Annotated in this window: 190 protein-coding genes and 1 tRNA gene (1 of these 191 running past the window's edge); 92 read left to right on the forward strand and 99 right to left on the reverse strand. The window is 66.6% G+C overall.

From position 1 onward, the window contains the following. Positions 1 to 89: 89 nt before the first annotated feature. The 7 genes from ACZ5BH_RS06215 to ACZ5BH_RS06245 all read right to left on the reverse strand — a co-directional run bounded on the left by ACZ5BH_RS06215 (position 90) and on the right by ACZ5BH_RS06245 (position 6,770). Positions 90 to 953, reverse strand: a complete 864-nt coding sequence (locus ACZ5BH_RS06215; RefSeq protein WP_464891048.1) for a CZB domain-containing protein — start codon at positions 951 to 953, stop codon at positions 90 to 92. A 207-nt stretch (positions 954 to 1,160) separates the two neighbouring features. Further along, a complete protein-coding gene (gene lexA / locus ACZ5BH_RS06220) occupies positions 1,161 to 1,760 on the reverse strand; it encodes a transcriptional repressor LexA (RefSeq protein ID WP_464891049.1) in 600 nt (199 codons plus the stop codon). Positions 1,761 to 2,048: 288 nt separating this feature from the next. Beyond that, the gene (gene ubiB, locus ACZ5BH_RS06225; RefSeq protein ID WP_464891050.1) at positions 2,049 to 3,671 is read right to left on the reverse strand and encodes a ubiquinone biosynthesis regulatory protein kinase UbiB; all 1,623 of its coding nucleotides are present in this window, start codon (positions 3,669 to 3,671) and stop codon (positions 2,049 to 2,051) included. 71 nt (positions 3,672 to 3,742) lie between these two features. Beyond that, a complete protein-coding gene (locus ACZ5BH_RS06230; RefSeq protein WP_464891051.1) occupies positions 3,743 to 4,732 on the reverse strand; it encodes an Acg family FMN-binding oxidoreductase in 990 nt (329 codons plus the stop codon). Between the two features lie 22 nt (positions 4,733 to 4,754). Beyond that, positions 4,755 to 5,054 carry a hypothetical protein gene (locus tag ACZ5BH_RS06235; protein WP_464891052.1) on the reverse strand — a complete coding sequence of 100 codons (300 nt, stop codon included), beginning with the start codon at positions 5,052 to 5,054 and terminating at the stop codon, positions 4,755 to 4,757. 139 nt (positions 5,055 to 5,193) lie between these two features. Continuing rightward, complete coding sequence (locus ACZ5BH_RS06240; protein WP_464891053.1) at positions 5,194 to 5,412, reverse strand: YgaP family membrane protein; 219 nt, start codon at positions 5,410 to 5,412, stop codon at positions 5,194 to 5,196. Positions 5,413 to 5,591: 179 nt separating this feature from the next. Then, positions 5,592 to 6,770: a class II fructose-bisphosphate aldolase gene (locus ACZ5BH_RS06245; RefSeq protein ID WP_464891054.1), complete on the reverse strand. Its 1,179-nt coding sequence runs from the start codon at positions 6,768 to 6,770 to the stop codon at positions 5,592 to 5,594. Between the two features lie 201 nt (positions 6,771 to 6,971). Here ACZ5BH_RS06245 and ACZ5BH_RS06250 point away from each other — a divergent pair, with 201 nt between their 5' ends. From ACZ5BH_RS06250 to ACZ5BH_RS06260, 3 genes are all read left to right on the forward strand, one after another. Beyond that, positions 6,972 to 7,610, forward strand: a complete 639-nt coding sequence (locus ACZ5BH_RS06250; protein ID WP_464891055.1) for a hypothetical protein — start codon at positions 6,972 to 6,974, stop codon at positions 7,608 to 7,610. Next, positions 7,607 to 8,335: an oxygen-binding di-iron domain-containing protein gene (locus ACZ5BH_RS06255; protein ID WP_464891056.1), complete on the forward strand. Its 729-nt coding sequence runs from the start codon at positions 7,607 to 7,609 to the stop codon at positions 8,333 to 8,335. Before ACZ5BH_RS06250 ends, ACZ5BH_RS06255 begins: the two co-directional genes overlap by 4 nt. A gap of 230 nt (positions 8,336 to 8,565) precedes the next feature. Further along, positions 8,566 to 10,341, forward strand: a complete 1,776-nt coding sequence (locus ACZ5BH_RS06260) for a hypothetical protein (RefSeq protein ID WP_464891057.1) — start codon at positions 8,566 to 8,568, stop codon at positions 10,339 to 10,341. Between the two features lie 94 nt (positions 10,342 to 10,435). On the opposite strand, the gene ACZ5BH_RS06265 is transcribed toward ACZ5BH_RS06260, so the two are convergent. The 5 genes from ACZ5BH_RS06265 to ubiE all read right to left on the reverse strand — a co-directional run bounded on the left by ACZ5BH_RS06265 (position 10,436) and on the right by ubiE (position 15,747). Next, the gene (locus ACZ5BH_RS06265) at positions 10,436 to 11,782 is read right to left on the reverse strand and encodes a hypothetical protein (protein WP_464891058.1); all 1,347 of its coding nucleotides are present in this window, start codon (positions 11,780 to 11,782) and stop codon (positions 10,436 to 10,438) included. 481 nt (positions 11,783 to 12,263) lie between these two features. Further along, positions 12,264 to 13,556: a 6-phosphofructokinase gene (locus tag ACZ5BH_RS06270; RefSeq protein ID WP_464891059.1), complete on the reverse strand. Its 1,293-nt coding sequence runs from the start codon at positions 13,554 to 13,556 to the stop codon at positions 12,264 to 12,266. Between the two features lie 324 nt (positions 13,557 to 13,880). Continuing rightward, positions 13,881 to 14,522 carry a ubiquinone biosynthesis accessory factor UbiJ gene (locus ACZ5BH_RS06275; RefSeq protein WP_464891060.1) on the reverse strand — a complete coding sequence of 214 codons (642 nt, stop codon included), beginning with the start codon at positions 14,520 to 14,522 and terminating at the stop codon, positions 13,881 to 13,883. Next, the gene (locus ACZ5BH_RS06280) at positions 14,519 to 15,004 is read right to left on the reverse strand and encodes an RDD family protein (RefSeq protein ID WP_464891061.1); all 486 of its coding nucleotides are present in this window, start codon (positions 15,002 to 15,004) and stop codon (positions 14,519 to 14,521) included. Before ACZ5BH_RS06280 ends, ACZ5BH_RS06275 begins: the two co-directional genes overlap by 4 nt. Beyond that, entirely contained in the window at positions 15,001 to 15,747 is a 747-nt protein-coding gene (gene ubiE / locus ACZ5BH_RS06285; protein ID WP_464891062.1) for a bifunctional demethylmenaquinone methyltransferase/2-methoxy-6-polyprenyl-1,4-benzoquinol methylase UbiE, read from the reverse strand. The genes ACZ5BH_RS06280 and ubiE overlap by 4 nt, the downstream gene beginning before the upstream one ends. Positions 15,748 to 15,877: 130 nt before the next feature. On the opposite strand from ubiE, the gene ACZ5BH_RS06290 reads away from it, so the two are divergent. Both ACZ5BH_RS06290 and ACZ5BH_RS06295 read left to right on the forward strand, forming a co-directional pair. Further along, positions 15,878 to 16,384, forward strand: coding sequence for a nucleotidyl transferase AbiEii/AbiGii toxin family protein (locus tag ACZ5BH_RS06290; protein ID WP_464891063.1), 507 nt, complete (start codon positions 15,878 to 15,880; stop codon positions 16,382 to 16,384). Next, positions 16,377 to 16,559 carry a hypothetical protein gene (locus ACZ5BH_RS06295; protein ID WP_464891064.1) on the forward strand — a complete coding sequence of 61 codons (183 nt, stop codon included), beginning with the start codon at positions 16,377 to 16,379 and terminating at the stop codon, positions 16,557 to 16,559. The genes ACZ5BH_RS06290 and ACZ5BH_RS06295 overlap by 8 nt, the downstream gene beginning before the upstream one ends. A gap of 135 nt (positions 16,560 to 16,694) precedes the next feature. Here the strand turns inward: ACZ5BH_RS06295 and ACZ5BH_RS06300 are convergent, their stop codons facing one another. The 6 genes from ACZ5BH_RS06300 to ACZ5BH_RS06325 form a co-directional block, all read right to left on the reverse strand. Then, complete coding sequence (locus ACZ5BH_RS06300) at positions 16,695 to 17,081, reverse strand: gamma-butyrobetaine hydroxylase family protein (protein WP_464891065.1); 387 nt, start codon at positions 17,079 to 17,081, stop codon at positions 16,695 to 16,697. A gap of 98 nt (positions 17,082 to 17,179) precedes the next feature. After that, positions 17,180 to 18,526, reverse strand: a complete 1,347-nt coding sequence (gene hslU, locus ACZ5BH_RS06305) for an ATP-dependent protease ATPase subunit HslU (protein WP_464891066.1) — start codon at positions 18,524 to 18,526, stop codon at positions 17,180 to 17,182. An 11-nt stretch (positions 18,527 to 18,537) separates the two neighbouring features. Beyond that, positions 18,538 to 19,077, reverse strand: a complete 540-nt coding sequence (gene hslV / locus ACZ5BH_RS06310) for an ATP-dependent protease subunit HslV (protein WP_464891067.1) — start codon at positions 19,075 to 19,077, stop codon at positions 18,538 to 18,540. Positions 19,078 to 19,194: 117 nt separating this feature from the next. Next, positions 19,195 to 21,702 (reverse strand): putative bifunctional diguanylate cyclase/phosphodiesterase, encoded by a 2,508-nt coding sequence (locus ACZ5BH_RS06315; protein WP_464891068.1) that lies wholly within the window; start codon positions 21,700 to 21,702, stop codon positions 19,195 to 19,197. Between the two features lie 232 nt (positions 21,703 to 21,934). After that, positions 21,935 to 24,523: a putative bifunctional diguanylate cyclase/phosphodiesterase gene (locus ACZ5BH_RS06320; protein WP_464891069.1), complete on the reverse strand. Its 2,589-nt coding sequence runs from the start codon at positions 24,521 to 24,523 to the stop codon at positions 21,935 to 21,937. A gap of 189 nt (positions 24,524 to 24,712) precedes the next feature. Next, the gene (locus ACZ5BH_RS06325) at positions 24,713 to 27,271 is read right to left on the reverse strand and encodes a two-component system response regulator (RefSeq protein WP_464891070.1); all 2,559 of its coding nucleotides are present in this window, start codon (positions 27,269 to 27,271) and stop codon (positions 24,713 to 24,715) included. Positions 27,272 to 27,448: 177 nt separating this feature from the next. Here ACZ5BH_RS06325 and ACZ5BH_RS06330 point away from each other — a divergent pair, with 177 nt between their 5' ends. Continuing rightward, entirely contained in the window at positions 27,449 to 29,785 is a 2,337-nt protein-coding gene (locus ACZ5BH_RS06330) for a putative bifunctional diguanylate cyclase/phosphodiesterase (protein ID WP_464891071.1), read from the forward strand. 225 nt (positions 29,786 to 30,010) lie between these two features. On the opposite strand, the gene ACZ5BH_RS06335 is transcribed toward ACZ5BH_RS06330, so the two are convergent. The 6 genes from ACZ5BH_RS06335 to ACZ5BH_RS06360 form a co-directional block, all read right to left on the reverse strand. Beyond that, positions 30,011 to 30,955: a bile acid:sodium symporter family protein gene (locus tag ACZ5BH_RS06335; protein WP_464891072.1), complete on the reverse strand. Its 945-nt coding sequence runs from the start codon at positions 30,953 to 30,955 to the stop codon at positions 30,011 to 30,013. Then, positions 30,952 to 32,142, reverse strand: coding sequence for a sensor histidine kinase (locus ACZ5BH_RS06340; RefSeq protein ID WP_464891073.1), 1,191 nt, complete (start codon positions 32,140 to 32,142; stop codon positions 30,952 to 30,954). The genes ACZ5BH_RS06335 and ACZ5BH_RS06340 overlap by 4 nt, the downstream gene beginning before the upstream one ends. Continuing rightward, a complete protein-coding gene (locus tag ACZ5BH_RS06345) occupies positions 32,139 to 32,675 on the reverse strand; it encodes a methanogen output domain 1-containing protein (protein ID WP_464891074.1) in 537 nt (178 codons plus the stop codon). The genes ACZ5BH_RS06340 and ACZ5BH_RS06345 overlap by 4 nt, the downstream gene beginning before the upstream one ends. A 246-nt stretch (positions 32,676 to 32,921) precedes the next feature. Beyond that, a complete protein-coding gene (locus ACZ5BH_RS06350) occupies positions 32,922 to 34,799 on the reverse strand; it encodes a sensor histidine kinase (RefSeq protein WP_464891075.1) in 1,878 nt (625 codons plus the stop codon). Between the two features lie 33 nt (positions 34,800 to 34,832). After that, positions 34,833 to 36,857, reverse strand: a complete 2,025-nt coding sequence (locus ACZ5BH_RS06355) for a sensor histidine kinase (RefSeq protein ID WP_464891076.1) — start codon at positions 36,855 to 36,857, stop codon at positions 34,833 to 34,835. A 44-nt stretch (positions 36,858 to 36,901) separates the two neighbouring features. Continuing rightward, positions 36,902 to 37,591 (reverse strand): MlaC/ttg2D family ABC transporter substrate-binding protein, encoded by a 690-nt coding sequence (locus ACZ5BH_RS06360; RefSeq protein WP_464891077.1) that lies wholly within the window; start codon positions 37,589 to 37,591, stop codon positions 36,902 to 36,904. Positions 37,592 to 37,825: 234 nt separating this feature from the next. Between ACZ5BH_RS06360 and hemB the strand changes: the two genes are divergently transcribed. Continuing rightward, positions 37,826 to 38,788, forward strand: a complete 963-nt coding sequence (gene hemB, locus ACZ5BH_RS06365) for a porphobilinogen synthase (RefSeq protein WP_464891202.1) — start codon at positions 37,826 to 37,828, stop codon at positions 38,786 to 38,788. Between the two features lie 90 nt (positions 38,789 to 38,878). Further along, the gene (gene aroE, locus ACZ5BH_RS06370) at positions 38,879 to 39,736 is read left to right on the forward strand and encodes a shikimate dehydrogenase (RefSeq protein WP_464891078.1); all 858 of its coding nucleotides are present in this window, start codon (positions 38,879 to 38,881) and stop codon (positions 39,734 to 39,736) included. A 40-nt stretch (positions 39,737 to 39,776) separates the two neighbouring features. Here aroE and ACZ5BH_RS06375 read toward each other — a convergent pair whose 3' ends face one another. The 3 genes from ACZ5BH_RS06375 to ACZ5BH_RS06385 all read right to left on the reverse strand — a co-directional run bounded on the left by ACZ5BH_RS06375 (position 39,777) and on the right by ACZ5BH_RS06385 (position 41,454). Continuing rightward, positions 39,777 to 40,172, reverse strand: coding sequence for a DUF2784 domain-containing protein (locus tag ACZ5BH_RS06375; protein ID WP_464891079.1), 396 nt, complete (start codon positions 40,170 to 40,172; stop codon positions 39,777 to 39,779). Between the two features lies 1 nt (position 40,173). Beyond that, a complete protein-coding gene (locus ACZ5BH_RS06380) occupies positions 40,174 to 40,851 on the reverse strand; it encodes a DNA-3-methyladenine glycosylase (protein WP_464891080.1) in 678 nt (225 codons plus the stop codon). Between the two features lie 63 nt (positions 40,852 to 40,914). Then, complete coding sequence (locus tag ACZ5BH_RS06385; protein WP_464891081.1) at positions 40,915 to 41,454, reverse strand: gamma carbonic anhydrase family protein; 540 nt, start codon at positions 41,452 to 41,454, stop codon at positions 40,915 to 40,917. Positions 41,455 to 41,643: 189 nt separating this feature from the next. Between ACZ5BH_RS06385 and ACZ5BH_RS06390 the strand changes: the two genes are divergently transcribed. Beyond that, positions 41,644 to 41,997 (forward strand): TusE/DsrC/DsvC family sulfur relay protein, encoded by a 354-nt coding sequence (locus ACZ5BH_RS06390; RefSeq protein ID WP_464891082.1) that lies wholly within the window; start codon positions 41,644 to 41,646, stop codon positions 41,995 to 41,997. A gap of 65 nt (positions 41,998 to 42,062) precedes the next feature. Here ACZ5BH_RS06390 and gorA read toward each other — a convergent pair whose 3' ends face one another. The 7 genes from gorA to ACZ5BH_RS06425 all read right to left on the reverse strand — a co-directional run bounded on the left by gorA (position 42,063) and on the right by ACZ5BH_RS06425 (position 49,496). Continuing rightward, positions 42,063 to 43,412 carry a glutathione-disulfide reductase gene (gorA, locus tag ACZ5BH_RS06395; RefSeq protein WP_464891083.1) on the reverse strand — a complete coding sequence of 450 codons (1,350 nt, stop codon included), beginning with the start codon at positions 43,410 to 43,412 and terminating at the stop codon, positions 42,063 to 42,065. A 215-nt stretch (positions 43,413 to 43,627) separates the two neighbouring features. After that, on the reverse strand, positions 43,628 to 44,635 hold the full coding sequence (locus tag ACZ5BH_RS06400; protein WP_464891084.1) for a multicopper oxidase domain-containing protein: 1,008 nt from the start codon (positions 44,633 to 44,635) through the stop codon (positions 43,628 to 43,630). A gap of 21 nt (positions 44,636 to 44,656) precedes the next feature. Next, positions 44,657 to 45,658: a multicopper oxidase domain-containing protein gene (locus ACZ5BH_RS06405; RefSeq protein ID WP_464891085.1), complete on the reverse strand. Its 1,002-nt coding sequence runs from the start codon at positions 45,656 to 45,658 to the stop codon at positions 44,657 to 44,659. Between the two features lie 270 nt (positions 45,659 to 45,928). Next, on the reverse strand, positions 45,929 to 46,618 hold the full coding sequence (locus tag ACZ5BH_RS06410; RefSeq protein WP_464891086.1) for a Crp/Fnr family transcriptional regulator: 690 nt from the start codon (positions 46,616 to 46,618) through the stop codon (positions 45,929 to 45,931). A 73-nt stretch (positions 46,619 to 46,691) separates the two neighbouring features. Then, positions 46,692 to 47,117, reverse strand: a complete 426-nt coding sequence (locus ACZ5BH_RS06415) for a bacteriohemerythrin (protein ID WP_464891087.1) — start codon at positions 47,115 to 47,117, stop codon at positions 46,692 to 46,694. A gap of 9 nt (positions 47,118 to 47,126) precedes the next feature. Then, positions 47,127 to 48,422: a MipA/OmpV family protein gene (locus tag ACZ5BH_RS06420; protein ID WP_464891088.1), complete on the reverse strand. Its 1,296-nt coding sequence runs from the start codon at positions 48,420 to 48,422 to the stop codon at positions 47,127 to 47,129. Positions 48,423 to 48,455: 33 nt separating this feature from the next. Further along, positions 48,456 to 49,496, reverse strand: a complete 1,041-nt coding sequence (locus tag ACZ5BH_RS06425) for a serine/threonine protein kinase (RefSeq protein WP_464891089.1) — start codon at positions 49,494 to 49,496, stop codon at positions 48,456 to 48,458. Positions 49,497 to 49,548: 52 nt separating this feature from the next. On the opposite strand from ACZ5BH_RS06425, the gene prlC reads away from it, so the two are divergent. The 4 genes from prlC (at position 49,549) to ACZ5BH_RS06445 (ending at position 54,124) form a co-directional block, all read left to right on the forward strand. Then, complete coding sequence (gene prlC / locus ACZ5BH_RS06430) at positions 49,549 to 51,591, forward strand: oligopeptidase A (RefSeq protein ID WP_464891090.1); 2,043 nt, start codon at positions 49,549 to 49,551, stop codon at positions 51,589 to 51,591. A 31-nt stretch (positions 51,592 to 51,622) separates the two neighbouring features. Beyond that, positions 51,623 to 52,444, forward strand: a complete 822-nt coding sequence (locus ACZ5BH_RS06435) for a TIGR04211 family SH3 domain-containing protein (protein ID WP_464891091.1) — start codon at positions 51,623 to 51,625, stop codon at positions 52,442 to 52,444. An 84-nt stretch (positions 52,445 to 52,528) separates the two neighbouring features. Further along, entirely contained in the window at positions 52,529 to 53,527 is a 999-nt protein-coding gene (locus tag ACZ5BH_RS06440; protein WP_464891092.1) for a zinc-dependent alcohol dehydrogenase family protein, read from the forward strand. Positions 53,528 to 53,638: 111 nt separating this feature from the next. Further along, a complete protein-coding gene (locus tag ACZ5BH_RS06445) occupies positions 53,639 to 54,124 on the forward strand; it encodes a DUF6231 family protein (protein ID WP_464891093.1) in 486 nt (161 codons plus the stop codon). Here ACZ5BH_RS06445 and nhaA read toward each other — a convergent pair. After that, positions 54,072 to 55,289, reverse strand: coding sequence for a Na+/H+ antiporter NhaA (gene nhaA, locus ACZ5BH_RS06450; protein ID WP_464891094.1), 1,218 nt, complete (start codon positions 55,287 to 55,289; stop codon positions 54,072 to 54,074). The genes ACZ5BH_RS06445 and nhaA overlap by 53 nt on opposite strands. A gap of 75 nt (positions 55,290 to 55,364) precedes the next feature. Here nhaA and ubiD point away from each other — a divergent pair, with 75 nt between their 5' ends. The 4 genes from ubiD to ACZ5BH_RS06470 all read left to right on the forward strand — a co-directional run bounded on the left by ubiD (position 55,365) and on the right by ACZ5BH_RS06470 (position 58,913). After that, entirely contained in the window at positions 55,365 to 56,849 is a 1,485-nt protein-coding gene (gene ubiD / locus ACZ5BH_RS06455) for a 4-hydroxy-3-polyprenylbenzoate decarboxylase (RefSeq protein ID WP_464891095.1), read from the forward strand. 159 nt (positions 56,850 to 57,008) lie between these two features. Beyond that, on the forward strand, positions 57,009 to 57,653 hold the full coding sequence (locus ACZ5BH_RS06460; protein WP_464891096.1) for a nucleotide-binding protein: 645 nt from the start codon (positions 57,009 to 57,011) through the stop codon (positions 57,651 to 57,653). Between the two features lie 14 nt (positions 57,654 to 57,667). Continuing rightward, entirely contained in the window at positions 57,668 to 58,225 is a 558-nt protein-coding gene (locus ACZ5BH_RS06465; RefSeq protein WP_464891097.1) for a DUF4136 domain-containing protein, read from the forward strand. A gap of 172 nt (positions 58,226 to 58,397) precedes the next feature. After that, on the forward strand, positions 58,398 to 58,913 hold the full coding sequence (locus ACZ5BH_RS06470) for a CZB domain-containing protein (RefSeq protein ID WP_464891098.1): 516 nt from the start codon (positions 58,398 to 58,400) through the stop codon (positions 58,911 to 58,913). Position 58,914: 1 nt separating this feature from the next. Here ACZ5BH_RS06470 and ACZ5BH_RS06475 read toward each other — a convergent pair whose 3' ends face one another. Beyond that, positions 58,915 to 59,808, reverse strand: a complete 894-nt coding sequence (locus ACZ5BH_RS06475; RefSeq protein WP_464891099.1) for an SDR family oxidoreductase — start codon at positions 59,806 to 59,808, stop codon at positions 58,915 to 58,917. Positions 59,809 to 59,852: 44 nt separating this feature from the next. Here ACZ5BH_RS06475 and ACZ5BH_RS06480 point away from each other — a divergent pair, with 44 nt between their 5' ends. Continuing rightward, positions 59,853 to 60,869 carry a CDP-6-deoxy-delta-3,4-glucoseen reductase gene (locus ACZ5BH_RS06480; RefSeq protein ID WP_464891100.1) on the forward strand — a complete coding sequence of 339 codons (1,017 nt, stop codon included), beginning with the start codon at positions 59,853 to 59,855 and terminating at the stop codon, positions 60,867 to 60,869. Positions 60,870 to 60,985: 116 nt separating this feature from the next. Next, complete coding sequence (locus tag ACZ5BH_RS06485) at positions 60,986 to 61,720, forward strand: BON domain-containing protein (protein WP_464891101.1); 735 nt, start codon at positions 60,986 to 60,988, stop codon at positions 61,718 to 61,720. A gap of 31 nt (positions 61,721 to 61,751) precedes the next feature. On the opposite strand, the gene fmt is transcribed toward ACZ5BH_RS06485, so the two are convergent. Beyond that, positions 61,752 to 62,711, reverse strand: a complete 960-nt coding sequence (gene fmt, locus ACZ5BH_RS06490; RefSeq protein WP_464891102.1) for a methionyl-tRNA formyltransferase — start codon at positions 62,709 to 62,711, stop codon at positions 61,752 to 61,754. Between the two features lie 7 nt (positions 62,712 to 62,718). Then, on the reverse strand, positions 62,719 to 63,225 hold the full coding sequence (gene def / locus ACZ5BH_RS06495; RefSeq protein ID WP_464891103.1) for a peptide deformylase: 507 nt from the start codon (positions 63,223 to 63,225) through the stop codon (positions 62,719 to 62,721). A gap of 175 nt (positions 63,226 to 63,400) precedes the next feature. Between def and ACZ5BH_RS06500 the strand changes: the two genes are divergently transcribed. From ACZ5BH_RS06500 to hemF, 7 genes are all read left to right on the forward strand, one after another. Then, complete coding sequence (locus ACZ5BH_RS06500) at positions 63,401 to 64,543, forward strand: LysM peptidoglycan-binding domain-containing protein (protein WP_464891104.1); 1,143 nt, start codon at positions 63,401 to 63,403, stop codon at positions 64,541 to 64,543. 335 nt (positions 64,544 to 64,878) lie between these two features. Continuing rightward, positions 64,879 to 66,003 carry a DNA-processing protein DprA gene (dprA, locus tag ACZ5BH_RS06505; protein WP_464891105.1) on the forward strand — a complete coding sequence of 375 codons (1,125 nt, stop codon included), beginning with the start codon at positions 64,879 to 64,881 and terminating at the stop codon, positions 66,001 to 66,003. After that, positions 66,003 to 66,482, forward strand: a complete 480-nt coding sequence (locus tag ACZ5BH_RS06510; protein WP_464891106.1) for a DUF494 family protein — start codon at positions 66,003 to 66,005, stop codon at positions 66,480 to 66,482. The genes dprA and ACZ5BH_RS06510 overlap by 1 nt, the downstream gene beginning before the upstream one ends. Positions 66,483 to 66,570: 88 nt before the next feature. Further along, positions 66,571 to 68,868 (forward strand): type I DNA topoisomerase, encoded by a 2,298-nt coding sequence (gene topA / locus ACZ5BH_RS06515; RefSeq protein ID WP_464891107.1) that lies wholly within the window; start codon positions 66,571 to 66,573, stop codon positions 68,866 to 68,868. A gap of 58 nt (positions 68,869 to 68,926) precedes the next feature. Next, positions 68,927 to 69,433, forward strand: a complete 507-nt coding sequence (purE, locus tag ACZ5BH_RS06520) for a 5-(carboxyamino)imidazole ribonucleotide mutase (RefSeq protein WP_464891108.1) — start codon at positions 68,927 to 68,929, stop codon at positions 69,431 to 69,433. A 172-nt stretch (positions 69,434 to 69,605) separates the two neighbouring features. Further along, entirely contained in the window at positions 69,606 to 70,163 is a 558-nt protein-coding gene (tsaC, locus tag ACZ5BH_RS06525) for an L-threonylcarbamoyladenylate synthase type 1 TsaC (RefSeq protein WP_464891109.1), read from the forward strand. A gap of 109 nt (positions 70,164 to 70,272) precedes the next feature. Continuing rightward, complete coding sequence (gene hemF, locus ACZ5BH_RS06530; RefSeq protein ID WP_464891110.1) at positions 70,273 to 71,199, forward strand: oxygen-dependent coproporphyrinogen oxidase; 927 nt, start codon at positions 70,273 to 70,275, stop codon at positions 71,197 to 71,199. 80 nt (positions 71,200 to 71,279) lie between these two features. On the opposite strand, the gene ACZ5BH_RS06535 is transcribed toward hemF, so the two are convergent. Next, positions 71,280 to 72,533: a peroxiredoxin family protein gene (locus ACZ5BH_RS06535; protein WP_464891111.1), complete on the reverse strand. Its 1,254-nt coding sequence runs from the start codon at positions 72,531 to 72,533 to the stop codon at positions 71,280 to 71,282. 59 nt (positions 72,534 to 72,592) lie between these two features. Here ACZ5BH_RS06535 and ACZ5BH_RS06540 point away from each other — a divergent pair, with 59 nt between their 5' ends. Next, the gene (locus tag ACZ5BH_RS06540) at positions 72,593 to 73,516 is read left to right on the forward strand and encodes a LysR substrate-binding domain-containing protein (RefSeq protein WP_464891112.1); all 924 of its coding nucleotides are present in this window, start codon (positions 72,593 to 72,595) and stop codon (positions 73,514 to 73,516) included. Here ACZ5BH_RS06540 and ACZ5BH_RS06545 read toward each other — a convergent pair. After that, complete coding sequence (locus tag ACZ5BH_RS06545) at positions 73,506 to 75,116, reverse strand: diguanylate cyclase (RefSeq protein ID WP_464891113.1); 1,611 nt, start codon at positions 75,114 to 75,116, stop codon at positions 73,506 to 73,508. The two genes, ACZ5BH_RS06540 and ACZ5BH_RS06545, sit on opposite strands and share 11 nt — an antisense overlap. A gap of 60 nt (positions 75,117 to 75,176) precedes the next feature. On the opposite strand from ACZ5BH_RS06545, the gene uvrD reads away from it, so the two are divergent. After that, complete coding sequence (gene uvrD / locus ACZ5BH_RS06550; RefSeq protein WP_464891114.1) at positions 75,177 to 77,342, forward strand: DNA helicase II; 2,166 nt, start codon at positions 75,177 to 75,179, stop codon at positions 77,340 to 77,342. A 141-nt stretch (positions 77,343 to 77,483) separates the two neighbouring features. Here the strand turns inward: uvrD and ACZ5BH_RS06555 are convergent, their stop codons facing one another. Both ACZ5BH_RS06555 and ACZ5BH_RS06560 read right to left on the reverse strand, forming a co-directional pair. Beyond that, positions 77,484 to 78,020 (reverse strand): hypothetical protein, encoded by a 537-nt coding sequence (locus ACZ5BH_RS06555; RefSeq protein WP_464891115.1) that lies wholly within the window; start codon positions 78,018 to 78,020, stop codon positions 77,484 to 77,486. Between the two features lie 209 nt (positions 78,021 to 78,229). After that, on the reverse strand, positions 78,230 to 81,076 hold the full coding sequence (locus ACZ5BH_RS06560; protein WP_464891116.1) for a putative bifunctional diguanylate cyclase/phosphodiesterase: 2,847 nt from the start codon (positions 81,074 to 81,076) through the stop codon (positions 78,230 to 78,232). Positions 81,077 to 81,269: 193 nt separating this feature from the next. On the opposite strand from ACZ5BH_RS06560, the gene ACZ5BH_RS06565 reads away from it, so the two are divergent. Further along, positions 81,270 to 82,346, forward strand: a complete 1,077-nt coding sequence (locus ACZ5BH_RS06565) for a TRAP transporter substrate-binding protein (protein ID WP_464891117.1) — start codon at positions 81,270 to 81,272, stop codon at positions 82,344 to 82,346. 194 nt (positions 82,347 to 82,540) lie between these two features. Here ACZ5BH_RS06565 and msrB read toward each other — a convergent pair whose 3' ends face one another. From msrB to ACZ5BH_RS06595, 6 genes are all read right to left on the reverse strand, one after another. Next, positions 82,541 to 82,933 carry a peptide-methionine (R)-S-oxide reductase MsrB gene (msrB, locus tag ACZ5BH_RS06570; RefSeq protein ID WP_464891118.1) on the reverse strand — a complete coding sequence of 131 codons (393 nt, stop codon included), beginning with the start codon at positions 82,931 to 82,933 and terminating at the stop codon, positions 82,541 to 82,543. Between the two features lie 83 nt (positions 82,934 to 83,016). After that, the gene (locus ACZ5BH_RS06575; RefSeq protein WP_464891119.1) at positions 83,017 to 84,402 is read right to left on the reverse strand and encodes a TRAP transporter large permease; all 1,386 of its coding nucleotides are present in this window, start codon (positions 84,400 to 84,402) and stop codon (positions 83,017 to 83,019) included. Continuing rightward, positions 84,402 to 84,917 carry a TRAP transporter small permease subunit gene (locus ACZ5BH_RS06580; RefSeq protein ID WP_464891120.1) on the reverse strand — a complete coding sequence of 172 codons (516 nt, stop codon included), beginning with the start codon at positions 84,915 to 84,917 and terminating at the stop codon, positions 84,402 to 84,404. The genes ACZ5BH_RS06575 and ACZ5BH_RS06580 overlap by 1 nt, the downstream gene beginning before the upstream one ends. A gap of 259 nt (positions 84,918 to 85,176) precedes the next feature. Next, on the reverse strand, positions 85,177 to 86,145 hold the full coding sequence (locus tag ACZ5BH_RS06585) for a homoserine kinase (RefSeq protein WP_464891121.1): 969 nt from the start codon (positions 86,143 to 86,145) through the stop codon (positions 85,177 to 85,179). Positions 86,146 to 86,193: 48 nt separating this feature from the next. Next, positions 86,194 to 86,508, reverse strand: coding sequence for a DUF2782 domain-containing protein (locus tag ACZ5BH_RS06590; RefSeq protein WP_464891122.1), 315 nt, complete (start codon positions 86,506 to 86,508; stop codon positions 86,194 to 86,196). Positions 86,509 to 86,522: 14 nt separating this feature from the next. Continuing rightward, positions 86,523 to 87,239: an LOG family protein gene (locus tag ACZ5BH_RS06595; RefSeq protein ID WP_464891123.1), complete on the reverse strand. Its 717-nt coding sequence runs from the start codon at positions 87,237 to 87,239 to the stop codon at positions 86,523 to 86,525. 114 nt (positions 87,240 to 87,353) lie between these two features. On the opposite strand from ACZ5BH_RS06595, the gene polA reads away from it, so the two are divergent. Then, entirely contained in the window at positions 87,354 to 90,071 is a 2,718-nt protein-coding gene (polA, locus tag ACZ5BH_RS06600) for a DNA polymerase I (RefSeq protein ID WP_464891124.1), read from the forward strand. A 416-nt stretch (positions 90,072 to 90,487) separates the two neighbouring features. Here polA and ACZ5BH_RS06605 read toward each other — a convergent pair whose 3' ends face one another. Continuing rightward, on the reverse strand, positions 90,488 to 91,783 hold the full coding sequence (locus tag ACZ5BH_RS06605; protein ID WP_464891125.1) for a hypothetical protein: 1,296 nt from the start codon (positions 91,781 to 91,783) through the stop codon (positions 90,488 to 90,490). A 507-nt stretch (positions 91,784 to 92,290) separates the two neighbouring features. Then, the gene (gene yihA, locus ACZ5BH_RS06610; protein WP_464891126.1) at positions 92,291 to 92,923 is read right to left on the reverse strand and encodes a ribosome biogenesis GTP-binding protein YihA/YsxC; all 633 of its coding nucleotides are present in this window, start codon (positions 92,921 to 92,923) and stop codon (positions 92,291 to 92,293) included. Between the two features lie 404 nt (positions 92,924 to 93,327). Here yihA and ACZ5BH_RS06615 point away from each other — a divergent pair, with 404 nt between their 5' ends. The 8 genes from ACZ5BH_RS06615 to ppk1 all read left to right on the forward strand — a co-directional run bounded on the left by ACZ5BH_RS06615 (position 93,328) and on the right by ppk1 (position 103,616). Beyond that, positions 93,328 to 93,648 (forward strand): c-type cytochrome, encoded by a 321-nt coding sequence (locus tag ACZ5BH_RS06615; protein ID WP_464891127.1) that lies wholly within the window; start codon positions 93,328 to 93,330, stop codon positions 93,646 to 93,648. Positions 93,649 to 93,694: 46 nt separating this feature from the next. Further along, on the forward strand, positions 93,695 to 94,300 hold the full coding sequence (locus tag ACZ5BH_RS06620) for a c-type cytochrome (RefSeq protein ID WP_464891128.1): 606 nt from the start codon (positions 93,695 to 93,697) through the stop codon (positions 94,298 to 94,300). 219 nt (positions 94,301 to 94,519) lie between these two features. Next, on the forward strand, positions 94,520 to 95,155 hold the full coding sequence (locus tag ACZ5BH_RS06625; RefSeq protein WP_464891129.1) for a thiol:disulfide interchange protein DsbA/DsbL: 636 nt from the start codon (positions 94,520 to 94,522) through the stop codon (positions 95,153 to 95,155). Between the two features lie 214 nt (positions 95,156 to 95,369). Next, complete coding sequence (locus tag ACZ5BH_RS06630) at positions 95,370 to 97,001, forward strand: acetolactate synthase large subunit (protein WP_464891130.1); 1,632 nt, start codon at positions 95,370 to 95,372, stop codon at positions 96,999 to 97,001. Positions 97,002 to 97,021: 20 nt separating this feature from the next. Then, on the forward strand, positions 97,022 to 97,855 hold the full coding sequence (locus tag ACZ5BH_RS06635) for an endonuclease/exonuclease/phosphatase family protein (protein WP_464891131.1): 834 nt from the start codon (positions 97,022 to 97,024) through the stop codon (positions 97,853 to 97,855). Between the two features lie 3 nt (positions 97,856 to 97,858). Then, entirely contained in the window at positions 97,859 to 99,547 is a 1,689-nt protein-coding gene (locus ACZ5BH_RS06640) for a GGDEF domain-containing protein (RefSeq protein WP_464891132.1), read from the forward strand. 133 nt (positions 99,548 to 99,680) lie between these two features. Next, a complete protein-coding gene (locus tag ACZ5BH_RS06645) occupies positions 99,681 to 101,486 on the forward strand; it encodes a lysophospholipid acyltransferase family protein (RefSeq protein ID WP_464891133.1) in 1,806 nt (601 codons plus the stop codon). 57 nt (positions 101,487 to 101,543) lie between these two features. Then, positions 101,544 to 103,616 (forward strand): polyphosphate kinase 1, encoded by a 2,073-nt coding sequence (gene ppk1 / locus ACZ5BH_RS06650; protein WP_464891134.1) that lies wholly within the window; start codon positions 101,544 to 101,546, stop codon positions 103,614 to 103,616. Positions 103,617 to 104,120: 504 nt separating this feature from the next. Here ppk1 and ACZ5BH_RS06655 read toward each other — a convergent pair. Further along, entirely contained in the window at positions 104,121 to 105,149 is a 1,029-nt protein-coding gene (locus tag ACZ5BH_RS06655) for an IS110 family RNA-guided transposase (RefSeq protein ID WP_464891200.1), read from the reverse strand. A 315-nt stretch (positions 105,150 to 105,464) separates the two neighbouring features. Further along, a complete protein-coding gene (gene ppx, locus ACZ5BH_RS06660) occupies positions 105,465 to 106,928 on the reverse strand; it encodes an exopolyphosphatase (RefSeq protein ID WP_464891135.1) in 1,464 nt (487 codons plus the stop codon). Positions 106,929 to 107,452: 524 nt separating this feature from the next. Here ppx and ACZ5BH_RS06665 point away from each other — a divergent pair. Beyond that, complete coding sequence (locus ACZ5BH_RS06665) at positions 107,453 to 108,715, forward strand: DEAD/DEAH box helicase (protein WP_464891136.1); 1,263 nt, start codon at positions 107,453 to 107,455, stop codon at positions 108,713 to 108,715. Between the two features lie 55 nt (positions 108,716 to 108,770). Here ACZ5BH_RS06665 and ACZ5BH_RS06670 read toward each other — a convergent pair whose 3' ends face one another. After that, the gene (locus tag ACZ5BH_RS06670; protein WP_464891137.1) at positions 108,771 to 109,307 is read right to left on the reverse strand and encodes a glycine zipper 2TM domain-containing protein; all 537 of its coding nucleotides are present in this window, start codon (positions 109,305 to 109,307) and stop codon (positions 108,771 to 108,773) included. A gap of 251 nt (positions 109,308 to 109,558) precedes the next feature. Between ACZ5BH_RS06670 and ACZ5BH_RS06675 the strand changes: the two genes are divergently transcribed. Together ACZ5BH_RS06675 and ACZ5BH_RS06680 are read left to right on the forward strand one after the other, a co-directional pair. Beyond that, positions 109,559 to 109,891 carry an STAS domain-containing protein gene (locus ACZ5BH_RS06675; RefSeq protein ID WP_464891138.1) on the forward strand — a complete coding sequence of 111 codons (333 nt, stop codon included), beginning with the start codon at positions 109,559 to 109,561 and terminating at the stop codon, positions 109,889 to 109,891. 34 nt (positions 109,892 to 109,925) lie between these two features. Beyond that, the gene (locus ACZ5BH_RS06680) at positions 109,926 to 110,204 is read left to right on the forward strand and encodes a DUF3135 domain-containing protein (RefSeq protein ID WP_464891139.1); all 279 of its coding nucleotides are present in this window, start codon (positions 109,926 to 109,928) and stop codon (positions 110,202 to 110,204) included. A gap of 410 nt (positions 110,205 to 110,614) precedes the next feature. Here ACZ5BH_RS06680 and ACZ5BH_RS06685 read toward each other — a convergent pair whose 3' ends face one another. Then, a complete protein-coding gene (locus ACZ5BH_RS06685; protein WP_464891200.1) occupies positions 110,615 to 111,643 on the reverse strand; it encodes an IS110 family RNA-guided transposase in 1,029 nt (342 codons plus the stop codon). Positions 111,644 to 111,800: 157 nt separating this feature from the next. Continuing rightward, complete coding sequence (locus ACZ5BH_RS06690; protein WP_464891140.1) at positions 111,801 to 112,136, reverse strand: TusE/DsrC/DsvC family sulfur relay protein; 336 nt, start codon at positions 112,134 to 112,136, stop codon at positions 111,801 to 111,803. A gap of 239 nt (positions 112,137 to 112,375) precedes the next feature. Between ACZ5BH_RS06690 and ACZ5BH_RS06695 the strand changes: the two genes are divergently transcribed. Both ACZ5BH_RS06695 and cspE read left to right on the forward strand, forming a co-directional pair. Next, positions 112,376 to 113,668, forward strand: a complete 1,293-nt coding sequence (locus ACZ5BH_RS06695; protein ID WP_464891141.1) for a substrate-binding domain-containing protein — start codon at positions 112,376 to 112,378, stop codon at positions 113,666 to 113,668. 235 nt (positions 113,669 to 113,903) lie between these two features. Then, entirely contained in the window at positions 113,904 to 114,107 is a 204-nt protein-coding gene (gene cspE / locus ACZ5BH_RS06700; RefSeq protein ID WP_464891142.1) for a transcription antiterminator/RNA stability regulator CspE, read from the forward strand. A 36-nt stretch (positions 114,108 to 114,143) separates the two neighbouring features. Here cspE and ACZ5BH_RS06705 read toward each other — a convergent pair whose 3' ends face one another. The 4 genes from ACZ5BH_RS06705 to ACZ5BH_RS06720 all read right to left on the reverse strand — a co-directional run bounded on the left by ACZ5BH_RS06705 (position 114,144) and on the right by ACZ5BH_RS06720 (position 119,677). Next, on the reverse strand, positions 114,144 to 115,889 hold the full coding sequence (locus ACZ5BH_RS06705; RefSeq protein ID WP_464891143.1) for a putative bifunctional diguanylate cyclase/phosphodiesterase: 1,746 nt from the start codon (positions 115,887 to 115,889) through the stop codon (positions 114,144 to 114,146). Positions 115,890 to 116,076: 187 nt separating this feature from the next. Next, positions 116,077 to 116,679 carry an ANTAR domain-containing response regulator gene (locus tag ACZ5BH_RS06710; RefSeq protein WP_464891144.1) on the reverse strand — a complete coding sequence of 201 codons (603 nt, stop codon included), beginning with the start codon at positions 116,677 to 116,679 and terminating at the stop codon, positions 116,077 to 116,079. Beyond that, positions 116,676 to 118,913, reverse strand: coding sequence for a PAS domain-containing sensor histidine kinase (locus ACZ5BH_RS06715; RefSeq protein WP_464891145.1), 2,238 nt, complete (start codon positions 118,911 to 118,913; stop codon positions 116,676 to 116,678). The genes ACZ5BH_RS06710 and ACZ5BH_RS06715 overlap by 4 nt, the downstream gene beginning before the upstream one ends. A gap of 212 nt (positions 118,914 to 119,125) precedes the next feature. Then, on the reverse strand, positions 119,126 to 119,677 hold the full coding sequence (locus tag ACZ5BH_RS06720) for a hypothetical protein (RefSeq protein WP_464891146.1): 552 nt from the start codon (positions 119,675 to 119,677) through the stop codon (positions 119,126 to 119,128). 98 nt (positions 119,678 to 119,775) lie between these two features. On the opposite strand from ACZ5BH_RS06720, the gene ACZ5BH_RS06725 reads away from it, so the two are divergent. The 3 genes from ACZ5BH_RS06725 to ACZ5BH_RS06735 all read left to right on the forward strand — a co-directional run bounded on the left by ACZ5BH_RS06725 (position 119,776) and on the right by ACZ5BH_RS06735 (position 122,872). Beyond that, entirely contained in the window at positions 119,776 to 120,744 is a 969-nt protein-coding gene (locus tag ACZ5BH_RS06725) for a PDC sensor domain-containing protein (RefSeq protein WP_464891147.1), read from the forward strand. A 203-nt stretch (positions 120,745 to 120,947) separates the two neighbouring features. Beyond that, complete coding sequence (locus tag ACZ5BH_RS06730) at positions 120,948 to 121,679, forward strand: spermidine synthase (RefSeq protein ID WP_464891148.1); 732 nt, start codon at positions 120,948 to 120,950, stop codon at positions 121,677 to 121,679. Positions 121,680 to 121,843: 164 nt separating this feature from the next. After that, on the forward strand, positions 121,844 to 122,872 hold the full coding sequence (locus tag ACZ5BH_RS06735) for an IS110 family RNA-guided transposase (RefSeq protein WP_464891200.1): 1,029 nt from the start codon (positions 121,844 to 121,846) through the stop codon (positions 122,870 to 122,872). A gap of 386 nt (positions 122,873 to 123,258) precedes the next feature. On the opposite strand, the gene ACZ5BH_RS06740 is transcribed toward ACZ5BH_RS06735, so the two are convergent. Together ACZ5BH_RS06740 and nei are read right to left on the reverse strand one after the other, a co-directional pair. Then, positions 123,259 to 125,151, reverse strand: a complete 1,893-nt coding sequence (locus ACZ5BH_RS06740) for an ATP-binding cassette domain-containing protein (RefSeq protein ID WP_464891149.1) — start codon at positions 125,149 to 125,151, stop codon at positions 123,259 to 123,261. A 4-nt stretch (positions 125,152 to 125,155) separates the two neighbouring features. Then, positions 125,156 to 125,983 carry an endonuclease VIII gene (nei, locus tag ACZ5BH_RS06745; RefSeq protein WP_464891150.1) on the reverse strand — a complete coding sequence of 276 codons (828 nt, stop codon included), beginning with the start codon at positions 125,981 to 125,983 and terminating at the stop codon, positions 125,156 to 125,158. Positions 125,984 to 126,128: 145 nt separating this feature from the next. On the opposite strand from nei, the gene ACZ5BH_RS06750 reads away from it, so the two are divergent. Together ACZ5BH_RS06750 and ACZ5BH_RS06755 are read left to right on the forward strand one after the other, a co-directional pair. Then, positions 126,129 to 126,932, forward strand: a complete 804-nt coding sequence (locus tag ACZ5BH_RS06750) for a BPSS1780 family membrane protein (RefSeq protein ID WP_464891151.1) — start codon at positions 126,129 to 126,131, stop codon at positions 126,930 to 126,932. A 135-nt stretch (positions 126,933 to 127,067) separates the two neighbouring features. Continuing rightward, the gene (locus ACZ5BH_RS06755) at positions 127,068 to 127,427 is read left to right on the forward strand and encodes a hypothetical protein (protein ID WP_464891152.1); all 360 of its coding nucleotides are present in this window, start codon (positions 127,068 to 127,070) and stop codon (positions 127,425 to 127,427) included. A gap of 162 nt (positions 127,428 to 127,589) precedes the next feature. On the opposite strand, the gene ACZ5BH_RS06760 is transcribed toward ACZ5BH_RS06755, so the two are convergent. Both ACZ5BH_RS06760 and ACZ5BH_RS06765 read right to left on the reverse strand, forming a co-directional pair. Continuing rightward, entirely contained in the window at positions 127,590 to 129,215 is a 1,626-nt protein-coding gene (locus tag ACZ5BH_RS06760) for a DUF2235 domain-containing protein (protein ID WP_464891153.1), read from the reverse strand. A 63-nt stretch (positions 129,216 to 129,278) separates the two neighbouring features. Next, the gene (locus ACZ5BH_RS06765; RefSeq protein ID WP_464891154.1) at positions 129,279 to 130,067 is read right to left on the reverse strand and encodes a TIGR01458 family HAD-type hydrolase; all 789 of its coding nucleotides are present in this window, start codon (positions 130,065 to 130,067) and stop codon (positions 129,279 to 129,281) included. Between the two features lie 62 nt (positions 130,068 to 130,129). Here ACZ5BH_RS06765 and ACZ5BH_RS06770 point away from each other — a divergent pair, with 62 nt between their 5' ends. Then, complete coding sequence (locus ACZ5BH_RS06770; RefSeq protein ID WP_464891155.1) at positions 130,130 to 130,438, forward strand: hypothetical protein; 309 nt, start codon at positions 130,130 to 130,132, stop codon at positions 130,436 to 130,438. A 141-nt stretch (positions 130,439 to 130,579) separates the two neighbouring features. On the opposite strand, the gene ACZ5BH_RS06775 is transcribed toward ACZ5BH_RS06770, so the two are convergent. Continuing rightward, complete coding sequence (locus tag ACZ5BH_RS06775) at positions 130,580 to 131,740, reverse strand: glycerol-3-phosphate dehydrogenase/oxidase (protein WP_464891156.1); 1,161 nt, start codon at positions 131,738 to 131,740, stop codon at positions 130,580 to 130,582. Between the two features lie 99 nt (positions 131,741 to 131,839). On the opposite strand from ACZ5BH_RS06775, the gene ACZ5BH_RS06780 reads away from it, so the two are divergent. Further along, positions 131,840 to 134,134, forward strand: a complete 2,295-nt coding sequence (locus ACZ5BH_RS06780) for a Tex family protein (protein ID WP_464891157.1) — start codon at positions 131,840 to 131,842, stop codon at positions 134,132 to 134,134. 90 nt (positions 134,135 to 134,224) lie between these two features. Here the strand turns inward: ACZ5BH_RS06780 and ACZ5BH_RS06785 are convergent, their stop codons facing one another. Together ACZ5BH_RS06785 and ACZ5BH_RS06790 are read right to left on the reverse strand one after the other, a co-directional pair. Beyond that, entirely contained in the window at positions 134,225 to 135,016 is a 792-nt protein-coding gene (locus tag ACZ5BH_RS06785) for a hypothetical protein (protein ID WP_464891158.1), read from the reverse strand. A 60-nt stretch (positions 135,017 to 135,076) separates the two neighbouring features. Further along, entirely contained in the window at positions 135,077 to 135,610 is a 534-nt protein-coding gene (locus tag ACZ5BH_RS06790; RefSeq protein ID WP_464891159.1) for a hypothetical protein, read from the reverse strand. A 155-nt stretch (positions 135,611 to 135,765) separates the two neighbouring features. On the opposite strand from ACZ5BH_RS06790, the gene ACZ5BH_RS06795 reads away from it, so the two are divergent. From ACZ5BH_RS06795 to ACZ5BH_RS06820, 6 genes are all read left to right on the forward strand, one after another. After that, a complete protein-coding gene (locus ACZ5BH_RS06795; RefSeq protein WP_464891160.1) occupies positions 135,766 to 135,978 on the forward strand; it encodes a hypothetical protein in 213 nt (70 codons plus the stop codon). A gap of 17 nt (positions 135,979 to 135,995) precedes the next feature. Then, entirely contained in the window at positions 135,996 to 136,097 is a 102-nt protein-coding gene (locus ACZ5BH_RS06800) for a 30S ribosomal protein THX (RefSeq protein WP_464891161.1), read from the forward strand. A gap of 34 nt (positions 136,098 to 136,131) precedes the next feature. Further along, on the forward strand, positions 136,132 to 136,899 hold the full coding sequence (locus ACZ5BH_RS06805) for a TatD family hydrolase (protein WP_464891162.1): 768 nt from the start codon (positions 136,132 to 136,134) through the stop codon (positions 136,897 to 136,899). A gap of 139 nt (positions 136,900 to 137,038) precedes the next feature. Continuing rightward, on the forward strand, positions 137,039 to 137,833 hold the full coding sequence (gene tcdA / locus ACZ5BH_RS06810; protein ID WP_464891163.1) for a tRNA cyclic N6-threonylcarbamoyladenosine(37) synthase TcdA: 795 nt from the start codon (positions 137,039 to 137,041) through the stop codon (positions 137,831 to 137,833). 60 nt (positions 137,834 to 137,893) lie between these two features. Continuing rightward, complete coding sequence (locus ACZ5BH_RS06815; protein ID WP_464891164.1) at positions 137,894 to 138,553, forward strand: esterase/lipase family protein; 660 nt, start codon at positions 137,894 to 137,896, stop codon at positions 138,551 to 138,553. A 137-nt stretch (positions 138,554 to 138,690) separates the two neighbouring features. Next, entirely contained in the window at positions 138,691 to 139,548 is an 858-nt protein-coding gene (locus ACZ5BH_RS06820; protein ID WP_464891165.1) for a phosphate/phosphite/phosphonate ABC transporter substrate-binding protein, read from the forward strand. A gap of 56 nt (positions 139,549 to 139,604) precedes the next feature. Here ACZ5BH_RS06820 and ACZ5BH_RS06825 read toward each other — a convergent pair whose 3' ends face one another. Continuing rightward, positions 139,605 to 140,054, reverse strand: a complete 450-nt coding sequence (locus tag ACZ5BH_RS06825) for a c-type cytochrome (RefSeq protein ID WP_464891166.1) — start codon at positions 140,052 to 140,054, stop codon at positions 139,605 to 139,607. A gap of 166 nt (positions 140,055 to 140,220) precedes the next feature. On the opposite strand from ACZ5BH_RS06825, the gene ACZ5BH_RS06830 reads away from it, so the two are divergent. Continuing rightward, positions 140,221 to 140,297, forward strand: a tRNA-Arg gene (locus tag ACZ5BH_RS06830). A gap of 126 nt (positions 140,298 to 140,423) precedes the next feature. Here the strand turns inward: ACZ5BH_RS06830 and ACZ5BH_RS06835 are convergent. The 11 genes from ACZ5BH_RS06835 to ACZ5BH_RS06885 form a co-directional block, all read right to left on the reverse strand. Further along, positions 140,424 to 142,370: a Clp1/GlmU family protein gene (locus tag ACZ5BH_RS06835; RefSeq protein WP_464891167.1), complete on the reverse strand. Its 1,947-nt coding sequence runs from the start codon at positions 142,368 to 142,370 to the stop codon at positions 140,424 to 140,426. Positions 142,371 to 142,558: 188 nt separating this feature from the next. Continuing rightward, on the reverse strand, positions 142,559 to 143,428 hold the full coding sequence (locus ACZ5BH_RS06840) for a hypothetical protein (RefSeq protein ID WP_464891168.1): 870 nt from the start codon (positions 143,426 to 143,428) through the stop codon (positions 142,559 to 142,561). 127 nt (positions 143,429 to 143,555) lie between these two features. Then, positions 143,556 to 144,029 (reverse strand): YbhB/YbcL family Raf kinase inhibitor-like protein, encoded by a 474-nt coding sequence (locus ACZ5BH_RS06845; protein WP_464891203.1) that lies wholly within the window; start codon positions 144,027 to 144,029, stop codon positions 143,556 to 143,558. A gap of 79 nt (positions 144,030 to 144,108) precedes the next feature. Then, positions 144,109 to 145,122: a dihydroorotate dehydrogenase-like protein gene (locus tag ACZ5BH_RS06850; protein ID WP_464891169.1), complete on the reverse strand. Its 1,014-nt coding sequence runs from the start codon at positions 145,120 to 145,122 to the stop codon at positions 144,109 to 144,111. 1 nt (position 145,123) lies between these two features. Beyond that, positions 145,124 to 148,744: a pyruvate:ferredoxin (flavodoxin) oxidoreductase gene (gene nifJ / locus ACZ5BH_RS06855; protein WP_464891170.1), complete on the reverse strand. Its 3,621-nt coding sequence runs from the start codon at positions 148,742 to 148,744 to the stop codon at positions 145,124 to 145,126. A gap of 182 nt (positions 148,745 to 148,926) precedes the next feature. Continuing rightward, entirely contained in the window at positions 148,927 to 150,126 is a 1,200-nt protein-coding gene (locus ACZ5BH_RS06860) for a DUF3570 domain-containing protein (RefSeq protein ID WP_464891171.1), read from the reverse strand. Continuing rightward, on the reverse strand, positions 150,113 to 150,331 hold the full coding sequence (locus ACZ5BH_RS06865) for a DUF4266 domain-containing protein (protein ID WP_464891172.1): 219 nt from the start codon (positions 150,329 to 150,331) through the stop codon (positions 150,113 to 150,115). Before ACZ5BH_RS06865 ends, ACZ5BH_RS06860 begins: the two co-directional genes overlap by 14 nt. A gap of 5 nt (positions 150,332 to 150,336) precedes the next feature. Continuing rightward, positions 150,337 to 150,846: a TlpA family protein disulfide reductase gene (locus ACZ5BH_RS06870; RefSeq protein ID WP_464891173.1), complete on the reverse strand. Its 510-nt coding sequence runs from the start codon at positions 150,844 to 150,846 to the stop codon at positions 150,337 to 150,339. A 17-nt stretch (positions 150,847 to 150,863) separates the two neighbouring features. Continuing rightward, a complete protein-coding gene (locus ACZ5BH_RS06875) occupies positions 150,864 to 151,517 on the reverse strand; it encodes an outer membrane beta-barrel domain-containing protein (protein ID WP_464891174.1) in 654 nt (217 codons plus the stop codon). Next, entirely contained in the window at positions 151,487 to 152,239 is a 753-nt protein-coding gene (locus ACZ5BH_RS06880; protein WP_464891175.1) for an SH3 domain-containing protein, read from the reverse strand. Before ACZ5BH_RS06880 ends, ACZ5BH_RS06875 begins: the two co-directional genes overlap by 31 nt. Before the next feature lie 167 nt (positions 152,240 to 152,406). Beyond that, positions 152,407 to 155,151, reverse strand: coding sequence for an HzsA-related protein (locus ACZ5BH_RS06885; RefSeq protein WP_464891176.1), 2,745 nt, complete (start codon positions 155,149 to 155,151; stop codon positions 152,407 to 152,409). A 501-nt stretch (positions 155,152 to 155,652) separates the two neighbouring features. On the opposite strand from ACZ5BH_RS06885, the gene ACZ5BH_RS06890 reads away from it, so the two are divergent. From ACZ5BH_RS06890 to ACZ5BH_RS06950, 13 genes are all read left to right on the forward strand, one after another. Continuing rightward, positions 155,653 to 156,903 (forward strand): hypothetical protein, encoded by a 1,251-nt coding sequence (locus tag ACZ5BH_RS06890; RefSeq protein WP_464891177.1) that lies wholly within the window; start codon positions 155,653 to 155,655, stop codon positions 156,901 to 156,903. Between the two features lie 55 nt (positions 156,904 to 156,958). After that, positions 156,959 to 159,541 (forward strand): LamG domain-containing protein, encoded by a 2,583-nt coding sequence (locus tag ACZ5BH_RS06895; protein WP_464891178.1) that lies wholly within the window; start codon positions 156,959 to 156,961, stop codon positions 159,539 to 159,541. A 39-nt stretch (positions 159,542 to 159,580) separates the two neighbouring features. Further along, entirely contained in the window at positions 159,581 to 161,164 is a 1,584-nt protein-coding gene (locus tag ACZ5BH_RS06900) for a hypothetical protein (RefSeq protein WP_464891179.1), read from the forward strand. A 100-nt stretch (positions 161,165 to 161,264) separates the two neighbouring features. Beyond that, entirely contained in the window at positions 161,265 to 162,263 is a 999-nt protein-coding gene (locus tag ACZ5BH_RS06905; RefSeq protein WP_464891180.1) for an FAD:protein FMN transferase, read from the forward strand. A 137-nt stretch (positions 162,264 to 162,400) separates the two neighbouring features. Further along, a complete protein-coding gene (locus ACZ5BH_RS06910) occupies positions 162,401 to 162,934 on the forward strand; it encodes an AraC family transcriptional regulator (RefSeq protein ID WP_464888524.1) in 534 nt (177 codons plus the stop codon). Positions 162,935 to 162,965: 31 nt separating this feature from the next. Further along, positions 162,966 to 164,927: a tetratricopeptide repeat protein gene (locus ACZ5BH_RS06915; RefSeq protein ID WP_464888525.1), complete on the forward strand. Its 1,962-nt coding sequence runs from the start codon at positions 162,966 to 162,968 to the stop codon at positions 164,925 to 164,927. Beyond that, a complete protein-coding gene (locus tag ACZ5BH_RS06920; RefSeq protein ID WP_464888526.1) occupies positions 164,924 to 167,755 on the forward strand; it encodes a tetratricopeptide repeat protein in 2,832 nt (943 codons plus the stop codon). Before ACZ5BH_RS06915 ends, ACZ5BH_RS06920 begins: the two co-directional genes overlap by 4 nt. Then, positions 167,742 to 168,362 carry a tetratricopeptide repeat protein gene (locus tag ACZ5BH_RS06925; protein WP_464888527.1) on the forward strand — a complete coding sequence of 207 codons (621 nt, stop codon included), beginning with the start codon at positions 167,742 to 167,744 and terminating at the stop codon, positions 168,360 to 168,362. Before ACZ5BH_RS06920 ends, ACZ5BH_RS06925 begins: the two co-directional genes overlap by 14 nt. After that, positions 168,359 to 168,634 (forward strand): hypothetical protein, encoded by a 276-nt coding sequence (locus ACZ5BH_RS06930; RefSeq protein ID WP_464888528.1) that lies wholly within the window; start codon positions 168,359 to 168,361, stop codon positions 168,632 to 168,634. Before ACZ5BH_RS06925 ends, ACZ5BH_RS06930 begins: the two co-directional genes overlap by 4 nt. Before the next feature lie 225 nt (positions 168,635 to 168,859). Then, a complete protein-coding gene (locus ACZ5BH_RS06935) occupies positions 168,860 to 169,501 on the forward strand; it encodes a MotA/TolQ/ExbB proton channel family protein (protein ID WP_464888529.1) in 642 nt (213 codons plus the stop codon). Between the two features lies 1 nt (position 169,502). Further along, complete coding sequence (locus ACZ5BH_RS06940; RefSeq protein ID WP_464888530.1) at positions 169,503 to 170,006, forward strand: ExbD/TolR family protein; 504 nt, start codon at positions 169,503 to 169,505, stop codon at positions 170,004 to 170,006. 231 nt (positions 170,007 to 170,237) lie between these two features. Further along, positions 170,238 to 170,756, forward strand: coding sequence for an ExbD/TolR family protein (locus ACZ5BH_RS06945; protein ID WP_464888531.1), 519 nt, complete (start codon positions 170,238 to 170,240; stop codon positions 170,754 to 170,756). Beyond that, the gene (locus tag ACZ5BH_RS06950; protein ID WP_464888532.1) at positions 170,753 to 171,682 is read left to right on the forward strand and encodes a TonB family protein; all 930 of its coding nucleotides are present in this window, start codon (positions 170,753 to 170,755) and stop codon (positions 171,680 to 171,682) included. Before ACZ5BH_RS06945 ends, ACZ5BH_RS06950 begins: the two co-directional genes overlap by 4 nt. A 97-nt stretch (positions 171,683 to 171,779) precedes the next feature. Here the strand turns inward: ACZ5BH_RS06950 and ACZ5BH_RS06955 are convergent, their stop codons facing one another. Continuing rightward, positions 171,780 to 172,535 carry a phosphoribosyltransferase gene (locus tag ACZ5BH_RS06955; RefSeq protein ID WP_464888533.1) on the reverse strand — a complete coding sequence of 252 codons (756 nt, stop codon included), beginning with the start codon at positions 172,533 to 172,535 and terminating at the stop codon, positions 171,780 to 171,782. A gap of 98 nt (positions 172,536 to 172,633) precedes the next feature. Beyond that, positions 172,634 to 174,649, reverse strand: a complete 2,016-nt coding sequence (rep, locus tag ACZ5BH_RS06960; protein WP_464888534.1) for a DNA helicase Rep — start codon at positions 174,647 to 174,649, stop codon at positions 172,634 to 172,636. Between the two features lie 373 nt (positions 174,650 to 175,022). Between rep and ACZ5BH_RS06965 the strand changes: the two genes are divergently transcribed. Beyond that, positions 175,023 to 176,396 (forward strand): KamA family radical SAM protein, encoded by a 1,374-nt coding sequence (locus ACZ5BH_RS06965; RefSeq protein WP_464891204.1) that lies wholly within the window; start codon positions 175,023 to 175,025, stop codon positions 176,394 to 176,396. Between the two features lie 166 nt (positions 176,397 to 176,562). On the opposite strand, the gene ACZ5BH_RS06970 is transcribed toward ACZ5BH_RS06965, so the two are convergent. Then, complete coding sequence (locus ACZ5BH_RS06970; RefSeq protein ID WP_464888535.1) at positions 176,563 to 177,033, reverse strand: aminoacyl-tRNA deacylase; 471 nt, start codon at positions 177,031 to 177,033, stop codon at positions 176,563 to 176,565. 128 nt (positions 177,034 to 177,161) lie between these two features. Between ACZ5BH_RS06970 and ACZ5BH_RS06975 the strand changes: the two genes are divergently transcribed. The 3 genes from ACZ5BH_RS06975 to ACZ5BH_RS06985 are packed head-to-tail and all read left to right on the forward strand — an operon-like array spanning position 177,162 to position 179,718. Next, positions 177,162 to 178,040: an alpha/beta fold hydrolase gene (locus ACZ5BH_RS06975; RefSeq protein ID WP_464888536.1), complete on the forward strand. Its 879-nt coding sequence runs from the start codon at positions 177,162 to 177,164 to the stop codon at positions 178,038 to 178,040. Continuing rightward, on the forward strand, positions 178,037 to 178,531 hold the full coding sequence (locus ACZ5BH_RS06980; RefSeq protein ID WP_464888537.1) for a thioredoxin family protein: 495 nt from the start codon (positions 178,037 to 178,039) through the stop codon (positions 178,529 to 178,531). Before ACZ5BH_RS06975 ends, ACZ5BH_RS06980 begins: the two co-directional genes overlap by 4 nt. Continuing rightward, positions 178,528 to 179,718: a hypothetical protein gene (locus ACZ5BH_RS06985; protein WP_464888538.1), complete on the forward strand. Its 1,191-nt coding sequence runs from the start codon at positions 178,528 to 178,530 to the stop codon at positions 179,716 to 179,718. Before ACZ5BH_RS06980 ends, ACZ5BH_RS06985 begins: the two co-directional genes overlap by 4 nt. Before the next feature lie 143 nt (positions 179,719 to 179,861). Here ACZ5BH_RS06985 and ACZ5BH_RS06990 read toward each other — a convergent pair whose 3' ends face one another. Then, entirely contained in the window at positions 179,862 to 180,575 is a 714-nt protein-coding gene (locus tag ACZ5BH_RS06990; protein ID WP_464888539.1) for an NUDIX hydrolase, read from the reverse strand. A 134-nt stretch (positions 180,576 to 180,709) separates the two neighbouring features. Between ACZ5BH_RS06990 and ACZ5BH_RS06995 the strand changes: the two genes are divergently transcribed. The 3 genes from ACZ5BH_RS06995 (at position 180,710) to ACZ5BH_RS07005 (ending at position 184,069) form a co-directional block, all read left to right on the forward strand. Beyond that, positions 180,710 to 181,747 carry a bifunctional nicotinamide-nucleotide adenylyltransferase/Nudix hydroxylase gene (locus ACZ5BH_RS06995; RefSeq protein ID WP_464888540.1) on the forward strand — a complete coding sequence of 346 codons (1,038 nt, stop codon included), beginning with the start codon at positions 180,710 to 180,712 and terminating at the stop codon, positions 181,745 to 181,747. 67 nt (positions 181,748 to 181,814) lie between these two features. Further along, positions 181,815 to 183,188, forward strand: a complete 1,374-nt coding sequence (locus ACZ5BH_RS07000; RefSeq protein ID WP_464888541.1) for a nicotinate phosphoribosyltransferase — start codon at positions 181,815 to 181,817, stop codon at positions 183,186 to 183,188. Between the two features lie 104 nt (positions 183,189 to 183,292). Beyond that, positions 183,293 to 184,069, forward strand: coding sequence for a hypothetical protein (locus ACZ5BH_RS07005; protein ID WP_464888542.1), 777 nt, complete (start codon positions 183,293 to 183,295; stop codon positions 184,067 to 184,069). Between the two features lie 39 nt (positions 184,070 to 184,108). Here ACZ5BH_RS07005 and ACZ5BH_RS07010 read toward each other — a convergent pair whose 3' ends face one another. The 5 genes from ACZ5BH_RS07010 to ACZ5BH_RS07030 form a co-directional block, all read right to left on the reverse strand. Continuing rightward, positions 184,109 to 185,536, reverse strand: coding sequence for a Glu/Leu/Phe/Val family dehydrogenase (locus ACZ5BH_RS07010; protein WP_464888543.1), 1,428 nt, complete (start codon positions 185,534 to 185,536; stop codon positions 184,109 to 184,111). A gap of 56 nt (positions 185,537 to 185,592) precedes the next feature. Next, positions 185,593 to 186,522, reverse strand: a complete 930-nt coding sequence (locus ACZ5BH_RS07015; RefSeq protein WP_464888544.1) for a thiamine pyrophosphate-dependent enzyme — start codon at positions 186,520 to 186,522, stop codon at positions 185,593 to 185,595. A 3-nt stretch (positions 186,523 to 186,525) separates the two neighbouring features. After that, complete coding sequence (locus ACZ5BH_RS07020; protein ID WP_464888545.1) at positions 186,526 to 188,364, reverse strand: 2-oxoacid:acceptor oxidoreductase subunit alpha; 1,839 nt, start codon at positions 188,362 to 188,364, stop codon at positions 186,526 to 186,528. Between the two features lie 139 nt (positions 188,365 to 188,503). Beyond that, positions 188,504 to 190,027 carry a YifB family Mg chelatase-like AAA ATPase gene (locus ACZ5BH_RS07025; protein ID WP_464888546.1) on the reverse strand — a complete coding sequence of 508 codons (1,524 nt, stop codon included), beginning with the start codon at positions 190,025 to 190,027 and terminating at the stop codon, positions 188,504 to 188,506. A 132-nt stretch (positions 190,028 to 190,159) separates the two neighbouring features. Continuing rightward, positions 190,160 to 190,432, reverse strand: coding sequence for an accessory factor UbiK family protein (locus ACZ5BH_RS07030; protein ID WP_464888547.1), 273 nt, complete (start codon positions 190,430 to 190,432; stop codon positions 190,160 to 190,162). Positions 190,433 to 190,619: 187 nt separating this feature from the next. Between ACZ5BH_RS07030 and ACZ5BH_RS07035 the strand changes: the two genes are divergently transcribed. The 7 genes from ACZ5BH_RS07035 (at position 190,620) to ACZ5BH_RS07065 (ending at position 196,668) form a co-directional block, all read left to right on the forward strand. Beyond that, positions 190,620 to 191,291: a TorF family putative porin gene (locus ACZ5BH_RS07035; protein WP_464888548.1), complete on the forward strand. Its 672-nt coding sequence runs from the start codon at positions 190,620 to 190,622 to the stop codon at positions 191,289 to 191,291. A gap of 233 nt (positions 191,292 to 191,524) precedes the next feature. Beyond that, entirely contained in the window at positions 191,525 to 192,205 is a 681-nt protein-coding gene (locus ACZ5BH_RS07040; protein WP_464888549.1) for a TorF family putative porin, read from the forward strand. Positions 192,206 to 192,277: 72 nt separating this feature from the next. After that, a complete protein-coding gene (glnK, locus tag ACZ5BH_RS07045) occupies positions 192,278 to 192,616 on the forward strand; it encodes a P-II family nitrogen regulator (protein ID WP_464888550.1) in 339 nt (112 codons plus the stop codon). Positions 192,617 to 192,654: 38 nt separating this feature from the next. Then, on the forward strand, positions 192,655 to 193,932 hold the full coding sequence (locus tag ACZ5BH_RS07050) for an ammonium transporter (RefSeq protein ID WP_464891205.1): 1,278 nt from the start codon (positions 192,655 to 192,657) through the stop codon (positions 193,930 to 193,932). A 96-nt stretch (positions 193,933 to 194,028) separates the two neighbouring features. After that, a complete protein-coding gene (locus ACZ5BH_RS07055) occupies positions 194,029 to 194,628 on the forward strand; it encodes an ABC transporter ATP-binding protein (RefSeq protein WP_464888551.1) in 600 nt (199 codons plus the stop codon). Between the two features lie 35 nt (positions 194,629 to 194,663). Beyond that, the gene (locus ACZ5BH_RS07060) at positions 194,664 to 195,458 is read left to right on the forward strand and encodes an ABC transporter permease (RefSeq protein WP_464888552.1); all 795 of its coding nucleotides are present in this window, start codon (positions 194,664 to 194,666) and stop codon (positions 195,456 to 195,458) included. 181 nt (positions 195,459 to 195,639) lie between these two features. Continuing rightward, a complete protein-coding gene (locus ACZ5BH_RS07065; RefSeq protein ID WP_464891200.1) occupies positions 195,640 to 196,668 on the forward strand; it encodes an IS110 family RNA-guided transposase in 1,029 nt (342 codons plus the stop codon). Positions 196,669 to 197,081: 413 nt separating this feature from the next. On the opposite strand, the gene speE is transcribed toward ACZ5BH_RS07065, so the two are convergent. After that, complete coding sequence (speE, locus tag ACZ5BH_RS07070; protein ID WP_464888553.1) at positions 197,082 to 197,945, reverse strand: polyamine aminopropyltransferase; 864 nt, start codon at positions 197,943 to 197,945, stop codon at positions 197,082 to 197,084. Between the two features lie 121 nt (positions 197,946 to 198,066). Here speE and speA point away from each other — a divergent pair, with 121 nt between their 5' ends. After that, positions 198,067 to 199,977: a biosynthetic arginine decarboxylase gene (gene speA / locus ACZ5BH_RS07075; RefSeq protein ID WP_464888554.1), complete on the forward strand. Its 1,911-nt coding sequence runs from the start codon at positions 198,067 to 198,069 to the stop codon at positions 199,975 to 199,977. Between the two features lie 4 nt (positions 199,978 to 199,981). Further along, a complete protein-coding gene (locus ACZ5BH_RS07080; protein WP_464888555.1) occupies positions 199,982 to 200,257 on the forward strand; it encodes a cupin domain-containing protein in 276 nt (91 codons plus the stop codon). Positions 200,258 to 200,522: 265 nt separating this feature from the next. Here the strand turns inward: ACZ5BH_RS07080 and ACZ5BH_RS07085 are convergent, their stop codons facing one another. Beyond that, positions 200,523 to 202,109 (reverse strand): alkaline phosphatase, encoded by a 1,587-nt coding sequence (locus tag ACZ5BH_RS07085; RefSeq protein ID WP_464888556.1) that lies wholly within the window; start codon positions 202,107 to 202,109, stop codon positions 200,523 to 200,525. A gap of 248 nt (positions 202,110 to 202,357) precedes the next feature. On the opposite strand from ACZ5BH_RS07085, the gene ACZ5BH_RS07090 reads away from it, so the two are divergent. Continuing rightward, positions 202,358 to 204,406, forward strand: a complete 2,049-nt coding sequence (locus ACZ5BH_RS07090; protein WP_464888557.1) for an EAL domain-containing protein — start codon at positions 202,358 to 202,360, stop codon at positions 204,404 to 204,406. A 153-nt stretch (positions 204,407 to 204,559) separates the two neighbouring features. Further along, on the forward strand, positions 204,560 to 205,717 hold the full coding sequence (locus ACZ5BH_RS07095) for an OprO/OprP family phosphate-selective porin (RefSeq protein ID WP_464888558.1): 1,158 nt from the start codon (positions 204,560 to 204,562) through the stop codon (positions 205,715 to 205,717). Between the two features lie 428 nt (positions 205,718 to 206,145). Here ACZ5BH_RS07095 and ACZ5BH_RS07100 read toward each other — a convergent pair whose 3' ends face one another. The 7 genes from ACZ5BH_RS07100 to ACZ5BH_RS07130 all read right to left on the reverse strand — a co-directional run bounded on the left by ACZ5BH_RS07100 (position 206,146) and on the right by ACZ5BH_RS07130 (position 217,255). Then, positions 206,146 to 206,832, reverse strand: a complete 687-nt coding sequence (locus tag ACZ5BH_RS07100; RefSeq protein ID WP_464888559.1) for a zinc metallopeptidase — start codon at positions 206,830 to 206,832, stop codon at positions 206,146 to 206,148. Positions 206,833 to 207,072: 240 nt separating this feature from the next. Next, on the reverse strand, positions 207,073 to 207,663 hold the full coding sequence (locus tag ACZ5BH_RS07105; RefSeq protein ID WP_464888560.1) for an SPOR domain-containing protein: 591 nt from the start codon (positions 207,661 to 207,663) through the stop codon (positions 207,073 to 207,075). 146 nt (positions 207,664 to 207,809) lie between these two features. Next, positions 207,810 to 209,567 (reverse strand): arginine--tRNA ligase, encoded by a 1,758-nt coding sequence (gene argS, locus ACZ5BH_RS07110; RefSeq protein WP_464888561.1) that lies wholly within the window; start codon positions 209,565 to 209,567, stop codon positions 207,810 to 207,812. Positions 209,568 to 209,641: 74 nt separating this feature from the next. Next, complete coding sequence (locus ACZ5BH_RS07115) at positions 209,642 to 210,988, reverse strand: hypothetical protein (protein WP_464888562.1); 1,347 nt, start codon at positions 210,986 to 210,988, stop codon at positions 209,642 to 209,644. Positions 210,989 to 211,283: 295 nt separating this feature from the next. Further along, entirely contained in the window at positions 211,284 to 212,225 is a 942-nt protein-coding gene (locus ACZ5BH_RS07120) for a formylglycine-generating enzyme family protein (RefSeq protein ID WP_464888563.1), read from the reverse strand. Next, positions 212,225 to 214,897 (reverse strand): hypothetical protein, encoded by a 2,673-nt coding sequence (locus tag ACZ5BH_RS07125; RefSeq protein WP_464888564.1) that lies wholly within the window; start codon positions 214,895 to 214,897, stop codon positions 212,225 to 212,227. Before ACZ5BH_RS07125 ends, ACZ5BH_RS07120 begins: the two co-directional genes overlap by 1 nt. Before the next feature lie 150 nt (positions 214,898 to 215,047). After that, positions 215,048 to 217,255: a primosomal protein N' gene (locus tag ACZ5BH_RS07130; RefSeq protein ID WP_464888565.1), complete on the reverse strand. Its 2,208-nt coding sequence runs from the start codon at positions 217,253 to 217,255 to the stop codon at positions 215,048 to 215,050. Between the two features lie 487 nt (positions 217,256 to 217,742). Here ACZ5BH_RS07130 and ACZ5BH_RS07135 point away from each other — a divergent pair, with 487 nt between their 5' ends. From ACZ5BH_RS07135 to ACZ5BH_RS07145, 3 genes are all read left to right on the forward strand, one after another. Then, positions 217,743 to 218,621 (forward strand): fructosamine kinase family protein, encoded by an 879-nt coding sequence (locus tag ACZ5BH_RS07135; protein WP_464888566.1) that lies wholly within the window; start codon positions 217,743 to 217,745, stop codon positions 218,619 to 218,621. Between the two features lie 121 nt (positions 218,622 to 218,742). Continuing rightward, positions 218,743 to 221,514 carry a DUF2339 domain-containing protein gene (locus tag ACZ5BH_RS07140; protein ID WP_464888567.1) on the forward strand — a complete coding sequence of 924 codons (2,772 nt, stop codon included), beginning with the start codon at positions 218,743 to 218,745 and terminating at the stop codon, positions 221,512 to 221,514. Beyond that, positions 221,511 to 222,863, forward strand: a complete 1,353-nt coding sequence (locus tag ACZ5BH_RS07145; RefSeq protein ID WP_464888568.1) for a DUF3999 domain-containing protein — start codon at positions 221,511 to 221,513, stop codon at positions 222,861 to 222,863. Before ACZ5BH_RS07140 ends, ACZ5BH_RS07145 begins: the two co-directional genes overlap by 4 nt. A gap of 36 nt (positions 222,864 to 222,899) precedes the next feature. On the opposite strand, the gene phnD is transcribed toward ACZ5BH_RS07145, so the two are convergent. The 3 genes from phnD to ACZ5BH_RS07160 form a co-directional block, all read right to left on the reverse strand. Next, on the reverse strand, positions 222,900 to 223,751 hold the full coding sequence (phnD, locus tag ACZ5BH_RS07150) for a phosphate/phosphite/phosphonate ABC transporter substrate-binding protein (RefSeq protein WP_464888569.1): 852 nt from the start codon (positions 223,749 to 223,751) through the stop codon (positions 222,900 to 222,902). Then, entirely contained in the window at positions 223,748 to 225,034 is a 1,287-nt protein-coding gene (locus tag ACZ5BH_RS07155) for a GGDEF domain-containing protein (RefSeq protein ID WP_464888570.1), read from the reverse strand. Before ACZ5BH_RS07155 ends, phnD begins: the two co-directional genes overlap by 4 nt. A gap of 164 nt (positions 225,035 to 225,198) precedes the next feature. Further along, the gene (locus ACZ5BH_RS07160) at positions 225,199 to 225,942 is read right to left on the reverse strand and encodes a PP-loop family protein (protein ID WP_464888571.1); all 744 of its coding nucleotides are present in this window, start codon (positions 225,940 to 225,942) and stop codon (positions 225,199 to 225,201) included. A gap of 210 nt (positions 225,943 to 226,152) precedes the next feature. Between ACZ5BH_RS07160 and metH the strand changes: the two genes are divergently transcribed. Then, a protein-coding gene (metH, locus tag ACZ5BH_RS07165) for a methionine synthase (RefSeq protein WP_464888572.1) crosses the window boundary here: on the forward strand, positions 226,153 to 227,496 show its 5' portion. The gene runs 2,370 nt beyond the window's last position; only the first 1,344 of its 3,714 coding nucleotides appear in the window; its start codon is at positions 226,153 to 226,155; the stop codon falls past the right edge of the window.

Below are 227,496 nucleotides of genomic sequence, written 5' to 3' on the forward strand. Positions count from 1 at the left end.
CGACAAAGGCCCACCCTAAAATCCTTTGCACCCTCTGCGTCTTTGCGCCTTTGCGTTGAAATTTCCTTGCGCCTTCACGTTGAATCCCCCTACCCCGACGCCACCGGAATGATCTGCTCGGGATCGATCAGCAGGCAGTCCTGGCCCTTGTCGTTGCTGAGATAGCCGCTGAACAGACGTTGGGCATGCGGGTTGACGGGCAGGCCGACCTCGGCCAGTTCGAGCAGGTTGGCGCGGGGGTAGCTGATCACGTCGTTGATCTCGTCGATCTTGAGGCCCACCAGCGGCGTTTCGCCATCGACCGTGAGGTTGAGCACCACGTCGCGGATCGATTCCTTGAGCTGGACGCGGGCATGGTGGAAGGTCTTGCGCAGGCGGCGCAGGACGGTGTTGCGGGCGATGTCGAGGCGGTAGAGGGCCTCTTCCACCTCGCCGCGGGCCTTGTATTCCAGCAGTTCGTCGGCCAGGGCGTGGATCTGGCGGTGGGGTTCGTCGAAGCGGTCGAGGATTTCCCGGAAGGCTTCGTCCCGGGTGTTGAAGGCGTCATACCATTTGCCGAAGGCGCACTGGTGGGGGTCGCGGGCCTTGGTGAAGGGGACATCGGTGCGGATCGATTCCTCCAGGGCGTCGAGCCAGTCGAGGTGATCCTGTTCGCGGGCCTGTAGCAGATCCAGCAGTTCGGTCTTGTATTGCTGGCCGGAGACGATGTCCAGCATCGCGGCCAGATCGTAGATGGCCACCGGCTTGCCGCGGTACTGGGTGGCGCCGAGCAGGCCACGGCCCTTGAGGGGGGTGGGTTTCAGCTCGGCCAGGTTCTGGGTCACCGACAGCACGCTGTGCACGGGCACGGCCAGCATCTGCTCGCCCACCCAGAAGGTGAAGGTGTCGAGGTTCGGGTTGTCCGCCTCGGCCGGCTGTCCGCCGGTTGCGAGGGAGGGGGTCGCCATCTGCATGTCCGTGCTCCTGTGGGCGGTTCGGGCCGGGGCCGGCCCCTGGTTATGGCCATATCGGCGCCGGAGGGGGGAACTTGAGGGGGTTGGCTTCGTAGGCTGGCTCAAGCGCAGTGGAGCTGGCAAAAAACATGATGTCTCGAATTCGCCGGCTCCGCCGCGCTTGAGCCGGCCTACGGCTATGGCTACGGTATCAGGCGCCCGCGCGAGTCAGGGATAGCGGCGCAGCTGGCCGACCAGGCGGCCCTGGATGCGGATGCGTTGAGGGGCGTATTGCATGGGCGCCATTTCGCTGTTTTCGGGGATCAGCAGGATGTCGCCGTCGGGCAGGCGCTTGAAGCGCTTGAGAGTGGCTTCGCTGTCGTCGATCAGGGCCACGACCACGTCACCGTCCTCGGCGGTGTCGGTGCGCTGGATGATGACCCAGTCGCCGTCGAGGATGCCCATGTCGATCATGGAATCGCCCTTCACCTGCAGGGCGTAGCGGTCCTCGGCCACGAACAGGGCGGCCAGATCGAGCTGGTCCTGATCGGGGATGGCCTCGATGGGATGGCCGGCGGCGATCCGGCCCGCCAGCGGGAGGGTCGTGGAGTGGAGTGAGGATTCACTGGCGAGCCGGATACCGCGCCAACCGCGTTCGACATGCTCCAGGACGCCCTTGTTCTTGAGCGACTGCACGTACCTGTGCACCGTGCCCTTCGACTTCACCCCCACGGCGGCGCCGATTTCCGTCAGCGTCGGCCCGCAGCCATGGCGGGCGATGTGGCCACGAATGAAGCGAAGGATGCGTTCTTCCAGTTGGGTGAGCATGCTTGTTCTCCGAACGTTCTCAATAGTAGAGAACATTTCGAGAACTGTCAAGGTGGTGTGGAAGGAACACGGAGGGCACGGAGGCACGGAGATCACGGAGAAAGGTTAGCAGTTTTCCGGTCCCTCCTATTTTCAATGCCTCGTGGTCATCGAAAACGGAGATGTATCCATGCATCGCACACTGGCTGCTGAAACAATTTCTGGATTCTGTTTTGGCTTGATTCGGACTCTCTGTGATCTCCGTGCCTCCGTGACCTCCGTGTTCTTAGCAGACAGGTGAGTTTATGCCTACCGCCGCGTCCAGCCCCAGAGCAGGGTGGCGAGGCCGGTGGCGGCGGTGGCGGCGGGGTAGAGGATGGGCAGTTGGCCGAGCAGGAGGGCGGCGGTGATCAGCAGGCCGCTGCCGGTGACGGCGGCGAGGGTGCGACGGTTGGCGGTGCGGATCTCCCGTTGCAGGCGGGTGAACTGGGCGTCGGGCAGGCGGGTTTCGAGACGGCCTTCGGCGGCCTTCTCGATCACGTCGTAGAGCTTGTTGGGCAGGGCGGGCAGGCGCTCGGACCACAACGGGGCGTTCTCGCGGATGTGGCGCCAGAAGGCGCCCGGGCCGAGTTGCTGGCGCATCCAGCGCTCGAGGAAGGGCTTGGCGGTGGTCCACAGGTCGAGCTGGGGATAGAGCTGGCGGCCGAGGCCCTCGATGTTGAGCAGGGTCTTCTGCAGCAGCACCAGCTGGGGCTGGACTTCCATGTTGAAGCGCCGCGCGGTCTGGAACAGGCGCAGGAGTACCTGGCCGAAGGAGATCTCGGCCAGCGGCCGGTCGAAGATGGGTTCGCAGACGGTGCGGATGGCGGCCTCGAATTCGTCCACCCGGGTGTCCCTGGCCACCCAGCCCGAGTCGATGTGGAGCTGGGCCACCCGGCGGTAGTCGCGGTTGAAGAAGGCCAGGAAGTTCTCGGCCAGATAGCGCTGATCGGTGGCCGAGAGCACGCCCATGATGCCGAAGTCCACGGCGATGTACTGGCCTTCGGGCGAGACGAAGATGTTGCCCGGGTGCATGTCGGCGTGGAAGAAGCTGTCGCGGAATACCTGGGTGAAGAAGATCTCCACGCCCTGCTCGGCCAGGGTTCTGAGATCGATGCCGGCGGCGCGCAGGGCGTCGATCTGGCTGATCGGGATGCCGTGGATGCGCTCCATCACCAGCACGTCGCGCCGGCACCAGTCCCAGTACACCTCGGGCACGTACAGCAGGGGGGAGTCGAGGAAGTTGCGCCGCAGTTGCGAGGCGTTGGCGGCCTCGCGCATCAGATCCAGCTCGTCGAGAATGGTCTTCTCGAACTCCCGCACCACCTCCACCGGACGCAGTTGCCTGCCGGCGGACCAGTAACGCTCCACGCGGCGGGCCACGGTGTACATGAGGCCGATGTCGCGGCGGATCACCGGCAGGATGCCGGGCCGCAGCACCTTGACCACCACTTCCCGGCCGTCCTTGAGTCGTGCGCCGTGCACCTGGGCGATGGAGGCCGAGGCGAAGGGCGTGGACTCGAAGGCGTCGAAGACCGCCTCGATGGGCTGGCCGAGGCTCCTTTCGATGAGGCGGCGCGCCACCTCGTCCGGGAAGGGCGGCACCCGGTCCTGCAGCCTGGCCAGCTCGTCGGCGATGTCGTCGGGCAGCAGATCCCGGCGGGTGGAGAGGATCTGACCGAACTTGATGAAGATGGGCCCCAGATCCTCCAGCGCCATGCGGATCCGCGCGCCGCGGGGCAGGCTGCGCGGCACCCAGGTCCAGGGCATGAGGTATTTGAGAAAGCGCACCGGGCGGAACAGGTGGCTGGCGAGCAGGAGTTCGTCGAGCCCGTGACGCACCAGGATCCAGCTGATGTAGGCGAGGCGGAAGAACTGGTGGATGCGCGGCATGATCCCGGTGTTGCTTGTTGCGGAACCGGGATTGTACGGGGAAACGGCGGGGATTTCCCCTCTCCCGGCGGTTACACCCGATGCCGGGAGAGCGGATCGCGGGGCGTGGGCCCACCCCTGCCATCGGCATAGCCGAGGCGCAGGAACAGGTGCGGGCGCATTCGGGAGTCGGGCAGCATGCTGGCCAGTTCGTGGCGGTGGCTGCGTACCTGCAGGAGGCGGTTCATGGGCTGGATGGCCAGGCCGAGCTTGGTGGCGGTCAGGGCCAGGCGTTCGAAGAGCTGGCCGGTGCGGATCCAGTCCACGGGCGTGTCGTTGCGACTGGCGAGCACGGCCAGCACCGGAGCGCTCGTGAGCAGTTGCCGTTCCTGGCGGGCGAGGCGCGGGCCCGGGTCGAGGTGACGGAGGGCGAAGGCGGCAAGCGGCGCCAGCGGGGCGGGCAGCGGCCACATGCCGCGGCGGATGCCGCCGGCCAGCTCGCGGCGGTAGTCGGGATTGGCGAGCAGGCGCCGGTCGGCGGCGGCCACCAGTTCGGCGAGGCGGCGTTTCTGCTCCAGGTTGGCGAGAAAGCGCAGGACCAGATCCGACTCCAGGCGGGCGTTGCGCAGTTGCAGGAGTTCCTCGTGAGGCACGAGCCGGGGCAGGAAGGGGCGCCGGCAGGTGCGGCGGCGCACGATGGCGTGGAACAGGGCCGGATCCCGCACCTGGTTGATGCTGGCCCCTTCCACGAACTGCACCCGGGCGAAGGTTTCGTCGCCGCCTTCGCTGTCACCGAAGGCCACGTGGAAGCCGAGGCGGAAGTATTCGGCGGCGGTGAGCAGGTTTTCCAGGGCGCAGCCGAGGCTCAGGTAGAGTTCGCGGCGCTCGGGATCGGTGACCGGCTGCCAGCGCTCGAGATCCGGCAGGATGCCGATGGTGTGTTCCCGCAGCGAGAACTGCCACGGCTGGCTGTTGAGCAGCGAGGGGGCGAGCCGGGCGTATTCCAGCAGGAAGGCCAGCTTGTCCGCATAGGCGCCGGTTTCCGGAAAGGCCTCCGGATCGGGAATGTTGGCGGCAGGCATGCGGGGTGGGGGCGGACGGCGTTCAGAGGCAGGCGGAGGAGTCGGTGCTGCTCAGCAGATCCAGCTCCATGGAGGAGAGATCCATGTCCAGGGTGAGATCGAGAAACTCCTCCCCCAGGGCCTGGCGCAACCGTTCGACGGTCTTGCGCAGGGTGCGCAATTCGCGGGTCAGCGCGTAGGCGGTGGGAAACTCCTCGGCGGGAATGTCGCGCTTGAGGCGCAGGGCCGCATGATACGACTGGCGCAGCAGGTCGCGCAGGTCGTTGATGGCGTCGAGGTGGCTGTCGATGGCGGGGGTGGGGCGATCGGCGTCGGATTTCATGCGCTGGCCTTGGGTTTTCCGTTGGGGGCGTCGGTCCCTGTCGTCAACCAAGTGTAGGCCAAAGCGGGGAAAATCGGAAATATTTATTAGGGCGTAAAATGGCGCCGGACCGGCGAGCGCCGGTCCGGCCGTAGCGGGGTCAGTTCTGGTTGGCGGTGGCCAGTTCGGCCGAGGTCTTCATGCCCAGTTTCTTCATCAGGATGGAGGGCGGGCAGAAGCCGGTGAAGCTGCTCTGGATCATGTTGGCGCCGATGAACAGCGAGAACCAGTGCCAGTTGGGGCTGTGGAACATGGCCAGCAGGGTCGAGATGATGATCATGCTGCCGGCGAAGATGAACATGGCTTTGTCGATGGTCATTTCAGGGTTTCCTCCCGTGTTTGATGGATTTCCCGGCTTCTCCCGCCGGTGAGCAGAGTGTCGCTCCGGCGCCGGGGGAAGTCGGTAACCTCGGTCACACAAATATTAGATTTCTCTAATATACGCGCTTGCGGGAGAATTTCAATACCCCAGCGAAATGCTGGGGCTTGTGGGGTGGCTCAGCCCTCGATCATCCGGTAGTCGATGCTGATCCGTCCGCCGGCGTGGGGGCGGAAGCGCTCGTCGGCGAAGCGCCGGTGTTCCGGGTGGTCGCGGTAACTGTCGATGACCGCCGGGTGGCAGAAGGTCACCAGCCAGGAGAAGCGGTAGGCGGCGTCGTACTTCACGGCGCGGCCGGTGCCGACCCGCAGCACGCCGGGAATGGCGGAGAGCACGCGCCGGCCTTCGGCCATCATGTCCCTGACCTCGCGCTCGTTCAGCCCTTCGACGTTGTAGAGGATCACGTGTTCCACCGGCGTCCAGGGCTCGGCCTCGGCCAGCACGGCGTCGGCCTGGCCGGCGCCGCCCCACAGCTCGATGCGGGCCACCACTTCGTCGCGAATGGCCTCGCGTACGCCGCGGGTATGGTCGGTATAGCTGCGGGCGCCGTTTGCGGCGTTCTCGGCCATGCGCCGGCCGGCGGCGTCGGCCAGCGCGGTGTAGTAGTTGATCTTGGTGACCCCGCGCTCGATGAGGCCCCGGAACTGGTCGTCGGAGAGGCCGGTGCCGCCATGGATCACCAGGGGGATCCCCAGCGCGGCGTTGATTTGCGCCAGGCGGTCCAGGTCCAGCCGCGGTTCGCCCTGCATCCGCCCGTGCACGGTGCCGATGGAGACGGCCAGGAAGTCCACCCCTGTCTCCGCCACGTAGCGGCGGGCGTCGTCCACCGTGGTGTAGATCACCTCGCCCGGATGGCGCTCGGCATCCTCGCCCTCCACCCCCGGCACATAGCCCAGCTCGCCTTCCACCGGCACGCCGCAGGCGTGGGCCGTCTCGGCCACCTGGCGGGTGCGGGCGATGTTCTCCTCGAGCGGATGGTGGGAGGCGTCGATCATCACCCCGTTGCAGCCGAGGTTGATGCCGCGCACCGCCGAGGCATGGTCCTCGCCGTGATCCAGGTGGATGGCCACGGGCACGCTGGCGCGTTGTGCGGCGCGGACGGTGGCGGCCATGGCCAGTTCGAAGTCGAAATAGTCGAAGTGGGATTCGGCCAGGGAGAGGATCACCGGCGCGCGGGTCCATTCGGCGCCGGTGAGGATGGCTTCGAGAAAGTCGAGGCTGACCAGATCGAAGGCACCCACGGCATAGCGGTGGCGGTAGGCGTGCTCGAGCATGTCGCGCATGTGGACCAGGGGCATGGCGTTCTCCTCGGGACGGGTGGCGCAAGGCGCGTTATACGAAAACGGGGTTCAGGGCACAAGCGGCGGCCGCTGGAACAAAGACCAGTGGGCAAGGGGGAAGTTCCGGCCTCAAGGGTTCGGAATGTGGCCGGTACGGCCGACTAAAGTTCTGTACCGGGATGACGCTATAACTCGAGGAAAGGCAGAGGAACCCCGCCCGTGAAGCGCAAACCCAGAGCCGAGGAAGTGATCCTCGTGTCGGCCGCCACCATCACCTCGGAGTTGTCCGAGGTCAACCGCATTGCCCGCGAGATGTCGCTGGGGGTGATGAATGCCAAGGCCATTTCCCACCGGGCCGGCGACGCGGCGCGCGGGTTTCAGCCGATCACCGATTTCATCGACGAGATGGCCCGCGAGGTGACCCAGCTGGTGAAACGGATCGGCGCCGAGGCCCTGACCCTGTCGCGGCTGGCGGTGGCCCGCAGCCACGTGGAGGACACCCGCAATCGCTACCGGCAGGTGCGCGAGGCCACGGCGCATCTGGCCAACGCCGCGTCGCTGGGGCCGGTGGCCGAGCGCCTGCAGTCGGAGAGCGAGGCCTACCGCAAGCGGTTCCAGCAGAGCCTGCGCACCCTGGGCAGCCTGCTCGACGACATCCGCCGCAGCACCCGGGGCGCGCAGGTGATCTCCTCGACATCGCGGGTCGAGGCCTCCCGCGCCACCGGGTTCACCGACACCCTGGAGGTGGTGGCCGACAACCTGGAGAAGGCCACCGACAAGATCCGCTCCCGGGTCAACGACTGCCAGAACCGGCTCAACGACATCCGCTATGTGCTGGCCAGCGAGGAAGGCGCATGAAGACCGAAATCCTGCACGACGAAGGCTACCGCTGGGTGATGTTCGGGCGCGATCCCGACAAGCCCGACTCCATCATCGACACCAACCAGTACATGGTCAGCGGCAGCAGCCGCACCGTGCTGCTGGATCCGGGCGGCATCGAGGTCTTCGCCGCCATGCTCACCTCGGTGCTGCAGTTCGTGCGGGTGGATCAGATCACCGATCTGTTCGCCTCCCACCAGGATCCCGACATCATCTCCTCGCTGGGCCTGTGGGAGCAGGCCCTGCCCCACGCCCGCCTGCACACGCCCTGGCTGTGGGAAGGCTTCCTGCGCCACTTCGGTTCGCGCAACATCGAGTTCTGCGCCATTGCGGACGAGGGCGGCGAGCTGGATCTGGGCGAGGTGACCCTGCAGTTCATTCCCGCCCACTACCTGCACGCCTCGGGCAATTTCCACGTCTACGATCCGCAGGCGAAGATCCTCATGAGCGGCGACGTGGGCGCGGCCCTGGAGGCGCCGGGCGCGCCGCTGTTCGTGGACGACTTCGATGCCCACACCGAGAAGATGAAACTCTTCCACCAGCGCTGGATGCCCTCCAATGCCGCCAAGCAGAGCTGGATCGACCGCGTGCGCAAGCTGGACATCGAGATCATGGCCCCCCAGCACGGCCGCCTTTTCAGGGGTAACGACGTGCAGCGCTTCCTCGACTGGTTCGAGAAACTGCCGGTGGGTATCGCCGCCTGATGCTGAGGATCGATGTAAGACTGTGATTGCTTTGTCGGATTTGAATAATGGAGAAATATTGATTATTTTGTGTGTGGTTTCTTCGGGATCACAATTGTCACGCAGACACCCCCACTGCGTTTCTTTTGTTCTCGGTTAAACCGGCTGTTAGCTGGTTACGGCTGGTTTGCCAGAGGTTCCCGAGGCAGCCGATTTGTTTGTTGAACATGTCTGCAAATGCAAGGAGTATGATGATGGATTGGAAGCAGTTGTTTTCGCTTTGTTCGGTTGGCGTTTTGGCGGGTACGCTCGGTGCGTGCGGTGGGGGTTCGGGTTCGGATCCGGCACCGGATTCAACGATATTGAGGGGGGTTGCCGCTGCCGGGGCACCCATTTACGGAAAGGTTTACGCATATAAACCTTCTACCGGGGAAAGCAAAGGGCCGGTAAATATCGATGGTTCTGGAAACTATTCCCTGAATGTGAGTGGTCTTGATGCGCCGTTCGTGGTTATCGCAGAGGGGAATGTGGGAGATCGGGCCTATCGTCTTGCCAGTGTTGTCATGCCGGGTGAGGAAGATGGTCGAATCAATATCACGCCGTTTAGCGACATGGTCACAGGGATGGCGACAGGCACATATGGTGAGTACGCCGAGAATGCCGATCTGCAGGTACTCACGCAGGCGGACATCGATACGATTGAAAGCGATATCAAGACGAATTTTTCTGGTGTGCTGACAGATCTGGGTGTTGATCCGGCCACGGTGAATTCGCCGCGCAAGGATGCCTTTACGGCGAATGGGACGGGCATGGACAAGGTGCTTGATGCGCTGGATTACGTTGCCACCGCAAACGATGCCAGCGTGGATGTGGACCGCGACGGAGCGGCGGATTTCACGGCATCCTCTCCAGCAGCCGTAACGGTTTCCACTACGACCCTGACCGAGACCATGGCCTTGTTCGAAGCCTGCAAAAGCAGCCTTGATGGGATGTTGTCGGACTTGCAGAGCGGTGTTGCGGCGAGCACGATTATCAGTAATCGGTTTGATGTCAATTTCCTGGATGATGGTGAGAACGCGTCAGGATTTCTTAACGGTCTTGGGGACGGTCAAGGAGTATCCATCAGCCAGGCCGCCATCATAAGCGTCGATCTTGGCGCCGTGCCCAAGAGCATAACGATTCGCGTTACTTTCAATTACAATGGAAAGCCCTTTAGTCGGGGCGTCATGATCTGTAACGACGATGGCGCGGGTGGTGCCTTGCTGGCCGGAAACCAGCGCTGGGGGTCGCTTGACATCAGTTCGTATGTTGCTGAAATCGAAACTTTCGACCGCACGGCTCAGGCCGCCATCACAACGTTCGAAGGTGGCATCAATGTCATTCTGGATTTCGGGAATGTTCCATATGTATCAGATCCGAGCAGAGACATTGCGTATGCAACCGTCGAAGGTCCTGGGCTGCCTGCAACAGGCGTGGTGTTGAAGCCGTACATCACGGCTTCCGCCGCGACAGATGTCTGGCCATTTACCGTGATGAATGGAACGACCAATACCCTTTCCAGCCGAATTCCGTTACAGGCGAGCGATCTTGTTGGTGCAAGTTATCCCTTCGTCTATACGGTCAAGTTGTATGATAGTACTGATACGGTGAAGCAGACATATCAGGAAACATTGTATGATTTCGTAGAGCTCGATACGCAAGTCATCGCCACGGACTACAAAATGCCGGAGATCACGAATCCCCGTACGGCGGGCTTGCTGAATGGTCAAACCTACACTTCATCGAATCCGTTGAATCTGGCCTATTCAATGCCGGATCGCCAAATGTTGCCGCACTATGCCATCTCCATGTTCGATTGTGGGTCAAGCGGCGGGATCAAGTCACAGGTGAAGAATTTGATCGGGGATTCAACATATAAAAAACAACTGACCAATCTCGATGCGAGCAGCGGATGTACCGGTTATGTCGCTGTTCAGGCGAAGGATCATCTGGGCCATGATCGGTTCATGATATACCGTATCAAGTAACGGGGTTGCAAGTGCAACAAAAAAAGGCCGGCATATTGCCGGCCTTTTTTCAGGAGCATGTGAACAGGTGATGCTTGTGCACCCCCCATTCGGCTCAGTTTATGGTGGTGTACCAGTCTGCCATTTCCAGTTTTATCCCTGGAATCGAATCGATTTCCTGATTGTTACTGCCCTGCTGGAATGCCATGTTTGACATAATGGCGGTTATATATCCATACGTTGTGTTATTTTGCACCAAAGCATGAGTTGAAGGAAGGCCTGCTGCGATCAAGTCAGGGATATTGTACGACGTGTCTGTATTGAGCCATCCTTTGCTCATGGTAATGTCCCATAATATCCGGTCGCCATTTGCAAGGGTTTGATCCAACATGATGTCATACACCACCAAATTCGGGCTGGTGTTGGAAGGAGAATAATTCAGGTTGCTGGCCTGCGAAAGGGTCAAGGCTGGGGCAAAGTTTGTGTTCTTGTCTGACAAGGCCACGGAAACATTATTGTTTGCAGGGTTGAAGTTTGTGGCATCGAAGGTCTGAATCCAGGTATAGCCCTGGCTGGTTTGGCTATCAAAATAATTGGCATAAAAGGTCATAGTGTCGCCTTGGCGGTACAGATTGTTCTGATCAATCCAGTACCAATTCGTTTGGCCAGTGGTTGTCGCCGGCGTATAGTAGGCAAGATCCACGCGTGTTTTGTTGCTTGTCATGAGCTGGACAAAGCCACTATCAAATCCGGTATGGCTGAATGTTTGCGCCGTGATACTGGCGGCCGGGATGTTTGCTGTTGAGAAGTCAACATCAATGGATGTATTACTGGTTATGGTGATATCACGAGTGAATAAGCTGTCGTAAAAAGTCAGCGACCCATTTTGTGTATCTTCATAGACGTCAAAAGCGACGAGATCGTGTGTGCCATTTTGGATGCCGAGCGAACAGGTTGTCGGAAAACTCGATAAGTTATAGCACGAGTCATTACCCATAAACAGAATCTGGGAATTGCTCTGTGAGTTCGTATTAATGAAATTGAAGTTTACGGTGCTGTATGCTGATGCGCTGCTGGACTCGTCAAGATAAAGCTTGTTGGTTTCGTTCAGGGTGAAATGAGTAATTTCTACGCGGTATTCCTGGAAGTTAGTATAGGTTCTGGCAATGGCAACACCATACAATCCGTTCGCGTCGGTAACGGAACAGTCAACTCCTCGGTTGCCTTGGCCATCAATATCGTTTTTGATATTTGCTGTCACGTCACTCCAGGCGCCGGTCTTGCCATCCTGGCAGGCAACCCAGGCTGCATCAGTAATGATGCGTACAGTGTTGGCTGTCGGATTGGTCGGATTGGTCGGATTGGTCGGATTGGTCGGATCGGTGGTGCCTCCACCACCACACGCGACAAGGGATGCAATGCCTACGGCGAAGGAGGCGATCTTCCAGACAGAGTTTTGCATTTTGAATCCTCTAAATCTTTTATCAGGATTGAATGTATCGACTTCAGAAAAGTCGTTGGGGTTTCAATGGGGGGCTGAAGATTTATAGCAATGTGTTTGTGGGATTTCAATACACATACGGAGAGTCGTTGCTTGCCTGTAAATGAATGCCAGGATTTGAGCCGACCCAAGCGAAATCCCCTTTTCCGGGAATCGTCTTTTGGAAGGGCAATCCCCAAAAGTATCCTTTGAAGATCGCTGGACAGATGAATTCCAGAAAATCCATTGTTGATTCGGTGTTGAGCCCGCCTGCCGATGGGGATGTGACGTAACAATTGGGCAAACGTAACAAGTGAGTACTTGCTATCGGATTTGGTGGTGGCAATCAAGCCTCTTGATTATATGGTTTTTCTGTGTGCCGCATGAATGGTGAACGAGCGGCTGCCCTTGGTTCCCGGGCGGTTTTCTGCTTCGCCCGGGAACCGACCTCTCAGCGCGCAGTTCAGGCCAGCTCGAACTTGGGCAGTTTCTTCGGCACCGGGAGGTTCTTCAGGCGCACGTATTTGGGCAGGCCGTTCTTGTAGGGCGGGTAGTCTTCGCCCTTGATCAGGGGTTCGAGGTATTCGCGGCACTTGTTGGTGATGCCGTAGCCGTCGCGGGTGATGAAGCTCTTGGGCATCATCTTCTCCACGTTGGCCACCTTCGACAGGGGTGCCATGCCCACCTTCCACTTGAAGGGCTTGCTGGAGAGGCGCTCCACGGTGGGCATGACGGCGTTGTGGCCCTTGAGGGCGAACTGCACGGCCGCCTTGCCCATGGCGTAGGCCATGTCCACGTCGGTCTTGGAGGCGATGTGGCGGGCGGCGCGCTGCAGGTAGTCGGCCACGGCCCAGTGGTTCTTCAGGCCCAGTTCCCGCTGCACCATGCCGGCGATCACGGTGGCGGCGCCGCCGAGCTGGGCATGGCCGAAGGCGTCCTTGAGGCCGGTATCGGCCAGGAAGCGGCCGTCGGGCCAGCGCACGCCCTCGGAGACTACCACGGTGCAGTAGCCGTGCTTGTTGACCATGTCCTCGACCCGCGCCAGGAACTTCTTCTCGTCGAACTCCACTTCCGGGAACAGGATCACGATGGGGATGGGGGTGTCCTCGGTGGAGGCCAGGCCGCCGGCGGCGGCGATCCAGCCGGCATGCCGGCCCATGACCTCGACGATGAAGACCTTGGTGGAGGTCTTGGCCATGGAGGCGACGTCGAAGCTGGCCTCGCGGGTGGAGACGGCGATGTACTTGGCCACCGAGCCGAAGCCGGGGCAGTTGTCGGTGATGGGCAGGTCGTTGTCCACGGTCTTGGGCACGTGGATGGCCTGGATGGGATAGCCCATCTTCTTGGACAGTTGCGAGACCTTGTAACAGGTGTCGGCGGAGTCGCCGCCGCCGTTGTAGAAGAAGTAGCCGATGTTGTGGGCCTCGAAGACCTCGATCAGGCGCTCGTACTCGCGCAGGTTCTCCTCCAGGCTCTTGAGCTTGTAGCGGCAGGAGCCGAAGGCGCCGGCCGGGGTGTGGCGCAGGGCCTTGATGGCGGCGGCCGATTCCTTGCTGGTGTCGATCAGATCCTCGGTCAGGGCGCCGATGATGCCGTTGCGGCCGGCGTAGACCTTGCCGATCTTGTCCTTGTGCTGGCGGGCGGTCTCGATCACGCCGCAGGCGCTGGCGTTGATCACGGCGGTCACGCCGCCGGACTGGGCGTAGAACGCGTTCTTGGGTTTGGCTTTTCTGGCGGTTTTTTTCTTCGCGGCCATGGGTGGGTTCCCCTTCTTTGTCTTCAATGGTTGGTCAAAACGAACGTGCCTGCACGAGGCAGGCACGGTGGAAAGTCATGTTCGGGCGTTCTCCGGCAGGCGGCACACGCACGCGGGAAGGCGAGTGAAGCGACGCCCGGCAGGGGCCGGGGGTGCGGCATGCGGCGACGGGGCGTGCAGACGGACAACGGACATGGGGCTTCCTGTCGGAGACTTGCAAGGGTGCAAGGATACACCAGGAACAGGTCAGGGACGAGGGGGCGGGAATATGGGGTCGGTCGGTTTGCCGGCTTCGCTGCGCTTGAGCCGGCCTGCGGGAGGGGGCTAGACGGATTCCCCGGCTTGGCTCTCGATCCTTTTCTCCAGGCGCGCCATCCGGGCCTCGAGGCGGGCCAGGTCGTCGCGCAGGGTGTCCACGGCGGTGACGAATTCGGCCACGTCGTCGCGGGTGGCCAGCACGCGGGCTTCCTGCTGGAGGTATTCGGCGCCGTTGCGGGCCAGGGTGTCGAGGGCCTGGCGGGCCCAGTCGCCGGCTGCGTGCAGCAGGCGATTGAGCCGGTGGGCGGGGATGTCGCCGATCAGGCGGGCCAGGGGTTCGAGCCAGTCGGGATCCAGATCGTCGAGGATGGCCTTGAAGCGCTGGCCGGCCTCCACGTCGCCGCGGAGGGTCACCTGGCCGGCGAACAGGGTGCCGGTCGCATCGCCCAGCCCCATGCGGGTCAGGGCCAGCGGGGTGCCGGAGAGCACGGTGTCGGGCTCGCCGGCGTAGGCGCCCAGCATGCTCACGCCGTCGGGGCCGGGGATGATGTACAGCGTCAGGCCGGTGCCGCGCAGCTCGATGGCGATCACCTTGCCGTGCAGCGCCGCGAGGCGGCGCCGGGATTCGGGATCCAGGCGCAGGGCCTGGTTGAAGGCGGTCTCCGCCGCGGCCAGGGCGGCCACGGTCAGCTCGCCGGCGAGACTCATCGCCAGCCCTCCATCAGCCGGGCCAGCGGTTCGTCGGCCAGATCGGGGCGGCGCCGCATCACCACGGTGCCGGCCAGCTTGTCGTGCAGGCCCTGCTTGCGCCGGTCGAAGGCGATCCAGAGAAAGCCCAGGTAGAACAGGGCGGCGGAGACCAGGTAGCCGAGCAGGCGCAGGGCGCCCTGGCGCCAAGTCGGCGGCTGCAGGGTGCGGGCGTCGAGCACCTGGATCTCCATCAGCCACTTGCCCGGCGTGGCACCCCAGCGCTGCCAGCACCAGAGGATGGCCAGCAGGGGCAGGAGCCAGCCGAGGAGCAGATCCATGGCGAGGAAGCCGGGCGTGGCCTCGGCCGGGCCGGTGAAGGCCTCGCGGCCGAACAGGGCCACCCGCAGCGGCGCGGTGAGGGCCAGGTACAGCAGGGCGTCGAGCCCGAAGGCGCCCAGGCGGCGCCAGAATCCGGCGTAGTGCTGGGCGGGGGTGGTCACAGCTTGTAGCCGCGGTGCAGGGCGGTGATGCCGCCGGTGAGGTTGAAGTATTCCACCCGGTCGAAGCCGGCTTCGATCATCATGTGCTTGAGGGTTTCCTGATCCGGGTGCTTGCGGATCGACTCGGCCAGGTACTGGTAGCTTTCGGCATCGTTGGCGATGAGCTTGCCGAGCAGGGGCAGCACCTTGAAGGAGTAGAGGTCGTAGAGCGGATTCAGGGGTTTGACGACCGGCCTGCTGAATTCCAGCACCAGCAGCGGGGCGCCGGGCTTGAGCACGCGGTACATGGAGCGCAGGGCCGCGCCCTTGTCGGTGACGTTGCGCAGGCCGAAGGCGATGGTCACCGCATCGAAGTGGTTGTCGGGGAAGGGCAGGCATTCGGCGTTGGCCTGCACGTAGCGGATGTTGCCCACCAGCCCCTCGTCGGTCAGCCGTTCGCGTCCCACCCGCAGCATGGAGGCGTTGATGTCGGCCAGGGTTACCGCGCCCTCGGGCCCGACGATGCGCGCGAAGCGGGCCGCCAGATCGCCGGTGCCGCCGGCCAGATCCAGCACGTGGTCGCCCGCCTTCACCCCGCTCATCTCCACCGTGTAGCGCTTCCACAGGCGGTGGATGCCCATCGACATGAGATCGTTCATCACGTCGTACTTGTCGGCCACCGAGTGGAACACGCCCGCCACCTTGCGGACCTTCTCCTCGTAGGGCACTTCCTGGAAACCGAAATGGGTGGTCTTGCGGGTCATGGGCGGATCCTGCGAGAAAGGGTGAGTTCCCTATTGTAGGCCCGCCCGGGTCGGGCGGGAAGGGGCGGATTGTGCGTGCGGGAGAGGCGGTCTATCATCCGGGTATCGCCATGTCTGGCAGGAGGCGACCGTGCGGCTCGACAGCGTGAGAGAAGTCCTGCGCGCCCTGCGCGATGCCGAGGTACGCTACCTGGTTGCCGGTGATCTCGCCGTGAATGCCCACGGTTATCTGCGTTTCACCAAGGACGTGGATTTCGTGCTCCATCCGGATCCGGACAATATCAAGAGGACGTTTTCGGCGCTGGCAGAACTGGGCTACCGCCCTGGCGTGCCCGTTACGGCCGAGCAGTTTGCCGATCCGCGGCAGCGACAACGGTGGATCCGGGAGAAGGGCATGGAGGTGTTGCAGCTCTGGTCGGACGCTCACCCGGAGACGCCTGTGGATCTGTTCGTAACCGAACCCTTCGATTTCGAGGCGGAATATCGTCGCAGCTTGTTGAAGCCGCTGGATCCGGATCTGCCCGTACGGTTCGTTTCCCTCGAAACCCTGATTCACATGAAAGAGGCGGCCGGCCGGGAACAGGATCGCACCGATATCCAGCAACTTCGCCGTCTGCTCGGAGAGAACGATGCCTGAACGCGATACGCCGGAAATTGACTGGAGCCTGACCACCTGGGAGGGTGCCAGCCGCGAGAAGCGGCGCCGCTGGCGCGAGCTGACGCTGGAGCAGATCCTGCGGGCGCAGGAGGAGATGTGGGATCTGGCAGTGGCGCTGGGGCACGCGCCGCAGGTCAGGATCAGGCAGCGGTGACCTTTCTTCGGCGTTTTCCGTTCCCGGACATGATCGGGCTTGTCGGGCGCTCTGGCGGCCGTGTTCAGGTCATCGCGGCTTGCGCCGCTCCTGCCCTGCTGACGGGGTTCCCGGCGACCCGCCACCTGCTGCCTGCTATTGCTCCTGCTGGAGGTGTTTCGGTTCGGGGCGTTCGTGGCCGGCGGCCTTGAGGCGGTCGAGGTAGTCCTGCCAGTATTGTTCCTGGTGCTTGCCCAGGTCGTAGAGCGTCTGCCAGGAATAGATCCCGGTGTCGTGGTTGTCGTCGAAGAAGAGCTGGATGGCGTAGTTGCCGACCTGTTCGATTCTGTCGATGTTCACGTCCTGCTTGCCGATCTGCAGCACTTCCTGGCCGGGGCCGTGACCCTGGACCTCGGCGGAAGGCGAGTAGACGCGCAGGTATTCGGTGGGCAGCATGAAGGTCTCGCCGGTGTCGAAGGAAATCTCGAGCACGTGGGAGGCCTTGTGGAGCTTGATTTCGGTGGGCTTGGGGTTGTTGGTCATGTTGGTGTCTCCGTTGTTCCGGGCTGGCTGTAGGAGCGGCGCGAGCCGCGACACTCGGCTCAACCATCGCGGCTTGCGCCGCTCCTACGCGGGGGGTTCTACAGGATATAACGACTGAGGTCCTCGTCCTGGGCTAGGCCGGCGAGGTGTTCGTCGACGTAGTCGCGGTCGATGGTGAGGGTCTGGCCGGCCTGGTCGGCGGCGCTGAAGGAGATCTCTTCCAGCAGCCGTTCCAGGATGGTGTGCAGGCGGCGGGCGCCGATGTTCTCGGTGCGTTCGTTCACCTGCCAGGCGATTTCGGCGAGGCGGCGGATGCCGTCGTCGGTGAATTCGAGCGTGACGTCCTCGGTTTCGAGCAGGGCGGTGTACTGCTTGATCAGCGAGGCGTCGGGTTCGGTGAGGATGCGCACGAAGTCCTCGGTGCCGAGGGCGTCGAGTTCCACGCGGATCGGGAAGCGGCCCTGCAGCTCGGGAATGAGATCCGAGGGCTTGGCCAGGTGGAAGGCGCCGGAGGCGATGAACAGGATGTGATCGGTCTTGATCATGCCGTACTTGGTGGTGACGGTGGAGCCTTCCACCAGGGGCAGCAGATCCCGCTGCACGCCCTCGCGGGAGACGTCGGCGCCGGCGGTTTCGCCGCGCTTGACGATCTTGTCCATCTCGTCGAGGAACACGATGCCGTTCTGCTCCACGGCCTTGCGGGCCTGTTCCTTGATGTCTTCGTCGTTGATCAGGCGCGCGGCCTCCTCGTCCACCAGCAGCTTGCGGGCCTGGTGGATGGGCAGCCTGCGGCTGCGGGTGCGCCCGCCGCCGAGGTTCTGGAACAGGCTCTGGAGCTGGGAGGTCATGTCTTCCATGCCGGGCGGGGCCATGATCTCCACGCCCATGGCCGGGGTGCTGACCTCGATTTCGATTTCCCTGTCGTCCAGCTTGCCCTCGCGCAGCATCTTGCGAAACTTCTGTCGGGTGGCCGATTCCTTTTCCTCGTCGCGGGGTTCGTCCTCGGCGCCGAAGCCGAAGCCGCTGCGCGGTGGCGGCAGCAGGGCGTCGAGGATCCTCTCCTCGGCGGCGTCCTCGGCGCGGTGGCGGACCTTGGCCATGGCCTGCTCGCGGGTCTGCTTGATGGCGATCTCCATGAGATCGCGGATGATGGATTCCACGTCGCGCCCCACGTAACCCACTTCGGTGAACTTGGTGGCCTCCACCTTGATGAAGGGGGCGTTGGCCAGGCGCGCCAGGCGCCGGGCGATCTCGGTCTTGCCGACCCCGGTGGGGCCGATCATGAGGATGTTCTTGGGCGTGATCTCGGTGCGCAGGGGTTCGGCCACGCAACTGCGGCGCCAGCGGTTGCGCAGGGCGATGGCCACGGCTCGCTTGGCGGCGCTCTGGCCGACGATGTGCTTGTCCAGTTCCTGGACGATTTCGCGCGGGGTCATCTGGGACATGGGGTTTCCTGTCAGGCTTGCAGTGTTTCGATCACGAGCTGGTGATTGGTGTAGATGCAGACGTCGGCGGCGATGTTCAGGGCCTTTTCGACAATCGCCCGGGCGTCGAGTTCGGTGTTGTCGAGCAGGGCGCGGGCGGCGGCGCCGGCATAGGGGCCGCCCGAGCCGATGGCGATGAAGCCGTGTTCCGGTTCGATCACGTCGCCGTTGCCGGAGATGATCAGCGAGGCCTCGTGGTCGGCCACCGCGAGCAGGGCCTCGAGGCGGCGCAGGGTGCGATCGGTGCGCCAGTCCTTGGCCAGCTCCACGGCGGCGCGCACCAGGTGGCCGGAGTGCTTCTCCAGCTTGCCCTCGAAGTATTCGAACAGGGTGAAGGCATCGGCGGTGCCGCCGGCGAAGCCGGCCAGCACCTTGCCGTGGTGCAGGCGGCGGACCTTGCGCGCGTTGCCCTTCATGATGGTGTCGCCGAGGGTGACCTGGCCGTCGGCGCCGATGACCACCTGGTCGCCGCGGCGCACGCACAGGACGGTGGTGCCGTCGAATTGCTTCACGAGGATTCTCCTGTTGCCGGGAGCGCGATTGTAGCAGACGGGGGCCGGGGGACGCTGGTGGATGACCTTGGGGATCGTGCTGGTTTTGGGAATCGCGGCGCCTTCGCCGCGATGGGTTCAATGGGGCAAGGGCGTCTCGGGTGAGACCGGGGGCCGGACGCGCGGCGGGGAGAGGAAGAAGCCCTGGGCGTAGTCCACGCCGCAGGCCTGGAGCAGGCGGAGCACGGCGCGGGATTCGACGAACTCGGCCACGGTGCGCTTGCCCGAGGCGTGGGCGATCTGCACGATGGAGCGGACGATGGCGATGTCGGTGGGATCGGTTTCGATGTCGCGCACGAACTGGCCGTCGATCTTGATCACGTCCACCGGCAGGTGCTTGAGCTGGGAGAGGGTGGAGTAGCCGGTGCCGAAGTCGTCGATGGCGAAGTTCACGCCCAGCTCGTCGCGCAGGTTGGCCACACAGGCGCGGGCGGCGTCGAGGTGGCGGATCACGCAACTTTCGGTGATCTCCAGCCACAGGTTGTCGGCCGGGGCCTGTAGCCGGCGCAGGCGCTGTTCGAGGTATTCGAGGCTCTGCGGCCGGCTCATCCACTGGCCGGAGAGGTTGACCGAAAGCTGCAGGGGATGGCCGTTGGCCCAGGCCTCGTCGAGGCGGTCGATGGCGGTGTCGAGCACCCAGCGGTCGATCTCGGGCAGCATGTTGAAGCGTTCGGCGCTGGGCATGAAGGAGCCCGGCGAGATCACCCGGCCGCCGCGGTCGCGCAGGCGCAGCAGGCATTCGTAGAGATGGCCCCGTTCGGCGCCCTGGCGGCTCAGCCAGGCCTGGAACTCGGCGGTGTCTTCGGGCGCCTCGTCCAGGGCCAGGGTCTGCAGGGCGATCATGGGCTGGTAGACCAGTTCGAAGGCGTCGTGGCGCAGGGCCTGGTGCAGGCGCCGCGACCAGCCCAGATCCCGGTTCATGCTGTGCTTGCTGTCTTCGTTGTCGAAGACGTGGGTCATGTTGCGGCCGCGGCTCTTGGCGATGTGACAGGCCAGATCGGCGGCCGAGAGCACGTCGCCGGCGGCGCGGCTGCGGCGGTCGATGAGGGCCACGCCGATGCTGGCCTGGATGGGGTAGCGGCGCTCGCCGTGCTCGAAGGTGAAGGCCTCGAGCACCTTGCGGTAGGCGTCGGCGGCGGCGAAGGCCCGCTCCGGGTCGATGTCGTTCAGCAGCAGGGCGAACTCGTCGCCGCCGATCCGGGCCAGCACGTCGCTCTGGCGCGCCTGCTGGCGCAGGTGATCGGCCAGTTGCACCAGCAGGGCGTCGCCGGCGCCGTGGCCGATGGTGTCGTTGATGTACTTGAAGCGATCCAGGTCCAGGTAGAGCAGGGCCGAGGCGCCGCCGTGCCGGCGGTGGTGGGCGATGCGCGCGTCCAGGGCCGTTTCCAGGTGGTGGCGGTTGAACAGCTTGGTGAGGCTGTCGTGGGTGGCCTGCCACTTGAGTTCGTTCTCCAGCAGCTTGCGCTCGGAGATGTCGCGGAAGGCGATCACCGCGCCTTCGTGGCGGCCGTCGATCTGCAGGGGCTGGACGGTCAGCTCCACCTCGATGGTGTTGCCGTCGGCGCGCAGGAAGGTGGTCTCGAAGGTGTCGCCCCAGGCCGGCACCGGCTCGCCGAGGCTGTGGGGATCGGTGACATGGAACAGATCGGCGGGGGTGATGCCGCCGAGCAACTGGGCCTCGGTGTAGCCGAGGATGCGGCTGACCGCCGGGTTGACGTAGGTGATGATGCCGTGCCGGTCGATGCCGTAGACCCCGTCGCCCACCGAGGAGAGGATGCCGTGGAGTTGCTGCTGCTTGCGCTGCATGTCGCGGTGCATGTGGATGTCGCGGGCCATGGAGGCGACCCGCGCCAGGAACAGCTGGTCGGCTTCGTTCTTGAACAGGCAGTCGACGGCGCCGGCGTCGAGGCTTTCCTGGATGATCCGGTCCTGGTAGGCGGCGGTGAGGATGGCGCACAGGGGTCGGTGATCGGCCGGCAGCTTGAGCAGGGCGGCGGTGAGGCCGGCGCCGGTCATCTGCGGCATGTCGTAGTCGAGGATGGCCATGTCGAAGGGCTCGCGGCGGGCCAGGTGCAGGGCCGCTTCGGGGCTGGCGGCCACCTGCACCCGGTAGCCGGCCTGCTCCAGCAGGCGCTGGAAGCGCACCCGCGCCGAGGCCGAGTCATCCACCAGGAGGATGGTGGGGCGGTAGGGGGGCATGGGGGTGCGGGCGGGGCGCGGCGGCGGGCTGAGCAGGCGGGTCAGGGCCTGGGGCAACTGGTGGCGATCGTCCCAGTTGATGCACAGGGTGTGCAGCCGGTGACGGGGCCAGGCGGCCGCGGTGAAGGGGGCGTCGTCGACCAGGATCACCACCGGCAGATCGCGCCACTCGGGCTGGTCCAGGCGCATCAGCAGCCGGCGGGCGCCGGCATCGGCCTGCCAGGTGATGACGGCCGCGGCGCAGCGGGCGCGGTTCGCCGGCCGCAGCCATTTCTCGGCGGCGTCGTGATTGTCCACGGCGAGGGGTTCCTGCTCGCCGTCGCGCAGCAGGTGAAGCAGCTCACGCCGCCGATCGTTGTCGGGATCGATGATCAGTAGCTGTTGCATGCAATGGGGGCGCTTCCATGCAACGCACCTCGATATAAAGACGGATTTGCAGTCCGGGCAAGTGTAGCCTCATCGCCGGGCAAAGTCATGCGCTCGGGCTTGTTTTTGAAACGCTCCAAAATGAATTTCAGTCATGCCATTGTAGGTCGGCCTTCAGGCCGACATGTCGGGCTGAAGCCCGACCTACCACGCGGATCTATTGAAACGGTCGGGTTTATACAGGCCTGCGGATTCAGGCCTTCAGGCGCGGATCGGTTTTCGGCAGGGCGATCTCCACCACCTGCTGGTGATCGGGTTCCGGGATTTCCGGCAGGTGGATGCGGGGGGGCGAGAGGAAGAAGCCCTGGGCGTAGTCCACGCCGCATTCCTGCAGCCGCTTGAGCACGTCCAGCGATTCGACGAACTCGGCCACGGTGCGCTTGCCGGTGGTATGGGCGATCTGCACGATGGAGTGGACGATGGCCAGATCGGTGGGATCGGTTTCGATGTCGCGGATGAACTGGCCGTCGATCTTGATGAAGTCCACCGGCAGGTGCTTGAGCTGGGAGAGGGTGCTGTAGCCGGTGCCGAAGTCGTCGATGGCGAAGCGCACGCCGAGGTGCTCGCGCAGGGACTCGATGCAGTCGTGGGCGGCCTGCAGGTGGCGGATGGCGCAGCTTTCGGTGATCTCCAGCAGCAGGTTGGCGGGCGGGGCCTGCAGGGCTTCGAGGCGGCCGCGAATGTGCGCGATCATGTCGGGACGGCTCATGCACTGGCCCGAGAGATTGACCGACAGTTGCAGGTCCTGCCCGGCCCGATGTGCTTCCTCGAGTCGCGCCAGGGCCGCCTCGATCACCCAGCGATCGATGTCGGCCATCATGTTGAAGCGCTCGGCGGTGGGCAGGAAGGCGTTGGGCGAGATCAGCCGCCCCTGGGTGTCGCGCAGGCGCAGCAGGCATTCGTGGAGCACGTCGTGTTCGCCGAGCTGTTCCAGCAGCCAGATCTGGAAGGCGGCAGCGTCGTTCGGCGCTTCGTCCAGGCGCAGCGACTGGAGGCTGACGATGGGCTGGTAGACCAGCTCGAAGGCGTTGCGGTCGAGGGCCCGGCGCAGGCGGCGGGTCCAGCCCAGGTCCAGATCCATGGTCTGCTTGCGGTCGGCGTTGTCGTACACGTGGGTCATGTTGCGGCCCTTGCCCTTGGCGATGTGGCAGGCCAGATCGGCGGCCGAGAGCAGGGCGTCGGGCGATTCGGCCTGGCGATCGATCAGGGCCACGCCGATGCTGCCGTGGATGTTGTAGTGCCGGCCTTCGTACTGGAAGGTGAAGGATTCGAGCAGCTTGCGGTATTCGTCGGCCGCCGCGTAGATCTGCTCGGCATCGATGTTGTGCAGCAGCAGGGCGAATTCGTCGCCGCCGATGCGGGCCAGCAGATCCGCCTTGCGCACCCGCTGATGCAGGGCGTCGGCCAGTTCCACCAGGAGCTGATCGCCGGCGGTGTGGCCGATGGTGTCGTTGATGTACTTGAAGCGATCCAGATCCAGGTACAGCAGGGCGCTGGTCTCGTCGCTGCGCTGCAGGCGCTGGATCTCCCGTTCCAGGGCGTCGTGCAGGTACTTGCGGTTGAACAGGCGGGTGAGGGGATCGTGATTGGCCTGCCACTTCAGCTCGTTCTCCAGCAGCTTTCGCTCGGAGATGTCGCGGAAGGCCACCACCGCCCCTTCGCGGCGCCCGCCGATCGTCAGGGGCCGGACGGTCAGCTCCACCTCGATGGTGTGGCCATCGGCGTGCAGGAAGCGGGTTTCGAAGGTGGTGGCGCCGCTGCTCGTCTCGACCGCCCGGCGCAGGCGGCAGGTATCGGGGCCACCGCAGTCGGGGCCGCCGCATTCGGCGTGGAACAGCCGCTGGGGGGTGACGCCGGCCAGCAGTTCGGCCTCGCTGTAGCCGAGCAGGGCGCTGACCGCGGGATTGACGTAGGTGATGACCCCCTCGCGGTTGACGCCATACACGCCGTCGCCCACCGAGGCGAGGATCCCCTGGAGCTGTTCCTGCTTTGCCTGCATCTCGCGGTGCAGGGCCACGTCGCGCACCAGGGCGGCGATGCGGGTGAGGAACAGCTCCTCGGCCTCGTTCTTGAACAGGCAGTCCATGGCGCCGGCGCGCAGGCTGGCACGGATCACCTTGTCGGTGTAGCCGGAGGTGAGGATCGCGCACAGGGGACGCTGCCCGGCGGGCAGGCGCGACAGGCGGCTGCACAGGGCGTCGCCGTTCATCTCGGGCATGAAGTAGTCGAGGATGGCCACGTCGTAGCGCTGATCCGTGGCCCGTTGCAGGGCCTCGTCGGGGGTGCCCACCGCCTCCACCGTGTAGCCGGCCTCCTGCAGCAGCCGGCGGTAACGTACCCGGGCGGTGGGCGAGTCGTCCACCAGCAGGATGTGGGCCGAAGGCGTTTCGGTTTCCGTGACGCTGTCGGCCTCGGGGGCCGGGGTTTCGAGCAGGGTCAGGGTGTCGAGTAGCCGTTCCCGTTCACCCCAGAGCAGGAAGGCGCCGTTGGGGCGGCTGCTGGCCCAGTCGAGGGCGGCCGGCGAGCGGGACTGGCCGAGCAGCAGCACGGGCAGTTCCCGCAGGGCGGGGCGCGCCAGGTGGCTGAGCAGCTCGTCGGCGTGGGGATCGGTGTGTTCGGGCCAGCCGAGTACCACGGCGGCGAAGCGGGATTCGTGGCTGCGCAGCCACTTGGCGGCGCTGTGGTAGTCGTCGACGGCCAGCAGTTCGTCGCGGGGTAGCGCGAGCCGTTCGAGGAGTTCCCGGCGGCGTCGGTTGTCGGGTTCGATGATCAGATAGCGCATAGGATGGGGGGCGGCATCCTTGCAGACAACGTTTTCTGGGTCGTTTGTGAAAAATGTTGAGCCAGAGTCTAGTCGGCGATGGCGGATATGTCACCCATTTTTTCATACTTTGGAATGAATTTGTTTAGTGTGGTTATTACCTTGGTTATAAGGTTGTAGGGCAGCGCGAGCGGAGCCGGCCTGCCGCCCTCAGCCCACCAGGGAGGAGTTGCAGATGTCCAGCGAGGGCAGGCGGTCGAGGGCGGGGGTGAGGTAGTAGCCCTGCACGTAGTCCACGCCGCAGGCGGCCAGGTGGCGCAGGCTCTCGGCGTCTTCCACGAATTCGGCGACGATCTTCTTGCCCAGGGAGTGGGCGATGTTGACCATCGATTCGACGATGGCCCGGTCCATGGGATCGTGGCCGATGTGGCGGATGAACTGGCCGTCGATCTTGATGATGTCCACCGGCAGGTGCTTGAGCTGGCCGAAGGAGCTGTAGCCGGAGCCGAAGTCGTCGAGGGCGAAGAAGCAGCCCAGCTCCTTCATGGCGCGGATGAACTGCTGGGCTGCCTCCACCTTGTGGATGGCGCAGCTCTCGGTGATCTCGAGCAGGATGTCCGCGGGGGTGAGGCCGTGGAGATCGATGCCGGCCTTGAGGGTGTGCAGCACCTCGTCGTTGTCGATGCTCTGTCCCGAGAGGTTGAGGGACAGCTTGACCATGTTGCCCGAGCGGTGGTTGCTGGCCAGGGTCTCCAGCGCCGCGTTGATCACCCAGGCGTCGATCCGCTGCATGAGGTTGAAGCGCTCGGCGGTGGGCATGAAGGCCCCGGGCGGAATCAGCTTGCCGTCCTGGCCGCGCAGGCGCACCAGCGCTTCGTAGAACACGTCCTGCACGCCGGTGGTGAGCAGATCGTTCCACAGCTCGCCGGCTTGGTCCGGCAGGTGATCCAGATCGATTTCGTGCATGGCCACGATGGGCTGGTAGGCGAGCACGAATTCGTTCTTCTCCAGGGCGGTGTTGAGGCGGATGGACCAGCCCAGGTCCAGATCCATGGCCAGCTTGTCCTCGGTGTGCTGGTCGTAGAGGTGGGTCTGGTTGCGGCCCTTGCCCTTGGCCATGTGGCAGGCCAGATCGGCGTTGGCCAGCACGTGGCCGGCGGAGCGGGTGTGGCGATCGAGCAGGGCCACGCCGATGCTGCCGTTGACGGCGTACTGGCGGCCTTCGTGGATGAAGGTGTAGTTCTCCAGCACGTGGCGGAAGGCCTCGGCCAGCGCGACGGCCTTGCCGGGATCGATGTCGTGCAACAGCACCGCGAATTCGTCGCCGCCGATCCGCGCCAGCAGGTCCGAGCGGCGCAGGCGCTGCTTGAGCTGTTCGCTGATTTCGATCAGCAGGCGGTCGCCGGCGGTGTGGCCGATGGTGTCGTTGATGTACTTGAAGCGGTCGAGATCGATGTACAGCAGGGCGCTGGTCTCGTCGCTGCGGCGCAGGCGGCGCACTTCCCTGTCCAGGGCGTCCTCGAAGAACTTGCGGTTGAGCAGCCGGGTGAGCTGATCGTGGCTGGCCTGCCACTTGAGCTCCTCTTCCAGCAGCTTGCGGTCGGAGATGTCGCGGAAGGCCACCACCGCGCCTTCGCGCAGGCCGTCGATCTCCAGCGGCAGGATGGTCAGCTCCACCGCCAGGCGGGTGTCGTCGCTTCGCACGTAGCGGGCCTCCACGTGCTCGGCCGCCTCGCCCGCCTCCACCGCCCGCCGCAGAAGCTGCATGACCTTGCCGGTGTCGGCATCGAAGGCCAGGCCGCGGTGAAAGACCTCCACGGGGCAGCGGCCCGTGAGATCCTCGAGCCGTTCGTGGCCGAGGATCCGCAGGGTGGCGGGGTTGGCGAAGGTGATGTGCAGATCCCGGTCCACGCCGTACACGCCGTCGCCCACCGAGGCGAGGATGCCGGCCAGGCGCTGGCGTTCCTGGCGCTGCCGGCGGTCGCTGCGCACCAGGCGGCTGATCACGCCCAGGCGGGCCAGGATCAGGGCATCCGATTCGTTCTTGAGCAGGCATTCCACGGCGCCGGCTTCCAGGGCGCCGGTGATCACCGTATCCAGGTAGGCGGCCGTGAGGATCACGCAGTGCAGGTGGGCCGTCTCCGGTCGGCTGCGGGTCTGCTGCAGCAGCTCGTCGCCGTTCATGTCCGGCATGAAATAGTCGATGAGCACGATGTCGAAGTCGCCGTCTTCGAGGGCGGCCAGGGCTGCCGGTCCGTCAGCCGCGGTCTCCACCGCGAAACCGGCGCCAGTGAGCAGCTTGCGGAACTTGGCCCGGGAGGTGGGCGAGTCGTCCACCAGCAGCACCCGCACCGGATCGTCGGCGAGCTGTTCGGCCAGGACCGGCGGCGGCGCCGGCGTGGCCAGCAGGCGGCGCAGGGTCTCGCCCGTCTCGCGCCAGTCCTTCCACAGCAGGAAGGCGGTGCGGCTGCGGCCGGTGACCCAGGCCAGCTTGTCGGCATCGGCCTCGCGGGCCATGACCAGCACCGGCAGGCCGGCCAGATCCGGCGACTTGAGCAGATCCAGCAGTCCCCGCGGCGCCGAGCCCAGATCCGCCGGCCAGCTCAGGATCACGGCGTCGTACTGCAGATCGTCGGCCACCGACTGCAGCAGCCGCCGGCCGTCCTCCAGCTTCTCGATGGCCAGGACCACGAAATCGTCGTTGGAGAGCATCCGGGTGAGGGCGTTGCGGTGCCGGGGGGAGCTTTCGATGTAGAGGATCTTGTGCATGAAGGCGGATCGCGCGAACCGGCGGGGCGCAATGGCCGCCCCGCCGGTGCGGGCCTGTGTGTTTGTCGGGGACGTTCCCGAAATATCGGCAGGCCGGCCGGGGACTTTAGCCAGGGTTGCTTGTATTCGCTTCAGGGGTTGCTAGGCTTGAATGGTCATGACCTTTGCGCCAGCCTGATGCCGCGTTCCCGCCGAGACCCCGCCGGGCGTCTTTCCCCGCGCCGCCTGTGGCGCATCTACCGCTATACGGTGCTGGCCTCCCTGCTGCTGGGCGCGGCCGTGCTGTATCTGCAGTGGCGGCTGGTCAGCGAGGCGGCGCGTACCGAACTGGGCTATGCCAACGATCTGGTGGCCAGTTCCCAGCAGGGCGTGATGCGCAAGTACGAGGCCCTGCTGGCCCTGCTCGGCGAGCGCCTGCTGGAGCTGGGCGGCCTCGAGGGTGCGCCGCAGGCCCGGGCGCGGGTGGATCGGCTGCTGCGTCACAATCCCGAGCTGGCGGGGTTCGGCCTGGCCGATCCGGCCGGCAACCTGGTGCTGACTTCCTTCAACATCGACCGCCACAGCCTGCCCAATCTGCTCCGGGATCCCCACACGGCCGACTCCTTCCGCCGCACGCTCGGGGCGCAGCGCATGGTCATCGGCCGCACCTATTACATGCCGGGCCTGCGCCAGTGGGTGATTCCCCTGCGCTATCCGCTGCGCGACGCCGCTGGGCGCCTGCAGGCCGTGATGACCACGGGCATCAAGCTGGATTCGTCCTACAGCATCTGGTCCCAGACCCTGCTGCCGCCGCACGTGCGTTTCGTGGTGGTGCGCGAGGATCTCTATCGGCAGTACGGGTCGTACATTGCCCCGGAGGATCGGGCGCGTTACTACGGCCGGCCGGTGGCCGAGAAACTGGTGCGCCATTACCGGGAGGCGGCGCGCCGGCAGGGCGTTTCCGGGGATCCGCTCCGGCCGGTGCGGCATGTTGCCCTCTATGCGCCGGATTTCCATGGCCAGTGGACCCTGGCCATGCTGAGCTACGAGCCGACCTACCGCAACTACATCGTCACCGGGCTGCCCCTGGCCGTGCTCGTCGGGCGCTATGCCCGCTCGGCCGCCTGGACCGGGTTCCTGATCCTGCTGCTTGACGGGATCCTGTTCCTGATGGTGCGCTACCAGGCCCGCCAGGAGGCGCGCGCCGAGCAGCAACTGGCGCACCTGGCCTGTCACGATCAGCTCACCGGCCTGCCCAACCGGCGCTATCTCACGGAAGGTTTCCATGCCTGGCGGCGGGACGGCCGGGAACGGTTCTGCCTGCTCTATGTGGATCTCGACAACTTCAAGGCCATCAACGACCTGCACGGCCACTCGGTGGGCGATGCCATCCTGCGGGTGGTGGCGCGGCGGCTGCGCGCGGTGTTCGCCGCGGAGCGGCTGATCCGCCATGGCGGCGACGAATTCATCGTGCTGTGCCGGGGGCGTTTCGACGAGGAGATGCGCCACCACTGCCAGCGCTTTCTGGCCGAGCTGAAGCAGCCCATCCACGAGGCCGGGCTGCAGTTCAGCATCCGCGCCAGCATCGGCGTGGCCCAGTCGCCGAAGGATGGCCGCGACTTCGAGGAGCTGCTGCGCAAGGCCGACATGGCCATGTACGAGGCCAAGCGGCTGCGCGACGGCATCCATGTCTACACCGAGCAGCTCGAGCAGCGGCGGAAACGGGCGGGACGCATCGAGCGGGCCCTGGCCCATGCCCTGGAAAACGGCGAATTCCGGCTGGTCTACCAGCCGCAGATCGACAGCGTCTCGGGCCAGGTGATCGGTGCCGAGGCCCTGCTGCGCTGGCACAGCGCCGCGCTGGGCGCGATTGCGCCCGACGAATTCCTGCCGGTGGCCGAGAGCATGGGCATGATGCCCGATCTGGGGAGGCATGTGCTGGATCGGGCGCTGGCCGAAAGCGAAGCCTTCCTGGCGGAGCGCCCGCCCGCGCCGGTCTTCCGCCTGGCCATCAATGCCTCGGTGAGCCAGCTCTTCGATCCGGGTTTCGTGATGCACCTGATGGCCCGGCATGCCGATTGCCGACTGGCGGGGCGGGAGCTGGTGCTGGAGATCACCGAGAGCCTGTTCATCGAGGACGTGGAACATGCCCGCATCCTGCTGGAGGGCCTGCGCCACGAGGGGCTGGGCATCTCCCTGGACGATTTCGGCACCGGCTATTCCTCCCTGAGCCTGTTGAGCAAGCTGCCCATCAGCGAGCTGAAGATCGACAAGGGTTTCGTCAAGGACATTCTCTCCGACGCGCGGGACCGGCAGCTGATCCGCAGCATCATCAGCCTGGGGGTCAGTCTCGGCATCCCGGTGCTGGCCGAGGGCGTGGAGAGCGCCGAGCAGGCGCGGCTGCTGGCCGCGGACGGTTGTGCCCGCTTCCAGGGCTATCACTTCGCCCGGCCCATGCCGGCGCAGGAGATGCCGGCGTTCATGCGCCGCTGGCAGGCGCGCCGGCCGACGGTGCTGCCGGGCGGGCTGGGCTGAACAGGGACGCCGCTCAGGCCAACAGCGGCAGGGTGACGGCCAGCAGGATCACGGCCAGAACCACGTGCCAGAGCGACAGACGGGCGTGATAACTGTGCTTCAGCATCGGGAAAAACCTCGTAATCCGTGGGGGAAGTCGAATATAGCCGATTTATGCCGAAAGGTTTAGTCCCCCCGGCCGCCTTTTTGCCGGATCTGGAACGGGTGTCCCGTTTTTTGCCACTCTCAGATGGCCGCGACCCGTTCCCGCCGGCGCAGCACCGCGCTGGCGCCGGCGGCGGTGACGATGCACCAGACGGCGAACAGGGCGCCGGGCAGGGCGGTCTCGGGGGTGTCGCGGAAGTGTTCCAGGGCCAGCACCACGCCGAGGCCGGCGTTCTGCATGCCGATCTCGATGGCCAGTGCCAGGCGGTGGCGGAAGTCGAAGCGGTAGAGCCGGGCCAGGAACCAGCCGGCGGCGTAGCCCAGGGCATTGAGCAGCACCACCAGGGCGAAGACGTCGAGGCCCACGGTACGGATGCGGGCGTGGTTGGCGGCCACCGCGTAGCTGCAGATGATGATGATGGCCAGGGCCGCCAGGGCCGGGGCGATCTCGCCGGCCAGCGCCCGCAGCCGGCCGAGACGGCGATGCAGGAGCATGCCGGCGCCCAGCGGCAGGACCACGATGAACAGGATGGTCTTGAGCATGCCCCAGAAGGGGATGGGCAACAGCCGTCCGCCCAGCCATTCCACCAGGGCCGGGGTCAGCAGGGGCGAGAGGAAGGTGGCCACGGTGGTCATGGCGATGGAGAAGGCCACCGCGCCGCCGGCCAGGTAGACGATCACGTTGCTGGCCATGGCGCCCGGGGCGGCGCCGACGATGATGAAGCCCAGGGCCACGGCGGGCGGCAGGCCGGCAGCCGTGGCCACCGCGAAGGCCAGCGCCGGCATCACCGTGTACTGGGTGAGCACGCCCAGGCCGATGCGCCCGGGATGGCGCAGGGTCTCGCCCAGCTCGGCCGGCTCGAGCACCACCCCCAGGGCGAACATGGTGATGGCGAACAGCCCCTTGAACACCTGGCCGAAGGGCAGGAACAGCTCCGGCAGCCAGAAGGCCGCCACCGCGCCGGCCAGGGTCAGCGGGGCCAGGCCGGCGGCCAGGAAACGCAGGCCGCGGATCAGGAGCTTCATTCGGCGCGTCCCGCAGGCGGGGCGGCTGCCGGTTCGCCCGCCGGCAGGCGGAAGAAGAAGGCGGCGCCTTCGTCTTCCCGGGCCTCGGCCCACACCTCGCCGCCGTGGCGGGCGACGATCCGTTGCACCGTGGCCAGCCCCACGCCGGTGCCCTCGAACTCGGGACCGTGCAGGCGCTGGAAGGGCTTGAACAGCTTGTCGGCATAGGCCATGTCGAAGCCCACGCCGTTGTCGCGCACCACGAAGGTCGGATCCGGGGCGGGAACGGCGGCCAGCTCGATGCGCGCCCGCTGCCGGGGCGCGGTGTACTTCCAGGCGTTGCGCAGGAGGTTGTCGAGCAGCTGTTCGAGCAGGCGCGGATCGCCCCGGGCGCGCAGCCCGTCGGCCACCCGCGCGTCCACCGTCCTGTCCGGTTCGGCTTCGGCCAGGCGCGCGAGGATGCGCCGGGCCAGGGCGCTCAGATCGCAGTCGGCGGGTTCCAGATCCAGGCGGCTGATGCGCGACAGCTCGAGGATGTCGTTGATGAGGTCGGTCATGTGCATGCCGGCGCGGATCACCCGCTCCAGATGGCCCCGGTGTTCCGCCTCGAGCTGTCCGGCCTCGGCCTGCACGATCTGGCTGAAACTGATGATCGCGCGCAGGGGGGTGCGCAGATCGTGGGCGATGGAATAGCTGTAGCTTTCCAGTTCCTCGTAGGCGCGGGTCAGTTCCGCGGTGCGTTCGGCGATGCGCGCCTCGAGCTGGGCGTTGACCTCGCGGATCCGCTGCTCGGCCCGGCGGTGTTCGCGGATCTCGCGGTTGAGGGCGGCCAGTTGCTGGTTGAGCAGCACGAACTGGTTGGAGCGCAGTTGCTGGGGCTGGCAGAGCAGCAGCAGGCGGGCGGGGCGGTCGGGGCGATCCGCCAGGCGGGCGCCGTTGCAGCGCACTTCCGGCGCCGAGGCGTGCGGGCCGCGCAGGCGCAGGCGGCCCGGCACCGGCTGGCCGTTGCTGGCCCAGCTGCGCAGCAGGTCGCGGAACCGTTCCCGGGGCATGTCGAGAAAGGCGTGCAGGGGCTGGCCGGTCAGCGCCGGCTGGCCGAGCAGCCGGGCGGCCCGGCCGTTGGCGGCCAGGATCCGGCCGTCGAGCGCCAGCAGGAAGGCCGGATCGGGCAGGCGCTCGAGCAGGTCGCGGGTTTCGGCCTCGATCATGGGTTGCCGGGCGCCTGGTAGTATTCGCGGCCCTCCGGCGTCTCCTCCGCGTCCGGCTGCAGATGCACGATCACCCGGCAGCCGGGGTCGCCGCGGGCGATGGTCTCTTCCAGCACCACGCGGGCATAGCCCAGGTTGCTGGCGGCGATGCTGCCGAAGACGTTGGAGGTCATCATGCACATGGAGGGGCGGCCCCTGACCTTCTCGGCAAAGGGGCAGGCGGTGTTGGCGAAGACGATCTTCGTCTCGTCGGCCTCGACCACCCGGAACGCGCCCTGGATGCGCGCTTTCAGATCCACCAGGACCTGCGCCACCTGGTCGCGATCCAGCTGCCTGCAGCCGAGCGCCGCCTTGTAGTCGGCCTCGATTTCCCGGGCCAGGTGCTGGGCCACCAGGCTGATGAAGCCCGAGGCTTCCTCCAGGCCCACCACGTCTTCCAGGGTGCCGGCCAGTTCGCGGATCACCCCGCGCATGAAGCGATCCCGATCCAGGGGGATGTCCAGCCTGGCGAGGGTTTTTTCGTCGTCGTTCATCGCGCTCTCCCGGTTTTGCATGACGGTGCCGGCGGGGCCGGGACCGGGTGTGGCAGCCGGGCCGTTGCCGGGTTTCTCGTAGAGTCTAGCAGGCTGTTGGAAAAGCCCATGTCGGGTGGCTGTTTCGAATGCCCGAACAACAGCTCGTTACAAGTACAGAGCCCTTGAGGCCGGGCCCGATGCAGGCGCAATCGTCGAAAATGGTTGGGCATTCGGAACAGCCATATCTCGTCTCCTGTCCTTGCCTCATTCCAGATGCAGGGTGAACCAGAGGGTGGTGCCGCCTTCGGGCTCGGCGTCGGCGCGGATCCGGCCCTTGTGCAGTTCCACGATGCGCTGGGCCCGGGCCAGGCCCATGCCGGTGCCCGCGAATTCGTGGCCGTGCAGGCGTTCGAAGGTGCGGAACAGCTTGTCGGCGTAGCGGCGCTCGAAGCCGATGCCGTTGTCGCGCACGAAGTAGGCGATTCCGTCGGCCTCCTGGCGGGCGCCGAATTCGATCACGCCCTCGTCCCGGGGTTTGGTGAACTTGAAGGCGTTGTCGAGCAGTTCGTAGAGCAGCTCGTGCAGCATGCGGCGGTCGCCGAACACGAACAGGGCCGGCTGCACGTGGCAGGTGATCCGCCGTTCCGGAAACTGATCGCGCAGGGACTGGAGGATGTGCGTGGCGATTTCGCTCAGGTTGACCTGGGTGGGATCCATGTCGTGCTGGCGGTAGTAATAGAGGCGCCGGGCGTCGTCGAGCATCTCGCCCATGCGCTGGGAGGCGGCGCGGATCCGGCGCAGGTAGTCGTGGCCGGTGGCGTCGAGCCGTTCGCCGTAGTCTTCGGCGAGCAGGGCGCTGAAGCCGTCGATGGCGCGCAGGGGGGTGCGGATGTCGTGGGAGAGAGAATAGGTCAGTTCCTGGAAGTCGCGGGTGGTGAATTCGAGCTGGCTGGCGGTGGCGTCCCGCTCCTCCCGGGCCTGGTGCCACTCGCGCAGATCCTGCAGGAAGCCGATGAACTTGCGCCGGCCCTCGATGCGGGTCTCGCTCAGGTGCAGGCGCACCGGCACCAGCCCGCCGTCCTTGCGCACGCCCCACAGATCCCGCGGCTGGCCCATCATCCCGGCGCCGCGTCCGGCCCGGTAGTTGCGCAGGTAGTCGTCGTGCCGGCTGTGGTGGGGTTCGGGCATCAGGATCCGCACGTTGCGGCCGATGGCCTCGTCGGCCGACCAGCCGAACAGGCTTTCGGCGGCGGGATTGAAGCGCTCGATGCGGCCGTACTCGTCGATCACGATGATCGCTTCCTGGGCCGATTCCACCACGGCCCGGTAGGCCCGTTCCACGGCCTGGCGCGCGAGGAACAGATCGCGCAGATGGCTGGCCAGCAGGAACAGGGCCGCGCCGTAGGCCACCAGGCGCAGCAGGTGCCACCACCACCAGGGGGCGTCCCACAGGCGGGACAGGTCGAAGGCCAGGCCGGCCACGCCGAACAGGATGCCGATGATGGCGAACACCAGGTTGTGGCGCTGGCCGCCGCGCAGGTAGGCGAGCAGGAACCAGGCCGCGCCGATCAGGAAGCCGCTGCCGCCGACGATGTTGATCAGGCGCGCGGCCGGGGTGAAGCGGCCATCGGCGAGCATCGGCAAGGGCCAGTGGGGCAGGAACAGGCTCGGCAGGCCCAGCCCCAGGGCCACGAGGAGCGTTGCCGGCAGGAAGCGCCGCAGGCGGGCGGCGGTCCAGTGGAGGTCGAACCACTGGCCGGCGAAGAGCAGGCCGCCGAGACCGGTGGCCGCCGAATGCAGCCAGACGAAGCCGTTGCCCGGTGGCAGAAGGGCGTGCAGGCCGTCGAGGATGCCCATGCCCAGAAAGGCGCCCGCCACCCAGGCGTGGTGGAAGCGGCGCTCGAGATGCCGCCAGGAGAGCAGCAGCAGGGTGGTCAGGCCGAGGGCGGTCATGGCGCCGACCACTTCGATGACGGCATGCAGCGGCAGATGCACCCACTGCCGGTCGTTGGGCATCAGCAGGGGCAGGCCCAGCCCCAGGATCGGCAGCAGCACGGCCAGCATCACCACCACGCCACGCTGCCGGGCGGGTTGCCGGTCAGGCGGGGTGGCGGGGGGGATGAGCGGTGCGGCGCGGGACATCGGGGATGCGGCTGGCGGGCAATGGCCTTGGGTTCAATCGCCGGAGGCCGGCGGCAGGGTGAAACGGAAGCAGGCGCCCTCGCCCGGCCGGCCTTCGCCCCGGATCCGCCCGCGGTGGCGGTGGACGATGCGCTGGACCGTGGCCAGGCCGATGCCGGTGCCCGGGAATTCGCTGCCGTGCAGGCGCTGGAAGGCCCCGAACAGCTTGTCGGCGTAGGCCATGTCGAAGCCGACGCCGTTGTCGCAGAGGCTGAACCGCAACAGGCCTTCCTCTGCTTCCTCGGTGGCGAAGATCACCCGCGCCTCGGCCCGGGTCGCGGTGTATTTCCAGGCGTTGTCGAGCAGGTTCTCCAGGAGGATGCGCAACAGTTTCGGATCGCCGAGAACCGTGCCGGTCACCTGGTTGACGAAGTCGACCGGGTGGTCGGGATAGCGCTGGCGAAGCTGTTCTGCCACCTCATCGGCGAGCCGCCCGAGGGCGACCGCCTCCCGCGCCAGGGGTGCCTGGCTGGTGCGGGAGAGGGTCAGCAGATCGTCGATGAGCTGGGTCATGCGCCGCACGTTGGCCTCGATGCGTTCCAGGTACTGGCGGCCGGTGTCGTCGAGTTGCTCGGCGCAGTCTTCCACCAGCGCCTGGCTGAAGCCGGTGATGGCCCGCAGCGGGGCGCGCAGATCGTGGGAGACCGAATAGCTGAACGATTCCAGTTCGGCGTTGATGATCTCCAGTTCACTGGTGCGCTGCGCCACCAGTTCCTCCAGATGATCCCGGTGGCGGACCAGTTCGGCCTCCAGTTCCTTGTAGTCGGTGATGTCGAGCACCGTGCCGAGCGAGCGGATGGGGGTGCCGTCGGCGGCGTATTCGGTATGGCCCCGTTCGCGCACCCACTTGATGCGGCCGTCCGGCATCCGCAGGCGGTGCTGGATGTCGTATTCGGTGCGCGCGTCCACCGAGCGCACGTAGGCGTCGTTCACGGCCTCCCGGTCGTCGGGATGGACGGTTTCCAGAAAGGCTTCGTAGGAGGCGCCGAAGCGGGCCGGATCGATTTCGAAGATGCGGAAGATCTCGTCGGACCAGTAAAGGTGATCGTTGCGCAGATCCAGCTCCCAGCAGCCGAGCCGGGCCACCCGCTGGGCCTCGGTGAGGCGGCGGGAGATTTCCTGCAGCTCGCTGACGTCTTCGTGCATGACGATGATCTCGGCCACCTCGCCTTGCGTATCGCGCACCGGATAGATGTGCGAGCGCAGTTCCACCACCTTGCGGGGCGTCTCGGCGGCCAGGGGCGTCTGGTTGGTGTCATAGCGGATCACCGGGGTGGTGACTGCCTCGCCGGCGAAGGCGCGGCGCAGGTAGGGCGTGATGCCCAGGGCCTCGAGCTGGGGATCGCGCAGGGGGTTGTAGCCCCGCATGTCCTCGAGGCGGATCCGCCAGAGGCGCTCGGCCGTGCGGTTCATGTGCAGGGGGGTGCCGTCGGGGGCGAAGATCTGGATGGCGAAGGGCGACTGGTCGATCACCGCCCGGCTGCGGTGCTCGGCCCGTTCGGCGCGCTGGCGCTGACGCCGCTGGTGGACCAGGAACAGGCCCAGCAGGAGGGCGACCAGCAGCCCGCTGGCCAGCCACAGCCGGCTCTCGGCCTGCTGGCCGGCGGCGATGTCGGCGTGGATGGGCGGTTCGGCGCGGGCCAGGGCGTCGAGCAGATCGAGAAAGGCCTGCATCTGCACCGCCGGATCGCCGCCGGCGGCCATGGCGAGCCATTGCCGGGTCTGCAGGGCGAATTCGCCGGTGATGGCGGCCAGATCCGGATCGTAGGCGGTGCTGTCGAGAAAGGCGCGGGTGGCGGCGTCGATGGTGGCGTGCGACGGGGTCGCCGCCGGGGACTGCAGGCGGCGCCGCTGCAGCTCCACCAGGGGGGCGCGCATGGCATCGAGCTGACGGATCGCTTCCTGGGCCTTCAGCCCCCGCCCGATGCGCTGGGGAATGGCCTGGAGGGTCAGGAACAGGCCGAACAGCAGGATGCCGGCCAGCCCCAGGGCGAGGAAACGGCGGGTGTCGCGGTTCATGAACCGTCCGTGGCCGTGGCGTGTTCCTCCATGCGCGGCGAGGGTCAGCCGGTCTGGGCCGGGGCCGCATCCCGGCCGGCGCCGGCTTCGGCCGCGCCGAGGCGGGCGTTCTTCTCGGCCAGGCGGGCGATCAGGGCATCCAGTCCTTCCTGGCGGATCTGGCCGGCGAAGCTGCTGCGGTAGGTGGAGATGAGGCTCACGCCGTCGATGGCCAGATCGTAGACCCGCCAGCCCTTGCGGGAGTGGTGCATGAGGAAGTTCACGTTCACCGGCTTGCCGTTGCCCGGCGGATGCAGATCCATGTGCACCGTCACCTGGCGGGCGTCGGGCGCGGCGCGCAGCGGGGCGAAGCGGAACATGGCCGGGTCCAGATCGTGCTCCCGCAAGTAGTCGGCCAGGGCCGAGGAATAGAAGCGCAGCAGCAGGGTGCGGAACTCGCGCACGAAGGCCAGCTTCTGTTCCCGGCTGGCCCGCCGCCAGTGCTTGCCGAGCACCTGCCGCGAGGCGGTGATGAAGTCCACGTGCGGCAGCAGGATCCGCTCGGCCAGTTGCTGCACGATGGCCGGATCGCGGGCGATGGCCTCGCGCCTGGCGCGCAGTTCCGTGACCATGGTCTGCATGGCCTCGCGCAGCAGCACGTCGGGGGCCGGGGCCTCGGCGCGGGCCGCCGGCAGCCCGGCGATCAGCAGCGCCGGAATCAGCAGCAGGAAACGGCAGGCGCGCAGGAACGTCATGGCGGCAAACTCCTTTTAGGGTCTTTGGCGGCGGGTGGTGACGCTGCACCGGTTGACCAATTAAAGACCCATCCCCGGCCAAAGGCAAGCGTTTGCCGGCGATCCGGCGGCAGTGATTGCCAAGCACGGGCGGGAGCGGGTATTTTGGGTCGTCCGATCCGCTCTGCACAGGAGTTTCGCGTGTCCAGCATCGATACCGGGCGGGGCCGCTTCCCCGCCATCCGCAAGCGGCGCATGCGCCGCGACGACTTCTCCCGCCGCCTGATGCGCGAGTCGCGCCTGTCGGTGGACGACCTCATCCAGCCGGTGTTCGTCCTCGAGGGCGAGGGCCAGCGCGAGGCGGTGGCCTCCATGCCCGGGGTGGAACGCCTGAGCATCGATCTGCTGCTGGAGCTGGCCGGCGATCTGGTGATGCTGGGTGTGCCGGCCATCGCCCTGTTCCCGGTCACGCCGGCCGGGAAGAAGACCGAGGACGCCCGCGAGGCCTGGAACCCGGAAGGCCTGGCCCAGCGGGCGGTGCGCGCCCTCAAGGCCGAGTACCCGCAACTGGGCGTGATCACCGACGTGGCCCTGGATCCCTTCACCACCCACGGCCAGGACGGCCTGATCGACGACAGCGGTTACGTGCTCAACGACGAGACCGTGGAGGTGCTGGTGCGCCAGGCGCTGTCCCATGCCGATGCCGGCGCCGACGTGGTGGCGCCCTCCGACATGATGGACGGGCGGATCGGCGCGATCCGCGCCGCGCTGGAGGAGGCCGGCCACATCCATACGCGGATCCTCGCCTATTCGGCCAAGTATGCCTCCAGCTTCTACGGGCCCTTCCGCGATGCCGTGGGCTCGGCCGCCAACCTCGGCGGCGGCAACAAATACACCTACCAGATGGATCCGGCCAACTCCGACGAGGCCCTGTGGGAAGTGGCCCTGGATCTGGAGGAAGGGGCCGACATGGTGATGGTCAAGCCCGGCCTGCCCTATCTCGACATCGTGCGCCGGGTGAAGGACGAGTTCGGCGTGCCCACCTACGCCTACCAGGTGAGTGGCGAATACGCCATGCTCATGGCCGCCGCCCAAAACGGCTGGCTCGACGAGAAGGCGGTGATCCTGGAATCCCTGCTGGCCTTCAAGCGCGCGGGTGCCGACGGCATTCTCACCTATTTCGCCGCGCGGGTGGCGCGGTGGCTTACGGCGGAGTGAGGGTCGCGGCGCCCCCGCCGCGACGCTCATCGCCTTCGCCAATCCCCTTTTGGCTATAATCTCCCCTCCTCCCCGATCCCTGATCCATCCATGACTGACCACCCTCACGATCCCGACGCGTGTGACCATTACGCCGTGATGGGCAATCCCATCGCCCACAGCAAGTCGCCGCGCATCCATCGCCTGTTTGCCGAGCAGACCGGCGAGCCGATCTGCTACCGGGCGATCCTCGTCGAGCCGGGGAAGCTGCCGGCGGCGGTGGCGGCATTCGTGGCGGAAGGCGGCAGGGGGCTGAACATCACCGTGCCCTTCAAGCAGGATGCCTGGCAGCTGGTGGATCGGCGCAGCCCCCGGGCCGAGCGGGCCGGGGCGGTGAATACCATCCGCGTCGATCCGGGCGCGCTGTTCGGCGACAACACCGACGGCGTGGGGCTGGTGACGGATCTTGTGGACAATCTGGGCCTGACCCTGCGCGACCGGCGCATCCTGCTGATGGGCGCGGGCGGCGCGGCCCGGGGCGTGCTCGCGCCCCTGCTCGAGCAGCAGCCGGCGCTCGTGGTGATCGCCAACCGCACCGCGCCGCGGGCGGTGGATCTGGCCGAGGCCTTCGCCGATCTCGGCACCGTGCAGGGTTGCGGTTACGCGGCCCTGGGCGACCTGCAGTTCGATCTGCTGATCAACGCCACCGCCGCCAGCCTGCAGGGGGATCTGCCGCCCCTGCCCGACGGCATCCTCGCCGCAGGCGGCGCCGCCTACGACATGATGTACGGCGCCAAACCCACAGCCTTCATGCAGTGGGCGAAATGGCAGGGCGCCGCCACCGTGGCCGACGGCCTCGGCATGCTGGTGGAACAGGCTGCCGAGTCCTTTCTCGTCTGGCGCGGCGTGCGCCCGCAAACCCGCCCCGTGATCGAAAGGCTGCGCGAAGAACTCCGCGCTTCCGCGTAGGGCGCGCCTGCAAGGCAGCGCACCGCCCCGGCGCACCCTTTCAACGCCGGGCCTTTCTTCTGTGCCGGCACCGCTGCGCGAGCAGCAGCGCGTACACGCCCCCGTTCAGCGCCAGCAGGCCGAGGCCGAGCCACCATTGCATCTCCGGCGTGAGTCCCGGCGGGTAGATCAGCGGCACGAGATAATGGGCGATGAAGCCGCCCTCCCAGGCTTCCGCACCGGCCAGCCTGCGCAAGCGGATTTCCAGCGGCGTGAGCGGACAGATGGCGCCGCTGAACTGGATGTAGAGCCCCCAGGCCAGCGCCGGCAGATGCAGGCCGGCCAGGCGCCGCCAGCGCCACACCAGCAGGCCACCGAGCACCACGAACAGCACGAACAGGAAGTGCACCACCAGGACCAGATCGGCCAGCAGCAGATAGCGGGTTTGCGGATCCACGTCAGCCCTGCCGGGAACCGATCCGGAGGATGCGGTAGTCGCGACCTTCGACGGCACCGCGCCGGGTGAGGGGATTCCGGGTGGCGTGGCGGGCCTCGGCCGCGTCCACGAAGCGGTAGGGCAAGTGGGCGTCGCGCTCGGGGGGGATGCCGAGGCGCGGGGTCTGGATGATCTCGTGCACCCGGTGGCCCACGTCCTCGATGAAGAAGCGTTCGGGATCGAAGGGCCGCTGATCCCAGTCGCGCACCTTCAGGGCCAGGCTGCGGCACAGCAGGGTCTGGCCGCTGCACAGCCGTTCCACCGGCCGCTTGCGGCCGCTGCCGCGCACCGGGTTGAGGCGCTGCATGAGGCGCGCCGTCTCCCGCGGGGAACGCGCGTCGAACCAGGGCACGCCGGCCTTGATCAGCACCGCGTTGCCCGCGCCGCGCACGCTCACGTTGAGCGAGTCGCCGCCGCGGGCGTAGTACATGTAGATGGTGCCCGGCGGCATGAACATGGCCTTGCGCTTCTCCGTATAACCCAGCGAGGAATGGCTGCCCTTCTCGCGGCGGTAATAGGCCTCGGTCTCGATGATCCGGCAGGCCAGCCACACGCCCTGCCAGCGCCGCCGCAGCACCTTGCCCAGCAGATCCTTTGCCACGGTGCAGGCATCGCGGTCGAAGAAAGTCTGATCGAGCATTTTTATGGCAGGGAAAAGATTCAAGCGACAAGGAAAATCAATTATCGGTACCGTCCTTCCCTTTTATCTTTCCTCTTTCCGCTGGTATCTGCTTTTGAGTTTCACGTAGTGCTGCGCCGCGTATTCGATGTTGTCGATCTCGTCCTGGCGGAGGGCGCGGGCGCGGCGCACCGGGCTGCCCAGCCACAGGTAGCCGCTTTCCAGCACCTTGCCGGGCGGCACCAGGGCGCCGGCACCGATGAGGGTGAGCGGTTCGATCACCGCGCCGTCGAGGATCGTGGCGCGCATGCCGATGAGACAGTGATTGCCGATCCGGCAGCCGTGCAGCACGGCGCCGTGGCCGACGGTGACGCGGTTGCCGATCTGCAGATCGGCGCCGCCGGGATGGAGCGGTCCGTCGTGGCTCACGTGCAGCACGCAATGATCCTGAAGGTTGGTCTGCTCGCCGATCCGGATTCGGTTCACGTCGCCGCGGGCCACCACGTAGGGCCAGAGGGAACTCTCGGCCCCGATGTGCACGTCGCCGATGACCAGCGCGGTGGCGTCCAGCCAGGCGCCGGGATGGATCACGGGCTGCTTGTCTTCGAAGGGACGGATGGGCATGGGTCCGTGGCTGCCTGGGGACGGGAGTGGAAAGTATAGCCCGTGGCCGGCTTACGAAAATAGTCTTACCAAAATACTCTGGTATTTTCGCCGATCTGGACTATAGTCAGTACAGAGCCCGGCAAAAGGGCCACGACGAAACGGCGGCGGTTGCCGCCGGTGTCGAAGACAAACAGGAGGACTCCGGAGATGACAGCCAGTACCACATCACCCGTTCAGACGGAAACCACCACGGTCGTCCCGCCGAGCTTCGAGGGCTGGTCGGAAACCCGGGCCATCGAGCTGGCGCGGGAGGAAGGCATCGAGCTGACCCCGGCCCACTGGGAGGTGATCTACTTCCTGCGCGACAGCTGCCGCCGGGAAGGCGGTTCGTGCAGCGCGCGCAAGGTGCTGAAGATCCTCACCAGCCACTACAAGCACCAGGGAGGCAAGCGCTATCTGTATTCCCTGTTTCCCAAGGGGCCGGTGTACCAGGGCTGCAAGATCGCGGGCATTCCGCTGCCGCCCTACACCCTCGACCTCTCCTTCGGCAGCGCCTACTGACAGGCTGTTGAAAAAGCCCAGGGAGGGGCTTCTGCGACAGCCTGCCAGGGGGCCCCGCGGGCGCCTCAGCGCATGGTGACCAGTTCCTCGGCGCTGGTGGGATGGATGGCCACCGTGTCGTCGAACTGTTGCTTGGTGGCGCCCATCTTCACCGCCACGGCGAAGCCCTGGAGCATTTCGTCGGCGCCCATGCCGATGATGTGCACGCCCACCACCTTCTCCTCGGGCCCCACGCAGACCAGTTTCATGGCCGTGGCCTGCTTGTGGGGCGAGAGGGCGTGGTACATGGCGGTGAAGCGGGTCTGGTAGATCTTGACCGTGTCGCCGAACTGTTCCCGGGCCTCGTCTTCGGTCAGCCCCACGGTGCCGATGGGCGGATGGCTGAAGACCACGGTGGGGATGTTGTAATAGTCCAGGCGCCGGTCGGGCTGGTTGTTGAACAGGCGGTCGGCCAGGCGCCGGGCGGCGGCGATGGCCACCGGCGTGAGCTGGGCGCGGCCGGTCACGTCGCCCACGGCGTAGATGCCGGCGACCCTGGTGTTCTGGAAGAAGTCGGTGGGAATGTAGCCCTGCGCGTCCACCTCGATGCCGGCGGCTTCCAGGTTGAGGGCGTCGATGTTGGGCCGGCGGCCGATGGCGTAGATCACGGCATCGTAGTCGGCCAGGGTGACGCCGGCGGCGCAGTGCAGGGTGAGCTTGCCGTCGCCCTGCCGGTCGATCCGCTCGACGCTGATCCGCGGCATGATGTTGACCCCGGCCTCGACCATCTCTTCCATCAGCGTGTCGCGCAGCATGGGGTCGAAGCTGGCCAGGAAGTGATCCTTGCGCAGCAGCAGGGAGACTTCCGAGCCCAGGCCGTTGAGCAGCCCGGCCAGCTCCACGGCGATGTAGCCGGCGCCCACCACCGCCACCCGCTGTGGCTGTTCCTTGAGTGCGAAGAAGCCGTCGGAGGTGAGGATGTGTTCCTTGCCGGGCAGATCCGGCACGATGGGCACCCCGCCGGGGGCGATGACGATGTGATCGGCGGTGTAGGTCTCGCCGTCCACTTCCACGGTGCGGTTGTCCACGAAGCGGGCGGTGCCGTGGATTACGTCGATGTTGGACTCGCTCAGGTAGTCCACGTACCAGGTGTTGATGTTGCGGATGTATTCGTCCCGCGCGCGGACCAGTGCCTTCCAGTCGAAGTTTTTCAGTTCAAGGTCGAAACCATAGCCCGGTGCGTCTTTCAGGGTCTCGGCGATGCCCGAGGCGAACCACATCACCTTCTTGGGCACGCAGCCGACGTTGACGCAGGTGCCGCCCAGTTTCGCCTGTTCGATGACTGCGGCCTTTTTGCCGTACAGCGCGGCCCGCTCCGCCGCCGACAGTCCGCCGCTGCCGCCGCCGATGGCGAGAAGATCGTAATGCTTGCTCATGTTCGTGGATTCCCGTGGCTGAGGCGCCCTGATAGGCTGTTGAAAAACATCATTTTCAACAGCCTGCTAAGGCGCGGTGACAGATTGCCCGCGATTATACGGCAAGCCCACCCCCTCGTCCCTCGCAACCCGCCACCCGGGCCTTTTTTCGGGAAGCGCGAAAAAAAAAGGGGATGCCGAAGCATCCCCCAGTTCCCTCAGCTTCTCCCTTGTGGTCAGGTGACGGTGATCCGGGTGCGGGCCGTGCCGATGACCTGGTTGCTGATCTGATCGAAGAACTCGATCACCACGTCATGCACGCCCGCCTCGGTGGGCGTGATGATGCAGTCGTAGCGCTCGGCGGAAACCGCGTCGATGGCGGTGACTTCGACGGGGTTCGGCAGGGGCCGGCCATCGGACATGTGCACGGTGGCGGTGAGCCCGCCGAAGGTGATCCGCTGGGCCAGATAGCCGGCGCAGATGTAGCGCACCAGCAGGCGCTGGCCTACCTGCATGTTCACCGCCACGCCGGGTGCGGTCAGGGCGGACCGGGCGCCATCCACGCCGGTGATGATGAAGTAGTCGGGGTTCAGCCGGTTGAAGCCCACGTCCTGGCCGCAGGTGCCGGCGTCCCAGTTGAGGTTGTGCCAGGAGGAGTCGATCTCGTCGGCCGCCCACACGACTTCCAGATCATAGGCGGGACCGCCCGAATACAGGGTGCCTGGGCCCTCCGGCGGATCGATGATCAGCGCTCCGTACATGCCCATCTCGGCATGCAGCACCGTGTTGGTGTGGCAGTGATAGAAGTAGGTGCCGGCATGGGCGGCCTTCCACTGGTAGGTGTAGGTGCCGTTCACGTCGAAGGAGTAATGGCCCACGCCGTCGTTCTCGGTGCTCGGCTCGATGCCATGGTGATGGATGGTGTGCAGCCACATGTTGCCCTGCACGGTGAGATTGGTGTGCACGATCTGGCCTTCGCGTACGCGAATCGCCGGTGAAGGGAAGGAACCACCCATGCCCATGCCGCCGCCATCGGTGAAGCCCCAGATCCGGATCTGAGCGCCATCGTCCATGGTGATGGAACCGTTCATGTAGATGCCGCGGTTGAAGGTGACGTCGGGGGTGACCAGGCCGGGCGTGGCGGGCGCGTCAGGGTAGACGTAGCAGGCGCCGCCGCCCATGCCGCCGCCACCCATGCCGCCGCCCATGCCCATCATGGGGATTGCCTTTTCGATCTTGAACATGTCTTGCCTCCGGAATTCGGGTTATTCGAACGAGATGGTGGTGGCGATGCCGAACTGATAGAGGCCGCCGCCCGCCGTCTGGGTCATTTCGTCGTGGAAATGCATGGGGTAGTGGCCGGTGCTGACCGGGGGCCAGGCATCGGGCGGCGCCTCGAAGGGATAGATGACGTCGATCCCGCCCTTGTCCGCCGGCAGGCGCAGGCTGTCCTTGAGCCACACGTCGGGGCGCGGCTGGCCGTTGGTGGCCAGCCATTCCACGTGATTGGCGTGGAAGTGCACCGAGTGGATGCACAGGCCGGCATTGAGGATGCGCACCAGGGTCCGGTCGCCCAGCGAGCCCACCAGCCGGGTGTCGGTGGCGTAACCCGAATCCACGTCCGGATTGCCGTAGTCGGGATGGCCGGGCACCCGCATGCTGCGGCCGTTGATGGTGAAGTAGCGGGGCTCGAAGGCGGTCGTGGGGTTGCGGCGCCGGGCCAGATCGGCGTGCCAGACGGGATCGACTTCGTTGATCAGCCACAGGTATTGCTGGACGAAGGTGGGGCTGCCCGGATACAGCTCGTTGCTGCTGCCGGCGGGCATCACGGCCAGGCCGCCGTGCAGCCCGAGCAGGCGGTTGTAGGGGGCATTGAGGCCGTCGTGATAGAGATAGGAGCCGGCCTGGTCGACGCTGAATTCGACGGTTTGCGTCTGTCCCGGCCCGATGGGGCCGCTGTCCACCAGGCCGTCGATGACGAAGCTGGTGTCCACGTCCAGGGTGTTGACGACGGTGATGCGCAGGGTGTCCCCTTCCTGCACCACGAGCGATGACCCCGGCACGTTCAGGCTGGTGTCCGAGGCGCTGAAACCCCGGAAATAGACATCGCTGCCGTCAGGCTGGGTGATGGTGCCTTCCGTGACGTAGAAGGTGCGGTCGATGGTGGCGGCGTTGGCGCGGGGCGTCCAGGACAGCAGTCCGGCGCCCCCGAGCAGCGAACCGGCCAGACCGGCGGATCCGATCTTCAGAAAGTCTCTGCGTTTCATGCTGGGTTCTCCCTCATGGTCGGTATGGTTGGAACAGCGGCGGCGTAGTTCTTGTCATTGGCGCCGATGAAAATCCCTGTTGTTGTTGGCAGGCGAAGGAGGCCGGGCGATCCCTGCGGACGGTGGTGCAACCCTCCCGAAACCGGGAACGACCGTCAGTGATGGCAGTAAATCGAAAGGGGGCAACCTTCGTCTGTGACGAAGGTTACAAATTTGTAATGGTTATAAAATTAGCGTATTCGGAATTGCTGATGCAGAGGTGCGTGGGGTTCAGCCTTCGCTGCCGGGCAGGCCGCGGTTCTCGCCCACTTCGATGCGCCCGCGGGCCAGGCGCACGAATTTCTGTTGTTCGAGTTTCTTCAGCAGGCGGCTGACCACTTCGCGCGAGGTGCCCAGCTCGCGGGCCAGTTCCTGGTGGGTGATGTGGATCACGTCGCTGCCGGCGCGCTCGAACAGGCGGCCGAGCAGGCAGGCCAGGCGCATGTCGAGGGTCTGGAAGGCGGTGTCGTAGAAGGTGTGCATCATGGTGCAGACGGTGTTCACCAGGGAGGTGAGCACGCGGGTGCGGAAGGCCTCGGAGACGGCCATGGCGCGGTGGAAGTCGGCGGCGCTGAAGGTCAGGGCGCGGCTGGGGGTTTCCGATTCGGCGTTGGCCTTGAAGGGCTGGCCGTGCAGCAGGCTGGAGAGGCTCATCAGGCAGGTGTCGCCGGGGTGGATGCGGTAGAGGGTGACCTCGCGGCCGTCCTCGGCGAGCTGGTAGATGCGCAGGGTGCCCTCGAGCAGCAGCAGGAAGCGGGTGCAGTGATCCCCGGCCCGGACCAGGCTGGCGCCGGCCGGATTTTCCATGACGCGTGCCTGGCGCAGCAGGGCCAGCCATTCGGGGCTGCTGTCCGCGGCCAGATCGGGGTAGGTGCGGCTCAGGAGATCGGGGATGGCGAGACTCTCGGGGGTGGCGGACATGGCGTGACCTGCAATAAAACGCATGGGGGTATCAATGGATTCTAGCAGGATGTCGCCAAAGGCCAAGCCGGGTTCATTCGCCCTCCGGCGCCGTGACCCCCTGCATGGTCAGAAAGCGGGCGGTGATCATGTCCATGGTGGCCACGTGCTGATCGAGCCAGGCGGGAACCGCCTCGAGCAGAAAGCGTTCCATCTCGCGGGTATCGGGCTGCTCGGCGAGGCGGGCCAGTTCGTCGAGGACGCGATCGTGTTCCTGCTTGTGGACCGGATAGGGCGGGAAGGCGATGCGGCGCATCATGGCCTCTTCGTCGGCGAAGTGCTGGCGCATGTGGGCGAGGAAGTCTTGCAGCAGGGTGTCGATTTCGGTTTGCGCGGCCGGGTTCGTCTCGCGTTGCGCGACCAGTTCGGCCAGGCGGTTGAGCATGGCCACTTCCTCGTCGTGCACGCGGTTCATGAAGTCCGATTCCACGCGGGGAAAGTCGTCGGGGTTGATGAGCATGGGTCGGTCCTACCAGTGGTACTGCAGATAGATTGTCTTGTAGTTGCTGCCGCCCTTGATGCGGCCGAAGGCGGAGCTGGTTTCATAGATGCCGGAGCGGTGGTGGATGCCGAGGCCGGCCCACCAGTGTTTCCAGGCCGGCTGGCGGAACAGATCGCCCAGGTTCAAATCGGCGCTGAAGTCCAGGTAGGCCAGCAGGCGGCTGGCGCGATAGTTGTTCTTGTCCATTTCCTGTTGTTCGATGTAGGTGATGTTGGGCGTGTAGGAGAGGCCGTGGCCCGCGCCAAGGCGCCAGCGGATGCGGTGGGCGAAGGTGTAGTAGCCCTTGATGGCCATCACGTATTCCCCGATGTTGGCCTGGACCGCCGAGGCATGATGCCACACGGCGCCGGCGGTGAGGTACACGCTGATGGGGGCGCCGAACAGCCGGTCGGTGAGCGGATGGCCGTAGAACAGTGAGGTCATCCGGTTGTCGTAGGGGTCCGCTTCGTCCTGGAAGGTGAGGATCTCGCCCAGGCTCGAGGGCGTGGCCCAGCCGTGCGCCAGGCGCAGGTAGGGGGTGGCCGACAGGGGCCGGCCGCTGCCCGTGCGGTGGGACTTGAAGAAGGCGATGCCCAGATAGTAGTTGCGCTGCAGCGGCGCTTCGATGGTGGACAGCCCGGCCGTGGCGCCGTCCAGCCAGGTGAAGTCGATCTGGCCGAGCAGGTAGAAGTCGCCGAACAGCAGGAATCGCGCCTCGGCGCCGGCCTGCAGATCCACCGCCGCGCCGGCGCTTTCCCGATCCAGGCCGTAATAGTGATCGTTGAAGGCGGCGTCCTTGAAGCGCAGGCGCATCCAGGGCCGCAGCACCAGCCGTCGGTTCTGCCAGCGGAATCCGCCGCCGAGATTGGCATGGTAGCGGCCTTGCTGATCGTTGAGCAGTTCCGCGTCCAGATGCCACCAGGGATTGAGGCGGTAACGCAGGCGTGCCCCCACGTCCAGGGCGTTGCCGCGCACGCGGTTCTGGTATTCGGCCGGGATGTCGAAGAAGCGGTAGCGGCCGAGGGCGGCCAGTTCCCAGGCGTCGTGGCGCAGCAGGCGCAGCCCGGCTTCCAGGCCGTCGAGAAACAGCCAGGCGTCCCGGTCGTAGTAGAACATCGGGATGGCGTCGTACACCCGGGTGCCGGTGGGCTCGTAGGGGATCTGTGCCGAGCGCAGGCCGAAGGCGATGCCCCAGTCGCGGGGCTCGCGGGCATGGCCGCGGTGGTCGGCCAGGGCCGTGGCGGACAGGGCGAGGCACAGAATGACGAGCGTGATACGAAACATGCGGGAGCGGGTTTGCGCCGGGAAACGGGGGCATTAGACCGCAAACGGCGCGCCGCCGCCAGCGGCGGACAGTGACAGGGGCGGTTCGGCAAGCCGTTCGGCCTGTTCGCGCAGGGTGTTGAGCTGATCTTCCCAGTAACGGGGCGTGTTGAACCAGGGAAAGGCCCGGGGGAAGGCCGGATCGTGCCAGCGGCGGGCCAGCCAGCCGGCGTAGTGCAGCAGGCGCAGGGCCCGCAACGGTTCGATCAGGGCCAGTTCCGCGGGATCGAAATCCATGAACTGCCGGTAGCCTTCCAGCAGCACGGCGAGCTGGCGCTGCATGTCGGCCCGCTCGCCCGACAGCAGCATCCACAGATCCTGGATGGCGGGGCCCTGCAGGCAGTCGTCCAGATCCACGAAGTGGGGACCGGCCTCGGTCCACAGGATGTTGCCCGGGTGGCAGTCGCCGTGCAGACGCAGGTGGCGCAGGGGGCCGACGGCGGCGAAGGCCGTCTCGATCTGTTCGAGCAGGGTTTCGGCCGCAAGGCGGAAGTTGTGGGCGAGTTCGTCGGGCACGAATCCGTGCGCGAAGAGGAAGTCCACCGGTTCGCCGCCGAAACGCGCCAGGCTGAGCGTCGGTCGGTGCGCGAAGCGGTGCGTGGCGCCCACCGCATGCAGCCGCCCGAGCATCCGCCCCAGCCAGCGCAGGTGGTCCGGATCGCCCAGCTCCGGCGGCCGCCCGCCCTGGCGGGGAAACAGGGCGAAGCGGTGACCGGCGAAATGGTGCAGGGTCTTGCCGCGCGCATCGGCCAGGGGCGGCACCACCGGGATCTCCGCCGCGGCCAGCTCGGCGGCGAAGGCGTGCTCCTCGAGGATGGCCGCATCCGGCCAGCGGCCAGGGCGGTAGAACTTGGCCACCACGAAGCCGCCCGCTTCCAGCCCCACCTGGTAGACGCGGTTCTCGTAACTGTTGAGCGCCAGCACCGAGCCGCTGCAGCGCCAGCCGGCCGACTCGATGGCGTCGAGCAGGCGATCGGGGGTCAGATCCGCATAGGGCGGGGCGTGATCCGGTTCTGTCGGGGGCCGGGCAGTCATGATAGATTAGCGTCATCCGCATTCAGGCAAACGTCTACCTTAACACCGAATCATGTCCAATCCCCTGCTGGAAATGACGGGGCTGCCGCCCTTTGCCCACATCCGTCCGGAACACGTGGAGCCGGCCATCGATGCCCTGCTGGCCGAGAACCGCGCCACCGTGCAGCGCCTGCTGGCGGAGAACGCCACCTACACCTGGGACAACCTGGTCTGGCCGCTGGAAGCGATGGAGGATCGCCTGTCGCGGGTCTGGGCGCCGGTCAGCCACATGAACTCGGTGGTCAACTCGGCGCCCCTGCGCAAGGCCTACAACGCCTGCCTGCCCAGGCTCTCCGAATACAGTACCGAACTCGGCCAGAACGCCGAGCTGTATGCAGCCTACAAGTCCCTGCACGATACCGGGGAATACGCCCGCCTCGATGCGGCCCGGCGCAAGGTGATCGACGACGCCCTGCGCGACTTCCACCTCTCCGGCGTGGATCTGCCGGCAGAGAAGAAGGACCGCTTCCGCGAGATCCGCCAGCGCCTGTCGCAGCTCACCACCCGCTTCGAGGAGAACGTGCTCGACGCCACCCAGGCCTTCTCCCGCCACGTCACCGACGAGGCCCGGCTGTCCGGGCTGCCCGAATCGGCCCGCGCCATGGCCCGCCAGGCCGCCGAGCAGAAGGGGCTGGAAGGCTGGCTGTTCACGCTCGACTTTCCTTCCTACTATGCGGTGGTCAGCTATGCCGACGACCGCGAGCTGCGCCGGGAGATGCACGAGGCCTACGTGACCCGGGCCTCTGATCAGGGCCCCCATGCCGGCAAGTGGGACAACTCGGCGGTGATGGAGGAAATCCTGGCCCTGCGCCACGAGCTGGCCAACCTGCTCGGTTACCGCAGCTATGCCGAGCGCTCCCTGGCCACCAAGATGGCCGACAGCCCGGAGCGGGTGCTCGGCTTCCTGCACGATCTGGCCGCCCGTTCCCGCCCCCAGGCGCAGAAGGAACTCGCCGAGCTGACCGCCTTCGCCCGCGAGCGCTTCGGCATCGAGCACCTCGAGCCCTGGGACATCGCCTACTACTCGGAAAAGCTGCGCGAGCACACCTACGCCATCAGCCAGGAAGAACTCAAGCCCTACTTCCCGGAAACGAAGGTGATCCCCGGCATGTTCCGGGTGGTGGAACGGCTCTATGGCGTGCGCATCGAGGAAGTGGAAGGCGTGGAGGTCTGGCATCCCGACGTGCGCTTCTATGCCATCCACGACGAGCGCGGCGAACTGCGCGGCCACTTCTATCTGGATCTCTACACCCGCGAGAACAAGCGCGGCGGCGCCTGGATGGACGACTGCCGCGGCCGCTTCCGTCACCCCGACGGCACGCTGCAGACCCCGGTGGCCTTCCTCACCTGCAATCTCACGCCGCCGGTGGGGGATCAGCCGGCCCTGTTCACCCACGACGAGGTGATCACGCTGTTCCACGAGTTCGGCCACGGCCTGCACCACATGCTCACCCGGGTGGACTGGATCGACGTCTCCGGGATCAACGGCGTGCCCTGGGATGCGGTGGAGCTGCCCAGCCAGTTCATGGAGAACTGGTGCTGGGAGCGGGAGGCGCTGGATCTCATCGCCGGCCATTACCAGACCGGCGAGCCCCTGCCCGAGGATCTGTTCCGGCGCATGCGGGCGGCACGCAACTTCCAGGCGGGCATGATGATGGTGCGCCAGCTCGAATTCTCCCTGTTCGACTTCCGCCTCCATCACGAATACGATCCCGCCCGCGGCGCCCGCATCCAGGAAATCCTCGACGAGGTGCGCGCCGAGGTGGCGGTGGTGAAGCCGGCCCCCTTCAACCGTTTCCAGCACAGCTTCAGCCACATCTTCGCCGGGGGCTATGCGGCCGGCTATTACAGCTACAAGTGGGCCGAAGTGCTCTCCGCCGATGCCTTCTCCCTGTTCGAGGAAAAGGGCATCTTCGATCCCGAAACGGGCCGCCGCTTCCTGCACCACATCCTCGAGCAGGGCGGCAGCCGGGATCCCATGGAACTGTTCGTCGCCTTCCGCGGCCGTGAGCCGCGCATCGACGCCCTGCTGCGGCACAGCGGCATCGCCGCCTGAAGGGCGGTCAAACACACAAGGGAAAAGGGACATGACACGCAAGAACGGATGGTTGTGGTTGGTGCTTCTGCTCGCGGGCATCGCCCCCGCCCGGGCGGAAACCCTCTACGTCACCGACCGGGTGCTGGTGGGGCTGCACCAGACGGCCGACGAGACCAGCGCCCTGCTCGCCTCGCTCCCCAGCGGCACCGCCGTGGAGGCGCTCGAGAGCCGCGAGGGGTTCACCCGGATCCGCACTCCTGACGGCAAGACCGGCTGGATCAGCAGCGGCTACCTGGTGGCGCAGAAACCGGCCACCGCCGTGGTCGATGCCCTCCAGGCCCGGCAGCAGAAGCTGACCGCCGAGATCAAGGCCCTGCGCGAGAAACTGCAGAAGACCGAGCGGGAGCTGCAGGTGCGGCGCGACGAGCTGTCCAACGCCCGCACCACCATCCGCGATCTGAAGAAGAAGGCCGGCAAGGCCGCCGCCCCGGCCGTGGACACGAAGATGGCCGAGGAACTGGCCGCCGCCAACCAGGAGATCGAGAACCTGAAACAGCAACTGGCCAAGGCCACGGCCGCCGCCGAGGCCGCCGATCCGGCGGCGCCGACGGGCGGCGAGCCGGCCGGACTGGCCGCGCGGCTGGAGAAACTGGAAGCGGAGAACGCCGCCCTGCGCAGCCGCATCGAGATCGCCGTGGCCAACCTCGAAGGCCGGCACGTGCCCACGGCCGAAGAGATGGCCATGGTGCGCCCCGGCGTCCCCGGCTGGTACTGGGGCCTGGCCTTCCTGCTGCTGCTGGTCGGCGTGGTGGCCGGCATCAGCTGGATGGACTACCGGCACCGCCAGCGCCACGGCGGATTCAGAATCTGACGAAAGCGAAAGCAAGAAAGGGGATGCTGTTCCCTTGTCTCTTTCCCCTTGTATCTTGTATCTGAATCTTGAGAGGTCTCAACGATGCGCGCGATGATCATCGAGGCATTCGGCGACCCCGACGTGTTCCGCCCGGTCGATGTGCCCGAGCCCGAGGCGGGGCCGGGGCAGGTGCTGATTCGGGTCGCCGCCAGTTCCGTCAACCCGGTCGACACCAAGATCCGCAACGGCCGGCTGCAGGCCATCGCCCCGCCCCGGCCGGCCATCCTGCACGGCGACGTGGCCGGCACCATCGCCGCGGTGGGCGAGGGCGTGACCGACCTGCGCGAAGGCGATGCGGTGTACGCCTGCGCCGGCGGCGTGGGCTGCTGGCAGGGGGCCCTGGCCGAATACATGCTGGCCGATGCGGCGCTGGTGGCCCGCCAGCCGGTCTCCCTGAGCCCGGAGGAGGCCGCCTCCCTGCCGCTGGTGGCCATCACCGCCTGGGAGGCGCTCATCGACAAGGCCGGCGTGCAGGCCGGCGAGACGGTGCTGGTGGTGGGGGGCACCGGCGGGGTCGGGCACGTGGGCCTGCAACTGGCCAAGTGGCGGGGCGCGACGGTCATCGCCAGCGCCTCTTCGCCGGTGAAGGCCGAACGTGCCCTGCAACTGGGCGCCGACGCCGTGGTGGACCTGCGCGGGGAATCCATCGAGGCCGTGGTGGAACGGCACACCGGCGGCAGCGGCTTCGACCTGGTCTTCGACACGGTCGGCGGCGCCCATCTGCACGATAGCTTCCGCGCCACCCGCCTCAATGGCCGCATCGCCACCACCGCGATCCGCACCACCCTCGATCTGGCCGAGGTCCATGCCCGCGCCCTGTCCCTGCATGCCGTGTTCATGCTCATCCCCCTGCTGCACGGCATCGGCATGGCGCGCCACGGCGCCATCCTGCGCGAACTGGCGACGCTGGTGGACGCTGGCCGGGTCCGCCCCCTGATCGACGAACACCGCTTCGGTTTCACCGAAGTGGCCGCAGCCCACCGCTTTCTCGAAAGCGGCCAGGCGGTGGGCAAGGTGGTGCTGGTCAACGACCTGGCCTGATGGCCGGGGGGGAAGGAACACGCAGGGCACGGCGTCAGGCGGCATTTGCGCCGGCTGTCGCAGACCGGTGTTGATCGTTCTGGAAAAACCTTGGCCTGCCATACTGGAAACATGCTCGCGCAGATCGACATGCAACGCCTGCAGGCGGCGATCGCGGCCTTCGCGCCGCGTTCGGTGCTGTGCATCGGCCGGCGCGCGGCGCAGTGGGTGGCCGGCTGGGCGGCCGCCCATCCCGAATGCCGGATCACCCGGCGCGCGTCGGTGCCGGGCCTGGCCGAGCTGGAGGCGGGCGAACGGGCCGATCTGGTGCTGGTGTCGGAACTTCCGGCCACGGCGGGCCGGCGCGAAGCGGAGCAGGCCATCGCCCGCCTGCGGGATCTGGGCGGGACGCGGGTGATCCTGGGGCTTTCGCCCTCGGCGGGCTGGCAGGCGGCGGATCTGTTCGCCCTCGGTTTCACCCGTCTCGGCGAACTCGAGACGGACGGCGAACCCCTGCGGCTCTATGCCTTCGATCTCAACGCCTACAAGACCACCCCCGACTGGCTCAACAGCCGCTACTGGGCCCATCCCGAGTTGTGGGGGAAGCACTGGTGGTAGGCCGTGGCGCGAAGCGCAGCAGCAGATAGCCCGCCAGCGCCGAGAGGAACGAGGCGATCAGGATCCCCAGCCGCACTTCCTTGATGTATTCCTGCCCCGCGTGTTCGAAGGCCAGCGAGGCGATGAACAGGCTCATGGTGAAGCCGATGCCGGTGAGCAGGGCCACCCCATACAGCTGCAGCCAGCCGGCGCCGCTGGGCATCTTCGCCCAGCCGGCCTTGATGAACAGCCAGCAGGCGGCGAACACCCCGAGCTGCTTGCCCAGGAACAGGCCCAGGATCACGCCCAGGGGCACCGGCGAGAGGATCCGCTCCAGGGTGAAGCCGGCCAGCGGCACGCCGGCGTTGGCGAAGGCGAACACCGGCACGATGAAGAAGGCCACGGTGCTTTGCAGGCTGTGTTCCAGTTCCAGGAGCGGGGAGTGTTGCGGGTTTTTCGGGTCGCGCATCGGAATCATCATGGCCAGCAGCACCCCGGCCAGGGTGGCATGCACGCCCGACTTGAGCACCGAGGCCCACATGATCACGCCGAAGAACAGGTAGACGGGAATGTCCATCACCTTCAGGCGGTTGAGCACGAACAGCACCAGCAGCATCGAACCGGCCACGCTCAGGGACAGGAGCGAAAGATCGGCGGTGTAGAACAGGGCGATGATGACGATGGCGCCCACGTCGTCGAGGATCGCCAGGGTCATCAGGAACAGCTTCAGCGACAGGGGCACCCGCTTGCCCAGCAGGGCCACGATGCCCAGGGCGAAGGCGATGTCGGTGGCGGTGGGAATGGCCCAGCCGCGCAGGCGCACCGGATCGTCGTGGTTGAGCCAGTAGTAGAACAGGGCCGGCACCAGAATTCCGGCCAGGGCGGCGATGCCGGGCAGCACCACCTGGGAAGGCCGGGAGAGCTGGCCCTCGAGGAACTCGCGCTTGAGTTCCAGGCCCACCGAGAAGAAGAACACCGCCATCAGGCCGTCGTTGATCCACAGCAGCAGCGGCTTGGCGATCTCGAACTCGCCGATCCGGATCGCCACCGGCGTGTCCAGCAGGGCGCGGTAGAGATCGGTCAGCGGCGAGTTGATCATGATCATCGCCAGCAGGGCAGAGGCGATCAGCAGGATGCCGCCGGCGCTTTCCATGGCGAAGAACTGTCTCCACAGGCGGGTCAGCATGGTCTCTCCCGGTGGTGGTGGTGAATTTCTGGTAAGGTTACACCAGCCTCTGACGTCATCACTACGGAATCGTTCGTGAAGTACCGGGATCTGCGCGATTTTCTGCAACTGCTCGAACAGCGGGGCGACCTGGCGCGGGTGCGCCAGGCGGTCGATCCCCACCTGGAGATGACCGAGATCTGCGATCGCACCCTGCGCGCCGGCGGCCCGGCGATCCTGTTCGAGAACCCGAAGGGCCACGACATTCCGGTGCTCGGCAACCTGTTCGGCACGCCGGAGCGGGTGGCCCTGGGCATGGGCGGCGAGACGCTGGCCGACCTGCGCGAGGTGGGCCGCCTGCTGGCCTTTCTCAAGGAACCCGAGCCGCCCAGCGGCGTGCGCGACGCCTGGCGCAAGCTGCCGGTGTTCAGGCAGGTGCTCAACATGGCGCCGAAGGTGGTGAAGAACGCCCCCTGCCAGACCCACGTCCTGGAAGGCAGCGAGGTGGACCTGGGCCGCCTGCCGATCCAGACCTGCTGGCCGGGCGATGCCGGCCCCCTCATCACCTGGGCGCTGGTGGTGACCAGAGGCCCCCACAAGCCGCGCCAGAACCTCGGCATCTATCGCCAGCAGGTGATCGGCCGCAACAAGGTGATCATGCGCTGGCTGGCCCACCGCGGCGGCGCCCTCGATTTCCGCGAATGGCAGCAGGCGCACCCCGGCGAGCCCTTCCCGGTGGCCGTGGCCCTGGGCGCCGATCCGGCCACCATCCTCGGCGCCGTGACGCCGGTGCCCGACACCCTCTCCGAATACGCCTTCGCCGGGCTGCTGCGCGGCGGCAAGACCGAGGTGGTCCAGTGCCTGGGTTCCGATTTGCAGGTGCCGGCCTCGGCCGAGATCGTCCTCGAGGGCGTCATCCATCCCGGCGAGGAGGCCGACGAAGGGCCCTTCGGCGATCACACCGGCTACTACAACGAGGTGGAACGCTTCCCCGTGTTCACCATCGAGCGCATCACCATGCGCGACAACCCCATCTATCACAGCACCTATACCGGCCGTCCGCCCGACGAGCCGGCGATCCTCGGCGTGGCCCTCAACGAGGTGTTCGTGCCCCTGCTGCAGAAGCAGTTTCCCGAGATCACCGACTTCTACCTGCCGCCCGAGGGCTGTTCCTACCGCATGGCGGTGGTGAGCATGAAGAAACAATACCCCGGCCACGCCAAGCGGGTGATGATGGGCGTGTGGTCCTTCCTGCGCCAGTTCATGTACACCAAGTTCGTGATCGTCACCGACGACGACATCGACATCCGCAACTGGGAAGACGTGATCTGGGCCATGACCACGCGCATGGACCCGGTACGCGACACCACCCTGGTCGAACACACCCCCATCGACTACCTCGACTTCGCCTCCCCCGTCTCCGGCCTGGGCGGCAAGATCGGCTTCGACGCCACCCACAAGCTGCCCGGCGAAACCACCCGCGAATGGGGCCGCCCCATCGTCATGGACCCGGCGGTCAAGGAACGGGTGGATGCCATCTGGAACGAACTCGGGATTCTTGCAGGCGACACTGGAAAGTAACGCAGAGGCCGCAGAGACGCAGAGAGCGCAGAGTTTATTGAGACTTGTTTTGTGCTGCTGTACAGCGAAAGCGGTTATCCCTCATAATTTCTTCTCCGCGACCTCGGCGCCTCTGCGGCCTCTGCGTTCTTTCCACCGAGTCACGACAAGGGAACATCGATGCGCACGATCATGGTCCTGAACGCCAAGGGCGGTTGCGGCAAGACCACCATTGCCACCAATCTGGCCAGTTATTACGCCTGGGAGCGGGGGCAGCGCGTGGCGCTGGTGGATTTCGATCCGCAGGCCTCTGCGCTGGCCTGGCTGGAGGCGCGCAGTGCCGAGTGGCCGCCGATCCACGGGATCGCGGCCTTTCGCAGCCTGGTCCGGCCGCCGAAGGAGACCGAGGTGATGATCATGGACGCGCCGGCGCGGGTGCAGGGGGCGGAGCTGGCGGGGCTGGTGCGCCGGGTGCAGACCCTCGTCGTGCCGGTGCTGCCCTCGCCGGTGGACATCCGCGCCGCGGCCGATTTCATGAAGGTGTTGCTGACCTCGGGCCGGGTCTCGCGCCAGCAGACCCGGGTGGCGGTGGTGGCCAACCGGGTGCGCGAGCACACCCTGGTCTATCACAGCCTGCACGCCTTCCTCAAAAGCCTGAAGATCCCCTTCGTCACCTCCCTGCGCGACACCCAGAACTACATCCGCGCCCAGGAGAAGGGCATCGGCATCTTCGAGATGGCCCCTTCCCAGACCTGGCAGGATCGGGAACAATGGGAGCCGCTGGTGCGCTGGCTGCGCAGCAAGCGCAGCCAGCCCGCCGCCTGAACCGGAGAAGACCGATGCGCCTCCTGTGGCCCCTGTTCTGGGCATTCCTGCTGGCCGCCTGCACCACGCCGGTGGCGGTGGACTATGACGAGCGGGTGGATTTCAGCCGCCTGCGCACCTTCGCCCTGCTGCCGCCCCCGCCGCCGCGCACGGACGATCCGCGCCTCGACAATCCCCTGCTGATCGACCGCATCCGGACCGTCCTGCGCCAGGCGCTGCGGGCCCGGGGCTATCGCGAAGTGAAGAAGGATCCCGATTTCCTCGCCAGCTTCCAGCTCGGACTCAGACAGGGCGTGGAGAGCAGCGGCGGCCTGACCATCGGCCTCGGCATCGGCACCTACGGGAGCCATGGCGGCATCGGCATGGCCTACGGCTATCCCGTTTACGACGTGGCCAGCTACGAGGAAGGCGTGCTCACCATCGACATTCTCGCCCCCGACAAGACCCTGATCTGGCGCGGCACCGCCAGCCAGCGGCTCTCCGAGAGCGGCAGCCGCACGCCGGAGGAATCGAAGCGGGAAATCCGCCGTATCGTGGATACCATTCTGGCGCGGTTCCCGCCCGGGCGCTGAGCCCGGGGATTTGCCAACTGTCACAAACGCAAAATCTTCCGCCTGTCCGTCCCGGGACGCCGGGATTCGGGTATAAGGTAATCCCCTCCCTCCGCTGTTCAAGGAACTGTCAGAACTGCCGATAAGGCCAGCGACCGGCATCGGCATCAGGAAGTCAAAGAAGGAAGCATGCATGGATACCCGCGAGATTCTCGATCGTCTGCGCACCGCCAAGAGCGCCCACCTTGGCTGGGTCAACCGCGCCCGGGCTCTCATCGACGGCAAGCCCGTGGACAAGGACAAGGTGCCGGTGAAACACACCGATTGCATCTTCGGCAAGTGGTACTACGGCGACGGCCGCAAGCTCGCCAGCCTGCCCAGCTACCAGGCCATCGAGGCGCCCCACGACAGGCTGCACGCCATCTACCAGGAGATCTTCGAGCTGCTGTTCAGCCGCGAAAGGGAAGGCTTCATCGCCCGGATTTTCGACAGCCGGAAGAAACAGGAACAGCGGCGCGAACAGGCCCGGGCCAAGTTCCGGGAACTGCAGCAGATGTCGGACGTGATCGTCGCCCGGCTCGATGCCCTGGAGCGTGACGTGCGGGCCATGGCCCAGCGGCTCGAGCCGAAGCCGGAGGCCGCGCCGCCACCGGCCGGCTCGCCGGAGGCCGAGGCCGAGTTCATCGACCTTGGCAAGCTGTCCGACTGAGTCAGGCCTCCCGGCAGGCGGCCAGGCCGCTGGCCAGATCGGGATAGCGCAGCCGCACGCCCAGTTCCTCGCGCATCCTGCGGCAGTCCAGCCGCCGGGATTCCCGCAGATAGGAGACCATGCCCGGACTCAGGGTGCGCAGGGCCTCGTCGCGGTCGATGCGCGGCGGACGGGGCAGGCCGAGGAAGTCGGCCACCGCGTCGAAGTAGTCGGTCATGCTGCTGTCGCTGCCGTCGCTCACGTTGTAGATCGCGCCCGCGCGGCCGCGCCGCGCGGCGGCCACGCACACCGCGGCCAGATCGTCCACGTGGATGCGGTTGGTGCGCGGCGCCTGCCCGGGCGGGACGATGGGCGTGCCGGCCCGCAGGCGCCGCTCGGGCAGGCGGCCCGGACCGTAGATCCCGCCGACCCGGAGGATCACGGTCTCGACCCCGGTGGCCTCGGCGAAGGCCTGCAGGCGCCGTTCGGCATCCAGCCGCCGATGGCCCCGATCGGTGCCGGGGGCGGGCGGGTCCGACTCGCTCACCAGGGCCCCGCCCCGGTCGCCGTACACGCCGGAGGTGCTCAGGAGCACGAAGCGCCGCGGCAGGGGCCTGGCAGCGAGGTGCTCGAGCAGCTTGCCCAGGCGCGGATCGGTCCGCCCCTGCCCCGGCGGGGGCGCGAAGTGATAGACGAAGCCGTCGGCGATGTTCAGTGGCGGCAGATCGGACGGGTCGTCCAGATCGCCCCGCAACGGCGTGAGGCCCGCGGCCTGCATGGCGCCGAGCGTCTCCTCCCGGCGCGCCAGGCCGGTGACGGAGACACCCCGTTCCCGCCACAGGCGGCCCACCCGCCGGCCCAGATCGCCACAGCCGACGATGAGTACCCGTTGGGGATCTTTTACTGCGGGATTCATTTGGGGGATAATGCCGCGCCTGTCATCGATATCCGAGTATTTTCATGAGTTTCTCCGTCAAAGTCGAGCCCAGCGGTCACACCTTCACCGTCGAGGCCAACGAATCGATCCTCGATGCCGCCCTGCGCCAGGGCGTGGTGCTGCCCTACGGCTGCCGCAGCGGCGCCTGCGGCGCCTGTCTGGCCAAGATCGTCGAGGGCCGGATCCACTATCCCGACGGCGAACTGCCGCCCAGCCTCAGCGAGGAAGAGGCCGCGGTGGGCATGGCCGCCCTGTGCCTGGCGCAGGCCGACTCGGATCTGGTGATCGAATCGAAGGAGGTGGAATCGCCGGCGGAGATCACCGTCAAGACCTTCCCCTGCCGCATCGAGGTCATGCAGCGGCTCAACGAAGACGTGATGCTGCTCAAGCTCAAGCTGCCGGAGGCCGAACGCATGCAGTTCCTGGCCGGGCAGTACATCCACATCCTGCTCAAGGACGGCCGCAAGCGCAGCTTCTCCCTGGCCAACGCGCCGGAGAAGGATGATCTGCTCGAGCTGCACATCCGCCACATCGAAGGCGGCGAGTTCACCACCGAGGTCTTCGACAAGATGAAGGTGGGCGACATTCTGCGCATCGAGGGTCCCCATGGCCAGTTCTACCTGCGCGAGGATTCACCCCGCGACATCCTGTTCATGGCCGGCGGCACCGGCTTCGCGCCCATCAAGGGGATGATCGAACACGCCATCGACATCGGCCTGGACCGCCCCATGACCCTCTACTGGGGCGCCCGCACCCGCGAGAACCTCTACATGCACGACTGGTGCGAGCACATGGCCGCCGAGCACGCCAACTTCACCTATGTGCCGGTGCTCTCCGCCCCCACCGCCGAGGATCGCTGGACCGGCCGCACGGTCCTGGTGCACGAAGCCATCATCGCCGATCATCCCGATCTCTCCGGCTTCGACATCTACGCTGCCGGCCCGCCGGCCATGGTCGAGGCCGGCAAGCAGGCCTTCCCACAGCACGGCCTCGATCTCGCGCACTACTACTCGGACGCCTTCGAGTTCCAGAGCAAATAGACAAATAGCGGCCTTCCTTGCCTGTTCAACTCCCGGCAGCCGACGCTTGATTCCCGTCCCCGCCTCCCCCATACACAGCGTTAGCCCACCATCACAGCACGCGAGGACGATCACCGATGAGCGAGAACCGGGAACTGGAAAAGCGGGTGCAGGCCGCCCTGGAAGTGGACAAGCGGGTCAATCTGCACCGTTACCCCCTCGGGATCCACGCCGAGGGCGACGTGGTGACCCTGAGCGGCACGGTGGAGAACATCGCCGCCAAGCGGCGGGCCGTGCTGGACGCCCGGGCGGTGCCCGGCGTGCGGGAGGTGATCGACGACCTGCTCGTCGAGCCGGCCGGCGCCATGGGGATCGACGAGATCCTGCAGCACGTGCGCGACGCCCTGATCGCGGAACCGGCCCTGTGCAACTACCGGATCGTCACCATCAACAAGAAGGACGAGCAGGAAGTGGATCGTGACCCGGCCGAGGCGGCCGGCGAGATCCTCGTCTCGGTGGAAGCCCCGGGCCGGGTGATCCTCGGCGGGCGGGTGAACAGTCTCAGCCACCGGCGCCTGGCCGGCCTGCTGGCCTGGTGGGTGGCCGGCAGCCAGGACGTGGCCAACCATCTCGAAGTGGTGCCCCCGGAAGAGGACAACGACGGCGAGATCCTCGATGCCGTGGAGCTGGCCCTGGAGAAGGATCATGCCGTGGACACGGCGGACGTGACCCTCACCTGCAAGGAGGCGGTGATCACCCTCAGCGGCGGCATCCCCACCGGCCGGCAGAAATTCCTCGCCGAATGCGATGCCTGGTACATCGACGGCGTGCGCGACGTGATCAACGATCTGGTGCCGGTGGATCCGGCCTAAAGGCAGGGAAAGGAGCCGGCTTACGGGATGTCTATTTCCCCAGCTTCGTCCCTTCCCGAATCAGATCCGGCCGGCCGTTGAGCAAATCCTGCACGCTCATCGCCCTGGCATTGGCCGGTTGCAGGCGCAACAGGCGCAGGGTGCCTTCGCCGGTGGCCACGTCGATGCCGTCGCGGGAGACGGCGGTAACGGTGCCGGGCGCTTCGGCGGCGGGTTCGTCCAGCGGCAGGGCGGCGTGGATGCGCAGGGGCTGGCCGTCGATGCTGGTGTGGGCCACCGGCCAGGGGTCGAAGGCGCGGATCTGCCGGTCAAGGACCGCGGCCGGTTTCGACCAGTCGATTCGGGCCTCTTCCTTGCGCAGTTTTGCCGCGTAGGTCGCCAGCGCCGCGTCCTGGGGCTCGGCAACCAGCCCGTCCGGATCGGCCAGGGCCTCCACGATGGCCTCGGCGCCGAGGGTCGCCAGCCTGTCGTGCAGGCTGCCGCCGGTCTCGCGCGGGCCGATGGGCACGGCCTTCTGCAGCAGCATGTCGCCCGTGTCCAGCCCCGCGTCCATCTGCATGATGGTGATCCCCGTCTCCCGATCGCCGGCCAGGATCGCCCGCTGGATGGGCGCGGCGCCGCGCCAGCGGGGCAGCAGCGAGGCATGGATGTTGAGGCAGCCCAGGCGCGGGATCTCGAGCACGTCCGGCGGCAGCAGCAGCCCGTAGGCGGCCACCACCAGCACGTCCGGCTCCAGCCGGGCCAGTTCGGCCACGGCCTCGGGATCGCGCAGGCTCTCGGGCTGGTGGACGGGAATGTCGTGCGCGAGGGCGAGCTGCTTGACCGGGCTCGGACGCCGCTTGCGGCCACGGCCGGCGGGGCGGTCGGGCTGGGTCCACACGCCCGCGAGTTCGTGGGGGCTGGCCAGCAGGGCGGCCAGGGCGGTGGCAGCGAAGTCGGGCGTGCCGGCGAAGGCCACCCGCAGGGCGGAGGGGCGTTTCGGATCGCTCACAGCGGGATCAGCCGGCGGCCAGCTTCTGCTGTTTCTGCAGCTTCTTGCGGATCCGCTGGCGCTTGAGCTGGGAGAGGTAGTCGACGAACAACTTGCCCTCGAGGTGATCCATCTCGTGCTGGATGCACACGGCCAGCAGATCCTCGGCCTCGATCTCGAAGGGGTTGCCTTCCCGGTCGACGGCCCGCACGAGGACGTGCTGCGCCCGCTTTACCGGTTCATAGATGCCGGGCACCGACAGGCAGCCCTCGTCGATGGCCTGCTCGCCTTCCGATTCGACGATTTCCGGATTGATCAGCACCAGGGGCCGGTTCTTCTCCTCCGAGGTGTCGATCACGATCAGCCGCTGGTGGAAGTCCACCTGGGTGGCCGCCAGGCCGATGCCGGGCGCGGCGTACATGGTCTCGAGCATGTCGTCCACCATGGTGGCGATGCGCCCGTCCACGTTCTCGATCGGCGCGGCCTTGATCCGCAGCCGGTCGTCCGGCCAGTGCAAAATATTCAGTTTCGCCATACGATTTCGCGCTATACTTCCAGTACAAGAGTAAAAAAAGCTGCTAACATCATGATAAATCTACAGGATGATCGCGCTGCCCGGATTTGAGGTCTGCGGACTCAGCGTCTACACTCGACAAACCGGCCCTGTAACAGGATGACCCATGCCAAATAATAAACCTTCCGGTCCTGCTTTGACACGCCTCCTGCCGATTCTATCCCTGACCGCCCTCCTGGCCGCCTGCGCCAGCGCCCCCAAGGCGCCGCCGCCCGCGCCCGAGCCGATCCCCGCACAGCAGGCCGAACCGGAGCCGGAACCCGCGCCCCCGCCGCCGCCCGCCCCCGCGCCGGCGGTGAAGGTCAACGACACGGTGCCCGACCGTTACGTGGTCAAGAAGGGCGACACCCTGTGGGACATCGCCGCCCGCTTCCTCAAGAATCCCTGGCAGTGGCCCGAGATCTGGCACGTCAACCCGGAGATCCGCAACCCCCATCTCATCTACCCCGGCGACGTGATCCGTCTGCACTGGGTGGAGGGCAAGCCCTACCTGACCCTCGAGGGCGTCGGCGGCATCGCTCCCCCCAAGGGGATCAAGACCGTCAAGCTCAAGCCGCAGGTGCGGGTGGAGCCGCTGGACAAGGCCATCGAGGTGATTCCGCGCAGCCTGCTCGAGCCGTTCCTCTACTCGCCGCGGGTGGTGAGCAAGGACGAGCTGGATCGGGCCCCCTACATCGTCTCCAGCCGGGACGGGCATCTGATCTTCGCCACCGGCCACACGGTGTATGCCAAGAACCTCACCAGCCGGACCATCCCCGTGTATGACGTGGTCAAGCCCGGCGCCACCTACACCGATCCCGACAGCGGCGAGATCCTCGGCTACGAGGTGGTGACCGTGGCCCAGGGGCGGGTGACCCGGCTCGGCGATCCGGCCACCCTGGTGCTGAGCAACGCCCGGGGCGAGGTGCTCGATGGCTACTACCTGCTGCCGAGCGAGCAGGAATCGCTGCAGTTCAACTTCTTCCCCTATCCGCCCGAGCGCACGGTCCAGGGCCGGATCATCGCCGTGTTCAACGGTGTCTCCCAGATCGGCCAGTACAACGTGGTGGTGCTCAACGTCGGCGAACGCGACGGCATCAAGCCCGGTCACGTGCTGGCCGTGAACCAGAAGGGCGCGACGGTGCGCGATCCCTACTCGCCACGTCACGAGAAGATCCAGCTCCCCTCGGAACGGGCCGGCGTGCTGATGGTGTTCCGCGTCTACGACAAAGTCAGCTACGGCCTCGTCATGAAGGCTGAACGGGCCATGCACGTGGGTGATTACGTGGCCAATCCCTGATGGAGGGTCGCGGGGAGCCGGGGACAGGACCCGCCAGCCTCCTGTAGGAGCGGCGCAAGCCGCGACCAGGCAGGCACGAGTGACGAGGCCCGAGGGCCGAGGAAAAACCTGATCGTTGCAAAAAATCGGCGCGGTGGGTCGGGCGCGGCGTGCCCCTTGGGTATTAGCCCGACATGTCGGCCTGAAGGCCGACCTACAAGGGCTCGGCCCTTGGTCCTCGTCCCTGCATGGTCGCGGCTTGCGCCGCTCCTGCATGGCGTGTTCCGCCGCAGCCGTTCCCCCATCGGTGCTAGAATCCCCGCCAACCCCTCGAAAGAAGCCCACGGAAGCGGCACTTGGAATCCGTTGATCGACTGCAACCCTGGCTGATCCTGAGCCTGGCTCCCGGCGTGGGGCCGGTGGCCGTGCGCCGTCTGCGGGAGCGCTTCGGCGGGCCACGGGCGGTGCTCGAGGCCGATCGGCAGGCCCTGCGCGAGGCGGGGCTGGATGACGCGGCGGTGGATTTCCTGCGCCGGCCGGATCCCGAAGCCGTCGAGGCGGCCCTGGAATGGCAGGCCCGGCCCGGCAACCACCTGCTGAGTCTCGACGATCCGGCCTATCCGGCCCTGCTGCGGGACATTCCCGATCCGCCGCCCCTGCTGTACGTGATCGGCGAGCCGGAGGTGCTGGGACGCAAGCAGCTTGCCCTGGTGGGCAGCCGCAATCCCACCCCCGCCGGGCGGGAGACCGCCCGCGAGTTCGCCCGCCACCTGGCCGGCAACGGGCTGGTGGTCACCTCCGGCCTGGCGCTGGGGGTGGACGGCGCGGCCCACGCGGGGGCGCTGGCCGCCGGCGGGCTCACGGTGGCCGTCTCGGGCACCGGCGCAGACCGGGTCTATCCGGCAAGACACCGGAAACTTGCGCACAAGATCGCCGAAAATGGGGCGATCGTCAGCGAATTCCCCCTTGGAACCTCGCCCCGCCCGGGCAATTTCCCGCGCCGCAACCGGATCATCGCCGGGCTCTCGCTGGGGGTGCTGGTGATCGAGGCGGCGCTGCGTTCCGGCTCCCTGATCACCGCCCGCTGCGCGGCGGAGCAGGGCCGGGAGGTGTTCGCAGTGCCCGGCTCCATCCACAATCCCCAGGCGCGGGGCTGCAACGCGCTGATCCGCCAGGGGGCCAAGCTGGTGGAGACCGCCGCCGACATCTTCGAGGAACTGGGCGGTTTCGCCGGCCCCCTGCCGGCCCCGGAACCATCGGCCCCGGAGGCGGTCTCATCTTGGAAGCCGGACCCGGAGTACGCCCGCGTTCTGGCCAGTATCGGCGACGAGCCGACCGCCGTCGACACGGTGGTCGAGCGCAGCGGATTGACGACGGATGCCGTTTGCTCCATGCTCTTGGTACTGGAATTGCAGGGCTTGATTGCCTCCACGTCCAGTGGGCATTATTGCCGCACACGCCACAGGCCAGGAACCGATTGATGAAAGAAAACGTGCTCGACGTACTGATGTACCTGTTCGAAAACTACATGAACGACGAGATCGAAATCGATACCGACGAGGAATCCCTGCGCGTCGAGCTGCAGGAAGCCGGGTTCCAGGCGGTGGAGATTAGCAAGGCCTTCGACTGGCTCGAGGGCCTGGCCCACCTGCAGGAGCGCCAGGCCGGGCTGGCCCCGGTCAATGCCGCCTCCCTGCGGCTGTACACGGCCGCCGAGCAGGAGAAGCTGGATCGGCAATGCCGCGGCTTCATCCTGTTCCTGGAGCAGGCCGGGGTGCTGGATCACCTGACCCGCGAGATGGTGATCGATCGCATCATGGCCCTGGATGCCGAGGAGATCGATCTGGAACAGCTCAAGTGGGTGATCCTCATGGTGCTGTTCAACCAGCCGGGGCGCGAGGGCGCCTACGCCTGGATGGAGGATCTGGTGTATGACGAGACCCCCGTCATCGTGCACTGACGGGCTGCCATCCCGTCCGGCCGATCCCCGTGCCCGCAGCCTTGCGGGCACACGCATTTCTGGCACATTGAATTTGCAGACAGGATAAATGGCAAAGAATCTGGTCATCGTTGAGTCGCCGGCGAAAGCCAAGACCATCAAGAAATACCTGGGCAAGGACTTCAACGTCCTTGCCTCGTATGGTCACGTGCGCGATCTGCTCCCCAAGGAGGGCGCGGTGGATCCCGAGCACGACTTCGCCATGAAGTACCGGCTCATCGACAAGAACGAAAAACACGTGGACGCCATCGCCAAGGCGCTGAAGAAGGCCGATGCCCTGTATCTGGCCACCGACCCGGATCGCGAGGGCGAGGCCATCTCCTGGCACCTGTACGAAATCCTCAAGGATCGCGGCCTGCTCGACGGCAAGCAGGTGGGCCGGGTGGCCTTCAACGAGATCACCAAGCGGGCGGTCAACGAGGCCGTGGCCCATCCGCGTGAACTGTCCGAGGATCTGATCCACGCCCAGCTCGCCCGCCGCGCGCTCGACTACCTGGTGGGCTTCAACCTCTCGCCCCTGCTGTGGAAGAAGATCCGCCGCGGCCTGTCGGCCGGCCGCGTGCAGAGCCCGGCCCTGCGCCTGATCGTCGAGCGCGAGGAGGAGATCGAGAAGTTCAAGCCGCGCGAATACTGGACCATCGAGGCCGAGGCCGAAGCCCACAAGCAGACCTTCACTGCCAAGCTCACCCAGCTCAAGGGCAAGAAGGTCAGCCAGTTCACCCTCGACAACGAACGCAAGGCGAAGGATGCCGAAACGGCCCTGCGGGACGCCGCCGCCGGCAAGCTGGTGGTGGCCAGGGTGGAGAAGAAGAAGCGCAAGCGCAATCCGGCCGCGCCCTTCACCACCTCCACGCTGCAGCAGGAGGCCTCGCGCAAGCTCGGCTTCACCGCCAAGAAGACCATGAGCATCGCCCAGCAGCTCTACGAGGGCATCGACATCGGCGGCGAGACCGTGGGCCTCATCACCTACATGCGGACCGACTCGGTGAACCTGGCCAACGAGGCGCTCGACGAGCTGCGTGCCTACATCCAGGAAAAATACGGGCCCGACAACCTGCCGCCCAAGCCGCGGGTCTACAAGACCAAGTCGAAGAATGCCCAGGAGGCCCACGAGGCCATCCGCCCCACCTCGGTCCGGCATGAGCCCGAGGCCATCAAGTCGCACCTGACCCGGGATCAGTTCCGCCTCTATGAGCTGATCTGGAAGCGCACCGTGGCCTGCCAGATGATCCATGCCACCATGGACACGGTGGCGGTGGATCTGGCCGCCGGCGAGGGCAACCTGTTCCGCGCCACCGGCTCCACCCTCGTCTCGCCCGGCTTCATGGCCGTCTATCAGGAGGGCGCCGACGACAGCAAGCCGAAGGACGACAAGGATCGCCTGCTGCCGCCCATGACCGAGGGCGACACCCTGGCGCTGCGGCGCCTGATCACCGAGCAGCACTTCACCGAGCCGCCCCCGCGCTACACCGAGGCCAGCCTGGTCAAGGCGCTGGAGGAATACGGCATCGGCCGGCCATCCACCTATGCCTCGATCATCTCCACCCTGCAGTCACGGGAATACGTGACCATGGACAAGAAGCGCTTCGTGCCCACCGACGTGGGCCGGGTGGTCAACAAGTTCCTCACCGAGCACTTTCCGAAGTACGTGGACTACGACTTCACCGCCCACCTGGAGGACGACCTGGACGCCATCGCCCGCGGCGAGAAGGAATGGGTGCCCACCCTGCGCGAATTCTGGCAGCCGTTCAAGGATCTGGTGGAAGACAAGGACAAGAACGTCGACCGCAAGGACGTCACCCGCGAGCAGCTCGACGAAAAATGTCCCAAGTGCGGCGGTCCGCTCTCCATCCGCCTCGGCCGGCGTGGCCGCTTCATCGGCTGTGACAACTATCCCGAGTGCGACTACACCCGCAACCTGGGCGAGGACGCCAGTACCGAGCCGGAGGTGGTCGCGGATCGAAAGTGTCCCGAATGCGGCAAGGATCTGATCATCCGCCACGGCCGTTACGGCAAGTTCATCGGCTGTTCCGGCTATCCCGAGTGCAAGCACATCGAACCGCTGGAGAAGCCCGAAGACACGGGCGTGGCCTGCCCCGAATGTCACGAAGGGCAGATGCTCAAGCGCAAGTCGCGGCGCGGCAAGATCTTCTATTCCTGCTCGCGCTATCCCGACTGCCGCTATGCGGTCTGGAACCCGCCGTTGGACGAACCCTGCCCCGACTGCGGCTGGCCCATGCTGACCCTCAAGACCACCAAGCGCAACGGCACCGAGAAGGTCTGCCCGCGCAAGGAATGCGGTTACAGCGAACAGGTCGAAGCGCCTTCGGAGGCCGTCAACGAATAAGCGCGGGCCTGGCCCCGCATCCATCCCCTCCCCGACAACCACTGCCGGAGAACATCGCATGTCCAACACTACTTTCGTCGCCGTGCTCATGGGTTCCGATTCGGATCTGCCCGTGATGCAGGCCACCCTGGATACCCTCAAGTCGCTGGGCGTGGCCTGCGAGGTGAAGATCACCTCCGCCCACCGCACCCCCGAGGACACCCGAAACTACATCGCCGACGCCGAGTCGCGCGGCTGTGCCGTGTTCATCGCCGCCGCCGGCCTGGCCGCCCACCTGGCCGGCACCGTGGCCGCCCACACCCTCAAGCCGGTGATCGGCGTGCCCATGGACGGCGGTCCCCTCAAGGGCATGGACGCGCTGCTGTCCACGGTGCAGATGCCGGGCGGGATTCCCGTGGCCACCGTGGCCATCGGCAAGGCCGGGGCCAAGAATGCCGCCTACCTCGCCGCCCAGATCATCGGCGTGGCCGATGCGAACGTGGCCGCGCGCCTGAAGGAAGAACGCGAAGCCAATGCCGAGGCGGTGCGGAAGAAAGACGCCGAGCTGCAGAAGCAGCTGGCGTAGAAAAAGCAGGTATGTAGGAGCGGCGCGAGCCGCGAACAATGCAGGGACGAGTGGCGAGGGCCGAGGGCCGAGTAACGGCTTTCGTTTCATGACTTCGATTATCCTCGCCACTTGGCCCTCGTCCCTCGGCCCTGTTCATCGCGGCTTGCGCCGCGCCTACGTGAAACGTGCCATGACGGACACATCCATTACCCGGGCCGTTGCCGCCCTGCGCGCCGGCGGCGTGATCGCCTACCCCACCGAAGCGGTCTGGGGCCTCGGTTGCGATCCGCGCAACGCGGCGGCCCTGCAGCGCCTGCTGGAACTGAAGGGCCGGCCGGCGCGCAAGGGCCTGATCCTCGTCGCGGCCACCTTTGAACAGTTGCGCCCGTATCTGCAACCGCTGCCGCCGGAACGGGAGGCGGCCGTGCTCGCCACCTGGCCGGGACCGGTGACCTGGGTCTGGCCGGCGGCAGGGGATGTGTCTCCCCTGTTGCGCGGCGGGCACGACACCCTCGCGGTGCGCGTCAGCGATCATCCCCTGGTGGTGGCGCTGTGCGAGGCATTCGGTGGGCCCGTCGTCTCCACCTCCGCCAACCGCAGCGGCGCGGCACCGGCGCGCACCGAGGCCGAGGTGCGCGAACGCTTTGGCGAGGGCGTGGATTTCATCCTGCCGGGCGAGACCGGCGGCCGCGAACGGCCATCCGAAATCCGCGACGCGCTTAGCGGCCGGGTTTTGCGCCAGGGCTGAAACAGCCCGGAGAAAAAATACAGGCGTAAAGAGACAAGACGAGGGCTGCAGCACTTGGCCCTTTTCTCTTGTATCTTGTCAACTTTACTCTGCCCTCAAAGGCTTATCGATGAACGAAACCGACATTCAGGCCGTCCGCGACTACCTCATCGAACTGCAGGACCGGATCGTTTCGGAACTGGCCTCCGTGGACGGCGAAGGCCGTTTTCTCGAGGACGACTGGCAGCGCGACGGTTCGCAGGGGATCGGCGGCGGGGGCCGCACCCGCGTGATGAGCGAAGGCGCGGTGTTCGAGAGCGCCGGGATCAATTTCTCCCACGTCACCGGCGCGCAGCTGCCGCCCTCAGCCACCGCCCACCGGCCGGAGCTGGCCGGGCGCCGCTTCCAGGCCATGGGCGTGTCGCTGGTGATCCACCCGCGCAATCCCCACGTGCCCACCTCCCATGCCAACGTGCGCTTCTTCGTGGCCGAGAAGGAGGACGCCGAGCCGGTCTGGTGGTTCGGCGGCGGCTTCGATCTCACCCCCTACTACCCGGTGTACGAGGACGTGCTGCACTGGCATCGCACGGCGAAGGCCGCCTGCGATCCCTTCGGCGAGAAGGTCTATCCGCGCTTCAAGAAGTGGTGCGACGAATATTTCTTCCTGAAACACCGCGGCGAGACCCGCGGCGTGGGCGGTCTGTTCTTCGATGATCTGAATGAATGGGGTTTCGAGAAGAGCTTCGCCTTTTTGAGAAGCGTGGGCGATCACTATCTGCCGGCCTACGTGCCGATCGTGGAACGGCGCAAGGCCGCCCCCTACACCGACGCCCAGCGCGACTTCCAGCTCTACCGCCGCGGCCGCTACGTGGAGTTCAACCTGGTCTACGACCGGGGCACCCTGTTCGGCCTGCAGAGCGGCGGGCGCACCGAATCCATCCTCATGTCCCTGCCGCCGCTGGTGCGCTGGCGCTATGGCTGGCAACCCGAACCCGGCACGCCGGAAGCGGATCTGTATGAGAACTACCTGCGGCCGCGGGACTGGCTGGGTGAATGATGTTCCAACGCACAGGGCGCCGCGCCGGCCGCCACACGCGGGGCAGGCCGGCTCAAGCGTAGCGGAGCCGGCAAAAAGGCCTATTCCACCAGCAAGGTTTCCACGAGGCGCCTGACTTCGGGCGTGTCCCAGTCGATGGCCCCGAACAGGGCATAGCGGATGCGGCCCTGACGGTCGAGGAGGTAGCTGGTGGGAAAGGCGAAGACCTGCCAGCGCCGGAGGGCGGCGCCGTCGCGATCCAGGAGGATGGGGAAGCGCACCTTCACCTTCTCGCGCAGGAAACGGCGGATGGTGGCTTCGTCCTCGGCCATGTTCACCGCCAGGATGGTGAAGGGGCGGCCGGCGAAGGCGTCGGCCAGGCGTTGCATGGAGGGCATCTCGTGCACGCAGGGCGGGCACCAGCTGGCCCAGAAGTTCACCAGCACCACCCGGCCGCGGTAGTCGGCGAGGCGGTGGAGGCGCCCGTCGAGATCCGGCAGCGCGAGCGCGGGGGGCGTGGGATCGCCCTGCCAGGGGCGCAGGTGGCGTGCCTTCTTGCCTTCGGGCGGGACGGGCGGCGCGGCGTCCAGCGCCCGCACGGGCCGCACGCGGGCGGGCAGGCGCCCGAGCAGGCGCATGGCGCGGGCGATCCAGCCGGGCAGCCGTTGCGCCGCGGCCTGCTCGGCTTGCGTGGCGTCGGGCCGGAAGTGGAAGCGGTCCCGCAGGCCCGGCAGGATCTGCACGAACACCTCGCTGCCGGCCGCTTCCAGCACCGGCAGGATCTGCGGCAGCTTCCAGTACCAGGGCGACTTCTTCGGCTGCAGGATGAACAGGGGCAGGTTGGTGCGCCGCACCACCGGCAGGATCGCGGCGGGCTGGCCCGGGTCCGGCGTTTCCACGTAGAACTGGGGGCTGAGCAGCAGCACGGGCGGCGGCGGCCGATCCGGGTGCGCCTGCTGCCAGGCATGGACCCCGCGCAGCAGCGGCAGGCTGCCCCGGCCGCTGCCGAACAGGAACAGGCGCCGGCCGTTGCCGCCGGCGGCATCGATCAGCGCGGCGACGTCGGCGGCCGGGATCTTCGCCAGGCTGCTGGCCACCGTGGGCAGGAAGTAGCTGGCGAACAGGTCCACCAGCCAGACCTCGATGCCCCGTTGCGCCAGGCTCGCGGCGATGCGCCGCTGGGCCTCGCCGAAGCCGGTGGCCGGCGGGAACCACAACAGCCGCGGGCCGGCCTTGGCCGGGAAGACTTCCACCTCGAAGTCGGTTTCGCCGGCCGGGATGCTGCGCGCCTCGCCCCCGGCGAGGCCGGGCAGCGGGGGCAGCAGGAGGCACACGAGCAGCAGGAGGCGTTTCATTGATCCGGATCGGCGGCGGGCCATGGTGCCGGTCATTATAGGCTTGTTAGGATGCCGGCATGACCCTCACCGAATTGCGTTACATCGTCGCGGTGGCCCGCGAACATCATTTCGGCAAGGCGGCTGCGGCCTGCCACGTGAGCCAGCCGACCCTCTCCATCGCCATCAAGAAACTCGAGGCCGAGCTGGGCGTGACCCTGTTCGAGCGGCGCAAGAGCGAGGTGACCGTGACCCCGGTGGGCGAGCGCATCGTCGCACAGGCCCAGCGGGTGCTGGAGGAGGTGGAGCAGATCCGCCAGCTCGCCTCGGCCGGCAAGCACCAGCTCGACGCGCCCCTGCGCCTGGGCGCCATCTACACCATCGGGCCCTATCTGCTGCCCGGCCTGATTCCGGTGCTCCACGAACGGGCGCCGCAGATGCCGCTGCTCATCGAGGAGAACTACACCGCCCGGCTGGCCGAGAAGCTGCGCCACGGCGAGCTGGACGCCATCCTCATCGCCCTGCCCTTCGACGAGCCGGGCATTCTCACCCTGCCCCTGTACCGGGAGCCCTTCGTGATCCTGATCCCGGATGCCCATCCCTGGCGCGAGCGGGAGGCGATCCCGGCCGAGGATCTGGGCCGGGAGACGGTACTGATGCTCGGCGCCGGACACTGTTTCCGCGACCAGGTGCTGGAAGCCTGCCCGGCCTGCGGCCAGGCGGGCGACGGCGGCCTCGGCCGGATGCTGGAAGGCAGTTCCCTCGAGACCATCCGCTACATGGTGGCCTCGGGCATGGGGGTCACGGTGCTGCCCTGCACCGCCGCGGGCGCCGCGCAGTATGCCCAGCGGCTGGTGCGCATCAAGCGCTTCGCCGGCACGCCGCCCTCGCGCACCGTGGCCCTGGCCTGGCGGGCCACCTTTCCGCGGCCGAAGGCCATCGAGGCCCTGCGCCAGGCCATCGGCCAGATGCGCATGAGTTGCGTGGCGCGGCTCAGCGACTGATCTCGACCCGGTTGCGCCCGGCCGCCTTGGCCGCGTACAGGGCGCGATCGGCCTGTTCGCTCAATTCGTAGTCGGTCTCCCATTCGGGGTAGGCGGCGATGCCGGCGCTGAAATGCACCTGGAGGGTGGCGTCGCCGGCCGGAATGGCCAGGCGGGCGAAGTGTTCGCGGATGCCGTCGATCACCTTGCGCGCGTTCTCGGCAGTGCACTCGGGCAGGATCACCGCGAACTCCTCGCCGCCGTGGCGGCCGACGATGTCGGTGGCCCGCAGGCGCTGGCGCAGGGTCCGGGCCAGCAGCCGCAGGACCGCGTCGCCCACCGCATGGCCGTGGCGGTCGTTGACCTGCTTGAAGTGGTCGAGGTCGAGCATCACGAAGCTCAGCAGCGAGCCGCTGCGCCGCGCCCGGGCCAGTTCCCGCTGCAGCATCTCCTTGGTGCTGGCATGGTTGTACAGGCCGGTCAGGCTGTCGCGGACCATGAAGGAGCGCAGCAGGCGGTAGCGGGCGGCGCGGCCCTGCACGGCCGAGACCAGGTGCGCGGCGGCGATGGGCTTGATCAGCAGATCGTCGCCGCCCTGGCGGATGGTTTCGAGCTGGTAGGCGATGTCCCGCTCCGCCGAGAGGAAGACGATGGGCGTGCTCACGTGGGCCTCGCACTGGCGGATCACCGCCGCCAGCTCGGTGCCGTGGCAGCCCGGCAGGTTCAGATCCACCAGCACCAGCTCCGGGTTGAATTCGCGCATCTGTTCCAGCACCGCTTCGGGCCGGGTCACCACCCGGGTGAGCAGGCCTGCCTGCTGGAGCGTGCCGGCGTAGAGTTCCGCGGCCGGGTGGTCGTCGTCCACGATCAGGACGCGGTAGGGATCCTGGGCCTGGAGATGCAGCAGCTTGTCCACCGTGTCGATGAAGCGGTCCGGATCCACGGGGCGGGGGAAGAAGGCGGCGGCGCCGAGGCGCACGGCCTGCAGCCGGGGTGCCAGATCGGCTTCGCCGGCCAGGACGACCAGCGGACGGTCCGGGCCGTGGTGGCGAATGGCCTGGAGCAGCCGGGCCTGCGCCTGCTCCGAGGCGCCGTCCAGTTCGACCACGTGCAGCGCCGGGGGCGTTTCCCGGGCGGCTTCGGTGAGGGCCGCGAGGCTGTCGAACTGGCCGACCTCGTGGCCGTAGAGTTCGAGCTGGCGAGTCAGCCGCGCCCGTTCACCGGCGTCGGTCACGTGCAGATGGATGCGGCGCGAGGCGGGGCCCTCGGGCGCGGCCGGCGGGGCGCGGCCGGCTTCCCCGGCGGCGTTGGCCAGCCGCGCCAGCAGCTCGCCGATCTCCGCCTGCGCGGCCGGCCGGGCCAGGGCGCCGGGTGCCTCGAGATGGCGCTGCAGGCACTGTTCGGCGAGCCGCGCCAGGCGGCTCACCCGGGGAAAGCCGAAGCTGGCGCCGGCGCCGGCCAGGGTGTGCAGCTCCCGCAGCAGATGGCGGAAGGGGCCGGGATCGTCGGGCCGTTCGCAGGCCGCCTGCCACTTGGCGCGAAAGGTGGCGACCTTGTCCGGCAGGTGACGGGCGTACTGGTCGCGCAGCGCGCGCAGCTTGTCTTCGACGTCGGTGCTCATGATTCAGTCGCATCATGCCATGCGCCCGACCCCTTGCCTACCGAGTGGTAGAATGCCGGGATGGACGTCTCTCCCATCCTCGATCCCCTCAACGATGCCCAGCGCGAGGCGGTGTGCGCGCCGCCCGGCAACGTGCTGGTGCTGGCCGGCGCCGGCTCGGGCAAGACCCGGGTGCTGGTGCACCGCATCGCCTGGCTGCAGGTGGCCGAAGGGGTCTCGCCCCACGGCATCCTGGCGGTGACCTTCACCAACAAGGCCGCCGGCGAGATGCGCGGGCGCATCGAGGAACTGCTGCAGATCCCCGCCGCCGGCCTGTGGGTGGGCACCTTCCACGGCATCGCCCATCGCCTGCTGCGGGCCCACTGGCAGGCCGCGGATCTGCCCCAGGGCTTCCAGATCATGGACAGCGACGATCAGCAGCGCGCCGTGCGCCGGGTGATCCGCGAGCTGGGCCTGGACGAGAACCAGTGGGCGCCCCGCGAGGCCCAGTGGTACATCAACGCCCGCAAGGACGAGGGCAAGCGGCCCCGGCATCTGGACGCCCAGGGCAGCCGCTACGACGAGCACATGATCGCCATCTACCGCGCCTACGAGGCGCACTGCCGGCGCAACGGGGTGGTGGATTTCGCCGAGCTGCTGCTGCGCGCCCACGAGCTGTGGCTGAACCATCCGGACATCCTCAAACACTATCAGCAGCGCTTCCGCCACATCCTGGTGGACGAGTTCCAGGACACCAACACCATCCAGTACGCCTGGCTGCGCCTGCTCGCCGGGCTCGGCGGCCACGTGTTCGCGGTGGGCGACGACGACCAGTCCATCTACGGCTGGCGCGGCGCGCGGGTGGAAAACATCCACCAGTTCGCCCGCGACTTCGCGCCGGTGTCCACCTTCCGCCTGGAGCAGAACTACCGTTCCACCGGCACCATCCTGGAGGCGGCCAACGCCCTCATCGCCCACAACAGCGAACGCCTGGGCAAGACCCTGTGGACCGCCGACAGCGAGGGCGAGCCGATCCGCCTCTACGGCGCCTTCAACGAGCTGGACGAGGCCAACTTCGTGGTCGAGCAGATCCAGGCCTGGATCGAGGGCGGCGGCGCGCGCCGCGACTGCGCCGTACTCTACCGCTCCAACGCCCAGTCGCGGGTGCTGGAGGAGGCGCTGCTGCGCCAGGGGATCCCCTACCGGGTCTACGGCGGGCTGCGCTTCTTCGAGCGCCAGGAGATCAAGGACGCCCTGGCCTGGCTGCGCCTGCTCGCCAACCGCCACGACGACGCCTCCCTGGAGCGCATCCACAACGTGCCCACCCGCGGCATCGGCAGCCGTACCATGGAGGCGGTACGCGAGCAGGCGCGGATCGACAACAGTTCCCTGTGGAGCGCGATGCGCAAGGTGGTGGACGAGAAGGGCCTGCCCTCGCGGGCGGTCTCGGCGCTGGCCGCCTTCCTCGATCTGCTGGAGACGCTGGCCGCCGAGACCCGTGGCCTGTCCCTGGCCGAGACCATCGAGCAGGTGATCCACGCCAGCGGCCTCATCGCCCACTACGAGAAGGAGAAGGGCGAGAAGGGCCGGGCGCGGATCGAGAACCTGGAGGAGCTGGTGGGCGCCGGGCGCAGCTTCGCGGTGGACGAGGAGGACAGCGCGGGGATGGACGAGCTTTCGGCCTTCCTGGCCCACGCGGCGCTGGAGGCCGGCGAGCAGCAGGCCGCCGAGTGGGACGACTGCGTGCAGCTCATGACCCTGCACTCGGCCAAGGGCCTGGAGTTCCGCCAGGTGTTCCTGGTGGGCATGGAGGAAGACCTGTTTCCCCACCGCCTCTCGGCCGAGGACGGCGCCCGCCTCGAGGAGGAGCGCCGCCTGTGCTACGTGGGCATGACCCGCGCCCGCGAACGGCTCACCCTCTGTTATGCCGAGAAGCGCCGCCTCTACGGCGAGGAGCGGTACAACCGCCCCTCCCGCTTTCTGCGCGAGATCCCCGAGCACCTGGTGGAGGAAGTGCGCCTGCACGGCATTGTCTCCCGTCCCGCCACGGCCGGCGGATCGGCCGGCCGCCTCGACGAAACCCCGCCGGAACTGGCCCCCGGCACCCTGGTCATCCACCCCACCTTCGGCGAGGGCGTGATCCTCAATTACGAGGGCGAAGGCCGCCACGCCCGCGTGCAGGTCAACTTCGCCCGCGAAGGCAGCAAGTGGCTGATGCTCGAATACGCCAATCTCGCCGTGTGTTGAGCGGGGTTTTTCAACGCAACGACGCCGTTGGTGTAGGCCGGCTCAAGCGCAGCGGAGCCGGCAAAAATCGTGTCATCCCGAGATGCCGGCTCCGCTGCGCTTGAGCCGGCCTACGGCGATTTTTCCTCGTTCCTTGCCAACTCACCGATGCAGATTCCGCAGATACGGGTTGTAGCTCTGCCGCTCGTCCAGCGGCCACAGGCGCACCAGTTTCACGCCGCCGATCTGCAGGCGGCCGATCTTCGGTTCGCGCACGTACTGCACCACCACCCGGGCCATGTCCGAGTCGATCTGGCTGTCGGCGCACAGCCACAGGCGCATGTGGCGGGGCCAGGGGGTGTTGGTGTGGGAGAACATGCGCGCATCCTGGGCGTCGCAGGGGCCGAGAGTGGAGAGGGTCAGGCCGCCGAGCCATTCCAGGGGCAGGGGATGGCGGCCGGCGCCGCGCAGCAGGCTGGCGCTCAGATGGCGCTGCTGGCACTGCTGGTGTTGCCGTTGCTGGCGGGGGCTGGTGGCCGGTTGCAGGCAGGGGATCAGGCGGGCGGCCACCTCGCGGGCCGCGTTGACCTCGCTGGCGACGAAGGGCGTGGCCAGCCAGGGATGGCGGGGCGGCTGCCGCTGAAGGGTGCAGCCGCTTGCCGTCAGCACCAGCAGGACGGCGAGCAGGGGGCGAAGCATGGGGTTCTCCGATTGGGGATTCTGCCCGAAAACATGCAAGGCTCACGCCAGTTTTGATGGATCTCCCCGGCAGGAGCGGCGCGATCCGCGAACATGCAGGGACGAGTGACGAGGGCCGAGGGCCGAGGAAAACCACCCGGCTCCGGTTTCGATTCACCTCGTCATTTGGCTTTCTGCATCCAGGCTGTCGTCGTCCCTCGTCCCTGTCATCAGTGGGCGCGCAGTCCCCGGGCGGGCACATCGGGGAAGCGGGCGACCCGGCTCAGGGGGCGGCTGAGGAAGTGGCCCTGGGCGAAGTCCACGCCGTAGCGGCGCAGGAGCTTGAGGGTGGCGGCGTTTTCCACGAACTCGGCGATGGTCTGCTTGCCCAGGGCGTGGGCGATCTCGTTCATGGACTGGACCATGGCCTGATCCACCCGCGCCTCGGCCATGCCGCGCACGAAGGAGCCGTCGATCTTGAGCTTGTCCACCGGCAGGTGCTTGAGGTAGGCGAAGGAGGAGAAGCCGGTGCCGAAGTCGTCGAGGGCGAACTGGCAGCCCATGTCCTTGAGCTGGTGGATGAAGGCGGTGGCGGCGGAGAGATTGGAGATGGCCGCCGATTCGGTGATCTCGAAGGTGAGCGCCTCCGGGTCGAGGCCGGTTTCCACCAGGATGCCGTGGATCAGCGGCAGCAGGGCCTCGTCCTCGAAGGCCCGGCCCGAGAGGTTGATGGCGAAGCGCACGCTGCTGTCGCGGGCGCGCAGATCGGCCAGGGTCTCCATGGCCCGGCGCACGGTCCAGCGATCCACCTGGTGGATCAGGCCGAAGCGTTCCGCGGCCGGCATGAAGCCGCCGGGCAGGATCACGTCGCCGTCGTCGAGGGTCATGCGCAGCAGCACTTCGTAGTCGTGGATCTCGCCGCTGTCGATGGCGATGATGGGCTGGAAGGCCAGCTTGAAGCGATCCTGCTCGAAGGCCTCCCGTACCCGGGCCGCCCAGCCCATGTCCTCGGCCATGCCGTCCTTGCGCCGATCCGCCGGATCGAACAGGTGCAGGCGGTTGCGGCCCTGGCTCTTGGCGATGTTGCAGGCCAGATCCGCCCGCGCCAGGGCCTCGTCGGCGTCCACGGCCTCGTCGTGCACCAGCGAGATGCCGATGCTGACGGTGACGTTGAAGGTCTTGCCGGCGTCCACGAAGCGGTAGTTCTCGAACAGCTGGCGGATGTATTCGGCCACCCGGGTGGTGCCATGTTCGTCCACGTCGAACAGCAGCAGGGTGAACTCGTCGCCGCCGAAGCGGGCCAGCAGATCCCCTTCCCGCAGGTGCTGGCGCAGGAGATCGGCGCATTCCACCAGCAGCCGGTCGCCGGCGGCGTGGCCCTGGGTGTCGTTGACGTACTTGAACTGATCGAGATCCAGGTAGAGGAGGGCGAAGCGGGTCTGGCCGCGCTGGGCGCGGGCCGCCTCGCGCACCAGTTCGCGCTGGAAGTAGTTGCGGTTGTAGAGGCGGGTGAGGCTGTCGTGCTGGGCCTGGTAGGCCAGCTCCTGTTCGTAGGCCTTCTGTTCGGTGATGTCGTGGGCGGTGCCGGTGATCTGCACCAGCCGGCCCTCGGCGTCGAACTGGGGCCGGGCGTTGAAGCTGATGTAGCGCCGGTTGCCGTGGTTGTCGAGATGCACGGTCTCGTAGTTGACCAGCTCCTCGCCCCGCTGCAGGGCGGCATGGGCCTCGGCGTCGCGGGTGGTCGATTCGGGGGCCTGGAAGTCGCTGAAATGGCGGTGCAGCATCTGCGAGGGGGGGTAGCCGTAGATCCGGATTACGGCGTCGTTCAGGTAGGTCCAGCGGCCCTCGGCGTCCATGGACCAGACCAGGTCGTGGGCGGTCTCCACCAGATCCCGGTAGCGGGCCTCGGCTTCCAGCAGCATCTGTTCCGTGGCCTTGCGCTCGGAGATGTCGGCCACCAGCAGGGTGTAGTAGATCCGGTCGTCCATCTGCATGGCGCTGGCCCGCAGCGAGACCGGCAGCTCGGCGCCCGAGGCGTGGCGGGCCGTGTGTTCGCGCTCGGCTAGGTGGCCCGCCTCGCGCAGGGCCGGCAGGGCAAGATCGGGCAGCAGATCGCCGATGGGCCGGCCGTGGATGGCCTCGGCCGGGCGGCCGAACAGCCGCTCGGCGGCGGGGTTGAGGGTCTCCACCCGGCCCTCGGCATCGATCACGATGATGCCCTCGGCGGCATGGTCGAAGATGGCGCGCATGTGCGATTCCTGCTCGCCGAGCCGCTGGAAGAGGCGCCCCAGGGTCTGGATCAGGTAGCCGATCTCGTCGAGGGAGCGGGGCCGCAGGCGGCGGGCCAGCCCCGCATGGTCGCGGGCGTCGCTGCTGCTGATCACTTCCTGCACGGGCGCTAGGGACTGGCGCAGGCTGCGGATGGCGATCAGGGTGATCACGAAGGCGACCATCCCCAGCGCCAGCCAGGCCAGCCACAGCTCGGAGCTGAGGCGGCCGGTGCGGGACCAGTCGTAGCGCAGCAGCGCGGTGGTCATCAGCAGCGGCATGTAGGCGCCGATCAGCAGGATCTTGCTGCGCATGGAGACGTGGATGCGATCCAGCCCGGTGTGGTGGGCCGCCCGCCCGAGCAGGGCCAGGGCTTCGAGATAGCCCGGCATGCCCACCAGGATGGCCACCACCAGTTGCAGCAAGATGGCGTGCAGCAGGCCGCTGGGCCGGGGGGTGTCGCCGGCGCCGAGCCAGTATTGCACGGTGGGCAGGATCAGCACGTAGAGCAGGTAGAAGATCCAGTAGCTGTTGCCGAAGCCCTGCAGCGAGAGGCGCGGGTCGGCCGCCTGCGGCTGACGCAGGGGAGCGAAGAGATCGCGGAAGTGGTGCCACATCCAGCCGAGCAGGCCCAGGTGGATGGCCAGCAGGGCCGGCCACACCGGCCAGGCCAGCAGGCGCAGGGGATCCACCGCGCCGAAGATCAGGCTCACGGCGTAGCCGATCAGCGGGGCGATGGCGTAGCTGCCGAGAATGATCCCGAGCAGGAGACGGTGAACCCGTCGCAGTTCCTGAACCGTTGCGGACATGGTGGATTCCGATAGCCGTCAGCCGGGCGCGGCTGGTCCGTCCCTTGCCAGGCCGTTGAAAGCGCCGATCCAGAGGCCTTTTCGACGGCCCGTTCCGGCATCATGACAAAATCCGCCGGTCGATGCCATCGCCGGGCTTGCACCTTGCGACGCGGCTGGCAAAATGGGGCGGCCAATATACCGGGAGAGCGCCATGAAACGACGTGATTTCCTCAAGACCGCCGGCACCGGCGGCCTGCTCGCCGGCGGCCTGTCCGCCCCCTTCATCGCCCGCGCTGGCGGGCGCATTCGCTGGAAAATGGTCACCACCTGGCCCAAGAACTTCCCGGGCCTGGGCACCGGGGCCAACCATCTGGCGAAGCTGATCACCGAGATGAGCGGCGGGCGCCTGCAGGTGAAGGTGTACGGGGCCAAGGAGCTGGTGCCGGCTTTCGAGGTCTTCGACGCCGTCTCCCGCGGCACCGCGCAGATGGGCCATGGCGCCGCCTATTACTGGAAGGGCAAGGTGGAGGCGGCCCAGTTCTTCGCCGCGGTGCCCTTCGGCCTGACCGCCGACGAGATGAACGGCTGGCTGTACCACGGCGGCGGCATGGCGCTGTGGCGCAGGCTGTACGCACCCTTCGGCCTGATCCCGGCGGCGGCCGGCAACACCGGGGTGCAGATGGGCGGCTGGTTCAACCGCGAGATCCGCGCCCTGGCCGACATGAAGGGCCTGAAGATGCGCATTCCCGGCCTCGGCGGCGAAGTGCTGCGGCGCCTTGGCGGCACGCCAGTCAACCTGCCCGGCGGCGAGATCTACACCTCCCTGCAGTCGGGTGCCATCGACGCCACCGAATGGGTCGGCCCCTACAACGATCTGGCCTTCGGCCTCTACAAGGCGGCGAAATACTATTACTACCCCGGCTGGCACGAGCCCGGCACCACCCTCGAGGCCCTGATCAACCGCAAGGCCTTCGAGGCGCTGCCGAAGGATCTCCAGGCCATCGTGCTGAACGCCTGCCGGGTGGTCAACCAGGACATGCTGGCCGAATACATGGCCCGCAACAACGCCGCCCTGCACACGCTGGTCACGAAACACAAGGTGCAACTGCGCGCCTTCCCCGACGACGTTCTGGCGAAGCTGCGCGAAGTCTCGGAACAGGTGGTGCAGGAAGTGGCCGCGAAGGACAAGACCACCCGCGCCATCTACGACTCCTTCCGCAACTTCCGCAACCAGGTCGGGGAATGGCAGCGGATCTCCGAACTGGCCTATCTCAAGGCGAGAAGGTAATTGCCCGTTTGCCGGCTCCGCTGCGCTTGAGCCGGCCTACGCAATGGCGTGCAACGGGTTCCTGTCTCTTTTCTGCCCGTTAACGCTGCCGCAAGCGGTTTCCCGTCTGCACCCTGCGCAGGGCGGCTCAAGCGCAGCGGAGCCGCCGTTGTCGGTAACGCCGATTGCCGCCGCCGCTGCGCTCCTGCCTCTTTTCACTTGTCTCTTTCCTCTGCCTTTAACACCAATGCCAGCGAATTGATGCAGTAGCGCAACCCCGTCGGCGGCGGTCCGTCGGGGAAGACGTGGCCAAGGTGCGAGTCGCAGTTTGCGCAGCGCACCTCGGTGCGGGTCATGCCGTGGCGGGTGTCCGTCACTTCCTTCAGCGCCGCGTCGTGCAGCGGTTGCCAGTAGCTGGGCCAGCCGCTGCCCGAGTCGAACTTGGCGTGTGAGGCGAACAGCGGCGCGCCGCAGGCGGCGCAGTGGTAGGTGCCGGGCGTCTTGCAGTGGGTGTATTCGCCGGAAAAGGGCGGTTCGGTGCCGGCTTCGCGCAGGATGCGGTAGCGCGCCGGATCGAGTTTGTCTTTCCAGGGATCGTCGGTGTTCATATCCGTTTGGGGGGTTGGAAACGAATGATGATTGAACCACAGGCGTCCTGGCGAATCACCGGGGCAAGCATGGGGTCATGTCATCAGTTGCCGTAGATCCGATCCGGCAACCAGGTGGCCAGTTCCGGCCACAGGGCCAGCAGGGCCAGGGCCAGGAGCTGGATGGCGATGAAGGGCATCACGCCGCGGTAGATGTCGGCGGTGGCGACTTCCTTTGGCGCCACGCCGCGCAGGTAGAACAGGGCGAAGCCGAAGGGCGGGGTGAGGAAGGAGGTCTGCAGGTTGATGGCGATCATCACGCCCAGCCACACGGGGCTGATGTCCATCATCAGCAGCACGGGGGCGACGATGGGCACCACCACGAAGGTGATCTCGATGAAATCGAGGATGAAGCCGAGCAGGAACATCACCCCCATCACGGCGAGCAGGGCGCCCACCTTGCCGCCGGGCAGATCGGTGAGCAGGTCGCGCACCAGGTCGTCGCCGCCGAAGCCGCGGAACACCAGCGAGAACAGGGAGGCGCCGATCAGAATCAGGAACACCATGCTGGAGACTTCGGTGGTGGTGCGCATCACCTCGCGCAGGGTGGTCCAGGTGAGGCGGCGCTGGAAGGCGGCCAGGACCATGGCGCCCACCGCGCCCACCGAGGCGGCCTCGGTGGGGGTGGCGGCGCCGGCGATGATGGAGCCGAGCACCAGCACGATGAGGATCAGCGGCGGCACCAGCACCTTGAGGACCCGCAGGCCCAGTTCCCGGCCGTGCAGATCCCGCTCCGCTGCCGGCAGGGCCGGGGCGCGCTGCGGCTGCCGCCAGGCGATCAGGATCACGTAGGCGATGTACAGGGCCACCAGCAGCAGGCCGGGGATCAGGGCGCCGGTGAACAGATCGCCCACCGAGACGGTCTCGGGGGCGAAGATCCCCATGTTGAGCTGGGCCTGCTGGTAGGCCGAGGCCAGCACGTCGCCCAGCAGCACCAGGATGATGGAGGGCGGGATGATCTGGCCGAGGGTGCCGGAGGCGCAGATGGTGCCGGTGGCCAGGCGCGGGTCGTAGCCGCGCCGCAGCATGGTGGGCAGTGACAGCAGGCCCATGGTGACGACGGTGGCGCCGACGATGCCGGTGGAGGCGGCCAGCAGCATGCCCACCACGGTCACCGAGATGCCGAGCCCGCCGCGCAGGGGGCCGAACAGGGCGCTCATGGTGTCGAGGAGCTGATCGGCCACCTTCGAGCGCTCCAGCATCACGCCCATGAACACGAACAGGGGCACGGCGAGCAGGGTGACGTTGGTCATCACCCCGTACAGGCGGTTGGGCAGGGCCTGCAGGAAGGCGTCGTCGAAGGTGCCGGTGAAGTGGCCGAGCAGGGCGAAGGCCAGCGCGGTGCCGCCCAGGGCGAAGGCCACCGGGTAGCCCGAGAGCAGCACCAGGCCCACGGCGAGGAACATCAGCAGGGGCATGAACTCGGCCATCACAGGTCGTGCACCTCGTCCTTCTCCGGGGCGGGCGGGGTCTGGCCCGCCAGCACCCGCAGGCAGCGGACGGCGATGGCCAGCCCCTGGAGGATCAGCAGCAGCGGCATGGCCAGCAGCAGCGACTTGAGCAGCCACACCGCCGGGATGCCGCCGGCTTCCTGGGAGCCTTCCATCAGGTGCCAGGATTCGCGCACGTAGTCCCAGGAGGCGTAGAGAATGAAGCCGCACACCGGCAGCAGCAGCAACAGGGTGCCCAGCAGATCCACCCAGGCGCGGCCGCGGGGGCCGAACTTCTGGTAGAAGATGTCCACCCGCACGTGGGCGTCGTGGCGCAGGGCGAAGGCGGCGCCGAGCATGAAGTTGGCCGCGTGCAGGTAGGTGACCGACTCCTGCATGGCGATCCAGCCCAGGTCGAAACCGTAGCGCAGCACCACCACGGCGAAGGTGACGAGCACCATCAGCAGGGTGAGGAAGTGCACACTTCGCTCGGTGGCGGCCACGAGGCGTTTCACGGTTTCTCGTCCTCCCTCAGGGTAAGCACCCACTCTCCATGACGGAAGCATGACAGGGCCCTGGTACTCGAGTTATACACATCGACGGCAAATCAATGATTTGTTTCAGGGTCATTGGCCAGCAGGGGAAAATGGCCCTGCGGGAATAGTGTATGTTATTGATATAAAAAGATATAATTTTCAGGCGTTTGTGCAGACGGTTTGCATGTATCAGCAAATTCTGAAATTCGTCTGACAGATCCGGCATTCATCCACAAAGTTATCCACAGGTTTTTCCCCTTGACGAAGGGAGTTTCAGCCGTTCTCCGGCGGCGATTCGGCACTCGAGGATGCGCCGGAACACGTCCGGATCCTTGATGTGGGTCAGCTCGCCTTCGCGGGGAAAGAGCTTGTCCTGCAGGCGCGAGAGCCAGAAGCGCAGGGCGGCGGCCCGCAGCATGACCGGCCAGGCGTCACGCTCGGCGGTGGTGAAGTCCCGTTCCCGGCGGTAGGCGTCGAGGAAGGCCTCGAGCCGCGGGCGGTCCAGTTCGCCCGTGGCGGTGGTGCACCAGTCGTTGACGGTCACCGCCACGTCGTACAGCAGCACGTCGTTGCAGGCGTAGTAGAAGTCGATGATCCCGGTCAGGCGGTCGCCGGTGAACAGGGCGTTGTCACGGAACAGATCGGCATGGATGACCCCCCGGGGCAGGGCGTCGTGGGCGTGCTGGCGCTGGAAGGCCAGTTCGGCTTCCAGCAGGCGCGCCTCGTCCGGGGCCAGGCGGGGCAGCACCTTCGCTGCCGTCTCGGCCCACCAGTGGGGGCCGCGGGGGTTCTCGCGCCGCCCGGGGAAGTCCTGCCCCACCACGTGCATGTGGCCGAGCGCCCGGCCCAGTTCGGCGCATTGCACGGGATTGGGATCTTCCACGTTGTGGCCGGGCAGGCGCCGCACCAGGGCCGCCGGCTTGCCCTCCAGGGCGCGCAGATAGCGGCCCCGCTCGTCGGGCATGGGATGGGCGCTGGGCACGCCGTGCTCGGCCAGGTAGGCCATCAGGTCGAGGAACCAGGGCAGTTCCTCGGCCGAGAGGGCCTCGAACAGGGTCAGGACGAATTCACCGCCGGTGGTGGTGACGAAATAGTTGGTGTTCTCGATCCCGGCGCTGATGCCTTCGAAGTCCACCAGTTCGCCCACCTGGTAGTGGCGCAGGAAGGCCTCGAGCTGTTCGCGCCCGACGGGGGTATACACGGACATCTCAGCGCGGGCTCCGTGAGCAGGGAGGACGTACGGCACACATGGGGATTACCAGCGCAACAGAATCCATTGGTTGATGGGCGGATTGTCGAGGTCGTCGAAACGCTTGTCCAGGGTGCCGTCGCCGTCGGTGTCGACGAAGTAGTAGGGTTTGCCCACCTTGGGGATGACCTTGACGTAACGCACCCGGCCGTTGACCCGGTATTCCTCGATGGTGCGATCCTCGCGCTGGATGATGGTCACCTCCGGCTCCGGCACCTCGGCGGGCTCGACCGGATCCACCGGCAGGGGCGGGGGCGGTTCGGCCGAAAACAGCAGGGGGCTGGCGAGCAACAGGCCGGTGAGCAGCAGGGGACGGATCATGACGGGCTCCAGGGTTACAGATCCAGCAGGATCTCGGCTTCCTCGGCGGAGGGTTCGAAGCCGCGGTGTTCGTAGTGGCGGAAGATGGCGTCCAGCACGGCCTCGGGGGTGTCGATCACGCACATCAGATCCAGATCGTCGAGATCGATCATCTTCTCCTCGGCCAGGGTGTGGCGGAACCAGTCCAGCAGGCCGGCCCAGAAGGGCTCGTGGACCAGGATCACCGGAATGCGCCGGGTCTTGCCGGTCTGGATCAGGGTCAGGATCTCGGCCAGCTCATCCAGGGTACCGAAACCGCCGGGCAGCACCACGTAGGCGGCGGCGTATTTCACGAACATGACCTTGCGCGAGAAGAAGTGGCGAAAGCGCAGGGAAATGTCCTGGTAGGGATTCCCGGCCTGTTCGTGGGGCAACTGGATGTTGAGGCCGATGCTGGGCGACTTGCCCTCGTAGGCGCCCTTGTTGGCGGCCTCCATGATCCCCGGCCCGCCGCCGCTGACCACCGAGAAGCCGGCGTCGGACAGGGCCCGGGCGATGTCCACGGTGAGCTGATAGTAGGGATGATCGGTGGGGGTGCGCGCCGAACCGAAGATGCTCACCGAGGGCCGGATCCGCGCCAGCCGCTCGAAGCCCTCCACGAACTCGGCCATGATCTGGAAGATCTTCCACGACTCCCGGGTGAGCATGGTGTCGTCGATGGGGCTCAGGCCGGGGTGTTCGGTCTTTTTCATGGTTCGGTCGGCGGTGGCTGGAAGCCGGGAGTTTACCCCATTCGCCGGGGCGGGAACCAGAAACGGTTTCCGGCTGCTACAATGCCCGGCTCCCGGACTGCCCGCGAAACCCCCATGGCCGAACCCGCCTCCAACGCAAACCCGAAGCCCCTGGTGCTGGTGGACGGATCCTCCTACCTGTTCCGCGCCTATCACGCCATGCCCAACCTGAGCAATTCGGCCGGCGAGCCGACCGGCGCGGTGTATGGCGTGATCAACATGATCCGCAAGCTGCTCAAGGACTACGATCCGCAGCGCATCGCCGTGGTCTTCGATGCCAAGGGCCCGACCTTCCGCAACGAGCTATACGCCGAATACAAGGCCAACCGGCCGCCCATGCCCGAGGATCTGGCGGCGCAGATCCCCGCGGTGCACGCCATCGTCGAGGCCATGGGCCTGCCGCTGCTGGTGATCGACGGCGTGGAGGCCGACGACGTGATCGGCACCCTGGCCCGCCAGGCCACCGAGCGGGGCATGGACGTGGTGATCTCCACCGGCGACAAGGACATGGCGCAACTGGTCGACGATCACGTGACGCTGGTCAATACCATGACCGACACGGTCAGCGATCGGCAGGCGGTGATCGACAAGTTCGGCGTGCCGCCGGAGCGCATCACCGACTATCTGGCGTTGATCGGGGATACGGTGGACAACGTGCCGGGCGTGCCCAAGGTGGGCCCCAAGACCGCCGCCAAGTGGTTGCAGCAGTACGGCTCGCTGGAGAACCTGATCGCCCATGCCGACGAGATCAGGGGCAAGGTGGGCGAGAACCTGCGCGCCAGTCTCGAGCAGCTGCCCCTGTCGAAGGAACTGGTGACCATCCGCACCGATGTGGCACTGCCGCTGACCCTCGACGATCTGCAACGCCGCGAGCCGGATCGGGAGAAGCTGATCGAATTGTTCCGCCGTTACGAGTTCAAGCGCTGGCTGGCCGACCTGCTGGACAGCCGGGACGGCGACGGCGAGGCGGCCGAGGCGATGACCGAGGCCCGCTACAGCGCCATCCACGACATGGCCGAACTGGAGAGGTGGCTCGCGCGGCTGCGCGAGGCCGAGCTGTTCGCCTTCGACCTGGAAACCACCAGTCTCGACTACATGGCGGCGGAGATCGTCGGCTGCAGCTTCGCCGTGCAGCCGGGCGAGGCGGCCTACGTGCCCCTGGCCCACGCGGATGCCGATGCCCCGGCGCAACTGGCGCGGGAAGCGGTGCTGGAAAAACTGCGCCCGCTGCTGAGCGATCCGCAACAGGCCAAGGTGGGCCAGCACAGCAAGTACGACATGAACGTGCTGGCCAGCTACGGCATCGCCCTGCGCGGTGTCGAATACGACACCATGCTCGAATCCTATGTGCTGGACCCCTCCGGCTCGCGCCACGACATGGACACCCTGGCCCTCAAGTACCTGGGCTACAAGACGGTGCATTACGAGGAGATCGCCGGCAAGGGCGCGAAGCAGAAATCCTTCGATCAGATCCCGGTGGCCGAGGCGGCCCCCTATGCCGCCGAGGACGCCGACATCACCCTGCGCCTGCATCAGGCCCTGTGGCCGCGCCTGGCCGAGATCCCGGCCCTGACGAAGGTGTTCCGGGAAATCGAGATGCCGCTGGTGCCGGTGCTCTCGCGCATGGAGCGCCGCGGCGTGCTGCTGGACGTGGCCAGGCTCGAGGAACAGAGCCGCGCCTTCGCCGCGCGCCTGAAGGAACTGGAAGCGCAGGCCTGGCTACTGGCCGGCGAGGAATTCAACCTCGGCTCGCCCAAGCAGCTCCAGGCCATCCTGTTCGGCAAGCTGGGCCTGCCGGTGCTGGCCAAGACCCCCAAGGGCCAGCCCTCCACCGCCGAGTCGGTGTTGCAGGAGCTGGCGGCCGACTACGAACTGCCGCGGATCATTCTCGAGCACCGCTCGCTGGCCAAGCTCAAGTCCACCTACACCGACAAGCTGCCACGGCAGGTCAATCCGCGCACCGGCCGGGTGCACACCTCCTATCATCAGGCGGTCACCGCCACCGGCCGCCTGTCGTCTTCCGATCCCAACCTGCAGAACATTCCGGTGCGCAGCGAGGAGGGGCGGCGCATTCGCCAGGCCTTCATCGCCCCCGAAGGTTATCGCCTGCTGGCGGCCGACTATTCCCAGATCGAGCTGCGGATCATGGCCCACCTGTCGGGCGACGAGGGCCTGCTGGCCGCCTTCGCCGCGGGAGAAGACATCCACCGCGCCACCGCCGCCGAGGTCTTCGGCGTGCCGCCCGAGCAGGTCACGGCCGACATGCGCCGCTCGGCCAAGGCCATCAACTTCGGCCTGATCTACGGCATGTCGGCCTTCGGCCTGGCCCGCCAGCTCGACGTGGACCGCCCCACCGCCCAGCAGTACATCGACCGCTACTTCGCCCGTTACCCCGGCGTGAAAGCCTTCATGGAACGCACCCGCGAACAGGCCCGCGAACAGGGTTACGTGGAGACCGTGTTCGGCCGCCGGCTCTACATCCAGGACATCAAGTCGGCCAACGCCGCCCGCCGCCAGTACGCCGAGCGCACCGCCATCAACGCCCCCATGCAGGGCACCGCCGCCGACATCATCAAGCGCGCCATGATCGGCGTGGATGCCTGGATCGAGCGCGAGAGGCAGCCGGTGAACATGATCATGCAGGTGCACGACGAACTGGTGTTCGAAGTGGCCGCCGAGGCCGTGGACAGCGCGCGTGACCGGATCCGTGACATCATGATCGCCGCCGCCGACCTGCGCGTGCCGCTGGAAGTGGACATCGGCGTGGGCGACAACTGGGACGAGGCCCATTGATACCGCAGCCCCCCCGGCCGGTTGAATCGCGGCTTGCGCCGCTCCTACAGGACGTGCCCATGCAGGAGCGGCGCCCCCGCCGCGAGGTCAATCTGAAAAAACCCAACGCAAGGACGCAGAGCCGCGAAGATCGCAAAGCACGATCGTTGATTGACACCGCTGACGGCAACACCTTGTAGGAGCGGCGCAAGCCGCGACCACATGCGGTTGCGGGTGGCTGGGGACGGGAAGCTGGGAAAAGCTTTACGGTGTTACTCGCAACCAGCTCCCCGACACCCGCTACCGCCATATCGCGGCTTGCGCCGCTCCTACGGTTCTGCATACGGTTCCCGTTCTGATCCAGGACTCGGGAGAACCTCCCTGCCTCTGTGCGCTCCGTGTTCCATTCCAGATCGCCAGGAACGCAGGAGAGCGTCTCAGAACGCCGCGTCGAAACCCACCAGGGCGTAGTTTTCCTTGGTCAGGTGGCCGGTATACAGGTTGCCGGTCTGGCTTTCGGTCGCCTGGAAGTCGCCGTTGACCTCGAGGATGCCCTTGACGTTGCGCATGAAGTAGTAGCTGGCCGTCAGGGTCAGGGTGTTGATGTCGATGCCTTCGAACACGGTGTCGGTGTTGTTCAGGTCCTGGGCGTCGGCGAAGTTGTAGAGGGCCGAGAAGGTCCAGCGGGGGCTGTGCACGTAGTCCACGCCGACGAAGGCGCCGAACCATTCATAGGTCGTGCCCACGTTGATGAAATCCTCCCAGCGGTTCCAGAGCCCCTGGGCGAACCACCAGGTCCTGGCGCCGATCTTGCCCGAGGCATCCACGCCGTAGACGATCTTGGCCGTGTCGCGGGGGCCGCGGCTGGTCGAACCGCTGATGGCGTTCTTCTGGCTGCCGCTGTAGCCGAACAGGCCCACGTTCATCACCGCCAGATCGAAACCCACGCGGCCGTAGAAGGCCTTGCCGCTGTTGTCGTCGAACAGGTGGTCGGGACGCTTGTAGCCGGGGCTGTTGATGCCGAGATTGTCCTCGATGCCGTTGCCGTTCGCCCAGCCCAGCTCCACCGACACGGGGCCGAAGTCCCGTCCGAACTGCAATCCGCGGTCGTAGGTGATCCCCGCCATGCGGTAGACCATGAAGTCCTGGAAGGTGAGGCGAGTCTCGCGCGGGAACATCAGATCGGAGATCTGGTACTGGCCCAGCATCAGGCCGACGCCGGTGTCGAAGAGATCGTCGTGGGAGAACCAGGCATCCTCGACGATCACCGAACCGTTGCCGCCCTTTTCGGCCAGGATGCCGTAGAAGTAGTAACTCACGTGATCCGAGAGCGGCGCGCTGGAGAGCAGCTTGATGAGATAGGGGGCCTGGATGTCCGGGTTGGCGGTGGTCTCTTCGCCGCTATTCACGTCGATGGTCTTGGCATCGCGGCTCTGCACGAAGGCCTGGGCCCGCAGGGCCAGCGGTACCGTTTTGGGCAGGGCCAGCAGGTCGTCGCCGCCGGAGACGGTGCCGTCCTTCCAGTTAGGCAGGCGGTAGTTGCTGTCCATGAACTGCTGGCCGAATTCGTTGAGCCGCGGATAGGCCGAGTGACAGGCCGCGCAGCTCAGATCGTATTTGCGCGCGAAGGCGGGAATGGCCTGGCCGTCGGCGGGCCACAGGCTCATGAACAGCATCAGGCACAGGCTGCCGAGCAGACCGTGGCGCAGAAAGTTCGACCGGATGATGGACATGGCGGATGTTCTCCCTCGGTTGTGATGCGGATCGTCCGAATTCCCGGTTATCAGGCTGTTGCCGGTACGGAGCTCTCAAGAGCATGCGAGATACCGGCCCACAAGCCGAAGGTGTTCGGGCATTCGGAACGGCCATTTGTCAAAGGACTATGGTCCGCGCCGGGACTGAATTCAAGCTGAAAGCACGGTCCCGATTTGCCCGCACGCAAGGCGGGGACAAAAAATTTTCGCCGCGGCGTGAACTTTTCCGGGGCACCCCGGTCTTATCTCACGTGCAGCCAAGCACTATTCCCGCAACCCTCCCTAGTGGGAATAAGGCCCGGACCCCCCAAGCCGGGCTGTGACTGGCCCCGGAACACCCTGTCTATCCCCACATGGTTCCGGGGCTTTTTTTTGCCTGCAGCTCGGGCCGGATTGGCCATGATGCGCCTTTGCCGGCGGGCGGCGTTCCCCGTCAGCGTCTCCACAGCCCAACCCCGTCTCCGGGGTTTTTCGGCATGGGCGGCATCAGGCGCACGGGGATGACCCGGCAGCCGCCGGCGGCGCCAGTTCCAGCCAGCGGGCGATCCGTGCGCGGGCCTCGTCCACCCCGGTGCCCTTGAGCGCGGAAAAGAGCTGCACGCTGACGTCGGGATACTCGGCCAGCCGCTTTTGCACCTGCAGCAGGGTGTTGGCCGCCGGGCCGCGCTTGAGCTTGTCGGCCTTGGTCAGCAGCACGTGCACCGGCATCCGGGCGTGCCGGCACCAGGCCAGCATCTGCTGGTCGAAATCGGTCAGCGGATGGCGCACGTCCATCAGCAGGATCAGGCCCTGCAGCGAGCGGCGCGCGGTCAGATAGCGCTCCATGGCCTCCCCCCAGTGGCGGCGGACCTTCTCGGGAACGCGGGCATAGCCGTAGCCGGGCAGATCCACCAGCCGCCGGGTGCCGTCGATTTCGAAGAACACCAGGTGCTGGGTGCGCCCCGGCGTCTTGGAGGTGCGGGCCAGGGACTTGTGGCCGGTGATCCGGTTCAGGGCGCTGGACTTGCCGGCATTGGAACGCCCGGCGAAGGCCACTTCCCGGCCGGTGTCCGGCGGCGCCTGCCGCGGGTCGGGCACGCTCACCAGGAAGCGGACACGGTTCAGGGGATTGGAAGGCATTCCGGCTCCGCTGGGGTGAAGGGGTTGCAGGTCGGATCTGGCATTTTCCTGATCTGGATCAGTCCGGGCCGGACAGGCGGTGGGGCACGCGGCCAGCCGCGGCCGGCGCGGCCCGCCCCGCCGGCCGTTGCGCCTGTGGCCGCAAAGCCTTTCTGAACGGGCGCTGAACAGTGTACCGGGTTTTGCCCGGCTTCCGCAGCCCGGGCGCGTGTTCCCCGACGAAGGGTGGGGTATAATCACATTCGGCTTGACCCTGCTCGGGAGCCTGGTTTATAAGGTGCGCCCCCGAAGAGCGGTCGCAGGGGAGGCCAGCGTCCGACACCTCCGGCAGGAGGCGTCGGGCAGGACCACGACACAATTGCCGCGCAAGCGGTACATTTCAACTTTCGCGAGGAGAGACGAAGATGAAAAAGATCCTGACTGTGGCCGCCGCTGGCCTGATGCTGATGGGTGCCGCCGGGACGGCCATGGCCGACGCCGGCGAGAAGACCTACAAGATGGCCTGCTTTGCCTGCCACGGCACCGGTGCCGCCGGCGCGCCCAAGTTCGGCGACAAGGCGGCCTGGGCCCCGCGCATCAAGCAGGGCAAGGAAACCCTCTACAAGCACGCCCTGCACGGCTTCAAGGGCAGCAAGGGCGTCATGCCCGCCAAGGGTGGCCGCACCGACCTCAGCGACGCCGACGTGAAGGCCGCTGTCGATTACATGGTTGCCCACAGCCAGTAAGCTGGTCGGCCTTCATTCACCCGAACGTCCAAGGTTGGTTTTCTCCATGAAGTACACAGCGCTGATATCCCTCATCTCCCTGCTGGCCGTCTCCGTGTCCGTTCAGGCCGCCGGCGATCCCGAAGCGGGCAAGGCCAAGGCCCAGGCCTGCTTCGCCTGTCATGGCGTCAATGGCGTCAGCACCAATCCGGCCTGGCCCAAGCTGGCCGGCCAGGGTGCCGACTACATCGCCAAGCAGCTCGCCGACTTCAAGGCCGGCAAGCGGAACGAGCCGCTGATGGTGGCCCAGGTGGCCAGCCTCTCGCCGCAGGACATGGCGGATCTCGGCGCTTTCTTCGCGGCCCAGAAGCCGAACATCGGCGCCGCCGACGAGAAGCTGGTGGAGCTGGGGCAGAAAATCTACCGTGGCGGCAACAAGGAGACCGGCGTGTCGGCCTGCATGGCCTGCCACAGCCCGACCGGGGCCGGCAATCCGCCGGCGAAGTTCCCGCGCCTGGGCGGTCAGCACGCGCCGTACGTGATCAAGGCCCTCAAGGACTTCCGCTCCGGCAAGCGCACCAACGATCCTGCCAAGATGATGCAGAACATCGCCGCGCACATGTCCGATGCGGAAATCGAGGCCGTGGCCTCCTACGTTCAGGGGCTGCACTGAGGCCGCCGGACGTTCGACAGCGGTACCGGAGAAGGGGCGGTTCGACCGCCCCTTTTCCTTATCCGGTCATTGAAAATACCATTCCCCGGCTTCTTGAACCGGGGAACCTTGTCGCCCCGCTGCCGCCCAATACAAAGGCAGCGAAACCGCGTTTCATCCTGCAGGTATCGAATCCCTGCCATCCGGGCTAGAATCCACTCATCACCGGGAGGAGACCGCATGAAATCCATTCGCGTCCTGTTTCTGGCGCTGGGCCTGCTGCTGAGCCTGTCCGCGGCGGCCGAATATGACGAAGGCATCGAGTACAAGCGCATTTCGCCCCCCGTGCCGGTAGAGGTGCCGGCCGGCAAGATCGAGGTGGTGGAGCTGTTCTGGTATGGCTGCCCCCACTGTTTCCGTTTCGAGCCGCTGCTCGACGCCTGGGTGAAGAAACTGCCCGGGGACGTGGTCTTTCGCCGCATCCCGGCCGTGTTCAATGCCCGCTGGGCCCTGCACGCCAAGGCCTTCTACACGGCCGAACTGCTCAAGGTGCTGGACCGGATGCATCCGGTGCTGTTCGACGCCATCCACGTCCAGCATCGCAAGCTCAACACCCCGCAGGCGCTGCGCGAGCTGTTCGCCGAGCATGGTGTCAAGCCGGCTGACTTCGATCGGGTGTTCAATTCCTTCGCCGTGGACGTGAAACTGCGCCGCGCCACCGAACTGACCCGGCGCTACGGCATCGAGGGCGTGCCCAGCCTCGTCGTCCAGGGCACCTTCCGTACCGATGGCCCCCTGGCCAACGGCCATCAGGGCATGCTGCGGATCGCCGATTACCTGATCGCGCAGGAACGCAAGCGGCGGCAAAAGCCCTGACAGGCTGTTGAAAAGCGCCGGTTGCGGCTGCGCGTAGCACGCAGGCCGGTTCAAGCGAAACGGAACCGGCAAACCGGCCTCAGGCCACGGCGGCGCCGCTGTGATGGATCGCGCAGCAACCGAGGCGGCCGGCCAGGCCGTCCCCGGCCGCCGTTCAAGAATGCCCACCGCCCGCCGATAGGATCCGGCAGGCCAGACGACAAAGGAGTGGAGAATGAAAGCCGCGGAACTGTTCGTCCGCTGTCTGGAGAACGAGGGCGTCGAGTACATCTTCGGCATTCCGGGTGAGGAAAACCTGGACGTGATGGATGCCCTGCTCGACTCGTCCATCGACTTCGTCACCGTGCGCCATGAACAGGGCGCGGCCTTCATGGCCGACATCTACGGCCGCCTGACAGGCAAGGCCGGCGTCTGCCTGGCCACCCTGGGCCCCGGCGCCACCAACCTCATCACCGGCGTGGCCGACGCCAACCTGGACCACGCGCCGGTGGTGGCCATCGCCGGCCAGGCCAGCACCCAGCGCCTGCACAAGGAATCCCACCAGGTGCTGGATCTGGAACTGATCTTCCAGCCCATCACCAAGTATTCCTCGCGCATCCTCACCCCCGACGTGATCAACGAGGTGGTGCGCAAGGCCTTCAAGCTGGCCCAGGCGGAGAAGACCGGCGCCTGTTTCATCGAGTTTCCCGAGAACATCGCCGAGATGGAGGTGGACGCCGATCCCCTGCGGGTCAAGCACGCCACCTCGCCCGAGCCGCCGCGGGAGAAGGTGGAACGCGCCGCCGAGATCATCTCCAACGCCAAGAACCCCATGATCCTGGCCGGCAACGGGGTGATCCGCGGCAAGGCCTGGCAGCAACTGGCCGACTTCGCCGAGCGCCTGCGCATCCCCGTGGCCAACACCTTCATGGCCAAGGGCGTGATCCCCTTCAAGCATCCCATGGCCCTGGGCTCGGCCGGCCTGCAGGCCAACGACTACATCAGCTGCGGCTTCTCCAAGGCCGACGTGATCATCTGCATCGGCTACGATCTGGTGGAATACCATCCCTACCTGTGGCATCCCACCCGCGACCGGACCATCGTGCACATCGATCAGTCGCCCGCGGAGGTGGACGCCTACTACCCGGTGGAAGTGGGCGTGATCGGCGACATCAAGCACTCCCTGCTGCGGATCATGGAAGTGGCCTCGCCTTCCACCGGCAGCGCCATGCGCGCCCTGCGCGAGGCCCTGATCGAGGAGATGAACCAGCACAAGGACGACACCAGCGTGCCCATGAAGCCCCAGAAGATCATCTGGGATCTGCGCACCGCCATGGATCTGGAAGACATCGCCATCTCCGACGTGGGCGCCCACAAGATGTGGATGTCGCGCATGTTCCGCTGCGAGTTTCCCAACACCTGCCTGATCTCCAACGGCTTCGCCAGCATGGGCATCGCGGTGCCCGGCGCCATCGGCGCCAAGCTGGCCCTGCCGGATCGCAAGGTGGTGGCGGTGACCGGCGATGCCGGGTTCATGATGAACTCCCAGGAGATCGAGACCGCCCTGCGCCGGAACACCCCCTTCGTGATCCTGATCTGGAACGACAGCGGCTACGGCCTCATCGAATGGAAGCAGATGAACCAGTTCGGCCGGCCTTCGAACGTGCGCTTCACCAACCCCGATTTCGTCAAGTACGCCGAGGCCTTCGGCGCCAAGGGCTACCGCATCACCGAGGGCGAGCAACTGCTGCCCACGTTGAAAAAGGCGCTGGCCGACAATACCGTTAGTATCATCGACTGCCCGGTGGACTACAGCGAAAACCTCAAACTCACCAGCAAGCTGGGCGAGATGATCTGTCCCATCTGATCCCGGTTGCCGACAATGTCATGACCCTGCAAAGCCATTCGGATCGCCTGCTGCGCCTGCTCAGTTACAACGTGCAGGTGGGCATCCGCACCTCCCGGCCGCGCCACTACGTGACCGGGAGCTGGAAGCACCTGCTGCCCTGCGCCCGCCGCCTGGAGAACCTCGACGCCATCGCCCGGCGCCTGATGCATTTCGACATCGTCGGCCTGCAGGAAGTGGATGCCGGCAGCCTGCGCAGCAACTTCATCAACATGGCCGAATACCTGGCCGAGCGGGCCGGCTTTCCATTCTGGTATCACCAGGTCAACCGCAACCTGGGGCGGCTGGCCCAGCACAGCAACGCCCTGCTCAGCCATTACCGGCCGGACGTGGTGGAGAACCTGCGCCTGCCCGGCCTGATCCCCGGCCGGCAGGCCCTGCTGGCGGTGTTCCAGGGCGGGCGCGAGGCCCTGGCGGTGATCGTGGTCCACCTGGCCCTGTCCCGGCGCGCGCGGCTGCAGCAGTTCGACTATCTCGCCGGGGTGATCAACCAGTATCCCCACGCCATCGTCATGGGCGACATGAACACCGTCTGCGGCAGCCCGGAGATGCGCCGCCTGTTCCGGCGCACCGCGCTCACCGAGCCGCTGGGCCACCTGTGCACCTTCCCGAGCTGGCGGCCCATGCACAGCATCGATCACATCCTGGTCACGGAGGGGCTGAAGGTGCGGCGGGCGGAGACCCTCGATCAGCCCATCTCGGATCACCTGCCGATCATGACCGAGGTCGAACTGCCGCCGGCCGTGAGCCTCACCCGCCTGCCGCCGCCGGCCACGCCCGGCTTCGACCGTTACATGCAACGGGTGAAAGCCTGATCCATGGCCCGGGACGGCAGCCGACAGGCGGATCACTGGCAGCGCAAGTACTACGCCGCGCTGGAGGAGCTGGAGGAGAAGGAAAAGGCCTGGAGCGAGACCGAGGCCCTGCTGCGGCGCCTGGCCACCCGCCTGACCCTGGCCGCCGATCACCGCGATCCGGAACTGGACCGGCTGCTGGACACCCTGCGCCAGGCCCTGCGCAACGAGCGCAACCCCCTGCGCCTGCAGAAGCTGGTGGAAGAGGTCTCGCGCCTGATCGCCCGGCTCGACGAGCGCGCGCCCGCCGCGCAAGCCGACCCGGCCGCGCCGCTCAGGACCCTCTTCGAACGCCTGCCCATCCCCGACGCCTATGCCCGGCAGCAGCGTTTCGTGCAACGGCAACTGGCCAGGGCGCAAACCCCGGCCGAGGCCGCGGCGGTGGCCGTCGATCTGGCCGAGCTGGTGGAACTGCTGCTGTCGCGCAAGGCGCCGCCAGGGGACGCCGGCGAATCGCCGCCCGCCGCCAGCGAAGAGGCGGAACCGAAGGGCCTGCTCGGCGGCCTGTTCCGGCGCCGCCGCCCGCTGCCCGAGCCGCTCGCCGAATCCGCTCCCGAACCTGCGGAAGCGCAACCGCCCGCGGCGCCTGACGCCGGCCCGGAGGCGGCCACCTGCCGTCTGGCGGCCGACACCCTGATCCGCCTGCTGGAGCAGATGCAGTGGCCCGATGCCCTGCACGCCGAGGCGGAACTCATCAAGCGCCGCCTCGAACCCTGCCACGACACGCAGGGTCTGCAGGAAGGTCTGCTGGCCACCGCCGAGCTGTTCAACGGCCTGCAGACCCAGGTGCAGGCGGAAAAGCGCGAACTGGAAGCCTTCCTGCGCCAGCTCACCGAGCGCCTCGCCGAGCTGGATCGCGACATCCGCGAGACGGCCCGGCTGCAGGCGCTGTCGGATCAGGCCGGGCGCGACGTGGACAGCCGGGTGCGCGACGAAGTCAGCGACATCGAGCGCAGCGTGGCCGACGCCGAGGATCTGGACGCCCTCAAGACCGCCGTGCAGTCCCGGGTGATCCTGATCCGCAATCACATGGATCGCTTCCTCGAACAGCACGGCAGCGTGCACGAGGATGCGGGCAAGGTCATCGCCCGCCTGGAGCGGCAACTGGAACAGACCCAGGCGGAACTGGAGCGCCTGCAGGCCGAGGCCGAGTCGGCCCGCGCCAGCGCCATGACCGATCCCCTCACCGGCATTCCCAACCGCCTGGCCTACGACCGCCGGCTGGAGGAGGAACTGGCCCGCTTCAAGCGCTACGGCGCGCCCTTCGCCCTGCTGGTGTGGGACGTGGACCGCTTCAAGTCCATCAACGACACCTATGGCCACGCCGCCGGCGACAAGGTGCTCACCATCATTGCCCGCCTGCTGCGCGACCGGGTGCGCGAAACCGATCTCACCGCCCGCTATGGCGGCGAGGAGTTCGTGATCCTGATGCCGGAGACCGACGCCGCCCATGCCGAGCCGGTGGCCGACAAGCTGCGCCAGGCCATCGCCGCCACCGAGTTCCACTTCCGCGGCAAGCGCGTGCCCATCACCGCCTCCTGCGGCCTCACCGAGTCCCGCCCCGGCGACGATGCCCAAAGCCTCTTCCAGCGCGCCGACGCGGCCCTCTACCGCGCCAAGGAAAACGGCCGCAACCGCGTCGAGTCGAACTGAACGGCTCGCTCGCCCGTAGGAGCGGCGCCCCCGCCGCGACCGCCACATCGCCCGTCACCAAACCATCATCCCCCTGTCCTCGAACGGTCACGATCGGGCCGGATACTGCCTGCGTCGTCCCTGGAGTATCCCGATGTCACCGACCCGTGCCGTCCGTTCCGACCAGCCCCTGCGGCTCGACGATCTGATCCCGGCCGCCCGCCACCATCCGCCCCTGCGCTGGCTGCAGCGCGGCATCGAGAAACTGCTCGGCATCGATGCCCTGGCCCGGCGCTATGCGCGACTGCCGCCCTGCGATGCCCCGGCGCCGTTCCTGCGCCTGGCGCTCGAGGCGCTGGACGTGCGATATGTAGTCGATCACGGCAGCCTTGAGCGCTTGCCGGCCCGCGGGCCGCTGCTGGTGGTGGCCAACCATCCCTGCGGGGCGGTGGAAGGCATGCTGCTGGCCGAAATGCTGCTGCGTCGGCGGCCGGACGTGCGGGTGATGGCCAACAGCCTGCTCAAGCGGATCCCGGAACTGGCCGGGCTGTTCCTTGGCGTCAACCCCTATGGCGGCGAGGCGGCGGTGCGGCAGAACCTCGGCCCCCTGCGCGAAGGCCTGCGCTGGCTGCGGCAGGGCGGGGCGCTGATCGTCTTTCCCGCCGGCGACGTCGCCGGCATCCACCTGCGCAACCGGCGCATCGAGGACGGCGACTGGGATCGCTCGGTGGCCCGGCTGGCCGGGCGCACCAGAGCCACGGTGGTGCCCATCCATGTCGAAGGCCGCAACAGCACGGCCTTCTATCTGGCGGCCCTGGCCCATCCCCTGATCAAGACCCTGCTGCTGCCTCGGCAGTTGCTGAACAAGCGGGGGCGCCTGCTGCGCCTGCGGATCGGCACGGGGATTTCCCCGAAACGCCTGGAAAGCGTGGGCGACGAGGCTCGGCAGATCGCCTTTCTGCGCCTGCGTACCCATCTGCTGCAGGGGCAGGATGCAGCGCAGGCCCGCGTGGCGCCCGCCGCGCCCGAGCCGCTGGTCGAACCGCGCGAGCCGGCCCGCCTGGCCGCGGAGCTGGCTGCCCTGCCGGCGGCGCAGCGGCTGGTGGAAAACGGGCAGTTCGAGGTCTGGCAGGCCACGGCCGGCCAGATCCCGGAACTGCTGCAGGAGATCGGCCGCCTGCGCGAGATCAGTTTCCGCGCCGCCGGCGAAGGCACCGGCCGGGAAATCGATCTGGATCTCTACGACCAGCACTACCGCCACCTGTTCGTGTGGAATCGCGTCACGCGGGAGTTGGTGGGCGGTTACCGCCTCGGCCTGGTGGACGAGATCCTGCCGGTGTACGGGCGCAGCGGTCTGTACACCTATTCGCTGTTCCGTTACAGCCGCGCCTTCATCCACGGCCTGCCGCCGGCCATCGAGCTGGGCCGCTCCTTCGTGCGGCCCGAATACCAGCGCAGCTTCGCGCCCCTGCAACTGCTGTGGAAGGGCATCGGCCGCTTCGTGGTGCGCCATCCCCGCCATGCGGTGCTGTTCGGCCCGGTGAGCATCAGCGCCGATTACAGTCCCGTGTCGCAGCAACTGCTGATCGAGTTCCTGCGCCGCAACCGCTTCGATGCCCGTCTTGGCCGGCAGATCCGTCCGCGTCAGCCCTATGTGCGGCCCCGCGGCATCGGCGGCGAGCTGCTGCGGGAGATCGCCTCGATCGATGAGCTGTCGGCCCTGCTTTCGGCCATCGAAAGCGATGCCAAGGGCGTGCCGGTGCTGATCCGGCAATACCTCAAGCTCGGTGGACAGATGCTCGGCTTCAACGTGGATCGGCAGTTCAGCAACGTGGTCGACGGCCTGGTGCGGGTGGACCTGCGCCACACCGATCCGCGCCTGTTGCGCAAGTACATGGGCGAAGACGGCGCACAAGCCTTCCTGGCCGCCCATGCCGGGGCGGTGGCCCGCTCCGCCTGAGCACGGCCAGAGCCGCTGCCGTATAATCGGGTGATGCATTCCGACCCGGTGGCGCCCATGGATCTTCCCGACCTCGATCATCCCGATCTTTACATCGGCCGCGAACTCTCCCTGGTGGAGTTCAACCGCCGGGTGCTGGCCCAGACGGTGGACCGCGATGTGCCGCTGCTGGAGCGCCTGCGCTACATGTGCATCACCTCCACCAACATGGATGAACTGTTCGAGGTGCGCATCGCCGGGCTCAAGCAGAAGGCGCGCCTTGGCGTGGCGGTGGCCGACATCGACCGCCGCTCGCCCCAGGAGACCCTGGCGCTGTTGTCCGAACGCTGCCATGCCCTGGTGGACGAACAGTACCGGATCCTCAACGAGGAACTGCTGCCGGCGCTGGAAGCGGAACAGATCCGCTTCATCCGCCGCACCGAGTGGACCGCGGAACAGGACGCCTGGCTGCGCCACTATTTCGAGCACGATCTGCTGCCGGTGCTCAGCCCCATCGGCCTGGACCCGGCCCACCCCTTCCCGCGCATCCTCAACAAGAGCCTCAACTTCATCGTCGCCCTGCGCGGCAAGGACGCCTTCGGCCGCTCCAGCGGCATGGCCGTGGTGCAGGCGCCGCGGGCCCTGCCGCGGCTCATCCGCCTGCCGCCGGAGACCGGCAGCGGGCCCTACGACTTCGTGTTCCTCTCCTCGGTGATCCACGCCTATGCCAGCGAGCTGTTTCCGGGCATGAAGGTGCTCTCCATCCACCAGTTCCGGGTCACCCGCAACTCGGAGCTGTTCGTGGACGAGGAGGAAGTGGACGATCTGATGCGCGCCCTCGAGGGCGAGCTGCCCTCGCGCCGCTATGGCGACGCGGTGCGCCTGGAGGTGGCCGACAACTGCCCGCCGGATCTCACCGAGTTCCTGATGAAGACCTTCGAGCTGACGCCCGACGACGTCTACCAGGTGAACGGCCCGGTGAACCTCAACCGCCTGCAGGCCATCATCGATCTGGTGGACCGGCCCGATCTCAAGTTCCCGCCCTTCACCCCGCGCCTGCCGGTCGAACTCTCCCAGGGCGCCAGCCTGTTCGAGGTGCTGCGCAAGAAGGACGTGCTGCTGCACCACCCCTTCGATTCCTTCGTGCCGGTGATCGACTTCCTGCGCCAGGCGGCCAGGGACCCGGACGTGCTGGCCATCAAGATGACCCTCTACCGTACCGGCGCCGACTCGGCGCTGGTCGATGCGCTGGTGCGCGCCGCCCGTGGCGGCAAGGAGGTGACGGTGGTCATCGAGCTGCGCGCCCGCTTCGACGAGGAGGCCAACATCGCCGTGGCCAACCGCCTGCAGGAAGTGGGCGCCCACGTGGTGTACGGCATCGTCGGTTACAAGACCCACGCCAAGATGGCGCTGGTGGTGCGGCGCGAGCAGGGCGAGCTGCGCGACTACGTGCACCTGGGCACCGGCAACTACCACGCCCGCACCGCCCGCCTCTACACCGACTATGGTCTGCTGACGGCGGACCAGGCTATTGGCGACGACGTGCACAAGATCTTCCTGCAGCTCACCAGCCTCGGCAAGGTGAGCAAGCTCCACCGCCTGCTGCAGTCGCCCTTCACCCTGTTCGACGGCCTGGTGGAACGGATCCGCCGCGAGGCGAAAAATGCCGAGGCGGGCAGGCCGGCGCGCATCGTGGTCAAGATCAACTCGCTGGTGGAGAAGCGCATCATCCAGGAACTGTACCGGGCCAGCCAGGCCGGAGTGGAAATCCGCCTGGTGGTGCGCGGCATGTGCAGCCTGCGCCCCGGCGTGCCCGGCGTCTCCGAGAACATCGAGGTGCGCTCCATCGTCGGCCGCTTCCTCGAACACACCCGGGTCTATTATTTCGAGAATGCCGGCAAGCCCGAAGTGTTCTGCGCCTCCGCCGACTGGATGGAACGCAACCTGTTCCGCCGTGTGGAAACCTGCTTCCCCATCGAGAACAGCCGCCTGCGCAAGCGCGTGATCCACGAACTGGACTACTACCTGCGCGACAACACCCAGGCCTGGATCCTCCAGCCCGACGGCCGCTACGCACGCGCCACCCCTGCCGAAGGCGAAGCACCCCTCTCCGCCCAGCAGGCCCTGCTCGCGGAAATCTGCGGGGAGTAGGGTGATTGATTCAACGCAAAGGCGCGAAGACGCAAAGGTTGTTTGTTTTGTTCAGAAGCGGATGGTGCGTTAGCGCAGCTTAACGCACCATCCGAAGCGCTGTGGCGGTGCGATACGCTTCGCTATCGCACCCCACGGTTTTGTGTAGGCGCGGCGCAAGCCGCGACCCACTACAACGGCCGGCGCCACCGCCAACCCGAAATGGCGGCTCCGCTGCGCTTGAGCCGTATATGGTCTCCTCCCGTTTTGCAAGACGTTGTACCAAACTTCGACAGGGACAGGATTGCGCTCGTATATCCGGCCTGTTTGTGAGGCTTTTTGCGCCTCTGGCCTCGATGAGATCTGCGCGTATCGTCCTAATCGCCCTAGCGGCTTGTCCCAGCCTACGGCTCAAGCAGGTTTTCGATACGCCGGTCTGACCTGTTTGTCATCGCTCGCCACAGCGTCTTCGCAATCGTCGGCAGGCTAACTCTCCAAATCGTTCCTCGCGGGCCCTGCCCGCCTTCAGACCGGGCGGTAATCCGCCCGGTATTCCGTCTTGTTCCTCAATACCGCCCACCCCATCCGGGCCATCTTGTTGGCCAGCGCCACCACCGCCTTGTTGTAGCCGCGCTCCGCCCGGATCCGGTTGATCCAGCGGCTGAGCCGGTCATCCTTCCCCGCCGCCGCCTTCACCACCGACCGCGCTCCATGCACCAGCAGACTGCGCAGATAGCCGTCTCCCCGCTTGCTGATCCCCTGCAGCCGTTCCTTCCCTCCGCTACTGTGTTGGCGGGGCACCAGACCCAGGGATGCGGACACATCCCGTCCCCGCCGCCAGGCCCGGCCGTCGCCGATCTGGCTGTAGAAAACCGGCGCCACCACCGGCCCGTAACCCGGGATCGCCCGCAGCCGCTTCACCGCCTCGTTCCGGCGGCTGTAGCCTTCCAGTTCCCGGGTGTAAAACGCAATGTGCGCGTCCAGCTCCTGAAACCGCCGGTAACTCTCCCACAACAGCTGCCGAAACCACTCGCTCAGGCCATTCTCCGCCTCCGACAGCACCTCCGGCAGGCGACGCCGCAGCGTATTCACCCCCTTGGGCAGAACAATCCCGTATTCCCCCAGCAGACCCCGTATCTGGTTGACCAGCGCCGTGCGGTCCGCAAGACAGCGCTCGCGCAGACGGTGCAGCGCCTGGATGTCCTGCTGCTCCGGTGTCTTCACCGACACAAACCGCATTTCCGGCCGCACCACCGCTTCGGCTATCGCCAGCGCGTCGTTGTAATCGTGCTTGTTCCCCCGCACAAACGGCTTCACGTACTGCGGCGGAATCAGCTTCACCTCGTGGCCCAGTGCCTGCAGCTCCCGCGCCCAGTAGTGGGCGCTCGCGCAGGCTTCCATCCCCACCAGGACCGGCTCCAGGTTCGCAAAATACGCCAGCACCTGCCCTCGCCTCAGCATCCGCTTGCGCACCACCTTGCCCCGCTCGTCGCAGCACACCACGTGAAACACGTGCTTTGCCAAATCCAGTCCAACCGTCGTAATCTTGCTCATGGTCTCCTCCTCCTTCTTCGATGGATGGTGAAGTGCTTCCATCTTGGCGCATCGTGACGCCGTTTTTAAGGGGGGGAGGAGACCATCTCATCGCCCTACACACTCATCGCTACCCCGATATCCCCCGTAGGCGCGGCGCAAGCCGCGACATTGCAGTGGCGGGCAGCCGGGGACGGGCAGCTGGGAAAACATTTGCGCTGTTCTCAGCCACTCGCTGCCCGCCACCAGCTGCCGCATTATCGCGGCTTGCACCGCTCCTACGGGCAGGTATTTTCAGCCGGTCATCGCTGTAGGCGCGGCGCAAGCCGCGACAAGCTACTCGAATCCCAGCTCGTATCCGATCTTCTCGAGATAACCCGCCTCCTGCTCCAGATCCGCCGCGGTCAGCGGATGTTCCGCCAGCCAGCCGTGGGGGAAGCGCAGGTGCAGGGTCTTCTTCTTCACCGTCAGTTGCAGTTCGGGCAGGGGGGTGTGGCTGCGGGCGCGGTGCAGCACCACGGAAAGGCGCAGGAGGATGGCCAGGCGGGTGAGGGGCTTGCGCCAGCTTTCGGGCAGGCTGGCGAATTCGCTGCCGGGAAACTTGCGGCGGTGGGCGCGCACCAGGGCAGCCATCACTTCCTGTTCGGAGCGGGAGAAGCCGGGCATGTCGGCATGGCGCAGGATGTAGGCGCCGTGCTTGTGATAGCCGTTGTGGGCGATGTCCATGCCGATTTCGTGCAGGCGCGCCGCCCACGCTAGCAGCAGGGCCAGATTGTCGTCGTCCAGGCGCCAGGCGTCGCGGGCCTGATCGAGCAGCCGCGCCACCGTATCGGTGACCCGCCGGGCCTGGTGCGGGCTCACCTGGTAACGCCGGGCCAGGGAGTCGACGGTGCGCTCGCGCACGTCCTCGTGGCGGATGCGACCGAGCAGATCGTACAGCAGGCCCTCGCGCAGGGCGCCGTCGGAGACGGTCATGTGGCGGATCCGCAGGCCCTCGAACACGCCCAGCAGCACCATCACGCCGCCCACGAATACCGGCGCCCGCTCGGCGCTCAGGCCCGGCAGATCCAGTGCATCGTGGTGAGGGTAGCCGGCCAGTTTCTCCACCAGTTGCGAGAGCGCGGCGGCGCTGATCCCGTCGTCGCACAGCCCCAGCGCGTTCACCACCCGGCGCACGGCGCGGATGGTGCCCGAGGCGCCGACCGCCTGTTCCCAGCCCTGTTGCCGGTAGGCGGCGATGATGGGCTCCATCTCCAGCAGGGCGGCGGTGCGCGCCTTCTGCAGGCGCTTGCGGCTGATGGCGCCGTCGGCGAAGAAGCGGCGCGAGAAGGCCACGCAACCCATGTGCAGGCTCTCCATGTGCACCGGCTCGAAGCCTTCGCCCAGAATCACCTCGGTGGAACCGCCGCCGATGTCCACCACCAGGCGGCGGCCTCCGGGATCGGGCAGGCTGTGGGCCACGCCCAGATAGATGAGCCGCGCCTCTTCCACACCGGCGATGATTTCCACCGGATGGCCGAGCACCCGCTCGGCATGTTCGATCAGTTCGGCGCTGTTGCGCGCGCTGCGCAGGGTGTTGGTGCCCACCACCCGCACGCTGCCCGGCGGCAGATCGCGCAGCAGTTCGCCGAAACGGGTCAGGCAGGCCATGGCCCGCGCCATGGCCTCCGGGGTCAGCCGCTTGTCGGCGCCGAGGCCCGCGGCCAGGCGCACCATCTCCCGGGCCCGATCGATGATCTGCAGATCGCCGTCGCGCACTCGGGCGATGACGAGATGGAAACTGTTGGAACCGAGATCCACCGCCGCCACCTTGTCGAGGCGTTGCGGATCGGTGCCGGCACGGTGGAAGAGGCGGGAAAAGATGGGCGGAACTCCGTCTGGCGTGCTGCCGGTGCATTATCGCCCGGCCCTTCACGGCCTGACAATGGCAATGCAACGGTTGGCGCAAGCCGGCTCTGCTGCGCTCGAGCCGGCCTGTGGTACTGACCGATCGGTATTCGCTACAGGCACGAAGCCCTCCAGCCATGAGGGCGGTCCCGGGTTATGCATTCAGCAAAATGATGCCTGTTTCGGCGCAGTTATCCAGGCAAGAAACATCTGGCCTTTTTGTGACGAACGGACTATGATGGTCGTTCCTCCCGTATCGGGAGCGCGACGTTTCTGACCTTCCCCCGCGAATCATTCTCCGGTCTGCTGGTTGGCACCGTCCACACGGTCAACGAACCGTTCCGGGTGACCCGGCAGCCGTCGTGCAATACCGCCTTCTGCCGTTCCCTGCCTTTTGAACTTTTGCATCCGCCCCGAGGCGGAGAAGGTGTTATTGCATGACATTCCAAGAACTGAATCTGAATCCCTCCCTGTTGCGCGCCATCGAGGCCTGCGGCTTTTCCGCGCCCACCGACATCCAGCGCGAGGCGATCCCCGTGGTGCTGGCCGGCCGGGACCTGATGGCCTCGGCCCAGACCGGCACCGGCAAGACGGCCGCCTTCGTGCTGCCCGCCCTGCAGCGCCTGGAAGCGGCCGCGCCGCGCCCCGGCAACGGCCCGCGGGTGCTGGTGCTCACGCCCACCCGCGAACTGGCCATGCAGGTGGCCGACAACATCCGCCAGCTCGGCCGTTTCGTGTCCCTGCGCAGCGGCAACGTGGTGGGCGGCATGGCCTACCCGCCGCAGATCCGCCTGCTGCGCGAGCCGCTGGATCTGCTGGTGGCCACCCCGGGCCGGCTGATGGACCACATGGAAGCCGGACGGGTGGATTTCTCGCGCCTGGAGATGCTGGTGCTGGACGAAGCCGATCGCATGCTCGACATGGGCTTCGTGCAGGCCGTCAAACGGATCGCCGCCGCCATGCCCGCCGCGCGGCAGACCCTGCTGTTCTCGGCCACCCTGGAAGGGCGGATCCTCGACATCGCCCGGCAACTGCTGCGCGATCCCGCCACCGTGAAGCTGGCCGCCAATCACGAGCAGCATGCCGCCATCGAACAGCGCATCCACCAGGCCGACGATGCCGCCCACAAGCACAGCCTGCTGGAACACTATCTGGGTGACGACGCCCTGGAACAGGCGGTGATCTTCACCGCCACCAAGCGCGGCGCCGATCGTCTGGCCAAGAAGCTGCGCAACCTCGGCCACGCCAGCGCCGCCCTGCATGGCGACATGAGCCAGAATGCCCGCAAGCGCACCGTGGAGCAGATGCGCCGCGGCAAGTTCCGCCTGCTGGTGGCCACCGACGTGGCCGCCCGCGGCCTCGACATCAAGGGGATCAGCCACGTGATCAACTTCGATCTGCCGATGGTTGCCGAGGACTACATCCACCGCATCGGCCGCACCGGGCGTGGTGGCGCCAGCGGCACCGCCGTCTCCCTGGTCGGCCCCGACGACTGGGGCAAGCTCGGCGGCATCGAACGCCTCACCGGCCGCAAGCTCGAACGCCGCACCATCGACGGCCTGGAACCCACCCGCCCCGAACCCCGTGGCCAGCGGCCTGCCGGGCCGAAGCGCCGCAGTGGCGGACGCCCTGGCAACCGCGCCCGCCGCGGTGCGCCGCGCAAGTCGGCCAATGTTGCCCGGCGACGCAGCGCGGCGTGACGCCAGGGGCAAGCGACAAGAGGCAAGAGGCAAGGGAAGGGGCGCTGCGCGCGCCTCAATCCTCCACCGGCTCCACGGCTACCCGCACCGTCACATACCGTCCGGGCCGTTCATCCATCTCGCGGGTGAACTCCCGGCCCCGGTAGCGGTAGGTGACCAGGTAGCCGCTGATCCGCTCTTCCTCGTAATACTTCTCCGATACGCGGCAGCGCCGCTCGTGCTCGATCCGGGCCGGGCGGTGGCTGCCGGCCATGGCGTTGCCGATCACCCCGCCGAGCACGGTGCCGGCCACGGTGGCGATGCCCTGGTCGCGATGACCGCGGCCCATGGCATTGCCCACCGCGCCCCCGATGATGCCGCCGGCGATGATCCCGGAAGGATCGCGCCGCGCCGGGCGCACCACTTCCTCGGTCCAGCATTCGCGGTCGGTCACCGGCACCCGCACGATCTCCTTGAGCGGTTTCACGTCCACCACCCGGGCGCGATCCCGGAACACGCTGCCCATGGCCTCGCCCTCATAACGATCCGCCCAGGCCGGCAGAGCCAGCAGCGTGGAAAGGATGAGGGCAGTGGTTGCGATACGCTTGTGCATGTTGGCGTCCTCCTCGTGTTCGTCTGGCGTCCAGTGTGAAGCAGCGGGCCTGAACGGCGCCTGAACGAAAAATCCCTTCCCGATGGCTAAAGATTTCCGGCCACCTTCCGATAGTGAGGATGTAGTCCCCGCGGCGGCCCCCGTTCCTGTCCGCCCCGCCGGCACCCGCGCCGGCCATGTCGTCACACCCAGGCCCGACCCCTGCCTTTTCGTTCCCGAAGGATTTCGTGGATTGCGAAGGAGGTTGTGTCATGTCATCGATCGTCACCAGCCTGTCCGAGGACGGGCATCACCTGGTGCTGGCCCCCGGCGAAAGCCTGGCCTTCCGGCACTACCGACAGTTTCGCCAGGCCTACGAGTCGGCGCCTGACACGGTCCGGCGCCTGACCCTGGATTTCACCCGAACCCGCCAACTGGATGGCGCCGTCATCGGCATGCTCGGCCTCCTGCGCCGACATGCCGAGGCGCGCCAGTGGGCGCTCGAGATGTGCGGCTGCGAGGGCTGTGTGGCCCTGCTGTTCGAGATTTTCGGGATCGAATTCGACCCGGCGCCGCCCGCCTCGGGCGCGAACGGCCCGCATTGAACCTTGAAAGGAGGGAAACGCAATGGAGATGGACTTGAAAGCCTGGGCCCGGCTCTACGAGGAAGATCCGGCCCTGTTCGAACGGCGCAAGCAGCAGGCCCTGGAGGCCGTGATCGCCGAATCCCGCTCGCCGCAGACCCTGCGCAGGCTGCTTGAGCGCATCCAGACCATCGATTCGGGGCCGACCGCGCCCGAGGTGGCCTATGGCGAACTGTTGCGCATCCTCCGCACCCGGCTGGGGGACGGGATTCTGCCGGCGCTCGCCCGCCTGGGGGAAAAGATTGATCGTGAGGATGGATTGCCAGACCGGTAGTCCGGGGCTGACATGAAAAAGGCGCCCGCAGGCGCCTTTTTCACAGATTAAACGTCTCAAAATTGTGCTGACACAAACGGCGCCGGTACAAAGCGTGTCATCCCGAGATGGCAGCTCCGCTACGCTTGAGCCGTATATGGTCTCCTCCCGTTTTGCAAGACGTTGTACCAAACTTCGACAGGGACAGGATTGCGCTCGTATATCCGGCCTGTTTGTGAGGCTTTTTGCGCCTCTGGCCTCGATGAGATCTGCGCGTATCGTCCTAATCGCCCTAGCGGCTTGTCCCAGCCTACGGCTCAAGCAGGTTTTCGATACGCCGGTCTGACCTGTTTGTCATCGCTCGCCACAGCGTCTTCGCAATCGTCGGCAGGCTAACTCTCCAAATCGTTCCTCGCGGGCCCTGCCCGCCTTCAGACCGGGCGGTAATCCGCCCGGTATTCCGTCTTGTTCCTCAATACCGCCCACCCCATCCGGGCCATCTTGTTGGCCAGCGCCACCACCGCCTTGTTGTAGCCGCGCTCCGCCCGGATCCGGTTGATCCAGCGGCTGAGCCGGTCATCCTTCCCCGCCGCCGCCTTCACCACCGACCGCGCTCCATGCACCAGCAGACTGCGCAGATAGCCGTCTCCCCGCTTGCTGATCCCCTGCAGCCGTTCCTTCCCTCCGCTACTGTGTTGGCGGGGCACCAGACCCAGGGATGCGGACACATCCCGTCCCCGCCGCCAGGCCCGGCCGTCGCCGATCTGGCTGTAGAAAACCGGCGCCACCACCGGCCCGTAACCCGGGATCGCCCGCAGCCGCTTCACCGCCTCGTTCCGGCGGCTGTAGCCTTCCAGTTCCCGGGTGTAAAACGCAATGTGCGCGTCCAGCTCCTGAAACCGCCGGTAACTCTCCCACAACAGCTGCCGAAACCACTCGCTCAGGCCATTCTCCGCCTCCGACAGCACCTCCGGCAGGCGACGCCGCAGCGTATTCACCCCCTTGGGCAGAACAATCCCGTATTCCCCCAGCAGACCCCGTATCTGGTTGACCAGCGCCGTGCGGTCCGCAAGACAGCGCTCGCGCAGACGGTGCAGCGCCTGGATGTCCTGCTGCTCCGGTGTCTTCACCGACACAAACCGCATTTCCGGCCGCACCACCGCTTCGGCTATCGCCAGCGCGTCGTTGTAATCGTGCTTGTTCCCCCGCACAAACGGCTTCACGTACTGCGGCGGAATCAGCTTCACCTCGTGGCCCAGTGCCTGCAGCTCCCGCGCCCAGTAGTGGGCGCTCGCGCAGGCTTCCATCCCCACCAGGACCGGCTCCAGGTTCGCAAAATACGCCAGCACCTGCCCTCGCCTCAGCATCCGCTTGCGCACCACCTTGCCCCGCTCGTCGCAGCACACCACGTGAAACACGTGCTTTGCCAAATCCAGTCCAACCGTCGTAATCTTGCTCATGGTCTCCTCCTCCTTCTTCGATGGATGGTGAAGTGCTTCCATCTTGGCGCATCGTGACGCCGTTTTTAAGGGGGGGAGGAGACCATCTCATCGCCCTACGGACGGCAGGTAAAACCATTTTGAGACGATTAATTTTGCAGACTGTTGAAACAGTCTGTTAGCTGCAGCCCTTGGGCCGGGGCAGGCCGGCGATCTTGTTGGCGCACTTGATGAGGCCGGTGGGGAACAGCGAGTAGATGTATTTCTGGCTGCTGCGGTCCTTGCCGAATTTCTCCTTCATGATCTTGGAGAACTGGCGGGGCTCGCAGACCACGCCGTTGTCCTGGAAATATTCGCGGGCGGTGCGGATGATGTCCCAGTGCTCATCGGTCAGTTCGGCGATGTTTTCGTTTTTGGCGATCTCCACGGCGAGATCCTCGCTCCATTCGTCCAGATTCTCGAGCCAGCCGGCTTCCGAGAGCTTGATGGTCTGGCCGTTGACGATTGCTTCCATTGTATTGCACCTCAATAGGGTAGTTCGGGTAAAAAGTTGAGTAATCTTATCAGGAATTACCCGGCAATGTCAATGGGAATGAGAATCGGACGCAGGCGGCGGGGTATGGCGTTCGATGTAGTCCATTCGGGCGAGATTTCATCGTTCTGTCATGAATGGCGGGTAAAACGTCGTTTTCGTGACAATTGCGCAACAAAAGGCCCTTTCCTTCGATGTTTTCCCGTCTCCGTTTTGCCCCTTTGCGCCCGATTCTGCTGCTTTTCCTGCTGCCCCTCGTTGCCGGGGCGGACGAGACGCTGTTCCGCCTGCAGGGGTCGAATACCATCGGTGCGAGCCTGGCGCCGGCGCTGGTGGAACGCTGGTTGCGGGACGAGCTGAAGGCCACGGCGCTGCGCGTGGAGGTGACCGGGCGCAACGAGAAGCGGGTGAGCGGCCGGCTGCCCGACGGCCGGCGGGTGAGCGTGCCGATTGCGGCGCACGGCTCGTCCACTGCCTTTCAAGGCCTGCTGGCCGGCGAGGCGGACATCGGCATGGCCTCGCGGCCGATCAAGGACCGGGAGATCGTGCGGCTGGCGGCGCTGGGCGACTTCGGCCGGCCGGCGGCCGAATGGGTGATTGCTCTCGACGGCATTGCGGTGATCGTGCACCCCGACAACCCCCTGGCGAGCCTGGATCTGGACACCCTGGCGCAGGTGTTCTCGGGCCGGATCCGCAACTGGCGCGAGCTGGGCGGGCGGCCGGGGCCGATCCGGGTGCTGGCGCGTGACGACAAGTCGGGCACTTGGGACACCTTCCGGCACCTGGTGCTGGGCAAGCAGCACAGGCTGGTGGCCTCGGCGCGGCGTTTCGAGTCCAACGCGCGGCTCTCCGACGCGGTGGCCGCCGATCCGCGGGCCATCGGTTTCGTGGGCCTGCCCTACGTGCGCCGGAGCCGGGCCCTGCCGGTGGCGGCCGGGCGGGCCAGCGCCCGCCTGCCCTCGCGCTTCAACGTGGAGACCGAGAGCTATGCCCTGACCCGCCGCCTGTATCTGTACGCCAGCCCGCGGCTGGACAACGCCGAGGCGCGGGATTTTCTGGAATACGCGATCGGCCCCGCCGGTCAGGCGGTGGTGGCGGCCAGCGGCTTCGTGGCCCAGGTGGTGCGGCCGCTGACCGTGGTGGTGCCGGCGAGCTGTCCGCCCGAGTTTCGCCGCCTGGTCACCGGCGCCCGCCGCCTGTCGGTGGACTTCCGCTTCCGCCGGGAGGGCCTGGGGCTGGACAGCCGCGCCCTGCGGGATCTGGACCGGGTGGCCCGCTATCTGCAGCGCAACCACCATGTACGCAAGGTGATGCTGTTCGGCTTCTCCGAGGATTCCCGCCTGCCCATGCACAACCTCGCCCTGTCGGAGGATCGGGCCGACGCCGTGGAGCGGGCGCTGCGGGAGCGGGGCGTGACGGTGCACCACGTGCGCGGCTTCGGTGCCTGCAACCTGGTGGCCGACACCCGTGACCTGGGCCGCAACCGCCGGGTGGAGGTGTGGATCCAGCCTTAGCAGGCTGTTGAAAAACAGCGTTTTTCAACAGCCTGCTAGATGCGGTGGGAAGAGCGCCACAAAAATCCTGCCCGCACATAGGCAAAGCCGGCAAAGGCTGCTAGGATGAATCCTGTTGCAAATGAATTTTTCCGGCCTGCTTCAGAAGTTTCCCGCCACGGTTTTCCTCTCGAGTCGTCCCGAAAGACCCATCTGCAACACGCAATCTCCGTTTTATTCAAGAAAGGTATTTTTCATGGCAACTGGCAAAGTCAAGTGGTTCAACGAATCCAAGGGTTTCGGCTTCATCGCCCCGGATGATGGTGGCGCGGACGTGTTCGTGCATTTCTCGGCCATCCAGAGCGAGGGTTTCCGCACCCTGGCCGAGGGGCAGGCCGTCTCCTATGACGTGGAGAACGGCCCCAAGGGGCCGCAGGCGAGCAACGTGGTCGCCCAGTAAGGCCGTCCCGGCTTTTGTGCTGGAAACGAACCCCGCTCAGGCGGGGTTCGTCGTTTTTGGGCCGCCAGCACGCAGGTATGCCGCCAGATCGGCGGCGGGCAGGGGGCGGCTGAAGAGATACCCCTGCAGGCTGTCGCAGCCGATGTTGCGCAGGAAACGGGCCTGGGTCTCGGTCTCCACGCCTTCGGCCACCACCTGCATGTGCAAGCCCTGGGCCATGCGCACCACGGCCGAGACGATGGTGGCGCTGTCGCGCTGTTCGCAGACGTTGGCGGTGAACAGCCGATCCAGCTTGAGGGTGTGGAAGGGAAAGCGCCGCAGGTAGGTCAGCGAGGCGTAGCCGGTGCCGAAGTCGTCGATGTCCAGGGCCACGCCCGATTCGTGCAGGGCGTGGAGGATGGCGTCGAGGCGGGGATCGTCGTCGATGAGCAGGCTCTCGGTCACTTCCAGGTGCAGATCGGCGGCCGCCAGACCGTGCCGTTGCAGTTGCTCCTGTACGGTCTCCAGCAGTTTGCCGCGGCCGATCTGGCGGGCCGAGACGTTCACCGCCATGGTGAAGGGCCCGAGATCCGCGTCGCGCCAGCGCCGGAGCTGGGCGCAGGCTTCGGCCACCACCCATTCGCCCACCGGCACGATCAGGCCGGTTTCCTCCAGTTCCGGGATGAAGGCGTCCGGATAGACCGGCTCCGCGTCCGGCGGCTGCCAGCGCAGCAGGGCCTCCACCCCCAGCACCCCCCGGCCTGCCGCGTCCACCTTGGGCTGGTAGTGGAGGACGAACTCCTCCCGTTCCAGGGCCCGGTGCAGGCGGCTGCGCAGCGACAGGCGTTCGCGGGCCGCGGTGTCCCGCCCGCTGGCGAACCAGCCGATGCCGTTGCCGCCCTGGCGCTTGATCTCCCGCAGGGCCTCCTCGGCCTGGTGGAGGGGATCGCCGTCCGCTGCGCCGGAGTACAGGGCGATGCCGAAGCTGGCGGTGAGGATGATGTCTTCTTCCTCTCCATCGAAGGGCCGTTGCAGCACGGCGCGCAGCTTTTCGGCCACGATGCGGGCCTCGGCTTCGGCATCGGGGCCTTCAAGGAGGACGGCGAAGCGATCCCCGTCCAGCCGGGCCAGCAGATCGTCGCTGCGTAGGTGTTCCCTGAGCCGCTGGGCCAGGCGCTTGAGGATGTCGTCGGCGCGGGGGGTGTCCAGGGCCTTGTTCACGAGCTGGAAGCGGTCGAGATCGAAGCAGATCACCGCCAGGGCATGGCCGAGGGATTCGGCCCGCCGGCACGCCTGTTCGAGCATGGCGGTGAAATGGCGGCGGTTGGGCAGGCGGGTGAGGGGATCGTTGTTGGCCAGGAAGCTCAGGCGCTTCTGCGAGCGCAGGCGTTCGGTGATGTCCCGCCCGGTGGACACGAAACCGATGAGGCGCCTTTCGGCGTCGAACAGGGGAGTGATGGTCTTGTCCTCGTAGTAGAGGCTGCCGTCCTTGCGCCGGTTGACCACCGTGTCGTGAAAGACGTCGCCGCGGCTGATGGTGCGCCAGAGGTTGGCATAGAAGTCCCTGCCCTGGATCCCCGAGCGCAGGATACTGGGTTTTTGGCCGATGGCTTCCTGCCGGGAATAGCCGGTGATGCGCTCGAAGGCGGGGTTGACGTATTCGATGACGCCGCGCACGTCGGTGATGAGCACGATGTCGGCGGTCTGCTCCACCACGCAGCGCAGTTTCTGCGCCAGGGCATCGTTTTCGGCTGCCGGCGCCGGGCAGCCGGGGTTTTCACGGTGCGAATCGGTAGCGGTCATGCAGGTTCCGGTATTTCTGACGACGAGGGTTTTCCGGCAGGTGGGGCCGGGTTCCAAGGCGCTTCTGGCGGGGAATGGCCAGATCCTGAGGGGGACGGGGTTTTCGGTCGCCCGGTCAGATTGGGTTTATCGGCCAGGTGTCATGACAGTTTAGAAAGAGACTAACACCATATTCATAGTAAGTCATTCAGGTCTTGCTGCGTGCCACTTCGTAGAGCCGTTCGGCGCAGCGCACCACCTCCTCGGCCACCTCGGCCAGCTTGCGCCGCTCGGAGCGGGCGTGGCGGCGCAGTTTCTCGAAGGCGGCCATGCGATCCAGGTGGCAGCGCTCCATCAGCAGGCCCACGGCGATGCTGGTGGTGCGGTTGCCCTCCAGGGCGGTCTGGAGCTGCTCCGTGGTCTGCTGCAGTTGCCGCAGTTCCACGGCCTTGTTCAGGGCCGCTTCCACCGCCGGCAGGATCTGGGTGGGATCCAGCGGCTTGATGAGGTAGCCCATGGCGCCCAGTTCGATGCTGCGCTCCACATATTCGGGGTTGCCGTAGGCCGAGATCACCATGAAGGGGGTGCCGGTGGTCTTCTGCAGCTCGGCGGCGGTTTCCAGGCCGTCGAGGCCCGGCATGCGGATGTCGAGCAGGGCCAGGTCTGGCCGGTGTTCGTCGCACAGGGCCAGGGCCTCTTCGCCGTGGCCGGCTTCGAGCACCTGGTAGCCGGCCTGGCGCAGGTGCTTGGCCAGGGTGGCGAGCACCAGCCGGTCGTCGTCGGCGATGAGGAGGGTGGGTTGCTGGGTCATTGCGCATCTCCCGTCAGGGTGTCGGTCGGGTTGTCGTTGTCGTGGGGTGGGGGGTGGACGGCATCCAGGGGCGCCGCCTGCACGAGGGGGGCGCGCAGGCCAATCAGGGTGAGCACGCCCGTTTCCGTCTGTCGGTATGCCAGTTCGAGCCCCTCGCGGGGCATGAGGGCCTTCACCAGTTCCAGGCCGGTGTGGCATTGCCGTCCGCTGGCGAAGTCGAAGCCGTCGGGCAGGCGGGCGCCGGGCGAGGTGATCCGGATCTCGCCCTGGCCGTGGGCCGCGCGCAGATGCACGGCCACGGGGCGCGAGAAATCCCGGGCGTGCTTGGCGGCATTGGCCAGCAGCTCGCCCAGGATCAGGGCCACGGCCACGCCCTCTTCCTCGCGGATGGCCAGGGCGTGGTCCTGCTCGCGCGCCAGTTCGTGTCCGCGGTGGCCCTGGGGATAGCCGGGCATGCTGCGCAGCAGCGCCGGCAGCAGTTCGCACAGCAGCAGGGCGCCGTCGGGGCGTTGGCCGTGGATGCCGTGGATGAGGGCGATGGACTGCACCTGCTGGATGATCTTCTCGAGGCCGGCGGTGAGGGCCGGATTGCCGAAGGCCTGGTTGCGCAGCAGCCCCAGGATCCCCTGCAGGTTGTTCTTGATGCGGTGATGCACCTCGCGCACCAGGGCGTCGCGCTGGCGGCGTTCGCGGGCCAGGCGGGCGGCTTCCCGTTCCCGGCGCTCGGTGACGTCGCGAATGATGACCTGGACCAGGCTTCCTTCCTCCAGGTGCAGGCGGGTGGCGCGCATTTCCACCGGCACGTCCAGGCCGTTGCGGTTGCGGACCCAGGTTTCCTCGGTGACGGGGCCGCCGCTTTGCAATACCTGATGGAAGAGTTCGAGCTGCCGTTCGCGGCGCGCGGGGGGAGAGAAGTTGAAGGCGAGCTGGCCGATCATCTCCTCGCGGGAATGGCCGAACAGCAGGCAGGCCTGGCGGTTCACTTCCACCACCGTGGCGGTTTCGTCGATGAGGGCGATGGCGTCGGCGGCGTTGTCGACCAGGAAACGGTACTTGCGCTCCGAGGCCTGGAGCTGCCGTTCGGCCCGTTTGCGGGCGTCGACGGACATGAACACCCCCAGCATCCGCTCCGGCTCGCCGTCCCGCCGCTGCAGGTTGCCCACGCCGCGCACCCAGTGCACCGTGCCGTCGGGCCGCACTACCCGGTGTTCCACGTCGTAAGGCTCGCCGGTTTCGAGGCAGCGCGCCACGGCGGCTTCCACCCCGGCGCGATCCTCGGGGTGGACGCAGGCAAGGAAGGTGGCATAGTCGGGCACCAGATCGCCGGGCTCATGGCCCAGCAGGCGCCAGACGTTGTCGGACCAGTAGAGCCGCCCGGAGGGAAGGTGCCAGTCCCAGGCGCCGATGCCGGCCAGTTCCAGGCTCAGGCGCAGGCGCTCCTCGCTCTCGCGCAGGCGCGCCTCGGCCCGTTGCAGTTCGGTCACGTCGCGGGACATGCCGCGATAGCCCAGCAGTTCGCCGCGGTTGTCGAAGAAGGGCACGCCGGAGCAGGAGAGGATCACCTCGCGCCCGTCCTTGTGGCGGCGATGGTTGATGAAGTGCTGGAAGGGCTCGCGGCGGCGGAACAGCTCCGCCATCAGCGGCCGCAGGCGCTCGGCCTCTGCGGGGCTGACGAAGGCGTAGAGGCTGCGGCCGATCACTTCATGAGGCGCATAGCCGAGGACGTCGGTGACCCGCGGGCTGACGTAACGGTAGACGGCGTCGGTGTCGAATTCCCAGATCACCTCGGCGCTGGTTTCCACCAGGGCCCGGTAGCGGCTGTCGGCGTCCAGGCGGCTGCGCAGGGTCTCCCGATAGCCGGTGATGTCGATGCCGGTGATGATGATCCGCCGGGCCTCGCCCGCGGCCGCCTCCAGCAGGCAGGCCGACCACTGGATGTAGCGCTCATGGCCGTCCTTGCCGATCCAGGGCGTGGCGAGATGGGTGCCGGGGGCGTCGTCGGGCAGGCCGGCGAGGGCGCGGCGCACGTTCTCCCACTGGTTGCGGGCGATCAGGGTGCGAAAGGGCTGGCCGAGGAGATCGGCCTGGCGATAGCCGGTGGAGAGTTCGCAGGCGCGGTTGAACAGCACGATCCGCCCCTCCCCATCCAGCACCAGCAGCAGGGTGTCGGTGGCGTCCCGCAGCGCCGGGTGCTGCAGCGAGGCCAGCAGGGATTGTGCAATCGATTCGTTCATCCCTTGGCGTCCCGCGGATTCCGGTCAGACGTGCCGTGAAGCCGCCGTGTGGACGGTTTCCATGATGGCAAATGGTCAAAGATTAAGCAATCGGCGCGGATCGGGGCGCACGTTGGGAACAGCTTTGACGCCCGGCGGGATTCTTGGCGGGGTGCTGGAATACTTCCAGACTAATCAATGCCTGCGGGCTTGGCAACCGGGGCAAGCCGGGCTCAGTGGGCCTCGAGCCGGGCCAGTTCCTCCAGCAGGTTGTGCACGAGTTGCCGGCCGCTCTGGCTCATGCCGGCGCAGAGGACTTCCGGCGCCCGTTCGCCGTCCACCAGGCGCTTGAGCTGGCCGCCGAGGCGGCGCAGGTCGCCGTGGGTGGCGGTCATCTGCTCGGCCATGAAGGCCACCGCCTGCAGGGCTTCGGCGTCGCCGGTGGCGGCGGCGTGGATCATCCGGGCCAGGCCGGGGGCGGCCATCTCGGGCTGGGCGGTCTCGGCCGGCTCCGGCAGGCTGGCGGGGTTCTGCAGGCCTTCGAGGATGCTGCGCACGATCACCATGTCCTCGGCGTCGAGGCCGGCCAGCACGCGCTCGTCGCGCTGGCCGGCCAGGATGGCGCGGATGGCCGTGACCAGGTTGGTCCAGCCCTGCTGCCCGGCGATCTCCAGCATCCCTTCCAGGGTGGGCAGCGCGTCGCGGTTGGCGCAGGCCTTCACCACCTGGCGGATGAGCAGGGCATGCGATTGGCGGATCTGTTGTTCCCGATCGGGCAGCGACATGCTGTGCAATATAGCACAGGCCAAAAGCCAAGCCGGTCATGACCCGGACAGGCCATCGGGGGTAAACTTGCCTGCATTGTCGATGACGGAACCAGACGATGGATCAACCCCGGGACACCCTGCAGGAAAGCATCGCCCGCCAGCGGGCCATGCTCACCGAACTGCTCAGGAAACCGCTCCAGGACGTGGCCGCCGAGGCGGCGAAGGTCTGGCCCGACCGCGTGCGCCTCGACGAAGTGCTGCAGGGCGCGCTGCCGAAGGTGCCCTACTGCAAGTATCTGTATGCGCTCAACACCGAGGGCATCCAGCTCAGCGACAACATCAGCAAGGAAGGGATCCTCACCGGGGACTACCGGCGGGATCGTTCGCAGCGGCCCTACATGAAGGAGGCGGTGCCGGCCGACGGCTTCCTGCTCTCGGGCACCTATATCAGCATGCGCATGAAGCGCCCCTCGCTCACCGCCATTCAGGTGGTGCGCAACGACACGGGCCGGGTGCTCGGCTTCATCGGCGCCGATTTCGATCTGCGCGAACTGCCCCTGACCAAGGAACTCTACGAGGAACCGCGCTACTGGCGGCAGATCAAGGGCGACCCGTCCATCCGCGGCACGGTGTTCCATCAGACCCGGGTCGAGAGCCTCATGGACCGGAACATGGACACGGTGCTCAGCGTGGTGGAGGAGCTGATGACCGACCGGGGCGTTTTCCACATCATCCTGCACTTCTCCTCCAGCCGGGCCATCATCTGGCTGTACGACGACCCGTACCGCTACCGCCTGCTGGACATGGATCAGCTCGTGGACCCGGACATCTGCCTGGCCTACCCGCGCACCCCCTACCCGAAGGACGCCATCGTGCCCGCCGGGCTCGTCCGCCCGATCCTCGACGGCTTCCGCACCCTGCGCTTCATGGACGAAATGTTCTACCTGCGCTCGGGCACCCTCAACATCTTCAACGGGATCGTCGGCCTCACCTTCTCCTGCGACGGTTCCCACTACATTCCCTACGACGAGTTCCTGAACAAGGATCATGCCTTCTGGCAGATGGCGCTGCCCGATTCGGCGTGATGCGAAACCGATGTTCTTCGATTATCGCGGCTTGCGCCGCGCCTACAAAGGGGGTTCGTCATTTCTGCCGGGATGAAGGTGCGCCAACGAAGGGCGCCCTCTCCCTCAGGGAGAGGGTCGGGGTGAGGGTGCAGACAGGACAACGCCTTCGAACTGCGCTGCCACGGCAGTCGCCGGGCATGACGACGGGCTGAGGAACCGGCGTGGCCATACTCTGGGAAAAGCGGCAGGGGGGCGTGTGCTATCAGGTGCGCAGCGCCGGGCGCACCCGGCGGCTGTACACCGACGGCGTGTTCCACAGCCAGTACCGGCCCCAGGCCGCGCAGGCCGGGGGGATCTGGGACCTGTTGTGGCTGCCGGCGCTGCTGGCGCCGCCGGGGGCGGTGCGCCGGGTGCTGGTGCTAGGCGTGGGCGGCGGCACGGTGATCCGCCAGATCCGCCGCCACCTGGCGGTGGAGACCATCACGGGCGTGGAGCTCAATCCGGTGCACCTGCAGGTGGCGCGGCGCTTCTTCGGCGTCACCCCGGTGATGGCCGAGCTGATCGAGGCCGATGCGGTGGCCTGGCTGGAAGCCTATTCCGGCCCGCCCTTCGATCTCGTGATCGACGATCTGTTCGGCGAACGGGACGGCGAACCGGTGCGCGCGGTGCCGGCCAACCCCCGCTGGTGCCGCCTGCTGTGCCGGCATCTTGGCGAGGACGGGCTCTTGGTGATGAACTTCGTCGCCCCCGCCGATCTGCGCAACAGCGCCTGCCTGGCCTACCGCAGGCTGCGCGGCGAGTTCGCCAGCCGCCTGCGCCTCACCCTGCCCGCCTACGACAACGCCATCGGCGCCTTCACCCGCTTTCCCGCCCGCGCCCGGGATCTGCGCCGGCGGATCGCCGCCCTGCCGGGGTTTGGGGATCTGCCGGTGGCGGTACAACAGATGGGTTGATGGTTGAATCGTTCATCGCGGCGGGGGCGCCGCGCCTACAGGGCGAGCGAGCTATTCAGGATTGCGTAGGGCGATGAGATGGTCTCCTCCCCCCCTTAAAAACGGCGTCACGATGCGCCAAGATGGAAGCACTTCACCATCCATCGAAGAAGGAGGAGGAGACCATGAGCAAGATTACGACGGTTGGACTGGATTTGGCAAAGCACGTGTTTCACGTGGTGTGCTGCGACGAGCGGGGCAAGGTGGTGCGCAAGCGGATGCTGAGGCGAGGGCAGGTGCTGGCGTATTTTGCGAACCTGGAGCCGGTCCTGGTGGGGATGGAAGCCTGCGCGAGCGCCCACTACTGGGCGCGGGAGCTGCAGGCACTGGGCCACGAGGTGAAGCTGATTCCGCCGCAGTACGTGAAGCCGTTTGTGCGGGGGAACAAGCACGATTACAACGACGCGCTGGCGATAGCCGAAGCGGTGGTGCGGCCGGAAATGCGGTTTGTGTCGGTGAAGACACCGGAGCAGCAGGACATCCAGGCGCTGCACCGTCTGCGCGAGCGCTGTCTTGCGGACCGCACGGCGCTGGTCAACCAGATACGGGGTCTGCTGGGGGAATACGGGATTGTTCTGCCCAAGGGGGTGAATACGCTGCGGCGTCGCCTGCCGGAGGTGCTGTCGGAGGCGGAGAATGGCCTGAGCGAGTGGTTTCGGCAGCTGTTGTGGGAGAGTTACCGGCGGTTTCAGGAGCTGGACGCGCACATTGCGTTTTACACCCGGGAACTGGAAGGCTACAGCCGCCGGAACGAGGCGGTGAAGCGGCTGCGGGCGATCCCGGGTTACGGGCCGGTGGTGGCGCCGGTTTTCTACAGCCAGATCGGCGACGGCCGGGCCTGGCGGCGGGGACGGGATGTGTCCGCATCCCTGGGTCTGGTGCCCCGCCAACACAGTAGCGGAGGGAAGGAACGGCTGCAGGGGATCAGCAAGCGGGGAGACGGCTATCTGCGCAGTCTGCTGGTGCATGGAGCGCGGTCGGTGGTGAAGGCGGCGGCGGGGAAGGATGACCGGCTCAGCCGCTGGATCAACCGGATCCGGGCGGAGCGCGGCTACAACAAGGCGGTGGTGGCGCTGGCCAACAAGATGGCCCGGATGGGGTGGGCGGTATTGAGGAACAAGACGGAATACCGGGCGGATTACCGCCCGGTCTGAAGGCGGGCAGGGCCCGCGAGGAACGATTTGGAGAGTTAGCCTGCCGACGATTGCGAAGACGCTGTGGCGAGCGATGACAAACAGGTCAGACCGGCGTATCGAAAACCTGCTTGAGCCGTAGGCTGGGACAAGCCGCTAGGGCGATTAGGACGATACGCGCAGATCTCATCGAGGCCAGAGGCGCAAAAAGCCTCACAAACAGGCCGGATATACGAGCGCAATCCTGTCCCTGTCGAAGTTTGGTACAACGTCTTGCAAAACGGGAGGAGACCATATACGGCTCAAGCGCAGCGGAGCCGCCATGTCGGGTAGGTGATGCCGGTCGTTGTGCAGGTCGCGGCTTGCGCCGCGCCTACACTGACCTGCCTCGCCGCGACCGTTGAGGCTCAGGCTTCCTCCATTCCTTCCAGCGCCTCGTTCTTTTCCAGCCATGCCGCCTCCACGGCCTCGATTTCCCGGCGCAGATCGGCCTGGCGGGCCAGCAGGTCGAGCAAACGGGGTTTGTTGGTGTCTTCATAGAGGGCGGGATCGGCGAGGGTGACTTCCAGTTCCGCGCGTTCGGCTTCCAGGCGTTCAAGCCGTTGCTCGAGGTCGTTTATGGCCTTGCGCAGCGGTGCGCTGCGCTGGCGGCGTTCGGCGTCGCGGCGGCGCTGTTCGCGGCGGTTGGCGGACGGGGCCGGGGCCGGGGGCGTGGCGGAGGGCGTGTCCCGTTCCCGTTCGAGGAGGTATTGGCGGTAGTCGTCGAGATCGCCGTCGAAGGGGCTGACGCGGCCCGCATGCACCAGCAGGAAGCGATCGGTGACGCTGCGCAGCAGGTGGCGGTCGTGGGAGACCACCACCAGGGCGCCGTCGAAATCCTGCAGGGCGGTGGTCAGGGCCAGGCGCATTTCCAGATCCAGGTGGTTGGTGGGCTCGTCGAGCAGCAGCAGGTTGGGCCGTTGCCAGACCAGCAGGGCCAGCACCAGGCGGGCCTTCTCGCCGCCGGAGAAGGGGGCCATCGGCTCCAGAACCCGATCACCGCCGAAGCCGAAGCCCCCGAGGAAGTCGCGCAGGCGCTGTTCGGGGGCGTCGGGCGCCAGGCGTTGCAGGTGCATGAGGGGCGAGTCGGCGGCCCGCAACTGTTCGAGCTGGTGCTGGGCGAAGTAGCCGAGCGCCAGATGGCGGGCGGCCTGGCGGCTTCCGCGGCGGGGCGTCAGTTCGCCGGCCAGCAGGCGGATCAGGGTGGACTTGCCGGCGCCGTTGGGGCCGAGCAGGCCGAGGCGGTCGCCGGGGTTGAGGGTCAGGTTCACGTCGCACAGCAGATCCGTTTCCCCGTAGCCGAAGGCGACGTGGTCGAGGGCCAGCAGGGGCCGGGGCAGTTGCGCCGGTGGGGGGAAGGCGAAGCGGAAGGGCGAGTCCACGTGGGCGGCGGCGATCTTCTGCATGCGCTCCAGGGCCTTGAGCCGGCTCTGGGCCTGTTTCGCCTTGGTGGCCTTGGCCCGGAAGCGGGCCACGAAGGCCTGCATGTGGGCGATTTCCCGCCGCTGTTTCTCGAAGGCCGCCTGCTGGCTGGCCAGCCGTTCGGCGCGCTGGCGTTCGAAGTCGGAATAGTTGCCGGTGTAGAGACGCACGCGCCCCTGCGCCATGTGCAGGATATGGTCCGTCACCCGGTCGAGGAAGTCGCGGTCGTGGGAGATGAGCAGCAGCAGGCCCCGGTAGCGTTGCAGCCAGCCTTCCAGCCAGATCACCGTTTCCAGATCCAGGTGGTTGGTGGGTTCGTCGAGCAGCAGCAGATCGGAGCGGCACATGAGCGCCCGGGCCAGATTCAGGCGCATGCGCCAGCCGCCGGAGAAGGCCTTCACCGGACGCCCGTGATCCGCTTCGGCGAAGCCCAGGCCGCTGAGCAGGCGGGCGGCACGGGCCGGGGCCGACCAGGCGTCGATGGCGTCGAGCCGTTCGTGCAGGCGGGCCTGGGCGTCGCCGTCGCTGCGGGCTTCGGCCTCGACCAGCGCGGCCTGGAGGCGGCGCAGTTCGGCATCGCCGTCGAGCACGTAGTCGCGGGCCGGGGTGTCGAGCGCCGGGGTTTCCTGGGCCACGTGGGCCAGGGTCCAGTCGGCCGGCAGGCGCACGCGGCCAGCGTCGGCGGCCAGTTCGCCGCGCACCAGGGCGAACAGGCTCGACTTGCCGCAGCCGTTGGCCCCGGTGACGCCCACCTTCTGGCCGGGATGCAGGCGGAAGCCGGCGCCCTCGAACAGCAGGCGGGGGCCGCGGCGCAGGGCAACGTCGTCGAACTGCAGCATGGCGTCAGGCGTCTCCGCCCTGGCAGGTGGGGCACCAGTAGGTGGTCTTGCCCACGAGGCGGGCCTTTTCGATGGGCCGTCCGCAGCGGTAGCAGGGCAGCCCGGCGCGCCGGTAGACCAGGAAACGGGCCGCCTCGAAGGGGGCGCCCCGCTGCTGCAGGGCGGCGGCCCGCGACAGGGTGTTGGTGATGCCGCCGGTGGCCAGCGACTGGCGGGGCAGGGCCAGGCAGGCGTCGGCCAGGGCCTGGCGGTGATCGCTGTCGAGATCCCGCAGCCGGGCGGCCGGATGGAGGCGGCAGTGGTGCAGGATCTCGGCGGCGAGGTAGTTGCCGATCCCGGCCAGAAAGCGCTGATCCTGCAGCAGCGCCACCAGGCCGCGGCGGGCGAAGCGGGGTTCCTCCAGCCGGGCGAGCACCGTGGCCTCGTCCACCCGCGGATCGAGCAGGTCCGGGCCGAGCCGGGCGAGATAGGGATGGGCGGCCAGCTCGGCGGGCGTCAGGATCGCGATGTCGGAGGCGCTGTAGAGAAAGGCGGCGGGCCCGCCGGTGTGGATGGCCAGCCGCAGGCTGCGGCGGCTGTCGGGCTGGCGGCCGTCCTCGCTCACCTGCCAGCGTCCGTAGAGCTGGTTGTGGCTGTAGATGTAGCGCTCGTTCTCGAAGCGGGTCAGGATGGCCTTGCCCCGGGCCCGCACCGAGACGATGCGGCGGCCTTCCAGCGCTCGGGCGCGGGACTGGAGATCGGCGCGGGCGAAGGTGAGGCGTCTGGCGACGCGGCCGGCCAGGGCCGCGTCCAGCAGGGCGGCGGCGCGGCGGATTTCGGGACCTTCGGGCATGGGACAGCGAACGGCGAACGGAAGGGGCGCAGGATAGCAGATCCGCCGGGCGAATGGCCTTTTGCGGACTTTGTGGCTAGACTCGGTTCGACGACGCCGGCGCAGTCAGGACGGACAACAACGACAACAATGATGGAGATCGCACATGCACGACAGTGATTCGCCCCTTGCCCCCCAGCGCACGGAACCCAATCCGGGCGCGGAACTGCTGCCATCCCCGCGCGCCTGTCCGGCGGGACATGGCTCCCGCTGGCTGGGGGAGGGGTTCCGCCTGTTCAGGCAGGATCCGTGGGTATGGATTCTCAACATCATCATCTTCCTGGTGATCATGATCATTCTCGGCACGGTGCCGATCCTGTCGCTGGCGTCCTATCTGGTGGGGCCGGTGTTCATGGGCGGCCTGATCCTGGGTTGCCGGGATCAGGATCGGGGCCGGCCGCTGGAGGTGGCCCACGTGTTCGCCGGTTTCCGGGAGCAGACCGGGCGGCTGGTGGCAGTGGGGGCGCTCAACCTTCTGGCCACCATCCTGATCTTCGTGGTGGCCATGGCGCTGATGATGACCTTCGGCATGGGTCGGGACATGCTCAATGCCATGCAGGGACTCGAAAGCGGCGCGATGAGCCCGGGCGCCGTGCCGCCCGATGCGGTGGGGATGCTGCTGATGCTGCTGGTGGTGGCCCTGGTGGCCATCCCGGTGGCCATGCTGTTCTGGTTCGCGCCGGCGCTGGTCGTGCTGCATCCGACGCTGGGCGTGACCGAGGCGCTGGGCCTGAGCTTCCGCGGCTGTCTGCGCAATGTTCTGCCCTTCCTGATCTATGGTCTGGTGCTGTTAGTGCTGGCGATCCTGGCCTCCATCCCCTTCATGCTCGGCTGGCTGGTGTTGTGGCCGGTGCTGATCGGCTCGATCTACGCCGGTTACAAGGACATCTTCCTGGGCGGGGAGGGGTGAGCGCGTGTCCTGGCTGCAAAGAGTCCGCGCCCTGCCGCAGGGGCTGCGCATCGTGCTCGCCTGTGCCTTCTGTCTGACCGTGGCCGGGGCCCTGATCGGCCTCTACCAGCTGTTGACCACCTGAGGAGCCCGTCGATGCCGCCCGCCATTCGCCATCCATGGGGTTACGTTCTGAGCGCAGTGCTGGGGGCCGTGTTCGGTGCCCTGGTGACCTTCTTCGCCAGCCTCACCCTGCTCAGCGACAGCTACGTGGACGCGGCCGCCTTCACCGCGGCCAACCGCCTGCAGACGGAGATGGCGCTGCTGGCCGATCTGCGGCGCAACGACGTGGCCAGCGCCCGCGCCCGGCTCGAAACCCGGATCCGCGAAGGCGCCATGCACCTCGAAGCAATCCGCCCCGGCCTCTCCGGCGAAACCCGCAAGCTGGTGGATCGCACCCTGCAACAGGCCGCCCGGCTGCTCGGCCCCGTTCCGGAACCGCCCTCGGTTGAATAGGCGCGGCTTGCGCCTGCATGGGGTGCCATCACGGAATCGCGGCGAGGGCGCCGCGCCTACGGATCACGCCCCGAACGGAGGGCTCCCTCTCCCGCCGGGAGAGGGTCGGGGTGAGGGGGGGGCCGGTCAAATTGGCGGGATTCATCGCGGCTTGCGCCGCTCCTACGGATCACGGCCTGAACGGAGGGCTCCCTCTCCCGGAGGGAGAGGGTCGGGGTGAGGGGCGGGCCGGGCCAAATGCTCCCCGCGCAGCCGGTGCCAGGCTTCCGACCAGCGCTGGCGAATGTGCAGCCGCAGCCACAGGGTGAGGGCGAAGGTGCCGGCCAGGGCGGCATACAGCCAGGCGAAGCGGCGCTGGAACAGGTTGGCCACGAACTCGCTGCCGACGAAGTAGCCGGCGATCGAAAGGGGCCCGCGTTGCCACAGATCCGCCGGCAGGGAGCGCGCGATGAGCAGCAGGCTGAGGATCATGAATGCCCAGCCGGCCGCCTGGCGCAGCCGAACGAGGCCGCGGGCGCGGTCGAGCAGGCTGTTCTCGCCGGGGCCCAGGGAGGCCCGGTAGTCCTCGACGAAGTTCGTCCAGCGGCAGGCTTCGTGTTCGGTGTCCACCAGGATCATGTCCGCCGGCAGGTTGCCGGGGGCGTAGCCGTCGGTGGCCAGCAGGATGCGCCGCACCACGCTGGCGTGGATCTTCGGTGTGGTGGTCGCGTTGGGCCAGTGCTTCCAGGGCGGCAAGGCGCAGGGGCGGCGGATGTGACGGCACAGGAAGTGCACGTCACGCGGCGCGTAGCGGTAATAGACGGCAAGGCCCGCCCGGGAATCGTACAGCTTGTCGTGCACGTTGCGGTGCTCCCGCAGCCACGCCCTGTCCGCGGCCACCAGGCGCAGGCGCTCGGCCGGATCGGGGGCCGCCGCCTCCGCCTGGCGGATCATCCATTCCAGGGCCACCAGCGACATGCCCTGCTTGGGATAACCGCCGCCCACGTTGGAATGCACGCCGGCGAACCACACCTGCTGGATGCGTCCGGCCAGCTCGCCTTCCCGTGACTCGTCCCACAGGCGCGGGTGGAAGGTCTTGCGCTCGTCGTCCAGCGACAGGGCCTGGGCGGCCCGCTCCACGCAGGGACTGAGCCGATAGTTGGGGAACTTGTAACGGTAGATCAGGCAATTGATCGCATCGGCCACCCAGAGGACGGGAAAGCCCACCGCGCTCACCGTGTCCCACACGCCGATGAAACGGATCCGCGCCTTGCCGTGACCGCGGCCGGCGGCGGGCAGATCGTGCGTGAGGTCATGGCAGTGTTCGCGGGCGAAGGCATCGATGTCCGGCCGGCGATGCCAGAAGCCCAGCAGCCGTTCCAGCCAGGCGTGATTGTCGTGCCGGTAGGCGCGCCAGGCTTCGCGCACCCGTTTGCGCAGTTCCGCCTCGTTCTGCGCGCGCGCCGCGTCGATGATGCCGATGCGCGTGATGAGGCCGGCCAGGGTGCGCACCGTGAAGGCGCCGCGGCTGAAGCCAAACAGATAGATATGATCGCCGGGCCGGTAGACCCGGGCCAGCGAGGCGTAGAGATGCCGCACGTTGCGGCTCAGCCCCCAGCCGAAGGCGCCGCCCAGGAGGGCCAGGGGCTTGAAGGCGGCCGTGCCCACGCCGTCGTCGTAGAAGGTGATCTGCTCCCGCTCGGGATCGTGCAGATCCACCATCTCGAACAGCTTGAAGACGTTGGTGCCGCGGTTCTTGTTGGCCGTGTTGCCCGTGCCGTCCGAACAGATCACGATGTTGCGGGCCATGTGTCCTTCCTCCCTGTCCCGGTTCTTGTGGCTCGAGCGTAGCAGAAAGCCGCTGGCGCGGCGTCAGGCATTCTTCTGCCACCAGGTCGGCAGCGCGGCGATGGAATCGAGCACCGCATCGGGCCGGATGTCGCCTTCGAGATCGGCGGGGCGGAACTTGCCGGTGCGCACCAGGAGGCCCCGGATCCCCACGGCCTGGGCCGCCGCCACGTCGCCGCGAATGTCGTCGCCGATCATGATCACCGATGCGGCGGGCAGGCCGAGGGCATCCAGCGCCGCGCGGAAGAACGGCGCCGCCGGCTTGCCCAGCACCACGGCCTCGCAGCTGGCGGCATACTCGAGCGCTTTCACGTACGGCCCCACGTCGAGGCGCAGGCCGTCGGGCGCCTGCCAGTAACGGGTGAGCCCCAGGGCCACCAGCGTGGCCGGGGGTTCGGTCATCAGCAGGCGGAAGGCGGCATTGAGGGTGGCATGGTCCCAGCCCTCGCCCAGATCGCCCACTACCACGGCGGCGGCCGTGGCCGCGTCGCGCCCCGCCACGGGCAGATCCCGGAATTCGCGGGTCGTCGCTTCCGGCACGAACAGGGCAGCCGGGCCGTCCACGTGCTCGGCCAGCCAGGCCCGGGCGGCCACCGGCGGGGTGAGGAGCTCGTCCTCCTGCGCCGGGATGCCCAGTCGCGCCAGCTTTGCCACCAGCGCCGTGCGCGGCCGTGAGGAGGTGTTGGTCAGGAACAGGAACGGGATCCCCTGCGCCCGGCACCAGGCCAGGGTTGCCGCGGCGCCGGGCACGGCCTGTTCGCCCACGTAGAGCACGCCGTCCATGTCGAAGAGGATTCCACGCGGTTGCGGCATCGCTTGCTCCTTGCCGAAGCGGTGTATGATCCCAATATAGCCCAACCTGTCTGGAGACCACCATGAGCGACACGGAACAACCCGAAACGCTGTTCGACGAGGTGGCCGATGCCGCCGTGGATCTGGGCAATCGCCTGATGGCCGAACACCCGGAAGCCGATCCCTGGGAGATCGGCTCGGCCCTTCTGGCCGGCGCCGTCCACTTCTGGCTCTACACCCGCCAGCCCTGCGGCGATCCCGCCTGCGAGGACTGCGCCGACATCGCCACCGCCGAACAGCGCTACAAGCTGTTGCTGGAAGAACTGCGCTACTCCGCCGAGGAGAGCACCTACTATCACACGCCTTTCGACACCAACGTGGGCAGGGCCTGACGCAACGGGCCGGGTTCCTTGCGCAGGAGCGGCGCCCTCGCCGCGATGAACAGGCCGAGGGACAAGTGAGAAGGAAATCGAAGTCAGGAATCCCTACTCTTGTAGCTCGTCCCTGTCATGATCGCGGCTCGCGCCGCGCCCTTACGTTGTCTCCCCAAGCGATAACGTTCGTGTATCGGCCACCGGGGTTCGCGGGGGCAGCCAGGGGCGGATCCGTTCCAGCACGTCTTCGGCGGTGGCCCGGTAGCCGGTGAGCTTGCCGCCGTAGAGGCTGAGCACCCGTTCCGGTCCGGGGTGCAGGAGGGTGTCGCGGGGGCGGGCGAAGAAGCTGCCTTCCTGCCGAGGCAGCACCCGCAGGCCGGCGAAGGCGTCATGGATCGCCGGCGTCGGGCCCGGCACGTAGTGGCGGTACACGGCCAGCAGGTAGTCGATCTCTTCCGGCAGGGGAGCCACTTCGTCCGGGTTGCCGTGGAAGGCGGTTTCGGTGGTGCCGACCAGCGTATGTTCATGCCAGGGCAGCAGGAACACGGCGCGCCGATCCTCGGGCGCTTCCACGTAGATGGCGCCGGGCGGCGCCGGCGCGTCGAGCAGGATGTGCGCGCCCTGGACCAGATCGATTTCCAGGGCCCCGGCGCGCGGGGCAATCGTCTCCAGCACCCGGTTCACCCACGGCCCGGCGGCATTGACCAGCACCCGGGCATGCAGGGTCGTCTCGCCCCCGTCTTCGCCGAGGCGTGCCCGGATCCCTGCCGCGGTGCGTTCGGCGTGCAGCAGCCGGGCCGGGCAGCGCAGGGTGGCGCCGAGGCGGCAGGCGTTGGCCATCACCGCGCGGGTCAGGGCCCGGTCGTCGGTCTGGGCGTCGCGATAGACGAAGACCGTCTGCAGGTCGTCGCGGCGGATGGGCAGTTGGGGCCAGGCGTCGCGGGGCAGGGTGCGGAAACGGTTGCCGGGGCGCAGTCCGCCGAGCAGGGCATAGAGGCTCAGGCCCAGGCGGATCTGCCACGGCCGGCGTGAGGTGTCGCGATACACCGGAATGTGGAAGTCGAGCCAGTGCACCAGCCCCGGGGCGTTGGCCACCAGCCGGTCCCGTTCGGCCAGGGCCTTGCGCACCAGGCCGAACTGGCCGGTTTCCAGGTAGCGCAGGCCGCCGTGGATCAGCTTGCTGGAGCGGCTGGAGGTGCCGGCGGCCACGGCGGTGCGTTCCAGCACGGTGACCCGATAGCCGGCTGCGGCGGCCGCCTGGGCCACGCCCGCGCCCTGGATGCCCGCGCCCACCACCAGAATGTCCGTGTCGAAGTCCATGCCGTGCCGGCTTCCCCAATCCGTCGCAAAAGACAAGTCTCCCCGCCAGGCGGGCGGGTTGCTACACTCCCCGCTCCCATCTTCCCACGAAAGCATCCCATGGACATCATCGAAACCCTGGCCGGCGAGCTGAACGCCGGGCCCGCCCAGATCACGGCCGCCGTGGAACTGCTCGACGGTGGCGCCACCGTGCCCTTCATCGCCCGTTACCGCAAGGAGGCCACCGGCGGCCTCGACGACACCCAGTTGCGCCACCTCGAGGAGCGCCTGGCCTACCTGCGCGAGCTGGAAGAGCGCCGCGAGGTGGTCCTGCGCAGCATCGAGGAGCAGGGCAGGCTGGATGACGCCCTGCGCGAGGCCATCGCGGCCGCCGAAACCAAGACCCGGCTGGAGGATCTCTACGCGCCCTTCAAGCCGAAGCGCAGAACCCGGGCGCAGATCGCCCGCGAAGCCGGCATCGAGCCGCTGCTCGATGCCCTGCTGGACGAACCGGCGCAGGAACCGGAGGCGGCCGCCGCCGCTTTCATCGACGCCGAGGCCGGCTTCGCCGACGCGGGCGCGGTGCTCGAAGGCGCGCGCCAGATCTTCATGGAGCGGGTGGCCGAGGCCGCCGATCTGGTGGGCGCGCTGCGCGAGCGCCTGTGGGAGGAAGCCGAGCTGACCGCGAAGGTGATCGAGGGGCAGGCGGGCGAAGGGGCCAAGTTCGCCGACTACTTCGACTATCGCGAGCCCATCAGGAACATTCCCTCCCACCGCGCCCTGGCGCTGTTCCGCGGCCGCGCCGAGGGCGTGCTGCGCCTGGGCCTGCATCTGCCGGGGCAGGACGATCTCGAAGACGCCAATGCCATGGGCGTCTGTGACCGGGCCATCGCCGCCCATTTCGGGATCCGCAACGAAGGCCGCGCCGCCGACGCCTGGCTGGCCGCCGCCGTGCGCTGGGCCTGGCGGGTGAAGGTGGCCATGCAGCTCGAGACCGATCTCAACCTGCGCCTGCGCGAGCGCGCCGAGGAAGAGGCCATCCGCGTCTTCGGCGAGAACCTGCGCGATCTGCTGCTGGCCGCGCCGGCCGGGCCGCGGCCGGTCATGGGGCTCGACCCCGGCCTGCGCACCGGCGTCAAGGTGGTGGTGATCGACGCCACCGGCAAGCTGCTGGACACCGCCGTCATCTACCCCCATGCGCCGAAGAAGCGCTGGGACGAGAGCATCGAAACCCTGGCGCAACTGGCACGCCGGCATCGGGTGGAACTGGTCAGCATCGGCAACGGCACCGCCTCCCGCGAAACCGATCGGCTGGTGCAGGATCTGATCCGCCGCCATCCGGAGCTGCGTCTCACCTCGCTGGTGGTGAGCGAGGCCGGCGCCTCGGTCTATTCGGCCTCGGCACTGGCGGCGAAGGAGTTTCCGGATCTCGACGTGTCCTTCCGCGGCGCCGTGTCCATCGCCCGGCGTCTGCAGGATCCGCTGGCCGAGCTGGTGAAGATCGAGCCGAAAGCCATCGGCGTCGGCCAGTATCAGCACGACGTGAATGCCCACAAGCTCGCGCGCAAGCTCGATGCGGTGGTGGAAGACTGCGTGAACGCCGTGGGCGTGGAGGTCAACACCGCTTCGGCGCCGCTGCTGTCACGGGTGGCTGGCCTCTCGCCCACGCTGGCGGAGAACATCGTGCGCTTTCGCGAGGCGCACGGCGCCTTCGCCGAACGCCGCGATCTGCTCAAGGTGCCGCGCCTCGGTCCCCGGGCCTTCGAACAGGCCGCGGGCTTCCTGCGGATCATGCAGGGCGCCAACCCGCTCGACGCTTCGGCGGTGCACCCGGAAGCCTATCCGGTGGTGGAGCGCATCCTCGAACACACCGGCCGCGACATTCGCGAGCTGATCGGCGACAGCCGGCTGCTGCGCAGCCTCGCCGCCAACGACTTCACCGACGCGACCTTCGGTGAGCCCACCGTGCGCGACATCCTGCGTGAACTGGAAAAGCCGGGCCGCGATCCCCGCCCCGAGTTCCGCACCGCCCGCTTCCGCGAGGGCGTCGAGACCCTCGCCGATCTCGAACCGGGCATGCAGCTCGAAGGGGTGATCACCAACGTCACCAACTTCGGCGCCTTCGTCGACATCGGCGTGCACCAGGACGGTCTGGTGCACATCTCCAAACTCTCGGATCGTTTCGTCAAGGATCCCCGCGAAGTGGTCAAGGCCGGCGACGTGGTGCAGGTGAAGGTGCTGGAGGTGGACGCCGAGCGCAAGCGCATCGCCCTGAGCATGCGCCTGGACGAAAAAGCCGAACGTCCGCAGGGCAAGGCGAAGAAACCGGCCGGCAAGCCGCGAGCGCAGAAACGCCGCCAGTCCGGACGGCCTGCCGGAACCGCCATGGCGGCGGCGTTCGCCAAGCTCAAATAGGCGTTGGCAGGTTGTTGAAAAAGCCCGTGGATGGGCTTTTTCAACAGCCAGTTAGGCGAAACAGGGTGGGGTGTCCCTTTCTGCGTTTGCCTACAGCTCCCACTCCAGCAGGCTCTTGATCACCACGTCGTCGCTGGCGTCGGTGAGGCCGGCGGCGATGCCGACATTCCACTTGAGGTGGTCGGTGAACTTCCAGGTGAGGGCGGGCACCAGGTAGTGCTTCTGGGCGCCGGGCGTGACGGCGGCCAGCTCGCCCAGGCCGCCGTAGTATTCCAGGCCCAGGCTCAGGCGCCCGTTCCAGGGGGCGTAGTAGCTGATCCCGTATTCGACCTCCACGCCTTCATCGATCTTCGGTCCACTGGTGACCTTCTCGAAGATGGTGTTGATGCGCAGCGCACCCTTGCCAATCGGCCGTTCGAGGATGAGCCGGGCTTCCAGCTTTTCCTTGGGATCGTTCTGATAGTCGGGCCGGGGCAGGTAGTATTCCATGTAGATGGCCGTGTCGAAGAAGTGTTCGCCGGGTTCGCCGAAACGGTAACGGGCAGCGACGATCCGGCTCTGGACGTACTTGAAGGCTTCGCCTGAGGGCTGTTCGAAATCCACGTAGGCGGCCACCATGAACCGCTCGGTGATCCCTACTTCCATCTCCAGGGTGTGCGCCCACAGGCCTTCGCGATCCACGCCCGTCTTGCCGAAATAGTTCATGGTGGTATCGGCACGGGCGACGTAATCGGTCCAGTAGACCATTTCCCACTCGCCGGGATCGAGGGTGCCATAGCCATAGACCTTGAAGTGTCGGGCCTCGACCGGCGCCGCGGCCAGCAGGAGGGCCAGGGCGAGGAGGGCGGGGATGCGGTGCAGGAAAAGCTTGCAGTGGGTCATGGGTTCGGCTCCGGCGGTTGTGCGAATGGGTGGGGAATATCCGTGGATCCGCAGGCCTTGTCAATCACGCTGCGCCGCGCCCGGGACGGCCACCCGACCGGCTGCGAAGCGGGACAGGATCCGGCGCACCGGATCGGCAAAGGTGAAGATCCAGGCGGGGCTGGGCGTGTCGCTGCGGGCACGCTCGGCCGTACGGATGCGCCACGCCACCGGTTTCCGGCGTCCTGGGTTGAGCTGCAAGCGCAGATCCAGATCAAGGAAGAAATCGAAGCTGTCACCCCATTGATCCACGTCGAGGGCACAACGTTCGATGCGCACGGTCAGCGTGGCCGGCTTGCCGGCCGGCGTTGGTGCAGCCGCTAGCCGCACGGGATGAATGCGTGCCGGCAGGCGCCTGCGCAGTTGCGCGGTGATCTCCTTCGCCGCTTCCCGGCAGACCTCCGGCCAGCCCGGATCGAGCGCGGAATCGGGCAGCGCCACGCCGGTGAAAACCAGTGCCGGCGCATCGATCCGCTGCCAGCGGTCCACGTGGGCGGGTGTCTGGCAGGCCGCCAGCACGGCAATCGGAAACAGGCAGAAGAGGACATGGCGCACGGTCGGCTCCGGCGGCGGTTCCTTGTGACCATAGCATTCGCTATCGCTGACAGCCAGGCGGCTTGAAAAACGGCGTGTGGCGCTTTATATAAGCCGCCGCGTATGCCGCCTTGCGGAAAAATCTCACGATTCTTGCGACAAAGGAGGATACCGACATGACCGTTTCGTTCAAGCCCAAGGCCGACCCCCTGCTGCGCCGGGCTGCCGACAAGGGTTATCGCGTGGCCTGGAAGCGGAAGTATGGCTTCGAGAAGGGGCACTTCGACGAGGAGCTGACCTACGGCGAGGCGAAGAAGAAGGCCGAGGAACTTGAAGCGAAGGAGCCGGAGAAGACCTTCTGGCCCGAACTCATTCACGTACCGGCATAACCAGAGGAGACACGACGATGGGAAAAGGCGATCGCCGCTCGTTCCGGGGCAAGCTCTTCCGGGGCAGCTACGGCAAGACCCGGCCGCACAAGCCGAAGAAGAAGCCCGCCGGTGAGTGATCGGCGCCGGGGCCGGGATTGATATACTCGGCCCATGGCCCTCGCCGACGCCCACTGCCACATCGACTTTCCCGAGTTCGACGCCGATCGCGCGGCGGTGCTCGCACGCTGCCGCGCGCTCGGCATCGGACGGATCCTCGTGCCCGGCGTCAGCCGCGCCACCTGGCCACGGCTGCTGGCCATCTGTGCCGGGGACGCCATGCTGCGGCCGGCCCTGGGCCTGCACCCGGTGTTTCTCGAGGAGCACGAAGAGACCGACACCGGTGCCCTGGAGCGGGAACTGGCTGCCCACCCGGAGGTGGTGGCGGTGGGCGAGATCGGGCTGGACTTCCAGGTGCGCGGCGCGGATCGCGTGGCCCAGCTGGGCCTGTGCGAGGCGCAACTGGCCATCGCCCGGGATGCGGATCTGCCGGTGATCCTGCACGTGCGCAAGGCCCACGAGGAGATGCTGGGCCTGCTGCGGCGGATCCGTCCGCCCGGCGGCATCGCGCACGCCTTCAACGGCTCCCTGCAACAGGCCGCCCGTTACCGCGAACTGGGCTTCCGGCTCGGCTTCGGTGGCACCCTGACCTTCGACAACGCCCGCCACATCCACGACCTGGCCCGCCGCCTGCCCCTCGAGGACATCGTGCTCGAGACCGACGCCCCCGACATGAGCCCCGCCGCCCACCGCGGCGAGCGCAACAGCCCCGAATACCTGCCGGAAATCCTCGCCGCCCTGGCCGCGGTACGCGAGGAAGACGCCGAGACCCTGGCCGCGGCCACCACGGCCAATCTGGACGCGGTGATGGGATGGTCGTGATGGCTCGGGTTTCCCCCTCACCCTGTCCCTCTCCCCGGGGGGGGTGGGGACCCACGGTTTGGGTTTTCCGGGCGGCCCGGGCGCAGGGCTCCCTCTCCCCCGCTTGCGGGGGAGAGGGTCGGGGTGAGGGGGAAACGGAATGAACGAACCCGCCCGGACAGATCGCTTCGCCGGCCTGCGCCGCCTCTACGGCGAGCGGGCCTTCGCCCTGCTGCCACAGCTGCACTTCGCGGTGATCGGAATCGGCGGCGTGGGTTCCTGGGCGGTGGAGGCGCTGGCCCGTTCGTCCGTCGGGCGCCTGACCCTGGTGGACTACGACACCATCGAGGCCGGCAACGTCAACCGTCAGATCCACGCCCTCACCGAGACCCTGGGTCGCAAGAAGACGTCGGTGATGGCCGAGCGCGTTGCGCAAATCAACCCCGCGGCCGAGGTGAGCGTGATCGACGACTACCTCAACATGGACAACCTCGAGGCCATCCTCGGCCGCGGCTACGACTACGTCATCGACGCCATCGACAGCATCAAGTTCAAGGCCGCGCTGATCCACCATTGCAGGCGCAACCGCATTCCCGTGATCACCACCGGCGGCGCCGGTGGCCTGACCGATCCGGCGCGCGTCCAGGTGGCCGATCTGAGCCGCACCCATCACGATCCCCTGGCCTCGAAGGTGCGCGCGCGGCTGCGCGACCGTTACGGCTTCACGCGCAACCCCCGGCGCAGCTTCGGCGTGGAATGCGTGTTCTCCAGCCAGCAGCCCCTGTATCCCACGCCCGACGGCGGGGTGAGCCATCACAAGCCGGGCATCCACGGCGTCTCGCTGGACTGCCGCTTCGGTTACGGCACTTCCGTGGCCGTGACCGCCACCTTCGGCTTCACCGCCGCCGGTCGCGCACTCGAGAAATGCCTGAAGAAACGCCTGCGCGGGACATAGTTGCGCTTGCGCCGCAGCGCGCCGCCCACGTCGCCAGCGGAGAATGCGATGCCATTAGCGATGGAAACGGAATCCGGGCGCAGGTCTTCCCCGCCCGCCGAGACCGTGGTCTTCGTCCACGGCGTGTGGATGACCGGCGCCGAGATGAGCGTGCTGCGTCACCGGGTGCGCGACTGCGGCTACCGGGTGGTGCAGTTCCGCTATCCCTCCGTGCGTCGCACGCCGCGCGAGAACGCCCGGGCGCTCAATGCCTTCCTGCGGCGCATCGACGCGCCGGTGATCCACCTCGTCGCCCACAGCCTCGGCGGCATCGTGGTGCTGCACCTGTTCGACGCCTTTCCCGAGCAGAAGCCGGGCCGGGTGGTGCTGATCGGCACCCCGGTGCGCGGCAGCGCGGCGGCCCGCGAACTGGCCCGCCATCCCTGGCTGCGGCCCTTGCTGGGCGCCTCCCTGCAGCAGGGGCTGCTGGGGGACGCGCCCCGCTGGCGGGGGGATCGGGATCTCGGGATCATCGCCGGCACCCGCGGCCTCGGCGTCGGCGTGGTGCTCACCGCCGGCCGCCTCCCCGAGCCCAACGACGGCACCGTGGAGCTGGACGCCACCCGCACCGCCGGGGTGACCGATCGCCTGGAGCTGCCCCACGGGCACAATGCCCTGCTGTTCGTGAAGGAGACCGCCGAGGCGGTGTGCCGGTTTCTGGCCACGGGGCGGTTTCGATAGGGGGCCAGGCGTCAAGTCGGTTGAAGGTATCGCCCGGAAAAGGTGTAGTAGGATGGCGGGCATTCAACTTCCGGTCGGCCCGGTCGCTATGTCGATGGAGTCGCCCTGCTGCAGGTACCTTCAAGCGGATACTGAATATGCCCGATTCCCTGGTTTCCTTCCTCAGTCGATGGCACCGGCCCGGCTTGCGCCGCCTGATTGCGCTGTTGTTTCTCCTGGCCGCAGGCGAGCCTGCGGCCGCCGAGCCGGCCCTGATCTTCGGGCTGCTGCCCTCGGAGAGCGTGACCACCAAGTTCCGTCGCTACGCGCCCCTGCGCGAATACCTGCGCCAGCGCCTGGGCCGCGACGTGGTGCTGGAGACGGCCCGCGATTTCCGCGCCTTCCGGCGCCGCACCCTGGCGGGCCAGTACGATCTGCTCGAGACCGCGCCCCACTTCGTGCCCGAGGCCATCGACAGCGGCCGCTACGAGGTGCTCACCACCATCGTCGAGCCGCTGACCGCGCAAATCGTGGTGCGGGCAGACAGCGCCTACCGTCAACCGGCGGATCTGGCCGGGGCGCTGGTGGCCACGCCCAGCCCCGCGGCGGTGATCACCCGGATCGGCAAGGAAGCCCTGGAGGCGGCGGGACTGATCGGCCCCGCCGCGCCGCGCTACGTGAGTTTCCCCACCCACAACGCGGCCTATGCCGCCGTGCTGGGTCATGCCGCCGAGGCGGCGCTGATCTCCGTCAACGTGTACGGCAGGGCCCGGCGCCAGCACCAGCCGCTGCGCAGCATCGGCAGCAGCCGGCCCATTCCGAACATGTCGATGCTGGTTGCCCGGCGCCTGCCGCTGGCGCTGCGCGAACGCCTGCAGCGCGTCCTCGTCGGCATGGGTGACGAGACCGAGGGACGGCGGGTCTTGCGGGAGATGGCCTATCCGGGCTACCGCGCGGCGACGGCGGAGGAATTCGAGAGCCTGCGCGGCTATCTGGCGCCATTGCCGCCGGAGTAGCGCGGAACGAAAAAACCGGCCGCAAGGGCCGGTTTTTTCGTGCAGGGCAGCGCGGCTTACTGGCTCTTGCTCACCATGTATTCGATGGCGGCCTTGACGGCCTCGTCGCTCAGGCTGGCGTTGCCGCCGCGCGGGGGCATGGCCTTGAAGCCGCCGGTGGCATGCTTGAGCAGGGTGTCGATGCCCTGCTTGATGCGCGGCGCCCAGGCCGCCTTGTCGCCCACCTTGGGGGCCCCGGCCGCGCCGGTGGCGTGGCAGGCCATGCAGGTGCCCCTGTAGACCGATTCGCCATCCACCGCGGCGGTTTCGGCCGCCGGGGCCGGTGCCGGGACGCTGCCCACGTTGACCTGGCCCACCGGCTTGATGCTCTCCTCGATGGCCGCCTGGACCATGGGATCGGACACCGGCTTGTCGCTGCCGGCTGCCGCCAGGGGGGCGATGGCCAGCAGGGGAAGGATGAGGGAAAGGCTGCGCACAGCCCGATGACCAGCAGTGATTACGCTCACGTTCCGTACCTCGGGATGGGGTTGATGTTCGATGGGTTCGCCCGCCGGGCCGTGCCGGGGCGGCGCAAGTATAGCGGGAATGGCGCCCCGCGGCCACCGGACTATGGACGCGGACGCCCGCGACAGGTAAGCTACACGCCGTTTTCTCCCACCGGAAACCCTCCCCGCGCCCGTAGCTCAGCTGGATAGAGCGTTGGCCTCCGGAGCCAAAGGTCAGAGGTTCGAATCCTCTCGGGCGCGCCATCTTTCCGCACAGAAACAACGGAACGGCCTCCCGCGGCGTTCACGCGAGCAGGCGGCCTTCTCGGTCGGGGCCCGGACGAGCCTGTTCCCGTTTGGCTCTCCGCCAATTTTCTTTTCGCCAGTGAGTCAGCCTGATATCTGTTCTTGATGCTTGGACCCGACGGGCAGAAGCAGACGGGGAAAGCACGCCTGAATCTCGGCAATCACGCTATCCGGATCGTGCTGATAGCGGCGTGAGAAATGGAAGGGCGCCAGCAGCCCGACTTCGGCCGCGGCCGCGATTTCACCGCAGGCCCGCGTGGTCAGGTGGCCGTTGCGATGGGCGTTTTCGGCGTCCCGTAGCCGAAAGGGCGCCTCGCAGAAGAGGGTGTGGGCGTGGCGGGCGAAGTCGACGAGCCGTGCCCGGTTGGCCGGGGTGTCGGCCAGGTCGGTGGCATAGACCAGCCGCTTGCCGGGCTGGATGAGCAGCAGATCCGCCGCCAGCTCGGCAGCGCGGGCTTCGCCGCCGTCGGGCAGGCGGACAAGGGTTTCCGTTTGCCCTGCCTGGATGGCCGTTTTCAGCTCGCCCAGCCATGGGCCGGGTGACAAACGCCGCGCAGCGAGACGATCCTTGCGCACATGGATCTCCTTGCCGGGCTCGAAGGCGAAGGCCAGCACCGGGGTGTGGTGATCCAGTTGCCGGGCGCGGATCCGGAAGCCGGGTTCGTTCCGCAGCAGGCCATCGGGGGCGGCACGATCCTCGAGCCGGCGTGGTACCCCCAACCCGGCCTGCAGGCGATAGCGGTGCAGTGTCTCGCCATGCAGTTCGGCCACCTCGAACACCGGGCCCCGATCGGCGATGCGGTCCCACAGGAAGCTGGCAAGAAAACCGGCGATGTGATCGGCCAGCCCGGGTGGACCGTACAGACGGCAGGGCGGAAAGTCGCCGAGACGCGAGCGCAACAGCCACTGGAAGCCTGCCAGGTGATCCATATGGGCGTGACTGATGAACACGTCCGTCACCTGGTGCGCCAGGCGCGCGGAAAGGCGCCCGGTCTCGCCCAGATCGAACAGCAGGCTGCGGCCGGCATGCCGCAGCCGCAGATGCAGCAAGGGATCGCCGAAGACGCCATTGACCAGGGCGTAGTCGAGTGGGCCGCAGCGGCCGAAGAGCGGCAGCGGTTCAGGGGGAGCCGTGGGTGGGACAAGGGGCGTCATCACCACCCTCTGCTGGCTGACGAAGGGCTCGGCGGAGCCGAGGAGGCCATCGGGTCGGCGTTGGGCATCGCGAACCAGCAGGGCCCGTACCGGTGCGGTCACGGCCGGCACCCGGAGTGTCAGTCGGCTGTCGTCGAGATGCCGCACTTCGCCCAGAGTCAGTGTCCCCTCGTCGCCCATCAGCGCGACCTGCCGGCCTGACCAGGCCGAAGCCTCGCCGCGGGGCGGAGGAGTGCCGAGCACCGGCAGCGCATCGAGGCTGAACACCCGATCTTCGGCCTGGGCAAGCCAGGCATCCCAGATCGCGGTACGTGATCGAGCCCGCGCACGTGCGCCGGGTCTTCGGGCAGCCGCTGCAGGGGCCACGTGCCAGATCGCCCCGGCATGTACCTGCAGATCGGCAAGCAGTGGAATGGCCGCAGGATCGCGAGCCAGGGCCAGTATCTGGGGTTTATCGAGAACCTGGCACAGCGCCTCGACCATTTCCCGGCCAGCCACACCGCGAACCACTCCCGGTCCGTCCACAAGCAGCAGATTTGCCTCATTGCGGCGGGAAAGCAGTTTTTGCAGCGCAAGAATCAGCGGCAAACGAAACCGGCCCGCATCGAGGGTGCACAAGGCCTCGTTATCCAGCAGGCGCCATTTACCGTCTTGCCATGCTCCAAGAGAAACCGTCCCCGGCAGGCCAAACAATGGCGTGCCCGGATCGGCACTGAGGCAACAGCATGATCGTCCCCGATCGACAGCGGAAGCAACCAGTTGTTGCATCAATGTCGATTTGCCGCTGCCGGGTTCTCCATACAGGAGTATCGGGATGGAGCGATTTTCCAGTGTCTCGAAAATCGCATGGGGATCGGTGGGCAGGGTTTGCGTCATGTGCACAGGATGCCGCGCGTTCGTCACGTCGGCAAGTCATTGCCTGGCCGGTCTGGCAAGCAGAGTGCGTGGGAGCGGTTTGCGGGATGTGATGAGGCCTTTTGGGGGTAGGTGGGATTGCGAGGAAATGGAGAGGGCAAGAAAAGGGATGTGAGTAAGTCAGAGGATATTTTGGCGTGTGATTTTCGTCATTGCAGGTTGGCGAGGAATTCGATGAATTTCGTGGCGATGATGCGCCGGCCTGTCTCGTTGAGATGGCCTCCGTCTTCCGTGTAAGTGGGAACCAAAGCATGGTATTCGGCATCGCCTGAAGCGTAGGTGATGCGCGTGCCGTCAGGCCGTGTGGACTCATAACGGGCAAGATCAAAGATTCGATCTGCGGGGTAGCGTGTACGGATCAGCTGGTTGAAGCGATGCCGCTGCAAGTTGTGACCATCCGCGACCGGGTTCTTGCCCAAGAGCGTTTTTGTGAGTGTTTTCCATCTGGGTGGACGAGTGGTCAGTGGCGCTGTCAGGTGAACGAAGCGGATGTCAGGGAACCGGTTTTGCAGCTGTTCCACGGTTTGGGCATATTTCTGGAACAGTGCGTCGACGTCGGTATTTGAATCGAAATCGATGTAGCAGAATTTCATGAAGGCGACATCAGGTTTGCCGCTTTCCACGAATCGGGACATGTGTGTCACGAAGCTGTCGATCTTGGTGAACGGGAAACGGTTCTTCCCGCCGCGGGAATGCGCAAGCCCGTTTTGGGGAATGTCCAGTGTCTTGGCATCTGTGTCGAGCGCCACGATGTTGACGGGGGTGTGGGTATCTTCGGCGAGCAATCGAATGCCGCTGATGATGTTGTTGCCGACCGACTGGTGTTGGAAATAGAACTTTTTCTGGTTGAGTTTCTGCAGCAGTGGTTTGATGTTCATGCTCTCGGTGTGATTCGAAGGCAGGGCGTTTCCATCATTGCAGGCGGTGAGGAATGGCAGGAAAAAGGTGAGAAGAAGCGTGTAATGAATTCGTGTGCGCACCTGTGCCGTAAATGATATGTGGTGCATTGAGACTTCCATGCTTGTCTCCGGGACGATGGATTCCAAAGAAGCCGAGTGGCAGCAGGAAGGTTAACGCGAAAGAGCCTGTCGGGCAATCCGACGTTGGATATACAACAGACGACCGATGTCGGATTCAAGATATGGTTCAGTGGCGTTGGTAGGTTCCCATCAACACGGCTTCGCCGAGGATGTGTCCTTGCATGGCCTGGCGCAGTTCGGCCTTGGTGGGGGTGCCGAGATCGGGCAGGAGGGTGTCGAGGGCGTAGAGCTTGAAGAAGTAGCGGTGGCGGCCGATGGGGGGGCAGGGGCCGCCGTAGCCGGTGCGTTGCCAGTCGTTCAGGCCCTGGCCGGTGCCGGGCGGAAGATCGGCGGGATCAATGGCTTCGGGCAGGCCGGGCGTGTCGGCGGGGAGGTTGTAGAGCACCCAGTGGACCCAGACCATCTTCGGGGCGGCCGGGTCGGGGGCGTCCGGGTCGTCGACGATGAGGGCCAGGCTGCGGGTGCCGGCGGGCAGGCCGGACCAGTGCAGGGGCGGGGAGACATCGGCATCGTCGCAGGTGTAGCGCGCGGGGATGGGGCCGCCGTCTTCGAAGGCCGGGGAGGTGAGGGTCATGCTCATGGCGTTCACCTGAAAGGTCAGCAGAATGAGGGTGAGGATGGTTCTCATGTGGTGGGTCTGGTCGCCGGTTTCAAGTCCCTCAGCGCCAGACGCCCGGTGGCGAGCTGTAGCTGTCGAGCACTTCCACGTAGTTGGCCCGTTCGTAGGCGGCCGGATCCATGGCGTGCTGCTGGCTGAGGCTGCCGCGGAGCTGCGCCACGGAGGCGTATTCCCGCGCTGTCATCCAGGTTTGCAGAAAATCGAGGATCCGGGCGAGGGCCGCCGGGCCTTCCTGCAGCAGCACGCTGCACAGGTGCACCACGTCGGCCCCGGCGAGCAGGGCCTTGAGGGCGTCGGCACCGGTATGGAAGCCGCCGGTGACGCCGAGGGAGAGGTTCACCTTGCCGTGCAGCAGGGCGGCCCAGCGGATCCGCAGCAGGGATTCGTGCGGCCGGGAGAGTTCCAGGCGGTGGGCCACGTCGAGGGTGTCGAGATCGATGTCGGGCTGGTAGAAGCGGTTGAACAGGCTCAGGCCGTTGGCCCCGGCAGTCTCCAGCCGCTTGGCGAAGTGGGCCAGGGCGCTGAAGTAGGGCGAGATCTTCATGTTGATGGGCAGCCGCACGTGACGACGCAGTTCGCGCAGCAGATCCAGGTAGCGCTGTTCGGTGGTGGCGCAGTCCTCGTCGGGATTGGCGGCCAGGTGGTAGGTGTTGAGTTCCAGGGCGTCGGCCCCGGCTTCTTCGAGCATGCGCCCGTATTCGATCCAGCCGCCGAGGGAGGTGCCGTTGAGGCTGGCGATGACGGGGATGGCCAGCCGCGCCTTGAGGGCGGCGAGCTGTTCCAGGTATTCCTCCTGGCAGGTCTTGTAGTGATCGGGCACGGGATGGAAGCCGGTGGCCTCGGCGAAACCGGTCTCCTGTTCGTGCAGGAAGCGTTGCAGGTGGGCCGCCTCGCGATCGATCTTCTCTTCGAACAGGGAATACATCACCAGGGCGGCGGCGCCGGCGTCTTCCAGGCGCAGGGCGTGATCCGTGTCGCGGCTCAGGGGCGAGGCCGAGGGGACCAGCGGATTAGCCAGCCTGAGTCCCAGCCAGGTGGTGGACAGATCGGCCATGTCAGTGCTTCTCCGGTTTCAGGCGGGCCTTTTCGGCCGCGGCCGAGGTGTGTTCGTCCCAGTCCAGCTCGGCGAGCTGCCGGTAGTAGTGCCAGCGGTGGCGCACTTCCTGCTGGGCCTGTTCGGCAAAGCGTTCGGCGGCTTCGGGATGGGTGTGCCAGAGCATGCTGAAGCGGGTCTCGGTCTGCATGAATTCCTTGTAGGGAATGGCGGGCTCGCCCGAGTCCAGGTGCAGGGGAGGGCTGCCCTGGGCGATCCGTTTGGGATCGAAGCGGAACAGCGGCCAGTGCCCGCTCTTGACCGCGATCTGTTGCTGGCGGTGGTTGTGGGAGAGATCCACGCCGTGGGCGATGCAGGGCGAGTAGGCGATGATCAGCGAAGGGCCCGGATGGGCCTCGGCCTCGAGGAAGGCGCGCAGGGTCTGCACGTCCCTGGCGCCGTAGGCCACGTGGGCCACGTAGACGTTTTCGTAGTCCATGGCCAGCAGGGCCAGATCCTTCTTCTGGGTGGGCTTGCCGCCGGCGGAGAACTTGGCCACCGCCCCCAGCGGGGTGGCCTTGGAGGTCTGGCCGCCAGTGTTGGAGTAGACCTCGGTGTCGAGCACCAGGATGTTGACGTCGCGGCCGGCGGCGAGCACGTGGTCCAGACCGCCGTAGCCGATGTCGTAGGCCCAGCCGTCGCCGCCGATGATCCAGACCGAGCGCCGGGCGAACACGTCGGCCAGTTCCAGCAGGTGCCGGGCATCGCTGTGGTCGAGGCGGCCGAGGGCCGTCTTGAGGGCGGCGATACGTTCGCGCTGTGCGTACAGTCCCGCCTCGGTGGACTGATCGGCGTGCAGCAAACCGTCCACCAGATCGGCGTCGAGCCGCTGACGCAGGCGCAGCAGCAGCTCGCGGGCCTGTGCGATCTGCTGATCCAGGGCCACGCGCATGCCGAAGCCGAACTCGGCATTGTCCTCGAACAGGGAGTTGTTCCAGGCCGGCCCACAGCCATCGGGGTTGATGGTCCAGGGCGTGGTGGGCAGGTTGCCGCCGTAGATGGACGAGCAGCCGGTGGCATTGGCTACCAGCATGCGATCGCCGAACAGCTGGCTGGCCAGGCGGATGTAGGACGTCTCGCCGCAGCCCACGCAGGCGCCGGAGAACTCGAACAGGGGCTGCATGAGCATGGCGCCCTTGAGGGTGGTCACCTTGATTTGCCGCCGGTCGTATTCGGGCAGGCCGAGGAAGAAGCGCCAGTTGTCGCGCTCCTGCTCGCGCAGCGGCGCCTGCGGGGCCATGTTGAGCGCCTTGCGGCTGGCGTTGGACTTGTCGCGGATGGGACAGATGTCCACGCACAGGGTGCAGCCGGTGCAGTCCTCGGGGGCCACCTGGTAGGCGATACGCAGGCCGGCGGGGAAATCCTTGCCCCGCACCGGGGCGGACTTGAAGGTGGGCGGGGCGTTTTCCAGCAGCGCCGCGGGGAAGATCTTGCTGCGGATGGCGCTGTGCGGGCAGACCAGGGGGCACTTGCCGCACTGGGTGCACAGCTCGGCGTCCCAGACCGGGATCTCCAGGGCCAGGTTGCGTTTCTCCCAGGCCGCGGTACCCAGGGGAAAGGTGCCGTCGGCGGGGAGTTTGCTCACGGGAATGGCGTCGCCGCGGCCGGCGATGATCTCGCCGGTCACCTCCACCACGAAGCGCGGCGCCTCGGGCGGCACCGGCGGGCAAAGATCGTGCTCGGCGGTCACCGTTGTCGGCACCGCTATCTCGTGCAGGTCGGCCAGGGCCGCGTCGATGGCCCGGAAGTTCGTCTCCACGATGCGCCGGCCTTTTCTGCCGTAGGTCTGCTCCACGGCACGCTTGATGGCGGCGATGGCCTCTTCCCTGGGCAGGATCCCGGCCAGGGCGAAGAAACAGGTCTGCATGACGGTGTTGATCCGCCGGCCCAGGCCGGCTTCGCGGGCCACCGCATAGGCATCGATGGCGTGGATCCGGATGCGTTTTTCGATGGCCGCTTCCTGCAGGGTGCGGGGCAGGCTGTCCCACAGCTTCGTCGGCGGGACGGGTGAGTTGAGCAGGAACACGGCCCCGTCTTTCGCCTTGTCGAGCAGCGGGAAGCGTTCGAGGAAGACCGGCTGGTGGCAGGCCACGAAGTCGGCCTCGCCGTCGCCGATCAGGTACGTGGAATGGATGGGCCGGGGGCCGAAGCGCAGATGCGAGACGGTCATGGCGCCGGCCTTCTTGGAATCGTAGACGAAGTAGCCCTGGGCGTGCAGATCGGTACATTCGCCGATGATCCGGATGCTGTTCTTGTTGGCGCTCACCGTGCCGTCGGAACCCAGGCCGTAGAACACGCCCTGGAAGCTGTCGGCGTGGGCGTCGGTGCGCCAGGCCGGATCCCAGGCAAGGCTCAGGTGGGTCACGTCGTCGTGGATGCCGATGGTGAAGGGGTGTTTCGGCTGACGCTTGTCCAGTTCGTCGAACACGGCCCTGACCATGGCCGGGGTGAACTCCTTGGAGGAGAGGCCGTAGCGGCCGCCGATGACCAGCGGCAGATCGGCGAAGCGGCGGCCGCCGCGGACATGATGGCCGGCGATGGCCGTGAGCACGTCCTTGTAGAGCGGCTCGCCATCGGCGCCCGGCTCCTTGGTGCGATCCAGCACCGCGATCCGCGCGGCGGTGGCCGGCAGCGCCTCGAGCAGCGCCTCGGCATCGAAGGGGCGGTACAGGCGCACCTTCATCACGCCCACTTTCTCGCCCTGGCGAACCAGGTAGTCCACGGTTTCCGCCGCCGTTTCGGCACCGGAGCCCATCAGGATCAGTACGCGCTCGGCCTCGGGATGGCCGAGATAGTCGAACAGCCGGTACTGGCGCCCGGTTTGCGCGGCGAAGCGATCCATGGCGCCCTGGACGATGGTCGGCAGACGGTCGTAATAGGGGTTGACCGTCTCCCGCGCCTGGAAGTACACGTCGGGATTCTGCGAGGAGCCGCGCAGCACGGGATGATCCGGTGACAGGGCCCGGGCGCGATGGGCATGGATCCAGTCATCCTCGATCAGGGCCTTCATCACCGCATCGTCGAAGACCGTGATCTTGGCCACCTCGTGGGAGGTGCGGAAGCCGTCGAAGACATGCAGCAGAGGCACCCGGCCCTCGAGACTGGCGGCGGTGGCGATGAGGGCGAAGTCCAGCACTTCCTGGGGGCTGTTGGAAAACAGCATGCCGAAGCCGGTGCTGCGCGCGGCCATCACGTCGGAATGATCGCCGAAGATGGACAGGGCCTGGCAGGCCAGCGAGCGGGCGGCGATGTGAAACACCGTGGGCGTCAGCTCACCGGCGATCTTGAACATGTTGGGCAGCATCAGCAGCAGCCCTTGGGAGGCGGTGAAGGTGGTCACCAGGCTGCCGGCCTGCAGGGCGCCGTGCACCGCCCCGGCGGCGCCGCCTTCGCTCTGCATCTCGATGACCTGGGGGACTGTGCCCCAGAGGTTGGTCTGGCCGCGGGCCGACCATTCGTCGGCCCATTCGCCCATGGGCGAGGCGGGCGTGATGGGATAGATGGCGATCACCTCGTTGAGGCGATGGGCCACCATGGCAGCGGCCTGGTTGCCGTCAATGGTGAGGGTACGGGCTGCGGTCATGATCTGCCCTTTCTGCCGGCCAGCGGGGCACTGGCGGTTCCGATGTTCAGATTAGGCAAATCCCGGCAAGACGTCCAGCCGATGACGTGATCGGGAGCAGACAAGTGCAATGAACAGGGGAAAGGGAAAGACGACCAGCAGAAGATCCCCTTTTCTCTTTTCCCTTGTATCTTTCCTCCGAATCAATACCAAATCGAAAGAAACGCGCGGATCACCCCGGCATCGAAGGAATACAGCGGTTCCTGACCGGCCGGCCCGCCGGCGGGGATGTTGCGGAAATCCTCGTATTCGAAATTGATCATGTCGTAGAAGAAATTGGCCGAGCCGTCCTCGATGAAGCCCCAGCCGCCCTTGAGGAAGTGATAGGTGATGCCGAAGCCGAGGTTGCGGCTGGTGTAGGTGGAGAGTTCCTTGTCCCGGGCCAGGAAGTTCTGGGCGTCCTGATAGGGAAAGAGATCGCTGTAGAAGTCGGCCTTGGTCTGAGCGTAGAGGCGGTAGCTGAGCTCGAAGGTCCAGCGCTCGCGCCAGGTCTGCACGTAGCCCAGTTCCCAGGTTCTGGCGCGGATCCCCCAGGTGTCGGAGAACAGTCGGTAGCCGCCGTGTACGGCGCCCCGCCAGGGGAGGTAGTAGCGCAGGCGCAGGGCGCCGGCGTTGGAGGTGCGGGTGTTGGGATAGACCTCGGGCTGGTAGCTGAAGCCGATGGGGCTCGTGGCATCGACGTAGCGCACCGAGCGGTAGGGATTGTTGAGATAGCCCTCGTCGCTGATGGTGTCGAAGCTGAAACCCAGGAGGCTGTTCTTGGTGAGGATCTGCGAGACATTGAGCCGCCAGGCCTGCACCTGGGCAGTGCCGACGATCTGGGTGGTGCCGGTGTTCTTGTTGTTGCGTCCCACGGTGTTGTCGCTGAAGCTGTAGCCCAGGGCGACGGTGGTCAGATCACCGAACAGATCCTGGCTGATGGTGAAGCTGTAGGTGTCGGAGACATAGTCGCTCTCGTCGCTGTTGGTGTACGAGAGGCTCAGGGTGCTCTTGCCGCGCAGGTAGTCGATGCTGACCGACTGCTCTGTGCGCTGCTCGGTGTAGGGGCTGGCGTAGGAGAGCACGTCCACCGAGGCGCTGGTGACGTTGTCCACGTAATAGTTGTAGGAGGCCGAAACGCTGGTGCCGATGGATTTGCGCACCAGGATCGAGGGGCCGTTGACCTGCACGCCGCCGCCGTCATAGGCATGGTACAGGGCATCGGCCCGATCCGCGGGCAGGATGGCGCTGCGCAGGCCGAGGCTCCAGCCCAGCAGCAGCGCCAGCAGCAGAAGGCGGCCAGCCCGTGCGAAAAGCCGCCAGGGCCAGTGCTTTGGGGCAATATCCGGGCTAGTTGCAGCCACAGCCACCCCCGGAGGCCACGCCGGCGCCACGGGCGCCTTCCCGCGCTTCATGTACGTGATTGATGTAGCTGGCGGCCACCGGATCCCGCGTGAAGCTCATGATGGGATCGGCCAGGTGAGCCCGTTCGTAGGGTTTGACCCACGGTTCGATGTTGCTGCAGCCGGCAAGGAGCAGCAAGGCAAGGGGCAGAAGCACGCTGCGCATGGGCCTTACTCCCGGATCAGTTTCTTGATCCATTTCTTGTAGATGCGCTCTTCGCCCGGCTTGTAGCCCTTGTGCAGGTAGCGCATGTTGCCGTCACGATCGATGATCACCGTGGTGGGCATGGCGGACACCTGATACAGCTGGCTGGCCTGGTTCTGCGTATCGAAGAGGATGGGGAAGCTGACCTTCACGTCCCTGAGCAGGCTTTTGGCCTGGTTGGAATCTTCCTCCACGTTCACGCCCAGCACGGTGAACCCCAGTTTGCCATAGCGCTTGTGCAGCTTGTCGAGGGCCGGCATCTCCTGGCGGCAGGGGCCGCACCAGGAGGCCCAGAAGTTGAGCAGCACCACCTGGCCGCGGAACTCGCTGAGCTTGAGGTTCTTGCCGGTGTTGGCGGGCAGGGTGAAGTCGGGCGCGGGGCCGCTGATGGCGTCGGCACGAACGCCCGCCGCCGTGGCGAGCAGCAGCATGGTCAGCAGGAGGCGAAACGGGAAGCGGGTAAGCGGAAGGGGCATGATGTCACTCCTGTGGTTCAGAAGAAAAAGGAAAGGCCGGCGGTCAGTTCCAGGTTCTGGCTGGTCTTGTCCTGGCCCAGCACGGCCGCGTCCATGTTGAACACGTGATCCCGGAAATCGATGCGCAGGGCGAAGCTGTCGGTGAACAGCAGGCGGTAGCCTACGCCGAAATTGAAGGTGAAACGGTCGGCACCGGCGAAGCGGGTGCTGCCCACGCCGCCGATGAAATAAAAATCGGAATTGAAGGTGGTATGGCGGGTGGGATAGACCTCCCCGGGGAGCAGATTGAAGCCGACGGCGAGGTTGTAGTACGTCAGGCTGCGTTCCTCGTCGCTGAGGGTGTTGATGCCGGTGATGGCCTCGTAACTGGTCTTGCCGGCAGTGGCCATGCCCAGACTGCCCTCAACGAACAGCCATTCGGCGATGTGATAGGCCAGGCGGGCGCCATAGACGGGACTGCTGCCGAAATCCTCGATGCCCAGGATGCCGGCAAAGGCGGTGACCTCGAAGTCCTCGGTGTCGATGCGTGCCTCCTGGAACTCGCGGCGCTTCACCTCAGGCTGGATCACCGGCGAGAGGGCCTTGTCCTCCGTCGGCTCGGCGGCTGGAAGGGGAAGGGCGGCGCCCAGCAGGAGCGTGCTCAGAAGAAAACGGCGAAACCGGCTTGCCATCCGTTGAGTTCCTCGTTGTTGTCCCGGTCGTTGGTGGCCGAGAAGATGGTGTAATAGTCGTATTCGATGCGAAAGATGAAGCGCCGGGTGAGCCAGGTGCGCAGGCCGATGGCAATATAGCTCATCTGGTTGGTGGTTCGCTCCGGATAGATGATGGTGGCTTTGGGGTTGATCTGGATATACCCGGTACCGAGGCTGAAGAAGGGCGAGTAGCGCCATTCGGGGAAGGGCTGGGCCACCAGCCGCCCGGTGAACGAATACGTGCTGGAGATGTTGCCGAAGGACTGGGCCAGCCCCAGTTCCGCGGAAAGGTTCTTGCTGAAGGCATAGCCACCATAGAGGCCGAGCATGGCGGCGCCGCCGAAATCCCCGCCCGTGGCGCCGATTTCCCAGCGCCGTTCGCTGAAGGCTTCCAGGGTGGTGGTGGCCAGTTGCACCTTCTCGCCGCCGGGGCTCAGGGTGCGTTCGAGCTGATCGCGATGCACCCAGCCTTCCTTGCCCCGCCGGGTGCGAACCCGGAACCAGTCGGTGTGCCGCCGCAGGATGGCGATTTCCTCGCCCCGCTCGGCCACGTGGAACACGGGATAGCCGGCGCCGGGGCCGGTGTGCAGTTCGATGTAGGGGTCGGCGATGCGCACGTATTCGGGCACCGTCTCCTCGGCCCGGGATATCGTCGTGACCCACAGGGCCAGGATCACCAACCAGAGAATTTGGATTCGCATGATGTATTTGCCGCGGTTCGTCCGGTGCCCCGGCAAAACGACCTTTCATCGCAGTGTTGTCTGTTTTCGTCCGGCGCGCCAGCTTCCCGGACCTCCGATTCCCGGTGATTATACCGGGAATGCAGGGCCGGAGCGTGCACCAGTCCGTATCTCGGCTACCTGGCCGTTCAATTGGTGGTGGTGGGCACGCCGGGGTCGAAGGGGTTGTTGTAATACTGGGCACCCAGATCCAGCCATTCGGCAATGAGCCTCAGCTCTGCCTCGGTGAGCCAGCCCGAATGATCCGTGGTCCCGGTGAGAGGGCGGCCGGCATTCAGTTCCGTATTGGTCATTTTCTCCATGAAGTAACTGGCGCGGGCGCCATTGACGGACATGACCGGGGCTACAGTGTCCGGAACCAGGACGGGGGTGCCATCTGGGTTGAGGGCGCCATCGGGACTGGGAACCATGACAACCTGAAGCTGGTTGCCGTTGAGTTCCAGTCGTTCGTGTGGGAAAAGCAGGTTGAAATAGGAGAACACGCGTCCGTTACTTGTGGTGGCGTTTGCAGGATAAAAGGCAGGAAGTGTCATGGCTGGAGTGACATCCAGATTTAGTTGCCCAGCAGGTACCTGAGCTAACGACGGATCATTGGGGTTGACGCTGCTATGGCAGGTTGTACAAGTGCGATTGACGCCGCCGGCGTCCGTGCGCGGTGCTGACCAAATGGGTTCGATGTGCTGCTCGTAGTTGATGATGATCCGGCACAGATGGCGCCGATCGGGTGCCACGCTGCCATCGAGACAGTCGCTGACCAGCGGTGGCGGGGTAGTCAGGTCCGCATAGGCGAGCTGGATTCCGGGGTTGGGCGTGTTGCCGCCGATGTAATTGTTCCAGTAATCCTCGTAGAAGAGATCGAAGCCGGGCTCGGCGCGATAGACGCTGGGCGTGGCGTTGGCGGCGGAGTCGCAAGTGCCGACTTCGACGATGCAGCGGTTGTAACGCGCCTGGGCCATGGTTTCGCCCGGCAGGAAGAAGATGCTGGGGTTGGTGTTCAGGGCGGTGGCGTTCCAGTTGCCGGGATTGATGCTGGCCGGGCCGGCGCCCTTGCGCCCGTGGGGCAGGGGGGTGCTGCCATCGTTGGGATGCTGGTGGCAGCCATTGCATTCGAGGGTTTCGCCGGGCGGAACCTGAATCCAGTGGCGGTGCCGGGCGCCGATGCGCCGGCCGGCGGCGTCGAGCACTTCGAGGGTGAAGGGAACGTTGGCCGGCACCTTTACCAGTACCGAACCGTCCGGCTCGATGGGTGCGTAGCCGAGGATTTCACGCATGCCCAGGTTGCGGCGAGGGCCGAAGGCATCATTGGTCAGGTTGGGAAAGCCGGCATCGGGATCCCCCAGCGCCACGGGTTTGACGAGGCGCAGGAAACGGGCTGGCCGGCTGGCGGCGGGCGTGCTGCTGGCGGCCAGGTCGGCCAGACTGGCCATGCCGCTGCCGTAGTCGAAGAATGTTCCGTCCATGTCGTAGATGCTGCGGATGTGCAGCAGTCCCCAGTTGTCGGCGGCAAGAATGGTATCCGCTGTCTGCCCGGCCGCGACGCTGGGTCGGCGGCGGGGCTGAACCGCCACCACGTCGGTGTACATCATCCCGGCTTCCGGGGGAATGACAAACTTTTCGGTGCGTTGGCCCGGATCGTACATCCAGATGGCATAGGCGGGCGGGGCTTCCACGGCGGCGGGATCGGCGAGATTGGCCGGGGTGCAGGGCACCACCTGGTTGCCAATGGTGACCTGGCAGAAACCCTTGCTGACCAGAAAGCGGCCGCTGCCGTCCCACAGGGGAAAGGCGTCGTGATAGCGGCCGCCGGGCGAGGGGCTGCCGTCGGTGGTGATGAGGCCGCTGCCCAGGGATTGCTGGCCACCGCCCTGCGTGTTGCCGGTGAGCGTGCGGTCGAAGTCCACGTGCCCGCCAATGTTGATGCGCCACAGGTCGCCGCCGCCGAAGGTGCCGGTGAGCGGCCGGGCAATGACGGCGATGCTGCCATCCGGCAGTTCGCGGGGCCGGGTGAACTGGATGGTGGCCCCGCCGGTGCCCGTGGCGTGACTGTGGGCGCCATACACGATTTCCTCGTCGCCGCCACTGGGGCTGACCCGGTAGAGGCTGAAACCGGTGTCGTTGCCGCTGGCGTTGTCCCAGCGGGTGTAGAGGATGTCGCCGCTGGAGAGAACCAGCGGATCCAGATCGTGGCTGGGGTTGAAAGTGATCTGTCGGAGATTGGCGCCGTCGCTGTCGACCACGTGCAGGGTGAAGGCCAGGGTGTTGCGGTCTTCGTCGAGGGCGAGGAAGCCGGGTTTGCCGGAGTTGTTGCGAGTGCCTTCATTGGCGCGCAGGTTGAAGGCGGTCGCCTGGCGGTTGGAGGCGAAGACGATCCGCCCATCCGGCAGATAGCGGGGGGCGATGTCGTCACCGCCATCGGGATTGGTGGTGATGATCTGGCGCAGGATGCCGTTGGCGATGTCGTATTCGTACAGGTTCCAGGTGGGATCGGGGTTGGCGTTGGTGGGGGCCAGGCGCAGGCTGAACACCAGCTTTGTGCCATCGAAGGAAACGTCCACGTCACGCACGTCGCCGGCGCCGCCGGTGATGGCGGCGGTGATGTTGGTCTCCGTGGCGGTGCTGGTGGCCCGATTACGGAGGTAGAGATCGCCACCCGTTCCGGCATCGGCAGCCGGGTCCTGCAGATCCGCTTGCAGGGGATTGCCGTTGTTGTCGACGGGCACCGGCCGCTTCACGTAAGCGATGGGGTAGTCGATGATGCCTGGATCGGGGCCTTCCGTGCCGGTACCGCCGCCGCAGCCGGTCAGTCCGAGTGAGACGAACAGTGCGGCAAGGACTGTCAGGGAGCGAGTGAGTCGGGTCTGGGGAAGGATCATGGTGCTGGCGACTTCGTATCGGTTTGGACCGCAGGAGGAATCCGCAACGCCGGGCCGGGACTGGCGTCTGCCTTCCTCGGCGAGGGAAGGCAGGGATTCCGGAAAAATCAATATCGAAATTGTGTTTATGCTTATTACCTAGGAAATAGCCTCATCCAGGCTTGTCGTCCTGTACGGGGGAAGTCTAAACGATCCTTTTGCGGCCGGTGGTGACGAATTGTCCAAAGTGTGAAGGCCGTCATGTCTGCGAGGTGGCGATACGGGCAACATGGCCGCTACAATCAATACAAAAACGGGCAATGCTTTCTGTATGGCAGGTCCAGCAAGGCTTGTCGAAGGGCAGAACCCGGCAAATCCAGGTCGATTGAGCGGTCAATATCTCACATCGCACAACCATGCAGCCTTGCCGGTTGACGAGGTCAGGATAACGCCTCCTTCCGCGGTGGCGCCAATCCGAAAGCAACTGCAAGGACATCGTTACCCCATCTCATGAGCCAAGCCATGCACATCGCCAAGCACCCGAACGCCCGTCAGCGTGTTCGCCGTCTCCTCTGCCTGCTGAGCGCGGCCAGCCTGGCCTTCGCCAGTCTCGCCGCCAGCGCCGGTGAACTCGAGCGGCGCCAGGCCAAGCGGATTTACGATCGACTCGCCGGCGTGCCGCCGACCAATGCCGAGCTTCAGGCGATGGAAGACGCCATCGTGAACGGCAATCCGGAAACGGCCGCCGATCTCGCCATGCAGAATCCGGCGTTCTACAACGTCACCCTCAAGAACTTCATCACCCCCTGGACCAACGAGGAGCAAACCGTCTTTGCGCCATTGAACGACTATACCGCCACGGTCATCGGCATCATTCGTGATGACATCGACTTCCGGCAGATACTGAGCGGTGACGTCCTCTATGTGGGAGCCAATGTCAGTCCGGCCTACAGCACCGCCAGCAATGCCCATTACGAGGCCATCGAGAATGCCCACCTGAATCTCGGCGATCCGAATGTGCTGGTGCCGGTCTCTCAGAGCAGCGTTACCGGCTTGCCGGCGGGCGCAACCGCCGGCGTGCTCACCACGCGCGCGGCGGCCCGCGCCTTCTTCGTCGATGGCACCAACCGGGCCATGTTCAATTTCACGCTGCTCAACCATCTGTGCATCGACATGAATGCCATCAAGGACAGCAGCCGGCCTTCCGATCGCATCCGCCGTGACGTAACCCGCAGTCCGGGCGGCGACAGCCGGATCTTCATGAACGCCTGCCTGGGCTGTCATGCAGGCATGGATCCGATGGTTCAGGCTTTCGCCTATTACGACTGGAATTACACAACGGATCCGGATGCCGGGATGCTTGATTTCAATGTCAATCCGGAAATCAATGGCGCCTCGGGGGAAAACACCCGGGTCCAGACCAAGTATCACATCAACGAGAACAACTTCAAATGGGGTTACCACACGCCGGACGACAGCTGGTCGAACTACTGGCGGCGGGGGCCGAATGCGGCCCGCTTCGGCTGGGGAACCTGTCAGGGCACTCTTGACCAGAACGGGGTCTGTCACGGCCAGGGCGCCAAGAGCCTGGGCGAGGAGCTGGCCAACACCGAGGCCTTTGCCTCCTGCCAGGTCGAGAAGGTGTACAAGGCGGTCTGCTTCCGTCCCCCCAGTAATGCCGAACTGGCCGGCACGGTGGCGGAGTTCAGGAACAGCGGATATCGGCTGAAGCGGGTCTTTGCCCGAGCGGCCGTGGACTGCATGGGCAATTGAGCAAACACGGTCAACCACCGCGGCTAGGCACGCAGGACTTCGGGAAACAGAGACGATGAACAAGACACAGAGCAATCCGTTCGTGACCGCCATTGCCGGCATGCGCCGCAAGACGGGTAGCGTCATCGGCATCGGGCTGATCGCCCTGTCCGGCCTGCTGGCCGGGTGTGGCGGTGGCGCGACCACCGAGGTCAACCCCGATTTGGGCAGTGGTGCGACCGGCTATTCCGGGCCAGCCGCCCAGAACCAGAGTGTGCTCAACTTCCAGACCGAGCTGTGGCCGCACCTGAAGGACAACTGCGGCAACTGCCATGCCCCCGACACGCCAGCAAACCAGGAGCCCTACTTCGCCCGCAACGACGACGTGAACCAGGCCTACAATGCCGCCATCACCGTGGCCAACCTCAATACGCCGGCCTCGTCCAGGCTGGTCATCCGGGTCGGCAATGGACACAACTGCTGGCTGGCGACCGACAGCCAGTGTGCCACCATGATGACCGACTGGATCACCAACTGGGCCAATGGCGGTGCCGGCGGCACCGGCAGCAGTGGGGGGGGCGGACTGGTGCTGAGTGCGCCCACCTACCGTGAACCCGGCGGTTCCCGCGCCTTCCCTGCCGATTCGTCCGCCTTCGCCAATACGGTCTATCCGCTGCTTGCGCAAAACTGTTCCGGTTGCCATTCGGAAAGCGCACCGGCGGCGACCCGGAATTCACCTTTCTTCGCCTCGCCAAACGTGGATACGGCCTATGCCGAAGTCAAGCCCAAGATCGATCTTGGCGACGGCGACATCGATCCGAATACGCCGATCAGCGCCAAGGTTGCCACCTCCCGGCTGGTGGTGCGCCTGCGTGACGAATTCCACAACTGCTGGTCCACCTGCGACGCCGATGCCCTCGCCATGCGCAATGCCATCATCGCCTTCGCCGGTGGCATCCAGGCCACCGGGCTGGATCCGGCCAATCTCACCGTCAGCGGCGCCCTGCGTCTGGGCGAGGGCCTGCTCGATTCGGGCAGCGGCCGGGACGAGAGCAACGTCATCGCCCGCTGGGAATTCAAGGAAGGCAGCGGACGGGATGTCATGGACCTGAGTGGCGTCGGCACGCCGGTCAATCTTACCCTCAGCGGCCGTTACGAATGGGTGGGCGGCAACGGCGTCCGCTTCCTCGGCGGTCACGCTCAGAGCCTCGGCAATGCCGGCAAGCTGTACGACATGATCGCCGCTACGGCGGGAGGAACCGGCATCGATCAGTATTCCATCGAGGCCTGGGTTATTCCGGATAATGTGAGTCAGGAACAGGCCTACATTCTCAGCTATTCCTCGGGGGATGTGGCCCGCAACATGGGGCTGGGCCAGCACACGACCTATTACGAGGTGCTCAACAATTCCAATACCACGGACGGGACGCGGGGCACGGCCCTGTCGACCATGGATGCGGCAGATGCGAATCTGCGGGATGCCGTCAAACCCAATCTTCAGCATGTGGTCGTGAACTTCTCTTCGTCGGGCCGGGAGATCTATGTGGATGGCCAGTTGATCCATGCCGACAACACCACAGGTGAGACACTGAGCGGATGGTCTCGTGATTATCTGTTGACATTGGCAGACGAGGCGGCGGGCATGCACACCTGGCAGGGCGTGATGCGTTTTCTTGCCATCCGCAACCGGGTGATGACGCCTGCGCAGATCACCCAGAACTTCGATGCCGGCATTGCCGAGAAACGCTACCTGCTGTTCTCCGTGGGCAATCTGGACGGGGTGCCCGACAACAGCTTCATCCTGATGGAGGTCAGTCAGCTCGACGACTACGCCTACCGTTTCTACCGTCCGGTGTTCATCAACCTGGATGGCAACTGGACGCCTGCCACGGGGATTCCGATCAAGGGATTGCGTATCGGCATCAACGGCCATCTGGCGCCGCTGGGGCAGGCCTATGCCTATCTCGATACCACGGTGGATAGCGCGAACTACACGGCCGGGGCTGGACAGGTGCTGAGCGACATCGGCACCATCATCCCGGTGGAGAACGGCCCCGACAGGGACGAGTTCTTCCTCGCTTTCGAGACCATTGGCAATGTCGGTACCGCCTTCGTTGAGAACGAACCGCCGGCGCCGGCGCGGCCGGAACCGGCCCCGGCCAGTGCCATCGGCCTGCGCACCTTCGAGGAAATCGACGAGAGCATGTCGCAACTCACGGGGGTCCCCAGGGCGACGGTCGCTGGCGTATACGATACCTACCGTCAGCAGTTGCCGTCGGTGGAGAACATCGAGGCCTTCGTCACCTCTCACCAGATGGCCGTGACCCAGCTGGCCCTGGCCTACTGTGACGCCCTGGTGAACGATGCCTCCCTGCGCAGCGCTTTCTTCGGCGGGTTCGATTTCAATGCGGCTCTGCCTGTGGAAGGCAGCCGCCAGGGGCTCATCGATCCCCTGCTCACGAAGATGCTCAACGTCGCCGGTGCCGTGGAAGTGACCAGCCAGCCGCCGGCGACAAACGTGGGCAGCGAGCTGGACAGCCTGATGACGAAGATGTGCGGTGCCGACAGCAGTACGTGCACCACGGGGGCACGTACCCGGGAAGCCGCCACGGCCGCCTGCGCCACCATGCTCGGCAGCGCCACCCTGCTGGTTCAGTGAACCGGCGAACGACCAGACAAGCCTGAGGTAAACGCAATCATGGCCAGGAAAACCAAAGCACTGCCCGTCGATGCGCCGCTGCTGCATCCGGATCATGCCCGACCGATCACCCGGCGCGACTTCCTGCGTCAGGGACTCATCAGCGGTTCGGGGGTGGTGATGACCGGCAGCCTGCTGGGCGGGTTGCTGCATTCGCCCCGGGCGCGGGCCCTCAGTCAGGACATCATCGACATGGCCAATACGGCGGGTTGTGATCTCGGCAGCACGGGAGGCACCATCCCCTTTATTTGCTTCGATCTGGCCGGTGGGGCCAACATTGCCGGGTCAAACGTGCTGGTGGGGGGGATGGGCGGTCAGGCCGATTTTCTCAATGCCGCAGGATACCGCAAGCTGGGGTTGCCGGACGACATGCTGCCCTCGAGCGATCCCGCCTTCATCGATGCCACGCTCGGCCTGCTGTTCCACTCGGACAGCGCCTTCCTGCGGGGCATCAAGACCGCGTCGACGGGAACGGACACCGGCACGCCGGCGTTTTCCGGCAACGTGGACGGGATTGTGATCCCGGCCCGCTCCGGCAATGATACCAACACCAATCCCCACAATCCCATGTATGGCATCGCCAAGGCCGGGGCCGTGGGCAAGGTGGTGACCCTGATCGGTTCGCGCAACACCGATTCGGGTGGCAATTCCATTGCGCCGGCCATGCTCATGGATCCGGAATTGCGCCCCACCAAGGTGGATCGGCCCTCGGACGTGACCGGCATGGTGGATACCGGCAGCCAGAACCCGGTGCTGGCCAATGATGACGTGGTTCGGGTAATGGAATCCATGGCCCGAATTTCCGATCAGAAACTGGCCAACCCGTACGTCGACACCGGCCTGTCCCGCGATCAGGACATCAAGAACCTAGTGCGTTGTGGCTACGTGGGCGCGGCCAACATCGCCGAGCAGTTCGGTGGTGCCGGCAGCATCGATCCGCTCGATGATCCGGACATTCAGGCGATCTTTGCCAATGCAGGCGTTGGCCTGAATGACAATTCCCGCACGGCCCGCGAACTGCGCAAGACCGCCTCGGTCATGAAGATGGTGATCGATGGCGGTGCCGATGGCGTCAGCTATGCGGGCGCCGGCACGGTGGCCATGGGCGGTTACGATTATCATACCGGCGATCGGAGTACCGGCGAGCAGCGCGATTTCCTCGCCGGCCTGTGCATGGGGGCCTGCCTCGAGTATGCCCGGCGCAAGGGCAAGCCGCTGATGCTCTACGTCTTCTCCGATGGTTCCCTGTCCAGCAATGGCACCGTGGACAATTCGACGGAAGGCCGTGGCAAGGGCGTCTGGACGGGAGACAATTCATCCACTGCCGCTTCGTTCTTCCTGGCCTACCATCCCAGTGGCAAGCCGCAACCCACCATCCAGGGACGGCAACTTGGCTATTTTACGGCCGATGCCTCGGTGGTCACCTCTTCAAGCCCCGCGGCCAACAATGTCAACCTGCTGGTGAACACGGTGATCCTGAACTACATGGCCCTCAACGGCATGGCCGGCCAGTTCGAGATCCTCTTTCCCAATCACGGGCTCGGCGATATCAACAACCTGGTTGCCATTGCGCCGCCGGCCTGAGACGATTGGCGCAGGCAGACCGGGGGCCGGCCACCGCCCCGGGTTTTCGCCTGTCGTGCGACCGGACAGGCCTTTCCCTCTATTCGACTGAAGCCGTTTCATGCCCTTGCGATTGTTGCTGGTGATGTTCTGCGCGGCGTTGGCCTCTCTGGCCCGGGCCGGCTGGCTGCACGACGAACGGGCGATCATGGGCACCCGGATCGCGGTGTCGCTGTGGGCGGAGGGCGAGACCGAAGCCCGGTCCTGCATCGGCCGGGTGATGGACGAAATGCGTCGGGTCGATGCCCTGATGAGCCCCTTCCGCGACGACAGCGAGCTGGCCCGGATCAACGGGGCGGCCGGGCGCGCGCCGGTGGCGGTGAACGCGGAACTCTTCGGGCTGATCCGCCGGGCCCTGCGCATTTCCGCCCTGACCGGCGGCGCCTTCGACATCACCTTCGCCAGCATCGGCTATCTGTACGATTTCCGCGCCGGGCGCCATCCCGATGCTCGCAGCCTGGCCACGCACCTGCCGGCGGTGGATTGGCACAAGGTGCGCCTGGATGCCCGGGCCCGCTCGGTGTTCCTGCCGCAGCCGGGCATGCGGATCGATCTGGGCGGCATCGCCAAGGGCCATGCGGTGGATCGGGGCATCGCCATCCTGCGGGAGTGCGGCATCCGCTCGGCGCTGGTCAGCGCCGGGGGCGACAGCCGGATCCTCGGTGATCACCACGGCCGGCCCTGGATGATGGGCGTGAAAAACCCCCGCCAGCGGGACGGCATCGCCGTGGTCCTGCCCCTCAGCGACACGGCCATCTCCACTTCCGGCGACTATGAACGGTATTTCATCGAGGACGGAAAGCGCTACCATCACATTCTCAGTCCGCGCACCGGCCAGCCGGTTCGGCACACCATGAGCGTGACCGTGCTCGGTCCCGATGCCACCACCACGGACGGGCTGTCCACCGCATTCTTCGTGCTCGGCCCGGAGAGGGCGCTGGCCCTGTGCGAATCGTTGCCAGGCGTCGAGGCGGTGATCATCGATGCGCGGGGCCGGATGCACTATTCTTCCGGCCTGATGCCCCCCCAGCGGCCGGAAACGCCTCCAGCGGCGCCCTGAGGCAGGGTGTTTTGTGACAGGGATAACATGACGTCGAGGAGATTTGCTGGTATCGTCCTTCGTTGCCCCCTCGCCGTGAATTTTTCCAGCGAAAACATCAAGATATTGCTCGCATTCCGAACCTGCAGGTTATCCGTGTGAAGAAAATCGCTCTTGTCTGGCTGAGTGCCCTGCTGAGCCTTGCTGCCGGCAGTCTCCCGCTGCATGCGGCCGAGGAGGGTGAACAGGCCGCCCTCAACGAACGCATCCAGGATCTGAAAAAGGAAGTCCTCGATCTCAACCGGGATCTCTTCCTGCTCGAGGAGGATCTGCTGTTTCCGGCCAATACCCAGTTCAGCGTGTTCCTCTCGATGGATGCCGGCAAGCTGTTCCAGCTCGATTCGGTGAAGCTGAAGATCGACGACAAGCTGGTGGCCGCCCACCTCTACACCGAGCGGGAAGTGGCCGCGCTGCGCCGGGGGGGGGTGCAACGGCTCTACGTGGGCAATCTCGCTTCGGGCAAGCACGAGATCGTGGCCTTCTTCACCGGCAAGGGCCCCCAGGGCCGAGCCTACAAGCGGGCCACCACGGTGGTCATCGACAAGAGCGAGGATCCCCAGTTCATCGAGCTGAAGATCCTCGACGACGCCACCAAGGAACAACCCCAATTCGTCGCCAAGGTGTGGGAATAGACAAGGATTTGCGGGACAGGCCAGGTATTCCATGTCTCTGAAACCCCTACGCGGGTGGCTGCCGGCCCTGCTGGCAGGCCTCCTTCTCGTGCCGGCCCCCGGTCGCGCCGGCGAGCCGGGCGAAGTGCGGGATCTCGCCTATGGCCTGTCTCTCTATCATTTCTTCCAGGATCGCTACTTCTCCGCCATCACCGATCTGATGGCCGCCCGTCAGCGCCAGCGGCTCGCGCAACAGCAGGACGAGGCGGATCTGTTGTTGGGCAGCCTCTACCTGGCCTACGGCCTGGAAAAGCCCTCGGGCGCGCTGTTCGAGCGGATCCTGGAACGGCAGGTGGCGCCGGCGGTGGCCGACCGGGTCTGGTTCAATCTGGCCCGCCTGCGCTATGAACAGGGGCAGTACGCTCAGGCAGTGAAAGCCCTCGAACGGATTGGCGATGGGCTGCCGGCCGAGCGGGAAGCGGAGCGGCAGAACCTGCTGGCCAACATCCACCTGCGGCGGGGCGAATACGACCAGGCCATCGCCGTGCTCGCCGACTTCGCCGGCGAAGGGGCCTGGAAGGCCTATGCTCGATTCAACCTCGGCGTGGCTCTGGTGAAGGCCGGTCGCGAGGAAGAAGGCGCCCGGCAACTGGAGGCAATGGGCCGGATGGAGGCCGCCACCCCGGAACTCAAGGCCCTGCGCGATCAGGCCAATACGGCCCTGGGGTTTGCCTGGCTGCGGGCCGAACGGCCCGGCCAGGCCGCCGATGCCTTCGCCCGGGTGCGCCTGCGAGGGCCCCTGTCCAACAAGGCCCTGCTGGGCATGGGCTGGGCCCGGGCGCGGCAGAACCGGTTGCCGGCGTCGCTGGTGCCGTGGCTGGAGCTGAAGGCGCGCAGCCCCCTGGATCCGGCGGTGCAGGAATCCCTGCTGGCGATCCCCTACACCATCGAGCGGTTGGAAAAGCCCAAGCTCGCCCTGGTCCACTACACCGAGGCCAGCGTGCGTTACGAACAGCAGCTCGCCGAGCTGAAACGGCTGCGCGAGGCGGTGGCCCGGGGCGAGCTGCTGCAGGCCTTGCGCCCCGGCAACCTCGACGACGAAAGTGGCGATTCCCTCTACCGCGGCAGTCTGCCACCGGCCCTGTCGGTGCCCTACCTCTATCGGCTGCTGGCTTCCAACGCCTTCCGCAGCGCCCTGCGCAACCATCAGGATCTGCAGTATCTGCGCTACGTGCTCGGCCGCTGGGAACGCTACCTGCCCGTATTCACCCTGATGCTCAGGGAGCGGCGCACCGCCTACGAGAAGAAACTGCCGGCCGTGAGCAGCGATCTGCTGCTGGAGCGGCTCGAGGACTTCCGCCGCCGCCGGGCGGAGCTGGCCGCCGAGGTGGCGCGGGTGGAGCGCGAAATCGATCTGCGCGCCCTGGCCGACGAGGACGAGGCCGAATGGCTCGACGTGCTGGCCGACGTGCGCCGCCGTCTCGAGCGCCTGGGCAGCGGCGCGGATCTGGAAGAGGAACTGGCGAAGTACCGCCTTTTCAAGGGCATCCTGATCTGGCGCATCGAGTCGGACTTCGTGCCGCGCCTGTGGCGCCTCAAGCGCGGCCTGCAGCGGCTCGACGAGGCTCTGGCGGAAACCGAGAAGCAGTATGCCTCCCTGCAGCGGGCCTGGAAGATCGCGCCGCGCACCTTCGAGGGCTTCGACGAGCGGATCCGCGGCCAGTACCGGCGCATCAAGACCCTGCAAGGGCAGGTGGAGGCTGCGCTCAAGGCCCAGCAACGGGCCGTGCAGACCCTGGCCCTGGCGGAAATCGATCGCCAGCAGGACCGTCTCAAGAGCTACCTGGTACGGGCCCGTTTCGCCCAGGCCCGGCTCTACGACAAGCTCATGAAGATGCAGCCGCCGCCGGCGGATCTGATCGCCCCGCCGGATGAGCGGCCGGGTGCGCCCCGGCCGGCCGACAAGGCGCCGGCCGCAGACGCGGCCCCGGCGGCCGGGGAGGCCCGGCCGTGAACCGTTGTCTGGCCCTGCTGCTGTGCCTTGGCCTGGCCGGTTGCGCCGGGCCCGACACCGGCCCCACCATCGGCGAGCTGAAGGCCGACAAGCCGCTGGTGCTCGAAGAGCCGACCCTCTCGCGCATCCAGCGCGACGAGGTGATCCGCAGCTACGAGCTGTTTCTCGAATCGGCCGAGGGCGGGCCCCTGTATCCCGAAGCCATGCGCCGGGTGGCCGATCTGGAACTGGAACAGGGCGAACAGGCCAGCGGCGGGGCCCAGGAGACCATCGAGGCCGCTGCGGCGCAGTCCCTGGCCACCGCCATCGAGATCTACACCACCTACCTCCAGTCCTACCCGCAGCGCAAGGACAACGATCTGATCCTCTACCAGCTGGCCAAGGCCTACAGCCTGCGCGGTGATCTGGACAAGGCCCTCGAGACCATGAACCGGCTGGTCACGGAATTTCCCGACACCGCCTACCTCGAGGAAATCCAGTTCCGCCGTGGCGAACTGCTGTTCACGCTGCGCGACTACGCCGGCGCGGCTGCCGCCTACCGGGTGGTGGTGGATCGTTTCCCCGATTCGCTGTTCTACGAGAAGGCCCTCTACAAGCTCGGCTGGTCCGAGTTCAAGCTGGAGCGTTACGCGCAGGCGGTGGACACCTTCATCGTGCTGCTGGATCGCAAGTACCGGCAGGGCGCGCTCAGGGCACGCAGTCTCTCGCCGGACATCAAGCGCGGCGAACGGGAGCTGATCGAAGACACCCTGCGGGCCGTGAGCCTGGCCTTCGCCAACCAGGCCGGGGCAAAGAGCATCGCCCGATATTTCGCCCAGGCCGGCAACCGGGACTACGGGCCGCTGCTGTATCGCAAGCTGGGCGAGCTGTTCCTGCGCCAGGAGCGGATCCTGGATGCGGCCAATGTGTTCATGGCCTTCGTCGAGGGCAATCCCCACAGCCCTCTCGCGCCGGCCTTCCACACCGATGCCATCGACGCCTACACCCAGGGCCGCTTCCCCGAACTGGTGCTCAGGGCCAAGGAAGACTTCGTGCGGCGCTACGGTGTGGCTACCCGCTTCTGGCAGCAGCTCGACGAGGCCAGCCGCGAGAAGATCCGGCCCCTGCTCGCACGCCACATCCGCGAGCTGGCCACCCATTATCACGCCCAGGCGAAGAAAACCGGCAAGCCGGACGACTACCTGCGCGCGGCCGGCTGGTATCAGCGCTATCTGCACGCCTTCCCCGGTGACAGCCAGGCGGCGCAGATGCACTTCCTGATGGCCGAGGCCTACTACGATGCGAAGCAGTACGCCACCGCCATCGACGCCTACGAGGCCACCGCCTACGACTATCCGCAGCACGCCAAGAGCGCCGAAGCCGGCTACGCGGCGCTGGTGGCCTACGAGGACATCAAGAAGATCCTGCGCCAACGGGCGAAACAGAAGCAGGGCGCCGAAGACGCGACCCTCTATGACCCGCGGATCTGGCAGGAGCGGGCCACCGTGAGCGCCCTGCGCTTCGCCGACACCTTCCCCGAGGATGCCCGCGTCACCCCGGTGCTGGCCCGCACCGCCGAGGAACTGTTCGCCGCCAGGGACCATGCCCGGGCCGTGAGCACGGCGAAACTGCTGCTGGCCAGGCCGGACATCGCCCGGATGCCGAAACAGCGGCGGGTGGGCCTGGTGGTGCTGGGCCACGCCCTGTTCGAGCTGGGCCGTTACGCGGAGGCCGAGCAGGCCTACCGCACGGTGCTCAAGGGCATGTCGCCCAGGGACAAGCCGTATGCCGGGCTCTACGATCGCCTGGCGGCGAGCATCTACAAGCAGGGCGAGGCCGAGCGGGACAAGGGCGCCTGGCAACTGGCCGCCGCGCACTTCCTGCGGGTGGGCGAAGTGGTGCCGGCCTCGTCGCTGCGTGCCGTGGCCCAGTACGATGCGGCCACCATGTTCATCAAGCTGGGTGACTGGCCACGGGCCACCAGTTTGCTGGAAGACTTCCGCAAGCGCTTCCCCGGTCACAAGCTGCAGCGGGGCGTGACCGAGAAACTGGCCGTGGCCTATACGGAGACCGGCCAGGGCGCCAAGGCCGCCGGCGAGATGCTGGCCCTGGCCGCCAGCTCGCCTGATCCCGCCTACCGCCGCGAGGTGATGCTGCAGGCCGCGCAGCTGTACGACAAGGCCGGCCAGCCCGACAAGGCCGCCCAAGTGTACCGGGACTACGTGAAGAAGTATCCCTCGCCGCTGGGGCCGGCCATCGAGGCCCGTCACTATCTGGCCGAGTACCATCGCAAGCGCAACGAGGCGAAACAGTGGGGTCACTGGCTCAATGAAATCATCCGCGCCGATGCCCGCGGCGGCCGGGAACGCAATGCCCGTACCGCGTTTCTCGCGGCACAGGCCACCCTGCTGCTGGCCCGGCCCCACCAGCAGGCCTATGCCCGGGTGAAGCTCACCATCCCGCTGAAGCAGAGCCTGAAGAAGAAGAAACGGCTCATGCAGAAAGTGCTCAAGGCCTACCAGCGGGCCATGCAGTACAAGGTGGCGGCGGTGACCACCGAGGCCACCTACCGGATCGCCACCATCTACAGCGATTTCGCCCGGGCCCTGATGGATTCCCAGCGGCCGAAGGGACTGTCGGCGGACGAACTCGAGGAATACAACTATCTGCTCGAAGATCAGGCCTTCCCGTTCGAGGAGAAGGCCATCGAGATCCATCTGGCCAACGCCCGGCGCACCCGCGACGAAATCTGGGACGAATGGGTGCAGAAATCGCTCGCCGCGCTGGCGAAGTTCCAGCCCGTCCGCTACGGCAAACAGGAGGTCATCGAAGCCTATGTTTCGCCCTGATTCCGGAAGTCTGCTGTCCGGCTTGTTGCTCGGCGTGGTGGTGCTGTGGCTTGCCGGCTGCGCCACCGCTCCGCAGGAACCGGCGGGCACCGCGGCGAAGCAAGGCGCCTTGCCGCCCGCGGCGCAGGCCGCCTTCGAGCGGGCCCGCTGGTCGGTGGAGGCGGGCCGCGACCAGGAAGCCATCGATCTGTTCCGGCAGATGACGGTGAAATGGCCGGATCTGGCGCTCGGCCACGTCAACCTGGGCCTGCAGGAACTCAAGGCCGGCAACACCGATGCGGCCCTGGCCGCGCTGGAACGGGCGGTGCAGCTTGCGCCGGACGATGCGGTGGCCTGGAACCACCTGGGCGTGGCCCTGCGCCGCAAGGGCCGGTTCCACAAGGCCCTGGATGCCTACCGGCAGGCACTCAAGCAGCGCCCCGACTACGCCAACGCCTGGCTGAATCTGGGTATTCTCCAGGATATTTATCTGCAGGATCTGCCCCAGGCGCTCGAGGCCTACCAGCGTTACCAGAAGCTCACCGGGGAAGAGAATGGCGAGGTGAAGAAATGGATCGTGGATCTGCAACGGCGGATCGCGGCCGAGCAGAAAGGGAAAGCGGGATGAAACGGATCCTGATCGCCCTGCTGCTCCTGGCCGCCATTCCGGGTCACGCCGAAGACGTGATCGAGCTGGAAGGCACCGAAGTGCGCGGCAACCAGGAGCTGCCGCACATGCTCTACATCGTGCCCTGGAAGCCCTCGAAGCTGCCGGCGCTGTCGGAGCCGCCGCTCAAGAGCCTGATCGACGAGGCGCTGGAGCCGCTCGACCGCCGCGAGTTTCGCCGCCGCGTTCGCTATTACGAAAACCTGCAGGCCCCGGCGCGCGCGGCAAAATGAGAACGGGTTGGCACTTTTGCGGGCCGGACCCGCTGCGGCAGGGAAAATGTGTTAATTATTCCCCGCAACGACCGTTATCCGAAGATACCGGGCCGGGCGGGTCACCCGCGGGTGAGCGCGCCGTCGTCGGCAGGTTCACCTCGAGCTGTGATCCCCCTGCAGCGGCCACCACGGCCAACGTGACCGCCTTGCCATGAATTCGTCGCATCCCAGGAGAAATGCACCATGTTCACAACCGTCATCGACTTCTTCCAGAAGGGTGGGCCGTTCATGTATCCCATCCTGCTGGTGCTGGCCATCGGCGTGGCCATCGCCATCGAGCGCTGGCTGTATCTGTCGGTCGCCCGCCGCAACAACCGCCGGATGCTGGCCAAACTGATGCCGATCCTGCAAAAGGGCGACTTCCAGCGCGCCTATACGGAAGCCTCCAAGTCGAAGACCGCCGTCAGCCACATGCTGAATCAGGGGCTGGCACGCATGAAGAGCGCCACCTCCCGCGACGAGGTGGAGATGGCCATGGAGGAATCCATGATGGAGACCATCCCGCGGCTGGAGAAGCGCACCCACTACCTGGCCATGTTCGCCAACATCGCCACCCTGCTGGGTCTGCTCGGAACCATCATCGGCCTGATCAAGGCCTTCACCGCCGTCTCGCAGGTGGATCCGTCCATGAAGGCGGAGATCCTCTCCACCTCCATCTCGGTGGCCATGAACACCACCGCCTTCGGCCTGATCGTGGCGATTCCGCTGATCTTCATCTACACCGTGCTGCAGACCAAGACCACCGAAATCGTCGACAGCCTGGAGATGGCCACGGTGAAGTTCGCCAACCTGATCATGCAGCGCAAGAACATCAGCGGTCAGTGACATGGCAGGCAAGCGGCGTCTGCGCATACGCAAGCGGCACCCGGCCGTCGAGCTGAACATCACCGCCTTCATGAACCTGATGGTGGTGCTGGTGCCGTTTTTGCTGATGACGGCGGTGTTCACCCACATGTCCATCCTGGAGTTGAACCTGCCGGGGCGGGACGAGGCGAAGAACACGCCGAACAAGCCGGGCTTCGAGCTGCGGGTGACCATCCGCAAGGATGCCCTGATCCTTTCCGACAACAAGGGCGGCCTGATCAAGCGCATCCCCAACACCCCGGAGGGGCCGGATTACGCCCGGCTGACCGAGACCCTGAAACTGGTCAAGTCCCGCTTTCCCGACAAGACCAATGCCACCATCCTCGCCGAGAAGAATACCGCCTACGACACCCTCGTGCAGGTGATGGATGCGGTACGCATGTATCCGGTGATGATGGACGGCGAACTGGTCCCGGCCGAACTGTTCCCGAACATCGCCATCGGCGACGCCCCACGGCGACGCTAGATACCTGATCCGGAATATGTGTCATTTTGTTGCTGGATACTTAACCCGAGGCCGCCCTCATGGCTGGAGGGGTGTTGCGTGACACGCCATAAATACATCCCTGTAGGCTCTACGGCCGCATCCCGGCGGCCGAAGGTCACGCAACACCCCTCCAGCCATGAGGGCTTCGTGCCTGTAGCCACGTTTGATCCATGTTTCAGAACAGTTGCATAGACGGACTCACAAACGACGATGAAAGAATCACGACGCATTCGCCGGATGGAACGGCACCACAAGCGCCGCGAGGACCGCAACGCCTCGTTGAACATGGTGTCGTTGATGGACATCTTCACCATCCTTGTGTTCTTCCTGCTGGTCAGCGCGGCGAACACCGAAGTGCTGCCCACCCCCAAGCGCCTGGTGCTGCCCGAATCCACGGCCCAGAAGGCGCCCAAGGAAAACCTGGTGATCATGGTCAACCAGGAGTCGATACTGCTGCAGGGGCGGCCGGTGGCCCGGGTGGCCGATGTGCAGCGGGATCGCAATCAGGTGATCCGTGGCCTGCTGGTGGAACTCAGGCGTGAAGTGGCGCAGAAGAAACGCCAGAGCCGTGGCCGCTTCGATCCGAAGAAGCAGGGCGTGACCATCATGGGCGACAAGCAGATCGCCTATGCCCTGCTGAAGAAGGTGATGGTCACCTGTGCCTCGGCGGATCTCACCAACATCTCGCTGGCGGTCACCCGCAAGTCGCCGGAGGACGTGGCGGGATGAGCGAAATCTATTACAACGAACCGTTCCTGCCCTGGGTCGAGAGCGAAAACGATCGGCGCTTCAAGCGCATCGTCACCATCTCGATCATCGTGTTCGGTCTGCTCGGGATCGTCATCGGTCTGCTGCCGGTTCCCGAGCCCGAGCAGAAGTCCCTGCAGGAAGTGGCCCCGCGCCTGGCCAAGCTGATCCTGGAGAAGAAGGCGCCGCCGCCTCCGCCGCCGAAGCCGAAGGTCAAGAAGAAAAAGGCCGCCGAGAAGCCCAAGCCGAAGAAGAAGGTGGCGAAGAAGCCCAAACCCAAGGCCAAACCGAAGGCCGAGGCGGCGCGCAAGAAAGCCGAGCGCACCGGCCTGGTGGCCCTGAGCGACGAGCTGGCCGATCTGCGCGAGAGTTTCGACATGAGCGCCCTGGCCGACAACAACCTGCAGAAGCACACCGGCAAGACGCCCATCGTCAGCCAGAGCCAGGTCATCTCGGCCAGGACGGCTGCCCGCGGCAGCGGCGGCATCAACACCCGCGCCCTGTCCCGCGCCACCGGCGGCTCGGAGCTGGCCAGCCGCAAGACCACCGCGGTCAAGAGCAACCTCCCTCAGGGACGCGGCGGGGGCAAGGTGACCCGCGGCAAGGGCAGCCGTGGCCCCGTGCGCAACCAGAACGAGATCGAGCTGGTATTCCAGAAGCACAAGGGCGCCATCAACCGCATCTACCAGCGGGCCCTGCGCAAGGATCCCACCCTGCAGGGCAAGCTGGTCCTGGAGCTGACCATCGCCCCCAACGGCACCGTGACCCGGGTCCGCATCCTCTCCAGCGAACTGAACGATCCGGAGCTGGAAAAACGTATCCTGGCCAAGGTAAAGCGTTTCCGCTTCAAGGCCCGCAAGGTCGAAACGGTGACGGTGCGCTACCCCATCGACTTCCTGCCCAGTTAGTGGCGAGGGACGAGGGACGAGGGACGAGGCCGTGGCTCTCGTACAATCGCGGCTTGCGCCGCTCCTACGGTGGTGACGTCAGGTGGCGGCGCGGCCCTCAATCTCCCGCCGCTTCGCTGCCCAGCGCTTGCAGGATCGCTTCCACCTCTTCCTCGCTCACGTCATGCCAGTGCCGGTAGGCGTCGGCCACGGCGTAGCTGAAGCCGCCGCGGATGTTGGGGCAGACGAGCGTGTCCACCTCACGGGCGAGTTGGCGGACCGATTCGAGGTGGCCGGTGGGCACGGCGATGACGATGGCCGCGGGCTGGCGTTTCTTCAGGGCCGCCAGGGCGGCGCGCAGGGTGGAGCCGGCGGCCAGCCCGTCGTCCACCAGGATCACGGTGCGGCCTGCCAGATCGGGAAAGGGCCGACCGGCACGAAAGCGCCGCTCGCGGCGTGCCACCTTTTGTTGGGCCGCGCTCACCCCGGCCTTCACGGTGGCTTCGTCCAGGCCGTAGTGGGCCACGTAGTCGGGGTTGATCCACACGCTGCCGTCGAAGGCCACGGCGCCGTAGCCGGCTTCGGTGGTCCAGGGCAGCAGGACCTTGCTGGCCACCAGCACGTCCAGCGGCAGGTTGAGGGCGCGGGCGATGGGCGCCGCCACCGGCACGCCGCCGGCGGGGATGGCCAGGATCAGCGCATCCGTCTCCCGGTAGGGCGAGAGCATCGTCGCCAGCCGTTCGCCGGCGTCGGTGCGATCGCGGAAGACATGGATGCGATCGCGCAGCGTCGGGGCCTCGATCACGTTGTCGGGCAGGGTGTTCATGGCGTCGATGTGGAGGCCGGAGTGGGCCTGATCAACCGCGGAAGGCAATCCGACGCATTTTATCGCGGCTTGCGCCGCGCCTGCCCGCAGCGGGAATCCCTGCGGCACAAAAATCCTCTTTGCGTTCTTCGCGCCTTTGCGTTGGTTCAGGACTCGGCCAGCATGGCGCGCAGGTTGGCCAGGTGGGCGAGGCCGCGTTGCTGTTTTTCGGCGGGGTCGGTTTCCACGCCTTCGCCGGCCCATTGCAGATCCTCGGCGGGCAGTTCCTCGATGAAGCGGCTGGGCTGGCAGTCCACCTTTTCGCCGTAGCGCTTGCGCTGGGTGGCGAAGCTCAGGGTGAGGGACTTGCGGGCGCGGGTGATGCCCACGTAGGCCAGGCGGCGTTCCTCTTCGATGTTGTCTTCTTCGATGCTGGAGCGGTGGGGCAGCAGTTCCTCTTCCATGCCCACCAGGAACACGTGGGGGAATTCCAGGCCCTTGGCCGCGTGCAGGGTCATCAGGTGTACCCGGTCGCCGCGTTCGTCCTCGTTCTCGCGCTCCAGGGTGTCGATGAGGGTGAGCTTGGCCACCAGGGTGGGCAGGTCCGCTTCCGGATCGTTTTCGGCCATGCGTTCCAGCCAGGCGAGCAGTTCGTTGACGTTGTCCATGCGCCGGCTGGCCTGGGCTTCGTCGCGGCTGTTGTCGAGCAGCCAGGTCTCGTAGCCGGTGTCGTTCACTACCCGCCTGGCCACGCTCACCGTCTCGCCGTTGTCCATGGCATGGCGCAGGTCGAGGATCCAGTCGCAGAAGCGTTGCAGGGCTTCGCGGGGCCGCGGGCCGAGCCGTTCGGCCAGGCCCAGTTCCAGGCTGGCGGTGAACAGGCTGTGGCCCCGCTCGGCGGCGTAGGCGGCCAGTTTTTCCATGGTGGCAGGCCCCAGCTCACGGCGCGGGGTGTTGACGATGCGCAGAAAGGCGTTGTCGTCGTCGGGATTGGCCAGCAGGCGCAGGTAGGCCATGATGTCTTTGACTTCGGTGTAGGCGAAGAAGGAGGTGCCGCCGCTGAGGTAGTAGGGGATGTCGTGTTCCCGCAGCAGCCGCTCGAACAGCCGCGACTGGTGGTTGCCCCGGTAGAGGATGGCGTAGTCGCTGTAGCGGCTGCGGTGGGTGAAGCGGTGATGAATGATCTCGGAGACGATTTGCTCGGCTTCGTGTTCGTCGTTGCGGCAGCGCAGCACGCGGATGGGATCGCCGTAGCCCAGTTCGCTCCACAGTTTCTTCTCGAAGGTGTGGGGGTTGTTGGCGATCAGGGTGTTGGCGGCGCGCAGGATGCGCCCGGTGGAGCGGTAGTTCTGCTCGAGCTTGATCACGGTGAGATCGGGAAAGTCTTCCTGCAGCAGGGCCAGGTTCTCGGGCCGGGCGCCGCGCCAGGCATAGATGGACTGATCGTCGTCGCCCACCACCGTGAGGTTGCCGCGCACGCCCACCAGCTGGCGGACCAGTTCGTACTGGGTGGCGTTGGTGTCCTGGTATTCGTCCACCAGCAGGTAGCGGATGCGGTTCTGCCATTTCTCGAGGAGGGCGGGGTGCTCGCGGAACAGCAGCACCGGGAGCATGATCAGATCGTCGAAGTCCACCGCGTTGTAGGTTTTCAGGTGGTGATTGTAGGCGTCGTAGAGGCGCGCGGCGGCCACCAGGGTGGCATCGCCCTCGGCCTCGGCCAGGGCCTGCTCCGGCAGCACGAAGGCGTTCTTCCAGCCGGAGATCCGCCAGAGCATGGATTCGGCCTGGTTGCCGTGATCGCCGAAGGCCTTGACCATCAGTTCGCGCAGCAGGGCGGTGCTGTCGCTGTTGTCGTAGATGGAGAAGCCCGGCTTGTAGCCCAGGGTCTTGAGTTCCTGGCGGATGATGTCGAGGCCCAGGGTGTGGAAGGTGGACACCCGCAGGCCGCGGGCCTTGGCCTTCGGCACCAGCTCCGCCACCCGGCTCTTCATCTCCCGCGCGGCCTTGTTGGTGAAGGTGACGGCGGCGATGTGCCGGGCCTCGATGCCGCATTCGTCGATCAGCCAGGCGATCTTGTGGGTGATCACCCGGGTCTTGCCCGAACCGGCGCCGGCCAGCACCAGGCAGGGGCCGTCGAGATGGCGCACCGCGGCGCGCTGGCGGGGATTGAGGGACGAGGACATGAAATTGCCGGACATCGAAGTGAACGGCCATTGTAGGGGGCGGGCCGGCGGGCGTCGAGATTGACATTCGGCACGCGGTGCTTCTTTTCCCTGTCCTTTGCAAGTGATTGTTTTGCAAGGAATGCGCCGTTCCGCTGCGGGCGCCGGCATTGAAACCCCCGAGGCAAAATGTTAACTTGTGCACATTATTTCACCAGCAATGCCGCGCCAAACGCTGCCGGCCGACGCATCGCGAGTCGATGTCCGTAACAACCCCGTTGGCCCGGTTCAGCTTCTTCCCGGAACGTGCCTGAGCGCACTGCCGTAGATTTGGCGGCCGGGGCCTCGTGCAACCCGGTTCAGGCATGACCGAGAGGAGCAGCCCGTGACACCCGTGCAATCCCTGCAGCGCAAGGCCGTGGCCGAAATCACCGCCGAGCCGCCCCGTTTCCAGGTCTTCACCGAGCGCCATCTCGATCGGATCCCCCAGATTGCCCGCCTGCCCGAGGAGGCGCGGTTCGCCATGCGGGTGGTGGCCAAGGTGCTGCCGTTCCGCGTCAACCGCTACGTGCTCGACGAGCTGATCGACTGGTCGGCGGTGCCCGACGATCCCCTGTTCCGGCTGGTCTTCCCGCAGGCCGGCATGCTGGCGGAGGCCGATTTCGCCGCCGTGGCCGACGCCCTGCGCAAGGACGATGCCGCGGGGCTGGCCGCCACCGTGGCCGAGGTGCGCCGGCGCCTCAATCCCCATCCGGCCGGCCAGCAGGAACTCAACGTGCCCCGGCTCGACGGCGAGGCGCTGCCCGGTGTACAGCACAAGTATCGCGAGACGGTGCTGTTCTTCCCCAGCCAGGGCCAGGTGTGTCACAGCTACTGCACCTTCTGCTTCCGCTGGGCCCAGTTCATCGGCGACAAGGAACTGCGCTTCTCGGCAAAGGAGGCCGAGCACCTGCACCGTTACCTGCAGGCCCATCCGGCCATCAGCGATCTGCTGGTGACCGGCGGGGATCCCATGGTCATGAAGACCAGCCATCTGGCGGCCTATCTCGAACCGCTGCTTGCGCCGGAATTCGCCCATGTGCAGACCGTGCGCATCGGCACCAAGTCGCTGAGCTTCTGGCCCCAGCGTTACGTGAGCGATGCCGATGCCGACGATCTGCTGCGCCTGCTCGAGAAGCTGGTGCGCGGCGGCAAGCACGTGGCGCTGATGGCGCACGTCAATCACTGGCGGGAGCTGGAGACGCCGGTGGTGCGCGAGGCCATTCGCCGTCTGCGCGATGCCGGCGTGGTGATCCGCACCCAGGCGCCGCTGCTCAATCACATCAACAACGATCCGGCCGTGTGGGCGCGCATGTGGCGCGAACAGGTGGCCCTGGGGCTCGTGCCCTATTACCTCTTCGTGGAGCGCGATACGGGCGCCCGCCATTACTTCGAGGTGCCGCTGGCCCGCGCCTGGCAGGTGTATCGCGAGGCCATGCAGCAGGTCTCGGGCCTGGCCCGCACCGCCCGCGGGCCGTCGATGAGCGCCGGGCCCGGCAAGGTGGAAGTGCAGGGCGTGACCGAAATCGGCGGCGAAAGGGTCTTCGTGCTGCGCTTCATCCAGGCCCGCAATCCCGACTGGGTGCAGCGGCCCTTCTTCGCCCGTTACGACGAGCAGGCCACCTGGCTGGATCAGCTGCAGCCGGCCTTCGGCGAGAAGACGTTCTTCTTCCAGGAGGAATACGAGGCCATGTGCCGCGGCGAGATCCCGCCGCGGGTGACGGGCTGAGGGCGCGGATTCCTCGTTTTCTCCATAGGCGCGGCGCCCCGCCGCGTTGATTCGGTAGCAAGTGGCGAGTAGCGGGTTGCTGGGGAAGCAAGGATTTCCCGGCTACCCGCTACCGTCGTCCGGTCGCGGCGAGGGCGCCGCTCCTGCGGTTCAACCGCGTCCCGCCTCACAGATGATGGCTGAAATAGCCGTGGGGGGCGTCGCTGGTCAGTTGCTGGAAGTCCCGGCCGGAGATGTGCACCAGTTCGGTGTGATCGCCGGCTTCGAGATAGATGTCTTCGTAGTCGGTGAGGGCGTCGTCCACCACCGTTTCATAGCCGTAGGCCTCCGGTAGCGGGGGGATGGCGCCGAGATCGCAGTCCTCGAACAGATCGGCGATTTCCTCCTCGTTGGCGAACTGCAGGTTGCGGCCGAGCTGGCGGTTGAGGGCTTCCAGTTCCAGTTCATGGGTGGCGGGGATCACCGCCATCAGGTAACCCTTCTCGTCTTCCAGCACCACGCACTTGGCCAGCTGATCGCCGGGCACGTGGGCGGCTTCGGCGGTGTGCAGGCTGTCGAAGGCCGGCTCGTGGTGCAGCAGCTCATAGTCCACGCCTTCCCATTCCAGGTATTCCAGCAGGGTCAGTGAGATGGTCATGACGCGCTCCCTCCCTTCGGTTGGTTAGGCGTCGTGCGGGTATTGCCACGCAGCGGTTCGTGGCCTTGGCGCCGGGGGACAATCCCCGTATTCTCAATATAGACCAGTCCGCCAGAGAGTGAAGCCGCGTGGAGACGAAAAAGACCCTGCCCCTGGACGGCTTCACCCTGACCTACTGGCTGGACCGGCCAGCGCAAGCCCGGCACACCCTGGTGATGCTGCACGGCCTGGCCTCCAACCACACCCGCTGGTCGGAGTTCGCGGCCCATACCCGGCTGCGCGGGCGCTGGACCCTGCTGCGCCCGGATCTGCGCGGCCACGGCGAGTCGATGTATCGGGGCCGGATCAGCCGGCCCCGCTGGGTGGCCGATCTGCATCGCCTGCTGGCGGCGGAGGGGTTGGCCCCGGCGGTGGTGGCGGGTCACAGTCTGGGGGCGGAAATCGCCCTGGACTGGGCCGCGCGCCAGCCGGCGGACTGCGCGGGGCTGATCCTGGTCGATCCGGTGGTGCCGCAGAGCCTGCGCGGTGTGCTGGGCGTGCTGCGGCGCCTGCGCTGGCTGCTGTGGCTGCCGATTCTGCTGCTGTGGCTGGGCAACGCCCTGGGCTTGCGCAAGCGGCACTTCCCGCAGCGGGATCTGTGGGCACTGGACCGGCGCACCCGGGCCACCCTCGCCGCCCACCCCGAGCTGTCCATCGCCGATCTCTACACCAAACCCCGGGCCGACTTCCCCTACATTCCGCTGGCCAATTATCTGCAGGATCACTTCGAGGTCAGCCGGCCCCTGCCGCCGCTTGCGACCATCCGCCAGCCGGTGCTGGTGATCCGCTCCCGGGGTTCCGCCCTCGAAACGGGCAACGGCAGCCGCCGGGCCCTGGCCCGCCTGCCCGATGTGACCTTCGCCGAGGTGGATTGCGATCACTGGCCGCTGACCGAGAAACCGGACGAGGTTCGTGCCATCATTGATTCCTGGTGTCTGACACGCTTTCCCGACGAGGCCGAGACATGAACAGGTTCCGGGCGTTCTTCTGGTCCTTGCTGCTGCTCATGGCGCAGCCCCTCTATGCCGATCCGCCGGCTGGCTATCCTTTCGTGCACTACGACGAGGGGCTGAAGCGGGCGGCGGCGAGCGGGCGACCCATCTTTCTCTATTTTGGTCGTTACGGTTGCGGGTATTGCGGCAAGGTGAATGCCGAGACCTTCAGTTCGCCGAAGGTACGCGAGGTCTATACCCGCCACTACGAGCTGGTCTATCTGGATGCGGAGAGTGGTCGTCGGATCCGCCTGCCTTCCGGCGAGTGGATCACCGAGAGCGAGCTGGGGGCGCGGCTGAACGTGTTCTCCACGCCTGTCTTCCTCTACCTGCAGCCCGATGGGACGCCGATTTTCCGTGCGCCCGGCTACAAGACCGTGGCCGATCTGCTGGCCTTCGACCGTTTCATCCAGAGCGGGGCCTGGCGCCGGCAGACCATCAACGAATTCCTGGAGCAACAGCGATGAGATGGCTGGCCGTGGCGGGCGGTCTGTTGTTTGCCTTGCCGGTCATGGCGCTGGAATTCCTGCCGCCGCGGCTGGTGACGGAAGTCTCCGCTTCGGCCTTCCTGCATCTGGACGGCAGTGGCCGCCGGCTGCTGGCGGTGCGGGACGGGATCATCGCCGTGGTCTGGGAGGACAGCCGTGATGGCCGCCCGGCCGTCCGCGCCGCCTTCGCCACCGGGGATGGCGAATTCGGTGTCCCGCAGCGGCTGTCGGGGACCGTGCCGGCCTTCGAGCCTGCCGTGGCCCCGCTGGGGAAGGGCTTCGTTGCCTGCTGGGAGGAGGCGGCGCGGATCCACTGCCGGCGGATCAGGCGCGAAGGACGGGGCCCAGTGCGGATTCTGGGTGCGGCCGAGGCTCGCCAGATCAGTCTCGCTGCCGCGCCGGACGGGACGGTGGCGGCGGTCTGGGCCGAACGGGCCGGGCGTCACTATCGGATCGTCAGTGCCCGGCTCGTCGTCGATGGCGATGGCTTGCGCCAGCGCGGACGACAGATTGTGGACGCCACCGCCGGGGGGGCGGATCAGCTCTATCCGGCCGTGACCGTGACCCGGCATGGCACCGTGGTGGCCTGGGAGGATCGCCGCCAGGGCGCCACCCGGATCTTCACCGCCTTCGCCCCGCCCGGCGCGGCCTTCGGTCGCTGGTCGCTGCTCAACGACTTCCGGCCCTCGCGGATCCGCCGTTTCGGCAACGGCACCGGGGCCATGCGTCCGGCCCTGGCCGGCGACGACGCCGGACGGGTGAGCGTGGTGTGGCTGGACAAGCGGGACTTCGAAGGCGGATACGACGTGTATGCCGCACTCAGTCCGGATGGCGGCCGGCACTTCGGCCATGATGAGCTGGTTCAGGATCCGCTCGGCGAGAACACGCCCCAGTGGCATCCCGCCGTAGCCATGACGCCCGCCGGCCACATCGTCGCCGCCTGGGACGACAGCCGCGAAGGCACGTCCGACGTGTGGTACAGCGAACGCGGGACCGATGGCTGGTCTGACGACGAGACCCCACCCGGCGGCGAGGGGGCGGCCCGCCAGACCCATCCCGCCCTGGCCTGCGATGGGGACGGCTCCCTGTTCCTGCTTTGGCGCGAGGAAGCGGGCGACCGGATCCGCCTGTGGCTCAGTCGGGGGCGTGTTCGGGACGGTCCCTGACAATCATCTGTTCAAGGCACCAGACCTGCCGGGCCGCGGGAGCGGGTGCAGGGTGCCATTTCCGGGCCTGGTCTGGTGGCGCTACGCAGGTTCATCGACGCGTGATGCCTGCTGCGAAGATCCGGTTGAGGAAAAGGGCACGGTCAGATGCTGCGGGCATAGAAGTGGGTCTGCATCCCCGGGCGTACCCGGTACAGACGGGCCGGTCGGGTTTTCTCCCGGCGCATTTCTCCGGTTTCTTCCAGCAGGCCGGATGCCTCGATGCGGCGGCGGAAAGCCTTGCGATCCACCTTCCGCCCCATGAGGATTTCATAGGCCCGTTGCAGCTCGCCGAGAGTAAAAACCGGTGGCATGACATGCACGGGAAGGGTGCTGTAACCGGCCTTGTTGCGCAGGCGAGTCAGGGCATGGGTCAGCAACAACGTGTGGTCGAAAGCGAGGGAGAGTTGCTGTGCCTCGTCTACCGCAAACCAGCGGGCTTCGCTGACGTGCCGGGCCCGGGCGTGGGTGATCTCCGGAGACACGAGAGCGAAATAGACCACGGTCACCGACCAGCCACGGGGATCGCGACGGGCGTTGCCTACGGTTTCCAGTTGTTCCAGGTAGGGTGAGTCCAGGCCTGTCTCGGCGTCCAGCACCCGGCGGGCAGTGGCTTCCAGATCGGAATCACGCCGCACGTCGATGAATCCTCCCGGCAGGGCCCAGCGTCCCTGGAAGGGATGTTCGGCGCGTTTTACCAGCAGGATCTGCAGGGCGTTCTCGCCAAGGCTGAAGATGCACAGATCCACTGTGGTCAGGGGCACGTCGTAGTGGTGGATGTCGTAGCGTGCCAGGTATTCCCGTTCGGTTTCGTTCATTACACCTTCTCCGCTTGACATTGTGGCCCTGAGCCACTATCTTTTCTGCAACGTGCGACGGGGCTCGTCGCGCCTCTTCCCATTACCGTCGCCGGAGAGACCGGCCACGGCCTGACAGCAAGGGGCTTGCTGACATGAATTCGACACCGGATTTCGATTTTCTGGTCTTCATTGGCCGTTTCCAACCCGTTCACCTCGGTCACTTGCAGGTGCTGCGCGAAGGGCTGCGCCGCGCTCGCCATGTGGTGGTGCTGATTGGGTCGGCCCACATGGCGCCGACCCTGCGCAACCCCTGGGCGCATGCCGAGCGCGAAGCCATGATACGCGGGGCGTTCGACGAGGCCGATGGCCGTCGCCTGCTGATCGCCCCGTTGATGGACGTGCCCTACAACGACGAGGCCTGGGTACGCAACGTCCAGGCTACCGTGGAAGGTCTGGTCACCGCCCATCACGACCAGCCCCACCGTGAACCGCGGATCGGACTCATCGGCCATCGCAAGGATCACACGGCCTATTACCTCAAACTGTTTCCCCAGTGGGAATCGGTTGCCGTGGACAACTATCGCGGTATCGACGCCACGGCGGTCCGAACGGTCTATTTCCGGGGCGAGGACGGTTGGAAGCGCATGGTACCGGAGAACGTGGTCCGCTGGCTGGAGCGGTATCGGGACGGGGAGGGTTTCCGCTATATCCGCGAGGAGCAGGCCTTCATCGAACGTTACCGCGCCGGCTGGGCAAAAGCGCCGTATCCCCCGGTATTCGTGACGGTGGATGCCGTGGTGGTGCAGTCGGGGCATGTCCTGCTGGTGGAAAGACGCGCCCGTCCCGGCAAGGGCCTGCTGGCCTTGCCCGGCGGGTTCGTGCAGCCGGACGAGCGCCTGGAAGCGGCCTGCCTGCGTGAATTGCGCGAGGAGACTCGGCTCAGGGTGCCCGCACCGGTGTTGCAGGGGCATGTTCGTGCACGCCGGGTGTTTGACGAGCCCAACCGATCCAGCCGCGGGCGCACCATCACCCATGCCTTCTACATCGAGCTGCCACCAGCGGAAACCCTGCCAAAGGTCAGGGGAGGTGACGATGCCCGTCATGCCCGCTGGCTTCCGCTGGCGGCGCTCGAACCGGCCCGGCTGTTCGAGGACCACTATTTCATCATCCGCGAGATGACCGGCACCTGACCGGTCGCTCGTGCCACAGCGGCCCGGGACAGACCCGGGCCGTGCAACCGACAGGAGGGACTCCGTCATGCAAAACCCCATACTCAACGTCGATTCCTACAAGGCATCACACTATCTGCAGTATCCACCGGCAACCCGCTATGTCTCCAGCTACATCGAGTCACGCGGCGGCCGGTTCGAGGAAACGGTGTTTTTCGGTCTGCAGATGTTTCTCAAGGAAACCCTGGCACGGCCGGTGACGAGGGAGGATATCGAAGAAGCGGCCGAGGTGCTCGAGGCACATGGCGTGCCTTTCAACCGGACCGGTTGGGAACACATCCTCGAGGTTCACGAGGGACGCTTGCCCATCGTCGTGCAAGCCGTTCCGGAGGGGAGCGTGGTGCCGGTGCGCAATGTCCTGGTCCAGGTGATGAATACAGATCCGGAAGTGCCCTGGCTGACCAGTTACGTGGAAACCGCCATCCTGCGCGCCGTCTGGTACCCCACCACGGTAGCGACACTGTCCCGCGCAGCCAAGCAGATCATCCGGCGCTACCTGGAAGCGACGGCAGAGACCCTCGAGGGGTTGCCGTTCAAGCTGCATGATTTCGGTGCACGCGGGGTCAGTTCACAGGAGACGGCCGCCATCGGTGGTGCTGCACACCTGGTCAATTTTCTGGGTTCGGATACCCTTTCGGGTGTGCTGGCCGCGCGGCGTTACTATGGTGAGCCGATGGCCGCCTTTTCGATTCCCGCCGCAGAGCACAGCACCATTACCACCTGGGGGCGGGATGGCGAGAAGGCGGCCTACGCCAACATGCTTGCCCGGTTCGCGGGACCGGGGCGCCTGGTGGCCGTGGTGAGCGATTCCTGGGATCTGTGGCACGCCATCGACAACTTCTGGGGCCGTGAGTTGCGAGATGCCGTGCGCAACAGTGGCGGCACATTGGTGGTTCGCCCGGACAGCGGGGAACCCGTGACCGTGGTCACCGAAACCATCGAGCGACTCATGAAGTGGTACGGCTTTGAAACGAACAGCAAGGGGTACCGTGTATTGCCACCGGAAGTGCGGGTCATCCAGGGCGATGGCATCTCGCTCGAAACCATCGAGTCCATTCTGGCGGCGATGAAGGCGCGCGGCCTGAGCGCCGACAACGTGGCATTCGGCATGGGGGCGGAATTGCTGCAGAAGGTCAATCGGGACACGCTCCGTTTCGCCATGAAGGCGTCGGCCGCCGAAGTCGCGGGACAGTGGCGGGACGTGTTCAAGGATCCGGTGACCGACAAGGGCAAGCGATCCAAGGCCGGGCGCCTGGCTCTGATTGCTGATCCGCAGGCCGGTTACCGCACCATTCGGGAAGACGAACTGGGTGGTCGCGAAAACGCACTGGTCACGGTGTTCCGCGATGGCCGTCTTCTGACCGACTGGCGGTTTGCGGAGATCCGCGAGCGCGCCGCGTGAGTGAGAGCCCGGGGTCGATCGGTGGCCCCGGGCGAGAACCGGCCTACCCCGTGCCGAATTGGCGAGAAAAACCCGAATCATGGGGCAGGGAAGGAGGATGGAACATGGATTTTCTGACGGGAATCGGTTGGTCGATCGGGGCAGTCGTATTCAGTGCCGGACTGGGCTGGCTATGGCTGGGGCCGTGGGAGCGCTGGCGGGAAAAGCGCGCTGAACGGTATGTGGAACGGCGACTGGCGCACTTCGCCCTGATGTTGGGTCCCCACCGCTTGCCGAGTCGTTATACCCCAGAGGAGCCGCAACTGCTCACGGACGGGTTGTTCTGGGAAAGAGACAGGGAAGGATACTGGCTGCTCGAGCGGGAGCGAGGTCAGCCCTTTTATACGTTTCGTGGCGACGAACCGGATGATCTGCTGGTAGAGTCGGTATTTCAGGCACTTGGGTCTTGCGTGGGACGGAAGCTGCAAGCTGCGGGTTGCCAACTTCCAGAAGATCGGGAAACGCTGATCCTGCCCATGGAGCGCGCCATTGTTCGCCAGCTGGCACCGGAATGGCTGGAGCGCATCCGGTTTCGGCAATCGTTGATGATGTGGTACAGGGCTGCGCCCTTGTCCGTCACGGCACGGGTTCTGTCCGGGCGGACAGCCGGAGGGTGGTATCAGGTTCGCAGAACCGCGGAAGGAGACTTCTATCTTTGTTCGCCAGAAAAGCACCATTATCCGCTGGTAGCGGGGGATACCATCGTCGCGGATTTTCCGGCTCTGTTCGCTGTCCAGGCAGAGAACCGGTTTGCCGAGTATCTGCAGTGCTTCAATGACGATTTGCATCAGGGAGTAGCGTGGCTCATTCCCTCGCCAGCGGCGGAAGAAACTGGGACATGACCTAACGAGGGAGGCGCAGATCGCCGGGCGGGTTGGCGGCTATTGAGCAACGGGCGGGACCGGGGCCCGGGCCAGGCCCAGTTCGTAGTAGGACAGGGCGATCTTGCCGATGGCGATGGCGTAGGCGGCGGTGCGGTAGTCGCCCAGATCCGGCTGGCTGCGCAGGGCGGTGCGGATGTCCTGGAAGGCGGTGCGCATGGTGTCGTCGAGGCCCGAGCGCAGCAGATCCCGTTCGCTGGCGCCGCGCACCAGGCGCTTGCGCATCGCCGGCGCCACCTTGCGGCCGGTGAGTGCTTCCAGGGCTTCGATGAGGGCCTGGCCGCGCAGTTCGTCGTAACGGCGCTGCAGGCGGCCGAAGCGCATGTGGGAGAGGTTGCGGGTCCATTCGAAATAGGAGACGGTCACGCCGCCGGCGTTGACATAGATGTCGGGCAGGATGCGGATCCCCCGTTCGCGCAGGATGTCGTCGGCGCTGTAGGTCACCGGCCCATTGGCGGCCTCCACGATGAGCCGGGCCTGGATGCGCATGGCGTTGCCGGCATGGATCACCGACTGCACGGCGGCGGGGATCAGGATGTCGCATTCCTGCTCCAGCCCTGCATCGCGGTGCTCGCTGTATTCACCCCCGGCAAAGCCCTTCACGCCGCCGGTCTCGGCCAGGTGGCGGCGCACCGCCGGCACGTCCAGGCCGTCGGGGTTGGCGATCACGCCATCGCGTTCGATGATGGCGATGATCTTCGCGCCGTCTTCCTCGCTGAGGAACTTGGCGGTGTGATAGCCCACCTTGCCCAGCCCCTGGACAATGATCCGCTGGCCCTTCAGGCCGTCCTTCAGACCGGCGGCCTCCACCTCGTCGTGATGCCGGAAGAATTCCTGCAGGGCGTATTGCACGCCCTTGCCGGTGGCCTCGGTGCGCCCCGGCACGCCGCCGCGGGCCAGGGGCTTCCCGGTCACGCAGGCGTCCTGGTTGATGTCTTCGGGATAGAGGGTCTTGTAGGTGTCGGCGATCCAGGCCATCTCCCGCGACGAGGTGCCGAGGTCGGGGGCGGGGACGCCGGTGGCCGGGCCGATTACGTCGTGGCGCGCCAGTTCCATGGTGAACTGGCGGGTGATGGCGTGCAGGGCGTCTTCGTCGTAGTCGGCGGGATCGAGGCACAGCCCGCCCTTGGCGCCGCCGAAGGGCACGTCGGCCAAGGCGCACTTGTAGCTCATCAGCGCCGCCAGGCCTTCGATTTCGTTGGCGTCGATGGCCGGGGCGAAACGCAGTCCGCCCTTGGCCGGCATGCGGTGGGTGCTGTGCACCGCCCACCAGCCGGTGAAGATCTCGGGCTTGCCGTCGAGGCGCACGGGAAACTTCAGTTGCAGGAGGGAGTCGCAGGCCTGGACGATCTTGGCGGTGTCCGGATCCAGGCCGATGGCCAGGGTGGCCCGATCCACCATGCGGTCGATCCCCTCGAGGAAGGACATGCTTTCCTGATGTGGCCGCTTGGGGGACATGACAGGCTTCTCCGCGTGGCCTTCGACTATACCGCGAAGCTGTCCAGCAGGGTATCGATCCGCGCCAGGGGATGGCCTTCGGCATCGGCGACGGGGGTGGTGGCCGGCGCCGATGCCGGCCAGGCCGGTTGCCGGCGGTGCAGGGCCGCGGCGAAGGGCGCGGTGGCCGTGTCCTCCAGGAACACGCCGGTGGCGATCCGCTCGCCGCGCTCTGCGGCCAGGCGGCGCACGGCGGCGAAGAGGGCCTCGCGGCGGGCGGGATCGTCCGTGGCCAGGCGTGGATCGTGATCGGTGAGGGGTTGCACGCGCGGCGCGAACCACGCCTTGTCGTGATCGGGATGGTAGTGGGGGCAGGGCTGCAGGATCTCGAGGAAGGCCAGTCCGGGGTGACGGATGGCCCGGCTGATGAGTTCGCTCAGCTCGCTCACGGCGTAGGCGTAACCCCGCCCGATCCAGGTATAGCCGGCATCCAGCGCCAGGGCGATGGGATCGAGGGCCCGCTGGGGGTTGGGGGCGGCCATGCCGCGGGTCTGCGCCCCTTCCGGCAGGGTGGGCGCGGCCTGGCCCTTGGTCAGGCCGTAGACCTCGTTGTTGTAGAACAGGTAGGTGAGATCCAGGTTGCGCCGGCCGGCGTTGACGAAGTGCCCCGCGCCGATGGAGAGCCCGTCGCCGTCGCCGCCGGCGGCGATCACGGTCAGCGCCGGGTTGGCCAGCTTGGCCCCGGTGGCGAAGGGCAGCACCCGGCCGTGCAGGGTGTGGATGCCGTTGGCGGCGAGATAGTAGGGCGTCTTGCCCGAGCAGCCGATGCCACCGAAGACCATCACCTCCTGCGGACGCAGGCCGAGGCCGCTCAGGGCCTTCTCCAGGGCCCGCAGGATGCCGAAGTCGCCGCAACCCCGGCACCAGTCGGGGGTCTCGGGGGCGGCGAAGTTCGCGTGGGGGTCGGTTTGCGTCATGTCTCACTCCAGCGGGTTGCGCAACACCATGCGCGGCTCGCCCCGGCCGTCGCGGATGGCTTCGAGCACCGGCAGCAGCGCCTCGGCGGAGATGGGCCGGCCGCTGTACTTTAGCACCCGGTGAGCCGCGCGCCGGCCGGTGCGGGCCGCGAGCAGTTCGGCGAGCTGGCCGCTGTAGTTGTTTTCCACCACCACCAGCACGGCATCATCGGGCAGGCGCGCTTCCAGCTCCGCGGCCGGGAAGGGCCACAGCAGGCGGATCTGAATCACCCGCAGATCGGGCAGGAAGTGCAGCGCCTCGCGCAGCGCGCCGGTGGTCGAGCCCCAGGTGAGCGCCACCAGCCGGGCCTGGGGATCGCCGAATTCGGCCAGCTTGTCCGCGACGGGGATCGCCCGCGCGGCGGTCTCGAGCTTGCGGGCGCGCTTTTCCATCATCCGTTCGCGGATCACCGGGTCCTCGCTCACCCGGCCGTCCTCGCCGTGCTCCACGCCGGTGCTCCAGAAGGGCGCACCGGGCCCGTCCGGCAGGGGGCGGGGCGAGATGCCGTCGGCGGTGAAGGCGAAACGGGGCCGGGGATGGGCTTCCGGCCCGGGCCGCAGACCGCGGTCGATGACGTGCCGGCCGGGATCGAAACGGGGCACGGTCTGCAGGCAGCCGGTCAGCGCCCGATCCAGCAGGTGCAGCACGGGGAGCTGGAAGCGCTCGGCATAGTCGAAGGCGCGCAGGGCGTCGTGGAAGGCGTCGTTCACGTCGCCCGAGGCGAGCACCAGGCGCGGGAACTCGCCGTGCCCGGCGTGGATGGCGAACAGCAGATCCCCCTGATCGGTGCGGGTGGGCAGGCCGGTGGAAGGGCCGCCGCGCTGGTAGTGGGTGATCACCAGCGGCACCTCGTTCATCCCCGCCCAGCCGAGGCCTTCGGTCATCAGCGACAGCCCGGGGCCCGAGGTGGCGGTGGCGCAGCGGGCGCCGGTGAGCGCTGCGCCGGCGGCCATGCCCACTGCCGCCAGCTCGTCTTCCACCTGCAGCACGAGCGGCCCGCCGCGGCCGCCCCCGCGTTGCGGCACCTGCCCATGGGCCTCGAGAAACGCGCTCTCGTCGGAAGCCGGGCTGATGGGGTAGTAGGTCTGAAAGCCCAGCCCGCCGGCCAGCTTGCCCAGGGCCACCGCCTCATGGCCGCCGAGCAGCAGCCGTGGTCGGGGCGTTTCCGCCGCCGGCAGCGGCCCGGCCGCAGCGGGACGGGCGGCCTGGCCGGCCTCCCAGCCCAGCCGGGCGGCGTCCTGGTTGAGCGCGATCGCCGCCGGCTTGCCGGCGAAGGTCCGCGCCACCGCCCACAGCAGATCCGCCAGCGGCAGATCCAGCCAGCCGGCCGAGACGGCCACCCCCAGGGTATTGACGGCCCGGGCCACCGCCTTGCGGCCGCCATGCTCGGTGGCCAGTTGCGCCAGCCACTCGGCGTAGGGCAGTGCCAGGCAATGCACGTCCCGGCGGCAGGCCAGTTCCAGCAGGCCGTCGGTGGTCGGCGGCAGGCCAGCGGCGTCCAGCCGGGTCGTCAGGTCGTCCCGCAGGCGCGGGTCGAGAAAGCGCAGGGCAGAGAGTGCCACGCCGGGTTCGTCCGCATGCAGCAGGAGCCCCCCGGGAGCCACTGCGAGGGCATGGCGGGCCACGGTCTCGGCCTCGAAGCTCACCAGCAGATCGGGGGTTTCCCGGTGCGAGAACACCGGCCGCGCGGCCACGCTCACGTCGAAATAGCTGTGCCGGCCGACGATGTTGGAATGGTATTCCCGGCGGCTGTAAATCTCCTGGCCGCCCCGGGCGCAGGCTCGCGCGAAGAGCAAGGCCATGCGCAGCACCCCGCTGCCCTGCGGGCCGCCGATGCGCCAGGCGAAAGGGACTTGTGCCGGCGCGTTCATCTCCGGAAGGAAGGCGGGATGACCATGGCGCCGAGCATATCATGGCTTTCGATATGTCTCGCCGGGGTGTTCAGCAGGCGATCCGGGCCGTGGGCCGCCGATCCAGCCGCCGGTAGCCGATGGCCTCGCCCACATGGGCCGGCCGGATCGTGTCGTCCCCGGCCAGATCGGCGATGGTGCGGGCCAGGCGCAGCACCCGGTGGCCGGCGCGGGCCGACAGGCCCAGCCGTTCGACGGCCTGCGCAAGCAGGGCTGCGCCGGCGGCATCCAGCCGGCAGACGGCGTCGAGTTCCGCGCCATGCAGGCGGGCGTTGGGCCGGCCCTGGCGGGCCTGCTGGCGTTCGCGGGCGCGGCAGACCCGCGCGCGCACGCTGGCGCTGGTTTCGCCGGTGGGGGCGGATTCGCTGCGCAGTTCGGTGAAGGGCAGGCTGGGCACTTCCACGTGCATGTCGATCCGATCCAGCAGCGGTCCCGAGATCCGCTGCCGGTAGCGTTGCACCTGATCGGGGGTGCAGTGGCAGCGGCCGCCCGGATCGCCGTGGTAGCCGCAGGGGCAGGGATTCATGGCCGCCACGAGCTGGAAGCGGGCGGGAAACTCGGCCTGGCGCGCCGCGCGGGTGATGTGGATCCGTCCCGATTCCAGCGGCTCGCGCAGCACTTCCAGCACGTGGCGGCTGAATTCGGGAAGTTCGTCGAGGAACAGGATGCCGTTGTGGGCCAGCGAGATCTCGCCGGGCCGCGGATCCCCGCCGCCGCCGACCAGCGCCACGCCGGAGGCCGTGTGATGGGGCTGGCGCAGGGGGCGCTGGCGCCACTGGCGCGGATCGAATCCGCCACTGGCAATCGAGTGGATGGCGGCGGTCTCCAGCGCCTCGGCCTCGCTCATGGGGGGCAGGATCCCCGGCAGGCGGGAGGCCAGCATGGTCTTGCCGGTGCCGGGCGGGCCGATCAGCAGCAGGCTGTGGCCGCCGGCGGCAGCGATCTCCAGGGCCCGGCGGGCCAGGGGCTGGCCGCGCACGTCGGCCAGATCCGGCACCGCTTCCGCTTCGGGAAGGGAAGGCGCGGCATGTCTCGGCAGTTCGCGCTCGCCATTGATGTGAGCGCACACTTCAAGAAGATGGCCTGCCGGCCGGATGTCTGCCTCGCCCACCAGCGCGGCCTCGTCGGCGTTCTGACGGGGCACGATCAGGGTTCGGCCCTCGCGCGCCGCCGCCAGCGCCGCGGGCAACACGCCGCTGACGGGACGCAGCTCGCCCGAGAGGGCCAGCTCGCCGAGGAACTCGCAGCCGCCGAGCGCCTCGCGGCGCAACTGATCCGAGGCCGCCAGCAACCCCATGGCCACCGGCAGATCGAAACGCCCGCCTTCCTTGGGCAGGTCGGCCGGCGCCAGGTTGATGGTGATGCGCCGGGCGGGAAATTCGAAGTTGGCATTCTGCAGGGCGGCCCGGACCCGATCCTTGCTCTCCTTCACCGCCGTCTCCGGCAGCCCGACGATGGACAGGGCCGGCAGGCCGTTGGCCAGATGGGTCTCCACCGAGACCAGGGGGGCGTCGATCCCGGTGCGGGCGCGGCTGTAGACGAGGGCGAGGGTCATGGGCGGAATCCTTTCCAGCAAGAAGGTAGCCGAGGGACGAGGGCCGCGTGGCGGGGCGGATCGGTCCTTCGTTCCGGTGGGGATTATTTTGCGCTGCCCGGGGCGCGGCTGCAACCGGCAGGCCGCACGGGGTTACACCGAGGGCCGCGCCTTGCCCAGGATTTCGTTTTCGAGTTTCAGCACCTGCTCTTCCAGCGCCTCCAGGCGGGCGCGGGTGCGGGCCAGGACTTCGCGCTGAATGTCGAATTCCTCACGGGTGACCAGATCCAGGCGGCTGAAAGCGTTGTGCAGAGCGGCGCGCAGGTGGCGATCGGCCTCGCCGCGCAGCTCGCGCAGGCCCTCGGGCAGGGCCGAGATGACCCGCGAGACCAGCTCGTCGATGTCGGGGATGCGCTTGTCGTTCATGGGGAGGATGATACGCCCTGGGGGCGGGGTCTGGCCAGATGCAGTTGTCCGGCGCGCGAATTCGAGGATTTGTGATGCCGGTGCAGCCTGTCCTTTAATATGGAATGCTATGTTTTCCGGGTCTTCAACAGCCTGTTAACGGCGCCCGTCTTCCGGTGGCGCCATCCAACCAGAAAAGGGGAGAAAAATGCAGAAAAAATCATGGCTGGCCACGAGCTTCCTGGTCGGGGGGCTGCTTCTGGGGCTGCCGGCAACGGCGGCTGAACAAACCGGCGAGCTGACGGCCAATCTCGGCGTCACCTCCAACTATGTCTGGCGGGGCATTACCCTCTCGGCGGATCAGGCCGCCGTGCAGGGGGGGCTGGACTATCAGCTGAACAATGGGTTCTACCTCGGCACCTGGCTGTCCAATGCCGCCGGTGACGGCTACGAGCAGGACTGGTATGGGGGCTTCGGTTTTCGCACCGACGAGGTGATCTGGGACGTGGGCTACATCCTCTACACCTATCCGGTGGTCAGCGGCCGGACGTTCGGCGAAGCCTACGCCAATCTCACCTGGCGGATGCTCAACGGCGGCATCGCCCTGACCCTCAACGCCGACAACGATCGCAACAACCGGGCCGACAGTGGAGACGTGTTCCTGTATCTCGGTGCCACCTGGAACGTCAGCGGCCTGGAACTGGGCGGCACCATCGGCAATCACAGCCGGGGCCGCAGCGGTTTCGACAGTTACAGCTACCTGGAGCTGTTCCTGCGCAAGGAGAAATTCGGTTTCCGGTTCGCCAAGAACTCGCTCAGCGGAGACCAGGGGGATTACCGCTTCTGGCTCGACTACCGGCTGGACTTCAATCTTCTCTGACACGCCGCAACCCGCAGCGAAAAAACCCGCCGCACGGCGGGTTTTTTTGTGAGCGGCTGCACCGTTTTGGTGCTGCCCGTTCCATTTTTGTGCGTTATTTCGGTGCATGTGGCAGAGGGGGGGTTGCAAGTTGATGTTTTTTAACGAGATCCCGTCTTGGCACGGCCCATGCAATACCTGAAACGTCTCAAGACCTGACACAACATTCAACCTGCAACACAACGGGGAACATCATGAAAGCAAAAACGATCATCGGGGGGGCCGTCCTGGCTGCATCCGTTCTGACCGGCCCGGCCGTGGCCGGTTCCTTCTCCGCCAACATCGGCGTGAGCAGCAACTACATCTTCCGCGGCGTGACCCAGACCGCCGATCAAGCGGCCGTTTCGGGTGGAGTGGACTACGAGCACGATTCCGGCTTCTATGCCGGTACCTGGATTTCGAATGTAACCGGTTATGGAGGTAGAACGACATCCAACACGACGAACTACGAGCAGGACTGGTATGCCGGTTACGGTTTCGAGGCCGGTCCCGTGGGGCTGGATGTGGGTTACATCCTCTTCACCTATCCGGTCGGTGATGGTGAGCATGACTATGGCGAGATCTACGTGAATGCCAGCTGGGAATGGCTGAGTGGCGGTATCAACTACACCGTGAACAAGGAAGGTAATCCCGACAAGAAGAACGACATTTACCTTTTTGTTTCGGGTGAAACGGAAATCGGTAACGGCTTGGCTCTAAGTGGTACGGTTGGGCGTTACGACTATGATGACGACACGAACAACGAAGACTATACCCATTTCCAATTGGCAGTGAGCAAGGACGATTTCACCTTTGCCATCGACAAGAATGATCTCGATGGTGCCAGCGGCAGCACTCGCTTCAGCGTGTCCTGGTCCAAGTCGTTCGATCTGTAAGCCCCTGCGGGCTGAACCGGCCCGCCGCCGGCGAGCGGCGGGCTTCTTCCAAACCATTCAGGAGGACTGGCCATGAAAATGGTTATGGCAATCATCAAGCCCTTCAAGCTCGATGACGTGCGCGAGGCCCTGTCGGAGATCGGCGTGCAGGGCATCACCGTCACCGAGGTCAAGGGTTTCGGCCGGCAGAAGGGCCACACCGAGCTGTATCGCGGCGCCGAGTACGTCGTGGACTTCCTGCCCAAGGTGAAAATCGAGGCCGTGGTCAGCGACGATCTGGCCGAGCAGGTCATCGAGGCGGTGAGCAAGGCCGCCAACACCGGCAAGATCGGCGACGGCAAGATTTTCGTGTTCAACGTCGAGCAGGCCGTGCGGATTCGTACCGGCGAGACCGGCGAAGAAGCCCTGTAACGACGGGCCCAACTGCGGAGGAAAACAACGTGGAAGCGATAGAAGGCGTCAAGAACCTCAGTTACGCACTCGATACATTCTATTTTCTCATCACCGGCGCGCTGGTCATGTGGATGGCGGCCGGCTTCGCCATGCTCGAGGCCGGGCTGGTGCGGGCCAAGAACACGGCGGAGATCCTGACCAAGAACATCGTGCTGTTCGCCATCGCCTGCATCATGTACATGGTGGTGGGTTACAACATCATGTACGGCGACGGCGCAAGCCCCTACATTCCCGGCCTGAGCTTCTTCCTGGGCGGGGATCATGATCCGGCGGCCGTGCTCCAGCAAAGCGCCGATCCTGAAGCTTGGTATGACGGCAACTACTACTCGGTCATGGCCGACTTCTTCTTCCAGATGGTGTTCGTGGCCACCGCCATGTCCATCGTCTCGGGCGCCGTGGCCGAGCGCATGAAGCTGTGGGCCTTCCTGCTGTTCGCCATCGTCATGACCGGCTTCATCTATCCGGTACAGGGCTACTGGAAGTGGGGCGGCGGTTTCCTCGATGCGGCCGGCTTCAACGACTTCGCCGGTTCCGGCGTGGTGCACCTGTGCGGCGCCGCCGCGGCCCTGGCCGGGGTGCTGCTGCTGGGCCCGCGCAAGGGCAAGTACGGTCCGAACGGCGAGGTCAAGCCGATCCCCGGCGCCAACCTGCCCCTGGCCACCATCGGCACCTTCATCCTCTGGCTGGGCTGGTTCGGCTTCAACGGCGGTTCCGAGCTGATCCTCTCCAACGTGGGTGAGGCCAATGCCGTGGCCAAGGTGTTCGTCAACACCAACATGGCCGCTGCCGGCGGCGTGGTGGCCGCGCTCATCACCGCCCGCATGCTGTTCGGCAAGGCCGATCTGACCATGGCCCTCAACGGCGCCCTGGCGGGCCTGGTGGCCATCACCGCCGAGCCGCTGGCGCCCTCGCCCGAGGCGTCCACCCTGGTCGGCGTGGTGGGCGGCATCCTGGTGGTGTTCTCCATCATCACCCTGGACAAGCTGAAGATCGACGATCCGGTCGGCGCCATCTCCGTCCACGGCGTGGTTGGCATGTGGGGGCTCCTGGCCGTGGCCATCACCAATGCCGAGGCCAGCTTCGGCGCCCAGTTGCTGGGGCTGGTGGTGATCTTCGTCTGGACCTTCGTCACCAGCATCATCGTCTGGGGCATCATCAAGGCCGTGATGGGGATCCGCGTCTCGGAAGAGGAAGAGTTCGAGGGCGTGGACATCGGCGAGTGTGGCCTGGAAGCCTATCCCGAGTTCACCGGACCCAAGGGTTCCGGCCTCTGAGTCGCACCCCTTCAGGGAGGAACGAAAACGGGCGCCTTCGGGCGCCCGTTTTCGTTCGGCTCGGTATAATGCCCCATCGCCACCGGAATCCGCGCCTTGCCCGTTCTCGCCACCGATGCCATTCGTGCCCTGCACCTGCAGCCGATGACCTTCACGGTCGGCCCGGCCGAGTGCGTGTGCCTGAGCGGCCCTTCCGGGGCGGGCAAGACCATCCTCCTGCGGGCCATCGCCGATCTCATTCCCCACGCGGGCGATGCGCGGCTGGACGATCGCTGGTGCAGCCGCATGAAGCCGACCGAATGGCGCCGCCAGGTGGGCTTTCTGCCGGCCGAGAGTTTCTGGTGGTCGGACCGGGTGGGCGATCACTTCGCCGATCCGGCCGCGGTCGATTTTGCGGCGCTCGGCTTCGGGGCCGACGTGCTCGATTGGGAGATCGGCCGCCTCTCCACCGGCGAGCGCCAGCGCCTGGCCCTGTTGCGCCTGCTGGCCAACCGTCCCCGCGCCCTGCTGCTGGACGAGCCCACCGCCAGCCTGGACCCGGACAACGTGGCGCGGGTCGAGACCCTGCTCGCCGCGTATCGCGAGGCCCACCACGCGCCGCTGCTGTGGGTCAGCCACGATGCCGCCCAGCGCGCCCGCCTCGCCCACCGGGTGCTGCACCTCGATGGCGGCCGGCTGGTGGAGGCGGCGGCATGAGTGTCGGGACCGGTGGAAGGGATACGGCGGTCTCCATGATCATCCATCTGAGCGCGCTGGACCTGGTGCTGGCCGCGGCGCTGGTGCTGGCGCTGGCCGGGCTGTCGGTGTGGGCGCGGCTGGACGTGGCCCCACGGTTGCTGATTGCGGCGTTGCGCACCACCGTGCAACTGCTGCTGGTGGGGCTGGTGCTGGAAGCCCTGTTCGCCAACGCCCGCCTGCCCTGGATCGCGCTGATGGCCTTCGTCATGCTGGCGGTGGCGGGGCGCGAGGTGATGGCCAGGCAGAAACGGCGTTTCGGGGGCGGGTGGGGCTATGCGCTGGGCACCCTCTCCATGTTCGTCTCCGCCTTCACCACCACCCTGTTCGCGCTGTTGGTGATCATCGGCAACCAGCCCTGGTACGAGCCCCAGTACGCCATTCCGCTTTTGGGCATGCTGCTCGGCAACACCATGAACGGCGTGGCCCTGGCGCTGGATCGGCTCACCACCGGCGCCTGGCAGCAGCGTGGCGTGATCGAGGCCCACCTGACCCTCGGCCATGACTGGCGCACCGCCATCGGCGAACTCACCCGCGAGAGCGCCCGGGTGGGCATGATCCCCATCATCAACGCCATGGCCGCCGCCGGCATCGTCTCCCTGCCGGGGATGATGACCGGCCAGATCCTCTCGGGCACCTCGCCCATCGAGGCGGTGAAGTATCAGATCCTGATCATGTTCCTGATCAGCGCCGGCACCGGTTTCGCCACCCTCCTGGCCAGCTGGATCGGCGCCCGCCGCCTGTTCGACGAACGCTGGCGGCTGCGGCTGGATCGGCTTCGATCGGGGTGAAACATCCAACGCAAAGGCGCGAAGGCGCAAAGGGCGCAAAGAGATGTTTGCAAGGTTCGCCGCAGGTATTCACAGGCAGTCCGTAGGGCGATGAGATGGTCTCCTCCCCCCCTTAAAAACGGCGTCACGATGCGCCAAGATGGAAGCACTTCACCATCCATCGAAGAAGGAGGAGGAGACCATGAGCAAGATTACGACGGTTGGACTGGATTTGGCAAAGCACGTGTTTCACGTGGTGTGCTGCGACGAGCGGGGCAAGGTGGTGCGCAAGCGGATGCTGAGGCGAGGGCAGGTGCTGGCGTATTTTGCGAACCTGGAGCCGGTCCTGGTGGGGATGGAAGCCTGCGCGAGCGCCCACTACTGGGCGCGGGAGCTGCAGGCACTGGGCCACGAGGTGAAGCTGATTCCGCCGCAGTACGTGAAGCCGTTTGTGCGGGGGAACAAGCACGATTACAACGACGCGCTGGCGATAGCCGAAGCGGTGGTGCGGCCGGAAATGCGGTTTGTGTCGGTGAAGACACCGGAGCAGCAGGACATCCAGGCGCTGCACCGTCTGCGCGAGCGCTGTCTTGCGGACCGCACGGCGCTGGTCAACCAGATACGGGGTCTGCTGGGGGAATACGGGATTGTTCTGCCCAAGGGGGTGAATACGCTGCGGCGTCGCCTGCCGGAGGTGCTGTCGGAGGCGGAGAATGGCCTGAGCGAGTGGTTTCGGCAGCTGTTGTGGGAGAGTTACCGGCGGTTTCAGGAGCTGGACGCGCACATTGCGTTTTACACCCGGGAACTGGAAGGCTACAGCCGCCGGAACGAGGCGGTGAAGCGGCTGCGGGCGATCCCGGGTTACGGGCCGGTGGTGGCGCCGGTTTTCTACAGCCAGATCGGCGACGGCCGGGCCTGGCGGCGGGGACGGGATGTGTCCGCATCCCTGGGTCTGGTGCCCCGCCAACACAGTAGCGGAGGGAAGGAACGGCTGCAGGGGATCAGCAAGCGGGGAGACGGCTATCTGCGCAGTCTGCTGGTGCATGGAGCGCGGTCGGTGGTGAAGGCGGCGGCGGGGAAGGATGACCGGCTCAGCCGCTGGATCAACCGGATCCGGGCGGAGCGCGGCTACAACAAGGCGGTGGTGGCGCTGGCCAACAAGATGGCCCGGATGGGGTGGGCGGTATTGAGGAACAAGACGGAATACCGGGCGGATTACCGCCCGGTCTGAAGGCGGGCAGGGCCCGCGAGGAACGATTTGGAGAGTTAGCCTGCCGACGATTGCGAAGACGCTGTGGCGAGCGATGACAAACAGGTCAGACCGGCGTATCGAAAACCTGCTTGAGCCGTAGGCTGGGACAAGCCGCTAGGGCGATTAGGACGATACGCGCAGATCTCATCGAGGCCAGAGGCGCAAAAAGCCTCACAAACAGGCCGGATATACGAGCGCAATCCTGTCCCTGTCGAAGTTTGGTACAACGTCTTGCAAAACGGGAGGAGACCATATACGGCTCAAGCGTAGCGGAGCCGCCATCTCGGGATGACACGATTCTTGCCTGTTCCGCTGCGCTTGAGCCGGCCTGTCCTCTGCATTGTTCGCGGCTTGCGCCGCTCCTACAGGTTGTTCGTCTCGGCAGTCCTTTCCTACCTTTCCGCTAGCGACTCCCGCAGGTGCCGTTCCACGAACTCCGGCACGGCCAGGGCGGCTTCGTGGATGCGGTGGTTGTAGTAGCGGGTGGGGAAGGGCCGCGCTTCCACGTCGCGCACGCGAAAGGCAGTGAGATCGCCGTTGCCGGCGAGGGTGGCGCTCCACCAGCCGGAAGGGTAGACGGGCTGGGGGAAGTTGAGGATCTGGGTGCGGGCGAAGCCGGCGCGGCGCATCTTGCGGTGCATGTCGGTGAGCAGGTCGAGATGGTAGATGGGCGACTCGCTCTGCTGCACCAGCAGGCCGTTCTCGCCCAGGGCGCGGCGGCAGTGGCGGTAGAAGTCTTCGGTGAACAGCACTTCGCCGGGGCCGATGGGATCGGTGCTGTCGACGATGATCACGTCGAGGGAGTCTTCCGGGGCGTCGGCTACCCACTTGATGCCATCGGCGAAGTGCAGGCGGGCGCGGGGATCGTCGTTGGCCTCGCACAGTTCGGGAAAGTGGATCTCGGACAGGCGCGTCACGCGTTCGTCGATGTCCACCTGTTCCACGAGCGCCACGTCGGGATGGCGCAGCACCTCGCGCAGGGTGCCGCAGTCGCCGCCGCCGACGATCAGCACCCGCTTCGGCGCCGGGTGCGTGAACAGCACCGGATGGCTCATCATCTCGTGGTAGAGAAAGTTGTCGCGGCTCGAGAGCATGATGAAGCCGTCGATCACCATCAGGTTGCCGAAATCGGTGGTCTCGTAGATTTCGATCTTCTGGAACGGCGTCTGCTCCTCGTGCAGCTTGCCGCGGATCTTCAGCGAGAAGGCCGAGCCGGCCTCCTCGCACAGTTCGGTAAACCAGTTCTTGTCGAGCATGTTCCGCTGTCCTGTGGGGAAATCGGTTCGCTGGTGCGCCAAAGATACAGGATAGCGGGGGCGCAGGGAAAGGCGGCCGTTTTCTTGTATCTTTTGACGCGTATCCTGTATCTTGCCCGGCATGAACGAGGAGTGGAACATCGCGCAGGCCCGCCGGCTGTACAACATCGCCGGCTGGGGCGAGGGCTATTTCGACATCAACGCGGCCGGCCACGTGATCGTCCGTCCGCGCCGCGAGCAGGGCCCCGCCATCGATCTGCACGAGGTGGCCGGGCGACTTTCGGCCATGCACCTGAGCCTCCCGGTGCTGCTGCGTTTCACCGACATCCTGCACGACCGCATCGACACCCTCTGCGGCGCCTTCGACCGGGCCATGGCCGAGCAGGGATACGCCGGCGGTTACACGGCCGTCTATCCCGTCAAGGTCAACCAGCAGCACAGCGTGGTGCAGGAGATCGTGCGCCACGGCGGCGCGCGGCTCGGCCTCGAGGCCGGCAGCAAGCCGGAGCTGATGGCGGTGCTGGGCATCGCCCCGCCCGGCAGCCTGGTGGTCTGCAACGGCTACAAGGATCGCGAATATCTGCGCCTGGCGCTGATCGGCCAGACGCTCGGCCTGCGGGTGTTCATCGTCATCGAGAAGCGCTCCGAGGTCGAGCTGCTGCTGGAGGAGGCCGAGGCGCTGGGGATCCCGCCGCGCCTCGGTCTGCGGGTGCGTCTGGCGGCGGCCGGTTCGGGCAAGTGGCAGAACACGGGGGGCGAGAAGTCCAAGTTCGGCCTCAGCGCCGAGCAGGTGCTGGCGGTGGTGGCGCGCTTGCGCGAGGCCGGGCGGCTCGAGGCCCTGCAGATGCTGCACTTCCACCTGGGTTCGCAGCTCGTGAACATCCGTGACATCCAGCGCGGCATGCGCGAATGCGCGCGGGTCTATGCCGAGCTGCGGGCGCTGGGCGCGCCGGTCGAGGTGGTGGACGTGGGCGGCGGGCTCGGGGTCGACTACGAGGGCACCCGCTCGCGGCATCCCTGTTCCATGAACTACTCGGTGAACGGCTATGCCGAGAACATCGTGCGGGCCCTGAAGGAGGTCTGCGCCGATCGGGACCTGCCCCATCCCCACGTGGTCAGCGAGTCGGGGCGGGCGCTCACCGCCCATCATGCCGTGCTGGTGACCGACGTGATCGACGCCGAGCCGGTGGCCAGTGCGCCGGCGGTGTCGCCGCCGCCGGACGATGCCCCGCGGGTGCTGGCGGATCTGTGGGCCGAGTACCGGCGCCTGGAGCAGGTGGCCGGGCCGGCGCAGGCGGTGGAGATCTGGCACGACAGCCGCCACTGGATGCAGGAAGTGCAGGAACAGTTCCGCCACGGCCTGCTGTCGCTGGCCGAGCGGGCCAGCGCCGAGGCCCTGCACGTGGCCATCAGCCGGCGGGTACAGGCCCGTCTGCGGGACGCCCACCGGCGGGATGGCGACGTGCTCGCGGCCATAGACGAGAAGCTGGCCGACAAGTATTTCGTCAACTTTTCCCTGTTCCAGTCCATGCCCGACGTGTGGGCCATCGAGCAGATCTTTCCGGTGTTGCCCCTGCACCGCCTCGACGAGCCGCCGCGGCGCCGTGCGGTGCTCGAGGACATCACCTGCGATTCCGACGGGCGGATCGATGCCTACGTGGAAGGCGAGGGCCTGGAGGCCAGCCTGGCCGTACATCCCCTGCGCCCCGGCGAGCCCTATCTGCTGGGCTTCTTCCTGATCGGCGCCTATCAGGAGATCCTCGGCGACATCCACAACCTGTTCGGTGACACCGATTCGGTGCACGTGGTCCTGGACGGCGCAGGCGGCTGGCGCCTCGAGCAACCCCTGCAGGGCGACACCGTGGACGCGGTGCTGCGCTACGTGCACTTTCATCCCGAGACCCTGCGGGAGGCCTACCGCAGCCGCCTGGCGGACGCCGATTTGCCCGCCGACCGGCGCGAGGCCCTCCTGGCCGTGCTCGAGCAGGGACTGTATGGCTATACCTATCTTGAGAAACGCGATACGAGGTAACGCAATGGATCAGATCCTGGTGGAACACAACCCTTCCAGCGCCAAGCTGGAGGTGATGGGCGTCTACGACTGGCCCGTCTGGACCAAGGAGGTTTCGACCTTTCCCTGGACCTACGATCAGCAGGAGACCTGCTATCTGCTGGAGGGCGACGTCACGGTCACGCCCGAGGGCGGGGAGCCGGTGCGCTTCGGCGCGGGAGATCTGGTGATTTTTCCCAAGGGCATGCGCTGCACCTGGGAGATCCACGAAGCGGTGCGCAAGCATTACCAGTTCGGCTGAATCGCGCTTCACGTTCAATACGAAGGGGCATCATGCAGATCGGGCTTCAGCCCGAGATGCGATGGGGGAAAAGGCCTTGTCGGCCTGAAGGCCGACCAACTGGGGTCGCGGCTTGCGCCGCTCCTACAGGGGATGTTGCAGGGGCGCCGGCCCGGCGAAGTACACGGCCGCTAACAGCCTGCTAAAGAAAAACCCCGCCGGAGCGGGGTCAGGAAGTCGTGCGGCGTCCGTGCCGGCGGTTTTTCTTCGTGTCCGGTTTTGCCGTTCAGTCGTCGTCCCGCGCGTGGCGATGGCGTCGCTCATGCAGACGGCTGGCCCGGGCCATGACGTGATAGATGACGTTCTGCTCCAGCACGCCGCGCACCAGATGCGCGCCGGGGCCAGCGGCGTAGATGGCCACGTCTTCGGCGGCATGGGTTTCGGAACCGCGCGGCACCAGGGCTTCCTGGTGGAAGCCTTCGTCATGCGTGTCGATGGCGGAGAGATCCGCCACCCGGCCGGCGGCGATGGGCTGGCCATAGCGGGTGTCGCCGCCGCGCTCGAGCATGGCGTAGCCGCGGCCGTTGGCATAGCTCAGGGTGGTGTAGGGCATTCCGTCGGCGGCGCGCGCGTACTCGCCCCTGGGCTCGCCGCGGCTGTCGTTGCCCACCACCTTGCCGAGGATGGGATTGCCGCGGGTCGGATAGCCGGCGATGGTGAACACGTGGCTGTGATCGGCGGTGACGATGATCAGCGTCTCTTCCCGGTCCACCTTCGCCAGCGCGGTCTTCACCGCCTCGGCCAGCTCGATGGTATCGGTCAGGGCCCGGTAGGCGTTGCCGGCGTGGTGGCCGTGATCGATGCGGCCGGCCTCCACCATCAGGAAATAGCCCTTGCGGTTGCGCTGCAGGAGATCGATGGCCTTGCCGGTCATCTCGGCCAGGGAGGGCTCCCCGCCGCTGTCCTGTTCCCGATCGGCTTCATATTTCATGTGCGAGCGATCGAACAGGCCGAGCAGGTGGCGCACCTTGCGCGGATCGATGGCATCGAACTGCGCCTTGTTCCAGACGAAGGCGGCCTGATCAAAACGCTGTACCCATTCCACGGTCAGATTGCGGCCGTCGTCCCGCTCGCCGGTCTTGTCGGCCTCTTCCGGATCGGCCAGATCGCGCGGCCAGAAGCTGCGCCGGCCGCCACCCAGGGCCACTTCGATGCCGTCGCCGTAGGGAAACTCGATGAGCTGGCGGGCGATGTCCTTGCAGCCGTTGGCCCTGGCTTCCTCGGTCAGATCGTGGTCGTCTTCCCAGTTGCGCTCGGGCGTGTGGGCGTAGGTGGCCGCGGGCGTGGCATGGGTGAGCCGGGCGGTGGTGACCACCCCGGTGGCCTTGCCGGCCAGCTCGGCCTGCTCGAGAAAGGTGACCAGTTCCTTGCCGCGGCTGGAGGCGCAGTCACCGCGATACACGGTCTGATCCACGCTGATGACGCCGGCCTTGGTCTTCACGCCGGTCATCATGGCGGTCATGGTCCCGGCCGAATCGGGCGTCTGCTGGTTGGTGTTGTAGGTCTTGGCCAGGGCCGTGTAGGGCAGGGTCTCGAAGCTCAGCACGTTCTCCTCGCCGGTCTCGCCGCGCAACTGGCCTTCGAGGATGCGCGCCGCGGTCACGGTGCTGATTCCCATGCCGTCGCCGACGAACAGGATCACGTTCTTCGCCCGGCGATGCGCGGGCCGCAGGGCGGCGGCACGGGCCACGGTGGCCTGGCCGGACTGGTACCAGTAGGCGGGCGTTTCGGCTTCCCGTGCCTGGCCAACACCGCCCAGGCTCATGCCGCCGACGGCGGCAAGGGTGAGAATGGCGATTCTGGACTGTTTCATGAATTCCCCCTGAATGATCATGGTTTGTGGTTGAGGCAGGGCGAATGATGCCGGCCGGCGATGACGTGCCGGTGAACGCGGTGTGACAACGCCGTGATGAAAAAGTGAGTAAGCATAAACAAACGGCTGCAGAATGAAATCCGGCTTCGGCGGCGGCGTTTTTTCGTTGCAATCCCGGTGCCGGGCGCTATACTCGGGGTACCCCCTCCCCAGGAACCCGGTCTCACCCTTTTTATCCTCCTGTCCGCATGAAGGAAGCCGTCCTGCATCTTACGCCCGCGCAAATCGAACACCTCCTCGAAGGACTGCACGCTTTCCACGAAGGCTATGGCGCGCTGGACACCCTGCTGGACAGCGAACGCGAAGGCCTGTTGCTCGAGGGGTTCCGTCAGTTGCTTGGCCAGTTCTTCGCCGAACCGGAAGCCTCGGCACCCCAGGTGCGTTCCCTGGCCGAAACCTATTACGCCCAGCACATCCCCTTCGCCCTGCTGATGGGCAGCTTCAATCACATGAAGGCCGAGCTGGTGCAGGAGGTGGCAGGCAATACACCGGATCCTTTCCGCCACTACCGGGAGATCGACGAGACCTTCGAGCGCATCAAGCGGGAGACGGCCCGGGCCTACCTGCTGTGCGAAGTGCGCTCGCCGGACCACCTGCCGGCGAAAATCCTGCGCGAGAAGGTGTTGATCCGGATCTACCTCGACTGGCTGGAGGCGATCAATGCCGCGATCCGCGACGACGATTTGCGCGGATTTCCGCTGGAGCCGGCGGATCAGAGCCCCTTCACCCGCGCCCTGCGCTATCCCGAGAGCATGCTGATCTGTCTGGATCTGAAGCTCTGTGATCAGATCCTCGATCAGCATCGTCTGATCTGCCAGCAGTCGAGCATCCTCTACGCCATGCTGCATGCGCAGCGCTTCGAACAGGCCTACATCGCCTATCAGGACATGGTCAAGAAAGTGGCCGAGCTGCTCAATCTGCTGAGCGTGCTGTACTTCGAGAGCCAGACCAACCGCATCGGCCGCTTCTTCAGCTTTTTGCAGGCGGCGCTCTATCTGCCCGGCCGCAAGTTCCTCAGCGTGATCAACCTGCGGGATCTCGGGCGGCTCAACAAGCTCTACGGCACCGACGTGGGCGATCGGGCGCTGGACTGCGTGGAGCGCATCCTGCGGGACGCCGCCGAAGCCCACCGCGAGTGGCTGGTCTTCACCCGGGGCATCGCCGGAGATTTCTACCTCATCGGCTTCGATACCGAGCCCGCCACGTTGCGCACCCTTCTGGCAGACGTGCATCGGCAGGTGGTGGCGGAATGCGGCAAGATGCTCCCGGTCGAGATCGATTTGCTCTACCGTGGCATCGAGCTGACCGATCTCAACGATCTGACCACCGAGAACATGCATCTGCTGGTGCAATACCTGACCCAGCAGGCCCGCGAGGCGGAAGAGCACCTGCTCACCGGCGAGGAACGGACCCGGGAGATGATCGACTGGATCAAGCGCCAGTATCGCAAGTCGCTGGATCTGCAGGCCAAGCTCAGCGAAGCGCAGACCGACGTCTTCATCCAGCCGCTGGTGACGCTGGACAGCAAGCGGGAGATCCATGCCTTCGAGGTACTGGGCCGGTTCCGCGACGGCGACGGTTACATCAGCGCCGGGCTGTTCATCGACGACATCATCGCCATGGGCCTGGCCACCGATTTCGATCGCCTGGTGCTTCAGGCCGTGATACGGCAGGCCGACGCGCTCGGGCGGATCACCTCCCGGCTGTTCATCAACGTCTCTGCCGGTTCGCTGGAAGACGATGCCTACCTGGAACTGCTCACCGACGCCCTGGACGGGCCTCTGCGGGAGTTCGAGGTGGTACTGGAGCTGACCGAGCAGGTACTGCTGGCGCGCCGCGCGCGGGTCGCCGAGCTGCACCGCGCCCACGGACTGGTGTTTGCCATCGATGATTTCGGCACCGGTTATTCCACCCTGCAGACCGTCATCGAACTGGCCCTGGAAGGATCGGTGCGCTATCTCAAGCTCGACGGTTCCCTGACCCACGACATCACCACCAGCCTGGCCAGCCAGCGGATCATGCAGATCACCCGGCAGATGGCCCGCGCCCTGGATCTGGAAACCGTGGTCGAATACGTGGAAACCTTCGAACAGGCAGACCGCCTCGAAGGCATGCGCATGGACTTCGGCCAGGGTTACCTGCTGGGTGTGCCCGACCCGGTGCCGATCTGGCTCGGCAAGCTCAACTACCTGGAATCCAAGCACTCCACCCGCCCCGTCGGTCACTTCACGCTCTGAGGCGGTATTGCCTGCCGGCGGTTTTCACCGCTGTCATCTGTCTGTCATTTTCCCGTCACGTGCCGGTCATGCACGCGGGGCATGATCCCGCTCGCCATTTTGCCGTCACGGCATGGCCACGACAAACGCAAATCATTTTTGGGGAAACAAGACATGCAGAAAAAACTGATTGCCATTTCCGTCATGCTGGCGGTATCCGGTTCCGCGCTGGCTGCGGAGGGCGCCGTGGTCAAGCACGGCACGCTCAAGGCCAGGACCGGCGAGAGCGCCTTCAAGATCAACGGCCGCCTGATGTATGACTGGGACAGCTTCGACGGCGCCCACAACGATGCCAACAACGGCGAAAGCGGCAGCCAGACCGAGATCCGCCGCGCCCGCATCGCCGTCACCAGCCAGCTCAACAAGCGGTGGAAGGGCAAGCTGCAGATCAATTTCGACAGCAGCGCCAACGCCAAGATCAAGGACGCCTACATCCAGCGCAAGGGCGAGGCCGTGACCCTGATCATCGGCCAGCACAAGGAACCCATGGGGCTGGAGGAGCTGACCAGCTCCAAGTACATCTCCACCATCGAGCGGGCCATGGTCACCGATGCCTTCGCGCCCAGCCGCAATATTGGCGTCAGCGTCAAGGGCGGCAGCAAGACCTTCAACTGGCAGGCCGGCCTGTTCAGCGATGGAGACGATGCCAACAACAGCAACAAGCAGCTCTATGCCGTGACCGGGCGTGTCGTCTTCGCCCCCATGCACGGCAAGGGGCGGGTCATGCACCTGGGATTGGGTTACAGTAGCCGAGCCATGGGCAACAATTCCTATCAGTTCAAGGAACGGGCCGAGGTGCACACGGCCGAGAAGATCGTGACCAGCTATGCATTGACGGATGCCGACAGCATGAGCATCGCCAACCTGGAGGCGGCCATGGTCATGGGCCCGTTTTCGCTGCAGGGCGAGTACTACAAGGCCAGCGTCAAGTCTGGTGATGCCAATCCCGATGCCGATTTCAGCGGCTACTACGTGCTGGGCAGCTACTTCTTCACCGGCGAGTCTCGTCCCTACAAGGGTGGCAAGTTCGGCAAGGTGAAGCCCCGTTCCGAGTCGGGTGCGTGGGAGCTGGTCGGCCGGTACAGCGTGCTCGACGGTATCGACAACAATGGCGGGCGCAAGGGCACGAACGTGACCGTTGGCGTGAACTACTATCTCGATCAGAGCATGCGCTTCATGCTCAACTACATCGACACCAGCCTCGATGCGCCGACGACCCTGACCTACGATTCGGGCAAGGCCGTCTCTGCCCGCTTCCAGTACATCTGGTAAGCCGTCAGACGGATCGAACCGTCACCTCCCCGTGTCGGGTCAGACTGGCCCTGCGTCGCAAGGCGCAGGGCTTTTTTTCGTCGGTCACACGGGTTGCCGCCAGGGAACGTGGTCTGGCAAATGTCGGCCGGCTCAAGCGCAGCGGTGCCGGCAATTTGAGCCTGCATCGGATCCGCCCTTGAGGCCGGGTGCGCCTTTCGTGACATGCCGTGGATACATCCCTGTAGGCTCGACGGCCGCGGTCGCTTCGGGCATCCTGCCCTCTCGCGACACTTGTCCGTCCTGGACATCGTCCCTGCGGCCGACGGTCACGAAAGGCGCACCCGGCCTCAAGGGCTCAGTGCCTGCGCTGAACAAATACATCCGTCGTCCATCCGGCACCGCTGCGCTTGAGCCGGCCTGCGATGGGGAGGACACCGATCCCCTGGTCAGGCGCGGCGCAGCAGGACGAGCCAGCGGCCGAGGTTGAGCAGACTGGCGAGGGAGGCGGCCAGGTAGGTGAGGGCGGCGGCGCGCAGGACGCGCCGGGCCGCCGGGAGTTCGTCGGGTTGCAGGTAGCCTTCGGCCAGGATCGGCAGGGCCTTGTTGAAGCTGGCGTCCAGCTCCACCGGCAGGGTCACCAGGTGCACGAGGGTGGCCAGCAGCAGGGAACCGATCCCCACGGCGAACATGAGCAGGCCCACGGCCGGCGAGCGGGTGGCCACCGCCAGCACCGGGATCAGCAGCATGGCGCCGGCGCCGAGCCGCTGCGCGCCGTTGGCCCAGCGCACCAGGCGCCCGCGCCACAGCAACAGCGGTTCCCCCCGCTGGTGCTGGATGGCGTGCCCCACCTCGTGGGCGGCCACGGCCACCGCGGTCAGCGAGCGCCCGTCGTGATTCTCCGGCGACAGGCGCACCGTGCGACTCTCGGGATCGTAGTGATCCTGTCCCGGTTGCGTCACTTCCACGGCCACCTCGGCCATGTCGAACCGATCCAGCAGATGCCGCGCCAGCTCCCCGCCCGTGCCCGGCAGACGGGGATGCGGACGCGCATGGCGGCGGAAGGTGTACCGCGCCCACCACTGCGGGCCGAACACCAGCGCGAGGATCAGAATGGCAAGCAGGATGTAGGGCATGGTCTGGACGGCGGTGGAAGCAACGCAGAGGGCGCAGAGGCGCGGAGGACGCAGAGGGGTGAATGCCCGGTATGTGTGAATTCCTGTACGACTGGGGGCGTCATGAAAGCAGCATTATTGTGCGAAATGCCTTGAGGTTTGGGTATTGGAAGGCTTGGATTTCCAATCAGTTTTCTCTGCGGCCTCCGTGTCTCTGCGGTCTCTGCGTTTTTTGCAGTGCATCTTGCGAGGGTCCGAAAATCAGGACTTGTCGCGGACCACGATGGAGGGCACGCCGATGGCGCGCAGGCGTTTGCGCACGCGGTTGACGGTGGCGATGTCGGGCAGGGGGCCGACGCGGACGCGGTGCCAGGTTTCGCCGCCCTTGATCTTCACCGTCTGGATGCTGGCTTCGATGCCCTGCAGGGCCAGGCGGGCGCGGAGCTGGTCGGCCTGGTCGGCGCTGCGGAAGGAGCCGGCCTGGAGCATGTAGTTGCCCGGCGTCGTGGCGCTGGCGGGCTGTTTCGATTTTTCGACCAGCTCCTCCTCGGGGATGGCCACCTCCAGTTCGGGGAGAATGGTGTAGAAATCGAAGCGCGGGCGCGCGGGCGCCTGCCTGTCGGTCGGGGGCGCGTCGGCGGAGGCGGCCGGTTTAGCCTTTTCGACCTGTTTCTGGAAGAACCCGCTCACCGCGCCGGCGATGTCGGCCGGGTTGCGATCCGGGTGGGTCTTGTCCAGATAGACCAGCAGGGCCACGAACAGGCCGATGACCAGCCCGCCCAGCATCCACACCCAGCCCGGCAGGCCACGGCGTTCACGGGGACGGGGGCTCTTGGCGTAGTCGCGGGGCATGAGATCAGGGACGAGGGACGAGGGACGAGGGACGAGAAGCGGTGTTCATGGGCTTCGAAACAGTGGGTGCCGACCGTTGAGAGTATATCAGGTGGTTGGCGGTCTGGTGCCGGTGTTCCTCGCCACTCGTCCCTCGTCCCTTGGTCCTACATTGTTTCGGGTGCCGACACCCCCAGCAGCCCCAGGCCGTTGGCGATGACCTGGCGGGTGGCGGCAATCAGGGCCAGGCGGGCGTTGCGCAGGTCGGGGTCGTCCACCAGGAACTGGTGGGCGTTGTAGTAGGTGTGGAAGTCGTTGGCCAGTTCGCGCAGGTAGTGGGCGAGCTGGTGGGGTTCGTGCTGGGTGGCGGCGGCTTCGATCAGTTCCGGGTAGCGGCCGAGGCGGGTGATCAGGGCCTGTTCGTGGGGTTCGGTGAGGCGGTTCAGATGGGCGAGGCCGGCGTCCCGGTCCCAGGCGAGGCCCTTTTCCGTGAGCTGCCGGAACACGCTGCAGACCCGGGCGTGGGCGTACTGGATGTAGTACACGGGGTTGTCGGCCGACTGGCTCTTGGCCAGGTCCAGGTCGAAGTCCAGGTGCTGTTCGCACTTGCGCATCACGTAGAAGAAGCGCGCGGCGTCGGTGCCCACCTCCTTGCGCAACTGGCGCAGGGTGACGAACTCGCCGGAGCGGGTGGACATCTGCACCTTCTGGCCGCCCCGGTAGAGGATGGCGAACTGCACCAGCAGCACGTGCAGCCTGTTCACGTCTTCGCCCAGGGCCTGGAGGGCGGCCTTCACCCGGGGCACGTAGCCGTGGTGATCGGCGCCCCAGATGTCGATCACCCATTCGAAGCCCCGCTCCAGCTTGTCCATGTGGTAGGCGATGTCGGAGGCGAAGTAGGTGGTCTGGCCGTTCTCGCGCACCAGCACCCGGTCCTTCTCGTCGCCGAAGTCGGTGGAGCGGAACCACAGGGCGCCGTCCTTCTCGTAGGTGTGGCCGGCGGCCCTGAGGCGGTCGATGGCCTGCTCCACCAGGCCGTTCTCGGTCAGGCGGCGTTCCGAGTACCACTCGTCGTAGACCACGCCGAACTGTTCGAGATCGTCGCGGATGTCGGCGAGAATGTAGTTGAGGGCCGTGTCGGAGACGATCCGGTAGTCGTCGGCGCCAAGCAGGGTCCTGGCCTTGTCGATCACGGCGTCGATGTACTGCTCCTTGTCGCCTTCCGGGGCGTCGGCGGGCAGGCCGTCGGCCACCTCAGCCCAGGCCTTGCGGAAGCGTTCGCCGTGTTCGCGGTGCAGGGCGGCGGCGATGTCCCAGACGTAGTCGCCCTGGTAGGCATTGGCGGGAAAGGGCAGTTCCTCGCCGCACAGCTCCAGGTAGCGCAGCCACACGCTGGCGGCGAGGATGTCCATCTGCCGGCCGGCGTCGTTGACGTAGTACTCGCGGTGCACGGCGTAGCCGACGGCGTCCAGCAGATCGGCCACCGCCGCCCCGTAGGCCGCGCCGCGGCCGTGGCCCACGTGCAGGGGGCCGGTGGGGTTGGCCGAGACGAACTCCACCTGCACCCGCTTGCCGCCGCCGAGCTGCGAGCGGCCAAAGGCCTCGCCCTGCTCGAGCGCGTGGCGCACCACGTCGGCCAGGGCGGCGTTGCGGATGAAGAAATTGATGAAGCCCGGGCCGGCGATTTCCACCTTCTCCACCTCGGGGGCGTCGGGCAGGGCGCCGACGAGGCGTTCGGCCAGGGCCCGGGGGTTCATGCCGGCCGGCTTGGCCAGCATCAGGGCCACGTTGCTGGCGAAGTCGCCATGGCTGGCATCGCGGGTGCGCTCGATCTGGATGCGCGGTTCGAGTTCGGCAGGCAGCACGCCGTCGGCCTGCAGTTTCGCCAGGGCGTCGGCGACCAGGGACTGGAGTCGGGATTTCATGAAGGCGTTTTCCGGCGTCGTCGGCAACGAAACGGCGAATTATACAGGATGTGGGCGGCCGGGAGGGCGGGACGTCAGGGCGCCCGGCGGGCGCTGGCGTCGACCGGGGTGCGCAGCAGCACTTCGGCCCGCTGGACGGAACTGAGCGGCACCTGCATGACGAATTCGCCGTGGTGGATGGTCTGCTGCACGTAGGCGATGTTGCCGCTGAGGCGGATCAGGGTGCCTTCGCGGCGCTGGCCCTTGTCGGTGTGCAGACGCACCTGGTGGTCGAGATAGTCACCCAGGCGGGTGGGCTCGACCGCGTGGTAGCGTTCCTCGTAGCGGGGCTTGCGCGGCCGTGGCGCAGGGGCGGGCGGGGGTTCGTCGGCGAACAGGCGGCGGAAGCGGCTGGCCAGGCGGGTCTGCTTGCCCGGCTGGAAGCGGAAGGCCAGATCGGTCACCGGTTGATCGTTGATGCGCAGCTGCAGGGCCAGGAGGGCGGGGATCTCCTCCGGCTTGAACAGGGCCAGGCTGTCCGGGCTGATGTCCTCGGGCCATGCCAGGCTGACTTCGATGGTGCGGGGCTCGGCGAGGTAGCGTCGATAGGCCTCGCGCAGGCCAGGGCCGGGAACGATGCCCCACAGGTTGGCGAAGTAGGCATCGGGCTGGGCGGCCTCTTCCTGGATGTATTCGCTGATCCCCATGTCGCTGAGGCGGGCGCAGTAGGTGACCATGCGCCTGACGTAGTCGCGGTCGGCAACGCGGATCCGCAGGGGACCGGCGCGCAGCGGGTGGGGCGTGGGCACCAGTGCCTGGAGGGGCGTGCCGAGGAAGCCGTCGAAGGTGTTCTTCACCTGCAGGGCGAACATGTCGCGCGCGGCCAGTTGCAGGCTCCAGGTCAGTTCTTCGGTGATGGTGTCGATGTCGAAACCGAGATCCGCGTCGATCACGATGGCCTCGTAACCCATGTCCCGCAGCTCCCGCGGCCCCATGAACAGGCGGCCGCCGCAGAGGCGGTTGACGCCGGCAAGATCCAGATTCACGCCGTTGACAAGCTGTTCGAACTGATCGGTGAGATCGCCATACAGATCGAGGCGCAACCCCTGCATGCGCAGATGCAGGCTTTCGGGGATCCGGTCATTGTTGATTTCACCGAGGTCCCGCATCAGGAACCACATGTTGGGCGTGTCGTAGGTGATCCGTTCGATGGTGATGGTGTCCGGGGGATGGCGCAGATCGATGCGGATGTCATGCACGCTCGCCTCGCCGGTCAGGGAGGTCTCGATGGCGCCCCAGCGCAGGGTGGCAAGCGGCGCGAGATGATGTTGTGCCAGGTGGGTCATGAAGTCGTCCACCTTGGCATGGAGATAGAGTTTCACGCTGCCGTATGCCAGCAGCGGCACCGCGATGAGAATGATGAGCAGGGTGCGGATTTTCATCGGCGCGTTCCGGTTGCCACGCAGGTTCCCTGTCGTGAGTGGACCGTGGCGGCCGCGGGGGGAGACGGTCGCGTTTTCAAGAGGTTAGCAGAAAGGCGGTGAAGACGACAGGCCGGACCCGGAATTCCAGCTGTTGGATGGCTTTGTGATGATGGTAGCGGTGAACACCCGGATTGCGGCCCGGCGGGCCTGCATCCGGGCTACGCAGTGGTCAACGGTAGCCCGGATGAAGCGCGAGCGGAATCCGGGGAGGGGATGGGTTGCGGCATGGGGCGTTTCCATCCGGGTTGCGGGTTTACCGCGCCGGTTTCGCGGGCGGTTTCTCCTGCAGTTTTTCCAGGGCCTTCGGATCGGGAATGCGGGCCTGGGGGAGGGGCGAGGCGCGGTTGATGACGCAGCGGAAGCCGCGATTGTAGACACCCACATCGGGAAAGGAGGCCTTGCGGCTGTAGACGGTGGAGCCGCCGGGTGACTCCAGGTAACTGCCGCTTCGCACCACCTTCTTCGTGCCGGTGTCGGGACCCCTGGGGTTGTGTCTGGGGGATTTTTTGTAATAGTCCGGGTCGTACCAGTCCAGCACCCATTCGTCGGCGTTGGCGCTCATGTCGTAGAGGCCGAGGGGGTTGGGGGGGTAGGTGCCCACGGGATGGCCGTAGCGCTCGAAGGGGGGGAAGTTGCGGCCCTTCTCGTACAGGCCGTTGTCGGTGGCGAAGCCCACGTAGCGCCCGCGGCTGCGGGCGGCGTATTCCCACTGGGCCTCGGTGGGCAGGTCGAAGGGCAGGCCGGTCAGAGAACCGAGCCACTGGCAGTAGGCGCGGGCCTGGTGCCAGTCTACCCCGGTCGCAGGTTTGTCATCTTTGCGATAGGGCATATCAAGGCGTAAAGCTCTTGCCTCTAATAGCGGTTGACCGGTGGCCCGGGTATAGATGTCGTATTCCCGGAAGGTGACCTCGTACTGCCCGATGTGGAAGCCGTCGAGGGTGACTTCGTGGGCGGGTTTGCTGTCCCAGAAGCGGCTCCAGTAGGCTGGGCCGCTGTCGCCGGGAAAGGGCTCGTGGACGTAATCGCCCATCATGAAGGTGCCGCCCTCGACGAAGACCATCTGTTTCAGGGTCCGGTCCACGAGTGCCCGGACGTCCGGGGAGGTTTCCGGATTGCCGGAAGGCGGTTGCGCTTCGCCGCCGGCCTGGCAGGCGGTCAGGAGCAGGGCAGTCAGAAAGCAGATCAGGCGTTTCATCAGGCGAAGTCCGTGTCGGTGGGGGCGAAGCGCACGGCCACATCATACCGGGCGCGGGCCGGGAGTTCTTCCTCGAGCCGGCGCAGGCGGTTCTCGAGGCGGTGCCAGGCACGGTGCTCCCGGCCGTCCAGGATGCCGTGCAGGATGCGCCGGCCTTCCTCCACGGTGATTTTCTCCGCGCCGAAGGTCAGGTGCTCCAGGGTTTCGTGATAGTCCCGCAGGCTTTGCAGGGTGCCGAGCACGGCGAGGATGGCCTCTTCCTGCTCTTCCTCGAAGGAGAAGAGGCTGGTGTGGCAGAGCACCGCCAGCATGTGGCCCTTGGCCTCCGGGGTGGCGTAGAGCAGCAGTTCAGGTCTGGCGTTGATGTTTGAGGCAAGCGTCTGGCCGGCTTGCCGGCGGAGTTCGTCATCCTTGATTTCCATCACAAGGTTGTTCCACCACGCGTTCAAGGCATCCACGCCGCTTTCATACATCTCTGCCAGCTTCTCTCCCTTCCACAACTCAAACAGAAAGAGCCGATAGAGGACTTCAAAGGCGAATTCCTCCATGAACTGCAGCCGGTCGAAATCCTCGTTCTTGAGCTTGTGATAGACGAACATCACCAGCTCGTAGATGTGGTCGGCGTGGACGGTGAAGGCCAGATCGCCGCCGCAGCCGACGCCGAACACGGCCCCGGCCTTGGCGCGGATGTAGAACTTGCCGCGCTCATAGCTGATGGTGAATTCGGCTTCCGCGCCGGCGCCGAAAGAAAGGTTGGCATCCGCCCCCACCGCCGCCAGCGCGCGCCAGCCGCGCCCGCGCTGGCGGTACTGGGGGTTGTCCCATTCCAGCGCACCCCCGGCCTCGCAGCCGGCGCGCACGCCGATGAAGGCCGAGGCGCCGGTGGCGACGGGTTCGAACTTCGGGTCCTGCTTCTGCAGCGCCTGGGGCTCCTCGACGCCGCGCAGCAGCACCCTGCCCTGCTCCACGCTGAATTCGATGTCGGCCGAGAGGGAAGCGGAGGCGCCGGCGTAACCGTGGAGGGCCAGTTTCAGCCTGGCGCGGATGGCGCCGAGATCGGCTTCCTTGCGGCCGCCGTCGGGCAGGGGCAGGCTCACCTGCAGGGGCCAGCCGGCATCGTCGGGGAAGTAGCCTTCGACGTCGATGCGGCCTTCGGCCGCCACCAGTTCGGCGCGGGCCTTCGCATGGATGCCGAAACGGCCAGAGGCGGGTTTGAAGTCAGCGGCCAGGGTGTAGCCGGCGCTGTAGCGCTGGAGCTGGGCGTCGAGGGTGGTTTTGACGAGGGCGTTGCCCTCGGCGTCGCGGCCCTCGAACAGCAGCGTCTCGGGGCGGTTGTTGAAGGCCTCGGCCCAGGCGGTGAGGCCGCCGCTGACGGAATCGGCCACCGGCATCTCGAACTGCAAACCGCTTTTCTTCTCGAACTGCTTCTTCATGCGGTTGAGCAGTTTGGTGGTGGAGAGGCGGCCGTCGGCGCCGATGAGGTCGTGTTTGCGGCTGCGTTTTTCGATGTCGGCGTCGAGCGTGTAGGTGCGCCAGTGGCGGCGCACCTTGCCCTTTGGCACGAGGGTGGCCTTGCGCCCGGCGAAGCGGGTGATTTCGGTAAGATGGCTGGTGTCGGCGCCTTCGGTCAGCGGGGCGTTGCCGGCGTTGCGCAGCTCGCGGTGGATGAGGTCGGTGGCCCGGGCGATGGCCTCGCGGTCGCCGCGGGCGCGGGCGTCGAGCAGTTCGTCCACGGCTTCGTCCAGTTTCCTGCCGGCGGCCTGCAGTTCCTGCAGGTCGTTCTCGGTCAGGGCGTAGAAGGTGCCGGTGGCCGGCTCGTAGGCGATGTCGGCGATTTTCACCAGGCCAATCACCTCCACCTCAATGCGGTGGGGCACTTCGCCGCCGGTGACGGTGAGGGTGTAGGCGCCGGGATGGGCGGGAAGGGTGGTCTCCCAGGTTTCCCGGGTGGTGTCCACCGGCACGTCCTTGCGGCCCGAGACCGGCCCCTGCCAGGCGAGGGTGACATGCTCGAGATGGCGGGCGCTGCCGCTGACCGCCAGTTCCTTGCCGGTGCGCACGCGCACGAGCGTGCCGGGCCGGATGGGGCCGGTCTGGGGGACGAAGCCGCCGTCCGCGGTGCCGGTGACGCGGTTCGGATCGGCCTCGCCGGTGAGCCGGGCGGCGATTTGCGTCGCCGTCTCGCCTTCGCGCACCCGGTGTTCGACGAGCCGGCTGTGGAAATGGGGCGCCTTGCCGAACTCGAGCCGGGCGCCGGCCGGCGGCGAGGTGATGGTGGCCACGGGGGTCTGAACGACCCGGGCGCCCGACTGGACCGGCAACGGTTCGGGGTTTTCCGTCCGGCGCCCCTTCGCGCCGCCGCCGGGGCGCCAGGATTCCGGGAGATGGCGGAAGGCCAGGATGGCCTGGCCGATTTCGCGCCGGCGGAAATTGGGCACCGCTTCCCAGCCGTCCCTGCCGCGCAGGAACAGCTTGATGGTGTCGGTGGCTTGCAGATCCCGGGCTTGCGGTTCGGGGATGGCTTCCCAGTGCTTCCAGGTGGGCTTGAGCTGATCGAGGATTTCCCGGGGGACCTTGTCGTGGTCGATGCGCCGGGCGCGGCGGCGTTTCCAGAAGGCGTCCTGCTCGGCCTGGAATTGCTTGTAGTAGATGGATTGTTCCTGGATCGCCATGTGCTGCTCCCTGGCGGGGTGGTTCTTCCCTGTGGCGGATATCGTAATCCTCTGCCGGGCCGTGTGAAAGCCACCGTGGGCGGGAATGTGATGCCGGTCACGGTTTGGGCGGGGTGCCCGGTACGGTGCCGCGCAGTCCGGTTGGCCGACTCAGAACATCTCCAGGGGATCCACGTCGATGGACCAGCGCACCCGGCGGCCGGCGGGCAGGCTTTCGAGGGCCTGCAGCCAGGGCGTGAGCAGGGTCTGCAGCGGTGCCCGGGTGCTGGCCTGGAGCAGGAGCTGGGCGCGCACCCGGCCGGCGCGGCGTTCCATGGGCGAGGGCATGGGACCGAAGATCTGCACCCCTTCGCTGCCGAGGGCTTCGGCCCGCTGCCGGGCCTCGCGCAGGAAGGCGACGGGGGCCTCGGCGTCCACGGCTTCGGCCCGCAGCAGGGCCAGGTGGGTGCAGGGCGGCAGCTCGGCCAGGCGCCGTTCGGCCAGCAGTTCGCTGGCGTAGCGGGCGTAGTCCTGGCGCAGCAGGGAGCGCAGCAGGGGGGAGTCGGGGTGGTGGGTCTGGATCAGCACTTCGCCGGGGGCTTCGGCCCGTCCGGCTCGCCCCGCCACTTGCAGCACCAGTTGGCCGAGGCGCTCGGCGGCGCGGAAGTCGGCGGAGAACAGGCCGTAGTCGGCATCCAGCAGGGCCACCAGGGTCAGGTTGGGGAAGTGATGGCCCTTGGCCAGCATCTGGGTGCCCACCAGGATTTGCGCGCCGCCGGCGTGGATCCGTTCGAGCATGGCCTGCAGGGCGCCCCGGCGGCGGGTGGTGTCGCGGTCGATGCGCAGCACCGGCACCTCGGGAAAGCGCGCGGCCAGGAAGTCGGCGACCCGCTCGGTGCCGAAGCCCATGTGCAGGAGTTCGGTGCCGCCGCAGTCGGGGCAGGCCGGCGGCAGGGGCCGTTCGCTGCCGCAGTGGTGGCAGCGCAGACGGGCCGACTGGCGATGCACGGTCAGGTGCGCGTCGCAGCGGTGGCAGCGGGCATGCCAGCCGCAGGCGTGACACATGAGCACCGGGGCGAAACCGCGGCGGTTGATGAACACGAGCGCCTGATTGCCCGCCGCCAGGTGTTCCGCCAGACTGGCCAGCAGCCGGGCCGACATGCCTTCCTGGAGTTTCTGGCCGCGCACGTCGAGCAGCCGGAAGGCGGGCGGGGTGGCGGCGCCGGCCCGCGCTGGCAGGTGCAGGCGGGTCAGCCGGCCGCGCCGGCAGTTCTCCAGGCTCTCGAGGGAAGGGGTGGCCGAGCCGAGCACGATGGGAATGTCGAGATTGCGGGCCCGCACCAGGGCCAGATCCCGCGCCGAATAGCGAAAGCCGTCCTGCTGCTTGAAGGACAGATCGTGCTCCTCGTCCACCACGATGAGCCCGGGGCGGGCCAGGGGCGTGAACAGGGCCGAGCGGGTGCCGATGATCACCCCGGCCTCGCCGCGAGCGGCCGCCTGCCAGGCGCACAGGCGCTCCGAGGCATTGAGGCCCGAGTGGAGCACGGCGACGGGCGTTGCCAGCCGCGCCCGGAAGCGCTGCAGCAGTTGCGGGGTGAGGCCGATCTCGGGCACCAGAACAAGGGTCTGGCGGCCCGCGGCCAGGGTTCGCTCGATGAGGCGCAGATAGACCTCGGTCTTGCCGCTGCCGGTCACCCCGTCGAGCAGAAAGGCGTGGTAGCCCTCGCTCTGCACGGCCTCGATGGCGGCCTGCTGATCGGCGTTCGGCGTCGGGCCGGGCAGGGGATCCGGGCTCGGCGGGGGCAGGCAGGTGCCTTCCTCGCGGCAGACCAGCCCCCGGGCCTCCAGGCGCTTCATGGGCTCGCGCCAGGCGAAGCCCAGTTCGTCGAGCTGGCCCGGCGTGAGCCCTTCCGGGTGGGCGCGCAGATGGGCGAGCAGGCTTTGCTGGCGCGGTGCCCGTTTCAGGCTGTCGGGCTCGCCCGCCAGGCCCGCGGCGGTGGGCCGGAAGCGGGGAATGCCCTGCTGGCGAACCGCGGCCCCCTGGCGCAGGGCCACCGGCAGGGCCTGCTGGATCGCCTCGCCGATGGGGTGCTGGTAATAGCGGCTGGCCCAGCGCAGCAGATCGAGCAGTTCGGCGTCGAGCAGCGGCCGGGCGTCGAGGATCTCCGTCACCGGCTTCAGGCGGCTGGCGGGCACGTCGCTCTTCCTCACCACCTCCAGCAGCACGCCGATGACGTGGCCCCGCCCGAAGGGCACCCGCAGGCGGATCCCCGGGATCAGGCTTGCCGGGTCCCGGCCCGGCGGCGGCAGGTAATCGAAGGGCCGCCGCAGGGGAGCGGGGATCGCCACGCGCAGGATGAGGGCGGGGGCGGAATCCATCTTCAGGCGGGGGCCGGCAGGGGGCACTTGGCCGCGATAGTTGAGATCATTTCGAGAAGGATACGCTTAAGTGGCTGACACATCAGGGGTTGGCCGGTTATCCACAAAAGCTGTGGATAAGTCTGTGGATGGTTTGGGGTAATTGCCATCGAAGCCGCATGATTCTTACTGTTTCGTTAAATTGGCGATATTTTGTACTACATTTAATTTCTTTTAATTTCAATGGTTTGCATTGTTTTTGCAGTATCTTGTCGTTGTGTGTGGCAGTTTTTTGACGTAAATGCCTGTATTTTCGGGGCCTGTGCATAAATCCGTTTTCGCGGTTCGCAAAAGAGCACTGATTCGGGGCGTGAACCCCCCTTGCGGATCATTCCGGTGCGCGGAGATCGCGCCGGTTTCGAGACGCTCTCGATGGGTCGGCAGTGTACCATCGCCGAATCGGCTGCCTCTCGCCCGGGCGCGGCGAGTCGGGTATCTTTGGGGAACCATGATCGCCGACGCCATTCTCGATGCCCTGGCCGATGTGCTCGGCCGCCGCCCGGTTCTGCAGGGTCAGCAGGCCGTGGGCGGGGGGTGCATCAACGAGGCCCAGCGCCTCGATACCGATGCCGGTGCCTTCTTCGTCAAGACCAACGAGGCGGCGCTGCTGCCCATGTTCGAGGCCGAGGCCGAGGGCCTGCGGGAGCTGGCCGCCGCCGAGGCCATTCGCGTGCCCGAGCCCTTCGTCACCGGCACCGCTGCCGGCTGGGCCTTTCTGGTCATGGAATACCTGCCCACCGGCGCGGGAGGAGGCGAGGCCGCGGCGCGCATGGGCCGGGCGCTGGCGGCGATGCATCGCCACACCGCCGCGCGCTTCGGCTGGCACCGCGACAACACCATCGGTTCCACGCCCCAGCCCAATGCCTGGCACCACGACTGGGTCGCCTTCTGGCGCGAGCGCCGCCTTGGCCACCAGCTCGATCTGGCCGCCCGGCATGGCGCGCCGCGCGGCCTCATCGACAAGGGCCGGCGCCTGCAGGAGAGGCTCGATGCCTTCTTCGGTGATTACACCCCGGTGCCTTCGGTGCTGCACGGGGATCTCTGGTCCGGCAATGCCGCCTTCACCGCCGAGGGCGAGCCGGTGATCTTCGACCCGGCCGTCTATTACGGCGATCGGGAAGCCGATCTGGCCATGACCGAACTGTTCGGCGGTTTTCCCGACCGTTTCTACGCTGCCTACCGGGAAGCCTGGCCCCTGGATCCCGGCTACGGCGTACGCCGCACCCTCTACAACCTCTATCACATTCTCAACCACTTCAACCTGTTCGGCGGCGGCTATGCCAGCCAGGCCCAGCGGATGACGGAGCAGTTGCTGGCGGAACTCTGATCACCGGTCCAGGAACACGACCCTCTTGCAATGCCATCCATCGCGATGTGGCGGAATGGGTGAGTGGCGTTTGTCTTTGTTATTCTGTATCGGCTCGTGAGGCGTCAGGGAGGAAGATTTCATGATGTGGGTTCTGGCCACGATTGGCGCCGTGGTCGGCGGCTTGTTCGCTGCCGCCATCTTTTCGGAGCTGTTTCCCCTCGGGGCCGGGGCCGGTTTTCTGCTGGGTTTGCTGATCGGTCTGCCATTCGAGTTGCGCAAGTTGGAAAAGCGCGTGGCCCGGCTGGAGGCGGCGCTAGCCGCCCGACAGGAAGCGGAACCGAGTGCCGTAACCGAAGCCTCGCCCCGGCGTGAAATCGCGGAGGCCCGCCCTGCGCAGAGAGGGATACGCGAGCCACTCTCCCCGCCGGCGACCGTGGAGGAGACCGCAAGCCGGTCTCCCGCCGCGGAATCCCCGCCGGTGTCGCCACCCCATCCGATTGAAGCATCGACGGCCGACACCCGTGCCCAGGGGCAGCGGCTGCTGGGGTGGTTGCGGGCCTTTTTCACCGGCGAGAATGCCGTGGTCAGGGTGGGCTTGCTGGTGCTCTTCGTTGGGGTAGCGATGCTCTATCGCTACGGGGTGGAGCAGGGCTGGTTTCATCTGCCCGTGGCCTGGCGCTTCGTGCTCGTGGCGCTGGCGGCACTGGCGGCGCTGCTTTGGGGCTGGCGCTTGCGCCACCGGCGGCGCAGTTATGCCTTGCTGATCCAGGGAGGTGCAGTGGGGCTGCTGTATCTCACCGTCTATGCGGCGACCCGGTTGTTCGCGTTGCTGCCTGCCGGTTTCGCCTTTGCCCTGATGCTGTCCCTGGTACTGCTGGCGGCAGCCCTGGCGTTGCTGCAGAATGCCCGGGCCCTGGCGGCCGCCGGGGCCGTGGGCGGTTTTCTCGCCCCCTTGCTGACGGTCAGCGAACCCGGCAATCCGGTACTGTTTTTCGGCTACTATGCCGTGCTGAATGTGGGCATTCTGACCATCGCCTGGTACCGTCCGTGGCGCGAACTGAACCTGATTGGTTTCTATTTCACCCTCGTGGTCAGTGGCCTGTGGGCCAGAGAGGCCTGGCAGCCTGCCTATCTGGCGACCACCGAGCCGTTTCTGATTTTCTTCTTCCTGCTGTTCAGCGTCATCGGCGTGCTGCATGCCCTGCGCAGCCCAGGGGCGTTGCGTGGGTTCGTCGACGGTACCCTGGTGTTCGGTACGCCGCTGGTCTGCTTCGGCTTGCAGTGGCTGCTGCTGCGCGAGCGTGACGAACTGGTCGCCTGGAGCGCTTTGGTCATGGCGGCCTATTACGTGTTTCTGGCGCGCGCGGTGTGGCGTCGCCATGCCAAGACCGATGCTGCCTTCCGACCGTTGGCCGAAGCCTTGCTGGCAATCGCCATCGCCTTCCTGATTCTCGTGGTGCCTTTGGCGCTGCACGGCAACTGGGTATCGGTGACCTGGGCGTTGCAGGGCGCTGCCCTGGTCTGGCTGGGCGGGCGGCAGGCACGGCCCTTGCCGATTCTGGTCGGCGTCGGCCTGCAGCTCGTGGCGGGTTTGCTGTATCTGATCGATACGCCGCTGTTTACCGACATGCCTTTCGGCCTCTTCACGATGCTCAGAGACGCCCTGAGCACATCGGTGGGCGTCGAAAGCGGAATTGGTCTGCGTGGTGGGCTGATTGCCCTGGCCGGTCTGTTCTCGGCCTGGCGGCTGGCTGGCCTGCACGCCGAGTGGTCATGGACGAGAGGACTCCACTGGCTGCTGGTGATTTGGGGACTGGGGTGGTGGCTGGCGGCCGAGGGCGCAGAGCTGGCGCTTTGGCTGACGCCAGCCCAGCGGCCAGCGGCCTGGGTGGCCATGGTGGCGATCAGTTTCGCCGTGTTGCGCTGGCTCGGCGGGCGCCTGGCCTGGCCAGCCCTGCGTGAGGTCCACCTTGCCTTGTTGCCGCTGCTGGGGCTGTTGTATCTGTTGCAGGAAACCGCGCGGATCACGGCCCATCCCCTGGCCAACGGGGGCTGGATGGCCTGGCCTCTGGCCTGGGGAGTCTGGTATCACGGGCTGGCAAGGGGGGCGGGCAGCCTGAACGCGCGTTCCCTGCGAGTGCTGCAATCGCTGTCGTTGTGGCTGTTGCTGATTCTCCTGGCGCGGGAACTGGCCTGGCAGGTCGATACGGCGCTCCGGGCTCCGACCCTCTGGGGACGGTTGCCGTGGATTCTGGTGCCGGCGCTGGCCCTGTGGTGGCTGGGGCCGGCTGGGCGTCCGGGCGGGCCGGTTCTCGCCGCGCCACCGGGGCCGCAACGCGATCTGGCGCTTGTCCCGCTGGCGGTGCTTCTGGGGCTGTGGGTTCCCGTTTCCGCGCTCGGTTGGGAAGGGCGGGCCGAGCCCTTGCCCTACCTGCCCCTGCTCAACCCCCTGGAGCTGAGCGAGCTGGCGGTGATGCTGATCCTGTTTACCTGGCTGTGGCCTCGGCGGGCCCGCCTCGGGCGCTGGCTGTGGGTGGGCAGCGGGGCCATGGTCTTCCTCTGGCTGGACGGTCTGCTGGCCCGTACCACCCACTTCCTGTTCCATGTGCCGTTTCGCTTCGACGCCCTGTTTGCGTCCTTCGTCTATCAGGCCCTGTTGTCGGTAGTCTGGGGGTTGGTGGCTCTGGGGTTGATGGTCGTCGCTTCCCGGCGACACTTGCCCGTTCTCTGGCGAACGGGGCTTGGGCTTTATGGTCTGACGGTCGCCAAGCTGTTTCTGGTGGATCTGGCCGGACGTGGCACGCTGGAGCGGATCATTTCCTTCCTGGTGGTGGGCGCGCTGCTGGTGGCGACCGGGTACTTTGCGCGCATGCCCTCATCGAAATCCGAAGACGAGGAGGCCTCAGCATGAATCGATGGATTTTGCCGGCGCTGTGGCTGGCGATCAATCCGGCACTGGCGGTCAGCATCGCACCGCATCCGACCGATTTTGCCTGGGGGATCCCTCTGCGGATCGATGGACGAGGCTCCCTCTACGAGCTGGAACTGCCCGAGAGTGTGTATCGCGGGGTGGTGCAGGGGGTCGATGTGGATCTGCGGGTTTTCAATGGTCGCGGGGAAGTCGTGCCCCATGCCCTGCTGCTGCCCCGCACGGTGGTGCGCGAGAAGCGCAAGCCGGTGCCGCTCTACCCTTTGCGTTTGCCGCGCGACGCAATGGAGCGGAGTCGGGTGCGGCTGCACAGCGATGCCTCAGGGCGGGGGACGGTCGTGGCGGAGCCAGGGGCACAGAAGGCGCCGACCGAGCCGGCCTGGATCGTCGATCTCGAAGGTGTCGATCAGCCGGTCGTCGAGCTGTGTCTGGAATGGGAAAAGTCCAGCTCCGGTCTGGAGAGGGTTCAGGTGGAGGGAAGCCGGGATCTGGAGCACTGGGTGTCTGTGAGTCAGGGTGTGCTCGGCGCGCTGCAACAGGGACCCCGCCGTCTGGAGCACCATTGCCTGGAACTGGAATGGAACGTTTCCGCGTCGCGCTATCTGCGCCTCCGGGGTGTGCGGCAGCCGCTTTCCCTCCAGCTGACGGCAGCGCAGGCCGTCTGGCGCGGCAAGGAACCGGCGACGGTGATGCTTTTCGTGGTGCCGCAATTTCTGAAGGCGGACGAGGAGGATGGCTCCGGTTGGCAGTATCGATCTCCCGGCCGTTTTCCGGTGGTGCTGGCCCGGATCGGACTGCCTGATGACAGCCTGGCCGAAATGCGGGTAGCAAGCCGATCCGACGAGGCCGCGCCGTGGCGCGAGCGGGGACACGGCCTGGTCTACAACCTGCGCAGCAACGGCCTCCGGATCAGCCAGACCGACATCGACCTGCAACGCAGTGACGATCGCCTCTGGCGCCTTCAGGCCGAAAACGCGAGCCTTGGTCAGGCGTGGCCACAGCTGATGCTGGGGTATCGGCCACATCGCCTGCGCTTTCTGGCCCGGGGGCCGGGGCCTTTCATCCTGGCCTACGGCAGCGCCCGGGTCCAGCACGGCGACGCCGGGGAGGGAAACCTGTTGGGCAAACTGGCCAACGGCGAACGGCGCATGATGCCCCTGCCGGCGTTGGCGGGCGCCGTGAAGAAACTGGGTGGCGAAGCCGTTCTGCGGCCGCCGTTGCACTTGGCCTGGGGGCGTTGGGTGCTGTGGGCCGTTCTGTTGCTTGGGGTATTCGTTGTGGCGCTGCTGGTGCGCAGCCTCTATCGGGATCTGACGCGGTCGCAGGACTAATAGGCGCCTGAAGAACGTCGTTTTTCAGCTACCTGCTCACTCAGTCTGCTCGAGGACCGGCGCGATCAGCTGGCGTACCACGTCGTATTCCTCGTCTGTCGCCGCCACGAAACCGTCGTAGCGGGGGTCCAGGGCCTTGATCACGTCGCGGTCCACGGGCCGGGCCGGATCCAGCGCGAGAAAAGCCTGGCGCAGCCTGGCCACCAGGGCCGGTTCGAGGCCGGCACGCACGCTGATGTTGTAGGGCGGCAGTTCCGGCGAGGTGTAGAGGATCCGCAGGCCCCGTCCCTGCCACTGGAGGGCGAGGGTGTCCTTGAGGATGCCGGCGTCGAAGTCGCCGTTGAGCACGGCGCGGGCGATGTTGTCGTTGTGCCCCAGAAAACGGTAGTCGGCCAGGTGTTCGAGTTTCAGGCCCGCGCCTTCCAGCATGATCCGTTGCAGCAGGGCGGCCCGATCGCCGAAGGCGAAACGCTGCCCCGCCAGCTCGCCAACCCGTTGCCAGGGGCTGTCCTGCCGCACCACGATCATCAGCCGGAGATGATCCCGCCCCTCGGTGCGGGTCTTCACCAGGAGTTGCGCGCCTCCCTGTTCGTGGGCGCGCACATAGGCCACGGGGGTCAGGTAGGCAAGGTCCACCTGGCCGCTGGCCAGGGCCTGGATGGCGGCGTCCATGTCTGGCGACAGGCGCAGCGTCACCGGCATGCCCAGGCGTGCGCCGAGATGGCGGGTCAGGGGCGAGAGGCGCCGGTGCATGATGGCGGGAATGTCCATCGCCACGGAGCCGAACAGCAGGCGTGTCGGACGGGGGCCGGATTCGGCGGCGCTGGCGATGCCGGCGGCGAACAGGGCGAGGCAGACAAAGAGCCAGGCGTGCAGCCGGGTCGTCACGATTCGCGATCCGTCAGTTGGGTGATGGGTTCGAGGCTCAGCGTGTGGCAGTGCACCACCTTGTTGCGGCCATGCTGCTTGGCGTGGTACAGCGCCCGGTCGGCGCACAGGTAGAAATAGTCGCGGCTGGTTTCCCGATCCCTGTCGGGGATGGTGGCCACCCCGATGCTGGCGGTGGGCTGCACGGTCTTGTCGCCGAGTGTCAGGGTGATCCGCTCCACGGCCGCGCGCAGTTGTTCGGCCTGCCAGGTGGCAGTCTCTGCCCCCGTGTGCCAGGCCAGCACCGCGAATTCCCCGCCGCAGATCCGGAACAGTTGATCCGATTCGCGCAAGGTCGCCTGCAGTGTGCGGGCCACGGTCTGCAGCAGCCGGTCGCCCACGTGATGGCCATGCACGTCGTTGACGATCTTCAGGTGATCGATGTCCACCAGGAGCAGGCTCACCGGTTCGCCTTCCTCATTGGCGGCTTCGACCGCGTCGTTCATGCGTTCGTTGAAGAAGCGGCGGGTGTAGGCGCTGGTGAGATCGTCGAGGCGGGAGAGGCGGTGAAGTTCCCCCTGGATGCGCCGCAACTCGGCCGCCTGTTCCCGGATCTGTTCCCGGCTCACGTCCAGCTCGGCGCCGCTGCGGTGGACGTCGTGACGGAGTTGCCGGTTGGCCTGTTTGAGCCGATCGAGAAGGTGATTGAAATGGCGGGCGAGCTGTCCGAACTCGTCGTGGCTGGTGACCGGCAGGCGCGGGGGATCGTCCTCGTCACTTTGGGCCAGGAGGGTGATCATGCGCCGCACCGGCCGCACGATGAACCACGACAGGGCCAGCAGCTCGCCAGCGATGATCAGCAGGATGATCAGCATCTGGCGGGAGAACAGGCTCACGTGGTGTTCGGCCATGCGCCGGTTGAGCGGACGGGTGCTCATGCCCAGCACGAGATGGCCGATCAGCTCGCCATCGAGTTGCACCGGCTGTTCGAAGGTCAGGGTATCCGGATCATGGGGATTGCCGGCTTCCGCCATGATCTTGCCAGTCAGGTTGATGACTTGCGCATGGTTGACCGCATCGGTGGCAACGACCTCGTTCATCAGCAGTTGCAGGGTGTGATAGTCGTAGCCGATCACGCTGTAGGCCACGGCCTTGGCAAGAAAATGGGAGATGTCGGCCCCGCGGTGCTGGAGATCCGCCACGGCTTCCTCGCGCTGTTCGTCCAGGATCAGCCAGCCGTGGATGGTCAGGCTCACGACGAGCACACTGGCGAGGATGAGGAGGATTTTCTGGCGAATGCCCATGCGATGTCCGGCGTCTTTGCTACAGGAGTACATCGGCGCCTGGGCGGGAGACTTTACGCCACCGGCCCGTGACCGTCAGGAACCCGCTCCACGGGTCATCCAGGGAAATATTGCTCCATCACCCACTTTCGTTCAAAAAAACGTGAAAGTGGGAATCATGTTTCTCAATCCGGGGTGTTTTTTGAGTAAAGTGGTTCCATGGCCCGTAAAAGGCTCTTGAAAAGTGTGCGATTGTGGGATTCTTCCTTCGCCAGCAGGGATTTCATCCGCGCCCGCTCGGTGGGGTGGGCGAAACAGGCCGGGCAGGAATCGGGCACCACGGGGAGTTCGGCCGCGGCGGCGAAGTCGGCGGTCTGGCGCTCGCGCACGTAGATCATCGGGCGGATGATCCGCACGTCGCCGGCCCGGTTGGTGTAGTGGGCCTTCATGGTACGCAACTGGCCGCCGTGGAAGGCCGACATGAGAAAGCTCTCGGCCAGATCGTCCAGATGCTGCCCCAGCACCAGCACGTTGTAGCCCTCGCGGCGGCAGGTGTTGTAGAGGATTCCCCGCTTCATGCGCGAGCAGTAGCTGCAGAAGGAATCCTTCTCCATGTGTTCCTTCGCCTGTTCGGCGATGGGCTGGCTTTCGTAATAATAAGGTATGCCCAGGGCGGCCAGATAGGGTTTGAGGCCGGACGGGTCGTAGTCTTCCACCTGCGGATCCACGGTCACCGCCCCCAGATCGAAACGCACCGGCGCATGGCGCTGGAAATGGATCAGACAGTGCAGCAGGCTGAGCGAATCCTTGCCGCCGGACAGGCCCAGCAGGAGGCGGTCGCCCTCGCGGATCATGCCGTGCTCCACCAGCGCCTTGCCGATGGGGCGCAAAAGGGCCTTGGGCGGTTTGGGCAGGTCTGCGGTCGTCATGGTCTTTCGGTAGTGTCTGGTCGCCGTTGTCCCCTCACCCCTCTCCCCGGAGGAGAGAGTGGCGGCTTCCCGCCTTTCACCCCCCTCTCCCCTCCGGGGAGAGGGGCTGGGGGTGAGGGGGCAAGGTGTAATGGCTGGCCGCAGTTTACCACTGTCCACCCGTGATAAACTGTACCGTTCGCAGATCCTGCCGCCATTTCCGGACAGTCCATGAAGACGCTCGAACAGGCCCTGGCCGAACGCATCCTGATCCTCGACGGTGCCATGGGCACCATGATTCAGACCTACAAGCTTGACGAGGCCGAATACCGCGGCGAACGCTTCGCCGACTGGCCCTCGGATCTCAAGGGCAACAACGACCTGCTCTCCCTCACCCAGCCGCAGATCATCCGCGACATCCACGAGGCCTATCTCGAGGCCGGGGCCGACATCATCGAGACCAACACCTTCAACGCCAACTCGGTCTCCATGGCCGATTACGGCATGGAGGCGCTCGCCTACGAACTGAACCTGGAATCGGCCAGGCTCGCCCGCGCCGCCGCCGACAAGTACGCCACGGCCGACAAGCCCCGCTTCGTCGCCGGCGTGATCGGCCCCACCAACCGCACCGCCTCCATCTCGCCCGACGTCAACAACCCCGGCTATCGCAACATCCACTTCGACGATCTGCGCGCGAGCTACACCGAGGCACTCCGGGGCCTGGTGGACGGCGGCGCGGACATCATCCTGGTCGAGACCATCTTCGACACCCTCAACGCCAAGGCGGCGCTGTTTGCCATCGACGAGTATTTCGAGGCCACCGGCAAGTGCCTGCCGGTGATGATCTCCGGCACCATCACCGACGCCTCCGGCCGCACCCTGTCGGGCCAGACCGCCGAGGCCTTCTGGAACTCGTTGCGCCACATTCGCCCCATCAGCTTCGGCTTCAACTGCGCCCTGGGGGCCAAGGAGCTGCGTCAGTACGTGGAGGAGATCGCCGGCCTGGCCAATTGCCACGTCAACACTCATCCCAACGCCGGCCTGCCCAACGAGTTCGGCGAATACGACGAATCGCCCGAGGAGATGGCTCGCGAGATCGGCGAATGGGCGAAGCAGGGCTTTCTCAACATCATCGGCGGCTGCTGCGGTACCACCCCCGCGCACATCAGGGCCATCGCCGAGGCGGTGGCGCCCCATCCGCCGCGCCGGATCCCCGAGCGGCCGGTGGAGACGCGCCTCTCCGGCCTCGAGCCGCTCAACATCGGCGAGGACTCCCTGTTCGTCAACGTCGGCGAGCGCACCAACGTCACCGGCAGCGCCCGTTTCAAGCGCTTGATCCTCAATGAGGAGTACGACACCGCGCTCGAGGTGGCCCGCGAGCAGGTGGAGGGCGGCGCCCAGATCATCGACGTGAACATGGACGAGGGCATGCTCGACGGCGAGAAGGCCATGGTGACCTTCCTCAACCTCATCGCCTCCGAGCCCGATATCGCCCGCGTGCCGGTGATGATCGACTCTTCCAAGTGGCCGATCCTCGAGGCCGGCCTCAAGTGCATCCAGGGCAAGGGCGTGGTC

This window comes from Thioprofundum lithotrophicum (assembly GCF_055387065.1).

Excerpts from the sequence above, each read along its gene's own strand:
- ACZ5BH_RS06215 (WP_464891048.1), bottom strand. The coding sequence starts at position 953 with ATGCAGATGGCGACCCCCTCCCTCGCAACCGGCGGACAGCCGGCCGAG.
- lexA (WP_464891049.1), bottom strand. The coding sequence starts at position 1,760 with ATGCTCACCCAACTGGAAGAACGCATCCTTCGCTTCATTCGTGGCCAC.
- ubiB (WP_464891050.1), bottom strand. The coding sequence starts at position 3,671 with ATGCCGCGCATCCACCAGTTCTTCCGCCTCGCCTACATCAGCTGGATC.
- ACZ5BH_RS06230 (WP_464891051.1), bottom strand. The coding sequence starts at position 4,732 with ATGCCTGCCGCCAACATTCCCGATCCGGAGGCCTTTCCGGAAACCGGC.
- ACZ5BH_RS06235 (WP_464891052.1), bottom strand. The coding sequence starts at position 5,054 with ATGAAATCCGACGCCGATCGCCCCACCCCCGCCATCGACAGCCACCTC.
- ACZ5BH_RS06240 (WP_464891053.1), bottom strand. The coding sequence starts at position 5,412 with ATGACCATCGACAAAGCCATGTTCATCTTCGCCGGCAGCATGATCATC.
- ACZ5BH_RS06245 (WP_464891054.1), bottom strand. The coding sequence starts at position 6,770 with ATGCCCCTGGTCCACATGCGCGACATGCTCGAGCACGCCTACCGCCAC.
- ACZ5BH_RS06255 (WP_464891056.1), top strand. The coding sequence starts at position 7,607 with ATGAAGACCGAAATCCTGCACGACGAAGGCTACCGCTGGGTGATGTTC.
- ACZ5BH_RS06260 (WP_464891057.1), top strand. The coding sequence starts at position 8,566 with ATGATGGATTGGAAGCAGTTGTTTTCGCTTTGTTCGGTTGGCGTTTTG.
- ACZ5BH_RS06265 (WP_464891058.1), bottom strand. The coding sequence starts at position 11,782 with ATGCAAAACTCTGTCTGGAAGATCGCCTCCTTCGCCGTAGGCATTGCA.
- ACZ5BH_RS06270 (WP_464891059.1), bottom strand. The coding sequence starts at position 13,556 with ATGGCCGCGAAGAAAAAAACCGCCAGAAAAGCCAAACCCAAGAACGCG.
- ACZ5BH_RS06275 (WP_464891060.1), bottom strand. The coding sequence starts at position 14,522 with ATGAGTCTCGCCGGCGAGCTGACCGTGGCCGCCCTGGCCGCGGCGGAG.
- ubiE (WP_464891062.1), bottom strand. The coding sequence starts at position 15,747 with ATGACCCGCAAGACCACCCATTTCGGTTTCCAGGAAGTGCCCTACGAG.
- ACZ5BH_RS06295 (WP_464891064.1), top strand. The coding sequence starts at position 16,377 with ATGCCTGAACGCGATACGCCGGAAATTGACTGGAGCCTGACCACCTGG.
- ACZ5BH_RS06300 (WP_464891065.1), bottom strand. The coding sequence starts at position 17,081 with ATGACCAACAACCCCAAGCCCACCGAAATCAAGCTCCACAAGGCCTCC.
- hslU (WP_464891066.1), bottom strand. The coding sequence starts at position 18,526 with ATGTCCCAGATGACCCCGCGCGAAATCGTCCAGGAACTGGACAAGCAC.
- ACZ5BH_RS06315 (WP_464891068.1), bottom strand. The coding sequence starts at position 21,702 with ATGCAACAGCTACTGATCATCGATCCCGACAACGATCGGCGGCGTGAG.
- ACZ5BH_RS06320 (WP_464891069.1), bottom strand. The coding sequence starts at position 24,523 with ATGCGCTATCTGATCATCGAACCCGACAACCGACGCCGCCGGGAACTC.
- ACZ5BH_RS06325 (WP_464891070.1), bottom strand. The coding sequence starts at position 27,271 with ATGCACAAGATCCTCTACATCGAAAGCTCCCCCCGGCACCGCAACGCC.
- ACZ5BH_RS06330 (WP_464891071.1), top strand. The coding sequence starts at position 27,449 with ATGCCGCGTTCCCGCCGAGACCCCGCCGGGCGTCTTTCCCCGCGCCGC.
- ACZ5BH_RS06335 (WP_464891072.1), bottom strand. The coding sequence starts at position 30,955 with ATGAAGCTCCTGATCCGCGGCCTGCGTTTCCTGGCCGCCGGCCTGGCC.
- ACZ5BH_RS06340 (WP_464891073.1), bottom strand. The coding sequence starts at position 32,142 with ATGATCGAGGCCGAAACCCGCGACCTGCTCGAGCGCCTGCCCGATCCG.
- ACZ5BH_RS06345 (WP_464891074.1), bottom strand. The coding sequence starts at position 32,675 with ATGAACGACGACGAAAAAACCCTCGCCAGGCTGGACATCCCCCTGGAT.
- ACZ5BH_RS06350 (WP_464891075.1), bottom strand. The coding sequence starts at position 34,799 with ATGTCCCGCGCCGCACCGCTCATCCCCCCCGCCACCCCGCCTGACCGG.
- ACZ5BH_RS06355 (WP_464891076.1), bottom strand. The coding sequence starts at position 36,857 with ATGAACCGCGACACCCGCCGTTTCCTCGCCCTGGGGCTGGCCGGCATC.
- ACZ5BH_RS06360 (WP_464891077.1), bottom strand. The coding sequence starts at position 37,591 with ATGACGTTCCTGCGCGCCTGCCGTTTCCTGCTGCTGATTCCGGCGCTG.
- hemB (WP_464891202.1), top strand. The coding sequence starts at position 37,826 with ATGCGCCGCGACGACTTCTCCCGCCGCCTGATGCGCGAGTCGCGCCTG.
- aroE (WP_464891078.1), top strand. The coding sequence starts at position 38,879 with ATGACTGACCACCCTCACGATCCCGACGCGTGTGACCATTACGCCGTG.
- ACZ5BH_RS06380 (WP_464891080.1), bottom strand. The coding sequence starts at position 40,851 with ATGCTCGATCAGACTTTCTTCGACCGCGATGCCTGCACCGTGGCAAAG.
- ACZ5BH_RS06385 (WP_464891081.1), bottom strand. The coding sequence starts at position 41,454 with ATGCCCATCCGTCCCTTCGAAGACAAGCAGCCCGTGATCCATCCCGGC.
- ACZ5BH_RS06390 (WP_464891082.1), top strand. The coding sequence starts at position 41,644 with ATGACAGCCAGTACCACATCACCCGTTCAGACGGAAACCACCACGGTC.
- gorA (WP_464891083.1), bottom strand. The coding sequence starts at position 43,412 with ATGAGCAAGCATTACGATCTTCTCGCCATCGGCGGCGGCAGCGGCGGA.
- ACZ5BH_RS06400 (WP_464891084.1), bottom strand. The coding sequence starts at position 44,635 with ATGTTCAAGATCGAAAAGGCAATCCCCATGATGGGCATGGGCGGCGGC.
- ACZ5BH_RS06405 (WP_464891085.1), bottom strand. The coding sequence starts at position 45,658 with ATGAAACGCAGAGACTTTCTGAAGATCGGATCCGCCGGTCTGGCCGGT.
- ACZ5BH_RS06410 (WP_464891086.1), bottom strand. The coding sequence starts at position 46,618 with ATGTCCGCCACCCCCGAGAGTCTCGCCATCCCCGATCTCCTGAGCCGC.
- ACZ5BH_RS06415 (WP_464891087.1), bottom strand. The coding sequence starts at position 47,117 with ATGCTCATCAACCCCGACGACTTTCCCCGCGTGGAATCGGACTTCATG.
- ACZ5BH_RS06420 (WP_464891088.1), bottom strand. The coding sequence starts at position 48,422 with ATGTTTCGTATCACGCTCGTCATTCTGTGCCTCGCCCTGTCCGCCACG.
- ACZ5BH_RS06425 (WP_464891089.1), bottom strand. The coding sequence starts at position 49,496 with ATGACTGCCCGGCCCCCGACAGAACCGGATCACGCCCCGCCCTATGCG.
- prlC (WP_464891090.1), top strand. The coding sequence starts at position 49,549 with ATGTCCAATCCCCTGCTGGAAATGACGGGGCTGCCGCCCTTTGCCCAC.
- ACZ5BH_RS06435 (WP_464891091.1), top strand. The coding sequence starts at position 51,623 with ATGACACGCAAGAACGGATGGTTGTGGTTGGTGCTTCTGCTCGCGGGC.
- ACZ5BH_RS06440 (WP_464891092.1), top strand. The coding sequence starts at position 52,529 with ATGCGCGCGATGATCATCGAGGCATTCGGCGACCCCGACGTGTTCCGC.
- ACZ5BH_RS06445 (WP_464891093.1), top strand. The coding sequence starts at position 53,639 with ATGCTCGCGCAGATCGACATGCAACGCCTGCAGGCGGCGATCGCGGCC.
- nhaA (WP_464891094.1), bottom strand. The coding sequence starts at position 55,289 with ATGCTGACCCGCCTGTGGAGACAGTTCTTCGCCATGGAAAGCGCCGGC.
- ACZ5BH_RS06460 (WP_464891096.1), top strand. The coding sequence starts at position 57,009 with ATGCGCACGATCATGGTCCTGAACGCCAAGGGCGGTTGCGGCAAGACC.
- ACZ5BH_RS06465 (WP_464891097.1), top strand. The coding sequence starts at position 57,668 with ATGCGCCTCCTGTGGCCCCTGTTCTGGGCATTCCTGCTGGCCGCCTGC.
- ACZ5BH_RS06470 (WP_464891098.1), top strand. The coding sequence starts at position 58,398 with ATGGATACCCGCGAGATTCTCGATCGTCTGCGCACCGCCAAGAGCGCC.
- ACZ5BH_RS06475 (WP_464891099.1), bottom strand. The coding sequence starts at position 59,808 with ATGAATCCCGCAGTAAAAGATCCCCAACGGGTACTCATCGTCGGCTGT.
- ACZ5BH_RS06480 (WP_464891100.1), top strand. The coding sequence starts at position 59,853 with ATGAGTTTCTCCGTCAAAGTCGAGCCCAGCGGTCACACCTTCACCGTC.
- ACZ5BH_RS06485 (WP_464891101.1), top strand. The coding sequence starts at position 60,986 with ATGAGCGAGAACCGGGAACTGGAAAAGCGGGTGCAGGCCGCCCTGGAA.
- def (WP_464891103.1), bottom strand. The coding sequence starts at position 63,225 with ATGGCGAAACTGAATATTTTGCACTGGCCGGACGACCGGCTGCGGATC.
- ACZ5BH_RS06510 (WP_464891106.1), top strand. The coding sequence starts at position 66,003 with ATGAAAGAAAACGTGCTCGACGTACTGATGTACCTGTTCGAAAACTAC.
- topA (WP_464891107.1), top strand. The coding sequence starts at position 66,571 with ATGGCAAAGAATCTGGTCATCGTTGAGTCGCCGGCGAAAGCCAAGACC.
- purE (WP_464891108.1), top strand. The coding sequence starts at position 68,927 with ATGTCCAACACTACTTTCGTCGCCGTGCTCATGGGTTCCGATTCGGAT.
- tsaC (WP_464891109.1), top strand. The coding sequence starts at position 69,606 with ATGACGGACACATCCATTACCCGGGCCGTTGCCGCCCTGCGCGCCGGC.
- hemF (WP_464891110.1), top strand. The coding sequence starts at position 70,273 with ATGAACGAAACCGACATTCAGGCCGTCCGCGACTACCTCATCGAACTG.
- ACZ5BH_RS06535 (WP_464891111.1), bottom strand. The coding sequence starts at position 72,533 with ATGAAACGCCTCCTGCTGCTCGTGTGCCTCCTGCTGCCCCCGCTGCCC.
- ACZ5BH_RS06540 (WP_464891112.1), top strand. The coding sequence starts at position 72,593 with ATGACCCTCACCGAATTGCGTTACATCGTCGCGGTGGCCCGCGAACAT.
- ACZ5BH_RS06545 (WP_464891113.1), bottom strand. The coding sequence starts at position 75,116 with ATGAGCACCGACGTCGAAGACAAGCTGCGCGCGCTGCGCGACCAGTAC.
- uvrD (WP_464891114.1), top strand. The coding sequence starts at position 75,177 with ATGGACGTCTCTCCCATCCTCGATCCCCTCAACGATGCCCAGCGCGAG.
- ACZ5BH_RS06555 (WP_464891115.1), bottom strand. The coding sequence starts at position 78,020 with ATGCTTCGCCCCCTGCTCGCCGTCCTGCTGGTGCTGACGGCAAGCGGC.
- ACZ5BH_RS06560 (WP_464891116.1), bottom strand. The coding sequence starts at position 81,076 with ATGTCCGCAACGGTTCAGGAACTGCGACGGGTTCACCGTCTCCTGCTC.
- ACZ5BH_RS06565 (WP_464891117.1), top strand. The coding sequence starts at position 81,270 with ATGAAACGACGTGATTTCCTCAAGACCGCCGGCACCGGCGGCCTGCTC.
- msrB (WP_464891118.1), bottom strand. The coding sequence starts at position 82,933 with ATGAACACCGACGATCCCTGGAAAGACAAACTCGATCCGGCGCGCTAC.
- ACZ5BH_RS06575 (WP_464891119.1), bottom strand. The coding sequence starts at position 84,402 with ATGGCCGAGTTCATGCCCCTGCTGATGTTCCTCGCCGTGGGCCTGGTG.
- ACZ5BH_RS06585 (WP_464891121.1), bottom strand. The coding sequence starts at position 86,145 with ATGTCCGTGTATACCCCCGTCGGGCGCGAACAGCTCGAGGCCTTCCTG.
- ACZ5BH_RS06590 (WP_464891122.1), bottom strand. The coding sequence starts at position 86,508 with ATGATCCGTCCCCTGCTGCTCACCGGCCTGTTGCTCGCCAGCCCCCTG.
- ACZ5BH_RS06595 (WP_464891123.1), bottom strand. The coding sequence starts at position 87,239 with ATGAAAAAGACCGAACACCCCGGCCTGAGCCCCATCGACGACACCATG.
- polA (WP_464891124.1), top strand. The coding sequence starts at position 87,354 with ATGGCCGAACCCGCCTCCAACGCAAACCCGAAGCCCCTGGTGCTGGTG.
- ACZ5BH_RS06605 (WP_464891125.1), bottom strand. The coding sequence starts at position 91,783 with ATGTCCATCATCCGGTCGAACTTTCTGCGCCACGGTCTGCTCGGCAGC.
- yihA (WP_464891126.1), bottom strand. The coding sequence starts at position 92,923 with ATGCCTTCCAATCCCCTGAACCGTGTCCGCTTCCTGGTGAGCGTGCCC.
- ACZ5BH_RS06615 (WP_464891127.1), top strand. The coding sequence starts at position 93,328 with ATGAAAAAGATCCTGACTGTGGCCGCCGCTGGCCTGATGCTGATGGGT.
- ACZ5BH_RS06620 (WP_464891128.1), top strand. The coding sequence starts at position 93,695 with ATGAAGTACACAGCGCTGATATCCCTCATCTCCCTGCTGGCCGTCTCC.
- ACZ5BH_RS06625 (WP_464891129.1), top strand. The coding sequence starts at position 94,520 with ATGAAATCCATTCGCGTCCTGTTTCTGGCGCTGGGCCTGCTGCTGAGC.
- ACZ5BH_RS06630 (WP_464891130.1), top strand. The coding sequence starts at position 95,370 with ATGAAAGCCGCGGAACTGTTCGTCCGCTGTCTGGAGAACGAGGGCGTC.
- ACZ5BH_RS06635 (WP_464891131.1), top strand. The coding sequence starts at position 97,022 with ATGACCCTGCAAAGCCATTCGGATCGCCTGCTGCGCCTGCTCAGTTAC.
- ACZ5BH_RS06640 (WP_464891132.1), top strand. The coding sequence starts at position 97,859 with ATGGCCCGGGACGGCAGCCGACAGGCGGATCACTGGCAGCGCAAGTAC.
- ACZ5BH_RS06645 (WP_464891133.1), top strand. The coding sequence starts at position 99,681 with ATGTCACCGACCCGTGCCGTCCGTTCCGACCAGCCCCTGCGGCTCGAC.
- ppk1 (WP_464891134.1), top strand. The coding sequence starts at position 101,544 with ATGGATCTTCCCGACCTCGATCATCCCGATCTTTACATCGGCCGCGAA.
- ACZ5BH_RS06655 (WP_464891200.1), bottom strand. The coding sequence starts at position 105,149 with ATGAGCAAGATTACGACGGTTGGACTGGATTTGGCAAAGCACGTGTTT.
- ACZ5BH_RS06665 (WP_464891136.1), top strand. The coding sequence starts at position 107,453 with ATGACATTCCAAGAACTGAATCTGAATCCCTCCCTGTTGCGCGCCATC.
- ACZ5BH_RS06670 (WP_464891137.1), bottom strand. The coding sequence starts at position 109,307 with ATGCACAAGCGTATCGCAACCACTGCCCTCATCCTTTCCACGCTGCTG.
- ACZ5BH_RS06675 (WP_464891138.1), top strand. The coding sequence starts at position 109,559 with ATGTCATCGATCGTCACCAGCCTGTCCGAGGACGGGCATCACCTGGTG.
- ACZ5BH_RS06685 (WP_464891200.1), bottom strand. The coding sequence starts at position 111,643 with ATGAGCAAGATTACGACGGTTGGACTGGATTTGGCAAAGCACGTGTTT.
- ACZ5BH_RS06690 (WP_464891140.1), bottom strand. The coding sequence starts at position 112,136 with ATGGAAGCAATCGTCAACGGCCAGACCATCAAGCTCTCGGAAGCCGGC.
- cspE (WP_464891142.1), top strand. The coding sequence starts at position 113,904 with ATGGCAACTGGCAAAGTCAAGTGGTTCAACGAATCCAAGGGTTTCGGC.
- ACZ5BH_RS06705 (WP_464891143.1), bottom strand. The coding sequence starts at position 115,889 with ATGACCGCTACCGATTCGCACCGTGAAAACCCCGGCTGCCCGGCGCCG.
- ACZ5BH_RS06710 (WP_464891144.1), bottom strand. The coding sequence starts at position 116,679 with ATGACCCAGCAACCCACCCTCCTCATCGCCGACGACGACCGGCTGGTG.
- ACZ5BH_RS06715 (WP_464891145.1), bottom strand. The coding sequence starts at position 118,913 with ATGAACGAATCGATTGCACAATCCCTGCTGGCCTCGCTGCAGCACCCG.
- ACZ5BH_RS06720 (WP_464891146.1), bottom strand. The coding sequence starts at position 119,677 with ATGTCGCTGCCCGATCGGGAACAACAGATCCGCCAATCGCATGCCCTG.
- ACZ5BH_RS06725 (WP_464891147.1), top strand. The coding sequence starts at position 119,776 with ATGGATCAACCCCGGGACACCCTGCAGGAAAGCATCGCCCGCCAGCGG.
- ACZ5BH_RS06735 (WP_464891200.1), top strand. The coding sequence starts at position 121,844 with ATGAGCAAGATTACGACGGTTGGACTGGATTTGGCAAAGCACGTGTTT.
- ACZ5BH_RS06740 (WP_464891149.1), bottom strand. The coding sequence starts at position 125,151 with ATGCTGCAGTTCGACGACGTTGCCCTGCGCCGCGGCCCCCGCCTGCTG.
- nei (WP_464891150.1), bottom strand. The coding sequence starts at position 125,983 with ATGCCCGAAGGTCCCGAAATCCGCCGCGCCGCCGCCCTGCTGGACGCG.
- ACZ5BH_RS06750 (WP_464891151.1), top strand. The coding sequence starts at position 126,129 with ATGCACGACAGTGATTCGCCCCTTGCCCCCCAGCGCACGGAACCCAAT.
- ACZ5BH_RS06755 (WP_464891152.1), top strand. The coding sequence starts at position 127,068 with ATGCCGCCCGCCATTCGCCATCCATGGGGTTACGTTCTGAGCGCAGTG.
- ACZ5BH_RS06760 (WP_464891153.1), bottom strand. The coding sequence starts at position 129,215 with ATGGCCCGCAACATCGTGATCTGTTCGGACGGCACGGGCAACACGGCC.
- ACZ5BH_RS06765 (WP_464891154.1), bottom strand. The coding sequence starts at position 130,067 with ATGCCGCAACCGCGTGGAATCCTCTTCGACATGGACGGCGTGCTCTAC.
- ACZ5BH_RS06770 (WP_464891155.1), top strand. The coding sequence starts at position 130,130 with ATGAGCGACACGGAACAACCCGAAACGCTGTTCGACGAGGTGGCCGAT.
- ACZ5BH_RS06775 (WP_464891156.1), bottom strand. The coding sequence starts at position 131,740 with ATGGACTTCGACACGGACATTCTGGTGGTGGGCGCGGGCATCCAGGGC.
- ACZ5BH_RS06780 (WP_464891157.1), top strand. The coding sequence starts at position 131,840 with ATGGACATCATCGAAACCCTGGCCGGCGAGCTGAACGCCGGGCCCGCC.
- ACZ5BH_RS06785 (WP_464891158.1), bottom strand. The coding sequence starts at position 135,016 with ATGACCCACTGCAAGCTTTTCCTGCACCGCATCCCCGCCCTCCTCGCC.
- ACZ5BH_RS06795 (WP_464891160.1), top strand. The coding sequence starts at position 135,766 with ATGACCGTTTCGTTCAAGCCCAAGGCCGACCCCCTGCTGCGCCGGGCT.
- ACZ5BH_RS06800 (WP_464891161.1), top strand. The coding sequence starts at position 135,996 with ATGGGAAAAGGCGATCGCCGCTCGTTCCGGGGCAAGCTCTTCCGGGGC.
- ACZ5BH_RS06805 (WP_464891162.1), top strand. The coding sequence starts at position 136,132 with ATGGCCCTCGCCGACGCCCACTGCCACATCGACTTTCCCGAGTTCGAC.
- tcdA (WP_464891163.1), top strand. The coding sequence starts at position 137,039 with ATGAACGAACCCGCCCGGACAGATCGCTTCGCCGGCCTGCGCCGCCTC.
- ACZ5BH_RS06815 (WP_464891164.1), top strand. The coding sequence starts at position 137,894 with ATGGAAACGGAATCCGGGCGCAGGTCTTCCCCGCCCGCCGAGACCGTG.
- ACZ5BH_RS06820 (WP_464891165.1), top strand. The coding sequence starts at position 138,691 with ATGCCCGATTCCCTGGTTTCCTTCCTCAGTCGATGGCACCGGCCCGGC.
- ACZ5BH_RS06835 (WP_464891167.1), bottom strand. The coding sequence starts at position 142,370 with ATGACGCAAACCCTGCCCACCGATCCCCATGCGATTTTCGAGACACTG.
- ACZ5BH_RS06840 (WP_464891168.1), bottom strand. The coding sequence starts at position 143,428 with ATGGAAGTCTCAATGCACCACATATCATTTACGGCACAGGTGCGCACA.
- ACZ5BH_RS06845 (WP_464891203.1), bottom strand. The coding sequence starts at position 144,029 with ATGAGCATGACCCTCACCTCCCCGGCCTTCGAAGACGGCGGCCCCATC.
- ACZ5BH_RS06850 (WP_464891169.1), bottom strand. The coding sequence starts at position 145,122 with ATGGCCGATCTGTCCACCACCTGGCTGGGACTCAGGCTGGCTAATCCG.
- nifJ (WP_464891170.1), bottom strand. The coding sequence starts at position 148,744 with ATGACCGCAGCCCGTACCCTCACCATTGACGGCAACCAGGCCGCTGCC.
- ACZ5BH_RS06865 (WP_464891172.1), bottom strand. The coding sequence starts at position 150,331 with ATGCGCAGCGTGCTTCTGCCCCTTGCCTTGCTGCTCCTTGCCGGCTGC.
- ACZ5BH_RS06870 (WP_464891173.1), bottom strand. The coding sequence starts at position 150,846 with ATGCCCCTTCCGCTTACCCGCTTCCCGTTTCGCCTCCTGCTGACCATG.
- ACZ5BH_RS06875 (WP_464891174.1), bottom strand. The coding sequence starts at position 151,517 with ATGGCAAGCCGGTTTCGCCGTTTTCTTCTGAGCACGCTCCTGCTGGGC.
- ACZ5BH_RS06880 (WP_464891175.1), bottom strand. The coding sequence starts at position 152,239 with ATGCGAATCCAAATTCTCTGGTTGGTGATCCTGGCCCTGTGGGTCACG.
- ACZ5BH_RS06885 (WP_464891176.1), bottom strand. The coding sequence starts at position 155,151 with ATGATCCTTCCCCAGACCCGACTCACTCGCTCCCTGACAGTCCTTGCC.
- ACZ5BH_RS06890 (WP_464891177.1), top strand. The coding sequence starts at position 155,653 with ATGCACATCGCCAAGCACCCGAACGCCCGTCAGCGTGTTCGCCGTCTC.
- ACZ5BH_RS06895 (WP_464891178.1), top strand. The coding sequence starts at position 156,959 with ATGAACAAGACACAGAGCAATCCGTTCGTGACCGCCATTGCCGGCATG.
- ACZ5BH_RS06900 (WP_464891179.1), top strand. The coding sequence starts at position 159,581 with ATGGCCAGGAAAACCAAAGCACTGCCCGTCGATGCGCCGCTGCTGCAT.
- ACZ5BH_RS06905 (WP_464891180.1), top strand. The coding sequence starts at position 161,265 with ATGCCCTTGCGATTGTTGCTGGTGATGTTCTGCGCGGCGTTGGCCTCT.
- ACZ5BH_RS06915 (WP_464888525.1), top strand. The coding sequence starts at position 162,966 with ATGTCTCTGAAACCCCTACGCGGGTGGCTGCCGGCCCTGCTGGCAGGC.
- ACZ5BH_RS06925 (WP_464888527.1), top strand. The coding sequence starts at position 167,742 with ATGTTTCGCCCTGATTCCGGAAGTCTGCTGTCCGGCTTGTTGCTCGGC.
- ACZ5BH_RS06930 (WP_464888528.1), top strand. The coding sequence starts at position 168,359 with ATGAAACGGATCCTGATCGCCCTGCTGCTCCTGGCCGCCATTCCGGGT.
- ACZ5BH_RS06935 (WP_464888529.1), top strand. The coding sequence starts at position 168,860 with ATGTTCACAACCGTCATCGACTTCTTCCAGAAGGGTGGGCCGTTCATG.
- ACZ5BH_RS06940 (WP_464888530.1), top strand. The coding sequence starts at position 169,503 with ATGGCAGGCAAGCGGCGTCTGCGCATACGCAAGCGGCACCCGGCCGTC.
- ACZ5BH_RS06945 (WP_464888531.1), top strand. The coding sequence starts at position 170,238 with ATGAAAGAATCACGACGCATTCGCCGGATGGAACGGCACCACAAGCGC.
- ACZ5BH_RS06950 (WP_464888532.1), top strand. The coding sequence starts at position 170,753 with ATGAGCGAAATCTATTACAACGAACCGTTCCTGCCCTGGGTCGAGAGC.
- rep (WP_464888534.1), bottom strand. The coding sequence starts at position 174,649 with ATGTCCTCGTCCCTCAATCCCCGCCAGCGCGCCGCGGTGCGCCATCTC.
- ACZ5BH_RS06970 (WP_464888535.1), bottom strand. The coding sequence starts at position 177,033 with ATGACCATCTCACTGACCCTGCTGGAATACCTGGAATGGGAAGGCGTG.
- ACZ5BH_RS06980 (WP_464888537.1), top strand. The coding sequence starts at position 178,037 with ATGAACAGGTTCCGGGCGTTCTTCTGGTCCTTGCTGCTGCTCATGGCG.
- ACZ5BH_RS06985 (WP_464888538.1), top strand. The coding sequence starts at position 178,528 with ATGAGATGGCTGGCCGTGGCGGGCGGTCTGTTGTTTGCCTTGCCGGTC.
- ACZ5BH_RS06990 (WP_464888539.1), bottom strand. The coding sequence starts at position 180,575 with ATGAACGAAACCGAACGGGAATACCTGGCACGCTACGACATCCACCAC.
- ACZ5BH_RS06995 (WP_464888540.1), top strand. The coding sequence starts at position 180,710 with ATGAATTCGACACCGGATTTCGATTTTCTGGTCTTCATTGGCCGTTTC.
- ACZ5BH_RS07000 (WP_464888541.1), top strand. The coding sequence starts at position 181,815 with ATGCAAAACCCCATACTCAACGTCGATTCCTACAAGGCATCACACTAT.
- ACZ5BH_RS07005 (WP_464888542.1), top strand. The coding sequence starts at position 183,293 with ATGGATTTTCTGACGGGAATCGGTTGGTCGATCGGGGCAGTCGTATTC.
- ACZ5BH_RS07010 (WP_464888543.1), bottom strand. The coding sequence starts at position 185,536 with ATGTCCTTCCTCGAGGGGATCGACCGCATGGTGGATCGGGCCACCCTG.
- ACZ5BH_RS07015 (WP_464888544.1), bottom strand. The coding sequence starts at position 186,522 with ATGACGCAAACCGACCCCCACGCGAACTTCGCCGCCCCCGAGACCCCC.
- ACZ5BH_RS07020 (WP_464888545.1), bottom strand. The coding sequence starts at position 188,364 with ATGGCCTTGCTCTTCGCGCGAGCCTGCGCCCGGGGCGGCCAGGAGATT.
- ACZ5BH_RS07025 (WP_464888546.1), bottom strand. The coding sequence starts at position 190,027 with ATGACCCTCGCCCTCGTCTACAGCCGCGCCCGCACCGGGATCGACGCC.
- ACZ5BH_RS07030 (WP_464888547.1), bottom strand. The coding sequence starts at position 190,432 with ATGAACGACAAGCGCATCCCCGACATCGACGAGCTGGTCTCGCGGGTC.
- ACZ5BH_RS07035 (WP_464888548.1), top strand. The coding sequence starts at position 190,620 with ATGCAGAAAAAATCATGGCTGGCCACGAGCTTCCTGGTCGGGGGGCTG.
- ACZ5BH_RS07040 (WP_464888549.1), top strand. The coding sequence starts at position 191,525 with ATGAAAGCAAAAACGATCATCGGGGGGGCCGTCCTGGCTGCATCCGTT.
- glnK (WP_464888550.1), top strand. The coding sequence starts at position 192,278 with ATGAAAATGGTTATGGCAATCATCAAGCCCTTCAAGCTCGATGACGTG.
- ACZ5BH_RS07060 (WP_464888552.1), top strand. The coding sequence starts at position 194,664 with ATGATCATCCATCTGAGCGCGCTGGACCTGGTGCTGGCCGCGGCGCTG.
- ACZ5BH_RS07065 (WP_464891200.1), top strand. The coding sequence starts at position 195,640 with ATGAGCAAGATTACGACGGTTGGACTGGATTTGGCAAAGCACGTGTTT.
- speE (WP_464888553.1), bottom strand. The coding sequence starts at position 197,945 with ATGCTCGACAAGAACTGGTTTACCGAACTGTGCGAGGAGGCCGGCTCG.
- speA (WP_464888554.1), top strand. The coding sequence starts at position 198,067 with ATGAACGAGGAGTGGAACATCGCGCAGGCCCGCCGGCTGTACAACATC.
- ACZ5BH_RS07080 (WP_464888555.1), top strand. The coding sequence starts at position 199,982 with ATGGATCAGATCCTGGTGGAACACAACCCTTCCAGCGCCAAGCTGGAG.
- ACZ5BH_RS07085 (WP_464888556.1), bottom strand. The coding sequence starts at position 202,109 with ATGAAACAGTCCAGAATCGCCATTCTCACCCTTGCCGCCGTCGGCGGC.
- ACZ5BH_RS07090 (WP_464888557.1), top strand. The coding sequence starts at position 202,358 with ATGAAGGAAGCCGTCCTGCATCTTACGCCCGCGCAAATCGAACACCTC.
- ACZ5BH_RS07095 (WP_464888558.1), top strand. The coding sequence starts at position 204,560 with ATGCAGAAAAAACTGATTGCCATTTCCGTCATGCTGGCGGTATCCGGT.
- ACZ5BH_RS07100 (WP_464888559.1), bottom strand. The coding sequence starts at position 206,832 with ATGCCCTACATCCTGCTTGCCATTCTGATCCTCGCGCTGGTGTTCGGC.
- ACZ5BH_RS07105 (WP_464888560.1), bottom strand. The coding sequence starts at position 207,663 with ATGCCCCGCGACTACGCCAAGAGCCCCCGTCCCCGTGAACGCCGTGGC.
- argS (WP_464888561.1), bottom strand. The coding sequence starts at position 209,567 with ATGAAATCCCGACTCCAGTCCCTGGTCGCCGACGCCCTGGCGAAACTG.
- ACZ5BH_RS07115 (WP_464888562.1), bottom strand. The coding sequence starts at position 210,988 with ATGAAAATCCGCACCCTGCTCATCATTCTCATCGCGGTGCCGCTGCTG.
- ACZ5BH_RS07120 (WP_464888563.1), bottom strand. The coding sequence starts at position 212,225 with ATGAAACGCCTGATCTGCTTTCTGACTGCCCTGCTCCTGACCGCCTGC.
- ACZ5BH_RS07125 (WP_464888564.1), bottom strand. The coding sequence starts at position 214,897 with ATGGCGATCCAGGAACAATCCATCTACTACAAGCAATTCCAGGCCGAG.
- ACZ5BH_RS07130 (WP_464888565.1), bottom strand. The coding sequence starts at position 217,255 with ATGGATTCCGCCCCCGCCCTCATCCTGCGCGTGGCGATCCCCGCTCCC.
- ACZ5BH_RS07135 (WP_464888566.1), top strand. The coding sequence starts at position 217,743 with ATGATCGCCGACGCCATTCTCGATGCCCTGGCCGATGTGCTCGGCCGC.
- ACZ5BH_RS07140 (WP_464888567.1), top strand. The coding sequence starts at position 218,743 with ATGATGTGGGTTCTGGCCACGATTGGCGCCGTGGTCGGCGGCTTGTTC.
- ACZ5BH_RS07145 (WP_464888568.1), top strand. The coding sequence starts at position 221,511 with ATGAATCGATGGATTTTGCCGGCGCTGTGGCTGGCGATCAATCCGGCA.
- ACZ5BH_RS07155 (WP_464888570.1), bottom strand. The coding sequence starts at position 225,034 with ATGGGCATTCGCCAGAAAATCCTCCTCATCCTCGCCAGTGTGCTCGTC.
- ACZ5BH_RS07160 (WP_464888571.1), bottom strand. The coding sequence starts at position 225,942 with ATGACGACCGCAGACCTGCCCAAACCGCCCAAGGCCCTTTTGCGCCCC.